Here is a 230,686-nt window from a genome sequence, read left to right as displayed (position 1 = left end):
CCAAAGGCTGCAGCTGCTTCGGTTGCAGTTTTTTGGAATAAACCAATCATGTCTTCAGGACGTTTTACAACCTGAATACCTTTACCGCCACCACCTTGTACCGCTTTAAGCAATACTGGATAGCCAATTTCGCTCGCCACGTTTACGGCTTGTTCAGCATTGGTCAGAATACCGTGCGAACCAGGCACAACAGGTACGTTTTGCGCTTGCGATGTCTTAATTGCGTTCGACTTGTTACCCATAGTCGTCATTGAATGCACGCTAGGACCGACGAAGTTAACACCGTTATTCACACACAATGCAGCAAACTGCGGGCTTTCTGATAGGAAACCAATACCAGGATGCAATGCATCAACCTGTTCATATTCGGCCACTTTCAGCACTGAGTATGCGTTCAAGTAACTTTCGTCCGAGGTGTTACCACCAAGACAAACTAACTTGTCAGTTTCTTTAAGCATATCCGCGGGGACTGACGTCATATCTGGATCAGACGCCACTAATACCACATTGATATTATTGTCATGCGCCTTACGAATAAGTTTTACTGCTGTACAACCACGGGCGTGAACCAATACTTTGTTAATTGGCTTCATTAACTTACGTGGATCGTTCTGCACGATCACTTCTTCTTCAACAGTAGCTTCAACCACTAAGGTCGACAGTGCATTGATGATCACATCGTTAATTTTTGCCGAAGGCATTGGCATCAGAGGATCGATACCTGCTAACTGAGAGTCTAAATTGTCGCTGAATGGGTTATGGACTAAGCCCGCCATTGCGCCAGGTACTTTTGACAAGTAGTTAGAAAGCGTTGCCGTTGATGGTAAGTAAGCTGGCACCACCATTTGACCTGCGAATGGCATGTTAGTACCAGACAGATAGTAAGTTTGCACCAATGGGTGAGTCACAAAACTCGCCTGCGCACCACCGGTACAATCACCAAAACCAAACATCAGTACTGGCAATTCGTTATCACGAATAAACCGCGTGATACGGTCGTTCACCACAGCCATAGAGAATAGCGCCGCGGCGCCTTCTTTAGTCTGCATACCGCCTGAACTGATAAAGCACACAACGGGTAATTTACGCTTAGCACACTCGATTAATAGTGCAGAGAATTTCTCAGCACTGGCCATATCGAATGCACCCGCTTGGAATGCGGTGTTAGACACAGCCACACCCACACGCACTTTTTGACCTTTTTCTTTAAAGTCAGCAATACCTGTGATCAAACCACATGGGCGAATGCCTTTATCTAATGCGTCTTCAATCGATAAACGGAAGCCTGGGAAGTTGAGCAAGTTAGCCGACATTTTGTCGCCGTTGATCTCTTCGAAATGGGTAAAGAACTGCTTCACCACATTTTCCCAAGTCATGTTGCCTTTACGTTTTTCGTCACGCAGCACTTTTTGGATTAATAGATCCTGATAACCCATGGTCAAGCGGTTCCAGAAGTCCTTACGACGACCGATACGCACAGGGTTGATCGCGCCAGTGTACTTGCTGGTATCGCTTTCACTATCGAAATACTCAGGCAGTAAACGCTCGAAGAAGTAAGTCAGTACCACGAATAGACTGTCGTTAAGTTGTGGGAAACCCACACTCTTCCACTGCTCTACTCGCACCAACAAATCGGCGCGGTTCGATTGACCCATAAAATACTTGAGCCACTTATAGAACTTAGCTTTGTCGTTCGAGGTATCTTGCGTCGACAATGCATGGTCAATTGACTTGTGCAACAGGTTGTTCACTGAGTTACGTGACAAACTCTTCGACATCATGGCTTCTTTAGCGATTGACGCTAAGCTGCCCACAACGTTGTCATACAAGGCATTGAAGATCAGAATGTTATGGCATTGCCAAATAAAGTCTTCACGCAGTTCTTCATTTACCACCACATCAAGCACAGTCAGCTGATTCAGCTCAGGCCATTTAGCTTGAGTCACAGACTTTGGTAAACTTTCTAAGTGCTGAATGAGCCCTTTGAAGTTATTAGCCGCATTGCTCTTCCAGCGATGATACAAAGACCAACTGATGTTGAATAACAGCGCCTTACGTGCTTTTTTATAGTTCTCTTTTGGCTCACCCAAAATCAAACGTGTCAGCATGTTACGCTCGGTCGAGACTTCGTCACGTTTAGCGACAAAGTTGGTCCATAATTTATTCAAATCTTCGTCATAAACTAGCTTGTCAGGGTTAGACAACCAAGCTTGGAACACACGGTCTTGTTCCTGTTGAATACGTGCCAACAGATCACCTTCTGGCACGCTAGCACGTGACAGACGACCATATTGCTCTTGAGAAATAGAATGGATACGGCTACGTAGCGTTAAATAACGCAAATAGCGATAGGCGCTACCGAACAAGTTATGGTGACTGGTCGGGCTCGTTGCCACAGCCAATTCTGCATTCAGTTCCAAAGCCATCAAGTTTTTAGATGGATTAAGGAAACGAGTTAAACTGCGATCATAATGCTCACGTAAATCTTTAGATTCACGCACAAAATTCATCGCTGCACGCTCAACCGCTTCTACGCTGCTAATAATAGCGCGGCGCAGATTGTGCTGACGCTCGTCGCGATCGCCTGGTGAAAAGTCGATGATACCGTCGATACAACCTGAGGTATAAAGCTCTTCTGGTGATACACCCACAGATTTCGCACATTCTTGCCAAGATAAGTTGTACTTACGGGCAATACTTTGCAGACCTTGTGGCTGGATCGTGTTGAAAATACCGTCACGCAACGACAACAGAATGTTCGCCGCCGCTAATGGAATTGCGCCACCAGAATAACCAGCACCAATTACGATACCGACTGTCGGTACGTCAACGTTGGCACTTTCTGCGATGGCTTTAGAAATTGAATGCGCTTGGTTTTGGCTGTTAGCGATTTCGCCAGCATCCGCCCCTGGGGTATCAATTAAATAGATAATAGGCATAGACAATTCGGCGAAATGACGAATTGCTTTACAAGCGGCGTAATGATGCTCAGGCATCCAAGCACCGTTAGCGGTAGTGCGTTCTTGGGCAATAAAGCCAATACGACGAGTGCGTGAACCAAAGTTCAGCTCGACCTCAGCACTGTAAAAAGAGCCCAAGTGAGTTTCCGTAATCAAACGACCTTTAAGATCGGCAATAATACGTTTTGCACCAGGACGACCTTTATCTTGGGTCGGCTGGATCACTTTAGCAACGTAACCGTCGACATCTAAAGATGCCAAGTCTTTTAAGTTTGCTTGAATAGCATCCTCATTTAAAAGACCTTTAATTTCTTCCGATAAACTCTGTTTACTGTGCTTAGGAAACAGAGAAAAATCTTTTGCCAAATGCTCGGCCTGTAAAAAAAGCGGATCGGGCGTTTGGGCTTGAGTCATGTGTTTGGGCTGATTATTGCTGGTCATCAAAAGATCCTCTGCTTAGCCTCTGAAAATTTTTAGCCAATAAATATAACTTTGTTATCCCGTCAAATGCCATTAAACTGCATAGGACGCTTTGTTCCAAATATGAGACAGTGGGAATAACATGCCAGATTTAAACGGTATGATGCTATTTGCAGCCGTAGTTAGAGCGAAGGGATTCTCCCAAGCTGCACGTGAAACCGGCCACCCAAAATCCACCATAAGTCGCAAAATCGCGCAGCTAGAAGAACAACTTGGCGTGCGATTACTACAGCGCGACACCCGTAATTTGAGTTTGACCCAAATCGGGGCACTCTTTTATCAACACTGTGATTCGATTCGCAATGAGGTAGAAGCGGCCAAGGCAGTTATCGAGAATACTCACGATGATGTGTCAGGATCATTACGCATTGCAATCCCAGTGTCATTTAGCCAAGAACTTATCGCTAACCTCTGTAGCGGATTTATGCGTTTATATCCCAATGTTGAATTGGATGTCCAGTTTACCGACAACGATATTGGTTTAGTCGGTGAAGGATATGACATAGCCATCAAATATGGTCCACTTCAATCGTCGGACTTAGTCGCAAGATTACTGTTTGAACGCCAGCCAATTTTAGTGGCAAGCCCTGCATACTTAAAACTCAAAGGCACACCCGCGACCCCAAAGGAACTCAGCCTGCACAGTGGGATTTTATTGGGGACTTCTCGCTCAGCACCAATTTGGCCATTGGGTAAAGGTTCGCGTAAAACCATGGCGAACTTTCAGCGTAAAGTGAGGGTCAACAGCCCGATAATGGTGAAGCAATTAGCCATAGATGATTTTGGCATCGCCATGTTATCCAATTCAGCCTGTAAAACCGAACTTGCTAATGGACAGCTAGTACCGATTTTACAGGAATGGCCGATTGAACCTTTTAAGGTTTATGGGGTTTATTCGAGCAGACGCCAACTGGCCACCAACATCAGTGTCTTCTTAGATTTCTTTGTAAAACGCTTCAGCAGCCAAGAAAGCCTGCAATCCCTAATGGGTTAACGTTTCCCGTCGCATCAAGGAAGCCTGTTTCAAGAAAACCCAATAAAAAAGCCTAGATCTGAGTCTAGGCTTTCAGTATCACGATTGATGTCAGCTAAGTAGGCAGCTTCATACACAATTCTCGCAAGGTTTAGATACGCTATGCTTACGCGACCTAGCATAGGCTAAGGAATAACGCGTTCCCGTTTTAAGATTTCCTTAGTAATGGCTTGACGCAATGGTAAACCTGCGGCGTCGGGAATATCCATATTCATCGCAAAAAACCATACATTATCATCGAGTTCAACCCAACCTACCCACCAGCCAATGCTTGGTTCTGCTCTGACTGCATAACCGGTTTTCGCACGGATAATATAGTCAGAATTCGCTTCAGTCAGCATGGCTTGCTTAACAATACGTAAACTGCGCTCAGAAGCGTGTATCTTGTTGTGATAAAGCTTACGCAGGAAATCGATTTGCTCCGTAGCCGAAATTCGTATGCCACCATCTAACCAAAAGCTATCCAAATTTCCCGAAATATCCTCATTACCATAATCAAACGAGGCGATCATCTTCGACATACGCGCCTCACCAATTTGGCGAGCAAACTCTTGGTAGACAGGCACAACCGAATACTTCATTGCAGTAATAAGATTATGATCACGATTCCAAGTTGCGATATCTCGACTTTTACCATCCCACTTAAAGACTTGATGCTCATCCTTTACCACGCCAAGCTCTAGCGCGATCAAACTGTTAGGAATTTTAAACGTCGATGCAGGTAAAAAACCTTGATTGGCACGTTTAAGATTATTAGTGAATCCCTGTTGCTTGTTTTCATTCCATAACACCACTACGCCTTTAGTTTGGTGCTGAGTAAAACTAGCATCCCAACTGCGGGTTTCTTGCCACTCCTCAGCTGTAGTAGATGCAAAAGTCGGCGCCACTAAGCTTGACGACACTAAAATAGACGACATCACCAGCACAGCCGATATGGTGAACAAACGCATAAAGTCTCCTTGTAGAAAAACAAACAATCCAATGAACTAAAAAAGTGATTAAGGCTATCACTTAGGGTTTTGGCAAGCCCTAGCAAACTGCTGACCAATTGTGGCAAAAAAGAGGCAAACTAGACCCTATTGCACTGTTGCAGATGGATTAATGCTAGCGCCATATGATTTGTGATAGAAGATATTGGCATAAGATGACGAAGATCACTGAGCTTAACTTTATTACCCTCAGCTTGTAGTGCATACTTTTTGGCATAAAAGCCTATCCGTACGAAAAAATAATCATTATTTCCAATGAATAACGTCTAATCACTACAGGGAAGCCAAACATGTTAAAGCCAGTGTTAACACTCATCCTCACCACCAGCTTAATGACTACAGCCAGTGCCGTGCAGTTATTTGGTGATGTTGAAGTTTCCCGCCTACCAACAGCCGAAAAAACCATAGGCGACGTAGCCACTCGCTATCAAGCTCTTGACGATGGTCTGGCTCAGCTGAGCTCAAAGAAAAACGAAGTTGACGCCACCCAATTAGCGGCGCGCCAAGGACACAGATTGTGGCAACAAGCTGTCCGCGATGTGCAGTCAGGGCATTTTGACGACCGACCTTTATACTGGGCTCGCCTTGCCATGCTTAATAGTCTAAAAACCACCAGTGCCAACTTTAAAATGGCCGATTGGCAACAAGACATATTAATGAGTGCGGTTGAAAAAGCCTCACGGGGTTTTAGCGATATTCAATATAGTGATGATGTCCAAATCAAAATATTCCTCACGGGTTTCGATCCTTTCTTCCTCGACAAAGATATCACCCAGAGTAATCCTTCCGGTCTAGTCGCCCTCGCCTTGGATGGTTTTCGCTTTGAAATTAATGGTAAAACGGCGCAAATAGAAACCGCTATGGTGCCAGTACGTTTTGCAGATTTTGATCAAGGACTTATCGAGTCGCTATTGAGCCCGATTTATCGCGATCTTAAAACACAATTTGTGTTCACCGTTAGCATGGGCCGAACTGATTTTGATATCGAACGTTTCCCTGGGCGAAATCGCAGCGCAGCGGCGCCCGATAACCAAAACGTACTCACTGGCGGCACTAAAACCGCGCCCGTTGCCCCAAAGCTTAATGGTAAAGATTTTATCGGCCCCGAATTTGTGGAATTTTCACTGCCTGTTTCGGCTATGCAAGTCAAAGATGGTCAATGGAAAGTCAATGATAACCATACTGTCACTACCCTTGCCCGCGGCGAATTTAGTGCAACATCATTAAACGAACTGCAAAACGAAACCTCAGTCGAAGGTTCAGGCGGCGGTTATCTCTCTAATGAAATCTCCTATCGCGCCATAGTCTTGCAGCAAAAGTTTAATAGCCATACCAAGATCGGCCACATTCACACACCAAGAGTCAAAGGCTATGACGCAGATACTGAGCAAGCCATAGTCGAACAAGTACGCACTATGGTGATGCAGGCGGCAGCGAGTTTATAGCCAAGTCACATTTCCTGAAACAGGCTGAAACTAGTATTGTCAGATAGCGTTCGCTATGATGCGAACGCTTATGATGTAAACGCTTAGGCAAGCTTAATCACCGATAAGTTTTAAGCACTCAATTTTATCTTTAACCGACGAGATCCAACGCTAACCCTATGCTGAAACCCGCTGACTTACTCAATGCCTTACGCCGTCGCAGCAGTGAAGCACTTGCACCACTGTCAAGGTCGACGTACGCAGCCTTAGGCCAAAGCCAAGATAAGTCGCAGGTGATAACGAGTTCACCAGCACCCAATCCGGCTCAGGCGCATATTTTCACTGGTTCGTCACGCCCACTCTCATCACTACAAATTCAAGTACTAGAGCGAATTGAAGCCTGTTATCAAGAGGCCGAGATATCGCTTAAGCGCACTTTCCCACGCCCAGTCACTCAATTTAGTCTAAGGGGTAAGAGTGCGGGTACGGCTCATCTGCAACAGAATCGCTTGCGATTCAATCCTGTATTGCTACGCGAAAACAGCGAGGCATTTCTGACTGAGGTCGTCCCCCACGAAATTTGTCATTTACTGTGTTTTCAGCTTTTTGGCAAAACCAAGCCCCACGGTAAAGAATGGCAATCTTTGATGTTAACGGTATTTAAGGTCAATCCGAGTACCACACATAGCTTTAATACCACTTCAGTTACGAGTCGCGATGTTGAGTATCGCTGCGCCTGTGGACCGATTCGACTGAGTATTCGCCGCCATAACAAGGTGCTGCGTGGTGAAAGTCGTTATATCTGTAAACGCTGTAAGACCCATTTAACTGCGATCTAGCGACTTTCAGCAAACAAAACTCCCACCTAAGTACGACTCAATTTGCATAAACAGCGATATTTCCCTTACCATCACGCCATAAAAGATGAGCCAAAGGCTCGCGTAGTGTTTGTTATTTTGGGATAAATTTTGAACAAAGCTTCTTTAACCGTTAATTCACGGCGACTTTTGTTGTGCCTAATCACTTGGGCGGCGACCTTATCTGTGCCCGCAAGTGCCTCAGTGTCACATCCCAGCAGTTTCAGCCAAGCGAAAACCAAGTCACAGGCGCTCTACGCAGGCAGTCGCCAAGGTACTCTGCCCGCAGTCAGCTTTTACTGTGGCTGTGAAATTCAGATCAAAGGTAAATCGTGGAAACCCGATCTCGCCAGCTGTGGTTATCAAGTCCGTAAACAGGAAACCCGCGCCAACCGTATCGAGTGGGAACACATAGTCCCCGCCTGGGAATTTGGCCATCAACTCCAATGCTGGCAAAAGGGTGGCCGTAAAAACTGTGCCGATAACAGTAATGAATTTAATAAGATGGAATCGGACATGCATAATTTGGTGCCCGCAATTGGTGAGGTCAATGGCGATCGCAGCAACTTCCGATTTAGCCAATGGAACGGTAAGGCCGACCAATATGGCCAATGTGCTATGGTAGTCGACTTTAAGAATCGTCAAGCACAACCTCCCGCGAATACCCGCGGTAAGATAGCCAGAACCTACCTCTATATGCAGCAGACCTATGGTCTTAAAATCGCCTCAAGCCAATTAAAATTGTTTAAGGCATGGGATAAAACCTATCCAGTTGATACTATTGAGTGCAAACGTGATAACGCCATAGCGCAAACCCAAGGTAACCATAACCCCTTTGTGCAGAATGCCTGTAATGCGCCACCACAGCGTCAACAATTAGCCGAATAAGGTCGACAATGAGAGTCCCAAGAATTTATCAACCTCAGCCATTAGCCATCAATCAACAGTTGAACTTAGACGAAGATGGCGCGGCCCATATCGGCAAGGTGCTACGCATGGGCAACGGCGAACATATCAGTCTATTTAATGGCGATGGCAATGATTATCTTGCTGAAATTGTTGACGCAGGTAAGAAGCATGTCACAGTAAAACTGCTCTCCTGTGAGGCCAATTTATCTGAGTCACCACTCAACTTGCACTTAGGCCAAGTGATTTCCCGTGGCGATAGAATGGAGTTCACCATTCAAAAATCGGTCGAGCTTGGCGTAAATACGATTACGCCGCTGTTTTCAGATCGCTGCGGTGTGAAACTCAACGGTGAACGCCTAGAGAAAAAAATTCAGCAATGGCAGAAGATCGTCGTGAGCGCCTGTGAGCAATCGGGACGCAGCCAAGTGCCCATGGTTCGCCCAGCGATGGACTTGCACGATTGGTGCAGTGAGCCGACCTCGGCGCTTAAACTCAATTTGCATCCACGTGCCGCACACGGTATCAATGGCTTAGATTTAGCCCATACCCGCGTGCGACTATTAATTGGCCCAGAAGGCGGTTTGTCGGCGGAAGAAATCGCCATGACAGAAACCTATCAGTTTACCGATGTGTTGCTTGGCCCCAGAGTGCTACGCACCGAAACCGCCTCGCTCACCGCCATTACGGCACTGCAACTCAGATTTGGTGATTTAGGCTAGACCGTCCACAACCGCACACAGCGGTGGTATGGCACCCCATTATCCAATAAATGCTTTTTTGCCTGCAAACGGCGACAAATAAGGAACAGATTAATGATAAAACTCGGCATAGTGATGGACCCCATCAGTGAGATCAACATTAAGAAAGACTCCAGTTTTGCCATGTTAATGGCCGCGCAGGAAAGAGGTTATCAGCTGTTTTATATGGAAATGGCCGATCTTGCTATGGTCAACGGTGTGGCTATGGCCAATATGCGTCCGTTAACTGTTTTCAATGATGCGAGCAAATGGTTTGAACTCGGCGAAGCTACAGACACGCCGATGAGCGAACTCGACGTGATCTTAATGCGTAAGGACCCGCCATTCGATACTGAGTTTATCTACGCAACTTACATGCTTGAACGCGCCGAAGAACAAGGCGTGTTGATCGTTAACAAGCCGCAAAGCTTACGTGATGCTAACGAGAAACTGTTTACCGCATGGTTTAGCGAATTCACGCCAGAAACGATCGTAACCCGTGATGCCAAACGTATCCGCGCTTTCCACCAAGCGAAGGGCGATATTATTCTTAAGCCACTTGATGGTATGGGCGGCACCTCGATTTTCCGCGTGAAGCAGGACGACCCAAACCTTGGGGTCATCATAGAAACCTTGACCAGCTATGGCCAACAATATGCCATGGCGCAAGCCTTTATCCCTGAGATAACCAAAGGCGATAAACGCATTTTAGTGGTCGATGGTGAGCCTGTGCCCTACGCCTTGGCGCGTATCCCAATGAAAGGCGAAACCCGTGGTAACTTAGCGGCAGGCGGAAGCGGTGTGGCTCAACCTTTATCCGACAGCGATTGGGCAATTGCCCGCGCCATTGGTCCAGAACTTAAAAAGCGTGGACTGATTTTTGTCGGCCTCGATGTCATTGGTGACAAGCTGACTGAGATCAACGTAACTAGTCCAACTTGTATCCGTGAGATCCAAGCAGCATTTAATGTCGACATCACCGGCATGTTAATGGATGCTATTGAAGCACGCATTAACACCAAAGCATAAAAATTTACCAACGAGTTTGTTGATTTAAGGCGCTTTGACATCACAAGCGCCTAGCCACTTTCTAGGGATGTGATATGAGTTTCACCAAAGCGCCATTCTTGTTACTCGGCATAGGTTTATTACTATCGACTCCGACTTGGGCCAACATAGAAACAGGTCCAACGAAAGCACCGTCGCGTCCCAAAAACATTGTCATCATGATAGGTGATGGTATGGGACCGTCTTACACTAGCGCTTACCGTTACTACAAAGATAATCCTGACACAGAGGAAGTCGAACAAACCGTATTCGACCGTTTACTTGTAGGGATGGCGAGCACTTATCCCGCCAGTGTCAGTGGTTATGTTACCGACTCTGCCGCGGCAGCAACAGCGCTCGCCACTGGCGTTAAATCTTACAATGGGGCGATCTCGGTCGATATCCAAAAGCAACCGCTGCCGACGATACTCGAAAAAGCCAAATCCCTTGGCCTCAGCACAGGTGTGGCTGTTACATCCCAGATAAACCACGCCACTCCTGCAGCCTTTTTAGCCCACAATGAGAGCCGTAAAAACTACGACGCCTTAGCACTCAGCTATCTAGAAACCAACGCCGATGTATTCTTAGGCGGTGGTCAAAAATACTTTACCCCTGAACTATTAGCGCAATTTAAAGCCAAGGGTTATCAACATATTACTCGTTTTGAAGACCTCGCCAGCATCACCCAACCTAAAGTGCTAGGCTTGTTTGCCGAAGTCCAATTACCTTGGGCGATTGATGAAAAAGATGCGAAAAAACTCAGCACTTTAACCCAAAAAGCGCTCAGTTTACTGTCGCAGAATGACCAAGGTTTTGTACTGTTAGTCGAAGGAAGCCTCATCGACTGGGCGGGTCACAATAACGACATTGCCACAGCCATGGGTGAAATGGATGAATTCTCCAATGCCATTGAAGTGGTTGAGCAATTCGTGCGTGAACATCCTGATACCCTGATGGTGATCACCGCCGACCATAACACCGGTGGCCTATCGATTGGCGTCGATGGAAACTACAACTGGAACCCTGAAATCCTACGTAACATTTCAGCCAGTACCGACACATTAGCCTTAGCCGCCATCAGCGGTGAACAATGGCAGGCCGATCTTGCCCGCGGTTTAGGTTTTGAGCTCAACGAAGAAGAAATCGCAACATTAACGGTCGCCAGAATGCAGGGGTTAGAAACCATCGCGGTTGCAATTCGCCATGTTATTGATAAGCGAACTGATACGGGTTGGACAACCGACGGCCATACAGGCACAGACGTACAAGTGTTTGCCGCAGGTCCCGCATCTGAGCTGTTTAACGGCCATCAAGACAATACTGATATCGCCAATAAGATTTTCAGCTTATTGCCAAAACCGAAGAAACCTAAGAGCTAAGCGTTAATCGATTCCTTTCATTAAAGGCAATCACATAAGGCAACCGCATAATGCAGTTGCCTTTTTTATTGGGTCTTTTTATTAGGGATTTTATTAGGTCTTAGCGCAGTGATTCGATGCAAACTGGCTCGGGCGTGAATAACGGGTATAATGCCCACACTTAAGTTTATAGGTGCCTGTAACTGTGTTAACTAATCCATCGCAAGTCATTATTCGTAATCAAGACAGCCTAAGCCAACATAAGGTGTTAGTGCTCAATCATGAAGCCGATCTACTGCCAAAAGCCCTGCTCGATGTCGCGGCCTCGGTCGATGCCCTCGCCTTGGATTATCACCATTATTTACACTTAGCGCCGCACGCGAATTCAAAACTGCGTTGCTACTTCGGCCACGAACTGCCACATCAAGACCCAATTAAACCAGAAAAGTACGATACGGTTATCGTTTATTTCCCCAAGGCTAAACCCCTCGCACCTTATCTGTTTAACCTCGCCGCCAGCCATCTTGTGCCTAACGGCCAACTATTAGTGGTTGGGGAAAACAAAGGCGGCATTAAGTCTTTAGTTAAACTCTTGCCTGAGTATTTTGCGACGGGGATGAAGCTCGATAACGCCCGCCACTGCCTGCTGTTTGGTAGCCATTTAGAGGGCAGCGCCCCGGCAATGAAACTTAGCGACTGGGTCAGTCAGTATCAACTCACAACGCCGCAAGGCGAGATCAGTATCTGTAATTTAGTCGGGGTATTTAGCGAAAAACGGTTAGATCTCGGCACTGAATTATTATTGTCACACCTACCAACACTCTCGGGTCGAGTGCTCGATTTTGGTTGCGGCGCTGGCGTGATCACCGCAGCCCTACTAAAAGCACAACCGAGTCTATCCCTAGAATGCGTTGATATTAATGCCATGGCGTTAGCTTCTTGCGAACTCACCCTCGCGGCCAATGGCATGACAGCCAAAGTGTATCCATCCGATGGGCTCACGCAAACCACAGGAAAATTTAACGGCATTATCTCTAATCCGCCGTTTCATGATGGCCTCGCCAGCACCACCAGCATAGCGCAGAACTTTGTCACCGATAGTGCTAAGCAATTACAACATAATGGTATTTGGCAAATAGTCGCCAATCGCCACCTGCCCTATTCCGATATTATCGCCGCCGAATTTGGCCAATTGAAAGTGGTTGCCGATAACAACAAGTACAAGTTGTATTACTTCCAGCACAAATAGATGTTTGATTAATAACGCGCAGATGCTTTCGCTGAAGCGCGTTATTGGCAACCCAGCCACTCACTCTTATCCCAATCCCTGTTTGTTTTCAGATAAAACCTCCCTTTCATTTTGTTACAAAATTCAATATTGTGATCTGCCGCATGCCCGCAATTCTGACAATCCCCCACTTATAGTCACTCAACAGCCGTTCCTAACATAGGGATTCGATTTAAAACATCAAAATAATGGTTAAACCTAAAATCAATATAAGTTGTGGTTTATTCAGTAATTTTTGTTATAAAACCAGAGATAACACTGATTATAAGACTCAATTTTTTATAAAAAACTATTTTAAAATTCACTCATAGACCATTAACAACAAAATGACAACATTTGCTGATTTTGCAGCCAAAAAGGCTTCTTTACCCTAAGTTTCTACTGTTATACTCAAAACAGCTTCTTAACAAGAATAAAACGCAATTACTAGGAATGCCCCTATGCTGGACCCTGAACTCATAGAGCTAAACAGCGATAAGACAAAAGCTGAATTGCGCCTGATCCCTAATGTCCATGGTCCAGTCACCCATGAAGACATAATGCGCCTGTTGTCTTTACCTGAATTCGCCGCCCTGTTTCCGCTAGAACCAGCCATTACTAAAACCGTCGCTAAAATCAACTCTCTTTGTAATCAAGACGATGGAAAATTTGAGCTCTATACTACTTTGGCCGAACGTCGCGATGGCAGCATAGCTATCGAGATTAGTCCCGATAAAATGCAAGCCAGTCTTAAACTTACCGCAGCATGGGGTGGTAAACAGATAGATTTGCCAGAGATCCTCACTCATCTCAAAAAAAACAACGTCTGCATGGGGCTAAGCAAACTCAAAATTCAAGCTCTACTAAAGCAACTCAGCACACTCAAGCCAGGGGAAATCTGCCAAAGTGAAATAGCCCAAGGCAAAGCCCCTGTAAATGGACTCAATGCGGTATTAGAACGCAAAGTATTCCTTGCGCGGGAGCGCTTGCTTCAGCCACAAGAGCGCGAAGATGGCAGTGTCGATATGCGCAATTTAGGCGCAATGATCGTTGTTAAAGCCAATGATCTCTTGATGGTTAAACATTTAGCCACCGAAGGCACTCCGGGCTACAACATCAAGGGCGAAGTCCTTAAACAAAAACCAGGTAAGGATGCCGTGCTTCAAGTGGGAACAGGCACAGCTTTTCATCCCAAAGATCCCAATAAGCTGATCGCCACAGTGCCGGGGCAACCCGTCGAAACCCGTACAGGTATGAATGTCGATGATGTACTGCAACTTAAAGATGTCGACATCAGCACAGGCCATGTTACCTTCAAGGGCAGTATTTTAATCACAGGTGATGTCCACGAGGGCATGATAGTTAAAAGCTCAGGCGATATTACCGTGATGGGGTTTGTGGACTCCGCCACCCTTGAAGCAGAAGGCGATGTCACTGTGAGTAAAGGCATCATTGGCCGCCAGATTAAAGCCAATGAATACTCTACCAATATCTATTCTCAAGGGCAGATCAGCGCCCAATTTGTGCAATATTCTCAATTAGTTGCCAAAGGAAATATCTTAGTCACTAAACAGTTACTGCACAGTAATACCAAAACCGCCGGCAGTTTAACGGTCAGCGATCCTAGCGGTCGTCGTGGCGATCTGGTTGGTGGAGTCGCACACGCTGAAAAAGGCATCACGGCGGTTGTCATAGGTGCAACGGCAGGGACTAAAACTGACGTTTACTGCGCAATGGGACAGGCTGAACTCAAGCAAGATCTCAAGCTACTCGATGAGAGCGTTAAAGCTATGGTCGTCGCCAGTTTAGATATCGAGGCTCGCCTCAATAAACTGCCCCCCAAGTCAGAATGGCAAGCTGACGCGGTTATGATTGAGCAAATAAAGATGATGCTTGATGAAAAAAATCGCATCATGGACGAACGTACCCGTGAAGAGCTTGAATTCGATACCTTTAAACAAGAAGTCGAAGGCTACTACGAAAAATACCGCATCGAAGTGCTTAAACACGTATTCCTTAACGTTGAGCTGCATATAGGTCCAGCAAATCACCGTACGGCACGTGAACACGGCACTTGTTGTATTGCCAATGTTAATCAAGAGATTAACTTTGACTATAACGCCAAAGCCAAAGCTGCACCGAGCATATAAGGTTCACTAGGGTCCTTAACGCCAGTGCTGAGGCGGCTTTCGCTCGGCAGCCAAACCTCTGAACTCGTTCTGGCCTCTATCTATCTTCTCCAAGCGTGGCATACTGCTCTCAGATAAACGCACGCAGCAGTATGCCAAGTCACCTTCTTGCTAAATCCTAATCCTTGTCTACTGCCGCCGATTGATCTCAGAGAATACCTCAGAGCCCATTTTAAACTTCCTAAGGATCTGAAATGACTAGCGTTAAGATGTCGAGTATTGAATGGCCAGCGATTGTAAAACTGACTCAAAATGACGAATTACTTTACCTAGAACATCAAAGAGATTGGCTCGAACTGGCCTGTCTCTATCAGCATCACTTCATCGAAACCGATCAATTATTAGACTCCAAAGGGCAGCGATACCTTATCAGTGCCTGTCCACAAAAAATCCATGAAGATCCTGTTGGCGAATTACCTCGATTACTGCGCCAAAAACAGGATTTGCCACTCAATGAATTTATCAAATGGGTTCAAAATCATGCCCAAGCACTAGGACAATGTTGTGTTGCTAAACTGGCTTTCACGACAATTGCCCAAGGAATCGAAATTGTTCGTACCCTCGATGAATAAACAGCAAACACATGATAAGCCATAATAAATGGCTATCAATGACTCAGTTAATCAATAAAAACAACATGACCTTAAAAGCTAATATCCTCATAATCAATTCACAGGCATAATTTGCCACGGTGTAACAGCGCTAAGCCAGACGGTAAAGCGCTTAAGATGCACTCCAAAATAACCGTTTTCTGCGTCGACTCAAGGGATGACGTTTAAGTTGGCACTAAATATACAAACAGATGGAACCGAAATTGGAACTACTTAAGATTGACTGCTTAGGCAAACAACTGCGCTTAGAAGGCTCGCTCGCGGGCTGGCAACAACTCTACTGGGACAACACCTTAGTCTCACAAAAAGAAGCTTCCGTCGATAATGGCGGCCTTAAAGTCCATGTCTTTGAGCTCACCCACCACAGCAGCCCATTGGTGACAGAAAGTGGTGAGCAAGCCATCGCCATAACAGAAGCTAAAATCCAAGTTCGCCTCGAAACCGATCTCGTTTGGCAGCCTTTCCGCCTCGATTACTGCTTGCTGATGGATGACAAGATTATCGACCAAGGGCGACGGACAGAGAAAGATATCGAACGCCAAACACCAGAAACGCCCATCGTTAAACAGCAAAAAATCAGCATGATAGGACTCGCCTCCCTCGGCTTTAAGCTGTTAAAAAGCGCTAAAGTCATAAAGGTAGTGTTAGCGGGCGCCAGTGTTGCCGCTTACTCTTGGCTATTCTCCTTCCAATTCGCCCTCGCACTTATCGCCTGTTTGGTATTTCACGAATATGGCCATATTCGCGCAATGAAATATTTTGGGATGAAGACCAAAGGGATTTACCTTATTCCCTTTATGGGCGGACTCGCGCTCTCCGATGAGAAAATTAATACGCGTTGGCAAGATGTGGTGATTTCTATCATGGGACCGACCTTTGGGCTCTTGATGTCCATCGCTTCCTTGATTGCTTACCACGCAACGGGCAATGTGTTTTTTGCTGGCCTTGCCGCCTTTAATGCGCTGCTTAACCTATTTAATTTATTGCCTATTCTGCCACTCGATGGCGGCCATATTTTAAAGAGCATCAGCTTTTCGATGAACAGCATTATGGGCTTGGTCGCCTGCGCCGCTGGTGCCGCTTTTGGTGTGTATATCAGCTACACCTTAGGCTTAGCGCTATTGGGCTTCTTGCTCTTGATCGGTAGCTTAGAAATCATCTTCGAGTGGCGCACTCGCCATCAAAGCCACCTGCTGCCATTAGACAGATACGGGCAAATCTTCTCGGTTATTTGGTACTTGCTCACGGTTGGTGCCTTAGTCGGCATCATCTGGCACTTAGCCGGAACCGGCGATGATATGCTCAGTCTGCCGCTGCAAATATTACGCAGCTAATTCTGCTTAACGGCTAAACGCAGCGCAAAGGCACTAGCACGAGTGCTTACACTTGCACTTGTCCAGAGTGATGCAATACAAAAAACCGCTATTAATAGCGGTTTTTTATTTTTCTGTCGCGCTGTGATGCTTTTACAAAAATGCGCTATTCCTTTGCCAAAGGCGGAGCGATATCGCTGCCGCCAAGGGCTTGATAAAGCGTCGCTTGGGCGGTGAGTTGGTTATAGCGATTCTCGAGTAAAGCCGCCTCGGCGCTGCGACGATTCTCTTGGGCATCAATCCAATTCTGAATACCGATAGCGCCATTGCGGTACTGGCTCTCATAAATGGCTTCAACGGCCGCCGCTGCACTGAATTGCTGCGCCAACTTCTCCCCTTGATAGCGATATTGCTGCTTAGCCGAAATCGCGTTATCGACATCTTCAAAGGCGGAATAAAGCGTCTTGCGATAATTCACCACTGCGGTTTGATAATCGATATCGGCAATGTCATTATTGATTTGCATTTGATTCCACTGCAAAAAGGGCAAGACTAGCCCTGCGCCTAAACTGCCAACGGGATTGCGTAACAACTCTTTTAACTCAGAGGTCGACTCCCCAACACCGCCGGTTAAACTCAGGCTTGGGAAATAACTCGCATAGGTCGCATCTTTACTCGCCAAGGCGGAGCGCAGTTGATACAAGGAGGCCTTCACATCTGGGCGTCTCACTAACAAATCTGCGGGTACACCCACGCTAACATCAGGTACTGCTACGTCGGGGAGTTGCTTAATCTCAACCCAAGTCTCCCCAGAGGCTAAACTCTGCACTGGATCAGCGGCTGGCGCTTGATTGAGTAATATCGCGAGGGCGTTTTTAGCCACAGTTAATTGCTGAATAAGCTGGCTATGGGCGGCCTCTTGTCCCGCCATACTGCGCTGAGCTTCAAGCACATTCACTTGCGTCACGGCCCCAGAATCATACTGCCTTTGGGTTAATGCCAACGTTTGCTGACTGTACTCGATACTCTTTTGGCTTAAATCAATCCGTTGATTTAAATAACCTATCTGCCAATACAAGGATGCGGTGGTCGCCACTAGGCTTTGGGTGGTACTTTCTCTATCTTCGGCGCTCGCCAGCGCAGCCCATTGAGCTTGGTCGATATTGGCCGACACTTTGCCCCACAAGTCCACCTCATAACTCACGGACAATTTCGCTTGATAACTCTTAGTCGCATCGCCACCCTCAAGTGGCTGATTACGGGAAGCGTCAAGGTTTGCCGATAACTGTGGGTATAGATCATCCCGCGTTAGTCCTGCCTGCAAGCGTGCCTTACGCAGCGTTAAGGTCGCTAGGGTTAAGTCATTGTTAGTGCTCAATACTTGGCTGACCAGCTTATCGAGCTCGGGCTGATGAAACTGCTGCCACCAAGGATCAACTCTCACTTGCTCGTTCACTGTGGTGTTTTGCCACTGTTCGGGAATAGCTAATGCAGGCGGTTCAAAGTCTGAACGCATAACACTGCCACAACCACTCAGTAGTGCTATGCACAGAGCTGATCCCAAAGCCGTGCAAACAGCAATAGCACAGCTACGAGGCGAAAAAATTCGATTAAATAGTTTATTATTCATGGTGTTATTACTCTCTGGCTAGTGCATCAACGGGATCTAACTGCGCCGCATTGCGGGCGGGTAAGAAACCAAATAGCACACCAATTAAGGTCGAGCAGGCAAAGGCAGCAACGATGGAGGTGGTGGAATAAATCATTTGGAAACTGCCCCCCGTTTGAGCAAACACCACGCCAATTAAGTAGGACAAGGCGATGCCTAAGGTGCCACCACACAAACACACTAAAATGGCTTCGATAAGGAACTGGCGCAAAATATCGTTCTGGCGCGCACCCACGGCCATACGAACACCGATTTCACGGGTTCGCTCAGTCACAGACACTAACATAATGTTCATCACCCCAATTCCGCCAACGACAAGGGAAATCACCGCGATAGCCGAGATTAGTAAGGTCATGGTCGCAGTGGTTTTTTCGATGTTCTGCCTAATGGTATCGGTATTGATAGTGAAGAAATCTTGCGTGCCGTGGCGCATTTTAAGCAGCGCGATAATGCCCTGCTCCGCCGCGTTACTCGGCACAGTTTCATCGAGTCGAACTGTAATACCATCCAAATAATTTTTACCCACCATACGGCCAGAAACTGTGGTGTAAGGCACCCATACATTAAGCGCATCGCTGTTACCAAAAGCACTTTCTTTGGGTTGAGTCACACCTATGATACGTACGGGTAAATCTCCAAGGAAAATCACTTGCCCTATCGCCGAGTTATTGTCGGCAGCGCTGTTAGGGAAAAGCTCCTTACGGGTGTTGTCATCAATCACCGCATCTTGGGCGAGCGATGCGACACTGGCATCATCCCAAAATTGGCCCTGCGCTAACTCGTACCCTCTTACACGGAAAAACTCAGGTCCCACACCATTCACCGATGCCGATACCGCTTTATTACCAAAACGAACCGTTGCAGTAGAGCCAATGCTTGGCGTCACGCTATCAACATAGGGCAGATTTTTAAGGGCATTGGCGTCCGTTGCGGTTAAGGTGCGCACCCGCGCCGAGCGTCGATCGCCAAAACCTGAACCGGGGCGAATATCAATCGTGTTGGTTCCCATCGAACTGATACTTTTGAGAATGGCCTGCTGCGAGCCTTCACCTAAGGCCACCACAGAAACCACTGAGGCGATACCTATGATAATGCCGAGCATAGTCAAGAAGGTACGTAACCTGTGGGTCGACATCGCCACCAGCGCCATTTTAAGTGCTTCGACATATCTGTCCAACGAAGCCACCCGCGCACGCGAGCTGTCTTTTGCTGCCACTGCACCGCTAGGATTTTGTGGCGCCATATTTTGTAACGTTGAGCTTTGCGACGTCGAAGTTTGTGACGTCGAGCTTTGTGGCTTAGCCGTTTGTTTATCCTGACTGCGCTCATCGCTGATGATCACGCCGTCTTTGATTTCGATAATGCGGTCGGCATATTGGGCCACGTGCATATCGTGGGTCACGATAATGATGGTATGACCGTCGCTGTGCAGCTCCTGCAACAACTGCATCATTTCTTCGCCGCTGTGACTGTCAAGTGCACCTGTTGGTTCATCCGCAAGGATCACATCGCCGCCATTCATTAAAGCGCGCGCCACACTGACCCGCTGCTGCTGTCCGCCACTGAGCTGATTGGGTTTATGGTCAAGCCTGTCGCCAAGGCCTAAACGCGTTAACAAATGCTCGGCCCTGTCTTTACGAACCGTGCGTTCTTTACCCGCATACACAGCAGGCACTTCGACGTTGCCTATGGCGGTCAAATCGCCCAGTAAATGATAACGCTGAAAGATAAAACCAAAGTGCTCGCGGCGCAGCTGTGCTAACTCATCAACGTCCATAGTCGAGGTATCTTGGCCGTTGATAAAATACGCGCCCTTTGACGGCTTATCTAAACAACCAAGAATGTTCATTAGGGTCGATTTACCCGAGCCAGAAGCACCAACTATCGCCACCATCTCGCCACGGCCAATCGACAAGTTCACATCTTTCAGCACAGTGAGTTGCTGCTCACCCGCCTGAAAAGTGCGATAACAACCTGAAATTTCAAGTAATGCCGTTGTCACTGTTAAAACCTCACGCTAGGTGGGCGACGTAATTTACTGCTGCCATCATCGGAAGACGGCATGCCAAGCACAACCTGATCGCCTTCCTTCAAACCCGCGGTGATTTCAGCATTGATTTTGTTGTTAATCCCCACAGTGACATCCACATATTGCACTTGGTTATCAACTAATACAGGCACTTGATATTGCGGGCCGCTGCGGGCTTTACGCTCGACAGACCTAGCCTCTGGCGCCGCGGATTTCTCCCTCGGCTTTATACGCAATATCTGCGCAGGCACTAATAGCGCATCATCGGCCTTAGCTAACACTATAGACACCTGCGCCGTCATGCCGATACGCAAGGTGCGGTCAGGGTTTTCTACATCAAACAGACCATGGTAATAAATGGCGTCTGAGTCGCTAGAGCTCATATTGCTATCGTCGCCATCCATCGAAATCGGCCCAGGCTCAATCGCCCTCAAAACGCCACGGTAGGGATGATTCGGTTTTCCAAGAACCGTGAAATACACGGCTTGACCCGGATGGACATTGACAACATCGGCTTCGGAAATCTGCGCTTTAACTGTCATGGTATCCAGCTGCGCCATTTCAACTATGGTCGGTGTCGTTTGATTGGCGTTAACGGTTTGCCCCACTTCTACCGCGGAATACACCACAGTGCCATCCATCGGCGCGGTAATTTTGGTATAACCTAAATCGATTCTGGCACTGTCGACGTTAATCTCAGCCTGTTGTTTTTGCGCTTCTAATTGCTCAAGCTCGGCTTGATAAACCGTTAGATTAGCATCGGCCACTTCATAATCGGCGCGAGAACTGGCCTTATCGGCAAGCATTTGCTGCTGGCGGCTAAATTCCAATTTAGCTTGGCGGATCTGCGCCTGTTTAGCACGGAACTGAGCATTGATACTCTTGAGTGATGCGAGGGCATCCTTCAAATTATTCTGCTGCGCTAGGCTATCAATCTGAGCAATCAAATCGCCTTTCTTTACTTCATCACCCAGTGCCAGCGGCAAACTTAAGATTTGCCCCGATACCTGTGCGCCCACACTCACCAGTTTGGATGCCTGCAACATGCCATTGGCCAGCACTGAGTTTTCGATATCGCCACGGCGCACCGCTTCAGTCACATAGGTAGGTGCCGTTTCAGGCTTATGCCACATAAAATAAGCACCGCCACTAAGGAGTATTAAGCCGCTTAACGCGAGCAGCAATTTACGCTTTGAGGATTTTTTCATCGGTATTGTCGTGTCCATCAATGCTAAAGACAGCAAGCATTCATCTTGCTAAGGAACTGAAATTGTTCCAACAGTATATAGAGTTAGCCAAAGACAGTAGACGAAGGAAGTGTCGTTAACAGGTAAAGATTTGCAAATATCTGTGTAGAAATTGACAAAGAAAGCACGATTGAGTGGTGCTTAGACTGCCATGCCAATTTAGTGCGACCAAATCGTCAGGTGATAAATTGTTGGGGTCTACATTCTATGACTGTGCCACTTGTGGTAGTTCAGCCATTCAAACGAATCTAGATACAGACTTCATTTGATTCTTTTTCAAGAAAAATCAACGTCGTGGGGTGAAGCCCCACGACGTTGATCTTCTCTAAAAGAATGAAAAATCCAAATCATGTGCGCAAACAAAAGAAACCATTAGATTCCCCACCAACCCACTGTGAAAAAAACGCCAAGTCACGGGCCATCCCCAATGATTAATCGAATTAATCACTCAATTCGACTAATTCATGCTGGCGAGGATCACCTGTGTGGCATCAAAACAGGCGAAACATGATTCGCCGACAGCCAAACTCTGCATTTGGATGAGTGGCATCACCGAATAGATGATGTCTTTGCCATCAATATCTATGGCTAATTCGGCCTTATCGCCAAGTTCAGTCACGCTCAGCAAACGACCGCTTAAGCAATTTTGCCCATCCACTTCACAGGCATAAGTCGTCGCCAGTACAGCGGGGGCTTTAAACAGTAACAACACAGATTTATCCAGGGCTAACTGCAAGCGTTCGCGGCTCGAATGGGTCACTGAAATCTGAATCTGTTGTCCGCCCGCTAAGGTCACGCTGATTTTGTCATTTAATCCAAATGAATCAATGCTATTGATACGCCCCGTTAACTGATTGCGGGCGCTGGTGTTGAGGGAGAAATGCGCCATCACATCCAATAAACTGTGCATATCGACGGACTCATCGAGCAAGGCAGCCAAAGCCATTTCTTGTACTTGGGAGGTGATGGAATACACCTTAAGCAACCGTTCGCCAAATTTGGTGAGTTTAGCGCCGCCACCGCCTTTGCCGCCCTTTTCGCTACACACTACGGGTTCCGGCATGACGGTGTTCATCTCATTGATCGCGTCCCACGCCGCTTTATAACTGATCCCCGCAAGCTTGGCGCCTTGGCTAATCGAGCCTGTGTTGGCAACCTGCTCAAGCAGGCTTATCCGCCTAGGATTGGCGAAGGGCTTATCCCCGAGGGAAAGCGTAAGTAATGCATGTAAATCCATCGTCTATCCAACACCCAAGTCTGACTTAAGTCCTATTGTCCTTCATCGTCTTGAGGATACCAATAAGATTGCCGAGATATTTCAGCGGATGAATGCCATTAATCCGCAAGAAACCGCACACAGATCACTAATTGATTGCTTAGGGCTTGAATGATCGATATATAGATTGATATATAACGATAACTTTTTATCACGGAGGAACACAATGAAATCCATTCACCTTAAGCAATTACTGCGTTTTACCACGGCTTCGTTATTCACAATGGTACTGACATCTAGCCCAATTTTTGCGGCAGACAATGAGCAAGTGACTGTTTTTGCAGCGGCATCGCTCACCAATGCACTTAACGAAATCGGCCAGCAATATGAAAAGGAACACAATACTAAGGTGATATTCTCCTTCGCCTCTTCCTCAACACTGGCAAAACAAGTCGCCAATGGTGCGCCCGCCGATCTGTTTGTCTCGGCGAATCAAAAGTGGATGGATTATCTGGTCGATGCTAAAGCGGTCGATGTTAACAGCCGAAAAACCTTGTTAAAAAATACCTTAGTCTTGATTGCCGAGAAAAATAGTCCCATCACAGAAGTCGTGCTCAATGGCGATTGGGATATTAAAACCGCATTAAAAGGCAGTCGTATGGCTGTTGGCGATCCAGATCATGTACCCGCTGGACAATATGCCAAGCAAGCCCTCGAAAACCTCAAGCTGTGGCAAGCTGCTGAGCCCTTACTCGCCCGTGCTAACAATGTCCGTGCCGCCCTAGCTTTGGTTGAACAGGGTGAAGCACCGCTTGGCATAGTGTATTCAACCGATGCGAAAGTCGCCCAAAAGATCAAAATCGTTGGCACCTTCCCAGAAACGAGTTACAGCCCAATTGAATACCCTATCGCCTTAGTCAAACAAGAATCGACCGCAAGCGCCAAAGCGTTCAATGAGTATCTGCAGGGCCCAAGCGCAAAAAATGTGTTTGAGAAATATGGCTTTGGAGTGAATTAGGGTGCTGAGTGGTTCTTTGTTAAGCGGCTCATTTTTAAGCGGCTCTATGCTAAGTGGCTCTCTTTTAAGCGACTATGAAATTGCCGCACTACTACTCAGTTTAAAGGTGTCATCCGTTGCCGTTATCGCCAGTTTACCCTTGGGTATTTTATGCGCTTGGGTGCTGGCCAGAGTCGAGTTTCCTGGCAAGGCTATATTCGACAGTGTGCTCCATCTACCACTGGTGTTACCGCCCGTGGTAGTGGGTTACCTCTTGCTGATCAGCATGGGCCGCCAAGGCTTTATCGGCCAATGGTTATTTAATTGGTTTGGCATCAGTTTTAGCTTTAGTTGGCGCGGTGCGGCACTCGCGGCGGCGATAGTGTCATTCCCTCTGATGGTCAGAGCCATACGCCAATCCTTTGAAACCGTTGATATTCGACTCGAGCAGGCCGCACGCACTTTAGGTAGCAGTCGATGGCGGGTATTTCTCACCATCACACTGCCGCTTACCTCTCCAGGGATAGTGTCGGGCATGATTATCGCCTTTGCCCGCAGCCTAGGGGAATTTGGATCGACCATTACCTTCGTTTCTAATATTCCCGGTGAAACTCGTACAATTCCGCTCGCCATGTACTCTTTTATTGAAACCCCAGGGGCAGAATATCAGGCCATGCGCCTGTGCATTATCTCGATCGTTATCGCGCTCGCGTCTTTACTCGCCTCCCAATGGCTGAGTAAAAAAGCCCTGCAGAGGACGGCAAGCGTATGTTAACAATCAATATTGAAAAACGACTCGGACAACTGCAACTGAAAGTCGATACCCAATTGCCATTGCAAGGCGTGACAGCCGTTTTTGGCCGCTCGGGTGCGGGTAAGACCTCGCTCGTGAACCTACTTGGCGGGCTTTCGACCCCAGATAGCGGTGAAATCCGCCTCGGCGACAAACTGCTTTATCAACAAGGCAAAGTGAACCTTCCCCCAGAGAAGCGCCAAATTGGCTATGTATTTCAAGAAGCACGACTGTTCCCGCACTATAGCGTAAAGGGCAATCTCAACTATGGTGTGCGTAAAGCTAACCCAGTCTTGTTCGATAGAATTGTGCAGTTACTGGGAATTGAAAAACTCCTCAGTCGCTATCCCAGCACGCTATCGGGCGGTGAAAAACAACGGGTTGCCATTGGCCGTGCCCTGCTGACATCGCCCGATATGCTGTTGATGGATGAGCCGTTGGCATCGCTCGATTTACCCCGTAAACGCGAGTTACTACCTTACTTGCAAACCTTATCGCAGGAACTAAAACTGCCGATAGTGTATGTGAGCCACAGCCTAGATGAGATCTTACAACTGGCGGATTATATGCTAGTGCTGCATCAGGGAAAATTGATTGCCCAAGGCGCCTTAAGTGAAGTGTGGAATAGCGAGCAAATGCGCCCTTGGGTGCCATTGCAGGAACTCAGCTCACTCCTCAGTGCAAAGGTCGCCGACAGACATCCCGACTACCCCATGACGCGACTCGTGATGGATGATGGAAACTATTTGTGGGTAAGTGGCTATCTGGCTGAAACGGCAAAGAAACTCAAAGTGCGTATTCAGGCAAATCATGTCTCGGTTTGCACTGAGCTCCCCAAAGGCTCAAGTATACGTAACCTGCTAAAGGGAGAAATTAAAGAGTTATACCCCAGTGATAACGGCGAGCAAATCCAATTAAAAATCGCCCTAGGCCGTGATGAACTTTGGGCCAACATCACCCCTTGGGCCTGCGACGAACTGCAACTCACTCATGGCAAAGCGATTTATGCACAAATCAAAGGCGTGACTATGACGCAAATGGATATCGCTGAATCCCACTAGCTCAACCTAGAGCACCGTTCGAAAACCAAATTTCAGGCACAAAAAAACCGACTCTAAGTCGGTTTTAGTTCCTTCATCAGAAGGATTTGGTACCAGTGGCCAGACTCGAACTGGCACGCTTTTAAGGGCGGGGGATTTTGAATCCCCTGTGTCTACCGATTTCACCACACTGGCATATCAAATATGCACTTAGAAGCAATCAAAACAACTGGCTGTCTCTAAGTGCTGGGAATTATACCTTTGCTTATGACAATGGCAAGTCTTTTGCCGCGACTTTAATACAAATTGCATTTAACCGCTCAAAAATCATGCTCTTGAGGTTATTCTGCGCCATGTGATAATAAAAAAGCGGTATATTCTTTATCACTTTTTTGAATATGGTTTACCAACCAAGCTTTCAAGAAAGCCATTAATTCGTCGGCAACATCTTCACCTCTAACAACCCGCTTTTGAAAATCAAGTACTTGCCCAACTAACTTGCCGTGTTTTTCCTTGTGGCTGTCAGTTTGAGGGTAACCAAAACGCGCAAAGAGTTCCTCTTCATAGGCAAAGTGATTGGCGGTGTAATCCACTAATCCTTGCACGATACGTTTGATGGCTTCGAGTCCATACTCTTCATTTAATGTGCGGTGTAATTCATTGATCAATGAGACTAAGCGCTGATGTTGACGATTGATCTCAGGCATTCCTATGTCTAACTCAGGCCCCCATTTCACAAAGAGTTTATTTTGCGCCTGACTCGAATTAAAGAATGCCGCATTCACATGGAATCGATGCAGCAAGGAGCCGATTTCCTGCGACATGTTATACACTTTCAAACTCGATAAGTTAGTGTTGTTGGTGTGGGAGGCATTACTCAGGGCTAGCTCAGCCATCACACTGATATTTTTATTAATTTCCTCTGCTACTGTATGTTGTTGTCCCGATGCCGTGGCGATTTGGTGGGACATATCGGTAATGGTCTCCACCTGAGCGACAATCTGCCCGAGTGCACTGTGAGCTTGATCAACCATATCAGCCGTTTCGTCGGCAATCGCCACGTTTTTCAACATGACTTCAACACCATGTTGTGCGCCTTTTTGTAATGCGGCGATTTGCTGCTGGATCTCAACCGTGGCTTCGGATGTTCGTTTAGCGAGATTACGCACTTCATCGGCAACTACAGCAAAACCGCGGCCATGTTCACCCGCTCTCGCACTTTCAATGGCAGCATTTAAGGCGAGTAAATTGGTCTGTTCGGCCACCTGCGAAATGGTTTCAATAATGCTACTGATATTGTTGCTGTCGGCGGCCAAGTGCTCGATCACGGTTCGAGTATCATGGATCTGTTGCGACATAGCGCCAATTTTAGTGACTATGCCATTCATGATTTGATCGCCGCGCTTAGCAGAACTTTGGGCAATATCAGCTGCCTGCGCAGCACTCACCGCATTTTGCGATACGGCTTGTACACTTGAAACCATCTGTGTCATTGCACTGGCTGCCAGTTCAGTTTGATGCTCTTGCTCTAACACGCCTTGCTTTGCCTGTTCACTAATAACCTTGATATCCGAGGCGACTTTTTTCATCCCTTCACAGGTATCAGATAAAGACAAAATCGTACGGCTGACATCTTCGCCCATGCGATTAATGTTATGTACTACCTTAATGAACACACCCGCATCTTTCTCTTCCAATTGATAACTCAAATCTCCCTCGCCTAAGTGGTGTGCTGCACGCTCAAGTTGTCTCAAATTACGAATTAATTTATTGATGTTGAACATTAAAATGGCGGCGAGCACGCTTAAACACAAAATGGCAACAAAGTGCCCTGTGATCACCAAACAATAGAGGGGATAAATCAGCAACAATAGTGGCGCAAAGATAGAATTATATCCCATTGAATCCTTGTGACTTTTTTTAGAATCCATTTTTTACTCCTTTAAAAAACTGATATCGCGCCTTCATATAAAAACAAGAACGAATAAATGGAATAGCGCGTTAACTGAATATCGATCGAGTTGAATAGGTTAATCCTAGACGCTAACGGAAGAAGAAACAAAGCTAAATTATTTGAACTCGTCGCTGTTAAGCACATCCTTAAATTTGACCAAGATCACAGAGTTAACTAAGGGTTATGACTTTGTATTCCTATGTCGATTTTTTATTGATCGAGATCAGTATTTTAGCTATCGAATACCGCTAATTTAGCGAGGACTTCACAGGAAAGAGGATTTCAGTCATGGCATTTTGGTTAGATCTAATGTTTGGTAACCCCATAGGCTTACTTTCAATGATCGTTATCTTTAGCACAATAGGGATAGTGTCTTATATCACTTGGATGTTCATTGTGAAGTCGGCACCGAAACCATAGTTTTTGCTCCAGTTGTTCTTCATGTTTCTTGTATAAATGCAAAATCTAGGGGGTTTTATCACCCCCATTTTTTGTTGTCTCGCATGTTAAAAATGCTAACTAAACCATAGCTAGCACTCATCCGAGTGAGGTAGAACACGCCTATGCTGCGTGTTTTCTGTTTTGTACTAATCCATTCAAAAATTGCGGGCGCGCCTTAATCAACGACTGCATTTCTTCTTGGCTCGGCTCACCGGCAGGTAAACGCAGCACATCACGGTTGAGGTACATACGCGCTTTCATGGCAATCTTATAGTCAGCGGTCGGTCCCTGAATCGCATAATGGCGCTCGTTACCGAGCTTTTCTAAGATACAGGCATTCACTAGACTTTTTACAGCGGGTTCATTTTGCGGCAGAGTCAAAATCGTGGCGCCTTGAAGAAAGAATTCCCTCACTAAAGCTCGCTCAGCGGGATCAAGTAGATTCACTTTAGCTTCAATCGTCTCAATAACGCGCTTATCACTTAAATGACGGATAGACTCATCTAAGCCTAAGTTAATTAATTGACTCAAAAAATAAGCGATAGAAACGATTAGACCTAATCCAACAAACTGTGCATGTTCTGGCACAAATTTATCGAGCGCCAGCACTGCCAGCACATTAGGAGGAATAAGAAGTAAGACAGAACAACTCACCATAAGCCACAGCATGACTCTAAACATCATTTTCTTCGGGCTAAAAAACTTAACTGAATCCAGCTTGAGTTTAAACATAGTGCTATCCCAGTGACAAAAAATTGAACTTATCGGCTAATAAGCAAATTTAATGCCACAAATGAAGACATATTTCGTTGATTTTATCTGCGAGAAAATGCACTTTCTGGATCTGTAGGTCTATGCTTATAAGCATCTCAAGCCGCTATTGCATAAAGAAAATTTAAGATGCTGACATTCTTTAGCCAACTTATCAAAAGCCCCATAGGCAGGCACCTTACCCTGTCTATTGTACTTTTTAGTTCTGTTATCACCTTAATCACCACTGCGTATCAGTTGATCAGTGATTATCGCAATGATGTCGTGCGTATCGATAGAGTATTTTCCAACATGGAAAAGGTGAACTTAGATGTGCTCGCCGCCAGTATTTGGGTTATTGACGAGCGGCTCATTAACACTCAGCTCAATGGGCTAATTCAGCTGCCCGATATTAACTATATTTCGATTAAAGATGACAGCGGCCAAGCATGGAATGCAGGCGAGCAGAAACAAGAACACTCCTTAGATAAAACCTTTCCTTTAGTCTATAAATCACCGACTGAAAACATCAATGTCGGCACACTCGAAATACAAGTCGATGTCGATGCTATCTATCAACGCTTGTATGATAAGGCCATTATCATTCTGCTTTCTAATGCCATTAAAACCTTCTTAGTGGCTGGGTTTATTCTATTTTTAGTGTGGTTCAACATTACTAAACACTTAGATAAACTCAGCCAATACTGCAAAAATATCGACATAGACCATGAATATGAGCCACTACAATTTGACCGTCATGAAAAAATTGATGAATTCAAACAAGTCGCCGATTCCATCAATAGCATGCAAGTACAACTTAGAAGCTCATTTAGCGCCTTAAAGAATTCTAAGACGGAACTGCAAATAGCCTTAGAAGATAGAGAGCGGCTACTCAAGCTCGAACGTAGCTATAAAGAAGAGCTCGCAAGACAAGTCAAAGAAAGAACACTAGAGTTAGAACAATCCCTTAGCGCACTAAAACGAGCACAACAGGTTTTAGTTGAGCAAGAAAAAATGGCGGCCTTGGGTGGACTCGTGTCAGGGGTTGCACATGAGATAAACACCCCAATTGGCATTTGTTTGACGGCGGCGAGTGCGCAGCTCAGCCATATTGAAGAACTGATCGATCTGATCCACAGCGATCAAGCTACATTAGATGAGATAAATGAAATACTTAATGAGTACCAAGAAAGCTGTGAACTCATTGTCCGTAATATCACTAAAGCCAGTAGTTTAATTCAAAAATTTAAAACGATCGCCATCGATCGCAGTCATGAAGAACACCAATGCTGTAATCTAAACCAGCAGCTACATGAAATCCTAGAGTCGACATTAATTATGCATCCCAATGTTAACGCCTCAACGGAGATCAACGTGGAGCCTACACTCAATATCAAAACCAATATCAGTTTGTTAAATCAAATTGTTAGTAATATTCTCTCGAACGCCTTTACCCATGCATTCCAAGGACATGAAGACAATCTTATCCACATTAGTGCGACTTTGGATGAAGAATCAATTCAAATCAGCATTCAAAATAATGGCTTAGCCATTCCAGCCGATGTTGCTGAGCACATGTTCGAACCCTTCTTTACTACAAATCGTAATAAAGGTGGTACTGGCTTAGGATTATCAGCGGCCTTTAATGCCGCAACACTGTTGAAAGGCACTATGAGTTATAGCGCAGACTCAAAACTAGGCGGCCCGCAATTTGATATTAAATTTCCATACACTCAATGTGAACCAGTCAATAATCAACAAGATTTTTATATCTAGGTATAACCAATGAAAATACATAATATTGAAGGGGTATCACCGCCCTTGAAAGCGGTGATATCTTGACTGAATCTAGGTTAAGAGTTTAAACCGCCTCTTGAGCCTGCAGTGCCAATCGCGCTAACACGCGACTTGCCGCTACAAAACCAAATGTCCCAGTTACCATAGTCACAGCCCCAAAACCAGAAGCACAATCCATCCTCATGCTGCCATCAGCCGCCGCTTTAGTACCGCACACTGAGCCATCGGCTTGGGGATACACTAACTGCTCACTGGAAAAAACAGCATCGATAGCAAACCGGCGTTGCACGTTTTTAGAGAAGTTATACTCGCGGCGCAAAATATTACGCACTTTAGCTAGCAAAGGATCTTGGTAGGTTTTAGCGAGATCAGTTAACTGAATTTGCGTCGGATCTGTCTGTCCACCCGCACCGCCCACTGTCACTATCTTAATTTTTTGACGTTTACACCAAGCAATTAACGCAGCCTTCTGCTTAACGGCATCAATACAATCAATAACATAATCAATATTGCCACCCTCTTTAGCTCCAAGCAAATACTCGCCTAGATTATCCAATGTAATAAAATCTTCAATTTCATTCACTTGGCAATCAGGATTAATTTCACGGATCCGTTGTGCCATCACAGCAACTTTAGAACCGCCGATGGTGGAGCTAAGAGCATGTATTTGTCGGTTAGTATTAGTGACACAGATATCATCTAAATCCATCAAGCTTATCTGCCCTATGCCGCTCCGCGCTAAGGCTTCAGCCGCCCAAGTACCGACGCCACCAATGCCAATCACCATCACATGGGATGTGGCAAATTTAGCCAGAGCCTTTTGTCCATACAAACGGCCAATTCCGCCAAATCGATTTAGATAGGCCTCAGTCATAAATACTTACCTTATATTACCCAATAACAGCAGGAGCGCTTGCCCTAGCATCGAATGGATGCCAACAGGGGCAACTTAATAGCAACACCAGAAATGTGCCGTGGATTCTAAACGATATCGACATAAACCGAAATCAGATCCTCAGCCACCAAACACTAGATGCAAAGGGATACGAATACTAAATGAGTGTAATAAAAGCAAAGGCCCATCATTTACCACCGAGTCATTTGGTAATCGACTTAATAAAAACATGTATTTCACTTGTAAAACAATATGTTGAATAAGCCATCCTTTATATGAAACTTGATCAAGATCACACTTTATCATTTCAAGTCTGTGCAGACTTTGCCGCATAAAAGCTCAACAGCATGCATAGATACTGAAGTTATCAATGCATATAACAGCGATAAGCACAGGAAAATGAAGATGAAAAAGAATCTACTGACGACGGCTATTATTTCTAGCCTCACACTCTATTCATTCACAGCACTCGCCGATGGCCCTGAATTCTATGGTCATGCTGATCTTGCCATTACCAATTCAGACACAGGTTATGCAACTCAAAACCAAAAGGAGGGCACTGTTCTTGAAAACAACTTCTCTTGGTTAGGCGTAAAAGGTTCTGAAGCTGTAAGCCCTTACTTTGACATCATTTATCAAATGGAATTTGGTGTCGAAAACTTTGATAACTCAAATAAAACCTTCAATGCCCGTAATACATTCCTAGGTATCAGAAGTGCCGCAGGTACGGCTTTAGTGGGTCGTAACGATACCGTATTTAAAGCAGCTGAAGGAAGCTTCGATCTTTTCGGTAATACCAATGCTGATATCGACTTACTGGTTGCAGGCCAAACACGCTCCGCCGATGGCATTTCTTACTATTCACCTAAAATTGCCGATCTCGTGACGCTTAATGCCACTTATCTGATGAGTGATAACTATGACCAAGTGGATAGCAATGGCAACGACGTGTATAGCAAAGATCAAATGTATGCTCTGAGCGCCACCTTAGGGGATAAAGCCTTTAAAGCACAAAACTACTATGTCGCTGCCGCCTATAGTGATGGTATTGATAACGTTGAAGCCTATCGTGGTGTGGCCCAAGCTAAATTCGGTGACGTAATCTTAGGTGCCTTATATCAACACAGTGAGCATGTAGATGATAAGTTTGCCAATCTCTCAGGCGATACCTATTTTGTCAACGCAGCCTACTTAATTGGCGACTTAAAACTAAAGATGATGTACGGCAAAGATGACTCAGGTCTAGGCAAGTACGTGAGCCGTTATGTTGGTGACCAAGGCAACAGCGGTTTAGAACAAGTCAGCGATGTTGACCTACAACAGTTCAGTGTGGGAGCTGATTACCGCCTGAGCACTAAGACTATGGTCTATGGTCACTACACACGCTTCGATGGTGATCTTATGTTGGCCGATGTAAAGCAAGACCTGAATGACAACATCTTTACTGTCGGTTTACGCGTTGATTTTTAAATAGATTAATCAACTAACCCCAAGGTTATTTATTGATAAAAAAGCGGCTTCGGCCGCTTTTTCTGCTTAGATATCGCCCCCAAACACAAATCTATAACCAATATGACAGACTTGCTACAGCATTAGTATATGCTACAGTTACCCTCGCCGACGCACTATCTAAGGCAATCCGCCTTACCTACCACTTAAGTAGTAAGTGAAAAATAGAGTTTTACCCCTTTCAGGTAAATTTGCAGTCAAGATATAAGGAAAGATCCCAGAAATGGCCCGAATATAGGCAAGGAGAGCCAAAAACATGATCTGCGCCACAGCCTGCGAGTCGTAAAACTGTAAAAATCGGCGGCAACTTTGTTACCGACTCAGGTAGCAAATGCGTTAAACCACACAAAAACCATGAAAAATGGATAAGAACTTAGGTTCGAGGGAGCACAAAACATGAAAAAGACATTCATCTCTGCATCAGTTGCATCAGTATTGGCATTGGCTTCATTCGGTGCGCTAGCCGAAGGCCCAAGCTTCTATGGTCGTTTAGAGCTTGCTCTAACCCATACTGACACAGGTGCCACTCTACAATCAGGTACTAACGGCTTAGAAGCAAACTATGCCGATGAGAATAACGCAGGTACTTATTTAGAAAACAACTTCTCTCTATTAGGTGTTAAAGGTTCAGAAAAAATCGCTGATGGCTTTGACGTTATCTACCAAATGGAATTCCAAGTTGAAAACACTTCTGGTGCAGGTGATGTTTTCAAAGCACGTAACACTTTCTTAGGTTTAAAAACTAACGCTGGTACTGTGTTAGTGGGTCGTAATGACTCAGTATTCAAACAAGCCGAAGGTGCTGTGGATATTTTCGGTAACACTAACGCCGATATCGACCGTTTAGTCAGTGCCCAAACTCGTACTGCCGATGGTGCTTGGTACTATTCACCAAAAATTGCAGGCTTAGTGACATTAAACGCTAACTATCAATTTGATGATAACGACACTACAGCTAAGACTTCTGAAAGCCTATATGCATTAAGCGCAACTCTAGGTGACAGCAAGTTTAAAGAGCAGAATTACTATGCTGCAGTAGCCTATAACAAAGGCATCGCGGGTGTTGATGCATACCGTTTAGTTGGCCAAGCAAAATTCGGTCAATTCAAAGTTGGTGGTTTATTCCAAAACTCTGAAGATGTTGTGAACAATGACATCGAAGGTAACACTTACTTTGTTAACGTTTCTTATGATCTGAACGGTGTAAACCTGAAGGCTGAATACGGCATTGATGAAGCTGGTTTAGGTGGCGCTTACACTAAACTGGGCGGCGTAAAAGGTGCTGATGACATCAATTTCCAAAACTTCAACATTGGTGCTGATTATCGCTTAGCGAAATCAACTATGATCTATGGTCAATACGCTATGTACCGTGGTGATTTTACTGTTGCTAATGCTAAAACAGATCTACAAGATGACAACGTATTCTCTGTAGGCGTACGTTACGACTTCTAATCTCTTACCTAAGAGATAATAAAAACCTATTGTAGTAATACAGTAGGTTTTTTTATGGCTCAAATCTAATCCAAAAGCGCCAAAAATAAAAAACCACCTAAGCCAAACTAAGGTGGTTTTAGTTAACCCATTTAATTCTTTACAGCATTGAAACCATTACAAAGCATTAGATGCTCGCTAAAGCATCACCGCCGTCACCTAATTCAACGCTATCGACACGTTGTAATCCTCTAGGCAATTTTGCACCACGACGACCACGTTCACCTCGATAATGCTCAAGATCGCTTGGCTTCAGTGTGAGTTTGCGCTTACCTGCCCACAAGGTAACCGGCGTATCACTCGGCACTAATTGTAAATGCGTCATAAGTTCATCGCGATTCTTGGCCCTTTCGGTTGGTATGCCAATAATTTTATTACCTTTACCCTTGGATAATTGCGGTAACGCTTCTAGCGAAAACAGTAACATCCGCCCTTCGTTTGTAATCGCTAGCAGTGACATTTCTTTAGTGCGGTCGATCAACTTAGGCGTTAATGATTTAGCGTTTGTTGGTAGACTCAGCAAGGCTTTACCCGCCTTATTGCGCGACACCATATCGTTGTATGAACAAATAAAACCGTAACCCGCATCCGTTGCTAACAAGTAACATTGGTCTTCTTCACCCATCAACACATGCTGCATGGTTTCGCCAGGAGCCATATTGAAGCGAGTCGTAATAGGCTCACCTTGGCTACGGGCCGATGGCAGAGTATGGCTATCCGTCGCAAAAGCCCGCCCAGACGAATCAATAAACACTGCGGCCTGATTGCTACGTCCCATCGCGCTACATAGATATTGGTCGCCAGACTTATAGGAGAGCGACAAAGGATCGATATCGTGGCCCTTAGCACAACGCACCCAACCTTTTTCAGATAAGACAACAGTCACGGCTTCTGTCGGCGTTAACTCTTGTTCAGTTAATGCTTTGGACTCATTACGCAATACGATTGGCGAGCGACGATTATCGCCATAGGTTTCGGCATCTTGAATTAATTCTTTCTTGATCAACGTCTTCAAGCGACGCTCTGAGCCCAATAACTGCTCCAGTTTTTCGCGTTCGGCTTCAAGCTCATTTTGTTCGGCCGTGATCTTAAATTCTTCTAACTTAGCTAAATGCCGTAACTTTAACTCGAGGATCGATTCGGCTTGTTTATCACTGAGTGAAAAACGGGCCATCAACTCAGCTTTAGGATCATCGTGAAAACGAATAATCTCGATCACTTCATCAATGTTGAGGAAAGCGATCATTAGGGCTTCGAGTATATGTAACCGCGATACCACCTTGTCTAAACGATATTCTAAACGACGTTTAACCGTATCAACGCGGAACTCTAACCACTCAGTTAATAAGGTTTTCAACCCTTTAACTCGCGGACGCCCATCGAGACCCAGCACATTTAAGTTAACTCTAAAGCTCTTTTCTAAATCTGTGGTGGCAAACAAATGCGCCATCAGTTGATCGCAATCGACGCGATTGGAGCGAGGCACCACCACAAGACGCACTGGGTTTTCATGATCCGACTCATCGCGTAAGTCGGCCACCATAGGCAATTTCTTCGCCTGCATTTGACCGGCGATTTGCTCTAAGATTTTACCGCTACTGGCTTGATGCGGCAGCGCCGTGATGATGATTTCACCGCCATCGACAGTGTAAACCGCACGTGCTCTTAATGACCCACGGCCCGACTCATAAATTTTTGCAATATCGGCAGACGGGGTAATAATCTCGGCTTCAGTTGGATAATCAGGACCTGGTACAAAGGCCATCAATTGCTCGAGTTCAAGCTTAGGATCATCGAGCAATGCTACGCAGGCGGAGACTAATTCTCTCACGTTATGCGGCGGAATATCCGTCGCCATACCTACGGCAATACCAGTAATACCATTGAGTAAGATATGCGGTAAACGTGCAGGCAGTACTTTAGGTTCCTTCAAAGTACCGTCGAAGTTAGCACCCCACTCGACCGTACCTTGTCCCAGTTCACTGAGTAACACTTCAGAGAATTTAGAGAGACGTGCTTCGGTATAACGCATAGCCGCAAATGACTTAGGATCATCGGGGGCACCCCAGTTACCTTGGCCATCGACTAACGGGTAGCGATATGAAAATGGCTGCGCCATCAATACCATAGCCTCATAACAGGCACTATCGCCGTGAGGATGGTATTTACCTAATACGTCACCAACCGTACGAGCCGACTTTTTATGCTTAGATTGAGCCGATAAACCTAACTCACTCATCGCATAGATAATTCGACGCTGTACCGGTTTAAGTCCATCACCAATGTGTGGCAGGGCTCGGTCCATAATGACGTACATGGAATAGTTCAGATAAGCCTCTTCGGTAAAGCGCCGCAATGGCATTTGCTCTACCCCATCGAGACTTAACTTGATAGCGTCACTCATTTTCTTCTAGTTCCTGTGTTTCTTCAGTACTATCGCCCTTATAAAACAAGCGATACACGTTACCTTTTAAATCATCGGAGATGTACATAGCACCATCGGATGCCGATAACAGCGCAAAGGGTCGAGCAACGGGAAATTCACCGTCAAGGAAACTAACAACCGTTTCACGACTCACCACTTTTTGATCTTCAATCTTCAACATCACCACTTGATAGCCAACTTTACTCGAACGATTCCACGAGCCATTTTCGGCGACAAACAACTGATTATGGTAAATATCGGGAAATTGACTGCCGCGATAAAATGCAAGTCCCGTGGGTGCAACATGGGCTGGCAACTCATACATTGGCAGAGTGATTTTTAAATTTTTCGGTTTTTCATAGGCAGGTTCGACAACACTACTGGCATGTAAATAAGGGAAGCCATAATGACTCCCTATCACATCGATGCGGTTAATCTCATCGGGTGGCAAGTTGTCCCCCATCCAATCACGGCCTTGATCGGCAAACCATAATTTTTTGTCTATTGGCGACCAATCAAATCCACTTGCATCACGCACACCAGCCGCAATCTGCTCACTCGCGCCTGTATCAACATTGATCGCTATGATACTACTGTAAGGCACTGGCGCTTCACAGACGTTACAGGGCGCACCAATAGACACATATAAACGGCCATCTGGGCCAAAATTAATTGCCCGAGAACTTTTCTTCTCTGAGTAAGGCAAGTCACTGTAAATCTCTTTGGGTCGACTCGGGCGGCGCAATCTTTGCTCAATATCAACAAAGCGTACTATTTGATTTTCAGTGGCGACAAACAAGTCACCATTGTGGAATGCAATCGCATCGGGTGATTCAAGCCCTTTGGCTATCACATAGCGCTTATCGACACGACCATCTTGATTACTATCAACGAGAGCATGGATAGTGCCGCTCTTATTGGAACCGACAAATAAAGTGCCATTAGCCCCCATCGCCATCTGCTTAGCATCGCCAATATCCGAGGCATAAAGCGATAAACCAAACCCCTTAGCGACGGTAATCATGATCGATTGGGAACCCGCAAAGGCGCTATTGCAGAGCAATAACGTCACACTCGCTAAGAGCGTAAAACCGGCAGAAAACACCTTTAAGCAATTATAATTATTAGTTTTAATATACAACATTGTAATTTTCTTTATGCCTATGTTTTATTGTTATCGGCAATAGTGCACAACATTAAAGTAAAGCCATGTCACCCTTATCTTCAAGCCAGTTTTTACGGTCCGGCGAACGCTTCTTAGCGAGCAACATATCCATCAAAGCATCCGTTTCTTCGATGTCATCTATCGTCAACTGTACTAAACGACGGGTGTTTGGATCCATCGTTGTTTCACGAAGTTGTAAAGGATTCATCTCACCCAAACCTTTAAAGCGGGTGACTTGTACCTTACCCTTTTTATTCTCAGCGGCAATACGGTCTAAAATACCCGCTCTTTCTGCCTCATCTAAGGCGTAATACACCTCTTTGCCAATATCAATACGGAACAACGGCGGCATAGCAATATACACATGACCCTGCTCAACTAAGATACGGTAATGCTTCAAAAATAGCGCGCATAACAAGGTAGCAATGTGCAGTCCGTCTGAGTCGGCATCCGCAAGGATACAAATCTTGCCATAACGTAATTCAGAGATATCACTGCTATCGGGATCGCAACCAATCGCGACCGAAATATCATGAACTTCCTGTGAAGCTAATACCTGCGAAGCATCGACTTCCCAGGTATTCAAGATTTTGCCACGCAGCGGCATGATGGCTTGAAACTCACGATCGCGAGCTTGTTTAGCACTACCACCCGCAGAATCCCCTTCCACGAGGAATAACTCTCCGCGCATCGGATCTTGGCCACTACAGTCTGTTAGCTTACCCGGCAGTGCAGGTCCCGAAGTCACCTTTTTGCGGGCCACTTTTTTAGCGGCCTTTAAGCGGCTCTGGGCATTATTAATGCACATTTCGGCTAAGGATTCAGCTAACTCGGTATTTGAGTTCAACCAGAGTGAGAATGCGTCACGCACAACGCCAGACACAAAAGCAGCGCATTGGCGACTAGAAAGCTTTTCTTTTGTTTGACCAGCGAATTGCGGTTCTTGCATCTTCACCGACAATATAAACGCGGCGCGATCCCAAATGTCTTCGGGTGAAAGTTTAATACCACGGGGAATTAAATTTCTGAACTCACAGAACTCCCGCATAGATTCCAATAAACCTTGGCGGAAACCATTCACATGGGTACCACCGAGCGGAGTCGGAATTAAGTTAACATAACTCTCGCCAATAGATTCGCCGCCTTCAGGCAACCAAGTAATGGCCCAATCTGCGGCTTCTAGTTGGCCTTTAAAGCAACCCACAAACGGCTCTTCTGGCAATCTTAAATTGTCACCGATAGCCGCCTTTAAATAATCAGTTAGGCCGCTTTCATAGAACCATTCATGGACTTCATTTGTCTGTTTATTGGTGAATTTGATCCGTAAACCTGGGCACAGTACCGCTTTAGCACGAAGCAAATAAATCAGTTTTGAATTTGAGAAGTTAGCTGAATCAAAATAGCTCGCATCGGGCCAAAAATGCACTCGAGTCCCCGTATTACGACGACCACAGGTCCCTGTTGGGCGTAAATCTTCAACCTTAAAGCCATTTTCAAAAGCGATGTCATACACTTGGCCATCACGGCGAACCGTGACTTCGACACGGCGCGACAAAGCGTTAACCACCGAAATACCGACACCGTGTAAACCACCGGAGAACTGGTAGTTTTTATTCGAAAATTTACCGCCAGCATGCAATTTGGTCAGAATTAACTCAACCCCAGGAATGCCTTCTTCTGGGTGGATATCCACCGGCATACCACGGCCATCATCAGTGACTTCGAGGGAGTTATCTGTATGTAGAACAACTTCAATTTTTGTCGCGTGACCTGCCAATGCCTCATCGACACTGTTATCTATGACCTCTTGGCCCAAATGGTTAGGTCTGGAGGTGTCGGTATACATACCTGGACGGCGTTTAACAGGATCGAGTCCGTTGAGAACTTCAATGGCGTCAGAGGTGTATTGATTTGTCATAGGGCACGCTATAGGTTGTTATATCCGGCCATGTTGCGGCTCGGCATGTCAGTTTGTCAAGGTAAGTGTAAAAATTGGCTTACAGTTTGCAGATGCGACTCATAACCAACAAAGCTGTGATCACCACCCGCTTCAACTCGCAATTGACAGTGATGATACTTATTGACCGCTTCGCGATAATCCAGCACATCATCACCTGTCTGCAATAATACCAAAAAACGATCCGGATTGCGGATCACAGCCGTATTAAATTCAGCGACTTCAGACTTATGCTCAGGTAAGACAAGATAATGCTGTTCAGTGTAAGGATTGAATTGCGGCCCCATAAACTCATCGAATAACTCAAAGGGTTTTACCGCTGGATTAACTAACACCGCTTTGCCACCGTAGGTTTCGGCTAAATAGCTGGCGAAATACCCGCCTAAAGATGAGCCTATATAAGTTAATGGCTCGTTGGCATCAATCGCCGCCTCAACATAAGCGGTTAAGAGCACCATCGCAGCCTTAGGTGTATTGGGTAATTGGGGCTGATGGAAGACCACACTAGGATGATGCAGCGTCATGTACTTAGCCGTCATCACAGCTTTATCTGAAAATGGAGAACTATTAAAACCGTGAATATAAAGCAGCATATTTCCTCAGGCTGCGGCTATTCGCGTTAATAACCGCTAGAGTTGTTGTCGGGGGAAAAATGGTTACCCGGTACGCGATACACTTTAGTGTTGATGCTACCATCGGCTTTCAACTCCAGCAAACGATAACCCGGTTGAACGCCATCCAAGGCAAAATAAGGCGATAACGGCTTAAATTGAATACAAGTGGAAGGTGTCGCCATCAACTGCAACGTGCCATGGGGCCCATTATGATGGGTATCAATACATTGGTGCACATGTCCCCAGAGCAATCCTTTGACCTGCGGATACTTTGCCACTCGCGCGATAAACTCGGCGCCATTGTCCATGCAGTGCTGATCCAACCAAGTACAATTCACAACGATGGGATTGTGATGCATCACCAGTAAAGTATGGCATTCAGGATGTGCGGCAATGGCTTCATCAATTAATTCGAACTGAGTCTCGGCCATATTGCCGCCAGGCTTTCCCCGCACGGTTGAATCCAACATGAGGATTTGCCAGTTTCCCGCCAGAATACGCTGCTGCCCAAAAATCTGTTCACCCTGCATGTGCAGATACATGATCCGTGGATCGTCATGATTTCCAGGAAGATAATGGCAAGGTAAGCCAACGGGGGTGACTGCTTTCACAAATTGCTGATAGGACTCAGCCGAATAGTCTTGACTCAAATCGCCCGTGGCGAGCATCAAGTGAGCAGGATAGTCCACAGCTCTAATCGTATTTAATACGGCAGCAAAACTTTTGCTAGTATTAACTCCTAATAGCTGAGCTTCAGGATCGGCAAAAAGATGCGGATCTGTGACTTGCACGATACGCACGCTTTCCCCTTCAGCTATGGAGTAAGAGACAGCCTCTTTCAGCACATTGAATACCCAATTCTAAGACTGGCACACGACACTGTGTTGGTAACCAATCTTTAATAACTCTTCCAGGAATGCATTCACCTGGTACTTTTCATCACTTTGATACATGCGTACATTGGGATAATCATACACTGGGCGTAATTGGTAAATCTGTTGGCCAGTTAACACTTCTGCTAATTTAGCATCGTGATAAATTCTCACTAACACCTTGGGAGTATTGATAAACTCCTTGATTTCGATGGGACGAGATATCTCAACTAGCTGAGTATATTTGGTATTTTCTAAAATTCGCACTACTAATATACCAAACTCACCTTCGAGTCGCCATGACTCACCGATAGCTATCTCTAACGGTAACCATTTCAACATATAGCCATAATTACGCCCGCACAGTGCTAAAAAATCACTGACGTTGGGTTTATAGCGCCGTTTTAGACTCGAAGTAGCCAAATTCATCCCAATTTAAACCAGTTGCTGATAGTTTAATTGTAACCATTGTAATCCAATAACGGTCGACGCATTATCAATCTCGCCCGCAACCACTCGCTCATAAGCTTGCTCGCGGCTCATGACATGCAATCGAATATCTTCGTGCTCTTCAGCTAATCCATGCAATCCACGGGCGTCGTTTGAATCGACATCAGCCCAATAGAAATAGAAACGTTCTGTACTACCACCTGGGCTCGCTAAATAGCTATTTACACTGTGTATTTGCTTAGCCATTAAGCCAGTTTCTTCCATTAATTCTCGGTGTGCAACATCCAGAGGCGTTTCTGCGGGCGCAATCATACCCGCGACGAACTCAAGAAGCCAAGGAGATTTAGCGGTTGCTAATGCAGGAAAGCGTACCTGTTCGATGAGTACGACTTTATCTTGCTTGGCATCATAGGGCAGAACGACCACAGCATGACCCCGTTCAAACACTTCGCGAGTGACAGGCTTACTCCAACCACCAGCGAATAATTTATGCTTGAAAGTGTATTCGTCCATTGAGAAAAAACCTTGATAAAGGGATTTTTTTCCTAAGATCTCAATATCCGTTTGCGAAAAAACAGGGGGTTTCATACTCTATCCTTAAAAGTTAAATTTGCGCCTACAATCAAGGCAATTTGAGCACATTTTTAAAATAAAATCTGTTACACTTCGAATTTGACTTGAAAGTGTCAGAGTTCTTAGACTCTAGGTCATTAAGTTTTAGCTGTATCGGGAAGCGTCGGGAAGCGCAAACCGCCTTGGTAAAGGCATTACTTAGTCTAAACGAAGTTAAAATATTCCTCCGTGGGGGGATTTTGTCTAATAAGGACAGCAAATGAAATTTAAGATCCATAATTTATGCGCAGCATTAACACTTGCGGCTTCCGCTTCAGCGGTGCAAGCAGATGATTTGTTGCAAATTTATCAGCAAGCACTGACCAGCGACCCGCTCGTATTGCAAGCCCAAGCCCAGCGTAATGGTTTGTTTGAGAAAATCGAGCAAAACCGCGCTCCGCTGTTGCCAACCATTAGTGCAAACGTCGGTTATGACAAAGCTTGGAATGATCCGAAGGATGATGCAAGTGGTCTAGTAGGTAGCCTGAAATTAAATCAAGTCATCTATGATCACAGTGCTTGGGTTGGTTTAAGTCTTGCTGAGAAAGCCGCTTCTCAAGCTGATTCCGCTTATGCTTCCGCATTACAAAACTTGATTACTCGTATCACTAAAGCCTATTTCGATGTATTAACGGCGAAAGACAACTACGAGTTCCAAGGTGCAGAAAAACGCGCCATCGAGCGTCAACTTGAACAAACTAAACAACGTTTCGCAGTGGGTTTAACCGCGATTACCGATGTGCATGAAGCTCAAGCGCAATATGACTTAGCCTCAGCCACTGAAATTTTAGCCGAAAACACGCTCGCCAATAGTTATGAAGCCTTACGTGAAATCACCGGCATCGATCACAAGACGATTAATGTGCTAGATACCAACCGTTTCTCAGCCGTTACGCCAGCGCCAACGTCATCTAGCGAATGGTTAAAAATTGCTGAAACCAATAGTGTTGATTTAATGACTCAACGTATTGGTAAAGATATTGCCCAAGAGACCATTAAGCTTTATCAAGCAGGCCACATGCCGTCTTTAAGCTTAAATGCCGGTTACAACAAAGGTCTTGAGCAAAAAATGGGTAATCTCAACGAACCTGATTTTGATAATGTCAGCGTTGGTGTCAACTTAAGCATTCCGATTTTTGAAGGTTTCAAAGTCAGCTCACAAGTTAATGAAGCACAATTCCAGTATGTTGAAGCAAGTGAAAAGCTTGAGCAAATTTACCGTGGTGTAGTGAAAAACGTTCGTAATAACTACAACAACGTAGGCGCTTCTATCAGCTCAATCAAAGCTTATGAGCAATCGGTAATTTCATCAGAAAGTGCCCTAAAAGCCACTCAAGCGGGTTTTGAAGTGGGTACTCGTACTATCGTTGATGTTTTGAACCGTACCCGTGACTTATACGACTCAAAACGTAAATTATCCGATGCGCGCTATAGCTACATCAACTCAGTTGTTGCACTAAAGCAAGCTGCGGGTACATTGAATGAAGATGATGTTATCGCCATCAATAATGGCTTGATTGCACAGTAACAACGCTCTCAGTCATTAAATATAAAAAACCGCCATTTGGCGGTTTTTTTATGCTTAGAAGTTAAAATCAACAAAATTAGAAGTTGATTTCAACACCCGCAAAATAACCTTTAAATTTAGTATCAGCACTCACACCCGAGAAATTACTCACATCGAATAAAAATTCACGGTAGCCTACACGTACACGCGTATCGACGGCCAAACCATCAAATTGCCAACCTAAACCAATTGCATAGTCGTGCACGCTTGACTCATTGACGCCCTGCATCAAATCAGCAAAACCGTACAAGCCTAAGCCAGGCATACCTACATGCGTACTGGCGTAACCCATCACAATACCGCTATCGACATCTTTCTCTTCTGGATGGCCAGGATCTTGAACACGCAGTGAACCATTCATTAACTTGTATGCTGCACCGAGATCCAACGACACTATGTCGTTGTCCAATATTTCGTAGTACAGCACGAAGTCTGTGTTACTCAAATCAGTATAAGCAGTAACATTACCTTTAAAATCATGCCCATTGAAGTTGAAATCAGCATCCGACATGCCGCCTTTCTGATCTAGGCTATTTTCACGGATTTTAATGTTAGGGACAAATGGCAATGGGTGCTCAACTGCAATCCAATAACTGCCTTGAGCAGATGAACTGTAATCAAATGTTTGTTGTGGTTGACCTTTATCAGCAAAAGTACCGCTAGTATCGGCGCGCCAGTAATCACCACCAATCGTAAAACCAACCACAGTGGCCGCTTGGGCAGATGTGGCCATACAGAATCCTAATACCGCACTGGCGAGGAGAGTTTTTTTCATAATTAACCTTGAGATAGCAAGTTCGTTAAATCAATCACCGCGGCATTCGCACGGGATACATAGTTAGCCATAACCAATGAATGATTAGCGACTAAGCCAAAACCGCTGCCATTCAGCACAACAGGGCTCCAGACAGTTTGCTGAGTCGCCTCCAGCTCACGAATGATCTGTCTTAGGCTCACTTCAGCATTTTTCTTCTTCAATACGTCAGCAAAGTCAACTTCAACTGCGCGCATAAAGTTCAACAACGCCCATGAAGCACCACGGCTCTCATAGAAGACATCATCAATTTTCCACCAACTGGTTTTTACCTGATGGCTGGTCAAATTTGGAGTTGATTGACGCGCCGAATTGTCACCAGCTAGGTCTGTATTTAAGCGCTCTTGGCCAACGCTGGCAGATAAACGCTGCGACATACTGCCCAGACGTTTCTGCACTTCTTTCAACCATTCATTAAGGTTGTCAGCACGGGCATAAAACTGTGCATCTTGATTATTTGGGTCCATCATGCGGGCACGATAAAGCTTCAGCAATTTGATTGCATCGCGATATTCGCTTTCGGCACTCGGTACTAACCAGCTTGTGTGGTCAATATTGAGCTTAGATTGGGCTTCGCCTAAATCTTTGTCCGCCGCAGATTGTGACTGTGAGCGGCTAAACTCTTTACGCATAATCAAGGCTAAATCACGGGCTTGCTCCAAAGCACCATATTCAAATGCGGGCATGTTATCCATGAAGATGGAAGGTGGCATCACATCGTTTGATAGCCAACCACCTTGCTTATCGAGTAAATTTTCGACTGTGAGGATTAGCGATGTAGTAGTAGCGTACCCAACAATATTCTTATTGGATGCTGTTAATTGTTGAGGGCTAATTGGATCCGGTTCGATACTCCACCATACACTCACGCCATAACCGATTAATACTAAAAATAAACCGACCCCGGTAACTTTTTTCCATGTAATTTGCATCAAGCGACTCCTTAATGATGGTGATGATGCTCTTGCTCTGCGGCGTTTTCTGCTGCTTTACTAACAGGCAGGGTAATTGCCATTTTCTCGCCACCGTCAAACTCTAATTGCAGTTCAACTTGTTGCTCTAACACCAATGGCGCTTTTAAGCCAAGCAACATGACGTGATCCCCTGACGGCGTTAACGTTAATGTGCCATGGGAGGGGATGTCAAAACCTTCAACATGGCGCATCTTCACCATGCCTTGGTCTTCGATAATCGTGTGTAATTGGGCATCCTTTGCCACAGTCGAACTGACACCGATAAGACGAATCGCTTTATCTGTGTGGTTTTCAAGCGTAAAGTAAGCGGCAGTATTTGGTACTGTCTCAGGCATGGCGCGTATATGACCTTCAGTCATGACTACGTTCGCCAACGCTGAAAATGATGCACAAGATAAAACTAGACAATTAAACAGCTGTTTGAATATTGGTTTCAATGTCTTAAACTCCATGTCTACCCAATGTCGTCGTAAAGGAAACAACCCATGAGTCATATACAGGTTCAGGATGATCAGGGAGTGCGTATTATTAGCTTTAATCGCCCTGATAAACGCAATGCACTTGATCTTAATATGTATAAACAACTGACAGAATACCTGATCGAAGGTGAAGCAGACAACGACATTCGTGCCTTTATGCTCCATGGCCAAGATAATTGTTTCACCTCAGGCAATGATGTTGCTGACTTTTTGAAAAATAGTGACTTAGGGCCAAATCATCCCGCAGTACGTTTCTTATTTTGTCTGCTCGAACTCAAAAAACCTCTGGTGGCTGCTGTTTCTGGTGCCGCCGTCGGTATAGGTACAACCGTACTGCTACATTGCGATCTGGTATACGCTGACAACACGGCGAAATTTCAACTTCCCTTCGTCAACTTGGCTCTCGTGCCGGAAGCGGGGGCTAGCCTACTCTTACCAGAACTCATTGGTTATCAAAAAGCGGCTGAGTTACTGCTACTTGGTGAAAGTTTTAATGCCGAGACGGCCCATAGACTCAATATGATCAACGAAATTGTGGCCCATGAAGATTTACTCAGTTATGCATTATCTCAGGCAAAAAAATTGGCCAATCAACCGCCACAAGCACTACAAATCACACGTCAATTAATGCGTCCGCATAAAAATCGTGTACAACACCAAATGCACCAAGAACTTGAACAATTTAGCGCTAGGCTAAAAAGTGATGAAGCCAAAAGCAGATTTCAGGCTTTTTTGAAAAAGTAGTCTGCAAGGCAGTATGCATATACATTTTCGCATGAGGGTCAAAGTCCCCTCTTGTTGATAGGTTTAACTGCATCATTTTAAATCACAACAAGCCACTTATGAGCTCATCGAACGCCAGCCATCACGGCATGCTTAGGCTGGTTTTTTCCATTGGTCAACTAACAATGCTAAAACAAAGTAAATTAGCAAACTTACACCCGGCATAAATACAACTGCACCAGCCCACACCGCACGAGTCCAAAAACAAGACCAATCAAATTTCCACGCCATGCCTGCAGCAACACCACACACTAACCGCTCTGGACTCTCCATACGCACTTTTAATCGTTTCATCTAAAACCTCGGCTCAGTTCATCGCTAACTTATTTATCACTAACACTATGCCACTGAAACCAGCAAATAATGCCTGAAAACAACGCAAGACTAATTACAGGTAACAGTAGCAATGTCATCAAAGGTGCTACAAACCACATAAGCAGATCCTTTACTTAGCGCTATATTCATCGGCACCTGCCGATTCACCTTTATTTTCAGCGTTTAAGCTAAGTTGACTGTTGAAGTCATAAATACTTTCAGCCAGTTGTGTTTGCAATGACATCACAAATTCACGCTTTACACTGACGAACAACTCTTGTGTCTGCGCAGTTAATGTTTGCTCAATAGTTCCCACAACATCTGATATTGGTGCGGCTTCTGCGTGTGCTGCAACGCTACCGACTAACGCGCCTAATAACACACTCATTTGTACTGATTTTTTAATGGTTAACGTAAACATGATGGCATCCCTTTCGATTAATTAACTTGACGAAGGGACTATTACAAACTGCGTGCCAACTTATAAAGATATTTTTAAGATTATGATTTTAATCATTTTAAAAAATTTATGTGGACAAAATGAGATATAGGGATGGATTGAAAAATAACAAGTGGTGAAAAATACTACTCAAATTAGTAAATTTCACCATCTTTTAAGTCGAGTGGAATTACTCTACAACTTCAGCCTGAATATTCTGAAAAGCCTGCTTTACCACTTCTATCCCAGCGCCGTTTTTATGGGCATTTTCGCTCAAATAACGGCGCCACGCACGGGCACCCGGTAAGCCTTGGAATAACCCGATCATATGGCGAGTAATATGATTAAGTCGCCCACCCGACTGCAAATGTGCTTCGATATAAGGCAACATAGCCTCAATCACAGCCTCGCGGCTGATCACTGCTTTTTGACTGCCACACAATATTTGATCCACCTGCGCCAGAATATAAGGATTCTGATAAGCCTCGCGCCCCATCATTACTCCATCGAGCTGCACTAAATGAACTTGTGCTTGCTCGAGAGTTGTTACGCCGCCATTAATACCAATATTAAGTGCAGGATAATCACGCTTAAGTTGATACACACGCTCATAATCGAGCGGCGGGATCTCGCGATTCTCTTTTGGGCTTAACCCTTGAAGCCACGCCTTACGCGCATGGATAGTAAAATCCGTACACCCTTTTGCACTGACCACATCAATAAACTGGGTTAAAAACGCATAACTATCTTGTTCATCAATTCCGATACGCGTTTTCACAGTCACAGGAATATCAACGACTTGTTTCATGGCGTCAACACACTCAGCCACTAACTCAGGTTCCGCCATCAAACACGCGCCAAAGCGACCATTCTGCACTCGATCGGAAGGACAACCCACATTGAGGTTAACTTCATCGTAGCCTCGCTCAGCAGCGAGTTTAGCGCAACGAGCCAAATCTAAGGGATTAGAGCCACCTAACTGCAACGCCAAAGGATGTTCTTCTTGGTTATACGCCAAGTAATCACCGCGACCATGCAATATCGCTCCTGTTGTCACCATCTCCGTATACAACAAAGCATTAGCCGACATCAAACGTGCAAAATAACGATAATGACGGTCCGTCCAATCCAACATGGGCGCAATGGAAAATGTTCTATCGAGGGTTTTAGGCGCTAAACCTTGGTGCTGATGGGTTTTATCTAAATTCATTACAATCCGAAAAGTTAATATTTTTGCTAATTTTTGTACGTTTTTGCATGTTTTGCATTGCTCGGGGAACCTATAGTGATCCACAATGGATTGGACTGAAGGGTTCGGGGAACCAAAAACATGGCATCATATAGCATTCAAAAACGCGAAAAAGCCGACGGCACTGTGCGGCATCGCTGCCTAGTTCGTGTAAAGAAAAACGGCAAAATATTATACACGGAGCAACGTACCTTTACCAAATATGCCGCTGCCGAGGCATGGGGTAAAGATCGGGTGATTGATATTGAGTCAAACGGGTTTGCTACTGAGGATACGGCTCCTGTTACATTGGGCAGCATCATCAACAAAGCCCTGACAGATGAAAATATCGACAGCAGCATTGGTCGTTCGAAGCGTTTTTGTTTAAGGCTGTTATCTGATTGCGATATTGCTAAATTGAATCTGACTGATATTAAGCCGCACCACATCATCGATCACTGTAAATTGCGACGCAGCGCAGGCACTGGGCCATCTACTATTGCAGTTGATGTAAGCGTGATCCGATGGCTGCTACGAATCGCTAAATCAAATTTTGGGCATGAGGTTTCACAAATTTCGGTTATTGAGGCTTACGATGCACTGTATAGCCAAGACTTGATCGCTAAATCGGGGAAGCGTTCGCGCAGACCGACTACGGATGAGATTGAGAGGTTAAAAGTTGGATTAGCTGCAAGAGCAGATCAACGGGCTGCACACATCCCTTATATTGATTTGCTGGATTTCTCGATACTGAGTTGCATGCGTATTGGTGAAGTGTGCCGGATAACATGGGACGATGTAGATGAGGCACAAAAGGCCGTGATTGTTCGTGACCGTAAGGACCCGCGTAAAAAAGCAGGCAACCACATGTTGGTACCGCTGTTAGGTGGTGCCTGGGAGATACTGCAAAAGCAGCCGAGGAATGATGCGCGGGTTTTCCCCTACAACGAGCGCAGTGTTACTGCAGGGTTTCAGCGGGTGCGTAACGAATTGGGAATTGAAGATTTACGCTATCACGACCTAAGGCGTGAAGGTGCAAGCCGGTTGTTTGAGAAGGGCTATAGCATTGATGAAGTGGCGCAGGTGACAGGGCATAGGAATGTTAATACTCTGTGGCAGGTGTATACCGAGCTATTCCCTAAGCGGTTGCATGATAAGGACTTGAACTAGTTTTAATTAGGAAGAATTTTAATAAACTAAATTAAAACTAAAAAGTTAAAATGAAATTTCAACCTTTAGTTCTAAATACTGATTAACCTGATGATGTACACGAAACATGGTTACATGTGAATATCCATATCTCTAACGGATACAGAGAGCTAACGGTATTATATAGTTCCTGATTTTTTGATAAATCTTATCTTGTTCTTACATTTATAAAGACATCTTTTTATACGTGTTAAATTACAACTTTTGAATGACAACCATGAAAGTCAAAGACGTGGGATAACCATCAAAATTTTTACATCCGTAATTTATTGAATTTAATTAGATACATCCACCAATTAGAACTAACAACGGTAAAATAAGTCTAGAGTTCAACTAAGGTGAATTAATAAATTCACATAAAAGCATCATTGTACAAACAATGCTTGTGTAGTACGCTCATTTCGCTTACGTCAATAATATGGATATTAGAAGGTGTAATTATGAAAAAAAGTTTATCGGTTTTAATAGCTTCACTATGTCTAAGTACTTTTTCTGTTAATTCTGAAGAATACAAATGGGATGCTGAAATAATTTCAAAAAATTATGATCTGAGTATTGCAGGAAATGCAAACTATACATCTCCCATCGTTATCAATGGCAGTGTCGTGAGTAACAAATTAAACATCACGCACTTCGACATAAACAATATCTATCTCAAACTTCAGCAAGAAACCACAACTAGATTAATACCTGAAATAAGCAAAATAGTTGAAAAAGCTAGCATTCATTTAAGAAGTGTTCAGGCAACTTATTCAGCCCCAATTAAATTCAAGCTGACTGGTAAAAGTAATGGTGGTATAGAAGTAAAAGTCACCATCCCAAATCTCAATATTGTCGCCAAGGCAGAAAAGAGTTGGTATCTGGATGTAAAAGCAAAACTTAACATGAGTAATATCGTTGTGTCTGGTGATTATAATTTGATTACTGGTGTAATTGACAACCCGCAGTTTTCTGCCACTAAATCTGTTGATGTTGATAGCAACTTTGGCCCATTCCTTGGACCATTAGAAATGTTGACTATTGATAATATAGCAGAATATATAATCTCAATTGGTGTAACTAAAGTCATTACACAGACATTATTATCTGTTCAGAATAGTGATACTAAAATTTTAGGACTGGATCAGATTGTCCAGCCTAATAAATACATCGTAAACAACATTGATGTAGGACAATTTATCAAAGAGTCACTCTCAGGGTTGCTGGATAAACAGTATATTGAAGTGACGTTGTATCAACAATCCTTAACGCCTGAACCTATGCCATATCGCTGCTTTGAACCCAGTAATGTTACTTGGTCTAACAACATTGCAGAAGTCCATCTTTCAGGAAAACATTTCTTGAGAATCAAACGTGATACTACCCAAAAATGCACATGGAATTGGGGAAGTGGTCAACAGCCTGACTACTAAAAAACTTTAGTGACGTAAGCAACACAACGACAATACAGAGGTATTTATACTTCTGTATTGTCGTTTTTGAGGTCAGATAGGTGGAGTGCCTTAAACCTCTATCTCTACAAATGGCAAATCTGGTGCAGTCCCTAGCACCCTGCCGTCTTGTACATAGATATGATCGCCTACCGTTCCTGAGCCAATAGCGCGGATAGTGTGGCCGCTGGCACTGCTGGCGGTGACAGTGCCATCCGCATTAACCGCAGACACAAGCATGATCTGCCGTGGCAGCACCAAAGCAGATTGAAGTTGTTTGAGCATGATTTTCTCGACAGAAGTTAAGAGGGATAAAGCCTAGGCCATAGGGAGTAGAACCTAGATCTAACTTTCTAACGGGCTGATCAGTGTGATGCTTTGCTCGATATCAATATCACCACGGTCGCTGATGCTGGCTCGGATAATCCAACTATCGCACACGCCTTTAAACACTTCGCTGTTGATGGTGACGCCAATCAACATACCAGGTGTGGCAGGTGGTAAGTCGGCCATCACTGGCATCGAGATATTCACGCTCAACTTATCGCCAGTTTCGGCCAGTGCATTAGTGCCGGCTACGCGGGCGGCTTGGTTATCGACAATCAGTTGGGCAATGATATCAGCGGCGGGAATATTACCAGCACTGCCAGCGCGTTTTACTTTTGCATCAATGCCCTGCTGTTCGCCACGCAGCCACACCACGTTACACAATGGATTGCGGCTAACTGAATCGCTATAGCTAGTGATCACCGCATCGTGCAATGCCAGATCTGGCACTGCAGTTGCCATTTCCCACGGTGCAGTAGGCCAGCGCGGGACGATAGTCAGCTTTTTGGCCGCATCATCGGTTAAGATCATGCTGCCCAATTGCCCTACCGCCTCGGCTACTGCTTCGATAGGCGTTTTATTGCCCACGCTAAACGCCCCCGCTGGAATTGTAAAATCAGGGATGCCGCTTAACTCTACTGTCCAACCTGTGGTTTGCAGCAAATCACCGATAATACCGCCAAGGCTGAGCAAGACGGTGTTGGTGTAGCTGATTGGCAAAAGGTAAGGTGATGACAGCTCTGCTGCGCGTGATCGGCCTGTGCTGCTGTGGGTTTCAATCCCAAAGGCTTTGCTGGCGCTTGGCTGCTCGGCAATGGCATAAAACTCATAACCGTTGATGGTGATCAGCAATAGCTCATTGTGGGCACGCTGCGCATCGATACGGCTTGAGAACTCAAGGCTAACCGACCTCGCCCACTGCCCACGGCTTTGGCTAATGCTCACACTGGTGATCACAATCGGTAAACTGTCTGATACTCGCACGCATGTGATCGTTGGCTGCATTAAGTAGTACCTGCGGATTTGTGGTTCAATCGGGATTTTAAAATCGATATTGGGTAATGGTGGGTTAGCATCAATGAGGCCGCCGCCATCGTCCCAGTAGCAAACGTTCGGTGAGGCCGTGAACCGTAAAACAATAGGGTTTGGTTGTGTAGATAATGGCTCATTAAATCGAAGCGTGACCTTACCAACGGGAGGGCGGTACTTGGTAGAGCAAACCCAGCGCGGTTCGTGGAAGCCCCATTTAATCGACTTTTCATCATCGACCACAGTGCCACGGTACTGAATAATCAACGCGCTTTCTTGTTCTTGACCATCTATCCATGCGACTGCCGTGTGTAACTGGTGCGCGGCAATATCCAGCCAGTTGATTGAGAATTGTATTTGATACTCATCTGGCACAACCCAGTTAACGCTTAATGTAATTTGGTGATCAATTGGCAGCGACCAATTAATGCTAGTGTTTGTTTGGGTATCTAGATTGAATAACCAATTGATTGATAATACTGAATCGTTTGCAATATTGGATAACCATACTGCATCAAATTTAATCTCATCGGCGTTGTAATTATCCCACGGTGATTCAATTTTAGATTCAATATCACTTGAAAACTCAGCCAACAATAATGATTGTTCAACAGCATCGAGCGTAAACCAACTGAATCCACACTCGATACCAAATGAATTATCAACAACAACTGGTGTGTCAATAAACCTGATTGTTATTGGGCTGACCGCATTTAACCAAGGTGTGTCAAACCGAAGCGTTATTGCTGTCATATCGCGTTCGCATTAATATTTTCAGCACGTACACCATCGACAAATTTGCAATTGTACACATGGTTGTCGTCCAAAATACCAACTAGCAATGTATCGTTCACCGCATGGCTATACGGTACAGTAAATGATGTAACAGGGCTGACCACTTTAAACATGTAGTATAAATCACCTGTATTTCGATGCATCAATACCACCCTTTCAGCATCTATGTCAGTGTCTATAGTAACCCTTGCTTGCATAGCAACAGGTGCTTTAACAACAATATTTACAAGTTGTTTAATCATACCATGTACCTGTTTTAACCCACTGTTGGGGTGAGTTATACGATCTCAATAGAACCCATACCACACCAGATTGTGTAATCTCTTTAGGCCAGTTCACAGTCCGATAACCTGCAAATGATGATGTGTATAAACCGGGAACATGCCCTCGGCCAACCGGTGATTCAACACTTGCATTTTGTGCAAGTGCACCAATGATAGGTATCGGTGACATTACATGATTGATACCCAAAAGTTCTGCATCACCATTTGGCGCAGGTGAGTTTTTATAAAAAGTTGATTTTGTAAAACTATACATGATATTAGAATTGCTACCGTCGGTGTTATATAACTGTGCACCCAATGCACCACTATTAGTAGTTACCCCGTTACTATTAGTAGCATCGGCACTTACAGATTCACCCGATACAATCGTAAAAACACCAGCATCATTTGCAACCGATGATTCGATATCACCTATAAAATAAGCTTGAGTGTCATAACCATACCCTTGTAAACCGTTTAAAAGATTAGCTGTATAATGCTGTATTAGATAAAATCCCCGGCTGGTCCCTATGACTTCCCAACCCTTTGTGCTTGATGCAGATAGTAACCCCCTAGTCCACAATGGTTTTACAAAAGTGTCAATGGATGTCATCGACAGGGCACACTTCATCATTATTGTTTTATATGCAACATTGCTACCGTCTAGTGAATAGAATTTTACATAGCCACCACTACCACCATCAGTGATTGAATTACGAAATACAGCACTGTACACACCTGCATTTTCGAATTCTAATGTCCAACCGAGTGGTGATTTAGAACCATAACCCTCAACCAACACTTTTTTTAAAATATTAATCCATTCCGATGGTGTGCCATTAGTTAATTGCGGTGCACCCGCATCGGTATAACGATAAACAGTTACTGGTAATCCCATTGCATACCCCTATTAAGATTCGTTGCCACGGAACGCGAGCACGGCGCGGTCGGTGGTGATTTGACTGTGACCGCTTTGCACTGTGCGCAATAACATGACGGGTTTACTCGCGGCATAACTCATAAAACGAATGGCCTCGCCCGCTTGCCAGCCACCACCAAATGCGCCAGAACGAATAATGAAGTAAGGCTGCAGGGTTAGCGGGTTTACAGGTGCAAAGTCATTAAGCGTGTCGCCCGTGGCAATTTGACCGAGGCGGCGACCAACGCAACGGAATGCGGTTGCACTGGTGAAGATCAATACCCAGTCCTCATTTACTGCAGCGTCGTTACGGACCTCGATGGGAAAATCGACAGTATTCATGTTGCCTGTTGCGGGTGAACCATCGAGATCCCAATTATTAGCCCATGCCGTCATATCCCGCACCGTGCCGATACGGGCCTGTAAGTCTCCCAAATTTTGCACACTCGATACATTGGCACCGATTGGATATGTTTGGCTTAATGGCGATGCCAGTATTAATGCCTGTGCTTGTACATCTGTCACTAGCGCAATTTCGCCAATGGTATCGGTGAGAATGAATGGCGCAGTAAAGCCCGTAAAATCGCTATTGATAGTGACAACACCTGTTGCTTTAACCCATGTGTAATGGGTATTAGTCAGCGTCCAAAGTGATTTACCCTCAGCATCGGTAATATCGACAAAGCGCGCATTAGCGCGAGCGTTGTAGGTTTGGGCTGGCGCTGGACTGCTCAACACTTGTATTTCAGTCTGTTGCACCGAAATCGTGTTCCATGCTGTGAATGCATTCACCACCCCGCCGTTCTTAATCCGCAATGGATTAAGGCCGTATAGTTCGGGTGGCGGTGAAAGTGTGACAGTCTCACTAATGTCATAGCGCAGCGTGGTTAAGTCCACGGCTTGTGCAAAGGTTAACTGCACATTTGCATCCGTGATATTGCCGCTAATACCTAAGCCGGTGATCACGCCAGCGTTATCACTTGAGCCCGATAGCAGGGTGTCACCTGCAGCGTTGCTAATGGTGACATAAAAGGTGTCATAAATTGGGCTGTCGGTGGCGAGCGCAAAGCTGACGGTATTGGCTGATGAAGTCGATTCCTCAATCAGACAGTCATAATGCACAGTGAAGTCACCACGGGCATCAAGGAACTTAGTGACTGCGCCAGTATGGTAATCAAGCTGTGCCAAACGCACACCACCGCTGACAAAGTTGCCGCTAGATGTTTCTGTCATGCTGACACTGCCATGGGCAGTATTTAAAAATGTCAGCACCATTTTAGTGGTACCGAGTGATATCTTTTTAAAATCAGGGAATGTGGTGGCACTGCTATATAAGCCATATTTTGCAGCGGAGACGTATTCAATTGTCAGCGTGTCTAAACCAGGTATAAGGCTAGAGGTATTCGCTGTGATAGTTGTGCCTGTGACGCTGATATTCCAATAGGAAAAGTTTGAGGCCGTCAGGCGCGGCTTAAAACCCAGTACCTCATTAACAAAGTCATTATTTAAAATATCAGATACTTCAAAAATATAGGTAAATTGACCATAGATATAAGGCTGTGAAACGTTATTTTTGATAACGGTACTTGGCACATCACCACTGCCGCCCTCAACAATACTTTTACCTGTCAGTGGATTAACCGTTTTTACTTTTGGCAGCAATTCCGTTTGAGTCGATTCAACAGCTAAAGTATTGGTTGCTGAGGCGGCAGTGAGTTTGGTTACGCCATGATATTTAATCCCGTCATTATCACTGGTGTAGCGTAACTTGGTGCAGCCTGACTCACCGTTGATTGTTATATCGTAGTTAGGTGTGATAAACGGAATGGCGGGTTTAAACTTCACTATGCCTGTGGGGCCACCAGTAACCGTTTCTTGAATTTGGCAGAAATGCTCAAACCGTGGGTAAAGTGCACTTTCGGCGCCAGGATACTCAACAGAAATAACAACGGTTTGTCCCTGCAGTAATGTGACGTTCGACCAATACTCAGTACCATTAAATAGATAACTAGATTGCAGATACGACTTAGGAAAGGAATCTTGCCCTTCCAGAAAACCAATTAAGCGATTGCGGATCAACTGGCCAGCACGAACGGATGATTCCAGAATCTCAACCATATCGGTCATGCGGTCGGCATCATCAAGCGTAGCGGCTTCGGCGATCAATAAACTGACCAGATCATCGGTGGGCTTTTGGCTGATAAACACATGACCATCGAGCAAAATCGATGTATCAGGGGTATTGAGTGCGGGATAACACTTCACAATATCAACCGCTGATTGCGCGTGATCTATGTCAGAAATAGCGCGAAACAATTCGTTAAGCTTACCAGACTCAACCGCCAGCTTGGTACGTTGCCCACCTGCATCGTCGCTTGAGCCTAATTGCTCAGGTTTAAATACTTTTAAATCTAAACGGGAAATAGTCATAAACGGCCTATAAAGTCAGAAACTTAAGAACCACGTTAGTGAGCTTTTCAAACCCGCCAACTTCGTCAAATAAATCCTCGCCCGTTATGGGCGAGCCTGCAGTGTTATCCCAAACCACGTTATAACTGGTGCCTTCATAGGCCAACGTGAAGGCGGTTAACGTAATGGCGGCATGGGCTTTTAATTGTTCAAACTCAGGGCGCAGCATCCATCCCGATTTGGTGCCTAACTCCATGGCAATACCGGCTGGGATAATGGTTTGCTGCACCAATGGCGCACCGTTTAAGGCGCGCTTCATGTTGGCCGCCACGCGTGGCGTGTTGTCGCGATTTAGCCACAGCAAATCCACCGCGATATCGATGCTATCGATGGTTGTCATAGGGACCTTTAATTAAATGGGACGAATAACAGGATTGGCTAACCGCCAACAGATTGCAGACGTTTGATCTCGTTTATCAATTCAGTGACGAGGCTGCGCTTCATTTGAGCGTTAAAAGTGCTATTGCCAACCTGCAGTTGCAGCACTTGCATATCTGAACTGTTAGCCACAGATTGCGTGCTGGTTTGAGTGTTGACTTGCGTGTTAACGGTAGCGGTTGCTTGGGTTTGAGCCGCGGCCTTAGCAGTTGCAGCACTGGCTTCGGCTTGCTTCTTCGACTCGGCAGCGCTTTGCTTATCGGTTGTTTGCTGGGCCTGCAGGGCCTTACGTTCTAAGTCTTGTGCCTGCTTAAGATCACTAAGACTTTTTTGCAGTTTATTGATGAGCTGACTATCACCGTATGCTTGAGCTGTGGTGATTAAATCGTTCACTTCCTTTAGCTCACTAGCAAACTTACGCTCAGCAATATCCTTCTGGTTACCCAAAGCGGTATCGAGCCGATCTTGAATATCCATTGTGGTTTTATTGATTTCATCGGCCAATTCTCTAAAGCGTGAACGGGCTTCATCGATCGCTTTGTTGAGCGGAACAAGCTGATTGTCAGAAAGCCTTACAACAGAGTTATTAGCGAGATCAGCAAGTTCACCTAGCTCTTGCAAGCTGAGTGATCCACTCTCGATTTGAGTTACCCAATCACGCATCCGAATAGCATTATTGATTTCTCGCCTTTCGCGTTTTTGGTCAGCACCCGCGATTTGATTATCCAGTTGCGCTAACCTTTCGGTCATTGCTTGGATAGTGGCATTTGAGTAATCGTATTCGGTATTCAGCGAAACAATCACATCACGAGTGGCGGCAGCACTTCCCCTAAAGTCATCGATCGTACTTAATTGTTCCGCGATAACTTTAGCATTTTCAATACCAGCGGCAGTATTATCCTTTGTGGCCTTAGTGTTTTCCTTAGTGGCCTCGGTATTTTCATCTGTCTTTTTACTACTTTCACCCACCACTTTATTGACTTCACTCAACGTCCCTTTGAGTATTTGTGACTGAGCATCGTACTCTTGCTTAGTTAATAAACCCGCCCTGAAATTTCGATCCAATGCTTCAAGCTGCGCTTCATAGTCACGCTGCAATATCAACAGTTCAACATAGGTCGCGTTCTCTATCTTGGATAGCTCAACAGACTCGCGCTTCAGATCAGCAAGGTTGGCTTCTTCCTTTGCCAACTTAGCTTTTATAAGGGTGAGTTCAGCCGTGGCTTTGTTCTCATCTTTTAAAGCCGCTTCAAGATCACGAACCTCTTTCTCGGTCCTTAATATTTTTTCTTGCAAGTCTAACTGTGCATCAGACAACAACCCTGTCGCGGCAATGGATTTATTCGACTGTTCAACGACTTTAGTATGTGATGCCGCTAACTCTTGCAGTGAAATATTCAGTTCTTTTTCAGTCAGCAAACCCTTTTCGTACTGCGCTTGTAGCGCTTTGCGCTGAATAAGAAATGCATTAGTTAAATCAGTTTGAGTGAGGGTTTTAGTATTACTTTTATCAACCTCTACGTTGTAATCCTTGACCGATGCATTGAGCAGTTTGGTCATGTTATTCAATGTTTCTGTTGAAATAAGCCCTTTATCATGTAGCTGATTTAGTTCAGCTTGCCGAGCCATTGCCTCTTTTACTGTGACAGAATACTGTTCTGTAGAGGTATTCACCTTTGACTGACTAACGGCAAGCGCACTAGCAGCCTCAGCCGCCTTCTTGTCAGCTTCTGCTTTATTATTACTGGCATTCGCTGAGGTAACTTTAAGGCTAGCTTCGACCTCAAGTTCGTTATTAGCACGAACTATCGCATTGGTTAATTTACGATATAAGTCTTCTTGTTCAGCGTTGTATTTATTGGCCTCAATGATGCTGCGGATTTGCTTTTGCTGTTCAGCACTAAGCCTGCTCATCGCAAACCCATACTTATCCATAGTGTCATTAAAGCTTTTATAGGCAATGGATGACTCGCCCGCTAAGCGCTTATTGGTTTCCTCAATGTCCTTAACATCTTTGCTAATTGATTCCTTAGTTTTCGACATTTGCACGCCAATATCGGCGATTTTTTTCTGCAAATTTGTAGTGTCAACCCCAGCCAAAGATTCGATATTTTCAGCCAGAGATAAGGCTGCATAAGTAGTCCCTTGCAAACCCAAAGTGAGAGTATTAAAAACAGAGGTAAGATAATTAGCATTTAATGACATTTCATCAATTTTACGCAGGACAACATCAAACGCACCGTCCGTGAATAAACTGGTAAAATTATTAGCCGCCTCTAATACATCCCTAAAACCACCTATCAGTTCAGGTAAATATTCTGCCAACTTAACAACATACTCACGAACACTATCAATAGCACGACCCGTTCCTCGGATAGAGCTATCAACTTCGGCAGAAAAAGTCTCACCTATTTCAGTGGTTAAACCGTGGAATTTGTTTTGTAAGCGACCGATTGCTGACTCTTGATCAGCATAAGCTTTAATCGCTTCCTTCATATGGTAATCGCCAGCAGCATAGGCTTTATTACTTAGCTCTAATGCAACTTTTAGACGATCTGTACCATCCGCTAATACACTGAGAACGCCTGTCGCCTCAGTGCCATCAATGCCCATCGATTTAAGGGCATCAGAGACTAATCCGCCTTCGGCCTTAACCTTTTGTAAGCCCTCAAGGAATTTAACCAATACCTTTTCAGGCGCATCACCGAGATCTTGCTCAATCTGCTTAGCAGTTAGCCCAGTAATCTTAGTTAATCGCTCAAGTGAATCGCCGCCTTTTTTGCTCGCTTCGTTAATCTCAGCGCCAAGGCGTTGCATAGCCGTTCGCGAACGTTCAGCTGGTTGGCCTAACTCTGCCAGCGTAGTACCAAACGCCGCAGCCGCAGCAGAACCCAAGTTAATTTCACGGGTACCAGAAACAATCTCCTTGGTCATCTGCACAATATCAGCTTCGGTAATCGCAAAGTCGTTACCAAGCGCTACAACAGCCGAGGATAAATTATGAATCTCAGGGATACCTTCTTGAGTCATCCCTAAAATTCTGGCCAGCATGGTTGCCGCTTCATCGCCGGCTAAGTTGGTTGATAACCCCAACGCATCAGCCGCAGCCACCAAGCTGAGAATATCTTCAGTCGATTTAGTGCCTAACTGGCCCGCCACTTCCGCCATGCGCAGCAGCTCATTCGTGCTGGTAGGGGTGACGTTTTCGCTGAGGTTTTTAAGCTCATCGGCCATTTTCACCACAGTATCACGGGCAAGGTTGGTGGTTTTTTCAACCTTAGTAATAGCGGCTTCTAACTCACCGTAGTTTTCAACACCACTTTTTACCGTTTGCACCGCCTGCTGTGCCGACAGCAATACCGCATAAGCCTTAGCCAGCGTGCTCACCGCCTTGGTGGTGAGGTCAGTTTGCGCGTTGGCGACCTTGGCCGAGTTTTTAGACTCAACCAATAACCTATCGTGCTGCGCTAATTTATCGTTAACCCCTTTAAGCGCGGCTTCTGCGCCAGCTTGTTTGGTTTTTAATTCTTGGCTGGCATCGGCCAGCTTACCCATATCAATGCCGGCTTTATTCAGCACAGCTTGCTGTTTATCTAATTGCGCTTTATTGCTGCCAAGGCTTCTGCCAAGGTTAGTTAGCTCATTGCTGGCCGTTTTAACTTTAAGTGCATATTCGGCTTTATTACGGCCAGCCTTTTCAACTTCGGTACCTAAGCGCGTTAATTCGCTACGTTCTTGCTCAAGCTCGTTTGCCAACTTGGTCGCACTGGTGGCGGTATTTTTTTGGGCCGCTTCAAGCTGCTGCAAATCGGTTTTAGCCGCGGATAATGCCTTTGCTTGTGCTTGGCTGGCCTGTGCACCTTTATTTTGAGTCGTGGTTAAACGCTCAACTTCGGCGCGAGCGGAGGCAAGTTGGCTATCATAGCTAGCCAACTGCGCCGCAGTTTGGCTGTATTCAGTTTCAAGCTTAGCCGTTGAGGCAGCCGCATCTTGCTGCGATTTCTCAAGGTTTTTTGCCTCTGTATTAGCCTGCTTCTGCTCTTGCTTTAACTTATCGAGCGCTTGGGCGTTATCAACATAGGCGCGTTCACCTTTATTGATAGACTCAGTAAGCGAATCAATCGCCTTAATAGCCTCTTGCTGGCGTTTTAAATCATCAAGTTGCTCATTGAGCTTTTCGCTTTCGCGCCCCAACTCCTGCAACGCTTGCTCAGACTTTTTGGCCTCAGCAGAAAACAGATCTTTGCCTTGAATAATTAAATTCACTTCTTGATCTTTAAAACTCATGGCATCACCGATTGATAGGAATTAACAAACCAAAATAAAAGCCCACAGCACATGGATCACATGCTGTGGGCTATTGGGAACAATCTTTAGACTTATGCTGCGCTACGGACGAAGAACTTAGACTTACCCGTGGCAACGATTGAGCTGTCAGCGAGTACAGCACCTTCAATATCGAAGCTACCGTAATCGGTACCGATCAAGTCTAAGCCTGATGTGGGTGTGGGCTTCCACTTATAAAACTTCAGCATCCACGGTTTACCGGTTGAGTCGTTAATACCGTCAACAACCACACTGACCGTTTTGCCTGATTCCGTTAATGCCTGCAACGCATTACCCGCTTGGCTGGTGTAGCCAATGGTTAATGTTTGGCCTGCTGTAATGGCGCCAGTCGATAACGCGCGGATACCTGCGGCACTGACAACATAATCTTCATCAAGTACATAAGTCACATCACCCGCTTCATTTTTAACAACAGGGGCGATACTGGTATCAATCATTTTTGCGGTTTGCGCTAAGCCATCGAGCACAGCGATAATTTCTTCATCTGCAACGGGTGTTGCAGTTAATACATCAATCTTACCGCGCATAGCTAGCGCTAAGTTCTCGTTGTTAAAATCGTAAAAGGTCGCACTTAATTTTACGGATTTAATCAACGTGACTTCATCGGCATAACCACCGCCACCACGGTAGTTGGGCAAGGATTTGGTTTCTTGTTCGATAGCGAGCTTTACGCCGCTCACGTTGCCACAGTCACGGCCATCGATATAGACGATCGCTGAGCCGATGTAACTTTCGGTTACTATTTCACTCATAGTGAGTCTCCAAATTTAACGGTATTAACAAGGGATAGGGTGATAACCGCTAAGCCATGTTTTTCATGGGCTTCGGGCATGATGTACTTGCAGGGCTCAGACTCCTTAAAGCTGATCACCGAGGGCAACCAACTGGGTTTCTCGGTATTACGTTCATCTTTATAAAACGTACTGCGAATGGCGCGAACCAAGTTAATGAGATCGGCTGTCGGGTTGGTTGACTTGGTTAGATTGATACCCGCTACCACTTGCAGCACCAAATCATCACGGTAATTATCGCGACCATTTACCGAACGAGCTTCATCAGTAAATGGCTGCAAAAAGATAAACTTCTTTTCAGATGCGACTGATTGCACATAAAAACCTTCGCGCACAGTGGCGCCGTCAACCAGCGCGAGGCGGTCTAAAATTGCTTGGATCATGGGGCTGTCCTTTCGGTATTTATCCTTTAGGCATTAACGATTAGCGTACTGGCCGTATTTATTTCGCAGATGAGCAATAATCGGCGGCTCAATATCGTCGCGGATCTTGCTAAAACTGCCTGCCACTGAAGGGCCGTACATCGCTTTTTGTCCTTTAAGCTTGCGCCAACTGTTATCGCCTTTCTGGCGTTGGAACATGATTTGATTGCCATTGCGGCCAATCAGGGTAAAGGTGCCTTTAAACCATGTAGGTTGATTGCGCAGCGCACTGATCATGTGACCGTCAGGCCGAGAGCCGCCGTTCTTTCCGGTTCGGGTTAACGCTCTGGCATAACGGGTTAAAGTGCTGGCACGATAACGAGCGGTGATAAAACCTTTTAAACTGCGTGGGTCAAAACTGACAGACAAATGCTGTTCAATGTAACTGCGGGAACGGAAACCATAACGAGCAAATATGGCATCGACTGCCGCCTTTTCACCAAACTTTACCGTATCCTCAATCGCCCGTTTAATCGCTGGCGCTTGTGCATCACGAATGCGGTTAAGTTCCTTTGTTACCGCCTCCATGCCTTCAATCTTTATGCGTGCCATTGACTAGGCCTCAAGCGGAATATAGATAAAGGTTACGCTGACTGAATCCATGCTTACCCTTTGGGTGAGCCGTCCTTGCTGGACGCTAATGCCCTCACCTATCGCAAACTCATCACCAGAATTTACCGCCCCTTCAGACTGTAAAAACTCGGCACGACTGATTAGCTCGGGAACATATTCATTAGACGAGGCCGCAATTTCAACGCCGTTATCATCCAAACTCACCAGGCGAGTAAATGGCGCGGAGCCATCGCTTGGGGTAAAAAGGCACGGATCAGCCAAACGCTGAAACAGCCGTACCATTTTACCCCGCACGCGTTCGGCAAAGTGGTTGCCAACGTTAGGCATTGATCTTCACCCAAACGCTGGTAGATGGATTTGCCGCAGCAGCCCATACTTTGCCAGCTAAGGTATTGCCCGTGGCGAGTGATGTGATTTCGTTAGCGGTATCGTCCCAATACACGGCTGCGCCAACTGCGAGCACATCTGTGGACTTTTTAGGGAGTTCAAACACGCCTTCAGTTACACCTGTACCTTCGGTATCTGCAGCAATGGCGCCAATCGCCACAACTAACAATGTGGCCAGTAATACCGCTTCACCACTGGCAACCGCGGCTGTGGGCGTAAAGCTGATGGTCTTGCCATCTTGCACATAATTTTTCATGAGAGTGTTCCTGCTTAAAAACAAAACTGAATAAAAAAGGGCTATCGTTTGATAGCCCATTTATGTCGATTTAGCGCTGTTTACACGCCTGTTGATTTCACCAAGCCACGATAATCAAGCGGTGCAACACCCGCGTCGATACGCACTTTGGTGGCTACGCCGTCAACGGTAAATCCTTGTTGCTGTTCGATGTATGGGGTATCGATACCATCGAGATAAGCTACTTCGATGGTGTCATTACCTTGGCCAGCGGCTAAGTAGTAAGCCTTATCGCTAACTAATTTCAGACGAGACTCTGAAATCACTTCCGCAAAATCTTGCATAGGATTAGCAATACCTGCGTTGATATCAGCACCTTTTACTGAGCTCGATTTAATGATCTGAGTCAGCGTACGTTTAAGATTAGGTGGACATAAAACAAACTCAGGCATGATGTTTAGTGCCCTTGGCGTTTTACCACCCGTGGTTTGGCTTTCCATCAGCTCAGCCAATACCGCTAAGCTTTCCGCACTGGGTACGCCTGAACCTAAGTTTTTATGGTCTGCATGGAACAGGTTTTTCCCGTCAGCCATCAGCGGGTTGCCAGTTAAGATAGCAAACACTAAATCGCCAATCGTTGCTTTCGCTGCAGCACCCATTTTTTCAGGGATGGTAGTCAACACTGTCATATCATCATTAATGATACATTGGCGGGTGATAGAGAAAATTTCACCGTAGGTCGCTAGTGCAATATCTGCACCTGTATCACCAAGGGTAATATATTTATATTCAGCACCTTCACGGACTTTTCGTAAGCTGCCAAATTCTTCCAAACCAACACGTTTAGAGACTTTAAAGTCACTAAGCTGGCCTTTACGGGTAAAGCGCTCAAAACTTTCTTGCGCAGCAGTCCAACCTTTTAACACTGACTTATTAGCCACATCTAACAAGATATTGCCAAAATCACTTGAGCTATGAGTAAACGCTAATGCGACCATTTGCATTTGATTAAGCCCAGCCATGCCGATACCGCGATCACCCAGTGAAGCTCGAGCTAACTCTTTCAAGTTATAGCTGGTATAGCCGTTTGACGCTTCTGCTTTCTCATAACCAGCGCGAGCCATTAAGTGAGCACGAATTGAATCACCCACGATGTTACCGTTGCTGGCATGAATAATGACACTTTTAGGCTGCACGGCGCACGGCGTAGTGTTCTCACCCAGCTTTGCCAAGATCATGTCTTTGGCTTTATCAGCATTGATGTTGGCATCGGCAATACACTGATTACGTAACTCGGCTAACTCAGGAAAGAAAGTAAATGCCGCATTGATACCGTTCATACGCTCAGTATTAAACGCAATCGCAGCCGCTTGAATAGCAGAGGTATCAGGTTGTGTTGCTGCAGGCGCAGGCAACTGAGCATTAGGTGCTGCTGGTGCTGGCACGAGTGGGTTGGGAGCACTGTTACCCTGCGGTGCAAACAGGTTTTTGAGAGCTTCAGGCATATTAGTAAAATCCTTAAGACGTTTTGAATTAAGTGATGCCGCCATTTGCAGCGGATCGGTGAGGGTGTTGGCAAAACCTTTTTCCACTGCTTCGCGCCCAGTTAGCCAAGTTTCAGCCGCTAACAGGGCGTGGAGTTCATCTTCTGACAAGCCTGTTTTGTGTTGGTAGGCGCCCACTAAATTGCCTTCAACCTTATCGAGCAAGTCGGCGTATTTGCGCATATCTTCGGCATCACCGAGAGTTCCGCCCCAAGGCTTGTGCACCATCATCATGGCGTTTTCAGGCATGATGACTTCATCAAAAGCCATGGCAATCACACTGGCCATCGAAGCAGCAAGGCCATCGATGTAGCAAACTTTGTGTGCTGGATGGCCTTTGATCATGTTGTAAATCGCCATACCTTCGAATACATCGCCACCTGGCGAATGAATACGGGCGGTAATGGTGCCAACTTTGCCTAGGGCCTGTAGATCACGGGCGAACTGTTGCGCACTAATGCCCCAGCCGCCAATCTCGTCATAGATCATTAACTCGGCATTACCGTTTTGGGCTTTGAGGCTATACCAGCTATTGGCGGGTTTATTACTCTGGTTCAGCGTTGCGACGGGCACGCTCAGCGCTCCGCTTGGCAGCATTGCGCTTAGCATTGCTGATGCTATTGGGGTCTTTTTCACTGTTAGGATCTCCTAGCGAGGGGTCGGGGTCATTGGCCGTGACCATGTTGTTTTCGCGGTTGTAATCCACCTCACGCTTACGCTGGCGTTTTACTTCTGCAGGATTACGGCCACGGGCGCGAGTCCAATCGGCCTCGGTTGCGACGTTGGCAGCGATCATCATTTCCCAGCCTTCGGCCTCTTTGCGTGGGTCAATCCATGGCATGGTGGGCCCGTAGTACACGGCATCAAATAAGGTGCGCATGTCGAGATCAGGCGGTAGCACTAATGGGTCCTGCTTGTTGTGCATTTCCATTTTGAGAAAATTGCGGAATACAGGCCGCGACCAGTTAGCACAAAACCACTGCTGCATAATGCGGTTGGATTCGTCTTGCTCAACCAGCTCTTGGCGCTGGCTTGAATAACTGCCTTTGTAGTCACGGGCAATGCTGGAATAGCTGCCACGGGTACCAGCTGCGGCGGCTTTTAATTGGCCATTACGAAAATCAACTAAGTGCACATTAGGCCGATTGGATTCAATCATGCCCACATCTTCACCGGGCTTGAGATCATCGAAGGTCATGCCAGGTGCAATGGGGATTTCGCGGCTTGACGATTCACCACTTGAGTCAGGAACAAACATGGCGGCATCGCCGCGCTTGATGTAGAACGCCAGCGCGGCCGCAATCCGAGCCGCTACGCGCTCAGATTCCTCATAGTCTTTAATATCGCCAAGGCGGGTTAAAATGCCGTGGAATAACGAAGCGCCGCGCAGTTGGTGCAAGCGTTTAAATAAGCCTAAGTGCATCATGCTCGATGCGGGTATCACTTTGGTTTTGTAGCGAAAGCCGACTTGATCCGCAGGGTGATCGAGCAATACGTGATAGTTAACCACTTGGCCCCAGCCGTTAACCTCAAGCCCTTGGCGTACCCGCTTTGCTGGTTCGTTTAACTCGTAGGGGATAAAGTCGGCTTCTAAGGCTTCAATACTGTATTGAGTGCCTTGCTCATTTGGGTGGCCGAACTTCGACACTTTACCCATCACATGCTGGCCGAACACATCACCATCACGCAGGGCGCTACGTAACACCAAGCGTTCTAATTCAGGGCGACTAAAGCGGCCCGTCACATCACACTTAAGCGACCATGCACCGAAACGGCGTTGAATATCGTTGGCTAAGTCATCTAGGATTTCACCGCTAATACTGCGCGGCTGCGGTTCAACCACAATGCCTTGGGCACCGATCACCCTTTCTTCCATGCGGTCGAGAATGCCAATGCTGAGATCATGATTTTCGTCTAACCAGCGCGCTTGCTCACGCAGGCTTTTACCTGCTGCAAATACCGCTTGGTTAGCTCCGCGACTTTCCTTTTTAGCGCGATGCGTGCGGCTTGGGCTGGCGGCTTCATACCCTTTCAGGTTGCGGTAGCTCATTGCGGCTGCTTCACGCTGTAATGCTAAACGCGGGGCAAATATCGCCAGCGCATCATTGATAATGCTCATGTGTTGCTCCGACTTATATTTTTAGAAGTGCCCTATTCATGCGGCTTGATTAGTTAAAACTGGCTAACTTGACGCCACCCTGTGGGCGGCTAAAGGCATTTAAACGGCGCTCCCATTCGAGGCGACCTTTGCGAATTTCGCCTAGGTCCTCAGTGGTCATTGTTTTGCCGTTGATCGTGGTTTGCTTGCCTGCCAACACATCAAGCTCAGCCTGAAAGTACGCATCGATCATCTGTTGGCATTGGGTTTTGGTCATGCTGTTATCCTTGGCTTTATTGGCATTAACTACAGCCAACCGCCAGAACTGCCACCACCGCCACCGTTTAGGTAAGCAGCATTCGCATTGGTCTGTTTTGCGGCTTTGGGTTTAGGTTCTTTGGGTTGGTCGCTTGATATGGCGATCGGGGTAACTTTTGAAAGCTTGTCGAGGTTGATGCCGAATTTCTCTATCGCGATATACAGCGCGGCCAAGGCGTAAACGAAACAGTCTAGCGCCTCGTTGCGGCGTTTTTGGTTGTCCCATTTATAGATGATCCGCCCGTTTTGGCGCACCGGCACCTTGCGTTCACTGGTGAGCTGTTGCAGCTCAACGTCATCACATACCGCTTCATTTAGCGGGAAGTGAATCGCACCAGGCTTGCGCACATCAACATCAGGGGCAATTCGCAACATCGACATTAATAGCTCTTTGGCGTTGTCGGTGCCGACCTCCGTTAAGTACACGCCTTTGGCGGTTCGCTTACGGGGGAAGTTGGCGATCGGCTTGCCGTAAACGTTGGCACCTCTAATGGGTATCACCCGCATTAGCCCAAGCTTTTTACTCATGGCGTAAACGTCATCGGTATAGTGGCCGCCTGAGTCCCAACCCACTACGCCAATATTGAGCACAACACCATCGGCACGGGCATAGCTTTGCGCAATACGCTCAGCCACTTTGTCTTTAAGAACTTGATCAGCGGGATCACCATGGAGAATAAAGCGGTCAATTAGCGCCGCCTCTTTACCCGCACCCCAGCCCCAAACACGGCCTTCGTAACGGTTATCTTGGGTGTCGATACCTGCCGTTAAATACACCACCCAGTTAGGTACTTTGCCACTCGGGTACATTTCGCGGCGCTTCGCTAATTCTTCCCACTCTAAGCGTTCGCCGTTGTCGTTATCCCATGGCTGGCCTAACTTAGTGTTGACGAAAGTCTGCAGCTTTTCTTTATCACCTTTGGCTTTAAAGAACTCAGTAACCAGTTTCGCCCAGCTGTTGAGCGAGTTATAGGCCGACCAGATATGAATCGAGATATTGGGCGGCGTGGTGATGTCGTTTCCGTCGGCATCATAAAAATCTAAAAAGTCTTTAGTGCGGATGCCGGTGTTTTCGCATATCCAAATCGCGCTTGGGTGCAGCTCCATATCGTCGAGCTGATTGTTTTCGATGCAGCAACCACAGTGCTCGCATAGGTAATATGCTGTGCTTGGGTCATGCTCGCCCTTGGCATTTTTATGCCACTTAATACCAAAGGGTTCTTCGGGGCCGCCCCACTTTAAATCCTGCAGTTCGTCGCAGTGTGGGCACGGTAAGTTGAACCTAAAATAGTGCGGTGATTCGCTGCAGGCCTTTTCAATCTGGCAGGTACCGAGCACTTTAGGCGTTGAACCGCGGATCGACTTAGGAAACATCGACAGTTCGATACGAGTATCACCGAGCGATGTGGCGTTACCTTCGTGCTCGATGGATTCATCAAAACCCGCTAGCTCATCGTAGATCACATCATCGGTGGAGATTTCGCGATAGTTAGCTGCAGCGGTACCACCGCGCACCATCAACGTTTTACCGTTGGTGAAAATCTTATCTTCTAGCGTGCTGTCTTTATGCTTACGGCCCATCCAAGGTGCAAGCGCGCGCCAAACAGGGATGTCACGAATCGCCGTTTCAACGTGCTTTTTCATGAAGGTTTTGGCTTGACCATCACGAGGTTGATAGATCAACACGTTGCGCTTTTTGTGTTCAATCTTGTAAGCAGCGTTAGCCATCAGCATTTTGGTGTAACCGACACGCGCTGACTTCATTAAGTTAAGCGTGCTGATTTGGTCGTTACCCATGGCATTAAGAATGCCAATTTGAAACGGTAAACTTTCCCACTTGCCCTCGGTGTAAGAGGACTCCGACGACATGTAAAAGTGCTCGTCGGCATATTCAGAACAGGTAAGCATGGGTGGCCGATAGAACGAACGCAGCCCAGCAGCAACGGCGGCTTTCAGATTTTTAATCTGCGCTGCCGATATACTCATCTAATAAACCCTCTATGCCCTCCGCAAGATCGGCGGCGGTGTTTTGGCTTTTAATCACCTCCGCTTTGATAGCGTCGATTGTGCGTTCTGGAATGTCGGGGAATTTGCGTTTTACCCGTATGTGTATTTGATCAAGCACTGGGGCAATTTGCGCAGCAATGCGATTTAGCACAAAGGTGGCAAAACTAACTTCGACCACTTCTTTGAGGTCTTTTTCGTTTTTAATCTCTTGCCCAATTGCTTGTGCCCGAGTTAAGCGCCAGCGTTCGAAGTCGATATCTGGCTTATCGGGATCATCTTCATCAGGTTTAGTGATGTTTTTTTTGCGCTCGTTGGCAAGTCTGTTACCCACCACATCGGCCATTTTGTATAAACTCACGCGGCCGCGCTTGCTGTGCACTGGCACGTCCCACTTATCAAATGCTTGGGTGCTGATCTCAAGGCTTTTGCATAGGTCGGTTTTACTCAGTAGAACAGGCTCGGGTGGTGATGGTTGAATGCGTGCCATGGTGTTCATCTACCTGTTTTAACAGTGCTGCTTTCAGCTGCATCTCAGCTCGGTGTAACTCTTGGGCGCGTAGTTCGTCCTTATCTGTTTGACGTTGCTCACGGCGGCGGCGCAACTCCTGATAAAAAACGTTGGCTAATAGGGTGACGAGCGCGAAGAATATCCCGAGCAAAATGGCGATTTCATTCAACGTAAACGCACCTCCAATTGTGCTCATGAGCGACGATACATAAGCGCTAAACGTCAGCGATTTTTGAGTGGTCACATCATTAATGTATGGATTGTTCATGCTGTTTTTCCGTTCGCCATGTTTCGATGTTATGCAAATCGGTATCGCATTTGGTGATCACGGCTAAGAGTTGAATGATGCAATCGGGCAGATCGGCATTGGCATCTGAACTACATTCGGCTGGCAGGCACTGGCTCATTAATGATTGCGGCGGTAGTACATATTGGGTCTGCTTGGTGACTACGGTGCGCGCAATAGGCGGCGTGCTTGAGCAGCCGCTTAACATCATCAGGCACAGCAGTATTAGCCCAACTTCGGGTTTGTTCATTGGCTGAGGTCCTTAGTTTTTTAATGGCTTCTCGCTGATCAGCAAGCTGGCGATCAATCTCGGCCTTGGCTTTGGCGGCTTTTTCATTGAGTGCTAAAGCAAAGGCGTAATCCTTAGCGAGCCTGTCACGTTCTTTGGCCTGCGCTTGCAGTTCATCGGTGACAACCGTGAGATCATCTTGCAGCATGCGTTGGTTAACGGCGGCGGTTTCAATCTGCGAGTTTTTTAACGCGAGGTCAGCTTTAACGGCGGTGAGGCTAAGGCCAAGTAGCGTTATCACTATGATGAGCGCTGCGATTAAATACAGGTGCAGCGAGCCAGTGGCATTAATGATTTTGTTCCACATATAAATCCTTTAAGCAGATTTTACGTTCTTTTTTGCGGCGTTCGACTAAGCCTGGCAACTTGATATCAGCGGCATAGACAAAACCATTACAGCCGTGTTTACCGCATGCATCGGTGAGCTGGTGACAAGCGGCTACCCTTTCTCCGCGCAGTAACAGCTTGCGCAAGGTGGAGGTTTGAAAGTTACCCGCACCAAAGTTGTAAATCAGACTGAGGTAAGCAGCGTGTTCACCTTCAGTAAGTTGCACCGGATACGTTAGCCGCCGTAGCTGCCGATCGGCTTTACCTAAATCCTTGGCGAACATTTCAATGCATTGCTGCTCGCTAAAAAACTGGTTGAGCTCAAGCTCAGGACCAGTGTGCCCAAAGCAAGCGGTGATAATATCCACCGGATCCAGATAGGTGTGCAAAATGGGCTCGCCGTTCGGCGCTTCGGCGGGGGCAATCAAATTAGCCCCCGCCAGCGCGACAGCAGAAGAAAGTCCCAGTGCCATGAGCTTTTGCTTTAATGACATGAGTCAGTCTCCTTTAAAATGAGGTTAGCCTTAGCGCGGCCAACGGTTAGGTCAACGGTGAGGTAAGCCGCCTCTAACAGCTGATGTTTTTAGTGTCTTTCAACGTCCGTAGCGATCATGTCAAACACCACTGCAACACATACCCACCACGACCACCATTGCAGCGGCCGCTTTTTTTCAGCGGGGGGTTAGCTAACGAACAGCTATTTGGATGTTTGCGAACAAGAAATAGCGCCAAATAAAAAGGGCCCCTAAAAGGAGCCCTTGGCAGACAAATAACGTGCGACTGAATAAATGTAACCTTAGCAAGCGTATACAAATGTACTCGATTTTAAGGGCCTTGAAAGCGCCAAAAGTGTCGCTAAAAGCGAAAAAAGTGTCGTTTCGGAATTTGTAAATATGTGATACGTGAAAACTTAATCACAGAGGATTTATTGTTTTACTTATCACTTAAGTGATAAACAACTACCAATCAAAGATTATTTCAACTGGTAATGATCTACTTTAGATGCTGACAAACTTTTTATTATGTGGCCAAATTGTTTAAGCCGCCGACCAAAACAACATGGAAAAGGTATGTCATTAAAGGACTCTGTAGACGAAGTATTAAGGAAAATAGGAAGAAATATAATGCTCTTCCAAGAACTTGAACATTTATTAAAGTTTATTGTTGCAAATGGAGAGTTATCAGGATTTTCAAGAGATTTAGAGAAGATAAAAGCAGCACGGGTTAAGAATATCAGCAAGCAAACGATGGGGACGTTGGTTGGACAGTATATTGAAAATACCAACCTTGATAGCGAAGCTATCTCATCAGAACCCGAAGTTATCGATGACGCATATTTATCTTTTCGTTTTCACTTAGAATGCGACGCTACAAACTATGAAGCAAAAAAAGTACGCTTAGCCAATTTAGTTTCAAATAGAAATAAGCTGGTCCATCATTTACTACCGAGATTTGATAGTAATTCTGTAGACAGTTGTCGGATTATTGGAGATGAACTTGACGAGCAGAGTAAAGAAATACGGGAAGAAATTGAAGACTTAAAAGCCAATGTGAGTGCCTTAGATAGGGCTAAAAATCTTCTTGTAAGCTTTCTCAATTCAGAGGAAGGCAAAAAAATCATGGAATATTCTTATTTAATAAATACTCCCTTAGTCATAATGTTAGGGAAGATTGCCGTTCAAAGGCAGAGAGCAGATGGTTGGACATTGATAAATACTGCAGGACAACTACTAAAGCAACATCTACCTGAAGAGGTTGCGGTATTGAAAGAAAACTATGGACATAAATCGTTAAAGAGTCTCATCCTTGCAACTGAGATATTCGATATGCATGAAGAGACGACAGATAAAGGCGGTACTAGAGTCTTATACAGATTGAAATCTGGATGTGAATTGTCATTTGCCAAGCCTGCGGATGAACAGATCATATTGACCTCAAAGCTAATCTCTAACTCTGGTGATTAGTGATAGTTCAGTAACTACATCTCTCACCAATCAAATCTTACTGAACTACGATCTAGTCCACCTCAAAAGATCTAAAAGTTGTGGTATTCGATCATAGATCGAAGCGCTAAATCCTTACCAACTACATTGCAGGTTAATCCTTTAAAATCAGTAAATAACAATCTAAATTAAGAGAGCTTTTTTTTAGCATTAATCAATGCTCATAAAACAACAACCAACCTCCCCAAAATTCTCATATGTAGTGAAGCATTGCGCGTCACCGCCCCCGCAGTGAATCGAGCCGGAAGGACCCGTGATGATAATAGGTCGCATCTAGCTCTGATGATAGCCATTCTCATTTGAACAGACCGCGCCTAACCTATTGACAAAGATGATATTTCACAACCAAACAACTCGTCGCGATAGTACTTGAGTTTCGCTATCGACTCCCGAATATCGGCTAAGGCTTCATGCTGATACTGCTTAGCCTTAATCGCATTACGCTCAACCTCAGGCGCCCAAGCTCTAGCTGCGAGCCCTAGTGCTGATATGTCTAGCTGCCTGTAATGCATGTACTCATGAAGCTCAGGCATTTGGCACATGATAAACGAACGATCAAACATGATTGAGTTACCCGCAAACACCACACCAGTCTTAGCTTTACGGTCATGCTTAGGTATTCCCAGTGCTTTCAGGTGTTCGAGTACCATCTGCTCAGCCTGTGCTAACGATACTGATGAGGCACGAACAGCAGCTAACAACCCACTCTTGGTATGCACATCTATCGCCCACTCATGTGACCTTGCAATGTGTTCATCGTCTTGATGCACAACAATGTGCAGCGCTTCACCCACTTGGTTTAGCTCACTATCAGTCACGATAAAGGCCAGCTCAAAGATAGGGTAATACTCCATACCCAGCATCCCATTGTCTAAGCGGCCGTTCAGCCCACCCGTTTCTAAATCACCAAACAAAAAGAATTGCTCCATCACCCACCTCACTTTGCTAATTGAATCTCTGCCCTTCTCAACCAATACACATACGACTTCTTACTGTCGAACCCCATCAATGCCCACTGGCCTTTGCACACGTAACAGGTGCGAATCGCCCGAATACAGTTTGGCGATAAGCACTCAATCATCCTATCGAACTGGACCACCTGCTTAGGAACGCTCAACTCCCTAACCAACGCACATCCATAAACTTGCACCTCACCTAACTTATCGCAAGCACTGCGATTAGTGAAACCTTTACCGAGTTCTTGGAACGCCCAATAACGCCCCCAGGCATTGAGCCCAGCACGAAGGGCTTTCATGTTAATAACCTGCTCTTGCGCATCACATACTCGCATTAGCCACCTCCGTGATCTGGTCTATCGATAAATGGAATACATCATCCACTATTGAGCGCAGGTGGTTATAAGGCACGTTACTCTTGCCATTCTCCCATCGCTGATACGTTCGGCGGCTTATCCCGTAAAACGCCGCCACTTCGTCCTGAGAAAGCCCCTTGATCGCCCTGCCTGTTTTTAGAATTTTTGCAGCTGGATGACTCATAAAACCACCTTATTTAGTGCCATTGCATACTCTTGTAAGGCTGATGCAACGATCATCACAGCCACCCACTCACACCAAGGGTTTGAGCACTCCCAACATTCGCAGACGATCTAGGGATTATCTCGGGCGCAACCTCACTAAAACCGAGCGAAATTAAATGCGCGTGATACGCATCAAGCGCACTCAACATGCCCTTATCCAACGTCGAATGAACATAGGTACGCAAAAGCACAGGCAAGGCATGATTAAGCAACCGCTCACCGACCATAGTATCAACACCCATATCTTGGATAATCGTGCGGCAAAGCTTGCGCAAATCATGCGAGGTAAACTCCTTAAACCGAATCGTCTCACTCCAATAATGCGCAGTGCGCTGGCTAATAGCGCCAACATCACCCGCAAACAAAAACGCCCGCTTACCCACATTTTTAAGCTGCCACTGCAAATAATGCTGGATCAACGCCTTAGCCGTAGGCGTTAACGGTAGCCGGTGCTCTTGGCGGTTCTTCGCGTTCGCCGCAGGAATAAACCAAAACTCACCCGCAAAATGCTCCCATCGTGCCAAACGGGTTTCACCAATGCGCGTGCCGAACATCAGCATCAGCATAAACAGCATCGCAACAGGCATCAGCGCATCACGCAACGCCACAAACAACGGCCCGAGGTCCGACTCCATCAAGCGCGTATCAGGCTTAGGTGATAAGGTTAAACTCATCGTCACTCGATAACCCATCAGAGGATTAAGTAATAACAACCTAAAATCCGCCGCCAAACTCAACGCCCGCTTAAGCACATTCACACTCAAACGAATGTAATGCGGCGCATAACCCTCATTCAGCATCAGCTTCACCAACGCACTATCCACCACCAAAAACGACAACTCAGCCAAGGCCACATCACCCAACTTAGGCAACAACTGCTTACGCATAATCGACCTACAGTTATCGCGCCAACTCAGGCTTAAGGTCGTATTACCATCCAAATAATCCCCATACCACAACAGCAAATCAGTCACAGTCGCAAACTCACCGCGCAACACGTCCGCGCCCGCACTGCGCTTAGCCAGCATCACAGGTAAATCCGCTAAAAACGTCTTAATGCACATGCTCGGCCACACGCCTTGCTTCTTCCAAACCGTCTTATCGGCCTCATTAATCACCAAATGCACACTCGCCTTCGTCCTATCCGCCGTCGCCCGTAAACGCAGCTCAGGAAACTGCGGGTCCCTAAAATCCCGCGTCAAACCGCCACGTAACCAACGGCGCAGCGCAGCATCGTTCAACTTACCTACCTCAACCCCGCTAGCAGCCATCGTTTGCCCCCTTAAGCCCTAGGTTTGCCCGTAAATTGGCAATAATCGATTTCGCCTTGGCCGCCTCAGTGGGCCGCGTCACCGTTTCAGGTAATGCCTTTGGCAACTCAACATCGGTCAACTCGCCACGGCTAAAGCGCCTGCATAACACTTTGTAATTGCGCTCAAAGGTCATTAACACGTCCTTTTCAAGCCCAGTTGCAAACATCCAACTGCCCGTCTCGCGCACCGCTAAGCGCACCACATCATGGCTCCACGTATGCTTGTCGGGGTGATGGTAATGGCGCGCAGCCTCCTTAAACGCCGCCTCCAACTTGGGCAGCCCCAAATCACAAGCCGTGGGTTGGCACCACAGCGCAAACTGGCGTGGTGTCGGCCAAAACTGCCTGTCGCCCTGCTCGCGTCTAGCGCGATTCAGCCCCGCTTGCACTTGCTCGCGGCTCGCAATGCCCTGCGCGGCCAAGGTTTTAAGCCACTCACCTTTGTGGGTCGCTTCGTCCTCAGGCCGTGGCGCACTCACCGGAAACAACACCCGCAACTTGCTAAACACGCTGTCCACAATCGCCATATCCATTGCCGTCGGCTCGGGTTGCGCCACCCGCGCGCCCTGCCCAACCAGCGGCTGGCGTATCAAGGTCTGCAGTGATTTCATGCTCGTATTTTGCTTGGCAGTCATATCAAAGGGTCCTCTGGGTCGTACACCGCATGGCGCCAATCCACTTGCCCAACGGCAGTTGCTATCGGTCTTGGCAACGGCGTTAGCCAATGGCGTTCGCGGATAAACTTGGTAATACCCAACACAAACTGGCCGTTCGCACTAAAGCCCCAACTGGCATCCAGCGCCGCAGCCTCCTTCAACCACGTCACCGCCAACACACAATCGGCGTCGGTCAGCTTTTCACCCTTCCACGCTTTCCACGCAGCCGAATCCGACCCGCCTTTGCGATGGGCGGGATACGCTTTGAAAAACGCATTGAAAACCGACTTAGCACTCGTAGCTGGACAACTATCTTTTAAAGATTCCTTGATAGGTTCAAAAGAGTGATAGATTCCGGTGCTATCTGGTGGCACAGGGGGTGTGCTATCTGGTGGCATACCTATGCTATCTGGTGGCACCCCTTCGGTGCTATCTGGTAGCACAGGGGGTGCTACCTCGTAGCAGATTGAAATCGTGTAAATATTGGTTAAATTTCCCTTAGGTCCCTTACGATTTTTAATCGTCACAAAACCCATATCAACCAAGGCCGCAATATGCTTTCTCACTGTGCTATGACCAATCTCGCACTGATCTGCAATATGCTGATGGCTCGGCCAACATTCACCATTATCGTTCGCGTTGTCGGCCAGCTTAATTAACACCAGCTTACGCAGTGGATTACCCACCTTGGCCTTCATCGCTTTTACCATCAATTCCATACTCATAAACCCCCCCCAAACGGAGTAACCCACAAAGCCGAATTGACGCAACCCCCATGCTTTCGTAACATGTAATCGCCTCACATAGGTATTAAGCCCGCGCTCAGTCGCCAAACTTCAGCGGGCTTTCTTATTCTCGATAAGTAATCGATGCGTGTTCGTGTACCGTCATCAACAACCCGCCTTACCGCCATGACTCGCTAAATACGGGTACGCCAGCTCTAATGCCGCCATGCTCGCTTGCGTGGTCGCCGCCGACTCTTTTAACTCGCGGTGCGCCGCCACTAACTGCTCGCGCTTGGGCTCCTCACCCAAATGGATCACCGCCACTTGCGCCTCGGCGTTCTCTTTGGTGAGCGACGCTGCCATATCGGCCACATGCAACACATGGCCGTCATTCATGCGGTCCGCAATGACCGTCACCCCAGTGCAACCAAACACATCGTTGAGATACTGCACTCGCAATTGCTCGGGCAATGCCGCCACCAGTGCTTGCTCAACATGAAACAAGCGATCAACCTGCGGGTGTTGGCCCTCGTACTGGCCAAGCCAACGGAACAGCTTTTGGGCATTGATCCGCGCATCGTTGTGCACGTCTTGAGTACTCGCAAAGCTAATGCCCTCCGCCGCCAACACCTCGCTTAGCCCGAGACGTTCAACTGCCGCAACAAAATCTATCGCCAGTGCAAAGCGTGTCATCTTGGGTAACTCCAACACCCGATGAATCGTTTTCATCAACAAATTCAGACGGCTTTCTCTTTTACGTGAATTGATTTTCATGTGTACTGTCCTCCTTCAACCTAAAGTGAATCTAAGCCACACTCGCGGGCTCAGGGTTATCTAAAACAACGACGGGGTTAACTTTGAGTGCACCATCAGTTAGGCGCTCAATTTGATAAGCGCGGAGTTCGGGAACGTCATCGCCCCACTGAGAAACGGAAGCTGGATTAATACCTAGTGCATTCGCTAGTTTCGATTTCCCTTTGAAGTATTCGACGGCAAGCTGAGTTTTCATTTTTAACCACCCTAAACTTAAGTTTTCCTAAGTATCAGTATAAATAAAACCTAAGTCAAATTGATTTAAGATAACTTATATGAAAACACTCGGTGAACGCTCTAAAGAGCGAAGAAAGATAATCAACCTGACTCAACTCCAACTTAGTAAAAAAGTCGGAGTTTCAAGTGTTACCATTTCACAATGGGAATCAGGTGATACATCTCCAAAAGGTGAAAACCTCTACAAGTTGGCTCAAGCACTTCAGTGCTCACCCGACTGGTTGATGTTTGGTGATAGTAAAAACACGAAAAAACCAGAATCGAATGCTGAATGGGCAGGCGGTTTTGATCTATGGGACAACGATAGTCCACTAAGTGAGGATGAAGTCGAAATCCCCTTTTACGTGGATATCGAACTGTCAGCGGGTGAAGGCATTGCAGAAGGTGTTGAGTATAAAGGCCCCAAGCTCCGCTTTGCTAAAAGTAGCCTTAAGCGCCAAGGCGTAAACACAGATCATGCGGCCTGTGTCAAAGTGAATGGCAACAGTATGGAGCCAGTATTACCCCACGGCTCAACGGTGGGTGTCGATACCTCGGCCACCGAGATCATCGACGGTAAAATGTACGCCATTAACCACGATGGCATGATGCGCGTCAAAATGCTCTACAAACTCCCCGGTGGTGGTCTGCGTCTACGCAGCTACAACACCGATGAGTGGCCAGACGAGCACATCAATAACGAACAACTTAAAAACATTAAAGTGATTGGCAAAGTGTTTTGGTATTCCGTTCTGTTGTAAAGCATTTGCAACTCGAAAATAGCTTTTCCAACGTATTTTAGTATAATCCTGTTAAACAATTACGCTTATTAGCCAGATTCAGCTTAACTATTCTATTTGCAACTAAAGTATGTAACGCCTCGTTAAGAGACAAAAAATGTTGGCTAAAATTAGCGACGAAGGAGCAAAAGCCGACTGTTTTTTGTCCTTTTAAACGACTTGTTAGCTATTACTGAGCGCGTGTAATTGAAACTTTAACACCAATAATAATTGATAAAGCAAAGAGCAATAACGTGACCCAAAATGATAGGCCACTAAAAATACGCTCATCATTTTTTTTGACTCTATTATCTATATCAATAATGTTATTTTTAATAACTTCAACTTCCATATTGAGCTGTTTTAAAGCCAATACCTTTTCAGGATCTTTTATAACAAGTTTACTTAAATCTGATACTAACTCTGTATTTTTATCAGTGATGTTTGAAACCTTTTCAAGCTCAGCAATAAAGTGAACTTTATCTTTACCTGAAAGAGTTTCAACCGCTGTTGTATATAGATTTAGTTGATTTTTTATATCTTCTAATTGAGTAGATAGTTTTACTACAGTCTCCTTGTTAACTTTATAACTTTGAATAAAATTAGCAAAAGGTTTTGCACCTAAAGCAATAATTAGCAACATTGTTAAAATTACAGGTATTAAATAGTCCATTAATTTATCTAACATTGTAATCATGAGTTTCCTTGTAATAGCTAACGTTTGTTAAGGGGCGGGCTTTAGCCCGTCCCAGTGAGCGCAGCGAATGATCTTGAACCAGTTGTTAGAAGCAAATGATCCGCATAAGAATATTAAGGCTTATGTGGTAAGCGTGTAAATGCCTTGAAAATAAATAGCTGATGCAACTTTGCGTAGCATTACTTATCACCACCACTATCAGCTGATTTTTTTTCCGAATTGATAAGCAGATCGTTTTCATCTGGAAGCGCTTCTTTAATTCTTTTTAGGTCGTGATAGCCAATTTTCTCATATGCATTATTAAGCGCTTGAATAATTGTCTCGACATCATCTCTTTTGATGGCGATACTCTCTTTCAATTCCTCAATTCGATACTCAGACTTTAGTTCTATAATTTTTGCCATCGAATTGAATGACAATATTAGCGCCTTAATGGATGGGTATATAACTGAGAATGCCAAAGAAAATATCAAGGGGTAAATTAGCCCTTGCTGGAGTTCAGGCTGCACGGATAAGACCTCATTAATAAGTGCAGTCCCTGAGTTCTTAGATGTAAATAGAACGACTAACGGCTTCCAGTTGCATATTATTGCCGCTATTGAGTACGAACCTAGAATAGGACTTGATGCTCGCTCCTTTATGTTTCCTGATACAGATGCTAATAAATCTTTCAACATGGACATGATCTCTCGCTATAAAATTTCTAACGCCAAATTAAGGTGTGAAGCACGCAACCACAACACTCAATTTGAACACCGTAACCACTGAACTAAACTCAAATCAAAACTACCAAACGTGCTGAATCACTCTTAAATTTTTTGTTATACAAAATGGTCGCAGCACCACTTATGGTTGCATATCTCTAAACGCTTTATCATCGTCATCGCCTTTATATTTAAACAAACATAAAGCAGCAGATATCAGTGCCATTCGAGCTAACTCTTCAGCCAATTTCCTTTCTGACTCTAGTGACTCTAATCTGTCGTAATAAGTACCATGTAAGACCTTTGAGCGTCCGTCGTCATAGATTTGCTTAATTAACTGCTCAAGAGTTTTAGGTTTATCTCCTTTAACAACGATATCACTCCCGTTAGCTCCAAGGAGACTTGAAACCATACCTGAAATTCCAACATACTTCCCACCATTAGAAAGGACGTCTAAACTCGTACCTAGCTTTGCAATAGCTACTGAATCACTTGACTCTCGACATGCTTCAGCATACCAATCTAAACCTGTAGCCCAACGCATAACTAGCTTAGGATAAGAGTGCCGTTCCGGATTTAGTAATCCATCTAAAACGAAAGCGATAGAAGGAATCCATGATTCAATAGTCGTCATGGCTTCCTCAAGCCTATGTTTGGAAATCATATTCACCCTGTCACTTAGCCCTGATCCCGGAAACCAAAGATTGCCGTTTGTTTCAATTAGACGATGTGTGTGAGTAGGACCTAACCTCTCTTCATGAATAGCTTGTCGTAAAAAAGAAGATCGACCACCCAAAAGTAATGACAGCGAATCAAGAGCACTTTTTGCAACTATTCGAGCAAGTTTGCGAGAATAGTCTCGTTCAAAACCATTAACAGTAACTTTTATCAATGCTGGGCAATCTTTTACTGCATGGTAAACATCAGAAGCCAAGCCTAGAATTTCTTTTTGATGGTTAGTGCTACTTAACGCATCTTTGAGCAATTTTTTCCAGTTATTATTAGCTTCGATTTCACCTAAATAATTATCTTTACCTGATTGAGGAAAATCGACTGTATCGATCCAGTTTTCTCGACTGATAAACAGTACTGGCCCCAATCGAAATGGAGTTTCAGACTCGACACCTAAAGTCCAAGCGGGGAAGTAATGTGTAAAAGATTTAACACTTTCAGAAATAACTCGCTCAATCTGTTGCTTAAGAGTTTTAATTGCTACCTTATCACCAGCCATATCATTTTCGTCAAAATCACCCACTGCAAACATATTTGCGACAACCTGCTGTGTGACTTTAATGTAACCTCCAAATTCGATCTTTGGTAAACGCTTATCACGATTCTCGAATATAACTGTTGCAAGCTTTCTAAGATAATCATTAGCTTTAGGTGTGAAGTTTATTTGATATCCATGAGTTTCATCTGTAACAAAACAAGGAAAGCCTTGTTCTTTCCCCCAAGAAAATGCTTCGGAATGAATATATTTCAATTCAATAACTAATGCTGTTAGATGCTCTCTAATACTCATCAATAAATCTAACCTCTAATGCATACTTTAAATTTTGTATAAAATTTTATTAGTGCGCATGCGTGTTTATCTCATTAGACCAGTGAAAACGCGCACAGTTAACTATCTGTATGCAAAGAACTTATCATCTTTTTATCCAATAAACCATCCGGAAAAACGCGCATGCGCGTTTTCCAAACCTATTAACCAATTTTGGGTAAGTATATCCACATGATTTTAAATGGTTTATTAATTTTAGGCTGGAAAAACGCGTAAAACATGAGTTAAAAAACACTCAAAAGTATCTAAATTTAAATACGACTGTATTCCCATACATTGCTAGTCGCTTTACGGTAGGGCCAAACATTAGCCAAATAGATGAGAATTTGTAGAGTTACAGGTGAGGGAATTTTCGATTGTTCTAACGAGCCAAAACACTTTTGGGGCATAAAAGAGCAATCTGTCTTACACATAAAAAATAGCCTTATCTAATATCACCATAAACCCTCTTAGTTCAATCGCTTACTCCATATCTGTACTCGTTCAAAAAACAGCCAAATCAAAAATAACCAAAAAAATTTTAAGTTTTCCTAAGTTTTAACTTGACCTTTAACTTAGGTTTTCCTAAGTTGTATTTAAGAAAACTTAAACAAACTACAAAGGACAGGGAAATGATTCTAGCGAAAGTTCACACCACACCTAAGCAACGCGATGAGTTTCGGCTACTGGTTGCAATACGTTTTGCCTGCTTGATGGCGCTGGCCAAGGGCCATACCGACCCGATGGATTGCCTACGGGTGCAAGCCCGATGCGCCGAGCTGATCAAGCATTTTGCCTATCACCACCCAAGCCCTGCGTTTTACCGCCAGTTTATTCGCCACACGGGCGAACTCGGGCTCAACTTCAGCCTGCGCTTTACCGAACCCCAACAAGGTTTGTACGGCAAGGTGATGGTGTGGCGTAACGAACAGGCGGCCACTAACGTGCATCCGCTGCAACTCACCCAAGCGGAGCAACCAACATGAGCGGCATCAACACCGCGTTTTTGCTTATGGCCCAGTTCAACAAAGTAATAGTGCCACTGGATCAAATCAGCAAAGAGTATTTTGGCCTCGAACCGCGTACCGCGGCCAACTATGCCAAAGCCGGCCGCTTGCCCTTAGCCGCCTTTCGCACCAGTAACAGCAACAAAGCGCCTTGGATGGTCAATGTCACCGACCTTGCCGAATACCTCGACAAGCAACGCGACGCCGCCAAGCAAGATCAAATCAACTTAGCGTAATCAGCGGCTCAGTGGGGAGGTATCTATGTTTTTTGTTTACGGCGTGTCCATGACCTTAGCGAAAAATCAAGCGGCCAAAAAGTGCTGCACCTCAGTAGGTGCGCACCCTAACCGCCGTCAACTGAGCCCCGACGAGTACCAAGCTAAGTTGGATGATATGGCGCAGCACTTGTTTGAAACCATGAAGCCACAACGCCTGTCGCATTCGTTATCGACGCCCGCGCTGTGCCAGCAATATATCGTGTTAGCCATGACCCAAGAAGCCCACCGCGATGTGCATATTCGCTATCACAAGCTCTCGGACAAGGTGAACCCCAAAACCAAGAAACCCATCATCAATCTGGTGGTGTTTAACGGCGAAGCCGCAGCTTAGAACTGCGGTGTGTGATGACGAGAGAAGGAGAGCAGCATGTTAACTGATGACAAACCACTACACAGCGATATCAAAATCGGCGTTGGCCATATCGTCGCGTTTAAGGAAGGTTGGATGTTGCCCGGTGGCAAGTTTACCACCGACCGCACTGTCGCCATTCGTGCCGCCAAAGGTCTGCACCGTTTCTTGGTTAGAAGATAAGGAAATCAATATGCTGACGTTATCCCCCGCTGATTTTGATGAAATCGAACTGGTGTCCGGCTACCAACTTACCTGTAGCAGCTGCACCAATACGTTATTTATCCAGCGTAAGCACCGCAATGTAATAACAGATATCACCGAAAGCCTAAGCCAATCTGATTGGCAAAAGGCTATCAACGACAATGAGTTCTTTCCATGTGTCTGCCCAAGATGTGTTGCAGAACTCAAAGAAAACGAACTAGAACAGGGAGAAGCATGATGGAAATGTGCTATTCAATGCCCGCTGTGATGGGCGTACAAGGCGGTAAAGTGTTTTACACCGTGATCATGTCGATGCGTGTGCTGGTTCGTATGTTACGCATTGACGATGCCGGCAGTGTGCTCGACCGCAGCCAGCGCAAAGTTAACCCTGCCCGTGCTAAATCCATTGGCAATTACATGGTAACGAATCCAACGGGGTATTTTCTGCCAGGCATTATCGGCGTGGTTGAAGTGCCAACAGGCGGCGATGCGCCAAAGTTCGAAGCGTCCGAAATTAGTGGCGTGGTTGGTGTATTAAAAGTTGGCCTTGATTCGATTATCAAGTTGTTCGATGGCCAGCACCGCGCCACAGGTATCGCAAAGGCATTGGAAAAATCACCGGAGATTGCCCAAGACTCAATCTCTATCACCCTGTACATGAATTTATCGCTGCAAGAACGCCAGCAAGCGTTTACCGATATCAACCAAAATGCCAGCAAGCCGCCTCAAGGTTTGTCAGATACCTACAACCATAGGGATGAGCTATCAAAGCTCACCATGGATTTAGTGAAACAAATCGACTGGATGCAAGGCCGTGTTGATTTTGCGACAAACAAACCGACTGCACAGAGCGAATTTTATTGGTCCTTTAAACAAATTAAAGACGCCACGGCCATCATGCTGGGTACCAAGAAAAACGTTGAGCCCTACCACGCCACCCTTGCCTATGACTTTTGGAACACCATGGGCGCAGCCATGGAGCTCCAATCCCTTGGCAGTAAAGAGCGCGAAACCAGCTTATTTACCACGACAGTAATGCTTAAAGCACTGGCGAGCGCCGCAAGCGAGGCTGAGTCCATCGGCCAACGCCACTGGCGCCACGCTTACCAAAACCTCGTTTGGAGTCGCAACAGCCAAGACTTTACAGGCCGCTGCATTTGCCCCAAAACAGGCAAGTTACTCGCAAACGCCGATGCCGTGACACTGACATCAAACCTCATTCTTAAAACGATGCAGCAAAAACTCGACCCAGTTCGCTCCAGCGTTGAAAGAACGTTTTTCCCTGAGGTGGCAGCATGAACCCATTATTCTACCTACGCGATTCGCGCGGCAATGTTGGCAGCACTTGCATGTTTTGGGCAGACCGTGGCGGCTATACCAGCAACTTAGAACTAGCTGAGGTGTTTACCCTTGAAGAAGCACAGCGCCAATTTAATAGCCGTCACACTGACATTCCACTTAGCAAGGAGCTTGTCGATGAGCAATCAACCGTGCGCGTTGATCACCAGTATCTTGGCGATGAGGGTGAAAAGTCAGGCTGTGAGGAATACGTTATTCGCATTGGGGATCGCACTGATGGCAATGATGTTTATTGGCTAACAGTCGATTTTAGCTCTGTAAGTTACAAGGCATCTGCCGTATTTGCATACCAAGTTGCGCTAGTCAGAGTAAACGAACTCAAGACACAAGGTATCGTTGCCACTATCTATGCAAAAACCGACATAGACGCCATCGCGCGCCGCACTTTCCAAGCCGCAAATATCAACGAGCGCAGCATGATCACTGCTGCTGGCATTCGTAAACCCAAGCGACCACGCACCCGCCGCACCACAGGTAAAACGCGTGGCAATTGCCCACATTGTGGCTGCATTACTTGGGGATTAAATCCTTACGAAGCCTATAGCTGTGCTGATCAATATAGCGAACGCATGGAGCTTGATTTCACGTTATCTAAGCCCTACTTCACCTTGATGTGCGATCAACAACAAATCGAAGTGAAGTACACCCCAAACAACTATCACGGTTGGGGCATTTGTAAGTCTTTTAACGCCATCGAGTGCAGCGACTTCGGCCAAGCCGACGCCGAAGTATTCGCACTCAACGCAGAATCAAAACTCAGGATAAAAGGAGAAGCAGCATGAGCACACCCAAGATTAAAGCGTTTCAAGTACAAGAACATTGCGAGGGCGCAGCGTGCATTGTGTTTCATCAACATGCTGCCGCCGCTCGCCGCATAGGTGCGGGCGAACTCAATCTGACGTTTGAAGATGATATGTCAGTTACTCGCTGCCCTGAATATGACCAATACGCTGAGCAAGGCAACGTGCCTTATCAAGTGTTACTGGCTGATGGTTGGTGTTTTACCTGTTACCACTGCGGCAACCCAATTAAAGCCGAAGACGATGAAGGCAATGCGACGGACATTGAAGCGGTGATCTGCATCGGCGAGGCGTTTTATTGCAACGCGGCGTGCCATTCACATAAGCAAGCTGACATCAGGGAACACAATGCTAAGGCCGAAGCCTTTAAGCAACAGCTGTTATCACTGCGCCCTGATCTGACCTTCACGGCGTTTAACGGTGCATATCCACAACTGTATTGCACTGCGACATTTACTTTTGAAGGTGCTCAATATGGCGGCTCAGTGGCCTATGACAAGGCTGGCGAGCTTGATTGGCGAGTATCAAACACTGATTTGCCCGCATGGCAAACATATCAAGCACAGCGCCAAGGAGAAGCAACATGAACCCGATACAAGCAGCAACAGTTGAACGTGAAGAAGGTTATTGGACCCATCCAGATATGCCCGAGTGGGATGAAGGTGTGACCCGTGTGGAGTGTGAAGCATGGGCGGCGCGCCAAGGCGGCGAGTTTGTAGCGATTTGGTTTGAACTCGATGCGCCTGAAAATCTGATCGAGCGCTACTTTGACGAGGGCGACACCGATATCAGTGACTGGCACCCCGTTTGCGACAAGGCCGGATCATTCCTGCTGAGTATTCACGACACAGAAGATGGCCCCGTCGCGCTATTTTTTGCACCGAAGGACAGAGAGGTGGCGTGACGTCCAAAGCATCTCCCCTGCGAGGTCCTGCCCCACAGGGGCGATGCTGCCTTTGCTTGTTAAATGCTTATACTTTGATGGTGCCATTGGACCACCCCTCTACTAGCTGGCCAATATTGGTTGCAACCTTTTGAAACCTACCCTCAATTGGATAGAAAGCCCAAACCCCAGGCTTATGGATACGGTAACAAAACTCAATACCATCAGCACCGGCATGACCAATAACCAAGTGCTGATGTTCATTGCTTATAGTGACATCAGTTAACGGAAGCACTAACTGCAAGAAAGACTGCTCATCATAATGGCCACCCTCGTACCTTGATAAGTACTCAGCGCAATCATAATTTTCATCTAAGAATCTCTTGGCAAACACTCTGATTCCTTGGGGCATTTAACGCCCCAATAAGGGGCTGATAATGCTTGGCTAAACTGTGAAGCGGAGCGAAACTGAGCCAAGCTTTAGCAGTCCCGCACTTAATTGGCTTGTATGGATAATAAACTCACCTGATTACAAATAATTTCCAGTTTCGGGTAATGTGAGACCCAGGCTTTAGCTGCAACTAAAGCTTTCCTTGTCGTAGTTCGATTGAACGCTGGCTCCTCTATTGAGAGACCGATAACAAGAAAGAACGCGACAAAGGACTCCAAGCAAAATACTCGAATAGTCTACTGGGTCTCGAACCCGCATTTGCAAGCAAGAGTTAGCTTATTATGAAAACAACTTCTAATCAAAACATTAACGTAGGTGTTGATACTGGCAAGTTTCAACTCGACATTTATATCCGCCCTCTCAATATCTATTTCACTGTATCGAACGATGAAAAAGGGATTAAAGAGGCCGTCAAAACTATTAAAAAATACACTCCTGAGCGCATCGTTATCGAAGCGACAGGTCGTCTTGAAATGCCCTTCATTATGGCCTGCGCTGAGGCAAACTTACCTTTTGTCATCGCAAACCCTGTTCACATAAAACGCTTTGCTGGTGCCATTGGTCAACGGGCAAAAACTGACAAGCTTGATGCGCAACTTATAGCGCATTACAGCGAAGCGATTAAGCCGACCTTATCAACTTTAAAACCTGATTTAATGCGTGCTATGAGTGATTTAGTCGCAAGACGAAATCAACTATTGGTGATGCAGACGATGGAAAAAAACCGCCTTCAAATATTGCCAAAAGAACTTGAAATGACCATTAAACCTATTTTAACGGCGTTCAAAAATCAGATTGAAAAGATTGAAATAAAAATCGTTAAACTCATTGAGTCAAACCCTGATTATCAAGCGAAAAATATACTGCTTCAGAGTATGAAAGGTATCGGTAAAATCGCCGCAGCTTCCATCATCAGTAACTTACCAGAATTGGGTTATATCAGTAACAAGGAAGCAAGCGCATTGGTCGGTGTGGCACCGATGAATAAAGAAAGCGGGCGCTTTAAAGGCATGCGAAAAATACAAGGAGGAAGGCATCAAGTGAGAACGGTTTTATATATGGCAATGATGTCAGCCATACAATCTAACCCGGTTTTTAAGAGCACCTATCAGCGATTAGTTGCCACAGGGAAACCTAAAAAAGTGGCTATCATTGCCTGTATTAGGAAGATGGTGGTGACGTTAAATTCGATGTTGAGAGACGGTGCCCTATGGGAAGCGCCAAAAGCGATAAATTAGTTATTGACGCCATAGTCTCTTGTTAGGTGTATTATTGCATGCACATTATAGAATCCGAACTATAACTACCATGTTGTGTTTTATAATGTATTTCAAAGTTTTGACCACAAACATTACTATCTACAAAATTTTCACAGAAGAAATAATCCCCGTCGTGATTTACATACCAATGCGTAATGTTTTTTTTATTTTTTGATTGCAATGACACTGGAATGTCTATCACCTTATTCCAACCGTTAAGATCAAACTCACACCCTTTTGGTGGAGTTGATGAACAGCCAATTAAAACAAAAGAAAGTAATGATATTCGCCACACTCTAGATACACCTAACATGGAAGTGAGCGGCCTGCGCGGCTTTTCGCGCAGGTCCGCTCGACTGCAAGATTATGTTTCACGTTCACCGGAGCGCCTTTGCCTTGGCTTCAAAGCGAGCAGCAAGATCACTATCGGTGGCACCAGCAGCTAAGTGCCTACCATATTGGGACAATACCTCGCTGGCGTAAGCCTGTTCACGCGGGGAAAACTTTTCGGTCAATGGGAGCACACGCTCAAGATAACGGGCGCCATCGGACCACTTGTCTTGGGCGGCGAGGCTAACAGATAACTCAAGAAGACGACGACCGATCTTTTGTTCGGAAGGAACAGGCAACTTATCTTCTATTGCCAACGATTCCTTGAACAGTTGTTCGGCCTCTCCGAACTTGGATAGACCCCGCTTGATACGGCCGAGGTTGTAAAGCGCCTGAGATTTTAGCTCTGGGCCGAGGTTGCCCCAATCGGTATTTACCAGTGCTCGGTAGCAAGCCTCCTCAGCAACATCGAGGCGGCCGTTACTTTCGGCAACTGCGCATGTTTCTGAGTAATTGTCGAAAGTAGCGCGGTTGATCGGATTGGCACAGGCCCCAAGAAATACTGCAACCAAGGCTGCTACTGGAAATGAATAATTCATGCGTGCTCCAGTGAAACATAACGTCTTAAAAGTGCTCACACGCGTTTACCTATTAGACCAGTAAAAACGCGCATAGTTAATTACTTGTAATAAAAGAAAGTTATCAGTTCTTTAACAAAGAAACCATGCAGAAAAACACTGTTGCGCGAGTTCTAAACCTATTATCTCAAGCCGCGTTTCAATAAGTCATTGATTAAAAATAGTATAAACTGGAATCAGCCCTATAAGTGCGCACAACTATATTTGGTTATAATCCGTGAAATGTGATCAAATCGAATAATACTGTATACATAACAGCATCTAAGACTGAGTTGTTATGAATACAAAAAACAGTTTCTATGCACGAATGTGAGGAATAGGCAGCACGACAGGTAAGGCGGGGAGCTAGTAGCTAAGTGAACAACTGACCGACTGTTTTCATTGGAATAAACATTCTGACACGACCGTTGATTTCACAAAGCACCTCGAAACCATACTTGGCGTAGAATGATTCAGCTTGGCCAGTTAAACAATCGACAACAATGGCATAAGCTCGCATGTGAGCGTTAATTTCCCAAAGATATTCTAGTGCTTTGATTAAGCTAGCTTTACCTAACCCACTACCATGAAACTCTTTATGGACCGCAAGTTGAGCAAGCAGAAAGACCGGAACGGGATAGCGTGGTAACTTTTTACCCATGGCTTGCGGCAAGGTATCACGGCAAATTGAACTTGGTGCGATAGTATAAAATGAACAAATTGGGTATTTTTGATTGGGTAATGGCGTAGCAGCAGGTAAAACCATTGTTCGGCTAATACCTGCTTGCATGTGTTTCGCTGCTTGAGTTTGGATAAAATCGTTTAACTCTGCTTCGCCACAGTCAAATGATGCTCTATCGTGTTGTGATTTATCCAATTCTTTAAAAGTCTTGGAGTAACTCACTTAAACTCACCACGTTTAGTAAATGCAGCCGCTTCACGTAATGCCTTGTTCGGGGCCTTAGCCTTATCACAAGCCATTATGAATTGGTCGAATACATCAGCTTTAACAGTAATGCTTTCATGCTCAGCAATCACCTGAGTTGAATCTTCGTCCATTAAGCGAACAACGTATTCAGTTAAGCTTTTTAACCCGAGCAAAGCCGATGCTTTCTCAGCCTTAGCTTTGATCTCTTCATCCAAACGGATATCAAGTCTTGCCGTTGCCATAAAACCTCCTATCGTACGGAGTTAATCCGTAATGGGTTGGAGTATAAAGTTTAAACAACCGCAGCGCAACGTGTACGGACACAGTACGGATCCGATTTTTAGATTTGTGGAGGCTAATGCTTCGAATATGCAGCGTGTTGTTTACGTTTAGACCACAATTTGTTTATTAAAACTCCCTTACCCATAAAGGTGAACACGCTTTGTACGAGTGGTCTACTTGCATTAATTCATCTTTTTCGTTGAAAAAGAAGCTAATGCCCTCGATTATTACAGACGATGCAAATTTTTTATCGTCCCATGATTGGTGATTATATTGTTCTTTTACTTTCTCAATACCTAATTTGGATTTTGCAATCATTAAAAGCTCGTCTTTAGTAAGTGAGCTGTTCACAAATTGGGATAAAACAAAATTATCACGCTTTAATTTAGGGTGAGCTTCGATGGTGTAACTATTCTTAATGAACCAAAAAATGAGGTAAAAATTCAATAGCAAACTGAGAGAGAACAACACTTTTAGTAACATATACACCCATCCCTGATTAGTAGTTCTAACGCTGCAAGCGAGTCCAGCACCGAAGGTGCGAGCTGGCTTGCCTTGTTAGTTTTTCTTAGTTTCACGCAACTCTTGCGTTGCCGTTTCTGGATTAACCAATCCAAGAGAGTAATTACCAGAAATACTGGCTACCCCCCCAAGATAAGCAGCGTTACCAAGCTCAGCAGTTAAACGAACAAAATAAGTGTTATTGGCTTGAACATCGAGGGAGATTTGCAATGGTCCAGCGCGCCAGTTGGACATAATGCCACCCTCTTTGACTGCGATTATGGTATTACCTGGATTAAGATCCAATACATAGAAGCCGCCATTACTGATTTCAAAACTATCTACTCCATTTATCTGTACCGTAGGAGCTGCGGCGCCATCCAGCATGGCCCAAGGACGATAAAAATACACTTTAGCTTTATTTACCTCAGGCGCTTCAGTTTGAGTAAATTTGGGACCTGTTGCACTACAACTAGTAAGAGACACAATCATAACTAACGAAAAAATAAACGTCTTAAACATATACAAAGCTCCATCTCTACGAAAACTAACGCCGAGTTCAGCGGCAGTTTTTAAGTTGTGGTTTTATGGAACACTTTTGCGCAGCAAAACCATAAAACTGCGAGTTAAAACTGTCCAGCTCGGGCACGAAGTGCCGGAGCGATGCTGGAATAATATGTTATGTTAACAATTTAGAGGGTCTATGCCTATGCTTCGCACATGTAAAAATCCTATAGGTTCAATAATATATTTTTTACCATTTATAATAATGGATGGTAACTGGATAGAGTAGTTTTCCAATTTATACTCAATATCTCTTGAAAAAATACTTATTGACGCACCAGAATTAAAATACTTTTTACCGAATAGTGTGTTATAGCCAAAAAAGGTATTACCGCTTATCTTTGATGTTGGATTAACACGGAGATATTCATCCTTATTAGCTGATTCACCAGAATTAGCATTTGAAATATTCTCTGTCCGTGTGATTAATTCAGTAATTTTTACATTCCATATTTTGTTTGTTGTATTGTCAGTAATGACAATTTCGTCGCTCTCAAATTTAAAATATGTTCCAGATGGTGCAAGAATTGAAGCTGTAAAATGAAAATTATTAAACCTATCATTTTTTGCAGAACTAGAACTAGATACTTCGAGCTCAACTCCCCCACTAAGCTGTATTGATATTTCATCCGCAGGGCCAGAGCTTCCGCAGCCACTACTGTGTGTAACTCCTTCGCTATATATTGGCTTGTAGTAATCTCTAACTACAGGCGCACACGAGACAGATATTATTGAAAGAGAAATTATAAATACACATTTTTTGAAAAGCATATATGGCACACAATTTCCTTGGAAACATAACGTCTTAGTGCGCATGCGCGTTAACCTCATTAGCCAGTAAAAAACGCGATACAGCTAATCAACTGTAATACATGAAATTTATCAGTACTTTACCAAATACACAATCAGGAAAAACGTACATGCACTATTTTAACTCGTCTTTAAGCTGCTCAATCTGCCGATCGATAGATGACACCAGCGTGTCGGCCTCTTGCGCTGCAGCGACTTGTTCCTGAGCTAAGCTTTGCTGCCACGTTGCACCGGCTAAGTTGTTATTCGCATACTGTCGACTTTCACGCAGATTACGTAAGCGCTGATCACGCGCCGCAATCACCCGCTTGCGATCACCCTCAAGCCGAGTGATCTCTCGGGCAATGCGTTGTTTTTCGATATAGGTACTGATTTCTTTTTTCTTATCAGAAGTCGCGTTTGAACTCACGCTTGATTGAGAAATGCTGTCACTGCTTTTAATAAAGCTACCGATTCCACTTAAATCAACTGGCCGGCTATTTTCATCGCAGGGATCTGCTTGATACTTTCCATCAGCACATTTATAGACTTCAGCATTAGCCGAAAAAGTAGGACCGACCGTTAATATCAGCGCGAGTATTATTAAAGATTTTCTATCCATAGATCACCTCAATGTTTATTGAGCAATCATATCACCAGCGGGGAACCATGAAACAACTTTTTAAAATCGGTGATCCTATAGTGAACCACACTTTTAACCACCTCATATAAATCAAATGGTTAAATTAAAATCTTACCTATCCAACATGGGCGCAATGGAAAATGTCCTATCGATTGGAATAGCTGATATAACAGGGGGTTTACTCATTTTAGATTGAATCATTACACTCACATTTTAAGCTGTTTTTACACATTTGTGCATTTGTCTAATTGCCGGGCATCCTGTGAGGTATCCCAAATTATAAGATTGAGCGCTCAAGATGGTGTTCCCAGTAATTGACCTGAAAACACGTACTGAACAACACACTACAAATGCGTCGTTAGGGTGAAGCAAAAAAGTGAGACAGTTTACAGCGAACATCGTACTTTTACAAAGTCAGCTAAGACACTCAAGGCCAAGACACCTTTTTGATAGCACTCCACAATGCCGAAAATAGCCATATAAAATGGGATTACGTAAGACGCGATGGGATAGAGAGTTGAGTAGCAACGCCTTCTCACAAGTTCAAGTGCAAATAAAAGTCGAGTGACTCCATAAAAAGGCTAAAAAACTTTGCAGCATCGGCACTCATGAGCCACTATGAATGGGGCTAATGCAGCCGATATATTGCCATTTTTTGTATGTATGAGACGTAAAACAACGCTATTTGACGATAAGCGTCTTCCAAGCAAACTTATGAACCATCATACAAAACGGTCTAAACAATAAAGGACACGGTTATATGGAGCTTTAACTGCCTATAACTCAGATAAATGATAAGAATATCTTTAAATTAGCCTCACATTTATAGCTGTCTCATCTAAGCTGATAGAGTGTGATCAAGATTGCTGTCGATAAGCAACTTTTCTAATAGCCTTAAGCAATGCCATTACTCCATGGTTTAGGCTCAAAAGAGGACAAACTTAGGCATGAACGTTAATTTTATTAATCCTTTCCTCCAATCTTTGCTCAATGTCATATCTACGATGGCGAGCATGGATTTGACGCCGGGCAAACCCCAAATCAAAGTAGATAACTTAGCAAAGGGTGATGTATCCGGCCTAATCGGTCTTGTAGGACCCCAAACAAAAGGATCACTGTCGATTACCTTCGAACAAAAGCTTGTTTTGCAGATAATGCAGAATATGCTGGGCGAAAATCCGGGTAAAATTAACGAGGAAGTGACTGATTTAGTAGGCGAAATTACGAATATGGTGACTGGTGGCGCAAAAAATCTTTTGGGTCAAAAAGGCTATGAATTTGAAATGGCCACTCCTATGGTCGTATCAGGAAAAGGCCATACTATTTCCCATAAAGCTAATGGCACTAAGATTATCATGCCATTTACAAGCCCGCATGGTACTGCTTATATTGAAATATGTTTTGAAAACTAATAGCTTAAATGCATCAAGCCAGTCAGCTCAAAATACATTAAATATCCTGTCGCTCTGGATCTTATGTTTCATTCGCTTATTTAAAGCCAGATAACAAAGATCAGAACGGCTGGTTTACCGTAGCCTGAATTGAGGTATTTTTATCGTCCATTTTGCCGCCTAACACCAGTTCAGCACAGCTTCATCCTCAGTTCCAAAACATATTGCGTCGCCAACGGTGAACTGCAAACCACTATTTCTCTTATCTCAGCCCTACAGGTTCGACACTTCTCCCGCTAACAAATAACTATAATTCATAGTGTTATTTGCAGTAACCATTCGTGTAGAGGCAATTATTCATCCTGACACTTTACATAAAAGAAAACGGTGTTTAATCACCGTTTTCTTGCTAAAAAGTGTCCCAGAATACTTCCATTTGTCAGGGTTAAGCTAAGCAAACAGCAACCCTTGGCGTAAGCTTAGTAACTAATTCATAAGCGATAGTGCCGATATGTTCAGCGACTTCCTCCACGGGTAATGCCTTACCCCACAGCAATGCACTATCCCCAACTTTATCTTGCGCACCTTGACCTAAGTCAACAGTCAACATGTCCATAGAAACACGGCCGACTATGGGTACGCGGCGACCATTGACCCACACGGGTGTGCCTTCCGGTGCATTGCGAGGATAACCATCACCATAACCAATCGCCACGACACCTAAACGGGTATCTTGCTTCGCGGTCCAGAAACAACCATAGCCGACGGGCTGATTGGCTTTATGATTCCGTACCGCAATCAACTGTGATACTAATTCCATCGCAGGAACTAGCCCGTGATTCGCACCGCAATCACCAGTAACAGGAGATACGCCATAGAGTGCAATACCAGGACGGATCCAGTCGCCTTGGCTCTGAGGCCAATACAAAGCACCAGCAGAGTTTGCTAAGGTTCTAAATCCGGGCAAGCCTGCCGTTAACGTATTAAAAGCCGCCATCTGTACTGAGGTATAGGTGTTTTCAGGCTCGTCCGCACAGGCAAAATGTGTCATCAAATGGATCGGTTTTGCCACATTGGGACAGGCCATTAACCTTGCGTAAACCGTTGAAAATTGTTCGGGCGTAAAACCTAAACGATGCATGCCTGAATCCACTTTAAGCCAGACAGTGACAGGTTTTGACAACACAGTTTGCTCTAACATTTCAAGCTGAGAGCTGTGGTGCACTACAGTGTCGATATCATGCCCGACGAGTAACGGAAGATCGGTGGCACGGAAAAAACCTTCTAGTAATAACAAACGCGCTGTCACGCCGCCCGCTCGTAATTCTAAGGCCTCATCCAATCGTGCTAGGCCAAAGCCATCGGCATTGACTAAACAATTAGCGACATTCAATAATCCATGACCATAACCGTTCGCTTTAACGACGGCCATCACACGACTCGCTGGTGCCTGTTGACGCAACGCAGCGAGATTGGTTTGCAGTGCACTACTGCTAATTTCTGCACGGGGAAAAGGGTTCAAAATTTACCTTGTTTACTCAGGAAATAAAAAGTCACGGATATAAAAAATACATCAATACAGCTCATCTTCTGCAAACGCAAACTGACTGTTTTTAAACGTCAATTAATCTTCTTCAAACTGCGGCCCAGCATAATTATCGAAACGCGAAAATTGCCCTTGGAAAGTGAGCCGCACCCGACCAATGGGGCCGTTACGTTGCTTACCAATGATGATTTCTGCCGTGCCTTTATCTTGAGAATCGTTGTTATACACTTCATCGCGATAAATAAACATGATGAGATCCGCATCTTGCTCGATAGCGCCTGATTCACGTAAATCCGAGTTAACAGGACGTTTATCGGCCCTTTGTTCGAGCGAGCGGTTAAGCTGCGACAGGGCAATAATCGGGATTTCCAACTCTTTGGCTAATGCTTTCAGCGAGCGTGAAATTTCAGAAATTTCTAAGGTACGGTTATCTTTTAAGGCGGGCACCTGCATTAACTGCAGGTAATCTATCATGATCATAGATAAACCACCGTACTCACGGGCGATACGACGCGCGCGGCTGCGAACTTCTGTCGGGGTTAATCCCGAACCATCATCAATATACATTTTACCTTGTTCGAGCATGATCCCCATGGTCGATGAAACCCGCGCCCAATCTTCATCATCGAGCTGACCAGTACGGATTTTGGTTTGATCAACGCGGCCCAAGGAGGCCAGCATACGCATCATAATCTGTTCTGACGGCATCTCGAGACTGAAGATAAGTACGGGTTTATCTTCATTCATTGCGGCCTGTTCGCACAAGTTCATCGCAAAGGTGGTTTTACCCATAGAAGGACGCGCCGCAACAATAATTAAGTCGCCAGACTGAAACCCTGCGGTCATTTTATCCAGATCGTTAAAACCGCTCGATACTCCAGTCACACCGTTATGGGGGTTGTTATAAAGCTGCTCAATCTTATCGACGGTTTTTTCCAGAATGGTTTTAATGCCTTCGGGACCTTCATTAGCATTGGTTCGCATCTCGGCGATCTTAAATACTTTACTCTCAGCCAGGTCGAGTAATTCACCCGAGTCCCGACCTTCTGGGTTATAGCCCGCATCGGCAATCTCATGCGCGACGCGGATCATGTCACGAACGACAGCACGTTCACGGACGATTTCAGCGTAAGATAAAATATTACCCGCACTTGGGGTATTTTTCGCAATCTCACCTAAATAGGCAAAACCACCGGCATCTTCTAATTGGTTCTCAACTTCTAACTGTTCAGAAACAGTGATCAAATCGATCGGTTGCCCTAAATCAACCAATCTGTGCATGGCAGAAAAGATCATCTTATGTGAGCGAGAGTAAAAATCCTCTTTTACGACAGCCTCAGCGACCCTGTCCCACGCTTCGGCATCTAACATCAAGCCGCCTAATACCGATTGTTCAGCCTCAATTGAATGCGGTGGCAGCTTGAGTCCATCAAGTTGCAAATCTCTTGGCTTACTTTTAGGCTTAAAAGCACCTTGTTGTGACATTAACGCTCCCGATTTCCAACAACTTAACAAAATATGATATAAAACCCGCGTCAAGCAAACAGGATGTTTACACTCGCCTGTTATTTCATTCCAACGGACACTCTAACAATCAATAAGGAAAGAACATGCGTATTGCATTGGTTGCGGCCTTAGTACTGACATCCGGCATAGCAACTGCCGACGAAGGACAATGGCAACCTTATCAAATGCCTTCAATTGCAGACAAACTCAGTGAACGCGGAATCGATATTCCGGCAGAAAAACTGGCCGATCTGACAAGTTATCCAATGAACGCCGTGGTTGGGCTAGGCTATTGTACCGCCAGTTTTGTCTCCCCCCAAGGGCTAGTTGTGACAAACCACCATTGTGCCTACAAGGCGATACAATATAACACTAAGCAAGAGCATAACTACCTAGAACAAGGCTTTTTAGCAACATCGATGGACAAGGAACCCTCTGCCGGTCCTAACGAACGTTTATACATCACAGAAGCAGTGACCAATGTCACCGAGCAAATCAATAAAGACCTCAGCCAAGACCCGCTAAGTCGTTACGAAGACATTCAAAATCACAGTAAAGCGCTCATCAAAAGCTGTGAAGCCGATGCTAACTATCGTTGTAATGTGCGCAGTTTCCATAACGGCTTAGAATACTACTTAATCAAGCAATTGATGATCCGCGATGTGCGCTTAGTCTACGCACCACCTGAAAGTGTAGGGGGCTATGGTGGCGATATTGATAACTATGAATATCCACGCCATTCGGGTGATTTTGCCTTCCTACGGGCTTATGTGGGTAAAGATGGCAAACCTGCCGCTTATAGCGACGATAATATTCCTTACCAGCCAAAGAGCTACCTTAAGGTCAATGCCGATGGCGTAAAAGCCGGTGACGGCGTGTTTGTGGCGGGTTACCCTGGCACGACTAGCCGTTACAACCTGACCAGTGAACTTAAATTTGCCAGTGATTGGTTGTACCCAACCCAAGCTAAGCGCTATCAATTACAGATTGATACTATCGAGGCTATGGGACAAAAAGATGCCGATATCGCCATTAAGTACGCAGGTAATATGGCCTCAATGGCCAACCGGATGAAGAAACTCAACGGCCTATTAGCGGGTTTTAAAGCAACGGATATCATTGGCATTAAGCAAAGCCGTGAAGATAATTTTTTAGCTTGGCTTAAACAAAACCCTAAGCTAAATCAAAATCTCATTGCTGAGTTAGAAGTGTTACTCGCAGAGCAACAACAAGCGTTCCAAAGTAATTACTACTTTACCAATGCCCAATCTAGCACATTGTTAACCGCAGCAAACAGCCTCTACCGTCTTGCTAAAGAAAAACAAAAGCCCGATGCCGAGCGTGAGCAAGGCTACCAAGAACGTGATATTGCAATGCTAAGCTCACGTCTTAAACGTATCGATTCAAGTTTTGATGTCACTGTTGATAAGACTTTGTGGCTACAAGATTTAAATGCTTACCTTAGCCAATCAAATCGCGTAGCAACACTCGATGAAATGCTAAGTGTGAACACGAAAGATGCCGATCTAGCAGCTAAACTCGATGGTTTGTACTCACTCACTACGCTCACAGACCAAGCTAAGCGCCTCGCGTGGATGAATGCCGATGCTAGCGCTTTCGAAACCAGTGCCGATCCCTTTATTCGTTTAGCCGTAGCACTTTACGACACGAATATGGCACAGGAAAAGTCAGAAAAAATCTTAGACGGCAAGCTGTCTAGTGCTCGCCCTGATTATATGGCGGCCGTAATCGAATACTACAAAGCAAACAACTGGCCAGTCTATCCTGACGCCAACGGTACGCTACGGATCAGCTATGGCATGGTTGATGGTTATCAATCACGTGATGCGCTCTATAAACAGCCGTTTACTCGTCTTGATGGCATAGTCGCAAAACACACAGGCGTTGAGCCCTATAATGCGCCGAAAAAACTCCTCGATGCGATTAGCGAACAACGTTTTGGTGATCATCTGGTGAAGTCGGTTTATCAAGATCCCCGCGGCTGGATTTGCAGACTCTTCTCTTGTTTAGATAAACCAGAAGAATTTAACTCAGTACCTGTTAACTTCTTATCGAGTGTGGATACCACAGGTGGTAACTCCGGCTCACCAGTCTTCAACGGAAAAGGTGAGTTAGTGGGCCTTAACTTCGACTCAACCTATGAAGCTATCACTAAAGATTGGTTCTTCAACCCAACCATCACCCGTGCAGTGCACGTGGATATTCGCTATATCCTGTGGATGATGGATGAAGTGGATCATGCCGATAACTTAATCCAAGAATTGGATTTAGTGAGAAATTAATACCTTGAGCTAAATCCGTTGCTCTAAACAAAAAGCCGCTCACTGTTATGCAGTAAGCGGCTTTTATTTGGGCTCGTATTTTTAGCAGCGAATACACTTTGGGATGATGAGATTGAATGAGTAGGCGCGTATCACCTATCGCTTAAATCCATCGCAGAGCCGATATCAAAACCTAAATACACTCAAATCCTAAATTTCAGCCATAAAAAAACACCGCCGAAGCGGTGTTTCTCTTAAGATTAAAGCAAGGAGTAATTAAGCTTCTGCAACGATAGAAACTTTAACAACAGCTTTAACTTCAGTGTGTAACTGAACTTCAACTTCGAAGTCGCCAGTAGTACGCAGAGCGCCTAATGGTAAACGAACTTCTGATTTAGCCAGCTCAACACCAGCAGCAGTCACTGCATCAGCGATGTCACGGTTGCCAACTGAACCAAACAGTTTGCCTTCATCACCCGCTTTAGAAGCAATAACAACAGCTTCCAGTGCAGTGATTTTCTCAGCACGTAGGTTAGCAGCAGCTAATTCAGCAGCTAATTTAGCTTCTAATTCAGCGCGACGAGCTTCAAATACTTTAACGTTGCTTTCGTTAGCAACAACAGCTTTACCTTGTGGCAAAAGGTAGTTACGAGCGTAACCAGCTTTAACAGTAACTTGGTCACCCAAGTTGCCTAGGTTAGCGATTTTATCAAGCAGAATAACGTTCATTATCAAATCCTCTATATTCGATTAGGAATACTGCAATTACTGATGTAAATCAGTGTATGGCAGTAGAGAAAGATAACGAGCACGCTTGATAGCGCGAGCTAGTTGGCGCTGATATTTAGCACTAGTACCAGTGATACGGCTAGGAACAATCTTGCCGCTTTCAGTGATGTAGTTCTTTAAAGTAACGATATCTTTGTAATCAATTTCTGCAACACCTTCAGCGGTGAAACGGCAGAACTTGCGACGACGGAAATAACGTGCCATGTTGACAGTCTCCTAAGTTTTCAATTCGACATTTTCGGCATGGATGACTAAGCGGTTCTGACCATTACGCCCCTGTTGAAGCGTCATAAAGCCTTGCACTTGTACTTCCACACCTGCTTTCAGATCTTCTGCGACGCTTTCAAAGCGTGGGCCACTCAATATCACTTGAATTTGTACGTAGACGTTGCGGAGCATTTCGGCTTCATAACGCTGCGATTTGTGTTCCAACATAATTACACTGTGTGCAATACCTGCTGGGCTTTTAAAGCGTCTTGAACGAGTTATCGTTCCTGACAACACCAAGTTATTGGTGGTCACAGATTACCTTACTCAGCGATTTCTTCAGCGTGAGCTTCATCATATGAGCGTTCGCCAGCTGGGCCACGACGTGAATCGCGCTCATCTCTAGCTCTAGCCATTGGAGATGCTTCAGTAACGGCAACTTTAGTACGCATTACCATGTTACGCAGAACTGCGTCGTTGAAACGGAAAGCTGTTTCTAGCTCTTCGATCGTCTCTGCTTTAGCTTCAACGTTCATCAGAACGTAGTGAGCTTTATGCAGGTCAAGGATTGGGTAAGCCAGTTGACGACGGCCCCAATCTTCTAAACGGTGGATTGTGCCGTTAGCTTCGGTGATAACACCTGTGTAACGCTCAATCATACCTGGTACTTGTTCACTTTGATCTGGGTGAACCATAAATACGATTTCGTAATGACGCATTTATTGCTCCTTACGGTTATGTAGCCTCGGTATTGGCTCAGTCAAACCAAATGGAGGCAAGGAACGAAAAATAGTGACTGATTTGAGCGCGAGATAGTACAGAAAGCAAGCCAGAAACTCAAGCAATAACTTTGCCTCGCCAATCAATACAGGTATGATGGCGGTTCGCCTACATTCGGACGTCTGAAATCAGCTAACCAAGAATAAAACATAATGCTAAAAGTTATTGCGCCAATCAGTTTGTTTTTCCTTTCATTTCCAGCGCTTGCGCTTGTTCCACCTGATTATCAGGAACCGCCCAGCGATTTTACCGCGGAAATCGAAGCTGGCTTGCAACTGAACACAGGCAATACCGAATCCAGCAGTTTTAATGGTCGAACCCAACTGATTTACGATACAAAGCAAACCAAGCAAGAAGCCACACTAAAAGCCTATTTTGCCTCAGAAAAAAGTCAAACAACCTCCGAAAAATATGAGCTACAGTTACAATCGAACTATAAACTGACTAAGGGTTATGTCTTCGGACGTGGTGATTTTACTTGGGATCAATTCGGTAGTTACACACAAATATCGACTCTTTCGAGTGGTTACGGTTTCAATGCTATCAGTAGTTATAAAACAAAACTCAGTCTCGAGTTCGGCCCAGGTTATCGATATAACTTACCTGCAGAGTCGGTAACCATTCCCAACCCTGATGCCGAAAAAGATGTCATTCTTCGTACCGCTGCCAAATTCTCTCAAAAACTACAGGAATACAGCAGTCTCAATGCCGATCTCACCGCGGAAGTGGGCGAGAACAACAACACCCTCACCTTAGATATGAACTATAAAAATCTGGTGTTCCAAGATTGGGCATTTAAGATCGGTATGAACATCAAATACACTGAAGTGGTACCAGAAGGAAGCCAACCCATGGATACCATCACCACCTTCAACTTGCTTTACACTTTTAGATAACTCCTTTTAAAAAATACGACGAAATACATAGACTAACATGACGCTAACAGCCTACTCTGCTGGCGTCTATGTGAATGCTTTACAAGCATCCCCTTGAGTTGTCCCGACATAATTCAGTGATTTTTTGAGCAGAAATGCGCAATTAATCAAGATTTACCAACAATTTGCAACACAACATAAACACTAACCCCTGATATACTCACTCCTCATTATCAATCTAGTTTGTGTTTTCGGAGTTGTATATGACTAATCCGCTGCGCACTTTCGCCTCTTTATATAGCACCACGTTATTAATGGTATTAGCCGGCGGCTTGCTTACCACCTATCTTGGGCTCAGGCTCTCAGTGATGAATGTGCCACAAATATGGATTGGCGGCATGATGTCGGCCTACTATGTTGGCCTAGTGGCAGGCTCTAAGATTGGTCATCGACTTATCGCTCAAGTGGGCCATATCCGTGCCTTTGTCGCCAGTGCAGGCATAGTCGCGGCATCGGCATTAGGCCATGCTCTCGTGGATGAGCTAGCGGTTTGGCTGCTCCTCAGACTCGTGGTCGGCATGGGGATGATGTGCCAATACATGGTGTTAGAAAGTTGGCTTAACGAACAAGCTGAAAGTAATCAAAGGGGCACAGTGTTTGCGAGTTATATGATCGTATCTTACTTCGGCTTAATCTTGGGCCAAGGTGCGATCAGTATTTTCCCCGACTTAGGACTAGAGCCACTACTGCTTATCGCAATTTGTTTTTCACTCTGTATCGTACCGATCTCACTCACGCGTCGTCTTCACCCTGCGCCCTTAGTGCCAGCACCACTCAAAATTGCCTATTACTGGAAAAAAGCGCCACAAGCACTCACGACAATCGCGATTGGTAGCATGATAGTGGGTTCGTTTTATGGTCTCGCTCCCGCCTACGCCAGTAACTTAGGTTTACCGCCTGAAAAAGTCGCCACGTATATGACGGCAACGATTTTAGCGGGATTACTGGCACAATGGCCAATGGGAAAATTGTCCGACATTATGTCCCGCAGTCGCCTTATCCGTATCAACTGTATATTGCTCGGTATCTTAGCCTTAGCTATCGCCTTAACACCCTATCATCCGGTGATTTCACTGGTGATGACTTTCCTATTTGGTATTTTAGGTTTCACTTTCTATCCGCTCGCCACAGCGCTTGCCAACTCTCGAGTAGAGCAAAATGAGCGGGTAGGCTTATCAGCAACAATATTATTAACCTTCGGCTTAGGCGCAAGTATCGGTCCGCTTATCGCATCGACATTAATGCAATGGTTTGGCAATAACATGTTATATGGCTTTATGTCAGCCTGTACCTTAATACTCTTTGTGCGTTTACGTTATGTACATTCACAGCAAAAAGTCGAAACTAATGTCACCCAAGACTACATAATGGCGACGGGCGACTTAGTCTCTTCACCACTGGCGGCAGCGCTGGATCCACGAGTTGATGTCGAATCGATTCAAGAACATATGACACCCAGTGCTAACCTAGATGAAGCGGAATATGATTTAGGGGCTGATGGTGTCGATGACGATATTATCGATGATAATGACAGTGATGAGGAGCAACTCGCCTTCAGTTTCGATATTGAGCAAGCAGAGCCTGAAGCCGCTCAAATAGATGAAACTGATAGCAATCAGGTTAACCTAGACAAAGCGATGACGTAAAAAAGGCCAATAAAAAACGGATTAACTTTATATCGTTAATCCGCCTTTTTATTACGACCAGTTGTTACTGCAGGTTGTTACTTCAAGCCTGATACTGCATATGTGAGATCAGGCAAACGTAAGCATATTAGCTACGACGCTGACGCACTGCTTCAAACAAGCAAATACCCGTTGCAACCGATACGTTCAAGCTAGAAACACTACCGGCCATAGGGATAGAGATCAGTGAATCGCAAGACTCACGGCTTAATCGGCGTAAACCTTTATCTTCCGCACCCATGGCAATCGCCAATGATCCCTTGAGATCGGCTTGATAAAGCTCGCAATCTGCCTCGCCCGCAGTGCCCACAATCCACACACCTTTATCCTGCAGGTGACGCATAGTGCGCGCAAGATTAGTCACTTGGAATAAAGGCACTGTTTCCGCAGCGCCACATGCTACTTTACTCACAGTCGCCGTTAAGCCAACTGAATTGTCTTTAGGCACGATAATACCTTGTACGCCAGCCGCATCGGCATTACGTAGGCAAGCGCCTAAGTTATGGGGATCCGTCACACCATCCAAGATCAACAGGAATGCTTGCTCAGTGTTAGCAAGCAGCACATCTAAATCTTGCTCATTCAATACTTTCGCCGCTTTAACGCGCGCGACTATGCCTTGATGTTGGCTGCTTTCCGCTTTGTCATCTAAGGCTTTACGAGAAGCGACTTGAATCGTCGTGCCAAAGGCTTTGGCCTGATCGGCCAGCACAGTTAAGCGCTCATCGTCACGACCTTGTAACAGCCACAACTCAATAATGCGCTCAGGGCTGTGTTTTAACAGGGCTTCAACTGCGTGGATCCCAAAAATAATATCTTGTTTTTTCATTTATTTCTTTCTCGTGCTCCGCTTAGCGGCTTTTGGCTTTTTAGCCGGATCTTTTACTGCTGCTTTTTTAGCTTTAGTGCCAGCTTTGGCCTTAGGTTTGGTTTTGCCTGTTTCAGCCTTGGCGCTAGATACCGCGGTTTTGCCTGCTTTACCTTGCTTAGCGCCTTCACGATTAACGCGCTCACGGGCTGTCATCGGCTTATCACGGCTGGCAGATGCTTTACGTTTACCACCTTTGCCGTCATCACCCAGCATAACCAAATCAATCTGTCTGTCATCTAAGTTGACTGCAGCGACCTTAACTGTCACAGGATCACCCACTTGATAAACTTGGCCTGTGTGCTCGCCGATAAGACGTTGACGCATTGGATCGAACTGGTAGTAATCGCTACCTAGGCTTGAGATATGCACTAAGCCATCGATAAATAGCTCATTTAAACGCACAAACAAACCAAAACTGGTTACTGAAGCAATCACAGCTTCGAAGGTATCGCCGACGTGATCTTGCATAAACTCGCACTTGAGCCAATCGCTGACATCGCGAGTTGCTTCATCGGCACGACGTTCTGTGGTCGAACACTCTTCGCCTAATTGATCGAGTTCATCGAGTTGATAATGGTAGCCACCATCCTGCGTCCACTTCTCAGTGGTTTCGCCTCTTTCCTTCGCGAGTAAATAACGGATCACACGATGTAACACTAAATCCGGATAGCGGCGAATGGGCGAAGTAAAATGCGCATATTCTTCTAAGGCTAAACCGAAGTGACCTTCGTTATCCGGAGTGTAAATTGCCTGACGCATAGAGCGCAGTAACATCACTTGGATAAGTTCAGCATCAGGGCGGTCGGCAATTTGCAACATCACATTCTGATAATCTGACGGCGTTGGCTCAAGTCCGCCAGGCATAGTCAAACCACGCTCAGCAAGGAACTCTTTAAAGTTCGCCAATTTTTGCTCGGATGGCGCTTCATGCACACGATACAAGACTTCGCCTTTGTGTTTCTTCACAAACTTAGCTGCAGAAACGTTGGCTAAAATCATACATTCTTCAATGATTTTATGGGCTTGATTACGGCCACGCGGCACGATTTTATCAATCTTGCGCTGCTCATTGAAAATGAACTGCGTTTCCATGGTTTCAAACGCAATCGCACCACGCTCGGCTCTTTGCTCATCGAGCGCTAAATACAATGACTGTAAACACTGCAAATGCGGGAACAAAGCCTCATGCTCAGGCGCAATGGGGCCGCCTTCTAACATTGCTGCCACTTGGGTATAAGTGAAACGGGCATGGGAATACATCACAGCCGGATAAAACTTATAACCTGATAACTTACCTTTAGCAGATACGGTCATCTCGGCGACCATACATAAACGGTCGACGTGGGGATTAAGCGAACATAGGCCGTTAGAGATTTTCTCCGGCAGCATAGGGATCACTTGCGACGGGAAATACACTGAGTTACCACGGGCACGCGCTTCGGTATCTAAGGCGGAATCGGTGCGCACATAGTAACTAACGTCCGCAATCGCAACCCATAAACGCCAGCCGCCACCGGCTTTTTTCTCCGCGTACACAGCATCGTCAAAATCGCGGGCGTCTTCACCGTCGATAGTCACTAATGGCAGATGACGTAAATCCACACGACCGACTTTATCGGCGTCGGTTACTTCATCGGGAATACGGCGCAGTTTCTTCTCGATCACTGGTGACCAAGTATGGGGTAAATCATAATTACGCAGGGCAATTTCGATTTCCATACCCGGCGCCATTTGCTTACCGAGCACTTCAGTCACTTTACCCGCAGCCTTAACAAAACGGCCTGGGCGACGCGTTAATTCAACCACAACCACATCACCTTGACGGGCGCCATTGCGATCTTCATTCGCGACTAAAATTTCTTGGGTAATACGCTTATCATCGGCAATGACAAATGCCATACCGCTATCGACATGATAACGGCCAACAATCGCGGCACTTCGCGGCTGGATCAGACGAACCAAACGCGCTTCGCGACGGCCACGACGATCTGTGCCCGCTTTTTGCGCCAGCACTTTATCACCGTGGAAATACATCAGCATGTCGCGGTTCGAAATAAATAAGTCATCACCGCCTTCATCGGGTTTGAAAAAGCCGAAGCCTTCTCTGTGTCCGAGCACAGTGCCGGGGATCAGATCCATTTTCTCGGGTAAGCCATAGCTTTGCCCACGGGTGAACACCAGTTCGCCATCGCGTTCCATCGCACGTAGGCGACGGCGCAAGGCCTCAAGTTGTTCTTCCTCTTGGATGTTTAACGCCGCAGCAATGCTGTCACGGGTGATAGGTGATTTTTGAGAACGTAAGTAATCGAGAATATACTCACGGCTTGGGATAGGGTTTTCGTACTTATCCTGTTCACGCTCAAAATGAGGGTCTTTGATCATTCAATATCCAAATAATGTGTCTCTAGATTAAGAGACCACTTAACGGGTTCGCAACTGTTCTTGCTGGGCCCGCGCCACTGCACTGGGGGGCATTTTAGCTGCTAACACCTGCAGTAAAGACAAGGCTTTATTCTTAGTCGCCTCGTCCGCAAATACATCGTTATATAACCAATGATAGGCCATCTCGTAATCCCTAGGACTACCATAACCTTCACCGAATAAACGAACTAACATCATACGAGCGGATAAACTGCCACTTGCAGCCGCAGGCAGTAAATAATGCACTGCTCTGTCTTTATTGCGGATGACAAATTTCCCACTCTGATAATACTCGGCAAGCTTTAACATCGCTTCTGAGCTACCTTGTTCGGCCGAGTCACGTAACAAAGCAATACCCTTCACAGGGTTAGCCTTTACACACGTTCCATGATTGAGCATTTCGCCCCAAAGAAATTGATATAAAGGCTGTTTTAAGACTTGGGCTCGCGCCTCAATGTCTTGGACTAACTGGCAATCATCACGTTTCACTTTCGCTAAGTATTGATTGCTACGGATCAAATCAAGCAATTGATCTTGACTATAAATATCCACCGCCTGCGTTTCAGCAAAGCACATTGAAGATACTAAAGGCAGTAGCGCAACGAGTGCTGTACGTAGCATAACGACTCTCAATGACAGTAGGATGAATACTTGCATCGGCAGTATAACCTATTTCTTGAGCTTGAGCTGAATTTCTAACCGCAGAATAAAACAGAGAAAGGCATAAAGAAGCAGAGAAAAAGGCCGTGAAACACGGCCTTAACAGATCTTAATTGAACGGATTAACCAAAATCATGGTTTCGTTACGATCAGGACCCGTAGAGATAATGTCGATTGGTGTTTCTAATAACTCTTCAAGACGCTTGATATAATTGATCGCTGCTTGAGGCAGTTGCTCAATTGATGTCGCGCCAAAAGTCGACTCGCTCCAACCCGGCATAGTTTCATAAACCGGCGTAACCAGTTCATAACCTTCAGCGGCCAGCGGAGTGACTTTAGAGATAGTGCCATCAGGATTCTGATAACCGACACAAATCTTCACTTCTTTCAGACCATCAAGTACATCTAACTTAGTCAAGCAGAAGCCGCTAACACTGTTGATTTGAACTGCGCGGCGCATTGCCACAGCATCCAACCAACCTGGACGACGCTTACGACCCGTTGTTGCACCAAACTCATGACCTTTAGTACCTAAATGATCACCGACTTCACATAATAGTTCAGTTGGGAATGGACCTGCACCTACGCGAGTGGTGTAAGCCTTCATGATACCTAAGACATAGTCTAAGTGACGCGGACCAAAACCTGAACCCGTCGCAACACCACCGGCAGTGGTATTTGAAGAGGTTACAAATGGGTATGTTCCGTGGTCGATATCGAGTAATGTACCTTGAGCGCCTTCGAACAGAATTGGCTCACCGGCTTTACGCGCAGTATCCAATAGTTCAGTCACATCAACACACATGCTCTTCAGATAATCGGCCATAGCCAAAGCATCTGCTAGCGTTTGCTCGTAATCAACCGCTTCGACTTGATAGTACTCTGTCAGCATAAAGTTATGATATTTCATAACTTCTTTCAGCTTTTCAGCAAACAGTTCAGCATTGAACAGGTCGCCTACTCGCAGACCGCGACGAGAGATCTTGTCTTCATACGCAGGTCCAATACCACGGCCAGTCGTACCAATAGCTTTATTACCGCGCGCTTTTTCACGGGCAATATCAAGGGCACAATGGAAGGGAAGGATCAGCGGACACGCTTCAGAGATCAACAGACGTTCCTCAACAGGAACTCCACGATCTTTCAGCATGTTGATCTCTTTCATCAGGGCGTCAGGTGCAAGCACCACACCGTTGCCAATAATGCATTTCACATTATCGCGCAGGATACCCGATGGGATCAGATGAAGAACGGTTTTTTCACCGTCGATAACCAAGGTATGACCAGCATTGTGGCCGCCTTGATAGCGAACTACATATTTTGCCTGTTCTGTTAGAAGGTCGACAATCTTACCTTTTCCTTCGTCACCCCATTGGGTGCCGAGAACAACTACGTTTTTGCCCATTATTTGCTGCAAGGTTGCGGTTAAAAAAGAATTTTAACAGATCTTAGTTAATAAGGGCAAGCAGGCTGTTTTTTACGCAAAAATAACCCAAATAACGACTCCAGCCGTGACTAATGCCCCACCAAGTCGCTGGATAACTTGCTGATTTTGATGGGAGAGTTCATTTAAATAACGACGCCATTTATTTGGGAATAATAATGGCCCAAGGCCTTCCAAAACCAACACAAGTGCCACTGCTAGCATAAAAATCTGAAAAGTCATGCTTACCTCAAACTCACTCGCTTAATATAAATTTATTGTATATCAGCATACTCCAACCAAAGAGTTTTCTTATACCGTCAATTTTTAGCCAATAAAAAACCCAGCATAGGCTGGGTTTTTTGATATTCCAAAAACGAATTAACGCTTAGAGAATTGTGGCTTACGACGTGCTTTACGTAGACCCACTTTCTTACGCTCAACTTTACGAGCGTCACGGGTAACGAAACCAGCAGAACGTAGTGATGGACGCAGTGCTTCATCTAATTGCATCAGAGCACGGGTAATACCGTGACGGATTGCGCCTGCTTGGCCAGTGATACCACCGCCTTTAACAGTTACATAGATGTCCAGCTTGTCAGTCATTTCAACTAACTCTAAAGGTTGACGAACAACCATACGAGCAGTTTCACGACCAAAATACTGATCCAAAGGACGTTGATTTACAACGATGTTGCCACTACCTGCTTTAGCGAAAACGCGAGCTGTAGAGGTTTTGCGACGGCCAGTGCCGTAGTACTGAGTTGCAGCCATTTGCTTAATCCCGTTTAGATATCAAGAACTTGAGGTTGTTGTGCAGTGTGGTTATGTTCTGCGCCAGCGTAAACTTTCAGTTTACGGAACATGGCACGGCCCAGAGGACCTTTTGGTAACATACCCTTAACTGCTTTCTCGATGATCATTTCTGGCTTTTGCGCTTGCAGCTTTTCAAAGCTGATTTGCTTAATGCCACCAGGGAAGCCTGAATGCGAGTAGTACGTTTTGCCTTTCGCTTTGTTACCAGTAACAGTCACTTTTTCAGCATTAACAACGATGATGTAATCACCGGTATCAACGTGTGGAGTGTATTCTGGCTTATGCTTACCGCGTAAACGGACAGCGATTTCAGTAGCGATACGACCTAAAGTTTTGCCGTCTGCGTCGACGACGAACCAGTCACGAGTTACAGTTTCTGGTGTAGCAGTAAAAGTCTTCATTATTACAAAAACCCAAAGTTAATTTTCTGTCTCACATGCTGTCTGCATTTGCAAACAACACAAAATTGCCTTTTAGTACCCCTTCGAGCACCGACTTCGGCTTACAACTTCCGCCCAATTGGCGGAGTAACGTGGGCAGGTGGCGGAGTATAGACAAAGCTGAGTTAAAAATCACCTGATATTTTGATAAAAATTATAAAATATCGACCAATCGGACTTGTCATCCTAAGGATTAACAAGCCTCTGGTGATTTAAGGCCGCAGCTAATGCAAAACTCTTACACTACTGGGTTACGGCAGGTGTTCGGTTTTTAAATAATCGTGGGATTGCATCTCAATTAAGCGCGAACGGCAACGCCTAAATTCGAAGTTAAGCAAACCATCGGCATAAATATCTTCGAGTGGCACTTGAGCCGATACAATCAGCTTTACATTGCGCTCGTAAAATTCGTCGACCATAGCTAAAAAACGTCTGGCGATGTCATCGCCAGTCAAAAAGGCGCCCATTTGTTCTATGCCACTCACGAGGACAGTGTGATAAATCCGCGCAAGTTCCATGTAATCACGCTGGCTTCGTGGACCATCACAGAGCGCTCTAAAATCGGCCAACAATACGCCCTGCGCCTGCTGCCGAATACTAATACTGCGGCCTTCTATTTCGATGTCAGCAGTAAGCACCTCAGACTCAGGCGCTAACTGACTAAAATAACGTATAAGATTGGCATCAGCTTGTGCATCTAATGGATGATGATAAATCTCTGCTTGCTCAAGGGTACGCAATCGATAGTCAATGCCAGAATCCACATTGAGCACTTCACAATGTTGATTAATTAGGGCTATCGCAGGTAAGAAACGTGCGCGCTGTAAGCCATTTTTATATAAGTCGTCGGGGATAATATTCGAGGTTGCAACCAGCACAACGCCTTCTTTAAATAACGCTTGAAACAGCGTACCTAATAACATGGCATCGGTAATATCAGAGACAAAGAATTCATCGAAACAGATAACGCGATATTTCGCAGCCATCTTTTTCGCAATCACCAACAAAGGATCGCGAACGCCTTTTAACTCATCCAAATCTAAATGCAATTGATGCATAAAGCGATGGAAGTGAGCCCGCAATTTTTGTTCACCAGGCAAGGCATCAAAAAAAGTATCCATCAGGTAGGTTTTACCGCGCCCAACTCCGCCCCAAAGATACAGACCTTTAGGTGATGCTGGTGCCGATTTTAAGCCTAATGCGCTAAACAATTTCCCTACAATAGAACTCGGCTCTTCTGCCGTAGTTAAGTCTTCATAGACGCGTTGTAACGCCTTAACGGCAATTTCTTGAGCCGGATCATGGGAAAAACCGTCGCGGGTAAGATCTTTTTGATAATACTGCCAAGGGCTTAACTGAGGCACGTTTAAATTCTCTTATGTCCTTTATTAAAACTGTGACGATATTAGCACGGCCAATATGACGCAGGATATATTAATGCAGAATACGACTTTTACCTTAACGCTAAACTGCATACAAACGTCTAATAACCATCTATGCTGTAGGTCATTTTAATCAGCAAAATCTGCTGATATTAGGGCTTGAAAAATCCTAATATCGCCCACAGATTTCTGTTCGGAAACAAGTATGAAACAGCCGATAAAATAGGCTAAAAAAATTAACATTTATTAATATAATGAACTTTTTCAATAAGGTGCGAGTCTGAGTGATTACCTAGGCAAATAGCCGGTACCGATACAGATTTGATCTGGCACTCGCACGATTGCTGATGCATTACATCCAGATCTTTCAACCCTTATTTGGAGTTATGAATAGATGAAAACAAAATTATCTGTACTTTCAGCCGCAATGTTAGCCGCTACCCTGACTATAATGCCTGTCGTCTCACAGGCCGCCATTCCACAGACGGTTGAGGGACAATCCATTCCAAGTCTTGCGCCTATGCTTGAGCGTACGACGCCCGCAGTCGTATCAGTAGCGGTAACGGGGACTCATGTTTCTAAGCAAAGAGTACCTGATGTTTTCCGTTACTTTTTCGGCCCTAATGCGCCACAAGAGCAAGTGCAAGAACGTCCTTTTAGAGGCTTAGGCTCAGGCGTGATTATTGACGCAGAAAAAGGCTATATCGTCACGAACAACCATGTGATTGACGGTGCTGATGATATTCAAGTTGGTCTTCACGATGGCCGTGAAGTAAAAGCAAAACTGATTGGTACTGACTCAGAGTCAGATATCGCATTATTGCAAATTGAAGCGAAAAATCTCATCGCAATCAAATCCTCTGATTCCGATGATTTACGCGTAGGTGACTTTGCCGTTGCCATTGGTAATCCCTTCGGTTTAGGTCAAACCGTCACCTCGGGCATTGTTAGTGCTTTAGGCCGTAGCGGCTTAGGCATTGAAATGCTGGAAAACTTTATTCAAACCGATGCCGCGATTAACAGTGGTAACTCGGGTGGCGCACTCGTCAATCTTAACGGCGAGTTAATTGGGATTAACACCGCAATCGTAGCACCGGGCGGCGGTAACGTCGGTATTGGCTTTGCCATCCCTGCTAATATGGTGAAAAACCTCGTGGCACAAATTGCCGAACACGGAGAAGTACGCCGCGGTGTATTAGGTATTTCGGGACGTGATCTCGATAGCCAACTAGCCCAAGGTTTCGGTTTAGACACTCAACACGGTGGCTTCGTGAATGAAGTAGCCAAGGGCAGTGCCGCAGAGAAGGCCGGTATAAAAGCAGGTGATATTATCATCAGCGTTGATGGCCGTGGTATTAAGTCATTCCAAGAACTGCGGGCTAAAGTCGCCACTATGGGTGCAGGTGCTAACGTTGAGTTAGGACTCATCCGTGACGGTGATAAGAAAACAGTTAAAGTGACCTTAGGTGAAGCGAGCCAAACCAGTGAAACAGCGGCTGGTGCCGTGCATCCTATGCTGCAAGGTGCGTCCTTAGAAAACTCATCTAAGGGCATTGAAATTACCGATGTAGCACAAGGCTCACCCGCGGCCATGAGTGGCTTACAAAAAGGAGATGTGATTGTCGGTATTAACCGTACTGCGATTAAAGATCTTAAGACACTTAAAGCACAACTTAAAGATCAAGAAGGTGCCGTTGCACTGAAGATAATGCGTGATAAGAGCATGTTGTATTTAGTCCTACGTTAATCGACAAAATAGGCCATTTTTTCTGCCATAGATAAGCATAGGGAGCTTAGGTTCCCTATGCTTACATCGATTAAACATGTTAATCTAACTCACCTTTTTCTAGATCCATCCTGCCATGACTATAAAAGACACTCTGTTATATCTCGGTAAAGCCACCCTTTTCGGCCTTATCATGGCGGCCATGTTTTTATTGGTGACACGTTATTTCGATAACCAATCCCTCGGTAGTAGTCTGCTACAAACCCGTGCCAACAACACAGTCGAGCTATCCTTTGCCAAGGCGGTACGCCGTGCAGCTCCTGCTGTTGTCAATATTTATAGCCTCAGCATAGATCAGAATCGGCCGCTTAATTCAGGCTCACTTCAAGGTCTAGGTTCTGGGGTGATAATGAGTAAAGAAGGTTATATTCTCACTAATTATCATGTCATTAAGAAAGCCGATGAGATTGTTGTCGCCCTGCAAGATGGACGCAAATTTACCTCTGAAGTGGTTGGTTTCGATCCTGAAACCGATTTATCGGTACTCAAAATTGAAGGCGATAACTTACCAATTGTCCCCGTTAATCTCGACAGTCCGCCTCAAGTCGGTGATGTCGTACTCGCTATTGGTAATCCCTACAATTTAGGCCAGACCATTACCCAAGGCATCATCAGTGCCACGGGGCGTAACGGCTTAAGTTCAGGTTACTTAGACTTCCTACAAACCGATGCAGCGATTAATGCGGGTAACTCGGGTGGCGCACTCATTGACACTAACGGCAGCCTTATCGGTATTAATACCGCAGCATTCCAAGTGGGTGAAGAAGGCGGCGGCCACGGGATTAACTTCGCTATCCCGATTAAATTAGCCCACAGCATTATGGGTAAGTTGATTAAAAATGGTCGAGTGATCCGTGGCGCTTTAGGAATTTCAGGCGAGCCGATTAATCCTGTAGTGGCACAAATCCTTAATCTACCCGATCTAAAAGGTGTGCTCGTTACGGGTGTCGATCCTAATGGCCCTGCGGCCCGTGCCCTGCTAATGCCAAGGGATGTGATTATTAAATACGATGGTGAAGATGTGCCAGGCGTTGAAATGCTAATGGACCGTATCGCTGAAACTACACCGGGTAAGAAAGTGATGATGACTGTGATACGCCAAGGTAAACAACAAGAGTTACCTGTGATTATCGATGAGAAGGTTGTGATCGATAACTAGAGCGTCACTCAGCATTACGCGCTCAAAGGCAGAAAACAAAAAACCAGCATTTAGCTGGTTTTTTAATGATTCAAAATTAGCTTAAATCAGTAACAGATCACTGAATACGCACAACCTGTGCGCCTAAACCTTGAAACTTATTCTCAATATGCTCATAGCCACGATCTAAGTGATAGATACGATCGACAATCGTCTTACCATCGGCCACTAAGCCAGCAATCACTAGACTCGCTGACGCACGTAAATCCGTCGCCATTACCTGAGCACCACTTAAAGATTCAATCCCTTGAATGATGCAGGTGTTGCCTTCAAGCTCCATGGTAGCGCCCATACGGATAAGTTCAGGCACATGCATAAAACGATTTTCGAAGATAGTCTCAGTTATGGTTGCCGTACCTTGTGCTAAGGCATTGAGCACACAAAACTGCGCCTGCATATCGGTTGGGAAACCAGGATAAGGTGCCGTCTTGATATTCACCGCCTTCGGACGTTTACCCTGCATATCGAGATCAATCCAATCTTCGCCCGTAGTAATCGTCGCGCCTGCATCTTCAAGTTTTGCGATAACCGACTCCAGTGAAGCAGGATCGGCTTTTAAACAACGAATACGACCACGGGTCACCGCGGCAGCAACGAGGAAGGAACCGGTTTCGATACGATCTGGCATAACTCGGTAATTGCAGCCCTGTAAACGCTCAACCCCTTGGATACGCAGTGTCGCACTGCCTACACCAGTGATTTTTGCACCCATGGCAATTAAGCAATTAGCGAGATCGATCACTTCAGGTTCACGGGCCGCGTTTTCAATCACGGTTTCGCCATCGGCTAATGCTGCGGCCATCAGTAAGTTTTCAGTGGCTCCAACACTCACCATGTCCATAAAGATATGTGCGCCTTTAAGACGACCATCAACACGGGCCTTGATATAACCTTCTTTCACTTCAATCTTGGCGCCCATCATTTCGAGGCCATGTAAGTGCAAGTTCACTGGTCTTGCGCCAATGGCACAGCCGCCAGGCAATGACACATCAGCCGTACCATAACGAGCCAATAACGGCCCTAAGATCAAGATAGAAGCACGCATGGTTTTCACGAGATCATAGGGAGCGCAAAACTCATTCAGATTAGTGGTAGAAATGCGGATCTGTCCGTCACCGAGTTCAGTCACTTCAGCGCCGAGACAGCGTAATAACTTACAGCTCGTACTCACATCACGTAGATTGGGCACGTTAGAAACCACAAAATCGGTTTCAGCCAATACACCCGCCATCAGAATAGGCAAAGCTGCATTTTTAGCACCCGAAATAATCACATCACCGGCAAGCGGGGGGCTTGCCTGAATTGTTAGTTTATCCACTTTTCCTCACTAGCTAGGCATGTTGAAAACTTTTTCGCGTTTCCATTGAGTCGGCGTGAAAGTTTTGATCGTTAATGCATGTAATTCACCGCTGGCAATGTGTGCCGTCAACGGTGCATAAATGGCTTGTTGCTGTTTGACTCGGCTCATACCATCGAAGCATTCACCTACGGCGATCACTTTATAATGGCTACCATCCGAGCTAGCGTGAACTTCTTCAAGCCCTAACGCATCACGTAAAATCTGTTCGATTAAGCTGCATTCCATGAAATCTATTACCCTATTCTCAATGCGCTTCTTCGGTAAAGAAGGCATCTAAATCATATAAATCAATTAGTTTTTTAAGTTGTGGTGAAGCAGAACTCAATACAAGTTGGCTGCGATGTTCACGCACTAACGCCAGCAAAAATGCCATGCCAGCGCTATCACTGTATTCGAGCCCAGACAGAGACAATATCTGGGTTGACTCATTTAGCAGTTGTTGTCGCTGTGGCCAAAGTGTAATGACATCGGCTTGGGTTATGCGCCCTTTGAGATGACAAACTGTCCCCTGTTGCACAAATTCAATCACGACTGTGACTTCCCTGACTTAGCCTTCATGACCACTTTCTCTTTTGTGCGATCTTCGAGCATCTTAATCACGGGATCGATACCCTGTTGGCGAATTAGATTAGAGATTTCCGACTGCTTAGAAGACAGTAAGCTCACACCTTCGGCAACTAAATCAAATGCCTTCCACGAGTCATCCTTTAAACGGCGCGCCTTAAACAGCAGTTTAATCGGCGGGCGACCAGCTTCGATGATCTGCACGTTTACATCGACCATTTTCTCTTTGCTGAAATCAATCCCAGGTGAGAATTCCACTTTTTGATTAGTATATTCAGTAAAGGCTTGGGCATAAGTAGAGATTAAATAACCTTCAAAAGCATTGACGAAACGATTGCGTTGCTCTTCGGTTGAATCCTTAAGATATTGGCCTAATACCTTATAAGAAGCGTATTTATAATCGACATAAGGCATGAGTTCTTCACGAACAATCACCTTTAAATGGTCTGAATTTGCATCGATTAATGCTTTATCTTTGTGAAAACGATCGAAGGTTTTATTGGCAACGGCTTTCACCATGGCATACGGATCTGTCGTATCGACAACCACATCGGCGGCGACAGCGCTCGTTGTCCCTAAAACCATCACTAACGGCAATAAAAAACGAGATAAGTTTTTAAACATAGCGGTAACCCCTATTTATCCTTCGAACCCATACTATATAAGAACTGACCAATCAGCTCCTCCAACACTAATGCCGAGCGGGTGTCGTCAATCTTATCGCCGTCTTTCAGCATACTGACATCATCGTCGACAAAACCCGGTGTTAACCCTAAGAATTGCTCGCCCAACAAACCCGAAGTCAAAATAGCTAAACTACTGGTTTCAGGGAATTTATCGTAACGCTTGTCCATTACTAATGTAACCACAGCCACTAACTTAACTGGGTCTAAATCTATGCTGCTCACTCGGCCAACGACAACACCGCCAACCTTGACTGGCGAACGCACCTTCAAACCACCAATGTTGGTAAAATTGGCTTGTATGGTATAAGTGCTATCGCTGCTTTTCACTTCAATATTGGCGACGTTAAAGACTAAGACCAAAAAAGCGGCCAATCCTGTTAAAAGAAACACACCCACTAATAATTCAATTTTTCGTGTCAACATGTTCAGCTACCACTCTGTTAATCCATCTAACCTGTGTCGAAATCCGCAGTGTTCCGTTAGCGGCCAAACATCAGGGCTGTCAGTAAAAAATCCAATGCCAATACAGCGAGGCTCGACTGAACGACAGTCTGGGTCGTTGCACGGCTGATGCCTTCCGGATTTGGGATCACTTGATAACCGCGATATAACGCAATCCAAGTGACCACTACGGCAAACACACCACTTTTGATCAAGCAGTTAACTATGTCCTGACGCCATTCGACAGACGCCTGCAGAATCGACCAAAACGCACCACTGTCGATCCCTTTCCATTCCACGCCAACAAGGTGCCCGCCATAAATACCTACAGCGGTAAACATCAACGCCAGCAATGGCATACTGATCACTCCAGCCCAAAAGCGCGGTGCAATAATCTGCCTTAATGGGTCAATCGCCATCATTTCTAAACTGGAAAGCTGCTCAGTGCTTTTCATTAAACCAATTTCAGCGGTTAATGCTGAACCCGCCCGTCCCGCAAACAATAACGCGGTAACAACTGGCCCTAACTCACGCAGTAAACTGAGCGCCACCATAGGACCTAAGCTTTCTTCAGTGCCAAAACCAACTAAGATGTTGTAGCCTTGTAGTGCGAGCACCATGCCGATAAAGAGTCCTGAGACTAAAATAATCACCATGGATTGCACACCGACCACATAAATCTGGCGCACTAATAATGGAAAACCTTTACGCACGCGTGGCCAGCGAAAAATCGCGCCCCACAGCATAAGGCCTGCACGGCCAAAGCCGAGCACTAGCTCAATCGCGCTGCGGCCTAAGTCGGCAATACTGTCGATTAACTTCACTTGCCAACTCCTTTTGCCATTAATTCTTGCTGGTAATCATTTGCCGGATAATGGAACGGCACGGGGCCGTCCGGAGCACCTTGAATAAACTGTTTCAGCTGCGGATTATCAGCGTACTTTAATTCTTCAGGGGTACCGTGGGCGATGACTTTTTTGTCAGCCACCACATACACATAATCGGCAATGCCAAGCACTTCATCCACATCGTGGGACACTACAATTGAAGTCAGATTCAGCGCATCGGATAACTCACGAATAAGCTTTACTAACACACCCATCGATATTGGGTCTTGCCCTGCAAAAGGCTCATCGTACATCACCATTTCAGGTTCAAGCGCTATGGCTCTAGCCAATGCAGCGCGGCGTTGCATACCACCGGACAACTCACTTGGCATCATCTGGGCGGCGCCACGCAAGCCTACGGCTTCAAGCTTCATCAGCACGATAGTGCGAATAATGTCTTCTGGCAGACCAGAATGTTCGCGCAGCGCAAACGCCACGTTATCGAACACATTAATGTCGGTAAATAGCGCGCCACTCTGAAACAGCATGCTCATCCGCTTACGCAGACTAAATAATTCATTGCGACTCACGCCATGGATATCGTGGCCATCAAATAGCACTTGTCCGTGGTCAGGCGTTAATTGGCCGCCGATCAACTTTAACAGGGTCGTTTTGCCTATGCCGCTCGGCCCCATGATCGCCGTCACCTTGCCCCTTGGAATGGACAGGCTAATATCTTCATATATCACACGCTGACCGCGGCTAAACCCCAAATTACGGATCTCAACCAACGGCGTTTGTTCTTGAGTCATGCTTGATTCCGACATTTGCAAAAGAGGTGATCCTAGTCTTCCTAGACTGACCAATCGAAGAGCCGCAAATTGTACGTAATTGCGCTTTAACCTACAACCGAATCGACACTATCGCCCTGCGATACTTTCAATTTGCCTCATTTACAGCGAAAATGCGCCCTAAGTTTTCACTCTGCACAGGTAAAATGTTACTTAATGTTTTCAACCTAGTTGCAGAATTGGCGATATTGGCTAATTCGTTCGCACTTAGCTCGCTCTTCGTCCACTTTTAGGTGCGATGCGTCGATATACGAGTGTGAAATAGAGGCATCCCGTGCGGTAATACCCGCCGCGATACGGGATAAATCCATTGAAATAAACGACAAAGACGATGATATTGCTCAAGACCTTCGACCGCTAAACAGGTTATTGTGCATGAATAGCTGCCGCAGCTGAACTTGACGAGTCGGATCAATCGCTCTAGCCTGCCGCAATTGTTTTGTTGTTTTAGGGAATTCACCACAACAAGACATAAGCTAAATCGTCTGAAAACAAACTAAAACTTGGCAGAAAGCCTATTACATATCATCTTTATCGCGTACCAAATTGTGCTATTCCAATCCCATCAATGGGGCGACAAAGACAATGCAAAAAGAGAGATAGACATGGTAGACAAATCACAACTGCGCCAATGGGGCTGTAAAGTTATCGACATTGAAAAGTCAGCCCTAGACAATCTTTATCAATATGTTGATTCGGCTGAATTTGCAGAAGCTTGCGAGTTGATCCTTAACTGCACAGGCAAAGTGATTGTCATGGGCATGGGCAAATCGGGCCATATCGGTAATAAGATTTCTGCCACCCTCGCCAGCACAGGAACGCCCGCCTTTTTTGTGCATCCGGGTGAAGCCAGCCACGGCGATCTCGGTGTACTAGCCGATAACGATGTGATTTTAGCGATTTCTAATTCTGGTGAGTCGAGCGAAATCCTCACCTTAATGCCGGTCATCCAACGTATGGGCGTGCCTGTTATTGCGGTAACGGGTAAACCCGAATCGAATATGGCGCGATTATCTAAAGTGCATTTATGTATCGAAGTCCCAGAAGAGGCTTGCCCACTTGGACTTGCCCCAACGTCGAGCACTACCGCGACCTTAGTGATGGGCGATGCCATCGCCATTGCGCTACTACAAGCGAAAGGCTTTACCCGTGATGATTTTGCTATGTCCCATCCTGGCGGAGCTTTAGGACGCAAGTTATTGTTAAAAGTCTGCGATGTCATGCACAGCGGTGATGACTTACCGCTCGTTAACCACGATATTTGCATCACAGAAGCTCTGTACGAAATCTCCAAGAAAGGCTTAGGCATGACGGCGATTATTGATGATCAGCGCAAGCTGGTTGGTATCTTCACCGACGGTGATTTACGCCGCGTTATTGATGCCGAAGTGAATTTACGCACGACGCCCATTGCCGATGTGATGACCCGTAACTGCGTGACGATCACGGATAATGTATTGGCCGCCCAAGCGCTGCAAGTGATGGACTCAAAAAACATCAACGGATTAATTGTTATTGATAAAGACCGCCATCCTATCGGCGCTCTTAACATGCTAGACATGGTTAAAGCAGGAGTCATTTAATGCCACAGCAAGGATTTTACGGCCCAATCAGTGATGATGTGTGGCAACGCGCGCAAAAGATTAAACTGTTGATTTGTGACGTCGATGGGGTGTTTTCCGACGGCCGTATTTACTTGAGCAATAGTGGCGAAGAGCTCAAAGCCTTCCATACCCGTGACGGTTATGGCGTGCGCTCACTACTCACCAGCGGTTTCAACCTCGCCGTGATCACAGGACGTCAATCCAAAATCGTTGAAAACCGTATGACAGCCCTTGGTGTTACCCATATTTACCAAGGCGTAGACAATAAGTTCGAGCCCTATGAAGCATTGCTCGCACTTTATGGTGTCACCCCAGAAGAAGTGGCTTATATCGGTGATGATATTGTCGATCTCCCCGTGATGAATGTCGTCGGTTTAGCGGTCAGTGTTGCTGACGGCCACCCCTATGTACGCCAACACGCCCATTTTGTGACTACGCTCAATGGTGGCCACGGTGCACTGCGTGAACTCACAGATCTGTTACTCCTAAGTCAAAATAAATTCACTTCGGCCCATGGAATGAGTATATGAGTCGTGTGACACTCGCGATTATCGCTTTTTTTGGAACTGCACTAGCGCTTTACTGGCAGGTCCAGAACAAACACAGCGGTGATTCCGATAACAGAGTAAAAGATCAAAATACCCCAGATTTCATCGTTGAAGATCTGCGCAGTGTTGAGTTCAATGAGCAAGGACTAGTGAATAGCCGTGTGACGGCGAAACACATGGAACATTATGATTCAACGAATCAAACTTTCTTTACTCAACCTGTTTATCTTGTTTATCCAGACCAAGGTAAAGCACAATGGCAACTCAGGGCAGATCAGGGCAAGCTAAACAAGGAAACTGGCAAGGTTGTATTAGAAAATAATGTTATTATCGATGCCATTAGCCCAGAAGAACCGATTCAGACCTTGTCCACCAGTTATCTGGAACTCGATCTCAACACTATGATAATGACCTCTGACCGTACCATTTACGTCACAGGGAAAGATTTTAATATTCAAGGCCAAGGCCTTTATGCCGACCTCAACGCGCAAGAAGTGCAATTGACCAGTCAGGTAGTAGGAACATATGAAGCAAAATAACGTATTACTTGCCAGCCTAATGCTAATTATGAGCATGAGTGCTTTCGCGAAAGTCGGCGACTTAAAGCAAGAAGTCAAAATTAAAGCTGTGAGCCAAACTGCGGATATCAAAAACAACCAGATCATTTTCTTTGGTCCGGTTGAAGTTACCCAAGGCTCAATAAAAATCCAAGCAAATGAACTGCGTGCATTTTCCGCTGAAGGTGAAAATAGCAAAACTTTGGTCGCCACAGGTAACCCTGCTACGTATAGCCAAATATTAGACGATGGCCGTCCTGCATCGGCTAGCGCGAAAGAAATTCGTTACGATATGGCAAGCCGCACCTTAACACTGAAAGGTATGGCGTCATTAGATCAAGCGGGTAGCCAAGTTACAGGCAATTTAATCCGCTATAACATGATTCAACAGAAATTGATGGCCGAGAGTACTGGCAGTGGTGACGATCGCGTGATCACTATTATTCAGCCTGAAAACTATCAAGATGATGCTAAATCAGACGCTCCGGCGGATAAACCTGTAAAAAAGCAGGACTCTAAATGACCCAAATCACCTTAAGAGCACAAAATCTGGCGAAAAGTTACAAGAGTCGCCAAGTGGTTAAAGACGTCAGTCTGACGGTAAAAACCGGTCAAGTCGTTGGCCTACTCGGTCCAAACGGTGCAGGTAAAACCACGACCTTTTACATGGTTGTCGGGCTAGTGAAGAGCGATAAGGGACATATCTTTATCGACGATGATGATTTAACCGCAGATCCTATGCATCTGCGTGCCCGCAAAGGCATAGGTTACTTACCGCAAGAAGCCAGTATCTTTCGTAAGCTAACTGTTCATGACAACATCATGGCCGTACTGCAAACTCGTAAAGAACTTAAAAATGAAGAACGAGAAGAAGAACTAGAACATCTGCTCGAAGAGTTTCATATCACCCACATCCGTGACAGCCAAGGCATGTCATTGTCGGGTGGCGAACGTCGTCGCGTCGAAATTGCGCGGGCTTTAGCCGCTAATCCTAAGTTCATTTTGCTCGATGAACCGTTTGCTGGCGTCGATCCTATTTCGGTTATCGACATCAAGAAGATTATCGAACAACTCAAAAGTCGCGGCCTTGGCGTACTGATCACAGACCATAATGTCCGCGAGACATTAGATGTATGTGAACATGCTTATATTGTGAGTCACGGAAACCTGATTGCCGAAGGAACTCCAGCAGAGATCTTAGACAATCAGCAAGTTAGGGCTGTGTACTTAGGTGAACAATTCAGGCTATAGTTAATCGAGCGAAGCCAATGGAGGCAATTTATACCGCCATTGGGCTTCACTCAAAATGATAATAAGCGACCTCATCCAACAATAATAACGTAGGGATCAGCGGTAACATGAAAGCGTCACTCCAGCTCAAACTGGGTCAACAGTTAACCATGACGCCACAATTACAACAGGCTATACGTCTGTTGCAACTGTCGTCATTAGAACTGCAGCAAGAGATCCAGCAAGCATTAGATTCTAATCCCCTTCTCGAGCTGGAAGAGGATCAATTCGACGCCACTAAAACCCCTGTAAACCAAACGCTATCCGATACGGATTTCAGTGAATCTAGCACTCTGCCACCAGAAAAAGACAGCTCCACCATAGACACGGCAGAGTCGCTAACCAAAGAATCCATGCCCGATGAGCTCCCCATGGACACCACATGGGATGAAGTGTTTACCGCCTCCCCAAACTCAGGCCCCGGCGGCAGTCGTGAAGACGATATGCCCTTCCAAGGTGAGACCAGTGAAGGTTTGTACGAACACTTAGAATGGCAAAAAAACCTCACGCCGTTTTCTGAAACCGATTTAGCCATTGCCACCGCCATTATTGATGCCATCGACGATCAGGGCTATCTCACCCAAAGCACTGAAGAAATTCTCGAAGCCATGGGCAATCCTGAAGTTGAGCTTGACGAAGTCGAAGCCGTACTCAAGCGCATTCAGCATTTTGATCCCATAGGCGTTGCTGCACGCGATTTAAGTGAATGCCTGCTGATCCAACTGTCGCATTTCGCCGCTGATACTCCCAACCTAGAAAACGCCCGCATGCTGATCAAAGATCATTTAGATCTGATCGCCGCCCGTGATTTTAGGTTATTGATGCGTAAGACTAAATTAAAAGAAGATGAATTAAGGGATGGTATAGCACTCATCCAAACCCTCAATCCTCGCCCAGGTTTGTTGATCACGCCCAATAATGACGAATACGTTATCCCAGATGTGTCTGTGTCGAAGAAAAATGGCCGCTGGGTCGTTGAGCTTAATCCTGACTGCATGCCCAAAATCAATGTAAATCAACATTATGCTTCTATGGCACGCAGCACAAAAAACCAAGCCGATAGCCAATTTATTCGCGGCCATCTGCAAGAGGCTAAATGGTTTATTAAGAGTCTAGAAAGCCGTAACGACACTTTGCTTAAAGTTGCTAATTGCATAGTGCAATATCAGCAAGGTTTCTTTGAGTACGGTGAAGAAGCCATGAAGCCTATGGTGCTTAACGATATTGCCGAAGCGGTAGAAATGCATGAGTCCACCATCTCACGGGTCACAACTCAAAAATACATGCATACCCCTAAGGGACTTTTTGAACTAAAATACTTCTTCTCTAGCCACGTCGGTACTGACGATGGTGGTGAGTGCTCATCCACAGCAATCAGAGCCTTTATAAAGAAACTGGTGGCAGCGGAAAACCAGAAAAAACCATTAAGCGATAGCAAGATGGCACAACTTCTGGCAGAACAAGGGATCAACGTAGCCCGCAGAACCATTGCGAAGTACCGAGAGGCTATGCTTATTCCACCTTCTAATCAGCGTAAAAGTTTATAACCTACAGTGGATATCGGAGGACGTTTCTATGCAAATAAACCTAAGTGGACACCATGTCGAAATTACCGAATCGTTACGTGCATATGTAGAAGAAAAGTTTTCAAAACTTGAACGCCATTTCGAACAGATCAATAATGTGCACGTTGTGCTCAATGTTGAGAAAATGCAACAAATTGCTGAAGCGAGAATAAACCTCATAGGTGGTGAAGTTTTTGCTACTTCAGAGCATGCTGACATGTATGCCGCTATAGACGCCCTGATTGACAAGCTTGACCGTCAGGTTATTAAACACAAAGAGAAGTTAACAAAACACTAATAATGGAACTTTGTACCATACTGCGGCCGGAGTGCACTACCTGCGCCACTCCGGGCAGCAAGAAAAAGGTACTGGAACTCATCAGCGACTTAGTCGCTGCCCAGTACCCGACCCTCTCATCTCAAGAGATATTCGAAAGCCTAGTGGCGCGCGAAAAGATGGGGAGCACAGGTATAGGTAACGGCATCGCCATTCCACATGGTCGACTAGCCGATATAGATCAGCCCATTGCCATACTAATTAAGTGTGAAGAGCCGATAGCATTTGATGCTATCGATAAGCAACCTGTTGATATTTTATTTGCACTACTGGTGCCTGCAGACCAATGTCAGCAGCACTTAAGTACTTTGTCTTGCATGGCCGAAAAGCTGAGCGACAAGCAAATATTAAAGCAATTACGCAAGACGCATGATGAAACGGAACTCTATCAGGTAATCACTGGATGAAACTGGTCATAGTGTCGGGCCGCTCAGGCTCAGGCAAATCTGTCGCCCTTAGGGTACTCGAAGATCTCGGCTATTATTGTGTCGATAACCTTCCCTTGCCATTGATTGGCAGTTTGCTTGAGCAACTCAAAGGCAGTAACGATCTCGTCGCCATCAGTGTCGACGTGCGTAACATGCCTGAGCAGGATAAGGTCTTAGTGAAACAACTCGCTAGCCTACCTCCAGATACTGAGTTAACGAGCTTCTTCCTTAACTCCAGCGATAAAATTCTGCTCAAGCGTTACAGCGAAACCCGCCGTTTGCATCCTTTGTCGAAGAGCCGAGTCTCTTTGCAAGAAGCGATAAAGCTGGAGGGGAAACTGCTTGAGCCTATGTCAAAACTGGTCGATCACTACATAGATACGTCGAATTTGAATATCTATGATTTAAGCGACCAAGTCCGACAAATTCTCCTTGGTAGTGTCGATAAAGAACTCGTGATCAACTTCGAGTCCTTTGGCTTTAAGCACGGAATGCCCACCGAAGCCGACTTTATGTTCGATGTGCGCTTCCTGCCCAATCCCCACTGGGAGCTGGCGCTGCGGCCATTGACTGGCTTAGATGAACCCGTAGCTGAGTTCTTAAATCGTCAACCACTGGTTAATAAGTTCATCTGGCAAATCGAAAATTTACTGGAGACTTGGCTGCCGCACCTCGAGCGTAACAATCGCAGTTATTTAACTGTGGCCATTGGCTGCACAGGTGGACAGCACAGATCGGTTTACGTCGCAGAGCAATTGGCCAAACGCTTTAGTAACGGTAAACATAAAGTGTATGCCCGTCATCGAGAGCTCAATAATGCCAAAGCTTGAACGTCAGATAACCATCTGTAATAAGCTCGGTTTACATGCCCGTGCCGCCACTAAGTTGGTGGTACTGGCTTCCGAGTTTGATGCGACCATCACCTTAATCCAAGGCGATAAACAAGCATCGGCCGCCAGTGTACTTGGCTTACTGATGCTTGAAACTGGTATGGGTAAAACCATTAAGCTTATCGCCGAAGGCCCAGATGCAGAGCCGGCTCTCGATGCTATTTGTGCCTTAATCGACGCTAAGTTTGACGAAGCCTGTTAGTTTCACTTCACACTAAGCACTTCATCGTTAGTTTCACTTCATGTCTAGTTTAAAAAACTTGCCATTCAGACATGGCAAAACATTTGTCGCTCGACGATACAAGCTACAGGCGATTACACTAGCGGTCATTGCGCTGGCCTTAACCTTACCTTAGCCGCCTTAATCTGTGTCATCGACTGACGCTTAGTCACCGCTAAATCATAGCCCAACACCAAGATCTCAAACCAATTTGCCGCACCATGGAGGACAAATGCCCGTAGATAATGCAGAAAACGATCACACCGGACATAGTCTTGACCAGTTAAACCAAGCGCTTAGCAGCGGCATGTTCGTACACGTGCGTAATATGCTGCAAAAAATGGCCGCCTCAGATATCGCGCTGATCTTAGAATCATCACCGCCAAGTGCCAGACAAGTATTGTGGCAGCTCATCGATCAGGAACAAATAGGCGACATACTCGATGAGTTGAGTGAAGAACTCAAAGACCCACTTATCCGCAGCATGAGCCCTGAGCGAGTCGCGAAAGCGACAGCAAGCATGGACACCGACGATCTCGCCTATATTCTGCGAAGTCTACCCGACGCAGTTTACAAACAAGTGCTGCAGTCGATGACGGAACAAAATCGCCTGAGGGTAGAACAAGCCCTATCTTATCCAGATGAGACCGCCGGCAGCTTGATGAACACAGATACAGTCACCTTAAGACCCGATGTGAATATCGATGTGGTGCTGCGCTATCTTCGGCAAAGGGGCAACCTACCCGACACCACAGATACCTTATATGTGGTCGACAAACAGGACAAAGTCCTTGGCGGGGTTAGGCTGGCAGATCTGCTGACTTGCGCGCCAAGCACCACAATTCGCAATATCATGGATCCCAATATTCAAAGTATTCCGGTGAGCATGTCCGACAGCGAAGTCGCGCAGAAATTCGAACGCAATGACTGGGTATCGGCACCTGTCGTCGACAGTGATGGTAAACTGCTCGGGCGTATCACAATCGATGACGTAGTCGATGTTATCCGCGAAGATGCTGAACATTCCATGATGGGGATGGCGGGGATGGATGGAGATGAAGATACCTTTGGTCCTGTGCTAAAAAGTACCCTACGTCGCTCGCTCTGGCTCACTATAAACTTATTCGCCGCCCTGCTCGCCTCGTCGGTCAGCAATATGTTTGAAGGCACTATTGAGCAATTTGCCACTATCGCCATCCTAATGACGATTGTCCCTAGCATGGGCGGTGTTGCCGGTAATCAGACCTTAGCGCTTGTGATCCGTGGTATTGCTTTAGGCCATATCGGCCAAAGCAACGCCCGCTGGCTTATCGGTAAAGAGCTATCTATTGGTTTTCTCAATGGCTTGATGTGGTCAATTTTAGTCTTTATCGCCGTGTGGCTATGGAAGGATGATATGGCACTGGCGGGCTTAATTGGTAGCGCTATGCTGATCAATATGACAGTAGCAGGGCTTGCAGGTGCGAGTATTCCATTGATTTTAAAACGACTTAAAATCGATCCTGCCCTCGCTGGCGGTATGGTGCTCACCACAGTCACTGACGTGGTTGGCCTGTTCGCATTCCTCGGGTTAGCGACGCTATACCTGATGAACTAACGCTTTAACAGTTTGAGCTAATAACAAAAACGGCACCTCAAAGGTGCCGTTTTTTATCCCGCAGGAAAACTAAAGAAGGCTATTTTGCCGGAGGTTGGAAACCATAACTGCTCAAAATCGCTTGGCCTTTGGTCGATAGAATAAACTCAGCTAACGGCTTAGCGGCAGTATTAGCGCCTTGTAAAACCAGTAAACCATAGTCGGCACCCACGGCGAGTTCCTGCGGTAAGTCGATGATTTGTAAACTCGGCACTTCTTTTTTAGCCAGCACAGCATTAGTGCAATAGGTTAAAAAGATATCCGCTTGCTTGTTTTCCATCACCCAGCCATAGGGGTTGCGATCTTTAGGCGGTTTAACGCTCTCAGGGCCGCCCGTCAGTTGTAATGCCTTGGTCTCTAACGCGGCTTTCGCATTAGGTTTTACCACTTCGGCCTTAGCAAAAATGGCCCAGGCATAATCACCCGCGGGGTCAGCTTTCGGGGTTGAGGTGCCGACTTTAATCTTAGGATCTAACAAGGTATCGAGTAAGGTCGCACTCGTCACCTGAACTGTGTCTTGAGCAATGGCGCAGAGTTGATTACGGGCAAACATTTGCACTGCTTCGCCCTGACCTGAATCCACTAATGCCTGTGGATGTTTCATATTCGCCGAGGCAAAGATATCGACTTTCTCGCCCTCTTGAATACGTTTTAACAATAAACCTGAGGGCGCATATTGCGCTACAACACTCATTTGCGACTGTGCTTGATAAGCAGCAATAATATCATTCATCGCAGCCTTTAAACTGCCTGCGGCGCGCAGTTCTATCGGCGCGACTCCTGTGGTCAGTTCGGCTTTCATCGGCACTCCTTGTACAGCTGTCACCATGATGACAGGACTTAAACTCAAGGCTACTAACACATTTTTGCTTATCATAGTCATATTCTCCTTTAGGCACTAAAAGTCATTCTTGTGACTTATCCCCATACAGAACGTGAAATCGATAAAGGGATCAAACTGAAGTCATCCCAAGGTAATGAGCAGTGATATGTTTGTGGTGCAGGTCACTCAAGGTGCGCTTCATAAAGGACAAATTGTCTAATTGAAACACGGCAAGCTAATCACTCAATTAGCCCACCACTGAAAACAAAAAAGTCGCCCCAGGCGACTTTTTCAGCGAGAACTTTGTGCTTAGACCAGACTATTTACCCGTTGGTATTAGTACGATCTGAACGCGGCGGTTTTGTGCTCGGCCATTTGCATTGGCATTTGATGCAATAGGACTCGCTTCACCCATACCTTTTGATTTTACACGGGCAGAGGCAACGCCTTTACTCATCAAGTAATTACCCACTTCGCTAGCACGGACCTGTGACAGACGTAAATTGTAAGAGTCTGAACCACTGCTGTCCGTATAACCTAATACGTTAAGCTGCGTTTTGCTGTATTCCTTGGCCACAACCGCCACTGAATTCAGCACGCGTTTAGCACCGTCACTTAACTCGGTTTGATCTACGCCGAAGGTCACTTCATTAGGCATATTCAAAATGATGTTATCGCCGTTACGGGTCACACTCACGCCCGTTGAGGCTAATTGTTGGCGTAATTTGGTCTCTTGCACATCCATGTAATAACCAATACCACCACCGACTGCAGCGCCCGATGCAGCACCAATTAAGGCACCTTTACCGCGGTCGCTCTTGCTCGAAGATACCACTCCAATTGCGGCACCCGCGACGGCACCAATCAATGCGCCACTGGTCGCTTTAGCGGTTTGTTCTTCGTTTGAATAGGGATTGATTGTTGTACAACCCGATGCAACTAGCGCGGTCGTCAATACCACTATGGCTAACAGGGATGGTTTAGATTGCACTGCCTGAAAACACTTCATCATTTATAACCTCTTTATATGATTGATGACTGTGAATACCGCTCAAAAGGGCAAGAAATATCACGTCCATTAGGTAATACGAATGACCTAGGGATTGCCACAAAGCAGGCAGTATATAAGCAATTGCGTTGGAGACAATCCTTTATCCATCTTCAATTATGCTAATCCAGATTTTAGTCAGCAAAGATACAGATTTCGGGCTTCAATCATGGCTTGTACCGCCCAATTTCATATCAAGTCTATGGCACCGAAATAGTGCACCTTGCACCTTTATTGGCAGCACTAAAAAATAACGCCGTTTTAATCGAAGGCGCAATGCAATGATTTAAAAGGTTAAAATGAAAATTAGAATATTGGCACGAATTTTACATACTACTAAGTGAGTAGACAGTCAGACGCGGTAAACATCGCCGAAAAACTAGAGTCGACTTCAACTGGATTAATCCAAATTAAATGGACCTATCGAGACAGAAAATGGGCTCGAGTATTTAGGGTCATAAAGGAGGAAGTATGAAAACGGTCATGAACTTTATCGCACTATGTCGCCACGAATGGATTTGTCTGCGCCATCTAGGTCTGAGCCAGTGGGATTTAGAACAGCGTCACTATCATCAATAAAAGGCAACGCAAACGGTCATATTTTGGTTAGAAGGCAGTAAAAGAGGGAACGCTCATGGGAATCGCAGAAAATAGTCTCAAGCTACATGTTATCACCGAGGTTAAAGTACAAGGTCGCTTACTGTCGGATGTTGCACGTCAATACGGTTTATCTGCCAAGGCAGTCTACCAATGGGTGCGAGAAAGCGATCTGCAACCCCAGCAAAGAGAATGCGCATTAATGAGTGAGATTGCCCAGCTACAGAAAAAAATTAAACAGCTCAATCAAGAGCTACGCACGATAGGTTAGCCTGTACAACAAGCTAAACGTGCCCGAATAGACAAGGCCGGACGAGATTGCATATCGCCCTGCTGATAACGCTAACGATGTAAAAGATGTGCTAACAACAATAATAACAGCGCCCTTTTTAGTCCGGCCTTGTCGTCCAAATTGATGAACCCAGCGAAGATTGGGAAATAGTATTAACAGCAACAAACGGATAGGGACAATGCAAAAGTTTCGGCAAGACTAGGGAGGGAGTTATCTCCCCTAAGATCAAATATGTGAATTGTGCTCCCCCAAGTCATGAACATATTTCTCTCTCTGGCCTTGTCATTTTATTCACAGGATCAATGATGATCCAGCACTGCAATGAGTGTAGTGCGCCAAGGAAGGCCGTGATTGGTATTACATAGATTGACTGAAGAGTGACCAAGGTTTCGGCAAGAATTGAGGGAGTTATCTTCCCCAAAGATTAAATATGTGAATTGTGCTCCCCCAAGTCATGAACATATTTCTCTCAACTCTTGTCCTTTTATCACACTGTTCGATGATTGCTAGCTTGTTTGTAGCAACAAGGATGGCCCCAGCTTCCATCGGGGATTAAGCCAAGGATTGGCTAACGCCAAAAATTAAATAACAATAATAAAATCAATAACAAAAATAATAATTTCACTTAATTTTTAGCATAAAAAAGACGCTACTTTGAGCGTCTTTTTTATGGGTGAAAAACAACGACTGACGATTAATAGTCTTCTTCGTTTGCCTCTTGGATCCGCTGCTTACGCTCTTGTGCCTCTTCAAAGGCTGCTTGGATTTCTTCCAAGACCGCACTAACATCGGCTTCAACCAGCACTTCGGTAAACTCACCCGTTAATGGCGTTTCAGGCTTCAATTCACCGGCTTCAAACAAGGCCCAAATTTCTTTGGCGTATTGTGTTTTTAGCAGCTCAGGAGCATACAAACCATAGTATTGAGTCATGTTATTCACATCACGCGCTAACATCCATTTAGCATGGTTATTCGCCGCGGCATCGACGGCCTGAGGTAAGTCGATAATCACTGGCCCTTCACTATCAACTAACACATTAAACTCAGACAAGTCACCGTGCACTAACCCCGCACAGAGCATACGTTTAACATAGGTCATCACCAACGCATGATCCTTCAAGGCTTTTTCTGCCGACATACTGACATCGTTTAATCTCGGCGCGACATTGCCCTCGGCATCCGTCACTAACTCCATCAGCAACACGCCATCAAAACAGCCGTAAGGTGTTGGCACCCGCACACCTGCATTCGCTAAACGGTAAAGTGCTTCAACTTCAGCATTTTGCCAAGCTTCTTCCTGCTGATCGCGGCCAAATTTAGACCCTTTTTCCATCGCGCGCGCACGACGACTGTTACGGACTTTTCGGCCTTCTTGATATAACACAGCTTGCTTAAAACTGCGCTTGTCCGCTTCTTTATAGACTTTGGCACAGCGGATATCATCACCACTGCGTACAACGTACACAGTCGCTTCTTTACCGCTCATTAACTGGCTAATGACCTCATCGACCAGTCCTTCATCAACCAGGGGTTGGATTCGTTTCGGAGTTTTCATAGCGCCCTTATACCTTACTTAGGCATGATATGGAATACTGCGGGCAAATCTTCATACAAAAGCGGTCTCCAGCGGAAGTTTGATGAATATAGTTTAGGATTATTAAACGAATTTTAAGTAAAAACTAATGCACTTGCGTGTTAAACACAATACCAGATTTACTCAGCGCGTTGGCAAAGAAAGAGACTGAAAATACCGCTTTAACTAAAAGAATATTCTTTTATGCTCACCCCAGTAAAACCAGACTCAAAACGACAAGCCATATTCCGCGCCGAATATGCCAATCCAAGCCAGTTGAAATAATACCCATAGCTAAATTGGTGCAGGAACTTAACTCAAACAAACAAGGCAATCACACTGCCCACGGTCGCCGCCGCTTTCAATATTTGGCCTGCACTGTAATAAGTGTCGTTTGAACTCTTAACGTCATCTACATCATCCGCACTAGGCTCAGGTATTTTACTCCTTGCATTGCCATCAAAACTGACCTCAGCTTTGGGAGCCGCCAGCCCTAATGCACCATAGGTAAAGGATTTAAGTCCGCTTGGCTCGGCGGTATCAAGGGATTGATGAGCCGACTTAACTGCTGGTAATGAAGCTGAATACGCAGATGAAATAAGTGAAATCATAGCGAGCACCAAAGCAGACATTTAAAGTGTTAACCGCAAACTAACACAATATCAGCTGGTTATCATGCATTCATCCGCTAAACTGTGATGGATTTTGCCCAACAAAACGCATCTATTACAGTATAAATAGCGGTATATATAGCTAGATCTCCCCCATAAGAGCCTTTATCCTAAACGCCACAACATATAGAGAACTTATCCATGCACTATCCCAGCATTTTCCTCGCACTTTCAGTCCTATCCCTGACTCAATGCAGCAGCTTATCGATTGAAGAATGCGCCAATAGTGATTGGTTTGCCCTTGGGCTTGCCGATGGCAACCGTGGGACAAGTTCTGGGCAATTAAATCAATATCAAAAAGATTGTCGTGAATTTAATCTCAGTGTCGATACAGCGCAATGGAAACAAGGATACCAGCAAGGGTTAGCCAGTTACTGCGTGCCAGAAAATGGCTACCGCGTAGGCTTAGCGGGAGAAAGTTATTATGGGGTTTGCAGTAATAACCAGTTTGTTGAGCGCTATAACCAAGGCCATCAACAATACCTGACCAACAAACGTTTAACTGAGATTGCCGATCGCTTAAATACCATAGAGAGAGAAATAAGCAGTCTTGATGGCAAGATCAATAATCTCACCGACAAGGCTGACTTATTGAAACAGAAAAACAGCCTACTCAACGAAAAAAACCAACTGTTAGATGAAAGATCTCGCCTACGCAGACCTGATATGCGCTTCGAATTTAGATTTTAAGCCATAAAAAAATACTGAACCCAATAAGGACTCAGGGCGTTAGCTTCGCAGCTCGTTATTTTTGCGGTATTCCACTACTTGTAACCTTGAACATTTGACCCAAAGCGACCAATTTAGACTTTCTAAACGCAGGCGAGCGCAGAAAAAACACATAGTAAAGTAGGCTAGCGGACGTCCATGCTATGGCTAAACTCCATAAATCATGACTCAAGAAGTGGGCGCCGCGTAACTCTTGGCCAATGCCAAATACTAGGCCTAAACTCAAACCAAAGATTAATCCAAACTTAGCTAAATGCGGGCGATACTCATGCAGCACGTAATACAAGGCAACCCAAGCAAACCCGCCGCTGGCATGGCCACCAGGGAAACATTGACCAAACTCAGCACTTTTAGGTAAACGAGAAAACAAGGATGAATGTATCATCTGGCCGCCAAACTCAATCACATCCCACGGGCAGGTCATGTGAGTAACGCTCTTGCCTATTCGGACCAGCAACACACTCGCCAATACGCTACTAAATAGGTAAATCAGGCCCTTACGGTACGGTTTTACCCTGTCACTTCGAAAACTAAAGGCAATGCCGACTACGACACTCACCGCCAGCAAGATGACAAAGTTACGCCCAGTGACATGCAGTAAATCTTCGGTCAACCAATATCCTCTCAATGGCCAAGAGTCGATACCCCCTTGCCAATGAAATAACAAAGTCGCGACTTTCATATCAGCGTGAGTCCATTCAAGCCCCACTATGATCACTGCAAACACTAAAAGCGGCGTAATTAAATGCCCCTTAGCAAAATCCATAAATGTCATCATAACTTTATATTTCAGATAGTTATTCACTAATAAATCCAAAAATCAGAACATTTAGTGTTAGAGTACCGTTGAATTCTTACCTAACACTTAAGAGATCTAACAGCGCAGCATTTAAGATAGAACCGAGATTTTGCAGTAACTAAATTTACCGAAAAGACTCACATCATGAGTAAAAAGACTATAGTTTATGAATAGTATCGCGCCTCTAGGACTGAGCATTCATGCCATACAACCTCGCCATTAACCAGTCTCAAAAAGATCGTTTATTTGCCGACATTGCTATCGACACAGACAAAATCGTTGTTCCCCAAGAAATGGTTGATAACTGGCAACAAACCTTAGATTTGCTCTCTGAATTAGTCGACACCCCCGCCGCTTTGATCATGCGTGTCCATCAAACCGATATTGAGGTCTTTACCTCGAGCCGCACCCAAGGTAATCCCTATAAAAAACATGATAAAGACAGTTTAGGCCACGGGCTTTACTGCGAAACAGTGATCAAAGAAGGTAAGGAACTCCACATTCCTAACGCCCTAAAGGATAAAAACTGGGACAAAAATCCTGACATTAAACTCGGCATGATCGCATACTGTGGTTTACCTTTACGTTGGCCAGATAGCAGTGCCTTTGGCACTATCTGCATGCTCGATAGCCAAGAGCATAATTACCCCCAATCTTTTCGCAGCTTACTCGCTCGGTTTCAAAATGGTATCGAAGCTAACCTAGTCACCCTTTATCAACAGGCTAAGCTACAACTGCACAATCAGCAGCTAGAGCAAAAAGTACAACAGCGCACCCATGAACTCGCCGAACTTAGCGGCAAGCTCATCAAAGAAATCGAAAACCGCACCTCCACCGAAACCTCACTGGAATACCATAAAAGCTATGATCCACTGACGGGATTACCCAATCGCATCAATTTGATTAATAGTCTGTCTATCATGCTCGAAAAAGTGAATCGCAAAGAAAAGATTTCAGTACTCTATCTTGGGCTGCGCAATTTCAAATCCATCAACGACAGTTATGGTTACCTGATTGGCGATAAAATTCTCACTATTCTCAGCCAACGTTTACAGCACTATACCGATGAAAACACCTTTATCGCCCGCATCGCTGGCGCCGAATTTGTGATTATTCAAGCCCACAAACCTTCGAATAACGAAACCAATAAACTCATCAATAAAGTGCTTAACTGCTGTAACACGCCCTTTGGTGTGGCTGATTTTGTAATCACGATTCCCTCGAGCATGGGCATAGCACAAGCGCCTATGGATGGTATCGATGCCGCCATCCTGCTGCAAAAAGCCGGAGCGGCCATGACGATCAGCAAGGCTGATGGCTCAACTCACAGCTTCTTTAATCAAGATACGCAAGCCGCTTTAAACCTACGCTATCAACTGGAATCCCACTTGGTCGATGCACTGAACAAGAACGAGTTAAGCCTGCATTACCAACCCTTTATTAACTTAAAGACGAAGCAAGTGATTGGTGCCGAAGCCCTGCTGCGCTGGCATAATCCCATCCTTGGCAATGTCGCCCCAGACAGATTCATCGCCTTAGCTGAACGTAATGGCCAGATTATTGATATTGGCAATTTTGTATTGCATACCGCGCTGTCTCAGGCGGCAAAATGGTGTCGCGAGGTAGGCCAAGAGTTTAAAATCGCCATCAATATTTCCCCTTTGCAAATGCGCAATCCCCGCTTTAGCGAACACATAGCCGACTTACTCACCCTCTATCAATTGCCACCCACCGCCTTAGAACTTGAAATTACCGAAGGCATGCTGATGCAGGATGAACATATTGCCCACAATGCCATCCAAAAACTACAAGAACTCGGTATCCGCATCTCCCTAGATGATTTTGGCACAGGCTACTCATCCTTAAGTTATCTACAAAAATACTCTTTCGACACCTTAAAAATCGATCGCTGCTTTATTAGTAAACTCGAAGAAAACGAACAAAATAGAGAGTTAACAAAGGCAATTATTGCCATTGGTAAGAAACTGGACTTGGAAGTGATCGCCGAAGGCGTAGAAACCCTAGAACAAGATGCCTTTATTCGCCACGAGGAATGCGACTTAGGCCAAGGCTACCTCTACGGTAAACCCATTACCGCAACACAGTTTGAGCAGGCATTTATCCATAAAAAAGAGCATTAAGTTCATCCTTAATGCTCTTTTATTTCGCGAATTAAAACCGACTGAATAATGCTGCGTGAATTGTCATTTCCACAGAATGTTATAAATTACATTGGGATAGATATGTGTTGAAGACTAATGTTTGGGACCAGTAATTTTAGTCGTTAGCAGTTTAGCGTCTGCTGATATCCACTCATATAGGTTTACCATGGTATTTGCTCGTCGACTCGCAGCCAGTCCGTCCTTGGATGCTCGACCACCCCGTCCATGGGGCGGACGGTCGTCTCGCTAATCACCATGGCGCACCTTTTTGGCATTAGCGTAATCTGTAGATTTAAAAGCCTTACGCTGCACGCTTTTAGACTTAAACGTGTTAGTTCCAACACTCTAACCTGTAATTTTCGGATTAAAATCTCTATATGTTAATGCCCCTATCAGAGGCAATAAAATAGCTGTCAAACACTGCAAAGAAGTGTAATAAACAGCTATTTTTTCCTTTGAATTTGCCAGAAAATTAATATGCCACTACAAATAACTATTTAATATTACTTTGTTGAAGGATTAGTTAAATCTATCATCCATGATCTTAAATCCTTCCATAAAACGATATCTCTTGGCAGCACTAATTCGTCCTTGATCTTCACATCTACAGCAGATTCCGTTAATGGAACTAATTTTCCATTTTGCCTTACTTCGGATATATAAAAAGTATTATGAGGTAAATCATTAGGCGGGATCAGCCAATAACTTAAGGTCACTTTAGATTCTGAATCGCCGCTAAAGTAGGATGTAGTGAGCCAGTTACTTTTAAGTTTCGGAACTCGTGACAAGCAATCCTCGAATCTAGTTCTTTCATCTCCTTCACGTTTATAAATAACATCGTTAGCAAAACCACCACGTTCTTCAATAAAAAGAAGGTATCGTCGCCCTGGTATAAGTTCTTCTTTAGAGCCCAGGGTCAACTGGTCTGAATTGGGTTTAGACAAACTTTCATTTACCCTAACTTTATTCTTGTATCCGCAAAGCGATTTGTCGCCTAAACTTACTTTCCATTTGGGTGTATGTGTCCACTCAATCATTTCCGATGAAATAACAGTTACGTCAACGATGTTTTCAGCTGACAACACTGCCTGTGCTAAATCTTGACGAATAAAGCGTGCATCAGTGCTTCCTGCATACAGTAAAAAAAGAGCTAGTCCATAAGTAATAATCTGATTATTCATCAAAGCTAACCTTTGTCGCATTGAAACGTTCCAGTAATTGTGAACACTTTCTAACATTACTGAAACTTGGTCAATATGTCTGTAACTGGCAGAGCTAGTTTGATAAAGCGAAGCAAGCTTTGGGGTATCAGGTTGACAGTCAAATACAGGCCATTCCAGTATGAACTAAAGACAAGCATTTTTAGTTAGCACTTGTTATAAATTTTTTTCAGTTTTTCCTTTAGCTCTTTGGCGAGCTGACTATTGTTGAGAACAACAATACTAATAAGTAAATTTGGAATATACAAAAATAGAACTGCTCCAGCAAAAGCATTTTTTGCTTCAGGTGAAACCGCAACAATAGCCAAAGCTACTGTTAAAGCAATGCTGCACGACACCATCCTTGTAGTAAAACCGGCTACTGATTTTATAACTTTTGAACTTAGAGAATGACAATAGATAGCAAAACAAAAAATACCTAATGATATAAGTGCTTTATCATTACTCCCCTGAATAAGGCTATAAAGAATAAGACCGGGCATCAGTACAGGTATAAATATAATTAGAAAGTAATTTCTTTCAAAAGTTCGATTACTCAATGGAAGCCTCAATGACTAATAGCACCCTACGAAGGGGTGAATAATTGTTGGTTAAAAATCTATAGCCAAGCGAGACCGAGCTAACGATGACGAGTCCTGCTTTAGTGGTTTGTTAAGTGATCTGAACGAGTTCCTGCAGACACTTTGTAACATTACTAAAGTTTGGTCAACGACTATACGTTTCATTTAGCCTGTCTAGGTGCTCAAAACACGGAATTGGTTTAGCTAAGCTAACAGTGAAAAGGTTGGCTGAGATTGGCATTGTTGCAACAGTGACCGTTGGCGGCATGGATATCGCCGTCGAGCCTATAGGGATATATTTACGGCGAGTCACTGAGGAAATAATGACAATTCATGCTGCACAACTGAAGACAAAGTAAGATAACTTTGGGGCAATAGCTTTTTAGCTAAACGAACAGCGACAGGGTTAGTTAAGATTAGCACTATTGCAACAGTGACCTTCTAAAACATGGATGACTAAAGCGGCGACCATCAACGGATAGTCGCGGCTTTAAATCTCACTCATAGGGATATGGAAACGAGACTAGTCTGCTTTAATAACGGCTTGTGTCAGTATTTCTTGGTCATTCTTAAACACCACTAGCTCGCCTAGAGGACTATCGCTGCCGCCTAAGACGGTGACATAACAATAATACTGGTATGGGCCGCTGCGAAATTGGTATGAATGATTCCCTCCACTGCCATCAAAAACGAGTTTGCCTTTATTCAGCACTAAATCTGGCTTTTCACTCAATGCCTTACCCTTTGCCCATGCGGCATAGCGGTATTGGCTGTTCCCCATATCATCGACACGAATGGTAAACTTGGCGGTCTCCCAAGATAACGCTGGGCTGACAAACTCACTCACACTCGGATGTAATGCCGTTTGTTGCTTAGCAATAAGCTCTGCTTTCAGTTTTGCCTCTACCGGTGTTTGATAGTTAATGGCGATGATCTTGCCATCAAAATCCAGCCACACAACACCGCTACCGAGCATAATGCCGCGCCAGCCCATCGTCTGCCAATCGGCTTCAATCTTAGAATGGGCGATCTGCTCAAGCAGCTTAGGATCAAAAACCTGATCGAAACGTGCGATCATTTCCTGCGTATTTTGAATCGCTGGGATCGGATATTCACGTTTAAGCGGGTAAGCCACACGCTTAGCAATCGCTTCAGGATCATTGGCCTTGGCGGCGTCGATAAGCCCCTGCACCAGAGGAATATATTCCTGTGGCATGGCTTCATCAGCGGCGTTTGCATTGATACTTAAACCCATAACGCTGAATATTAACGCCGCTGAAAACGCGATATTCATCAGTTTAACTTGGCTGAAAACAGCTAATTTGCTTCCCTTAAGTCGTGAGGCGAATGGCATCTTTATCCCTTACTCCAAATGTCTCTGCTGAGACTAAAGGCCAAGAATACCATAAGTGCCTCAGACTAAAACCTAAGGTGATTTACACTGCGCCTGACTAAGCGGTTAATAATAGGTTTGAGTAAATCGCCAAGGCTACTGACATAAAGATGACACCAATAACCGCATCGATAACCGGTGTTAGTCGCTGCAATTTAAGTTGCACCTGCGCCTTTGACAACATTACCGCTAAAAAGCCAAACCATGCCAATGACAAAGACAACAACAAAATAGCGGAAGCGATTTTAGTGCTCGTTGTAACACTTGGGGTAATCAAGGCCGAAAACAGGGTTAAGAAAAACACTAATGCTTTTGGATTCAATATATTGGTATAAAACCCAGTCAAAAAACCTTGCCTGCGCGACATAGCGCCACCTAAGCCACCAGCAACAGACGCCACACCTTCAACGTCACCAGCGCTAATAACAGCATCATCATTTGTCCCTGCATGGACTCTGGCACTCATTTTACGTTTAGCGAGTATCGCAAGACCGGCACGCAGGGCACCAAAACCCATCCAAGCGAGGTAAGAAGCGCCCACAATTTGCACTAAGAGATACAGAGTGTGCGAACTCTTAATGAGTAGACTCACACCGGTCAGACTCAAAATCGTATGAGCTAAAATGGCTATTGAAATCCCCACAGCGGCGGCAACCGCAGTGCTTCTGGACTGCTGAGTCGCAATCTTCACCATAATAGCAAAATCGGGTCCGGGACTGATTAAAGCAACGGCATGGATTACAGCCAAGGTGAGTAATAAAGATAAATCCATAGATATGCGGCTCCGCAAAAAAGGTTAATAACGATAACTGAGGCAGCCAGTATGGCAATTTGTCGCAGCGCTGAATTGTAATAAATTGCACTATTCAGTGTTTTTTAAAAACCAGCGGCGTCGAACGACGGGGGGAAATTAGAGCATACGCCGCTGAAATTGCACTGGCGATAATAGGAATGCCTGCTTAAAAGCTTTGTTTAAATGACTTTGATCGAAAAATCCGAACTGCTGCGCCACATCCGCCACTAAAGCGCCATGACTTAAGGACTTTTTCGCCAACTCTAAACGCACCCGTTTAAGGTACGCATGGGGAGTCATCCCTGTTGCCTGTTTAAATTGCCGCAAAAACTGAAACTTACTTAAATTAACTTCATTGGCTAAGGTTTCAAGTTGAGTATTATGCCAAGGCTCATCGTGAATTCGCTGTTTCACTAAGCTCACCTGCAACTTAGATAACCCGAGTTGTTCACTCGGCTTAGATAGGCAAGATGAAATACCGCTTGGGTAACGCTCCAGCAGCAGATGAATAAAATTCAGTAAGTGGGACTCACCCGCTAGTGCACTGCATTGGCCTTGGATTAATAGCTCGTGTAGCTGAATAAAATATTGATAAAGCGTCGGGTCATCCACCATAGGCGCGCTAAAAAAGTGCTCCTTCAAACCCAGTTCTTGGCTGACTTCATTCATGTATTCCACAGGGATCGACATCACTTTCACCCGATAACCGTCGGCATCGCGGCTCTGGCCATCGTGGGTTTCATCGGGATTTAAGGTCGATAAACTATGCTGACCAAGCTGATAACTGCTGCCCTTATTCACAAACTGCTGTGCACCTTGAGTGACGACACCTAAGTGGTAATCCAGATGCACATGTTTATCAAAACTGAAATGCGTAAATTCCGCCTGACTCAGTTCTATGCCTGATAAGCTAGGATGACGCCAATAATTAATGTTTTCAATGGGTGTTGCAGTACTCATAACTCGCGGCGATTACCTATAGCATCAGCTGTAAAACAGGGGAAAACTCAGATCAACTCGTCATCATTCTAGCCTCCATTGTCAGCGCGGGAATAGTAAATTATTGCAGCCACATAGTTTGAAGCGATTTGGACTTAGATTAGTGCTTAAATTAGCGCTTAAATGAGTGCAGCAGAAAAAAGCGCCCAACTATCTGGACGCTTAATTGAGATACATTTTTGCTCGGCGACATACGTAATAACCTTCGATATCGCCTTAACCGATGAATACCACTAGAAATGATAACTCACGCTGACTCTCACCATTCGTGGCTCAACAGGATGATAATGCTGATCTTCAACGCCTTCGGCTGCTTCGCCGGGCAAACGAGAGGCATAAAAATAATCTATGTCGTGATCTTTACTATCAAACACATTGAGCAGCTCAAGCTTAGTATCGAAGCGGCGGAACTCGTATCCTAATGCGAGGTTAACTAATGTGGTCGCATCAGCCTTGTGGTCATTAAAGCTGTCGAGCACCCGCTCGCCAAGGTGCCGCACGCGTACACTCGAATACAGGCCATCGCCGTCGGGTCGATAGGTGATGCCCGCACTGGCAACAAAGGGAACCGCGCCATCGATATACTTGCCCTCTTCAAATTCATTTTCAGTAAATCTGGCGTTAGTCCACGCTAATTCCATATCGATACTGATTGCCTCATTCAGCCAATAATAAGCCGTTAATTCAGCACCATAACGTTCAGATGCACGACTCGGCTCAGTGTTCCCCGCATCGCCCACAAATACTAATTCTGAATCTAGCTGCAGATACCAGATCGCAGCAGAGAAATTAATAAAGTCCCTGTCATAGTATTTCACCCCAAATTCGCCGCCATTTGAGCGCACGAGCAGATCGACTTTTTCGACCTCATCGCCACTCACAGGGTCAACCTTAATCGTCGCACCGCGGGCATCGTTCGAATGTAGCCCTTGGCCTGCATTAACATATAACTCAAGATTATCGCTCCACAAATAAGAAGCACCGGCTTTGAGGCTGAACATACCATCGGACGCATCGCCACTGTTAAGCGGATTATCACTGTCGACCTGCACATCAAAATAATCGTAACGCAGCCCAAGATTAAAACGCCATTGCTCAGCTGGCAGCCACTCAACTTTGCCAAAGATGCCACTCGACAACTCTTGCACTTCATCAAGCCTTACCGTATTCAGCCGTTGTCGCGCCTGAGTGTTATACAAACCCACTGCGCCAATATCGTCATAACGCACATCGCCGCCCACACTGTAATTCAGTTGAGAGCCACCAAGTGAAGTTTGCCAATCACGCTTAAGATCGCCGCCCCAAATCGTGCGTTCATCGACTTGTTCAAACTCATCACCATTGATGGGATCGTTTAAGAAATAGGTAAAATTAGAGAATAAATTCATAGTCGAGCGAATGGCGTAGACATTTCCCTGCCAATCACCCGCATCGTAATTAGCTGAAACGCTATAACGGTTAGATTCACCGCCGACGTCTTTATCTAAAGATCCATAAAAATCAATTAATCCAGAATCCATCGCACGGGCGGGGATCTGATCCGCCGAATTCCAACTGTTGTCGTAGGCCATCATAGTGACGCTCAAGTCACCCTCGCCGAGCCGAGTTAAATAACGCCCGACGACACTGATCTTACTCACATCCTCATCAATATCCGTCCACGGGCCATCATAGGTTTGCGCCTCACCACCCCAAATAAAACGACCTATGTCAGTGTTTAGCTCCTGAGTCGCCACGAGTCGCTGGTAACCATATTCACCCAACGTCACCCCAACTTGGTTATGGGGGAGTTGATCAGCCAGCAGTAATTGGGCAGCACCCGCGCCAGAAAAATCGGCCACCTCAGGATAATAAGCGCCTTTGGCATAACGGATCTCGCCTATAAGTTCAGGGATCAAAAAGTTAAGATCCGTATAACCCTGGCCATGCCCATGGGTTCGCATATTCACAGGCATACCATCGACTCGAGTATTAAAGTCTGTGCCATGATCCAAATTAAAGCCGCGTAAGAAATACTGATTCGCCTTACCCGAACCACTGTGCTGAGTGACTATCATCCCAGGAACAAATTCGAGGATTTCGCCGGTTCGTAATAGGGGTCGACTCTCGATTTCTGCCGCGCCGACTATTCCCTCAGATGCCGAAGTACTATGGCCTAAGGTATTAATTTGCCTACCGCGCACCTCAAGGCGTTCGATATTGTCCGTTGCCGCCTCTGCCACTACGGCACTCGATAAACAACAAAGAGGTAATAACCACGTCATTGATAACCAAAGCTTTGATAACCGCATTCCTGATAATCCCAGTCCCGATTTCATCCTTTCTTTCCTACTACAGGTGATAGACGGCAAGGATTTAACGCCTTATTTACAAGCAAAAAACCGATCAAGCTCAAACTCTGATGAATAAAAAACCAGCAAAATACAGGCAAATATCATTTCTATGTGCCGTATCGCACATTTTTAAACCCAAAAGGACAAAATGTCCGCCAGCAGATCACATTTCAACCGTGTGTTAGTGCGAAATCATGGAAATAAAATAATCTTGCTTGAATAAAAATGAACCATTTATCAGGCTAGCTATACTCTAAATAACTCAACACTTTTAGAGACACGCTATGCAACGATGGAGCAATATGCACATTTGGAGTGTGTGGGTAGGCCTTTTCTTTTGTGTCTCGGTTCATGCCACCAGCAAATCAACTGCAGAAACCACAGCGATGATTGCTGATAAACCTATCATTACGATGGCGTTTTATGAGGACCCCAAACATAACTTCTACTTTAAATGGGCTGAACTGATTTACGCCCAAGCCTTTGAACGCTTAGGATATGACTTCTCCTATCAAGTGGTTCCCGCAGCCCGCGCCAGTATGATGGCGGACTCAGGTAAAGTGGATGGCGAGCCGGGGCGTGTATCTCATTATGGCGAAAAGTTTACCAACCTCATTCGAATTGAAGAACCGGTTATCGATACCCATTTAATTGCCTTCGCGCACAATCCCGAAATCAAAATACCTAACTGGCAAGCACTGCAAAAGAGTCGATACAAGATCGAATACTATCGAGGCGTGTTCCTCGCAGAACAAAAGCTAAAGGGACTCATTCCTAAGGAGCGTCTGACTGAATCTTCGTCCCCCGCGAGCTCCTTTCGTAAAATGCTCCGCGACCGAATCGATATCTATATTGATACGGAGGCAAGCTCATTGGATCTATTACAAACGCCTGAGTTTCAAGGCAGCAAAATAATCGCGATTGCCACCCTAGAAGAACTCACCAGCTATGGTTACTTAAATAAACGTCACGCAACACTCGCCGTTAATCTTGCCCGGGAGCGAAAACAGATGAAGCAAGAAGGCATATTTGACACCTACAAACAACAGGCCCAAAAATCGCTTAATAATGAAATGAATCATGGCGATACCCCAGAATAAATCAGCATCGACTGTAAAAGTCGTGGCTTACTTTTCTCCACAGAAGATGGCACTAATGTAAAAAGCCTGTTCAATCATATTGATCAGGCCATGTATTCGATAAAAAAGCGCATAAAGCTCACCTATAAAACCTAGGTTAAACCTTACTTGCTTGCGAGTTTACGCCAACGCAACCCATCGCGAATCACCTCATAGCCAGGGAACATAGCGGCAATCACTAGACTATAACTTAGCCAATGTTCTAACTGTAATAACGTAAATTCCCCATTTAATTCAGCGCCTTGGTTTTGTACTTGGTTTTGTAATAGTGGCGAACCAAAGGCCAGAAAGACTAAGAACGAGGCATAAGCAAGATTGATCCCCATATTCGTCAGTAACAATTCAGTAGTCCACACTCGGCGGCGTAGTTGCCAGAGACTATTCGCCATAGACAGTAAAATAATAGGGCTAAACCATTGCAACAATTGCTGAGCATTGGCGCTGAAAATCACAGTCCGCGCGGCTAATTGCTCGCTACTCATCCACACAGAACACCAGATCACAAGCAAGAGAAAAAGATATGTCGCCAGATCGGTAAACACATCGCTTAAACTAATATGCTGCCAACCGGGCCCAACCTTAGGCAAATTCTGCGGCTGCCATTTTTGGCAATTGCTGCCAGATAGGGGTTTCCCCTGAGCCGAGAAACTCCAAAAGGCCAACAGGATAGCGGTAAAGGCAAGACAGGCATCGCCGATAAAACCTTTGGCAATATGGTGGATAAATCCTAATAGGTCCCCCTCTGCAGAGCCCAACCATTGAGTCGTGCCGCCCACAACCTGCAGCACAAACAAGACCCCAAGCACAGTGAAAAGTGTATGTTTAAAAAGCGGAATATCCTCAGAGGCAATAATAGGCACTGCCGGAACAAATTGCTGCGCGACCTTACAGGGATGACCCATTTGCTTTAATACCGCGACAATTTGCGCTTCAGTCAATTCACCTTGTTCAGATAGGGCATCCAATTGGTCGCAGATATTGGCTTTTAATTCACGGCCTATTTCCTGACGTTTGTTCTCAGGCAATTCTCGCTGCACCGCGGCGATATAGCGATCGACTAATTCCATATCAAATCTCCTCTGCACTCTCGTCTGAGCTTTTCATATCAGAGCCATTAGTGTCAGCGCTTTGCTCCAGTAAAAAAGCCAAGGCGCCATTAAGTTGCTGCCATTCATCGGTAAGTTGACTGAGCAACTCAGCGCCCAATGACGACAATTGGTAATAACGACGCTCACGCCCTTCGGCCTGTCGCCACTCACTATCCAACAATCCTTGATCGGCTAGGCGGCGCACTAAGGGATACAGAGTCCCTTCGTCAATATCAATACCACCTTCCTGCAACTGTTTGCGGAGCGAATAACCATAGTGGGCTTGTTTTAATAATCCCAGTACCGCCAACACTAATACCCCACGGCGCAACTCGAGTCGCATTTTGACTAGCTGTGAACTTGTCATTGTCGAATTCCTGTCCTTAACACTGTGTCACACACACTGTGTGCCACACAGCAAATACTATGTAGCACACAGTAAAATTGCAAGTTTTCATGCGCATTTTTTGATCACTTTATTTATTATTAATGCAATCTATTGTTTGTATTGAATTTACAAAAATGCCAACCGTTCCTGCTAAGTGCTCACATTTCCCCACCGCCATACACTCAATGCGAATGAGTCACACATAAGCAAATTCAAGATAAAAAATTGCAAAACTTCCTTTGCTTGAGTAACTTAGCTGCCAACATTGAATAGCCGATTCGTCAACCTAAGTACGGTTTGCTCCTTAAAAAAGATAAATCGGAGCGACTCAAGTAAGTATTGATATTCAATAACTAAAAATATTAAGCGGTTAAATTAAGGACATAGAAAATGCTCATGGATAGAGGCGTACTGGTACGCTGGAACGATGAAAAGGGATTTGGCTTTATTCAGCCTGAAAAAAACGCAGCCCAAGATGTGTTTATTCACATTTCAGTGCTGAAAAAGATGGCGAGAAAACCCATAGTGGGCGACAGCATTCTGTTTCAAACGGAAGTGCAAAATGACGGCAAAAGAAAAGCGGTTATCGCCTCGATTGAAGGCGTCGCAGTCGTTGCAGCGAGTGCAACAACACGCTCCCAATCTCATATCCAATCACGCAATGAAAACTTCAATAACAAAAACAAAGCGCATTACCATAGCCCACGAAAATCCTCTTTTAATACGATAATCCCGCTGCTAATAATCGTGGCCATAGTTATCTTTGGCTTTAAACAATACCAAGAATTCAATGAAGCTCCTGCAATCGATGAAGTACCAGTCCTCACGAATGAAGACACTCAGCCAATGCCCATGTATGAAACTAAAGCGCGAACACAAGCAACGGCAACACCAAGTTTCCAATGTGAAGCGGGTAAAACCCATTGCAGCCACATGAGTTCCTGTGCTGAAGCGACTTTCTATATCCAAAATTGCCCCAATACTCAAATGGATGGTGACGATGATGGCATTCCCTGCGAGCGTCAGTGGTGCAGTTAGCAATGCGACATATGTAAAGTCACGCGTATAACCTTAAGCCTGAGCAGGTAGTAGGTAGTAGGTAGTAGGTAGTAGGTAGTAGGTAGTAGGTAGTAGGTAGTAGGTAGTAGGTAGTAAATGATAAATAATCTAAAACAATGGCGAGATAGCCTGACAGGCATACAGCAAATCGGAGTGATTGCTGCCTGTATCGGGCTTCTCATGCTTGGCTTATTCTACCTTGGTCAATTTATCGGTATTAGCGTGGTAAAAATGGGCTGGCTTTAACCCTAGAAATACGCAAACTAGCCCATGAATTGATACCCATAACAACTTCCAAATGGCAACGCATGCACACTGATATCATCACGCACATTGATTCACCTGAGATACTGGAGTCCATGTTAACTGAGCATGCGGCGGTGCTATTGTTATTTGGCGCGCCGGACTGCGGTGTGTGTCAAACGCTCAAACCGAGAATTGCTGAGATGTTGGCGCAAGCGTTCCCGCAGATGCGGATGGCCTATATTGATTGCCAAGCCCAAGGTGAGATAGCGGCGAGCCGCAATGTATTTGTCTTGCCTGTGGTGGAATGTGTGTTTTATGGCAAAACCTTTGGACGGTTTTCCAAGGTGTTTTCATTAGCGGATATTCGAGGGGCGCTTGCCCGCCCCTACGCTTTAACTGTGGCGGAATAATCCAAATTAGACAGTGAGATTATTTGTTTACCAGCGGTCTAAACCCAGCGTAATGCACTGACTTATCGAGCTTAACCTGTACTGCTGGCGTGCTTATAAGACGTGTTGAACAAGGTGCTGCTTTAGCTTTACCACTGCAACCGCAGCCGTCACCTGTTGAATGACAACAGCCGCCCTTGGCTGCATGTTTGAGTGAAGCGCGACCTTGGGATGCATCCGTCAACCTAAGATTAAGATCCGCCGTTTGTGCAAGCAAAGTCGCCACTGTTTGGCTCGCACTCCCTTTGCTCACACTAATCCCCGCATCGAGCAACTTTCCTAACATGCGCTCACCGATATTCTGCACAAGTACAATGTCGGTACCTTGTTGGATAATCAGCTCTAGTAAGGCTTTTTTAGCACTACAGTCACCTTCAATTGCTGGGTTATCGACCAGTTTGATTCGTTGAAACTGTTCATTATAAAAGCCAATTTGTAGGGCTTTCGTAAAGTGACTGGCGAGGCGTTCGCGGCTCATCGGCATGGCAATAATCATGATAAATCCTTGTCTGTTTGGGTTGGCAGCCTCAAGGCTTGACCTTGAGTGATAGCCGTCGCCACCTTTTTACGGGCATTGGCGAGAAGGTATCCAAAGGTTTGCCGAGAGATCCCCATCAAGGCCGCGGCTTCGATCTGGCTTAATCTTTTCACATCACCCAGTTCGAGGGCCTCAAACTCATCGGCCTCTAATTGAATATGGGTTAATTTAACCGCAGGGATCCCATTAGGCTTAAATAGGCTACAGGGCACACAGGTCGATAATTGACGGCATTTTTTAGGTCTTGGCATAAATGTTTTTATCTTTAAGTCGTCTTATATGTCTTGAAATCGTGTTTTAGGTCTTAGTTCACATCTTCGGTACTACGAGTGACACTCGGGCTCATCTCGCTAAGGGAGTCCATAGTTCTGGATTCTCAAGCGTGATAACTGACTTGATGAATAAGTTCAGTGGATGAACCATAAAACTGTCACGAGTTTCCGGCCTAGGCCAGAAACTATTATTCGCGCCAACGACATTCAAAACTGTAAGACGGCTCACAGTTACCTATATCAAGCATGACTAATTAACAGAACTGCTGTCTGACGAATGGGGGATTAAACACTAGGGCGATACCATCATTATCGATATGTGGTGCATCTCAGTTTTCACTGGAATACGAAAATCTTTCGCGCCACAGGTATATTGCCATTGAGCGTGACTAACACACTCAATGGCTAGCGCCCTGTAAGGTCAATCTTAACCTGCATCAGGGTGCCGAGGGATAATGACAAACTCTGCAAACAAATAAGCAGCCGTTAAGCTGCTGTGATAGGTGGCATTTACGGATTTAAACGGATTAAATCCTCAGACTCACAGTAGTTCACCTGTACCGAATAGCCGTCATCTTGCTTAATAAAATCGACAAAGTTTTTAATCGCAGGTAAGGCATCTTCCCTATGGTGCGACACGTACAGCAATTGGCTCAGATGATGCTCGGCTATCATCTCCAGCGCCCGCATCACTAAGGTGCGATTGATGAAATCTAAGCCCTGATACGGCTCATCTAAAATCAGTAACAGTGGCTGTTTAATCAAGGCGCGACCTATCAGCAGTAACCGCTGCTGACCATAATCGAGCTTCTTAAAGCTGGTGCTCGCCAGCCCTGTCATGTGCAAAATCGCCAACCATTCCTTCGCCAAATCTAGCTGAGGCTTAGTGGGTTTATGGTACAGGCCAATAGAGTCAAAAAAGCCCGAAAGCAGCACATCTAATGCCGAGCAACTGACGCGATATTGCAAGTGCAGCGCCGACGATACTATGCCAATCCGTTGTTTAATCTGCCAAATACTCTCGCCGCTTCCGCGAGGTCGGCCAAAGAGCGTGATGTCATTGCTATAACATTGGGGGTGGTCGCCTAAAATCAGCCCCAGCAAAGTGCTTTTACCGCAGCCATTTTGGCCACGAACTTGCCAATGTTGCCCCGCCTCGATGCGCCAATTCACGCCGCTGAAAATCAGCCCACTGACATATTCCACTTTGCCATTTTTAATCTCGACCAAGGGATCAAACGCCTCGGCGTTGTGCCTTTGCCGCTCCATTAAGGCCAAGAGTTCATCGCTACGTTGCGCCGATAACGCATTCAACTGCGCCATCACAGGATGATTGTGCCATTGCTCAATCGACATCGACGGGCTGAGTTTGTGCACACTCTGCCCCGATTTCAGCATCTCGCCATTAAACAGCGCCACATGGCTGATGCACGGCGGCAATTCTTCTTGGCGAGAGGTAATGATCAGCAACTGGCTATGCTCGGCCACTTCACTCAGCAGCTCAGATAAACTCGCCTGATGTTCAGCATCGAGCCCAGCGTAAGGGTCATCTAAAATCAGCAATTGCGGTAACATTGCCAGTGCACGTGCCAGCATGACTCTGCGCGTTTCGCCCGTGGATAATTGCCGAAAACCGCGCAGGCGCAGCGGCTCAAGCCCAACCTTTTGTAATAATGCTGGGAGTTGCTTGGCATCTTGGCAGCATTCCAACACTAAGGATTCGACACTCGAACCGTAATCCAACTCGTCTTTTTCTAATTCGCGCTCCAGCAACGCTTGTTGCAACCCAAGTGACACCCAGCCGATACGTTGCGGCAGGCCAGCAATCGTCCCTTCATCGGGCAGAATATCACCCGTTAATATTCGCCCGAGCAAGGAACCACAATAACTGTCGGTCGCGAAAATCGCCCAATGTTCAGCAGGGTGCAGTTGCCACTCATCGACGACTAACACATCATTATCACGCCCGTATCGCAACTGTTTAACCACAATACTTTTGTCTTGGTTCGCGACAACATCAAGCATAACCACAGTTCCTTTCTATTTTTAAGGGATGATAAAAGCCAGCGATTACCCAATCGCATTGCGCCATGATATCTAAGGCAATAATATCTAAAGCCACAATATCCAATGCAACGGCTCACGATGCACGACAGTCGCTCAGGTTTTATCGGCTGATTTTGGGGAATACGTCACCAGAGTAAAGCTTATTGGGGATAAAATCTAATGCGCTTAATGGCATAGGCAAAGCGTGGCAACATCCAACGGATACGCATGTGTGAGGCAACCACTCTGGCAGAACTGTGATAAAATCGGCACCTGTTTAACTTTCATATCAACAAGGTAATGCAATGAATCCCATTATTGCCATCTTAAAAGAACACAACGTCAGTGACGCTAAAATCCAAGAACTGTTTCAAACATTAACCGAAAATCCATTAATGGCGATGGGCACGCTCGGTCAATTAGGCATCCCAGCCGAAAAATTACAACAACTGCTGGGGCTAGTGATGCAGAAACCAGCCTTGATCAAAGAAGCCGTGCTCGAACTCGGTTTGGATTTCTCAAAAGTAGAAGCCGCAAAAGCCCAGCTACAAAAATAAGCGCAGACTGCCAAGTTTGTAGCCATCATGCGCTAGGGGAATGCGCGTAAATCAGCTCCCCTAGCGAATGTTAAAACCACTAAACCGCAAAGTAACTAAATCTCACAGCAACTAAACCTCACAGCCATTGACGCTCAAAATGATCAATACCAAGTAAGCTAACTGTTTTGCGCCTGCCACTCCTCAATCGCCTCTTTCGCCGCTCGAAAAGCTTCAATCCCCGCAGGCATACCGCAGTAAACGGTGCAATTCAGTAAGACTTCTTGGATCTCTTCAACCGAGCAGCCATTGTTTAGCGCGCCCCGCACATGGCCCTTTAATTCAGTCGGCGCCTTTAATGCCGCCAGCGTCGCTATGGTAATCAAACTGCGCGTTTGCCTTGAAATGGCATCACGCACCCAAACCTCACCCCAGCAATTGGCCGTGACTAAATCTTGCAGAGGCTGGGTAAAATCGGTCGCACTATTGAGCGCCTTATCCACATAGCTATCGCCCATCACAGCACGACGCACCTCAAGCCCCTTCTCGTATTGCTCATCGTTCATCGATGCATCCTTTTTGTTATGTGATTAGCTATGTGATTAGCTATGTGATTAAGCTCTGTGATTAGGCTTATTGAACCGCCGCCAACCAATCTGCCCTATATCCTTACCAACTGTAACTGATTACTAACGTTAGATTGAGCGCACCCAAGCAACGAACTCTTCGGCGAGTCTGGGAGGGTTACAGGCCTCTGTCTGATCTGCGATCTCGTTATAGTACTCGAGCTCGTGAACTATGATGGGTACCGAACGACCAAAAACGCGACTAACGGTTAAGTTGGAATGGAGTGTAGAAGCGACAACGCATACTGCGGCAACAAATTGCTCGGTTATCTCCTGACCAAGCTCAAGGCAGCGCTCAAAATCGACATCTTCCTCCGCATCACTGTACCCGAGACCGAGATCGGCCACCCAGCGAGCTAAGATATCCGCAGTCTGAGAGTCAGGATCCCCAAAGATGAGGAGTTCGTTTTGAAGCCAGAAGGCATAGTTCCATTTTGCTTCGTCAGAGCTAGAAGCCTTTGGAATCGAGGCATGCCACTCGTCGACGGTGTTATAGCCGACTGTCAGCGTAGGTAGACGGGGATCGTCATATTCGTTGTTGATATAGAAAGACAATGCATAGATCTGCTCCGCCTCAGCGGTTGGTATACTCTCGAGCGCTTCGGTAATAGCACTCTGAAGCACGGTAATCATTGGGATATTCATACTGGGTTTCCTGCTCGTTTAATTCCGCATTTAGCGAATGAAAATAGTGCATTGTAATTGAGAATAAGAGCTTAACCCACTATTTTTGTTCAGCTTAAATGTCTGCCAATATATTAGTATTCAACCAATTTTCCAGTTATCTGTATGCCTTTTTACAAGCATACACTCTGCAAATTTAACAATGGATGGCTCGTTAGATTCTTTTACTGCTCGTTTGCTGCTTAACAGCGGAAGCTGATTATTAAGCACTGTCATTCCAGTGACACGCCACCCCTTTTATTTCACAAGAAGTATCCATGAAGGCTCGACGACGGCGGCCATGCCGTCAACGGTCACTTACATGCCAATGCTTAATCCAACCAACTCTCCAGTTATCTGTATGCCTTTTCACAAGCATACACTCTGTAAATTTAACAATGGATGGCTCGTTAAATTCTTTTGCTGCTCGTTTGCGGCTTAACAGCGGAAGCTGATTATTAAGCACTGTCATTCCAGTGACACGCCATAAACTCATCCATGAGGGCTCGACGACGGCATCCATGCCGTCAACGGTCACTTACATGCCAATGCTTAATTCAACCAACTCTCCAGTTATCTGTATGCCTTTTTATAAGCATACACTCTGCAAATTTAACAATAGATGGCTCGTTAAATTCGCTCTTTACAATTTAGATGTATAGCCGTAAGTTATCAGCAAAATAATTTTGTGAGTGTGCAATATTGGACCTTATTTTTAATATATTGTCTGCATTGGCAAATGTAGTCACTATAATGGCATCTAGCATAGCTATATATTTATATTTTACGAAAAAAGAGTCAATTGGCTCTATTTTTACAATGCTAAAAAATTATGCATATCAACAGACATTATCTGAACTAAAAGAAAAGCTTGAAAAACTTAGTGACTATAATGCAAAGGATAGTATCCATCATGAGCAAATTATTAATATTGTTAATGATATAGTTGGGCAAATGAATGGTAACGACCATTTAAAAGTGCATTTTAAAGTCATTATAACCAGATTTGAACGAATGATTTCAGAACGTGATAGACTAACAGAACCTCTAAAAAGATCTTTAGTTGCTGAGTTTAGAGAAAGGTTGCGTCATTTAAATGTAGAAAATTTTGATGAGATAGTAGGTAAATAATATGAGTAAAATAATTTCAGCCGCTAATGTAATGATTACGAATCGTCACTTAATCACAGATGTTATAGAGGCTAATTCTTCATCTGAGATTTTTTTTAGGTATAAAACGAGATACATTTGGTCTATCACTCGCTCTCAAGATAAGATTTTTCTTCATTTTTACCCTAACGCTCATAACACGGAAAGTCTCGCGGAATTAGAGCCTTATGAGTGGCAGGATTACTCTCCAATCATTAGTTATAATTCAGTTGAGCTAGGTACGAAAGAAGCAAAATCTACTTTTGAAGAGTTACAATTGGTTGTTAAAGAAAAACTTTTAAACATGGACAAAGTCCTTGATGATATTATTGGTGATTTTTTCTAGCTGTTATTTAATTTGTTACCCGTTAACGGGTACTCTTTTCTCCTTCCTCAAATCTCCGTATACCTATAAACCGCAAGCCCGCCAACGCTGTGAAGCGTGGGCAACTTAACCCGCCGTGAGGCGCTCAATTCTGCCGTGAGGCAGTGCATCCCAAGGGGAAGAACATGCTTAAAAAATACCTGCCATTTGTGGCGATTGCTGTCGGCGTGGTTTTATGCCGCCAATCAAAGATAGGTAGGCATAACTCTTTTGGATCTAACAACTGACACCGAGACTACAGAAGTTCACCCTCCCCTGCGAAGTTGCTGAAGGGCGTTGAAGACTCTTTATTGAAAGAATGGCATGTGACGCAGACAGGACATCTGCGTAGCTTTCGGGGGGAAGGGATGCACCATCGGAATCGTTAGCGATTTTCGAATAAGCACGAAGCCACTAACCAATGCATGTAACTTCGCTAGGGACGCCGGGGGATTTCCAAAAGGGAAACAGGCGCTTTTCCCCTTTTGGTCGACTCTTAATTAAAAATCAGGGGGTGAAGCCCCACGACTTTGATTTTGCCTTTAAAAGCAATCAAGAATTATGGGATATGCCCAACTCTATAAATTAACAAATAAAACGAAGGTGACAGGAGTGCCCCCTTCCCTACGAAATTACCGCTGGGTGATAAGATGTAGCTAGAGCTACACTTTGACATCCCTGACCTCGGCGGCAAAACTAAGGTAACGATCACATCTCGCCAGCAACTGCGCTTTGTAAAGAGCCACAAATGATGTTTCACTCTCATCGAGGGCTGGAAGCATTGAAACCACCTCAGCTATTGCCTGCGGTATTCTTCGCGCTATTGTCGTTAAGTTACTGATTAATAAATTTCTTGGTAAACCTAAGCCATCAATAAATGCGGCCAATTGATAAGCGTAAATGCTGTTTGGATCAAATTCGTCATCGATTGCCATCGCAAGCTGTTGTTCAAAATCCTCATACATAGCCACGCTGACCAAATCGTACCAAGGAGTTGGATCCATTCCGCTTGGCGTCATAAAAAACGAGTAGTTTTTACCGTGTGCATCAGCATTGCCAGTCAGTAAATTGAATAACGCCCACTGCAGCATATCCTGCTTAGCGGCCACTGGATTACGGCATTTTGCTGCGAGACTAAAGAGCCTGTTAAAACTTACCCCTTCACGAATATCTTTAACATCACGCCCTGAACCAAAATTACGTTCATATTTTTTGCTAACACTAAAACCAAGAGCTTGGCAGCCATCGACAATATGTCTTCTTAATACCTTTTGCGCATTTGGTATATAACGTCGGTCAAAGCGTTCGACACAGAGTACTTTGTAATGGCCAAAATGAACGATATCAACATTAGCCACATTCATTCCAATCGCCTTAGCTAGGCGCATCGTCATAAATTCATTGAGCACTAAATGGCGATATTTTTCGAATTTAACAATATGGGTAGATGACAGTGCGCCTTCGGCAAATGCAAATTCTTCACCGTTATAAAACAGGTTTAATTTAGGTTGAACACCCGCTACCGATAGTCGAGGTTTGCCGTCCCAGATTTCCATCGGCCACATTGTGGGATCTTCAATGCGCTGAATAACTTCGGCAGCCTTAATTGGCCGTAATTGTGTTTCAGGCAGCAAAGCCCCTTTAGGAACAAAAGCGACAGCACCTGCGGTATCGAGACCAATGGCGCGGATCAAGGCAAAGGTATTCCCCTTGGAGACGCCAAGGGATTCAATTAGATAATCTAATCCTTTGTTTTCTGGTAATAAGTTAACCAAAAACATCGATATCTGACTGCTACTTCCTGTGCCATCTAAGGGAATTGTTGGGGATAGTGGGAATCCACTTTGTTGCCAGTCTTTGGTGTAATGTACGGCAAAGGTGTCGGTCGTCGCATCAAAGGATAACTCCCCGATAATTAAATCACCGAGGTGCATCTCTAACGTGAGCTTTTTGGAAGTACTCATAGGTTAATACCAGCCGTTAGTTTCGGTGGTGCTGGTTTGAGCCGAAACGATATCAATCCCCAGACCATCAAGGATTTTGAATACGGTTGAGATATAAACATCCTCACCTTTTTCAACTCGGATCAGCGTTTTTTTGGTTACGCCGCACAGCATGGCTGCCACGTCTTGAGTAAGAGCAGCACTTTTCCTTCGCTCTTTAATTAACAAGCCGAGGGATTGTTGATTTAGCGGTGATACCATCATCATCTCCAAAAGTGTAACTTCATACACCTTAGCCCTAAAACCAGCCCCATTCAATATAAAAGTGTACAGAACTACACTTTTGGATTGTTGAAAATGACAAGCCAACCAAAAGTGTACAATGTTACACCTTTATGGCCATTTCAGTGCTTAAATCTCAAAAAGTGTAGCTAAGTACACCTGAAACTTGCCCAAGCTACCTGACCAAAAACAAAACCCCGAAACTGTTACCAGTATCGGGGTTTTCTTTTACAAGAACTTTGGTTTGAGGCTTTTAGGCATCAGACCAGCAAAGTATCTTACGTAGGATAAATCGAGTTAGAACAAGGCGCTTTACCACGACGTTTAGCTTTCTGCTCCCAATACAATCTAGAGTGGTTAAGCAACACTTCCTTAGCCCCTCAGATACAAAAAAATCCCTGACACTATTAAGTATCAGGGATTTTTTTAGGTGTCGCTCTTAGCGGACTAAGAACTTAGGCCTAGGGGTCTGACGTTTTTGCACAGCATAAAACGTTCAGTACAAGGCGCTGTGAGCGTAGCATACGTTGTGTGTATGTGAGCGAGCAGCAACGCCGTAATCAACGTTTTAGACCAGCAAAAATTACATCATGCCGCCCATTCCGCCCATCCCACCCATACCGCCCATATCTTGGCTAGCATTTTGTGGGATCTCAGCAACCATAGCTTCTGTAGTGATCATCAGACCTGCGATTGACGCAGCGAATTGCAATGCACAACGGGTCACTTTAGTTGGGTCAAGGATACCCATTTCTAACATGTCACCGTAAGTGTCATTACCGGCGTTGTAACCGAAGTTACCGCTGCCGTTCTTCACTGTGTTAGCAACAACTGACGCTTCTTCACCCGCGTTAGTGGCGATTTGACGCAGTGGTGCTTCCATTGCACGCAGTGCGATAACCACACCGTGTTTTTGGTCTTCGTTTAATACTTCAACGTCAGCGATCTTAGAAGCTACGCGAACCAGAGCAACACCGCCGCCAGGAACCACGCCTTCTTCTACCGCAGCGCGAGTTGCATGCAGAGCATCTTCAACGCGGGCTTTTTTCTCTTTCATTTCAACTTCAGTCGCTGCGCCAACTTTAATCACTGCTACGCCGCCAGCTAGTTTAGCCATACGCTCTTGCAGTTTTTCTTTGTCGTAGTCTGACGTTGATTCTTCAACTTGTTGTTTGATTTGGCTTACACGAGCAGCAATTTGTGTTTGCTCGCCGTTACCATCGATGATGGTGGTGTTGTCTTTAGTGATCACAACACGCTTAGCTGTACCTAAATCTTCCAGCGTTGCTTTTTCAAGCTCTAGCCCGATTTCTTCAGCAATAACAGTACCGCCAGTCAGGATTGCTACGTCTTGCAGCATTGCCTTACGACGATCGCCAAAGCCAGGTGCTTTAACGGCAGCCACTTTCACGATACCGCGCATGTTGTTCACAACTAAAGTTGCTAATGCTTCGCCTTCAACGTCTTCAGCAACGATAAGCAATGGCTTACCGGTTTTTGCCAGACCTTCAAGGATAGGTAACAGTTCGCGAATGTTAGAGATTTTCTTGTCTACTAACAGTACGAATGGGTGATCTAATTCAACGCTGCCCGTTTCTGGCTTGTTGATGAAGTATGGAGATAGGTAGCCACGGTCAAACTGCATACCTTCTACTACGTCCAATTCGTTTTCTAACGCTTGGCCTTCTTCAACTGTGATCACGCCTTCTTTACCGACTTTTTCCATCGCTGTTGCGATGATTTCGCCGATAGATTCGTCAGAGTTTGCAGAGATAGTCGCAACTTGTGCAATCGCTTTTGAATCTGCACAAGGTTGTGATAAGGCTTTTAATTCAGCAACTGCAGCGATAACGGCTTTGTCGATACCGCGCTTCAGATCCATTGGGTTCATACCGGCTGCAACGGCTTTTAAGCCTTCAACTACAATGGCTTGAGCCAGTACAGTTGCAGTAGTAGTACCATCACCGGCGGCGTCGTTGGCTTTAGAAGCAACTTCTTTCACCATTTGCGCGCCCATGTTTTCGAATTTGTCTTCTAACTCGATTTCTTTGGCAACAGAAACACCGTCTTTAGTGATCAGTGGTGAGCCGAAGCTCTTGTCTAATACCACGTTACGGCCTTTAGGGCCTAAGGTCACTTTAACTGCGTTTGCGAGAATGTTTACGCCAGCCAGCATTCTTACGCGAGCGTCATTACCAAATACAACTTCTTTAGCTGCCATCTTGATTATCCTTTAAATTTTTAATGATTAATTGGAATGTCGAATTGATGCTGAGGATTAACCCACTACTGCCATCAGGTCAGCTTCCGACAGGATCAAGACTTCTTGACCGTCGATTTTTTCTTTCTTAACGCCGTAACCTTCGTTGAAGATCACCACGTCACCCACTTTGACATCCAGTGGCTTAACTGTGCCATTTTCTAAAATACGGCCATTGCCCACAGCAAGGATTTCACCGCGAGTTGATTTTTCAGCGGCGCTACCGGTCAGTACTATGCCACCCGCTGATGTTGATTCAACTTCTAGACGCTTAACGATTACGCGGTCATGTAATGGACGAATATTCATCTATGAACTCTCCTAATGATTTGATGCCCTACAATCGAGCCTATTTGTGATTAAAAAAACAGACACCTTAGTCTGCTCTTTTGCTGTCTGAGATATGGGGCTGACAGTGTCGAGATCCAAGGGCATTTAGAAAAAAAACTTCAATTTTTTGATGTCGGTTTTTTCAAGTCCGCACAATCCTGCTAGAATCTCGCCTCCGCTCGCTAACAAGGCACTATTTTTCCATGAAAGACAGACACGGGCTGCTCACCGCGCCAATTGGTCGTGTACTGCTCAACATGAGCCTCCCCAACTTAATTGGCATTATGACCATTCTAGGTTTCAGCCTCGCTGACACTTTTTTTATCAGCCAATTGGGCACCGAAGCCTTAGCCGCCATCAGTTTTACCTTTCCGGTGACCTTAGTGATCTCTAGCATCGCCATTGGTATTGGCGCTGGAGTCTCGACCAATTTAGGTCGACTTATCGGTTCGGGTAATGCCCACAAGGCCAAAGTGTTCTTGCATGATGCCTTATTGCTCACCTTTGTCTTGATCGCCAGTTTAGCCGCACTGGGTAGCATTTTTATTACGCCACTGTTTCGCTTACTCGGGGCAAACGATGACAGCTTGCCGCTGATCCACGACTATATGATTTACTGGTATGTCAGCGCACCGCTGCTGGTATTGTTGATGGTAGGCAATCAAGGCTTACGTTCCACTGGCGACACCCGCTCGCCGGCGATGATCATGGCGCTGGCGGCGCTCATCAATCTTATCCTCGATCCGTTATTGATTTTTGGTATTGGGCCATTTCCACGTTTAGAAATCCAAGGCGCCGCGATTGCAACCCTGTTCGCTTGGTTGATTGCCTTATCTTTGTCGGGATATTTGTTGATTGTCAGGCGCAAAATGCTCGAATGGGCCGCCTTTGACATAGACAGAATGCGCGCGAACTGGAGCAAACTAGCCCATATAGCACAACCCGCCGCCTTGATGAATTTAATCAATCCACTAGCCAATGCCATTATTATGGCCATGTTGGCGCATATCGATCACAGCGCCGTAGCAGCCTTTGGTGCCGGTACTCGATTAGAGTCAGTACTATTAATAGTAGTGATGGCACTGTCGTCGAGTTTAATGCCCTTTATTGCGCAAAACTTAGGGGCAGGACAGCCACACAGAGCAAAAGAAGCCCTGCTATTATCGATAAAATTTATTTTTATTTTCCAAACCTTACTCTATATCCCCCTGATCTTTTTAGCCGAGCCTATCGCGCATTTATTCAGTACCGATCCGCAGGTTATCGAGTGGCTGAGTTTTTATATCTTAGTGCTGCCCTGCGCCTACGGACCTTTGGGTATAGTGATTATTGTCGCGACCTCGCTCAATGCCTACCACAGGCCTATGAGTTCATTAGTCATCAATCTGTGCCGCTTAGTGCTGCTCATGCTGCCGCTAGCAGCCTTGGGATCGTATATAGGTGACGTTAAAGGCCTGCTGCTCGCGCTACCTGTGACCAATATTTTGATGGGAATTGCCTGTTACTGGCTGGCGCAGCGGATCTGTGAGCCCACAAAGATCACGACCGCAAACGCCATTAGCGAGGGGTAAACTAGCTTGATTTTTTAACGGGAAAGCGCAACACGTCGTCTGAAAACGCTCCCGTAGAGGCTTTGCACGATCGACGTGGGCCTTGCTCGCTCATGTTGATCGGCACGCCATTTGGCACTAGCTCTTGCATGATATAGTCGATAAAGCGTCGACAGGCTAAACTCACGTAACGTCTTGATGGATAAGCTAAGAAACACTCGCCTTGGTGGGGTTGGATTTCAGGTAACAAAGTCACTAACTCACCGCTTTGTACATATTCATCCACGACTTCAGCAGGCGCATACACTATGCCGCGTCCTTGCAATCCAAACTCAACCGCCACTTCAATACTATTGGAGCAGAAATTACCTCTGACTCTCACCTCTTGTTCTGAACCGATAAATAACTCATTAAAGATTTTGCCGTTGGATAAACGGAACATAGACACATTATGTGCTTCAATCTCTTTCGGTGTTTTAGGTGTACCGTGTGCCGCTAAATATTGAGGGCTCGCGTAAAAACGTAAGTCAGTAGTAAAAATCGGCCGCACTACTAAATCTAAGGTATCCAACGCAGGCTCGACCACAAAGGCCACATCGAGATTATGTTTCACCATATCAACGGATTCTGAACTGCTGATGACTTCTAAGGTGAGTTTAGGGTGCATATCCATAAAGCGGAAAATGGCCTGCATCAAGATTTTCATGCTGTGGATGGGGAACATTTGAATGCGCAAATGCCCGCTGATCTCAGCATCGTCATTGGTCATTTCGAATAGGGTTTCGTCGAGCTGAGCCAAAATATTCTGCGAGCGCTGGTAAAAATGACTGCCCGCAGAAGTGAGCGTCATAGAGCGGCTCTGACGGTGGAACAATTTAATGTTCAGCTCATCTTCCAAGGCTTGCAAACGCCGACTCACAGTCGATTTAGGTAAGTTAAGTAAATCCGCCGCTTCAATCAAACTACCGGTTTCAGCAATTCGGTGGAATAACGCTAAGTCCTCTGTCTTCATTTTGACCTTAAGTTCAATCTCATTATGTGGGACTGATAATCCCAAAGTATCCCGTTTATTGCAACTAATTTAGCTGGTATCTTCGCGCCCAGAAATGCTGACAATTTGTTAACTAGGAAATCTCCACCATGAAATCATATCGACTCTTGCCGCTGACAATGCTGCTTCCAGCCCTGATCAGTGGTTGTTCGCCTGCGGAAAGTTCAGTGCAAGTGGCAACAATTCGTCCGGTTAAACTGTTTGAAGTACTCAATGTAGAAGACGGAGATTTCAGAACATTTCCAGCCCGCGTTGCCGCCAATAGTCGCGCAGAATTATCGTTCCGCATTTCAGGACAATTAACAGAATTGGCATTAGTTGAAGGGCAAAGAGTCACTCAAGGTAGCTTACTCGCAAAACTTGATGACAGGGACGCCCACAATAATTTAATGACCCGCGAGGCGGAGCATGAACTATTAGCCGCTGACTTTAAACGTAAAGTCGAGCTACTCAATCGCAAGCTGATTTCACAATCTGAGTTTGATAGCACTCAAGCGCAACTCAAATCGGCTACCGCCGCCTTAGCCGCTGCACGCGATCAACTGAGTTACACCCGTTTAACGGCGCCTTTTAGCGGTACGGTCGCCAAACGTTTAGTGGATAACCACCAAATAGTGCAAGCAAATCAAGGTGTATTAACATTACAAAACAATAACTTGCTCGATATTATCATTCAAGTTCCCGAGTCGATGGCGGCGGGTTTGAAGCAATATACCGATCAAGCTCACTTTACAGCTAAGGTGCGTTTTAGTGCCTTCCCTGAGCAAAGTTTCGATGCCAAATTTAAAGAATATTCGACTCAAGTCACGCCGGGCACCCAAGCCTATGAAGTGGTATTTTCGTTACCTCAACCTCAAGATATTCAGCTACTTCCAGGAATGAGTGCCGAGTTGACCTTAGCCTTAGTCAAAGATCCTAGTGCCCTTGCGTCAACGGTAGTGCCAGTGACCGCTATCGATAAGCGCGACCAAGATGGCCAAGTGCAAGTGTGGATTTATCAAGCGCAATCGGGTGAAGTAAAACCGACGATGGTGACGCTAGGACGCGTGAGTAATCAAGGTGTTGAGATTTTAACGGGCGTCAACAAGGGCGATCTCATCGTCAGCGCTGGAGTGTCTCAATTATCCGATGGCATGAAAGTCAAACCACTACGCTGGCAGCGTGGGGTGTAATTGATGAACATTGCAGAGTATTCGATACGCCACAAAGTCATCAGTTGGATGTTTGTGTTGCTACTACTCGTGGGTGGTAGCGTCAGTTTTACCGGTTTGGGGCAACTAGAATTCCCCGAATTTACCATTAAAGAAGCTTTAGTGATCACGGCTTATCCCGGTGCATCGCCTGAGCAAGTTGAAGAAGAAGTGACATTACCGCTCGAAGATGCCCTGCAGCAACTCGACGCCATTAAGCATGTGACTTCAATTAATAGTGCGGGTTTATCACAAATCCAAATCGAGATTAAAGAAAGCTACGATAAAACCAGCCTACCGCAGGTATGGGATGAAGTGCGTCGTAAAGTCAATGATGCTGCGGGAAACTTGCCGCCGGGCACAGCAACGCCACAGGTGATGGACGACTTTGGCGATGTGTATGGCATTTTATTTAACCTTTCGGGACCTGATTACAGCAACCGCGAGTTGAGCAATTACGCCGACTATCTGCGCCGCGAGCTAGTGCTAGTACCTGGAGTAAAAAAGGTTTCTGTTGCTGGCAACGTCACCGAGCAAGTCGTGATTGAAATCTCCCAGCAAAAGCTGTCGGCACTGGGGTTAGATCAGAGCTATATCTATGGTTTAGTGAACAATCAAAACGTCGTCTCTAACGCGGGCAGCCTAGTGATTGGCGATAACCGTATCCGCATTCATCCCACCGGCGAATTTAGCAATGTGCAGGATCTCGCGCGTTTGATCGTCAGCCCTCCGGGTAGTTCTGAGCTGATTTACCTTGGCGACATTGCCAATATTGAAAGGGATTATGACGAAACCCCTAACGTGCTTTATCACAATAAAGGTGAAGCTGCGTTATCGCTGGGGATTTCTTTCTCTAGCGGTGTGAATGTAGTCGAAATCGGGCAAAAGGTCAGTGATCGTTTAGCCGAGCTTGAATCGCAACGCCCAATCGGCATGAATTTAGCGACGGTTTATAATCAGAGTCAGGCGGTAGATGAGACAGTTAACGGCTTCTTAATCAACCTAATGGAATCCATTGCCATAGTGATCGCCGTGCTTCTGCTGTTTATGGGATTGCGCTCAGGTCTATTGATGGGCCTGATCTTACTGCTGACGATTCTAGGCACTTTTATCGTGATGAAAGTGCTCGGGATTGAGCTACAGCTCATCTCCCTCGGCGCACTCATTATTGCCCTTGGTATGTTGGTCGATAACGCCATTGTCGTTACTGAAGGCATTTTAATTGGTATCCGTCGCGGTAAGACCCGTTTGGAAGCGGCCAAACAGATAGTGTCCCAAACCCAGTGGCCGCTATTGGGCGCGACTGTGATTGCCATTATTGCCTTTGCCCCCATTGGCTTATCGCAAAATGCCGCCGGTGAGTTCTGCCGTTCTTTATTCCAAGTGTTGATGATTTCACTGTTTATCAGCTGGATCACGGCCATCACACTCACGCCGTTTTTCTGTCATCTGTTATTTAAAGATGCGCCGAGCGATGAAGAAGCCCAAGACCCCTACAAGGGCTGGTTCTTCAGCTTATATCGCACAAGCTTAATTGTGGCACTGCGCTTTAGGCTGGTGAGCATACTGCTGGTTATCGCTATGCTTTTCAGCGCTGTAGTGGGCTTTGGTCATATCAAGAATGTGTTCTTTCCTGCTTCTAACACGCCGATTTTCTTTGTGGATATCTGGATGCCAGAAGGGACAGATATTAAAGCGACCGAACGCTTTACCGCTGATATCGAGAAGTTAATGCTCTCGCTGAACGAGCAAAAAGATGTAGGGCTAAAACACTTAACAACCGTTATTGGCCAAGGTTCGCAGCGTTTCGTACTGCCCTATCAGCCAGAAAAAGGCTATCCCGCCTTTGCCCAGTTGATTGTAGAAATGCAGGATCTCGCCGCCGTTAAAGCCTATATGCCAGAATTAGAAACCTTGTTAAATCAACGTTTCCCGCAGGCACAATATCGTTTAAAAAACATGGAGAACGGCCCTTCGCCCGCCGCCAAAATTGAGGCACGCTTTTACGGTGATAACCCAGAAGTGCTGCGCGCTTTAGGTGCCCAAGCCGAGGCCATTTTCCACGCCGAACCGAGCATGGATGGCATACGTCACAACTGGCGTAATCAGGTGCCGCTGATCCGTCCGCAACTGGAAAATGCCCAAGCGCGCGAAACAGGGATCAGCAAGCAAGACCTCGACAATGCCCTATTGGTTAACTTTAGCGGTAAGCAAATTGGTTTATACCGAGAAACCAGCCACTTGCTGCCCATCGTCACCAGAGCGCCCGCCGAAGAACGTTTGCAAGCGGACAGCCTGTGGAAGCTGCAAATTTGGAGCAGCGAACACAATACCTTTGTGCCCGCCACCCAAGTAGTCAGTAGCTTCAACACTGAGTGGGAAAATCCACTGGTGATGCGCCGCGATCGCATGCGCATGCTCGCTGTGATGGCCGATCCTAAGCTTGGTAGCAATGAAACCGCCGATTCTGTACTGCGCAAAATCAAAGACAAGGTCGAAGCGATCAGCCTGCCCGCGGGTTACCGCTTGGAATGGGGCGGTGAATTTGAAACCGCAGGTGAAGCACAAGCGTCGGTATTTAGCTCAATTCCCTTAGGTTATCTGGCGATGTTTTTGATTACCGTATTCTTGTTCAACTCAGTGCGTCAGCCCTTAGTGATCTGGTTTACTGTGCCACTGGCCTTGATTGGGGTTTCAGCGGGACTCTTGTTGTTCGATGCGCCCTTCAGCTTTATGGCACTACTCGGATTACTGAGTTTGTCGGGCATGGTGATTAAAAACGGTATTGTCTTGGTCGATCAGATCAACCTCGAGCTCAGTGAAGGTAAACCAGCCTATTTTGCCTTAATCGACTCCTGTGTCAGCCGTGTTCGTCCAGTGATGATGGCCGCGATAACCACTATGCTCGGGATGATACCGCTGATCCCTGACGCATTTTTCGGTTCTATGGCGATTACGATTATTTTCGGTCTAGGCTTCGCTTCTCTGCTGACGCTCATCGTACTGCCAGTGATGTACAGCCTAGTATTCAATATCAAAGCGACGGCAACAGGAGGTCAATCACCCAGCTAACCTGCTCCGCATTTTATCCAAAAACGCTTCCCGGCGCGGCCAGTCAGTCCCTATGCAAGTGGGCTGGCTGGCCATTTCATTTTTGATCTATTGCGGTTTGAGGGACAATTTAAACAAGCACATCCATTAGATAAACAAGTTTGGCAAACTGAGATTGGTCTTTAATTACGATAACTAATATGACTGATAAATAAATATATTAATTAAAAAATATGAACTATCAGTTCCATATTTTCACCGCTAATACGGGACAATTACCAGTTACACACATTTACACGAGTAAATAGCAGCGGTATATTTAGTGCTGATTATTCATTTACAATGCCATCTGAAATACCACTACCTATAACTAACAACATAAAAAATGTTATTACTTTGTTGGCATAATAATTTATGTTTGAGAAACATCATGAAATTACGCTTTGATAGCGTCCAGACAATGAGTAAACCGGCAATATTACTGGCAGTTATTAGCACTTTACTAATACTCACTTCAATCCCGTTTATCTGTAGGTCATTCTGGCTCGCACTTGTACTATTATGGTATGTTTTTTGTAGTTTTTAATTCTAGAATTAATTAGAAATCTGTCTAATCAAAAACTTTATTGCTTCAAACAGACAAAATTTAAGTCATTTATACATAACATCAGCCTCACTACAAAACATTGCTTTTAATAGAGATTAGCTAAAAAAGAGTTTTCGATGAAATATGCAAAGAAAATTTTATTTGTGACTATTAGAGCACCTCTAATTTATACGGTAATATTTTTACCGAGTACTTTCGCAGAAAATATCAATTATAGTCATTATGGGCCACTTCGTGTACATGCCCAATCACCTACACAGGCGGGTAGCTTAACGCCTCTACTTCGTTCAGGATTTGCACTGCCTGAAGGGAAAAAAGAGATATACGGATCTGCAACAGTAGCAAGTGTATGGGCTGAAACTGACGATTACTATGCTGACTATTATCATAATTCTCTTAATGGCGGAATAAAGTGGCAACTCACTGAAAAATGGATGTTTGATACTAATTATAAGTGGAGTTTTAGTGGGGATAACCATCTTGACTCGGTCACTATCTGGTTTCATGATGCATTTGGTGTGGGTCAAAATGGCCGCGACAATACAATCAAAGACAAAAACCAAATATTTTCAAAGAATGGTATCAATCAACCTGATATTTCTGGCGATACGCTAACGAATGCCCTAAATTTCTATTTAGAATATCAATTGCTTAGTGAGGATAATTATGGTCTATCACTAGGTGGCAGCTTATATTACAACCATGTTAATTCTGGCCCATTTGTAGATAACCGTTTTGAACAAGCATTACAGCTGAATTATAGCTATACATCTGGAATGCATCATTTTTACTCCACAACAGGTATAAGCTTTAGACGAAATGATGAAAGTCTATCTGAAATAGACTATAAAGATCATGCAGTAATTTTATCTTTAGGTTATGAGTATTTAATAGGACGCCATGGTTGGCTTATTGAATTACATCATTATGAAGGTTTACTCAAAACAGATAATGACTTTTCAAAACCTTCTCACGAAGTATTTCTAGGCTATAGGTATTATCTGAATAACAGTGCAATTGAATTCACTATCGTCGAAAACCTACTCAACATGGACAACAGCACTGATATTGCTTTTTCTCTTGGGTACAGAGTCATGATTTAAAAATACCTTACTTTATCGCATGAATGCGATCAAAAAGCTTTTCTCTAATATCATGTTAACTCTTATACCTGAGTGGGCGGGTTATTAGTATTGGAGTTTTTTAAGAGTGAAATGGCTATTACGGGTGGAGGTGAACCAGCGGCACAGGTCAGATTGATTCAGTCGGCCACTGGTATCTAAGGCATATTAGGGAGAAAACTCAAGCGAATAAACGCGATAATCAACTGAGTTAATCCAATAACAAACTAACGCAACAAGCGACTAAGACAATACGAGACTCATACTAAGACTAAGGCTTAGGGTCTTTGTCCTGTTCTTTGTCCTGCGCTTTATCAGAGAGTTGATGGCTAGCGGGTTTGATATCACTTGGATCGACTTTATGTTCAAAGTCTCCCTCAAACACATTACCGTCCTTTTTCACACTATCATCAAATGGCGCTTGGCCAAATGGGTCCTGTGGCTTAGGCCCAAAGGGGCCTTGGCCCGCTTGAAAGCCACCGTGCATTGTGCCCTGTAAACCGGCAACAACCCGTAACTGCATGCGTTTGAACAACAAGGCAGCAATGGGACGACGGGTTAATGGCGTCAAGAATAATAGGCCAATGGCATCGGTTACAAAACCGGGGATCACGAGCAAGATGCCCGCCATAGCTAACATCATGCCCTCGACAATTTCTTGCCCCGGTGCTTCACCACGGGCGAGTTTTTGTTGTACTTGCATTAAGGTGTTTAAGCCTTGGCTGCGAACCAGAGAGACCCCGAGCACGGCGGTAAACAGCACTAAACCTATGGTAGTCCAAGTGCCAAGCACTTCACCCACACGGATCAGCACCGACAGCTCTATTACTGGGATCAGCACAAAGAGTAAAAATATAATGAAAAACATACCGACCTCAGGTTTATCTGACTATCTCTGTAAACTAAATGGGGGTTATCCGGTCTTAATTCAAGTCAGGATAACCATTAGGACCTAGTAAGGGATCAAAACACTGATATTTAGCTCACCCTTTTGTTAACCCGCTAATGTATGAGACCATTAAAACACGTAAAGTAGCCTAACGGAGTTGGCTTAAGCGAACTTTAAGATTCTTAAGAGACGATACCTAACACCATGCAGCATCAGTATTTAGTGGTTAGCACAACCTGCCCCGATGAAGTACAAGCCAATACTTTGGCTCGAGCTTTAATTGAGTCGCGTATTGCCGCTTGTGTTCAGATTTCCGCCCCGATACGTTCAATTTATGCTTGGGAAGGAAAAATCTGTGAAGAGCAAGAATTTAGCTTACAGATTAAATGTTTACAAAGTCGATATACAGAGTTAGAACAACTTGTGCTTAGGCTTCACCCTTATCAAGTACCCGAAATTATTGCCGTGCCTGTGACCCACGGGCTACCAGCCTACTTAGATTGGATAAAAGACAACACTCAGCCATGAAAAAACTACTCAGCCTTATTTTCACTTCCTTATTGCTTCTTGCGCCCTTAGCTCATAGTGAAGGGGTTTTCGGTAACAAATTCGACTTCATGAAGGGTGAGCCTGAATTGATGCCTGTCGATCAAGCATTTGTCTTCGATTCCAAGCAAGAAGGTAATCAGGTCAAACTCAATTGGGTGATTGCCGACGGTTACTATATGTACCGCGACAAGCTTAAATTTAGCGTCAATGGTGCCGAGTTAGGCACGGTCGCTCTACCAAAGGGAAAGCCCCATGAAGATGAGTATTTTGGTAAGCAAGAAGTCTATTATACCTATGTCGATATTCCCGTTGGTTTAAAACAGGCCGATGAAAATGCCACGCTCACAGTGACCTTTATGGGTTGTGCCGAAGGTAAATTGTGTTATCCACCGACCAAGCATGAAGTCGTTTTAAAGGCGATTGCAGCCAACGATGGTTTAATTGCAGGCGCCGAATCAACCACGACGACTGAGCAAACCAGCACTGAGCCAAGCACTACCGATAAAGCCAATACGCAACCCATTACTCAGCAAGATACCCTGAGCCAAATGCTGTCGAACGACAGCTTAATTTGGACTTTAGTGATTTTCTTTGGTCTAGGTGTCGGTCTGGCATTAACGCCCTGCGTATTTCCTATGTATCCGATTTTGTCGGGTATTATTGTCGGCCAAGGGCAAAAGCTCTCAACCGCAAAAGCCTTTACCTTGTCCATGGCTTACGTCCAAGGCATGGCAATCACTTACTCTATCTTAGGGTTAGTAGTTGCATCGGCGGGACTAAAATACCAAGCGGCATTACAACATCCTGCCGTATTAGTCGTACTCGCGATTTTGTTCTTTGTGCTCAGCTTATCTATGTTTGGCCTATACGATTTGAAACTGCCATCGAGCTGGCAGGAGAAGATGAACTCAGTCTCGAACAATCAAAAAGGCGGCAACTTAGTTGGCGTGTTCTTGATGGGCGTGATTTCTGGCCTTGTCGCATCACCTTGTACTACCGCGCCGCTGTCGGGTGCACTCGTTTATGTGGCCCAAACCGGCGACCTACTCCAAGGTTTCTTAGCCCTGTATGTACTCAGTATGGGTATGGGATTACCTCTACTGATTATCGGCACCTCAGGCGGTAAATTATTACCGAGAGCCGGCGCTTGGATGGACATCATCAAGACTATCTTCGGATTCCTGCTGATCGCTGTATCTATCGTGATGCTTGGCCGTATTTGGACAGGCGTAGTATCCGATGTGCTTTGGTCACTGTGGGGCGTAAGCTTCACCGGCTACTTGATGCATCAGAACAAACTCAGTGAATTTAACTGGAAACAAACTGTACGTTCAGTGCTATTAACGCTGGCGCTACTGGCGAGCTTCTCCTACGGATTCCAAGCTGTGATGGGACACTTTGGTTTTAATAACAATTCCGTAGGCACTGCGGCGACGACCGAAGAAGTCCATGGCTTTAAACGCATTAAATCCATTGAAGATCTTGAGCAAGAAATTGCAGCCGCTACCGCCCAAGGTAAGCCTGTGATGCTCGATCTGTACGCCGATTGGTGTGTTGCCTGTAAAGAGTTTGAAGCCATCACCTTTAAAGATGCCGACGTGTTAGCCCGTATGAATAAAATCGTACTGCTACAAGCAGATGTGACTAAGAGTGACAAGGTCGATGTGGCCTTACTCGAAAAATACAATGTGCTCGGTTTGCCTACGCTGTTGATGTTTAACGAACAAGGTGAGCAAAGGGAAGATTTACGCGTGACTGGTTTTATGGGCCCCAAAGATTTTGCCACCCATTTAGATCATCTCGTGAAATAGTGATGATTTAGGCTTAGACCAGCGGAGTGATTTAGTTCGCGCGTGTTTTAACGGCCAAGTGTATTTACCGCAACACCAATAAAAAGCGGACTTTTTTCATTAAAAGTCCGCTTTTTTATCCAAGTGTCATAGATTTCTTATACAATCACTTACAATTTTAGACTTTTTAGATTGGAGCATCATGGAACCAGGCATCCTCATTATTACACTCATCTGCGGCATGCTCGTCAGCCGTATAGGACTCCCTCCGCTCATCGGCTACTTAGTGGCAGGCTTTGTACTGTTCATCTTCGGAATAGATAAAGAAAGCCTGCCATTACTGCAAGAACTCGCCAGCCTAGGCGTCACTTTACTGTTGTTTGCCATAGGGTTAAAACTCGATATTCGTAGCCTGTTCAAGGCCGAAGTGTGGGCGGGTTCGAGTGTGCACTTAGTGCTCTCGATCGTGATTTTTGTGCCGATTCTAAAACTCTTCGGCTTACTGGGCTTAAGCCAACTCACGAGTCTGAACCTAGAACAACTGACGTTAATTGCCTTCGCGTTAAGCTTCTCCAGCACCGTATTTGCGGTCAAAGTGTTAGAAGATAAAGGAGACGTGCAATCCCTCTACGGCCGGGTCGCTATTGGTATCTTGATTATGCAGGATATCTTCGCCGTACTGTTTTTAACTATTTCTAAAGGCGATGTACCTTCGGTATGGGCCTTTGCATTACTCTTACTGCCACTGGCTAAACCGCTCATCTATAAAGCGTTCGACCGTGTCGGCCACGGTGAACTCTTAGTGCTCTTCGGCCTAGTCATGGCACTTGTGGTTGGCGCTTGGTTATTTGAATCTGTTGGCTTAAAACCCGATCTCGGCGCACTGATTATCGGTATCTTGTTGGCGGGCCACAAAAAGTCCTCCGAGCTGGCAAAATCCCTGTTCTATTTTAAAGAACTCTTCCTCGTTGCCTTCTTCTTAACCATAGGGCTCAACGGCTTACCTACGGTATCGGATATCGTCCTCGCGGCGCTATTAGTGCTGTTAGTGCCACTTAAAATCCTGCTGTTTGTTTACATTCTTACCCGCTTTAAGCTGCGTTCGCGTACTTCTATGTTGGGCTCATTTAACCTAGGTAACTTCAGTGAATTCGGTTTGATCGTCGCCGCAGTAGCCACCTATAAAGGTTGGTTACCTCCTGAGTGGCTAGTGATCATCGCCGTGGCATTAAGCTTTAGTTTTTTACTCGCCGCGCCACTTAACGCCACCGTCGGTAATATCTACCAGCGATTCCAGCAGCGTTTAATCAAGCTAGAAAAACGCCCGTTACACCCAGAAGATAGACCCATCGCCATTGGCAATCCACGCTTTTTAATCTTAGGCATGGGCCGTATTGGTAGCGGTGCCTATGATGAACTCAGGGAACAATTTGATGGGGAAATTCTCGGTATAGAACACAAGCAAGACTTAGTCGACTTACATAAAACAAAGGGTCGCAATGTAGTGCAAGGTGACGCCTCAGATACCGACTTTTGGGAAAAACTCGACAGAGCACCTAATCTTGAACTGGTACTGCTAGCCATGCCGCACCACGCGGGAAATATGTTTGCAGTTGAGCAACTCAAAAAACTGAATTATCAAGGCAAAATCAGTGCAATTGTGCAGTACAGTGATGATGCCGCGGCGCTTCGAGAATCGGGGGTACACAGTGTGTACAACCTGTACGAAGCCGCAGGTGCCGGTTTTGTGGATCATGTGATTTACGAGCTATTGCAAAACTCGGAGAAAAACACAGTTCAAGCGGAAGATACTGTACAAGTGCCTGATCCTAAACTTAATGTGGAGCCACGTAGTTAAGTGCCTGCTAATGCTGCATTAAATTAAAATCACGCCATAACAGGTCGCACAAACGAGCAGTAACATCCTCTGCCAGTTTGTGCGGCATCCAACTAAATGCTGACTAATCTTTACAAATCAATTAACTAGATAAAACACTCAATACGCTATTTTGCCTCCTCATCCCAGTATCGATTTACTCATTGCAGCCTATCGCCATTTCAGCAAAAAATCTCAGTTACATCACTGACTCAGTCGTGATATAAATCGATGACGGTAACGAAATTAGCTCAGCTTTTTTGGAATTTTTTACAGCATGTCAAACCCTGCGCAGCGCGCCACTAAGTTATTTGTCCAAACCTTTGGCACTAAAGCCGACGATTTATATCAAGCCCCAGGGCGCGTCAATCTGATCGGTGAATACACGGATTACAACGACGGTTTTGTACTCCCGGCAGCCATTAATTTTCATACAGTCATTGCGGTAAAACGCCGTGACGACACTAAGTTTCGAGCCGTCGCCGATGCGTTTCCCGGACAAATTAAAGAGTGGGTTTTCGGCCAAGAAAACGACATGGACCCGCAAGATGGCTGGGTGAATTACCTCAAAGGTTTTACCGCGGCTATGGCGCAAACGGGCTTATTAGCCAAGGGCTTAGACTTAGCCATTGTGGGCGATGTGCCACTTGCCGCAGGTCTTTCATCTTCGGGCGCACTCGTTGTCGCCTTCGGTACAGCCATTAGTGATACCAGCCAACTGCATTTATCCCCAATGGCAGTGGCGCAACTCGCACAGCGCGGCGAACACAGGTATGTTGAGTCGGCCTGTGGCATCATGGATCAAATGTGCAGCGCCATGGGTGAGCAAGACCATGCACTCCTGATTGACTGCTTAGATCTCGATAGCGAAGCTATTCCCATTCCAGAAAACCTAAGCCTTATCATCATAGATGCCCATATCGAGAAACAACGCTTAGCCGCGACCAATGAGCAACGTCGCACTGAGTGTGCACAAGCGGCAGAGTACTTTGGCTTAGATGCTCTGCGTCACCTCGATTTACGCCAACTAGAAAGCGCAAAGGCCGATTTAGATGAAGTGTTATACCGCCGGGCGAAACACGTCGTCACTGAGAACCAAAGAACTCAAAATGCTGCCCGCGCCCTAGAGCAAAATAACATCCAAAAATTCAGTCGTTTAATGGCAGAATCCCATGCTTCTCTGCGTGATGATTTTGAAGTCACACTGCCCGAATTTGATACTTTAGTTGAAATTGTTAGCCAAGTGATCGGCGAACGTGGTGGCATCCGCATGACCGACGGCTGCGTGGTCGCCTTAGTCGACCATGAACTGACGGACGCTGTTGTTGCCGCCGTTGAACATGAATTCTTCGAAAAAACCGCCATCGATGCCACAGTGTATTTATGTTCCGCCAGCGCTGGCGCGGGCCGCATCGATAACTAGCCAGAACAGGCAATGAGCCGCACTTAAATCAAAAAAACCGAATAGAGTGACTACACCGTCGATAACATACGAATTCATCACTGATCTTTATGCTGTTGATGGCAAATAATAGGGTTAACATACTCATTTAACACAATAAGTAGTGAGCATATTCAACACAGAGGGAAGCTAAATGGTACGTTTCAGTGTTTTGGATCCTTGGATAGATCCCCGCGGCGGTGAAATCGAACGGGTTCGGATCGACAATGGCATACTCGCATTAGAAGTCATCAGCTTAGGCGGTATTATCCGCGCTCTGTGGACTCCTGATAAACACGGCGAACGTGCCAATATCGTCTTAGGTTGTGATAGCGCCGAAGATTACTTGACCCAATCGGCTCATTTAGGTGCCATTGCAGGCCGCTTTGCAAATCGCATCGCTAACGGCAAAATGCACTATCAAGGTCATGATTATCAATTAGATGTAAACCAAGCGACTAACTGTTTGCACGGCGGCCGTGAGGGTTTTAATCGTAAAAACTGGCAACTAGGTCAACTCCCCGACGGTGTGCGTTTGACCTTAATGAGCCCAGATGGCGACATGGGTTTCCCCGGTAATTGCACGGTTCAGCTGGATTACCGCCTCGCAGGCAATAATTTGTACGTAGAAATCTTAGCCTCCGTCGATAAAGCCTGTCCCGTAAGCCTCACCCAACACAGTTATTTCAACCTCGATGGCACAGAGACCAATCACGAGCATCTGATGCAAATCGATGCCAAGCGCTATCTGACCATGAACGATGTCAGTGTTCCCACAAGTATTGCCCAAACGACAGGGTCGATTTTCGATTTAAGTCAACCAATACGCTTAGGTGACAAGCTGCATGCCGCTGAACTCGCAAGCACTCGCGGTTATGATCACTGTTATATGATGAATAATCCCGATGGCTCACTCGCCCGTTTTGGCTGTTTAAGCAGCCCCATTAGCGGTCGTGCTATGACGGTTTATACTAATCAACCGAGTGTGCAGCTGTACTGTGCTAATTTTTTAAATGGCACAGTAGGTCGCAATCAACAGGTATTAAATCAACATCATGCTGTGTGTTTAGAGCCGCAGATGCTGCCAGACTCACCGAATCAAGGCGAACGCTTTGGTGATGATGTTTGGTTAATGCCAGGCAAGGTTTATCACCACATTAGCCGTTATCAGTTCGATGCCGATGCGTAGCCATTCGCAATAAAAATTGAGAAAACGAGGAAAGCGCGGTTTAGCAGAAGGGAATAAATAAAGCGATAAGGAATAAAATAAACACTACTTTATTCCTTACACTCACAGTGTTAGCCCTTAGGCCGACACTGTGTTAATCATCAAAATCATCGCCCCAATCATCGTCAAAATCCACGCCAACGGCATCAGATTCGACTTCTGGTTCAACTTCAGGCTTCGCCTTACGTACAGGCGCAGTTTCCTTCACGTTGTTCAAGTCAATGCGAGCTTGATGTTTACTCATAAATTGAGATCTTGCCGCCTTCCATGCACCACCAAACTTAGCCTCAGCAGCTTTTAACGCAGCCTCATCTAAGTCGTATAGGTTCACTTTGACTATATCTTCCACATACTCAATGATCGCATCGCGATCGGTATTGTATAGGTAGATACGTCCTGGGGAGGCATCGGGCAGCTGGTTGTCATGGACGACAATCGCGTTGCCTTTCGATGTTCTCAGCTCACCATACCAAACCTGTTTCTTTGCTGTGTTATACATATATGCTAATACCCTTAAATCAACACATACACCATGAGTTTTTTAGCCTGAATAAGCGAAGCATCGCTTGCTTTGATCCACGAATAGCGCCTGAAAGTCTCTGACGTTTTCAACTGGGTATTTTTACAGAATATTTCCGATAATCAATGCCTCATACCATGAAATTTTCACTAATTACGTATTAATTTCTGCCAAAGTACCCAAAAAGTTTAATCATTAACGACTTTAGTCTAAAAAATCGACGCGGCAAGTTTTATTCCCAAGAAAAAGCAATCATATCTATGGTGTTTGATGAGTCATCAACGTTAACAATTCGAGGTTGCTGTAAAGTTAACCATCAAGGTTATCCATGAGGATTTAATTACAGCGCTACAAACTCATATTTACCGAACAATGACTAAGCCACTATGATGTCAGAATGTCTTCTAGATTGACTCGAATGGCAGCGACTTAAAGCAAATATGTCGCTGCAAAATCCAGTATGCCTAGCTCAAATGACAGTCAGTATTACTTTGCCCCTGTGCTCACCCGACTCCATCAAAGCATGGGCTTTAGCGGCCTGTGCTAATGGAAAGGTTGCAAAAATATTGGGGACAATTTTATGGGCGTTTAACAACGGCCAAACTTTCTCAAATAATTCAGCGGCAATTGCTGCTTTGGCCTCCACGCTCTGCGGTCTTAGGGTCGACCCTGTCCACATGATACGTTTTGCCATCAGGCGGAAAATCTCGACCTCGGCTTTAGGCCCCCGTTGCATAGCTACCGACACCATACGCCCGTCCATCGCTAAGGCTTGTAAGTCGAGATTGATAAAATCACCACCCGCGATATCAAATACCACGTTTACGCCCTTATCTTGAGTGAGTGCCATCACAGGTTCAACAAAGTTTTGAGTACGATAGTTGATGACTTCAGCGGCGCCAAGGCTCAAGCAATAATCGCGCTTCTCATCCTGTCCCGTCGTCGCTATCACTTTTGAACCCAGCGCACTGGCCAACTGAATAGCCGTACTACCAATGCCACCTGAGCCACCGTGGATCAGTACCGTCTCGCCCGCTTTGAGTCCCGCACGCATGAACAGGTTGCCCCATACGGTGAAGAAGGTTTCTGGCAGCGCAGCTGCCTGCACATAACTAAAGCCCGTTGGAATAGGCAAACAATGGGCAGCATAGGTGAGCACATACTCGCCATAACCGCCGCCCGGCACTAAGGCGCATACCTTATCGCCAACTTGCCATTGGCTCACGCCGTCACCGAGGGCACAAATATCCCCAGCAACCTCAAGACCAATAATCGGTGATGCTCCCGGTGGCGGTGGATACGCACCCACTCTTTGTTTAACATCGGGGCCATTCACTCCTGCTGCATGTACGCGGATCAACACTTGCCCCGCAGCAGGGACAGGCAAAGGCGAGCGCGATAGCCGCATCACCTCGGGCGCCCCAGGTTGCTCAACATGAATATGGGTGTACTCGCTTGGTAAAGCTGACATAAAAGCTCCTGTGAGAATGGCACCAACCTAATAGCAGATTGCTATGCTTAAACGGTTCGTTTGCTAAACCTTAATGCGGCTAAGCTAGCGCAATTTCAAGCCAAATAGCCACAGTTATTCCATTCTATATTCCATCGCACTAAATCAAGCGGCTGACGTTAACCATTTGAACTGAAAGCTGAACCTAAGCTGAACAGAAAAGATGTATCAAAAAAATATTATGACAAATACTAGATATATTAAAAACTTACAGCCATTATTCTGAGGCATTATTTGCTGGCTGCGATGTTTGTCGCGCTATTGTTATCACGCAAATAATCCAATGAGGTTTGATGCAAGTCTGTGTTAAATGCATCAAATAACGCCCAAGGAAGATCTGCTTTGCAGACTAGATAACTACGGATACACAATGAAAAACACACTACTCTTCGCAGCAATTAGCTTAGCGATTGCAACTCCCGTTCTTGCCCATAACACCCATGCAAGCCCCCCATTAGGCAACAACAGTTCACCAGCTCAACCCGTCCCGCCACCGCCCTCTGCACCGATTAGCTTAATTGAATCACATAGACCACTGCTACGGGAGACGCCATTGATGGCATCCCCTAATGATCCTACGATGACAGAGCAGCCTAAGATTCATTCACGCCAGAAACGTCAGATAGAGGTCTCGGAGCAACCCCCACTTAAGTTGCAGAATCGTAGCACCGCGATGCAAGTCAGCGACTGCAGTGACTTTGTTGGGAAATCAGGTCAGGCACTAGTCAATGAACTGAGCCAATCGACACCCGAATGCGTCGGTAAGCTCTATAGCCTCAAAGGCAGTGCTGCGACCGCGCTATTTAGCGAGGCCAATGTGATCAGTGTGGCTAATGCCATTGCCGCTAAAGCCAAGGACTACACTGGGGTCGATGTTCAGCATCTTGAGTCCCATATTTACTTTGTCCGCGCCGCCCTCTATGTGCAGTTTTACAGCCCAAATGATGTGCCCGCTTACAGCAGCGCCGCTAAGGCCAGCTTAAAATCAGCCCTCAACGCTTTATTTGCGAACGCTGCGATTTGGACAGTCTCCGATGCTAATGCTGGCGTGTTGAAAGAAGCCTTAATCCTGATTGACTCAGCCGAGCTCGGAGCCGATTTCAATCATGTCACTATCAAAGTGCTTACGGACTATGATGCTAATTGGCAAGCCAGCTTCGCCATGAACGCCGCAGCCAACTCAGTGTTTACCACCTTATTCCGCGCTCAATGGAATGATGACATGCAGGCGCTGTTCGCGCGTGATCAAGGGATTTTAGATGCGCTGAATAACTTCCAACTCGAACATCGCAACTTGTTAGGCACCAATGCAGAGTACCTTTTGGTCAACTCAGTTAAAGAGTTATCTAGGCTGTATTACATTGATGCCATGCGCCCGCGAGTGACCCAGCTGGTCAAAAACATCCTCAGCAGCACCAGCAAAACCGAACCGAGCAAAGTGCTTTGGTACGCGGCGGCAGAAATGGCAGACTATTACGATCGCAGCCATTGTAACGATTACAATATCTGTGGTTTTAAGGCGCAGTTAGAAGCCGATGCTTTACCTTTTAATTGGAAATGCTCCGACAGTCTCAAGATCCGCGCCCAAGATCTCTATCAAGATCAAGCCAAGTGGGCCTGTGATGTGCTAACCAGCCAAGAAAGTTATTTCCACAGTAAACTCGAAACGGGCATGCAACCCGTGGGGCAGGATAACAACGATGACTTAGAGCTAGTGATCTTCGGCAGTTCGTCTGAGTATAAATCCTTAGCCAACAGTATATTTGGTATCAGTACCGACAATGGCGGCATGTATTTAGAAGGCTCACCCGCCGGACTCAAAAATCAGGCACGTTTCATCGCCTATGAAGCCGAATGGCGCACGCCGGATTTCCACGTCTGGAACCTGCAACACGAATACGTACACTACCTCGATGGACGCTATAACCTGTTTGGTGACTTTAGTCGTGGCACTTCGGCCAATACCATTTGGTGGATTGAAGGCCTCGCGGAATACATCTCTTACCGTGACGCAAACCCTGCGGCAATTGCCATGGGCGAAACCGGTGAGTTTATGTTATCGACCATCTTCAAAAACAACTATGAATCTGGCCAAGACCGCATCTATCGCTGGGGCTATCTGGCGGTGCGTTTCATGTTTGAACACCACAGGGACGATGTGAGACAGATTCTGGCCTACCTACGCAACGATCAATATGCAGAATATCAAGCCTTTATGGATAATATCGGCACACGTTACGATAACGAATGGCAGGGTTGGCTCGCCAGTGGTTTAAGCACGGCTGACGATGGCATAGTCGATAAGGGCCCGAGTGATGTCGACGCTGAGCCTAGTGGCCGCGAAGGCAACTGGACAGGACCAGCAGGCACTATCAGTAAGGATTACTCGCCTTGCCAAGTGACTAACGAAGCCTACCGTTACACAGAATCGGCCAGCCTGAAAATTGATGTGCCGATGGAATGTATCGATTCAAAACTCGGCCGCGCCAGTTTCAGCTTCACCAATACCGATCGCACAGCCCAAGAGCTTTGGATCAAGATTGGCGGTGGTTGGGGGGATGCCGACATTTATTTCGATTCTAGAGGCTGGGCAAGCCCTGAGCAAAACCAAGGCGCTGGTATCGGTAATGGTAATTATCAAGTGATTAAGGTGCAGTTAAACCCTAACGAGTATTGGCACTACATTACCTTATCGGGGGACTTTGGCGGCGTCGATATGCAAGTCAGCACCACTGAGCTATTTGCTGATATCGACCCCGATCTGGGGGATGGCGGCGTGGATCCTGAGCCACCAGCCAATTGCGGCGCAGCGACCTTAGATTACGGTAAGCTCACCCTAGGCAAAAATGAGTGCATCAGTGGCGGGCGTAACAGCTTCTACTTCTGGGTTGAGGAAGATGATACCCAGTTCACTATCACCACTAAGGGCGGCTCTGGGGATGCCAATATTTACTTCAATGCCAGTCAGTGGGCCGACGCAGATAATGCCGATGCAAAGAGCTCTCAAGCAGGAAATCAAGAATCGCTTAGCTTCAGCGCCAATCGTGGCTGGCGTTATATCACGATTGATACTGCCACTGAGTTTAGCGGCGTAACACTGACCTTAAGCACAGGCACGAGTAACACACCCGATCCGGTGCTCATTGCCAACGCCTGCGCGACGCAATCACCCTTAAGTTATGGTGAGCTCAGTGCTGGCAAAGCCATTTGCACCGCCGATGGGCGCAACGATTATTACCTTTGGGTACCAGAGGGAACTAATCAGCTAAGCATCAACTCCGCCCACGGCAGTGGTGATGTTAGCCTGTTTTCGGGGACGACTTGGGCGAATGCTCAACACTTCGATGCAGCCTCTGTGACACCCGCCAACACGCGGGAAAGTATCACAGTCAATGCACCAAACGTGGGTTGGTATTACATCACAGTGCAGAGTGAGCCCCAGAGTGCGGGAGTCGCACTGCAGGTTGATTTACGCTAGTTTGATGACTTGCATCGCTTAAGTAAGCAGTTTTAGCCATTACGCATAAATCAAGCATTTGAATAAATAGCAAAATCCCTGCTTCTGCAGGGATTTTTATTGAAGATAAGCTGAATAAGCGACACTGACGTCATAGAGTCTTTAGCGGCAATACGTTATTAGCGCATCCCTTCGAGCAATTGCACTCTCTCCTTGGCCCTTGCTGCATAGTCGTTTGAAAACCGCTCTGCCATTTCAATGCTCTGCTGATAAAGCGTTAACGCTGCTTTTGCATCGGCCGGTCCACCCTCGCCTTTATCTAACAGGGTTGCGAACTGGAAGTAAGCATTGCCTAGAATATCCGCTTGCAAGCCTTGTTTGGCACCCAAGGTTGTCACTTTTTCTAACCAGTATCTAGCGTTAACCGTATCTCGATAGGGTTCCAATAACAGGATATTGGCAAGTTCAGCGGCGGCGTAAAGATCTCGCTCGGCGGCAATTATCCAAAACTCCTCGCTCTGCTCAAAGTCCTCTTTAAAGTAGTAATAGGTTTCGGCGGCATCTCGCGCTAAATCAGGTTGAGCTTTAACGCTTTGGCGATAATTTTCCAATGCCGTTGTAGCATTAAAATAGGGCGAACAAGATAACACTTGATAAAACGCCATCAGACTTCTTGCCTCAGGCAACCCTTGGTCAACTAGCTGATTTAACTGCTGCCATGCCTGCGTTTCACGAACCTTATCCGCACCTGTATTAACCAAGCCACGCTCAATAACCGATAAAGGTAAACGGATTAACTCAAGCTTTGCCGCATTATCGCCAAAGCTTGCGGCGCGCTCCAGCCAATAGATCTTTTCATCGGCACGCCCCGCGTAACCCGCTTGATCTCGCAGCCAATGCAGCGCCTCAATATCGCCAGCTTCAGCGGCTTCACGGTAATATTTCTGTGCCTTAATTTTATCCTTGGGTAAGGCGTGCCCAAGCTCATAGATACGTGCTAACAATCGTTTATCAGCAGCCTTTGAACTCTGAGCTAAGGTATTGATTTGTGATTCAGGTTTACCATAGGCATACAATTTCACATCACCGTTAGCATAAGTATATTGAGTACCATCGGGATAATTCACCTCAACCGTATCAGGCTGATACCAAACATTGACCTCATACTGTTCGGCAATCTGTGGATTAAAATTCACCCGCATCACAGTCTCATCACCGCGACGAACCGCTTGAGTATAAGGACTAGCCCATAGGCTAGAAATTTGCTGCAAACTACTTTTCAGCCTAGCCTCGAAGGGTTTGTCTTCCTTAGGAGAATGAATAAATACTGGATAGTAAACTGGCGCTAAAGATAAAGGCGTAGTCGCAAGCAACGAATTATCCGCCTCGCTACCCGCATAAATAGGATCGATATTAAGTTCATGACTTAAATAAAAATCATCGTGGGGTGACACTTGAGTCGGCAACGTAGTTTGGCTAGCAACTTGTGCCGCATCCACAACAGAAGTGCGCTGCAACTTAGCAAGATATTGTTGTTTAAGTGCTTTAGCCCTTTGCCACAACGGATGGTTCGGCAGTATTGTCACATCGAGCATTAAATCCTCAAGCCGCCACAGACAATCGCCGCCACCATTCAAAGCTAAGGGCAGCGAAAACTCACTCGCTTTGCTACCACTGCTAATCACTTGCCGCAGCACTGAGGTTTCTTCGAATGTCGCGCGGTAGGGATTAGCAATATCACCACTGGGAAAACGGATTTCCTTTCGAGTACAAACAGATGAGACGTAATAACCGACAAGTTCTAATTGCGTATTAGCAGGTAATACACCAACGAACTCGAAACGCGAACTGTCTACAGGTGCAGTCACTTGATCGACGGGCAACTCACTACGAAATAAAGAATCCCAAAAAGAGGCCATGACGGGAGAGGCAAACATCAATCCAGCCGAGCAAGCCAAATATAAAAAAGCCCTATGAAAGCAATGTAACAAACTCATAATGCCAGCTCTCCGTTGCTGATGAGGCAAATCCACTCGCACTTAAACACTCGCTTAAATACAACAAAGATCATTAAGCCAACGCGTTTAGCCGTTGGCTTAAATCATAACGTATTTACAGGCAAGTTGAACCCATGCCTGTCAGCCTAGGGGCGATAAACCCAGCACATAAAACTCAACTTAAGCACTTCGCAGTCTAGCAAGCACATCCTTGGCCTTCAATTCCGCCATAGCGACATAGGCCACAGGCACTACAAATAACGAGAAGAAAGTGCCCGCTAACAGACCTCCGACTAAGACTAAACCTATGTTAGCTAATCCTAACGAGCCCGGTCCCGATGCCAAGGCTAAAGGAATCGCACTTAAAATCATGGTTAAAGACGTCATTAGAATCGGTCTTAAACGAGATTTGGCACTGCTTCGCGCCGCCTCAATCGCACTCAAACCTTGGTCTTGTTGCTTATTGGCAAACTCCACCAGCAAGATACCGTGCTTAGTCACTAGCCCCACTAAGGTTAATAAACCAATCTGCGAATAGATATTCACACTCTGACCAAACAAGGCTAAGGTCAATAACGCACCAACAATACACAAGGGCACTGTCAGTAAGATTATTAAGGGATCGACAAAACTTTCGAACTGCGCAGCCAAAATCAAATAGATAAACACCAATGCCAGCAAGAATAGCGACTGAGTGCCCGCCTGCGAATCCATAAGATCCTTCACCACACCATTGTATTTAAAGCCTTGGGCATCATTAAGCAATGTCGGTAATTGTTCATCTAAGTAGGTTTTGATTTCATCAGTTGAATAGCCGGGCATAATATCTGCCGTCAATTCAGCGCTATCAAGACCCATAAACGTCTTAATGTTAGATTCTGCCGTAGTCTGTTTAATCGACACAAATTGCGATAATGGCAGTGCTTGCCCAGATTCAGAAGTGACATACAGCTTATTCAACACTTTAAAATCACTCAGTTTGTCTAAGTTTACTTGCACTTGAATAGGATAAGTAAAACCATCGGTAGCATGTAAGTCCGCCGCCTTCACTGAGCCAAGAAAAGTAGAAAGTGCATTAGTGACATCACCATAACTCACACCTGAGAGGATAATGGCGTTGCGATCGATAGACAGATCGTAGCGTAGTTGATCCCTCAGCACTGAGTTGCCTACGTTATTCAGGCCAGGATAATCCTCGAGTAACTTTTGCACTTTGGCGGCGGTTTCGCTGAGTTCGTCCTTATTCCGATCTAAGGTCGTCAGCTCTAAACGCAAATTATTGGCAATATTGAGATTATTCGCTGAGCGAATGCTAAACGACATGTTATAGGCAGAAACGTTTTCCTTTGATGTTGTAATCAAGTCGCTGATCACATCATCTATACCCTCACTGCGCTCACCCCAAGGTTTGAGTAGCACATGGTTCACTGGCTCTCCCTCGATATAGGACAAGTTAGCCCCAACCGCGGGATGCTCGTCCATCACGCCATTAAGCTCAGCATTGTGATTGAGATGATACTGCCGACCGACACCGGTAGGGCCATTAGATGCCACATCGATAAAGCCGGAGTCCTCCGCAGGCAAGAGTATTTTAGGTAATTGCCAGTAAGCAATACCCGCAAGACCCACCAAAACCACAGCCACACCAAACATCAAGCGCTTGCGCACAAACCACTTATTCAGCTCATTGATATACAGATGATTTAACTGCTGCAGCGCATTCTCGACTCGGCTAAACCATTTAGGATGTTGCTCAGTGGTATTGATAAGATAGGCGCTCATCATAGGCGACAAAGTCAACGCCACCACGCCAGAGATCATCACGGCCGCAGCTAAGGTAAAGGAGAATTGCCGGAACAGATCGGCGGTTAAGCCCGACATTAATCCGATCGGCAGATAAACGGCGGCGAGCGTTAACGTCATGGCAATGATAGGGAAAATGATCTCCTGACAGCCTTTAATCGCCGCATTGAAAGGCGTTTCACCGTTTTCAATATGGCGATAACAGTTCTCGACCACCACAATGGCATCGTCCACCACCAGGCCAATGGCCAAAATAATCGCCAGAATAGTCAACACATTGATACTAAATCCGAGCGCCGACATCACAGCAAACACCCCAATCACGCACACGGGAATGGTAATAATGGGGATAGATGCCGCCCGCAGGCTACCCAAAAATAACACCACAATCAGCGAAACTAAGATCACCGCTTCAATCAACGCAGAAAATCCTTCGTCGATGGAGGCTTCAATAAAATCAGCTTGGTTATAAGCCAAGTTCATTTCTAAGCCTTGGGGTAAATGTTTTTGCATGCGTGCAATTTCGGCTTTAATGTTCGAAGCCACTGTCACTGGGTTAGCGTTGCTCAGCGGTAAAATCTGCAATGACATTGCACTATGTCCACCGATAGACAACATACTCGGCGACAGACTTTCCTCGCCCATCACCACATCGGCGACATCGGACACGCGGATGATCTTACCCTCGCTAACCTTAATCACCAGATCCTTCACGTCTTCAAGCGTTTCAACTTGATTCAAAGGGTTAATCGAGAAATCCCGCGACTTACCTTTGATCGCACCCGAGGTAAAACTGGCATTGTAAGAGCCTAACGTGCCCACCACATCGGCAGCTTTAATATTCAGCGCCTTCATTTGTTCAGGATTGAGCCAGACTCTGACCGCCTTTTGTGAGCCACCATATGGCCCCCAAACGGCACCAACGCCTTGAACTTGTTTGAGTTGCGGTACTAACTGCTGGCTAATGTAGTCGTACATAGCCTGCTTTTCCATGCCTCCCGCGTTCACAAAGGTGATGATATTACTGGCAGAATCTGTGGCCGAAGTATCGTCAGTGACTGTGGGCTTATCTATCATGCTCTGGGGGAAATCGTTAATCCCTTCGACGCTGCTACGCAACTTGTTCATTAAGTTGGTGTATTCAATATCGCTGGTGTCATCATTGAATTTAATCGTTAATGAGCAACGCCCCTCGCTACAGTCGGTCGACATAGTATCAACTTTATCTATGCCCGAAGCCGCAGCAATCAACTTATCGGCCACGTTGCTCGACATAAAATCGGCGCTCGCCCCTGCAATCGACGCATTCACAGATGCCGAGTGGGTGGTATGCTCAGGGAAGTATTGGATATCGAGTTTTTGAAAGGCAATCAAGCCCAGTAACACAGCCATAATACTGAGTACGGAGGCGAAGATAGGATGACGAATACAGACTTCGGGTAAACGCATTATTCAGCCACCTCAATATTTGGAGTTGAGCCTGAATCAGCACCTTTGTCAGCGCTTGATGTTGCCGCTTTATCTGCAGTGTTTCTATCTTGCACGACTTTGATCTTGCTATCGGACTTGAGGTTTTGCATACCCGTTTTAACGACTAAATCGCCTTCGGCTAAACCTTCAGTCACGACGGCATAACCGTCATTCGTATTTTGAGCGAGTTTAACTACTTGTTTTACTACGCTATCGCCCTGCACTAGCCAGACAAAACGTTCATCGTTATTGGCAATAATCGAATTTTGCGGCACTAACAGACGTTTAATCCCTAGACTATAGAACTGCTTAATGTTGGCGAACATGCCAGGAGCAAGCTTAAACTCAGGGTTTTCAAGGGCGGCATGCACTTCAACCCGTCCTGAGCTTTCATCTACCGCAGGAGCAACATAGTTAACTAACCCTTTGAATACCTTATTACCATAGGCCTCAACAGTCACATTCACCTTTTGGCCCTTTTGCGCCTTGCCTAAATCCTTCTGACTGATGGCATAACGCACTTCGACCGGATTTAAACTATAGAGGGTGACTAAGGCCGTACCAGCACCAATTTGACTGCCGATAGACTGACTAAAGCTGGTCAACTGACCATCGAAGGGAGCCTTGATCAGGTAATCGTTCATGGTGGCTTGTTTCTGGCGAAAATCCGCATCGGCCAGATTCACATTTTCCCGTAGCTCATCCACATCTTGCTTAGCAAGCGCAAAGGGTTCTTTAATCAGTAAGTCTTCGATACGCTCCAGCTTAGTTTTAGCCAGTGCTAAGGTGCTCTTGGCTTTGTCTAAATCAGCCTTGGCTTTAATGTTGTCCTGCTCGGCAATCACTTGACCTTTAGTCACTTTGTCGCCGTTACTAAAATGAATCGCGCTAATTTTTTCGCTAGCATTAAAGTTCAGCGTGGCTGAATCGATAGCGTTGATTTTACCGACTTCATTCACTACGTCGGCAAAGGACGTTTCTTTAACGGCCTCGACCGTCACAGGGATGATGTCGACCTTGTCCGCCGACATCACGGCCATAGGGGCTAAAGCGAAAATACTCGCCAGTAGAAACGGCAAAGGCGCGAATAAGGGCGCCTTTGGGAGATAATGGGGATGGCTTTTTAATGAAATATCGCATGCACTGCGTGTTCGTTCAGTTACTCTTTGTATAAACAGCGTTCGTGTAAACATAGTATGCAAACCTATCGTTCTTACTATTCAACGGACATCCTATCCGACAACAGCAAACCGGATTGAACCCAAAACTAATACCAAGTCCCCCCAAAGTGCCTGTTTCAGCAATTTGAGGTTATTTGGGTATACAGCCTATAGGCTTAATCCCAGTCAGTGCCAGTAAAAACTCGGTTACACAACCAAACAAAACAATAACTTAACGATAAACTTAATAGTGAGCACTTAAATCACACAAACAACCATAAAATACAGCAAACTTGAAACAAGTGTAGAGCCAGCCTATTAGCAAGCCACTATTTACCTTTTAACAGTGCTCCGATGGCCTTTTTCACGTCTGCAAAACAGGGGCGCTGAGCCACATCTAACTGCATGCACTCGTCTTTAATCGCACTCAACTGTGTGTAGTACAGAGGGTCAATCGAGGTATTCACATAGGCAGATGCATCCACATAGGCCAACAGATCTTCAATCAAGCAACCAAGCGCTCGCACTTCAATAGCTTCTATCGCTAAGCGTTCTGCTGTCGATAGATTGCGTAAGTTTGATGCCGCACCAAAATCCCCAAACAATAAGCTCATCTGTTGATTAACCATAATATTATGGGCGTAGACATCACCATGGCTTACTTGTTTGGTATGCATGTGCGCCATCGCATCGGCCAACTGGTGTGTGATTTTGGCGACTTCATCAAGGCGAAATTCACTACCGTCTTTAAAGGTATCGCGAGTACAGGTGACAAGACTTGGTGGTAGCCCTAAGTTACTAAACCCTGGCGGAATAAGTTCCATCACTAAACCCAATTGATCTTTCTGGCTAATGTGCGCCACGACCTTAATAAGGCTGGGATGATCACCCGTTGTGAGACAGCAATCTAACTCGTCAGCGGGATAACCATCGCTCGTCACTTCACCCTTAAAGAGTTTTACCGCAATCTGCGCCGACCCCGTCGCGGCTATCATGGCTTGATTCAACCAATCGCCTCGATAAATGACCCCAGAAGCCCCTTCGCCAAGCTTTTCAGCCAACTTGATATCACCCAGAGTCACATTCGCCACTGTGGCCACATCGGCGTGGGGATCGACTAAGGTATGGCTGAATGGATTTCCCGCAAAGGCGAGCCAAGTCAGTTTGGGCAAACTGAGTAACCAAGCTGGCAGTGCGTGGAGTTGATTGGCCGATAAACGCACTAACTCTAAGTTGCGGCAATTGGCCATCGACTCGGGCAAGGTTGTTAAACGGTTACCCGCTAAAGCTAATTTTTGCAGACGATGTAAATCGCCCATGGCCGCAGGCAATGTCTCAATGAGGTTATCGGTTAGGATGAGCCAGCGGGTTTGCAGCGGTAATGCCGCAGCAGTCACTGTTTTGATTTGATTGGCCTTAAAGCCAATCATCTCTAAATTTGTGCAGCGCCCTAATGCCTCAGGCAAATGTTCAAAGCGATTATTCGAGGCGAAAATTATCTTTAAATGCGATAAGCGGTGTAAATCCTCGGGCAAAGTGCTCAGTTGATTATTCGATAAATCGAGGATTTCGAGGGTATCGGCTAAATCAAAAATCTCCCGCGGGAACTCGGTTAAATCCTCAACCAATTGTAAACGTGTGATCCCTTGTAACTGCCCTGCCCTTAACTGCGCTAACGTCTGCACTTTGCTACCCAAGTTAATGAAAAATCGCGGCTATGGTAGCGTATAAATCGACAAAGCTAAACGCAGGATCTGCAATCAAAGGGCGGCACAATCGGCCTTAAGACAACTTTGATACGATAGGTAAAACTTGGGGGAGCTATCCAGAAACTCGAAAACAGATTAGCATGTGCACCAATATGGAATGCCCAGTCAACTCATCACAGGACAATCATGCGGACACCTTTTCGCCAAACGCACTCTTTTACAGTGCTTATGCTTGCCATGCTAATGGCCCTACTGAGCGGTTGCGCTACAACATCAGCAAGCCCATCAACCACTGAATTCAATGCCACAGCAAGTGATGTCAGTAATGATAACGACCACTCGCCACAACAGCATCAAACACCACCCGAAGTGGTTGAGCAGTACAGCGATGTATGGGAAAAGATCCAACACGCCAATACCATTGACGTCCATGATGATGCCGAAGTACGTAAACAGCGTAACTTTTTCGATGATAAACAAAAATTTATGAATCAGGTTGGCGATCGCGCCGAGCCATTTTTATATTACATAGTCAGCCAGCTCGAAGCGCGTAACATGCCATTAGAATTGGCGTTATTGCCCATAGTCGAAAGTGGCTATAACCCTTTAGCACAAGCTAACGGCCCCGCAGGACTGTGGCAAATGATCCCTGCTACTGGACGTAATTTTGGCTTAACGGTGAATTCTGCCTACGATGGCCGTAAAGATGCGCTGGCCTCAACCGATGCAGTGCTCGACTATCTACAGCACCTATACGACACCTTAGACAAAGACTGGATTAACGCCGTCGCCGCCTACAATACCGGTGAGCTAGTGATCAAAGCCGCCATTGATAAAAACAAAGCCAAGGGTAAACCTACGGACTTTTGGTCACTGGGTATCCCCGCTAAACGAGTACAAACAGTCCCTAAGTGGCTGGCATTTATTCAGATTATTCGAAATCCCAACCACTACGGTTTAAAAGTCCCCCCTATTGCTAACCGCCCTTTCTTGGAAAGAGTGCCAGCACCTAATGGCGTAGATATCGGCCAGATTGCTAATACAGCAGGGCTCAGCAAAGCCGAATTTAAAACCTATAACCCAGGCTTTCGCCAAGGTGTAATCCCCAGCAAAGGCAAATATCAAATCGCCTTACCACTGGAAAACATAGGTCATTATCAGGAAAATCAAGACAAGCTCTACGCTCAAAAACGCTATGACAGCCAAAGCTATATCGTCAAATCTGGTGACAGCCTAGGCACAATCGCAGCCAAGTTTGATATGTCAGTGAAAGCATTAAAACAGGCCAACAATCTGACATCTGACCGCCTAAAAATCGGCCAAGAGCTCACACTGTTAACGCCAATGGCGGGCAATGATAATGAGCCTGAACCCACTAAAACCAAGGCGAAGACAGATAAAAAAGTGAGCAATAAGTCGTCGACCAAGGCTAAAGCGACCACCTCAACATCGGCCGATAAACCTGCAGTAAAAGCGACCACTTACAAGGTGAAATCAGGTGATTCGCTAGATAAAATCGCCCGTAAGAATAAGGTTAAACTGGCTGACTTAATGAAGTGGAACCAGCTCAATGGCAAAAGCATTATTAAGCCAGGCCAAGAACTGAAAATTTCCGAATAACGATTGTAGTTTGAACGGCAAAAAGCCCAACAAAGCGCGGTTCCCAAGCGCTGTGTTGGGCTTGTTTCTATCCCAGTATCAGAGTTAACCGCCACAGCTCAGCGTTACTACTCAGTTGACCTAACCAATACTCCAGGACAATCATTCCAAAACAAACCACTCCAATTGCAGCGCCATTATTTTGTGTCTTTCTTCGCTAAACCAAGGGGATACAATTGCTGCTTAAACATGCCAACAGGCATGTAATCGCCCACGACACCATATTGCTCTGGCCACTCTTTCTGACCTCGAACTGCAGTCCCAAATAGGTAATCTAAAAAAGAAAAATGCGCAGCATAGTTACGGTCGATTGCCGCCTTATCGGAAGCATGATGCCAATGGTGGAATTGCGGACTGACAATTAAGTAACGTAGCCAGCCAAAGTTAACCTGCACATTGGCATGGTTAAAGACCGCCTGCACGCCAACGATAATCACATAAATACTGATGATGTCTTTGGAGAATCCCAAGATAAAAATCGGCGTAAGCACTAAACAACGGGTAGCAATCAACTCAAACATATGTTGCCTTGAACCAGCCAACCAATCTAAATGTTTCGCGCTATGGTGCACCGAATGGAAGCGCCACAGGAAAGGAATTTCATGGTAGGCACGGTGCGCCGCATATTGCATTAAATCGGCGACCAATAAAATCAACAACAGTTGCAACACAAAGGGAAGACCCGCGATAAAGCTTTGCACTGTGCTGGAAATAGCCCAAGAAAAGGTCGACTGCACAAATTGGTTTGCCACCAATAATACAAATCCAATCGCTAAGTGATTCACCAAAAAATGGTTTAAATCCCCTTGCCACTCGGGTCTCAATATTGCTTGTTCTGGTTTATGGGGTAGCCATTTTTCGATAAAAATGAAAATTAAGGTTGAGCCTAATAAGTCTAAAATAAACCAATCTAAACCCAGTGAGACCTTATGATTAGCAAAAGGCTCGACCTCAACTTGATGACCACCAAAGGCAATCGCTAAACTCACAAATACCCAAGCCACAAAGCCGAAACGCTTATTTTTATTTCGAATAAAATTCAATAAACCTAAACTGCCCGATACCACTAAGGCGACAAATATTAAGCTGCGAATAACATCGACATTATAGCTTTGGCGTAATTCGGGAGTGGTGAGATATTCGGGAAAATGAAACGCCAATACACCCAGAAACGATAATATCGCTAACATACACGCTATAGTACCGCTAATACTGCCTTCACCAATTTGGAAATGACCGTCTTTAAATCCTTTATTCATCACAGTGAACTCCTTTTCCTATATTGCTCGCGTTATTCATACCACAGCTTATTCACACCACAGCAATGCTCGGCTTAATTTTTGCCGATCAGCCTACATTAACCCCGCAGCCACAATCAATAAAAAGTGAATGCTAAGACAATAATGCTCAATCTACTAAGCCCACTAAAACGAGCACACAAAAACAGCCCAAAAAAAGCGCTACCTAAGTAGCGCTGTTTTATTAGAGCCGTTCACTCACCTTAGCGGTTAGATCTTAATCAAGTTATAACCAAAGCTAGTAGAAGGATCTTTATTCAGCACCATAGTCACATTGTCTTCATTGCTGAAATCCATTAAATCGGATGCATAGACAACGGTTTTAGTACCGTTTTCCACAGCGATAACCTTAATAGAATATTCGCCAGCTGGCACAGTCAATGACTGAGGGCTTGCTGGATTGACTGCGGTGATCTTATTTACAGCCGTTTCAATCGTGTCATTTGCCTTTAAGAAATACACGGTTAGATTGCTTTTATCGGCAAAACTCACAATGTCGAACTTAAAGCTATAGGGACTTGGCGTCTGAGTTTGCTTCATCTCCATCGCCTTCACTTGGCTGCCCTGCTCGGTCGTTTGCTCATAGATGAAGATGGTTTTAATGTCATCTTGGTTAAGGGTGATCAACACGTTATCGAGCAATTTATTTTGCGTACCGTGGTCGAACACACTCACACCAAAATCATTAAACTCAGCACCTTGATAGCTAGTCACCCCAAAAGATGGCACTTCGCTAAACAGAGTATCTTGCTTACTGCTAGCCACTTTCACATCGATAATGTGCGAACCTAAACCGTTAAAGACGCGATAATCGACACTCGCTTCTAATGCTACATGATTGCGAACATTGGTAGTTGAATCGACACTGTCCAAGGTGATTTTTGAATCCGAAGCACCAAAACCTTCGCGGATGATCAGCTTATAAGGCACCTTAGAACTGAATTTAATGTTCGCAGTTGTATAAGAAACATTGGTTGTTCCCGCTGGTGCGAGGTAAACCTTATATTCACCCGTATCCATCACTTGCGGCTGCGACACTTCACCGTAGGCCACACTGCCTAACATCACGGCATCGGCAAAGGTTTGGGTCGACTTAGAAACATAAGCGTCAAAGGCTTGGGCATGTACAGCAGTATTGGCAATCAAGAGCTGCATTTTACTGTTTTCAGCCACTTCGTTGAGCTTATCGAGTTCAGTGCGAGAATAGTTGATATTAAGTAATTTAGGTTCGGTAAAATCACCATGTAATACAAAGAAATGGTCCGTTGCAACTTTCAAATCGATATTTTCTTTATAAATAGAGATATCTTTATCAGAGGCATCCTTAGCCATCACTTCAATCGCAGTTACGCCAGCCGTCGACGTAAATCGCGGCATAGTGTCCCCATAGATCACACTTTCATAGGTTTTATCGGCAACTTTGAGTGCAGTAGCAGTGCTTCCAGCTGAAGCATTATAAAATTGCACATAGGTGGCATTTTGATCTGTGCCCTCTTCATTATTATCATCTGAGCCACATGCCGTTACCGCTAAACAGGCAACAGCCACCGCAGCGAATCCCTTTAGCTTACTTTTTATCATTGTTTCCCTCATTAGCAGACAAAAATTCAGTTCAATCTACGCAGTTATACAATGACAACAATGGCAATTTCCACTAAAAACAAAAACAAATATTTTACAAACTCAAACACTTAACAAACATTTCAATAACACACAAAAAAGTGATACAAACCACACTTTTCTGGCCCTTAATTGATACAAATGCGGCTGCTGATACTTTTGCTCGCCTCTCAAAAATTCTGCTCCAGTGGAAAATGACTGTTCTATCGAACACCTCTCTTTTAGGCTTAAAGCGACTATGGATAAACTATCCTCAAACGGTACAAACCTTGTTCGACTAATGCGATTAGGTTACTCTCGCATCGCCAATTAAGCCTTTGGGATGGATAGGATTTGCAAGGGATTCTCAACTACTACAAACAATGTTTTCAACACGATAGTGCTGAAATCAATCTCTGGTCTAGCCACAAGCTTGCCGAGCAAGATCAGCTATTACTCCAACATGAAGACGAGTTAAGCAGTGGCTTCCTACCCCGCTTGCCAGTGCCATTTGCTCCCGCCAGTGCATTACTAGCACGTAGCGCTTTGTATTTACGTGAAAAGGTATTATTGCACTGCTGTCTGTTTTTCTGCGGCACAGTCGACCTTAATGGCGAAAAACGAAAAGTCGTGACACCACTCCTTTATCGCGAATGCCAATTACAGGCTGACGGCGATAATCTCTACCTAGAGAGCAATAACACTCTAGCTGGCAGCGGACCATTCACTATCAATGAAGCTCTATTAGAAAAATTAGTCGTTGAAGGACATAGCCTAAGCCAAGATTTACGCGATAATCCAACGGATGTCAGTGGCTGGATATCTTGGCTGCGGGCGGGCCAAGCCGATGTCGATACCAGTCATTTATTGCATTTTCCCAAGCTGATCGATGAGGCTGAATTCACTAGCTTATGCCGTAAACGTGGGCAGTTTCTTGTCAGTCGAAGCCAAATCATTTTGGCAGAACGTTCGATCGCGAGTCGGGGCATTTTGCACGAACTCGACAAACTAATGACAGCGGCTGAACCATCAGCACCGCTTAAAGCGCTATTCGCAGAAACACAACAAACAACATCAATCAGCGCCAGTGAAGACACGCAAGAGGCTTATCTTCCTGGGCTGTTAAGCCGCGCGCAAATTCAGGCCTTAAAGATTGCGGCCAATCATACTTTAGGGCAGATCTCAGGCCCACCAGGAACAGGTAAGAGTTACACCATAGCCACAGTGGCAGCAGAGCAGGTATTAAGAGGTAAATCTGTCCTCATCGTCGCCCACACCGATGTAGCTGTTGATGTGATTGCCGATAAATTGCAACAACAATTCCAGCTAGGGAGCAGCCTTATCCGAGCAGGCTCGCCGCAGTTTATAAAAATCCTTAAAAACCAGATTGATGAAATGCTCCATGGTCAGCACCCTGCATCTGATGAAGCCATCTCGGATAGGTTGCTACTCAATGCAAAACAGCAACTTAATACTGTGACTCGTCAGCAAGTCAAGATGGAAGCGGGCTTTATACGTCATTGCCGCCATGCCATACGTCGCGGCCAAAAACTGGCGACCTTACAACAAGGACAATCCCGTTGGCGCTTAGGATTTTATAATTGTGCTTACCGTGCAGGTATCAAAAGGTTTGCCCAGCAATGGAATGAACTCGATAAATTAACGGCCCTCATCGCGCAAAAAGAAGACTTAAGCCTCAAATACTTACAATTGGCAACTCACTATCGATTAAACCAATTACTCAAACATAAGCGCAGTACGCTGGTGAGTTTTGCCAGTGCGTTACGCGCTCGCCAGTCTGCTAAGCAACTCGACGGCTTCTACAAGACGGATTTTGATGCCTTAAAACAAACCTTTCCCATTTGGTTATCTAGCCTTGCCAGCTTGCATAAAGTGCTGCCCATGGAGCAGCAAATGTTTGATTTAGTCATTATTGATGAAGCTACTCAAGCTAATATTGCCGCATGTTTACCGGCCTTGCAGCGAGCAAAGGCGGCACTGGTGGTGGGCGATAGCAAACAACTGCGCCATTTCTCTTTTTTATCCCGCGCAAAACAAACCCAAATCCAGACTCAACTCGGACTCGCCCCAGATTGTCGCGGCCTAATGAGCTACCGTGATGCCAGTATGCTCGACTTAGCGTCACAATCCCTTGCGAGCCAATCCCAAGTGGTATTTTTAAATGAGCATTTTCGGAGTAAACCTGAGCTGATCCAATTTAGTAATCAGCAGTTTTATCAAGGCATGCTGAAGATTATGCAGCACAGACCTTGCACAAGTTCGGGACACTTACACAGAGTCCAGGTTACTGGCAGCCGTGACAGTAAGGGAATTAACGCCATAGAAGCGGAAGCATTAATTCAAAAGTTAGCTCAACTGATTGATGAACAAGAAAATGTATTAGTGCCTTCCAGCATTGGTGTACTCTCCTGTTTTCGCAATCAGACGGAGTATTTATCCCAGCAAATCCTCACGCGCTTTAGCGCACAACAACTCGAGCGTCACCAATTACGGATTGCCACGCCCTTTGGTTTTCAAGGGGAAGAGCGCGATATTATGCTGCTATCGTTTAGCATTACGGCCAACGACAGCCGCGCCGCTGTGTATTTAAATCGAGCCGATATGTTCAATGTCGCGATCACCCGCGCTAAACAAATGCAGTGGCTATTTTTATCGGTACAAGCGCATGAACTCCCCAACAATAATTTACTGGCAACTTACTTAGCATCGGCGGGCCAATTTCAAGCGGCGCACAATTATGTCGATGCCCTCGATAGCTTCGGCCAGTCGGTGGCGCAGGCGATTGAAGCAAAAGGCATAACAGTCTGGCGCGCCTACCATCTGGCGGGGCTAGAACTGGATATTTTATGTCGCTATGGTAACCAATATTTAGCAATAGATTTAATCGGTTACCCAGGGCCTTGGGCGGACTTTTTCGATATTGAACTGTATAAACTCTTACAGCGCGCGGGCATTAAACTTATCCCCGTCAGCTACGGGTTATGGTGCCAACAGCGAGAACTTTGTATCCAACATATTTGCCAGCAATTGGGTATTACCCAAACAAGTTAATGCAGTAAATAACAGCCTTAATCATGCTGTTGATAAATCGCTTTTATCTTGCTTCGCAACCAAGTGATTTTGGGGTTGTGGCTGTTTCTCTTATGCCAAATCAAGGTAAAAGGGATGGCGAGTTTATCAAGATATTCGCCACTTATCGGAATAGGACGACTCACTAAGTCAGGGTGTAATTGGCGGGCATATTGTTCGCAATATTGTGGCGCAATTGCCATCATGCTGTGGTGAGGCTCTGCCGCGACAAACAGTGACTGCTCAAAACTGGCCAAGGTCAGCACAATATTACGACTCAGACCAAGCTCAATAAGCACATCATCTAAGGCCCAGGTTTCGCTCTTTTCCCACAAGATATTGATATGCGAGTATTTTAAGAAAGTGTCTATATTCCACTCTTCCTGCAAGGCGGGATGATCGCGGCGTAAATACACCTGAGGAAGATCGGTAAATAAAACCTCAAAATCGATAAAATAGGGTAATAAATCAAGGGATTCCTTGGAACGTGGATGACTTTCTCGGCCGGTAAACCCCATATCAGCTTCACCACGCACAATCGCTTCGAGTGAATCGTAATCCCAATTTCGTACCTTCACCTTTGCATCAGGGTATTGAGTATAAATGGCCTGAGTCAGCTCATTAAGCATGATAAGCAACAAAGGCGACTCAAGCATCAACTCGAAGGTGAGCCCTTTGGTCATCTCGTCACCGCGCTTAGCCATCAGTTGCTTACCCATTTGCAACCATTCGGATAACTCCTGCTCCATACCGTGAGCCAATGGCGTTAACTGAAATCCCTGCGGCGTTTTGACAAATAAGGGATCGTCAAACCAATCCCGTAATTTGGCCAGCGACTTACTCACAGTGGATGGCGTGACATTGAGCTTTTTGGCAGTCTTAGAGACACTCCGCTCCTGTAATAAAAGCTGCAAAATAAACAATAAGTTAAGATCTAGCCGACTCAGGGATTTGGTCATTAATTACAATTTCCGGCAATTTAGGAACCGCTAAGATCAGTGTAATGCTCACCAGCGCACCGACAGCGAGGATCACTAATAATATATTAATCGCACTCACTTCGAGCAGACCCATCACCCAAATATATAAAGCTGAAGTACACACTTGGGCAATTCCCAGTAAAGAGCTGGCAACTCCAGCCCGAGCCACAAATGGGCTGAGCGCCTGACTCATGGTGACCCCAAATCCAATCGCAAACCCCGAACACACAAAACTAAAACCTAGCAGGTTGAATGACTGACTAACCCCGCCCAATTGAGTCAAAATCAACACCAGTGCTGCGGCGGCAAATAATGTCTGAGAGAACAAAATTAACGATTTTTCTTTAAACAAGTTAAGCAAAAAGGGCGTCGAAAATGAGGCAACCATACTCACAAATGCTGTCATAGCCATAGTGTTGGAATATTGTCCACGGTCAAACCCCATCTGCCCCATGATCAACATGGGAGAGACATTTACATAGCTTAAAATCGTGGTCACACCTAAAGTCGTTATCACCACACGACTGAGAAAAAACCGCTGTTTAAAGGATTCTTTATACCCACCTGGCTCAACTGTGGTGTGAAGTTGCGGTTTAGGATAGGTTTCGCGTAATACAAAAATACACAGGGTTAAGACCATTAATCCCATCCCCGCCATAGTGTTAAATAGGCTAGGCCATGGGAATTTAAGCATAATTAAATGGCCTATCACAGGCGCTATCACAGGGATAATGCAAGTCACGCCATTGACCATAGAGAGCACTTTTGCTCGGCGCTTATCGTCTAATACATCACGCAAAATCGCAAAAGCCACTACATAGCAAGAACCAGCACCTATCCCTTGTGCAAAGCGTGCCATTAAAAAGAGATCACTGGTTTGCGCACTACCGGCAAAGTAAGAGGCAATAGCAAACAACAATGCGCCAAACAAGGTAATGGGTTTACGCCCAATCCTATCGGCTAAGCTCCCCGCAAACAGCATAGTGGTCGCCATGCCCGCAAGATACACAGAAAAAGCAATATGCAGCTGCGCCTCACTCGCCCCTAAATCCTGCGCAATTTGCGGCAAACCGATCAAGTACATATCTATCCCTGTCGGGTACAAAAGCACTAGACAAAAACTGCACAATAGATATCGAAACATATACCTCACCCCATTAGCCATCTCACACATTAGTTGCGCCTAGCCTAGTTTCACTCGCGCAGATCTGTGAGTGGCATTTTCGACAACAGGTATTTCCATTGACGACCTATGGGAGGACATAACACCACGAACGAGGAAGAAAAGTTGGTAACAGAACTGAAGAAGGAAAGGGGTAGAAAAATATCCCCTGCGGTTTGCGACCACAGGGGATATGTCGGTGAATGATCAGTCTACTATTCTATGAGCCCAACACTCATTGCTGAGGTTCTGGCGGTGCAGGAAGGACTTGGATCATTAAACTGCTATCGTCTTGCAGATATTGCTGCGCCAATTTATTAAGTTCTGCAACTGTCATCTGCTGCGCTAACGCTTGCCTTTGTTTAAAGGCAGCAAAACGACTAGGATGACTCTGGGCAGTTGAGGTGAGATCTAACCAAAAACCATTGGTTTGCGGCGCAGCTTGCATCCACTCAAGCACAGGTTGGCGGGCTCGATTAAGTAAGTCCTCACTGATCCCCGAAGGCGCTTTAACTTGCTTAACTGCGGCGGTGAAATACTCGGCAACCGTTGGCAACATAGCTTGAGTCGTCACGCTAAACAAACCTAAGTAACCATAACCGCTGGCATTGAAATCGTTATAAGAAAAGGCCGATGGCGAATAACTCGCGCCCGCCTTCTCCCTCACGTTTTCCGTTAATAGAATGCTTAGCACTTGCTCCAGCAGACCCAATCCCGCGTGTTGACTCAAGTGAGTCATGTCCGTTGTAGGCCATACCATGGCAAGTGCCGCCATATCCAGTTGACCATAATGGGTTAATGTTTTCTGAACGGGCACTTTCGGAAACACAGGTACTATCGACTGAGCATTAGCAATAGGGCTACGCTTAATGGCGCCAAGCGTTTCAGCCACAGCAGCAATGGCACTCGCTTCATCAAAATCGCCCACAATAGCGAGTTCAATCGCCCCTTGCTCGACGGCCGAATGGAAACTCGGCGCTAATTCTCCAAAGTGACGTTTGAGAATTTCTTCAGGCTCACCATAACCATAGCGTTTATCACCATTATGGGAGATACGGGCAAACTGATTAGAAAACTCAGATTGTGGGTTGCTATGAATACTTTGTTGCTCGGCAATCACTTGTTCACGAAACAATTGCTCAGCCTGCTTATCCATACCTGGCTCAATTAAATAAGCCGTCATTAAGCCAAGCTGCGTGCGAAGCTCTGCGGCATTAGTGCTAATCTCGCCGCCAAAACTTTGCTCACGCAGGCCTAAGTTGATGGAAATATCTTGTCCCGCAAAAATATCCTGCAGACTGTCATAATCATGGGCCTTGAGCCCACCCTGCACAAACGCACTGTTAAACAGATAAGACAAACCATCCAACTCAGGGAATGGCACTTCACCAAAGCCAATGTTTAGGCTGACCAATGTGGTGCCTTTGTTAAAGTTGGTAGGCTTAAGATTAAGGCGCACGCCATTGGCAAATTGCAGTTGGCGAATCCCCGTTTCCTTATCGCGACTATCGGCCACTAACTTGCCTTGCTCGCCAAACTGAGTATAAGCAAACTCATCAATCGCCTTGATTGATGGTGCGCTCACCGCTTGTTTACGGCTTTTCTCGTAGCTGGCGATAAGCTGTTTTTCAGCATTTTCAATGGGCTTATTGCTCGTCAGATACAAATACGGCGTAGCGTTCCATGTTTGATTAAACACTTGGCTTAGCTTTTGCGGTGTCACTGTTGGCATTATTTTTTCAAAAAATGCGAGCTGCCAATCGGGTTCGACAGGGACGCGATTGCCCGCCACCGAATACACTAGACTCTCGGCAATATTCACACTGTTAATGGTACTGCTACCCGCGACACTTAGCTGATATCCCTTATGCATACGTTTGATTTGCTGGTCAATTTCCTGCTGGCTAAAACCAAACTCTTTTGCTTGACGCAGGGTTTTCTCCAAGAGTGCTATTCCCTCTTGCCAGTTATTTTCCTGCGTACCTAGGCTCATCTGTGTGCCATAGGCAATATCAAACTGCGGTCCAACCTGCAGGTTTACACCATATAAACCTTGGCTATGCAGTAATTGCGACTCCATACGGCGATACAAGATGCCGTGGGCAAGCTCGAGCAACATTTCCTGCTCCCGCACAGCAGGGCTATCGGTAATCGCTGAGATGGGTTTTAGCATGCCAAGGGAAACTGACGTTGACAGACTTGGATCAAAAAATGCCGCCGCATCGACACTTTGGCGCTCTGCGACAGTACCAATAGCTTGTTCCTTGGTTTTAGCGGCCAAAGGCGCGGCCTTCCAACTGGCAAACTGTTGTTTTATCTTTTGTTCTACCGCGGCGACCTCGATATCACCCACCACAATTAAAGTAGTACGTGAGGGCGTATAAAAACGCTGATATAAAGACAGCAACGCCTCGCGATTGGCATTACTGATACTGTTCGCCTCCCCCACAGGGAAGCGCTTTGACAGCAATGTGTTTGGCATTAAAAACTGTAATTGGTTACGGTAATTCTCAAGATCCGCACCGCTACGTTCACGCAGCTCAGACAACACCACCGCTTTTTCACGTTCAATTAGCGCTGGATCGAGTAATAAATTACTGCCAATTTCTCGCATTAAAAACAAAGCAGTATCGATTTTATCTTGGCTATTACTTGGCAAGTTGAATTGATAGACCGTCTGCTGAAACTCAGTCACAGCATTGGTATCGGCGCCAAAACTCAGGCCAAGGCGCTGCAATGTAGGCATCATCTCCCCCGCCGCCAATCCGGTCGACCCATTAAAGGCCATATGCTCAAGAAAGTGCACTAATCCTTGCTCGGCATCAGACTCGACCAAAGAGCCTACATCCACCCGCATCCGCACTATGACCGCCTGCTCCGGCGTCTTATTGCTCACCAATAAATAACGCATACCATTGGCAAGTTCACCGGTATGGACCCGCTCACTCATAGGCAAGCCTGTCGTTCCCATCCACAGCAGATCTTCGCTCGCCTGCAGTGGCAACGTCATACTCAAAAGCGCCAGCAGTAACCACTGACGTACAAAACTAATTACCTTGAAATTGTTCATTAAAATTCGCACTTTGCCCCCAAAATCAAACAAGAAACCTAGGAAGCGCTCACCTATGTTTCAGATAAAATAAGCTTTCACTATAGTACCTAAAGCACTTTAAGTCACAAAATCAATACCTTATGCCGTACTAAAAATAGTTTATCGCCTTGATATATAGTCAGAATATGCCGAAAAATAATGAGCGTGGAAGGAAGCTGAAACAGCTGTAGATTTAATGGTTACTGTGGAATGGTATACATATATTAGCGAGATATTGAGTGTTTAATTGGCGAAGCCTTTCTTACAATCTAATTGCAGAGCAATATCTTGATTGAAAATCTGAGTTGAACCCTCACAATTTTGGCTTTAAAAATCACAACACTGTTTAGATATTTCGGCTCATGGCCTCGTGAAAAAACAACTTCACAGGTAAGCCATTAATGCAAAATGCAAAAGCCCTACGAATATTCGCAGGGCTTTTGTTTTATCACGCAGCTGAATCTTAAAACTGTTGAAACCAACGTTGGATCTGCTGTGGATCTTTGCTTTGCGTTAACGACAGCATCAGTAAAATGCGGGCTTTTTGCGGGTTAAGGTTACCTGCTGCGATAAAGCCATATTTAGCATCATCTATCTCGGCATCAAGCGTGGTTGCGCCTGTGGGCACTCGGCTAGAGCGAACGACTAAGGTGCCTTTTTGACTCGCCTTAGCTAAGGTATCAAATATTGAGTGGTAAATATTACCATTACCTACACCAGCGCTGACTATGCCATCAAAACCCGCTTCAACCATAGCTTTGACAGGTAAATCGCTGGCATTGGCGTAGTTATACACTATGCCTACCTGCGGTAACTTGTCGAGTTTGCTGACATCAAAAGGCGTTTGCGTAGTATGTTGACGCTCAGTATTACCCATGTACTCAATCTTGCTGTTATGGATAACGCCCAGTGGACCAAAGTTAGGCGCGGCAAAGGTATGCACACCTGTAGTGTTAGTCTTAGTCACATCGCGGGCATTCAATACGGTATCGTTCATCACCACCAACACGCCTCGACCTTTAGATTCGAGGTTAGCGGCGGTCGCGACTGCGTTATACAAATTCATCGGGCCATCGGCACTCATGGCAGTTGATGGACGCATTGCCCCAACCAGTACTACAGGCTTATCGCTCTTGATGGTGAGATTTAAAAAATACGCCGTTTCCTCTAAGGTATCAGTACCATGGGTGATGACGATACCGTCGACATCTTTATCAGCCAATAGCAGATTGATGCGCTTGGCTAAGGCTAGCCAAACTTTATCGTTCATATCCTGCGAACCGATTTTAACCAGTTGCTCACCTTGAATATCGGCAAGTTGTTTCATTTCAGGCACGGCCGCAATTAAGCTACTAATGCCCACTTCACCAGCCTGATAGTTAGACTCAGTAGCCGATTGTCCGACTCCCGCAATAGTGCCGCCCGTGGCAATAATACGTACCTGTGGAAGCGCCTGCGCCGCGGAGGAGAGAAATAACCCTAAAGTGACCGAGAGCAAAAGCTTACGCATTGGAAAATTCATGCTTACATCCTTTGATTAATAATAAACGCCCACAGTGTGCACTATTGTCTAAGCCTCACTGTGATAGCTCTCACTAAAATGAAATAACAGATTTAGCGTTATCTAATTGATTATTTAAACTTTAAGGAAAGCACCATGCATTTATTATTGAGTAGATTTAACTAATCAATGATTATTCGCTATTGACGCGGTGACAATTAAATATCGTATGGTTTATTTAAACTTAAAAACACTTGAATAAATATGTCGCCGATTGGTTAACGAATAACAAATCTATAGCTAATTTGCATCAAAAAGTAATGGCTCACACTAGTGATCCGAGTTGAGAGACTTATCTAAGAAACAAAAGAAATACACTATTTCAAACAGTTAAGTGATCACCATCCTAATCCTGTTATTGCCAAAGCGTTAAGATCTACTTCGATAGTCAAGGAGACGATTCTCCTTCATGTTTTCGATGAGTTATTCTTGATGTGTTACGTATACTTATTGTACACATCCACAACTCAATACTCGGAGATATATCTTACTATTAATTGGATTTAATAGGATCGAAATGAAAGATACTAATAGCGTACGGATCGAAGAAGATTTATTGGGCACGAAAGAAGTTTCCAATGAGTTTTATTATGGCATACATACATTACGTGCCATCGAAAACTTTAAGCTGAGTAATCAAAAAATTTCCGATGTACCTGAATTAGTCCGTGGCATGATGCTAACAAAAAAAGCCGCTGCCATGGCTAACAGTGAATTAGGCGCTGTAAGTCCTGAAATCGCTGACAAAATTATTGAAGCGTGCGATCTAATACTCACAACGGGTCGATTTGTTGATCAATTTCCGGTCGATGTTTATCAAGGAGGCGCAGGCACTTCAGTCAACATGAATACCAATGAGGTATTAGCCAACGTTGCACTGGAGATCATGGGGCTAGAAAAAGGCCGTTACGATGTCATCAATCCTAATGACCATGTCAATAAATGCCAATCGACTAACGATGCCTATCCAACAGGTTTCCGTATTGCGGTCATCAACAGTACCGATATTCTGTTAGATGCATTAACCGACCTTATCAGCGCTTTCGACACTAAAGCCACAGAGTTTAAAACCATCTTAAAAATGGGCCGCACTCAATTGCAAGATGCCGTGCCTATGACCTTAGGCCAAGAGTTTCATGCCTTTGCTGTTACATTGCGAGAAGAAATTAAGTCCATCAAGCGTTGCCAAGAGTTGTTGTTAGAAGTGAACTTAGGCGCAACCGCCATTGGTACAGGGCTCAATACGCCTGTCGGTTATTCTGCATTAGCCATTAAGTATCTGGCAGACATTACTGGCCGCGCCTATGTGCCAGCGGAAGATTTAATCGAAGCGACATCCGATTGTGGTGCCTACGTTATGCTGCACAGTGCAATTAAGCGTATGGCGATTAAAATGTCCAAGATTTGTAACGACCTACGCTTACTTTCATCGGGTCCACGTACAGGTCTGAAGGAGATTAATCTTCCTGAGCTGCAAGCGGGTTCCTCCATCATGCCAGCCAAGGTTAACCCTGTGATCCCTGAGGTCGTCAATCAGGTTGCCTTTAAGATTGTCGGCAACGATATCACTATCACTATGGCCGCCGAAGCAGGTCAATTACAGCTTAACGTAATGGAACCTGTGATTGGACAGGCAATGTTTGAGTCGCTCAGTTTGATGGGCAATGCCTGTATCTCCCTGCGTGAAAAATGCGTTGAAGGTATCACAGCAAATCCAGAGATCTGCATGGCTCATGTGATGAACTCTATCGGGATCGTGACCTACCTTAACCCAATCATCGGCCACCATGAGGGTGACATCATAGGCAAGATTTGCGCCCAAACGGGTAAAAATGTCCGTGAAGTGGTACTCGAACGCGGTTTGTTAACGGTTGAAGAACTCGATGACATTCTCTCAGTTGAAAACCTGATGAATCCTAAATATCAGGCTAAACGCAATACCAGCAAAGCCAAAGTGTAACTCAGTGGGGCTGGGGAGCCTTCCCCAGCCCACAACTCGATGATTCAAGAATAAGCCTGCGCAGAGTGAACATGCGTAGGCTATTGAAATTAAAAATAAAATAGAGTTAACACTATGATTATATTAGAGATAATTATCGTCCTCGGGGCTATTTACCTTGGTGCAAGGATGGGTAGCATGGGAGTCGGCTTCGCTGGCGGTGTCGGGGTACTGATACTGACCGCGGGGATGGGACTCAAACCGGGCAATATCCCGATTGACGTGATCCTCATCATTATGTCAGTTATCACCGCGATTGCGGCCATGCAAGTGTCTGGAGGGATGGATTATTTAGTCTCACTGGCAGAAAAATTATTACGTAAGCATCCCAAACAAATCACCTTTCTGGCCCCTGTCGTCACCTATTTCATGACACTTTTTGCGGGTACAGGCCACACAGCATTCTCCACCTTACCTGTTATTGCCGAAGTCGCAAAAGAGCAAGGCATTCGCCCCTCTCGTCCCTTATCTATTGCCGTTGTCGCATCTCAAGTCGCCATTACCGCCTCACCGATTTCAGCGGCTGTCGTGTTCTTCTCAGGCATCTTAGAGCCGTTTGGCGTAGATTATTTAGTACTGTTAGCCGTTTGTATTCCCTCAACTTTCCTCGCCTGCATGGTCGGAGCCGTTGTTGCCAACTTAATGGGCAAAGAACTGGCCGATGATCCTGTCTATCAAGAACGCTTAGCCAAAGGTTTAGTCAAAACACGCGGTACAACTCAAATCGAAATTAAAGCCGGCGCGAAACGATCTGTGATGATTTTCTTGCTGGCGATTGCGGCTGTCATGGCCTATGCCACTGCGATATCTGACAAAGTCGGTTTGATTATTGACCCTGTATTGCCACGCGACGCCGCCATTATGGTGCTGATGCTCACGGCAGCTGCCGCTATTACGATTTTCTGTAAGTTAGACGCAAGTGAAATCTCCAATGCGGCCACCTTTAAATCAGGCATGTCCGCCTGTGTTTGTGTGTTAGGTGTGGCTTGGTTAGGCGATACCTTAGTGTCGAATCATATCGAGGAAATCAAAGATCTTGCCGGCACCTTACTGCAAAGTCAGCCTTGGTTATTATCGGTAACCTTATTCTTTGCCTCCATGCTGCTCTACTCCCAAGGCGCGACAACAAAAGCGCTAATGCCCGCAGCCTTAGCGATTGGCGTAAGTCCATTGACTGCCGTGGCCTCTTTCGCCGCCGTCAGCGCGCTGTTTGTATTACCGACTTACCCCACGCTACTGGCTGCGGTCGAGATGGATGATACCGGCTCGACTCGGATTGGTAAGGCGGTATTTAACCATCCGTTCCTGGTCCCTGGCGTTGTGACGATTGCCACCAGTGTGGCATTGGCCTTCCTGTTTGGCGGCATGATGCTGTAGCTCAATTTTACCCTAAGTGCTCTCAGGGCTAATGCCTACAAATGGATTAACCCTCTTCTTTTAATCTGTATCTATAGACTTTGTGTTGGCGTGATGCAGGTACATTCACGCCATAGCAAATCGAGTAAGAGGTGAATTAATGTCAGCAAAAACGCGTGTTCCTACCGCCATTAACGGCGGACCATTTGGCCAAGCTTGGTCGGCTAAAGCAGACTGCTTACAAAGTGTGACAGGGCTTATATTAGGTATTTTCCTCTTATTTCATATGCATTTCGAGGCGAGCATTTTATTTGGTAAAGAAACCTTCTTTCACATGGTGCAATTCTTAGAAGGCAGTATGTTTAGCTCGACGGGTCATGGCTTCCCCATAGTGACCCAGATCATTTCAGTCATTATGCTGGTGATTGTTGCAGTACATGCAGCCACTGCACTACGTCGTTTTCCGGTGCAATTAGGTCAATGGCGAGCGATGCGTGGCTTCATGTCGACTATCAAGCATAGAGATACCCAAGCATGGTTCTGGCAGATGATCACCGGTTTCTTACTGTTTTTCTTAGTGTCAGCCCATCTTGCCACTATGATTTTAAACCCTGATATTGGCCCTCACCTTTCGGCCGAACGGGTTTACCACGATAACGCTTGGCTCTTATACGTGGTGTTTTTACCTATCGTGTTATTCCACGGCATCGTTGGTTTATACCGTGTGATATTAAAATGGGGTGTGAGTAGTAACCGTCCACTTATCCGCACTATAGCGCAAGTATTGATCGTCTATTTATTGTGTTTAGGCACATTAAGCCTAGTGACCTATATCAATATTGGTATCGAATTAGTTTTGCCTGTACAACCGTTTATTCCTCAGTAATGGGCATGACGCTATCGGCGCACCTAGCCTATATAGCAAGACAAACAACATACGGATCCTCCTCTGATACATAGTTGCAGCGCATCTATGCCCGAGGAGCGCAATGATAAATCCATGAAATGTTATCTAAATTATTAGATAAGGATCTGATTTGAAAATCATTTATACAGACTCATTAGTCATTGGCGCAGGATTGGCAGGCCTTAGAGTCGCGATTGCCACCAAAGAGCGAGGCCTAGATACCTTAGTGCTATCGTTAATTCCCGCAAAACGTTCACATTCGGCCGCCGCACAGGGCGGAATGCAAGCCAGCCTAGGCAATACCGTTAAAGGCATGGGCGATAACGAAGACATTCACTTTCAAGACACAGTCAAAGGTTCTGACTGGGGCTGCGATCAAGACGTCGCACGCATGTTTGCCCACGTTGCACCGAAAGCGATCCGCGAACTCACCAACTGGGGCGTACCTTGGTCGAGAATATCTGCCGGCCCGCGTGAAGTCATCATGAACGCGCAAAGGGTAACGCTCAATGAGGCTGAAGAAGCTCACGGCCTGATCAATGCCCGCGATTTTGGTGGCACTAAAAAATGGCGTACTTGTTACACCGCCGACGGCACTGGCCACTCTTTGCTGTATGCCGTCGATAACCAAGCCATTTCTATGGGCATTCCAGTACACGAACGGATTGAAGCCCTGTCGCTTATCCATGACGGTAAGCGTTGCCATGGGGTCATTGCCCGCTGTTTAGTCACAGGTGAATTGCGCGCTTATGTCGCCAAATCCACCACCATCGCCACCGGCGGTTATGGCAAGATTTATGAAATATCGACCAATGCCACCATCTGCGAAGGCATAGGCCAAGCGTTAGCACTCGATACTGGTGTCGCCACCTTAGGCAATATGGAAGCGGTGCAGTTTCACCCTACCGCCATAGTGCCCGCGGGGATCCTTACCACTGAAGGGTGCCGTGGTGATGGCGGTATTCTGCGCGATAAAGACGGCCACCGCTTTATGCCAGATTACGAGCCAGAGAAAAAAGAACTCGCCTCCCGCGATGTGGTTTCCCGCCGCATGACAGAGCACATGCGTAAAGGCAATGGAGTCGAAAGCCCTTATGGCCCGCATCTGTGGCTGGATATTACGCAGCTGGGCCGTGAACATATCGAAACCAACCTGCGCGAAGTGAAAGAGATTTGTGATTACTTCCTCGGTATCGATCCTTGTAAAGACTGGATCCCCGTCAGGCCTACCCAGCATTATTCCATGGGCGGCGTGCGCACCAATGCCACAGGTGAGAGTCCACAACTCAAAGGGCTGTTCAGTGTCGGAGAAGCGGCCTGTTGGGACATGCATGGTTTTAACCGTTTAGGCGGTAATTCGGTGGCAGAAACTGTGGTCGGCGGCATGATCATCGGCAAATATGTGGCTGATTTTTGTGATAATAACGACTTGGAAATTGATACCGCACTGACCCAAAAATTCATTAATAAATTGCAGCAAGAAATCGATGGACTGATCGAAGGCAACGGCACAGAAAACCCCTTCCAAATAAAGAAAGAAATGCAACGCATCATGATGAACTACGTCGGGATCTTCCGTAATGGACCCGAATTAGATAAAGCCATCAAAGGCTTGAAAGACTTACTGCTGCGGGCAAAAAATCTTGGCCTTAAATGTAAAAAACGTCACGCCAATCCTGAGTTAGTCGAAGCGCTGCGCGTCACCCGTATGTTAAAAGTAGCCCTAACCGTCGCCTGTGGCGCAGAAGCTCGCACTGAAAGCCGCGGCGCACATTCACGGGAAGATTACCCACAACGCAACGATAAAGATTGGCTCAACCGCACGCTGGCGACTTGGCCAGATGCCGAATCACTTGAACCAGTACTGCGTTATGAAGCGTTAGATGTGATGAAAATGGAGCTACCACCGGGATATCGAGGCTACGGTAACGACAATACTATCGCCCATCCTGATACCGAAAAACGCGTACAAGAAATCAATCAAGTGCTCGCGAGCTTAGGTGATGACCCCGATAGAGACACACTGCAGCGAGCCCTGATGCCATACGAGCTGCCAAGCCACCTGCAGGCTCCTAATGAACGCCTCAGCGATACCTTAGCGATCACTCCAGCCCAACCGGTAGGAAACAAACCACTATGAGCCGTCAAATCAGCTTTAATATCTTTCGCTACGATCCGCAAGATGGCCAAGACAAGCCAAAGATGGAACGTTATCAGTTGACTGAAACACCGGGCATGACAGTATTTATCGCCTTAAATCAACTACGTGAGCTACAAGACCCTTCACTGCAGTTCGACTTTGTCTGCCGCGCGGGCATCTGTGGCAGTTGCGCCATGGTGATCAATGGTTTCCCCACGCTTGCCTGTCGCACGTTAACGGCAAATTATCCTAATGGCGAAATCACCCTCATGCCGCTACCTGGCTTCGAGCTGATTGGCGACTTATCGGTGAACACGGGTAAATTTATGCGTGAATTAGCCGAACGCTTAAAACTGTGGCTGCACCCTAGACCCGATGATCAGGACATTCATCGCCTCGAAAATCCAATGGCACCTGAAGAAGCCGCGCGGATCTATGAGCTAGAACGCTGCGTCGAATGTGGCGTTTGCGTGTCGGCCTGCGCCACCAAACAAATGCGTGACACCTTTGTCGGCGCGGTTGGCATGATGAAAATTGCCCGCTTTGAAATGGATAGCAGAGACAGCCGCAGCGCGGATGATTTCTACCATGTGATTGGCAATCAAGACGGCGTCTTCGGCTGTATGACGCTACTCGGCTGCCAAGATAACTGCCCCAAAGATTTGCCACACATGCAGCAAATCGCTTACCTGCGCCGCAAAATGGCCGCGACCATACTCTAATCCTCCCTCTAACGTCCCGCTGTTTGGCGGGATGGATAGGATTGCACCTTTCCAAAACCAGCTGACAGCTTTTATCTATCAGCTGCTGAGTTACGAAGCCTAATTTTCTTAGTTAGGCGCCTCCCCAGCACTATCACAAGTGCAGCTCCTTACTACTAGCGATACAGCTCAATCGGCAACAAAATCCATTAGCGTAACGCGTGTAGTTGTTATGTAAGGAAACATAAATGAAACCGTCTAAACTCACATCAGCCATACTTGTGCTGAGCTTTGCCACACCTATTTTTGCCGTTCAAGCCAATAATACAGCAGAAACCAATGACGAATTACGCACTGAGTTACAACAAATTCAGCAGAGACTCGCCATGCTCGAAGCTCAAGAAAATGAGCCATCAGTGCCATCGGATACCCAGTTTAATTTTTATGGTTCTTTACGCCCAACCTTCGGTCTGACCCACACTAACTCGGACGATGTGTGGGATGTAGGCGATGCAAACTCGCGGATTGGTTTTGCTGCAGAGCACCAACTCGGTAATGGCTTAGTCGGTTTTGCGAAAGGGGAGTTTAAGGTCGATATCAAAGATGATGGTGACTTTGGCGATGCGCGCAAAGCCTATGTCGGATTAAAGGGATTTTTTGGTAGCGTTGCCATTGGTAAACAAGCCGTCACGCAGGAAATGATTTCCGATCCCGTTGATATATTTAACCGCTCAGGAACGCCTCTAGCTTATGACAGTGCGAGCCCATTCAGGCTCAATAATCTCGTGACCTATCGTAAAGAGTTTGGCGACCTGTTATTTTCGGCCGATGCGCAATTCGACGGCAATAAAGGCAGTGGCGGCAGTGACTTCGTTAACACGGGTATCCGTTATAAAACCGACTTCATCTACATTGCCGCGGCTTTTTATAATAAAGAGTTAGAGGACAACAAGGATGAAAATACATTCGGTGTAACCTTAGCAAAAAATTTCAATTCTCTGTTCCTCGCCGCAGCCTATCAAAACATTGAAAAAGACAACATCGATGGCACAACATTGGATGGTTCAACACTGGATGTAGTTGCAAGCTATCCCATCACTGACAGCTATAAAATCAAGCTAGGCGTGTCCAGATATGACGATGGCGACAATGACATCACCTCTGCGAAATACAATGCCTATAACACTACGCTGGAATGGCATAAAACACCGAAATTCAGCACCTTCATCGAATATCAAAAAACAGATTTTGAATACCGCGAAACCAATGACCAGATCATGCTAGGCATGCGTTATAACTTCGATTATACGTTCTAAGTTTCTATCTCAAACGTATCGTTATGTGAGCAAGCGAGGTGAAGGGTTTAACAACCTCGCCTACGGCCTCACAGCACAAAACATAAAGACAAGAAACAACAAAGCCACGACTCGCGTGGCTTTGCTTATTTAAGACGATACCGTCTTTACGCTTCGATACGTTCCAAATTAAAACGGAATATCGTCATCCCAGCCATCATCCAAATCTGGAGTGAAGTTTTGCTGTGGTTGTGGCGCAGGACGCTGTGCCGGTGCTGCTGGCGCTTGATAAGCTGGTGCTGGAGCGGCTTGTGGCTTAGGCGCATAACCACCTTGTTGTGGTTGTTGAGCCTGTGGCTGACCATAACCTTGCTGCTGGGCAGGTGCTGGCGGAGCATATTGTTGCTGAGCTGGCGCTTGGTAAGCAGGTGCTGCTTGAGGCGCTGGCGCATATTGATTTTGCGCAGGCGCGGCTTGTTGTGGTGCAGATTGATAACCTGCGTTTTGTGGCATGCCGCCCATTGGCGCGCCTTGTGCTTGTCCACCTTGACCACGGCTACCTAGCATTTGCATGCTACCGCTTTGGTCGATAACCACTTCAGTGCTGTAACGGTCTTGACCACTTTGGTCTTTCCACTTACGAGTTTGCAGTTTACCTTCAAGGTAAACCTGTGAACCTTTACGCAGGTATTCACCGGTAATTTCAGCTAATTTGCCGAACAGAACCACACGATGCCATTCAGTACGCTCTTGCTGTTGACCCTGTTGGTCTTTCCACGATTCGCTAGTCGCTACTGTGATGTTTGCGACTGCATTACCGTTTGGCATATAACGCACTTCTGGATCTTGTCCCAAATTGCCAACCAAAATTACCTTGTTAACACCACGACTGGCCATTGAAATCTCCTGCGATTCTTTAAATAATCTATTAATTCAGTATGTTGTTTATCTTTATCGCCATAGAGGAAAATCAGCTTCCCCAAATACCACACGGCAGACCAGATATTATTGAGCAGAGCCTAACACAGCTCGTGCTTCTCTTAAATCGAAATGCTCATCAACCTTTAAGTAAGCCACTTTCTCGTCCAGTACGACTATGGCTTCAACAACGCCCATTAATTGGGATAACTGGGTTGCCATATCGCGCGCTTGCGCCTTGTCTTTCACTTCAGCTTCTAAGGTGTAACTCTTTAACAACACAGGATTTTGCATGCCTAATGTCAGGAATAACCAAATAGACATTAAGATCACGGCAACAACAAATACCCCGACTGCGCCCACGAGCTGGAAAGCACCACCACCGAGCATACCACCACAAAAAGCCCCTAAAAACTGGCTAGTAGAATACACGCCCATGGCCGAACCTTTTTCGCCGACGGGGCAAAATTTAGCAATCAAACTTGGCAGTGAGGCTTCTAAATAGTTAAACCCTGTAAAGAAGAGCACCACGGCAAAACTCAATACCCAAAGATTGCTCGCAAATGCGGCCATCGCCAGCAATGCCACTATCATGATCACGAGGGCAATTTGGAACATCGCCTTAGTATTTTTGCGCTTAACCCCTATGATGATTAACGGCACCATCAAAATAAATGCGCCCACAAAAGCGGGGAAATACAGCATCCAATGTTTTTCTTTCACTAGACCCGCATCCACCAGATCCAGCGGTAGTGCCACAAATACTGCGGTGAGCACTAAATGCAGGATAAAAATTCCAGCGTTAAGCCTAAATAATTGCGGCTCGAGGAACATACGTTTGAGCTTAGCGGGCGTTGCGAGAGTGTCCCCCTTCGGAGCCTGAGTGATGGGATTAGGCACTAAAAACTGGATCAACAGCATACCGACAATAGCCAATACCGCCGTTAGCCAAAACAATCCAGTCAACCCAAGATGTTGCGCAACGATAGGTCCCATTAGCAAAGACAGGGCAAAAGATAACCCGATACACATACCAATAATCGCCATCACCTTAGTGCGCTGCTCGTCGCGGGTTAAATCCGCGGCAAGCGCCAGCACGGCAGCGGCAATCGCGCCCATACCCTGTACTGCTCGACCAAAGACAACGCCATAAATCGTATCTGCGTTAGCAGCGATAACACTGCCAATAGCAAACAACACTAAGCCACCAAGAATAATCGGCTTGCGACCATATTTGTCAGATAAAATCCCCATAGGGATTTGCAGCACGGCTTGAGTCAGGCCATAGGCGCCGATAGCAATACCCACCCACAGAGGCGAAAAGCCTTCGAGATGCTGACCATAAAGTGCAAAGACGGGCATGATCATAAACAAGCCCATCATGCGCAAACCAAATACACTGGCTAAAGAAAACGCGACTTTTTTCTCAGTACCCGAAAGTCCGTTGTTACCCATGATTTTGCCCTGGATTGAAGTCTTTTAAGGGGCGCATGTTACCACACCCAAAAGGATTTGCTCAAAAGGAAATAGTGGCCTAAACCACTGACTATACACTTAGCTTTTATCCCGTTTATCACGGACCTATATTGACTGTGTCTGAGTTAACATCTTTATTTTTAACGCTCAGGCACAGGGGAATGAGTCTAACATAATGTTCACAATTGTCCTGTGAGTCAGTGCGCAACAACAGTATTAATCTTAGTTAATCCATTCCATCCACAACATCCCGCAAAGCAGGTCGACTTAAAGCCAGTGCCAGCCCTAGGATTGGTGCAGATCACAGAATCAACTAAACTCAGCGGCGGAACTGTGCGATACTTGTGCTCATTTTTTTAAGCATATGGCATTAGAGCGATAGATGGATAAGATTGAAATACGCGGCGCACGCACCCACAATCTCAAGAATATCAACCTGACTATCCCAAGGGATAAACTGATTGTCATCACGGGCTTATCGGGATCTGGCAAATCCTCCCTCGCTTTCGATACTTTATATGCCGAGGGCCAGCGACGTTATGTCGAGTCCCTATCTGCCTATGCTCGCCAATTTTTGAGTTTAATGGAAAAGCCCGATGTGGACCATATCGAAGGCTTAAGCCCGGCGATATCCATAGAGCAAAAATCCACCTCCCATAACCCACGTTCGACCGTGGGCACGATTACCGAAATTTACGATTACCTGCGCTTGATGTTTGCCCGCGTGGGTGAGCCGCGTTGTCCGACACATAATCAACCCTTGGCGGCACAAACCGTCAGCCAGATGGTCGATAAAGTGTTGGAAATGCCCCAAGACAGCCGCTTGATGCTGCTCGCACCTGTAGTCAACGCCCGTAAGGGTGAACACGTTAAATTACTCGAAGGTCTATCAGCACAGGGTTATATCCGCGCTCGTATCGACGGTGAAGTGTGTGACTTAACCGATCCGCCAACCTTAGACTTACACGTTAAACACACGATTGAAGTGGTCGTCGACCGTTTTAAAGTGCGTGACGATATCAAGCAACGCTTAGCGGAATCCTTCGAAACTGCGCTGGAACTCTCCGGCGGCATAGCGACCGTTGCCAGCATGGAAGACGACACGGGTACTGGTAAATCCAAAGGCGAAGAACTGATCTTCTCGGCCAACTTCGCCTGCCCGCACTGCGGTTATTCGATGGCGGAATTAGAGCCAAGGATCTTCTCCTTTAACAATCCAGCCGGCGCGTGCCAAACCTGTGATGGTTTAGGGGTACAACAATTTTTCGATCCTGAGCGCGTGATCACCAATACCGAGCTTTCACTGGCGGGCGGTGCGATTCGCGGCTGGGATAGACGCAACTTCTACTATTTCCAAATGCTTAGCTCACTCGCCGAACACTATAAGTTCGATGTCGAAGTGCCCTACGAGCAGCTTAGCGAAAAAATCCGCAAAATCGTACTTTACGGCTCAGGTAAAGAAAGTATTGCCTTTAAATACATTAATGACCGCGGTGATGTGGTGGTGCGTAATCACCCCTTCGAAGGCATTCTAAACAACATGGACAGGCGCTATCGCGAAACCGAAAGTAACTCGGTACGTGACGAATTAGCCAAGTTTATCAATACCCAAGCTTGTCAAAGCTGTGGTGGCTCGCGTCTGCGCGAAGAAGCACGTAACGTGTTTTTAGGTGATATCAACCTGCCACAACTCACCACTTGGTCGATTGGCGAAGCCTTGGACTACTTCGAGAAAGTCGAATTTAGCGGCCAAAAGGCGCAGATTGCCGAGAAGATTTTAAAAGAAATCCGCGATCGCTTAGGCTTCCTCGTCAACGTGGGTCTCAATTATTTGAGCCTATCGCGCTCGGCAGAAACCCTCTCCGGCGGTGAAGCCCAACGTATTCGACTCGCCAGCCAAATTGGCGCCGGACTCGTCGGCGTGATGTATGTGCTCGACGAACCTTCAATCGGCCTGCATCAAAGGGATAACGAGCGTCTGCTGCAAACCCTGATCCACCTGCGGGATTTGGGCAACACTGTGATTGTGGTTGAGCATGACGAAGATGCGATCCGTATGGCGGATCACGTGATCGATATCGGCCCTGGCGCTGGCGTACACGGCGGCGAAGTGATTTGTGACGGTCCAATTGAGAAGATCATCGCCTGTGAAGAATCGGTCACCGGCCAATATATTTCCGGTAAGCGCAGCATTCATATCGATACACCGCGCATTCCGTTCGACAAAACTCAAGTGATTGAGCTATTTGGCGCTCGCGGTAACAACTTGCGTAATGTGGATTTAACCATTCCCATTGGCCTCTTCACTTGTGTGACGGGCGTATCGGGTTCGGGTAAATCGACCTTAATCAACGATACTTTCTTCAAAATCGCCCATAGAATGCTCAACGGGGCGACGGTGGATGAGCCATCACCCTATGATCGTATCGAAGGGATGGAACTGTGCGACAAAGTGGTCGATATCGACCAAAGCCCAATTGGCCGCACACCGCGCTCTAACCCTGCCACTTATACGGGCATCTTCACCCCAATTCGCGAGATTTTTGCCGGAACCCAAGAGTCACGTACTCGCGGTTATCAAGTCGGTCGTTTCTCCTTTAACGTAAAAGGTGGACGCTGTGAGGCCTGCCAAGGCGATGGCTTGATCAAGGTCGAAATGCACTTCCTACCCGATGTGTATGTGCCCTGCGATTCCTGTAAAGGTAAGCGCTACAACCGCGAAACCTTAGAAGTACGCTATAAAGGCAAGAATATTCACGAAGTACTACAGATGACAGTGGAAGATGCGCGTCAGTTCTTCGATGCCGTACCTGCCATTGCCCGTAAGCTACAAACCTTGATGGATGTAGGTTTGTCCTATGTGCGTCTCGGCCAAAGTGCGACAACACTGTCGGGTGGCGAAGCCCAAAGGGTGAAACTTGCCAAAGAGTTGTCTAAGCGTGACACAGGCCAAACCTTGTATATCTTGGATGAACCGACCACGGGCTTACATTTTGCCGATATTCAATTGCTGCTCGACGTATTGCATCGTCTCAAATCCCACGGCAACACGATTGTGGTGATTGAGCATAATCTGGATGTAATCAAAACCGCAGACTGGATTATCGACTTAGGCCCAGAAGGTGGCGGTGGTGGTGGTATGATTTTAGCCACAGGCACGCCGGAAGAAGTCGCCGAGCATCCAACCTCCCACACGGCACGCTTCTTAAAGCCACTGCTAAAACGGGATATCGAGCTGGCAAAGGCCAATAAAGCTAAGGCTTAACATTCAGCTCACGCCACCGTTGGTCTGAATAATAAAAGCGCAGTCGCCCTAAGCACTGCGCTTTTTTTCGCTCAGCAATCCAATATGCTTAAGCTATCGCATACATATAGATCTCATTGAATTAGAATCGGATTTAGGCAAAGATGATATTCATCTTCTGGCGAAGGCTTCAGCGATAAGGAATGTCCATGCGTGATAGCACTCAGTCCCCAGTGACTCACCCTATATTACCGAGGCAGTATCAATCACTTTTAAGTAAAAATCTAAGCGACATAAACCTAAGCGCATCGACTCTATTCAACCACAGTCGTATCGGTCAGCTGCTCGCCAAGTTCAAGATCACGCACCTTATAAGACATCAATCCCAAAGACTTGGCTTATTTGCACTGGCCTGCGTTGTTGCGACTACCCTCACTGGCTGCGCTAACTCAACCGAAACCTGTGCACGCACTGAGCTAAAACTCACTTGGGCCGAGCCCACAGAGTTACAAGCGACAGTCACAGTATTAAGTTCGGATGAATTTGAAGGCCGCAAAACCCAAACCCAAGGTGCGGCAAAAAGTCGTGACTATATAAAGCAGCAATTTCAGGGGCTAGGTTTACAGCCTTGGGGAGCGGACTTTATCGTGCCCTTTGAATATAAAACCTTCTTCACCCAAGAAACCGGCGCCAACGTGGTCGCCACCGCGATGGCGGCAGAACCGACGAATCGATGGCGCATTATCGTCGCCCACTATGATCACTTAGGGTTGAGCGGCAGTAAGATTTACCACGGCGCCGATGATAACGCCTCGGGCGTCGCCGCTATGCTCGCCATTGCCAAACATTGGCAACAGCAATTTGCCCTACAACCCAATACCTTGCCTAAGGTAAACCTGATGTTTGTGGCAACCGATGCCGAAGAACCTGGGCTCTATGGCAGTATCGCCTTGGTAGAGCAACTCAAAACCCGCCTGCCAGAAGCGACTTTTGAGCTGATGTTGAATTTAGATATGGTGAGTCACCCCGGCAGGCCCTATGCGATTTACCTCGAAGGCAGTCGAAACTTCACTCAGTTCAATCAATTTAAACCCCTACTGAATCAACAGAACCGACTTTGCATTAAACTCACGCACCCTAAACCCGTTGGTCGAAGCATACAAAGTACCGATTGGCTGCGGGCGTCGGATCATTACCCCTTCCACAAAGCGAATATCCCTTGGCTGTATTTTGGTGTGCCGACCCATCCCCAATATCACACACCAGAGGATACCGTCGCGACAATCGACATCACTTTTCTTGCGGCAGTGACAGAGTCAGCATTCGAGTTACTTCAATTAAATGTTGAATATTTAAAGAATTAATGGGAAGTGGCGCGTTTCTTGCTCAGTTTTAGCGAAAAAAATGCAGAAAACAGGTTAAATAGCGTGACTCTGATTGGTAAAGTGGCCGCCATGCTGCTATAATCCGTCGTTCGCGGGAAATCGACACGGGGTTGATTTTCTGTCTGTGAAACTTTAGCGCCATTTCGCGCGCGCATCCACAAGGCTACAACCCAATGTCATCCGATGAAAGAACTTTCCGTGAACTCGGCCTATCCGAGAATTTGTTGCGTGCTCTTGACGAGCTAGGTTATGAAAAACCAACGCCAATCCAATCAGCCAGTATCGATCCACTTATGGCTGGCAAAGATATTTTAGGTCAAGCGCAAACAGGTACAGGTAAAACTGGCGCCTTCGCGTTACCACTATTAAACAAAGTTACCAGCCAAACGACACCGCAAATTTTAGTCTTAGCACCAACACGTGAATTAGCCGTGCAGGTTGCCGAAGCGTTCAGTAGCTATGCCAAATTTATGAAGAATTTCCACGTTCTTCCAATTTACGGCGGCCAAAGCATGCAACAACAGTTGAATGCCCTGAAACGCGGCCCACAAGTTATCGTTGGTACGCCAGGTCGTGTTATGGACCATATGCGTCGCGGCACCTTGAAACTCGACTCATTACAAGCCTTAGTGCTAGATGAAGCCGATGAAATGTTAAAAATGGGCTTCATCGATGATATCGAATGGATCCTTGAGCACACGCCAAGCGAGCGCCAACTGGCGTTATTCTCTGCCACTATGCCAGAGCAAATTAAGCGTGTAGCTAACCAGCACTTACGTAATCCTGTACATGTTCGTATCGAATCAAGCCAAACTACGGTTGAGTCAATCGAACAGCGTTTCGTACAAGTATCACAACACAACAAACTTGAAGCCTTAGTACGTGTATTAGAAGTTGAAAACACTGAAGGTGTAATCATATTCGTCCGTACTCGTAACTCATGTGTTGAGTTAGCTGAGAAGTTAGAAGCCCGCGGTTATGCTTCATCACCACTACACGGTGACATGAACCAGCAAGCCCGTGAGCGTGCAGTTGACCAACTGAAACGTGGCAAGTTAGACATTCTGATCGCGACTGACGTTGCGGCCCGTGGTCTTGACGTTGAGCGTATCGGTCACGTTGTGAACTACGATATTCCGTATGATGCCGAAGCTTATGTACACCGTATTGGTCGTACAGGCCGTGCTGGCCGTACTGGTATGGCGATCCTGTTTGTAACGAGCCGTGAAATGCGCATGCTGCGCACTATCGAACGCTCAACTAACAGCCGCATTTCACCAATGAAAATCCCAAGCCCAGAGACTGTTGCAGAACGTCGTCTGTCTCGCTTAGGTGAGCAATTGGCTGAAACAATCAACGGCGATTTAGATTTCATGAAAGAAGCTGTTGCTCAATTATGCCAACAGTTAGAAGTCGATACCGATCTGCTAGCCGCTGCATTATTACAGCAAGTTCAGCAAGAACGTCCTTTGCAATTGCCAGCAATTCAAGAACGTGTTCGTGATGAACGCAGTGAGCGCACTGAACGTAGCGACCGCGGAAGTGATCGTAATGACCGTGGTGGTGAGCGTGGTGAACGCAGAAGCCGTGAACCGCGTCCAATGCCAGCAAGCTTAGGCTCAGCTGAAGCGTTGAAAGACAACCCAGATTTGAAAATGTGCCGTTACGTGATCGACGTAGGTCGTGAGAATGGTGTAGGTGTGGGTAACATCGTTGGCGCTATCGCAAACGAAGCTAACATCGACAGCCGTTACATTGGCGCAATCCAACTTTACGATGCAGTGACCACTGTTGACCTGCCAGACGGCATGCCAAAAGACGTGTTACAGCACCTACGTAAAGTACGTGTTTGTGGCAAGCCATTGAACATCCGCGAAGCTGGCGATCAAGTATTTGTTGATTCAGGCCGTAGTGCTCGTTCAGACCGTCCTGCTGGTGACCGTAAACCACGTGGCGATCGTCCAACAGGTGACCGCCCAGCGGGTGATCGTAAACCTCGCGCTGCGTCTACTGGTGATAAGCCATTTGCTGACCGCAAACCTCGTGCAGACAAACCTGCCGGTGAGCGTAAGCCACGTAAACCACGTGAAGACTAATCTAGCTTAAGCTAGAGACTAAAAAAGGAGCCTAGGCTCCTTTTTTGTTGTCTTGACATCGCACTAGCTCAAAGCACACTGACCAGTTGATATTTCAAGCTGATATAGTCAGTGCAAGAACGCCTAGTTTAAGGATATAAAATGGATTTTTTAGCACTGATCACTTCCCCATTTACCTCGGCACTGCCCGAACTCGCTAAGTCATGCCACAAAGATAAAACGTTATTAATCATGGTACTTGTCGGTTGCACTCTGTTTGCGGGCTTTATTGGAATGTTAGTCGCAATGGCAAATTAACTTGCACTTAAGCCAACATCTCTATTAGTGTCGGCGTAGACTTTAACAACGCATCTAGTGTATTTCGATGAAAAAAGCCTTTAACGCCGGCCTGTTATCCGCCTTTGTCGCCCCCGGCAGCGGCCATTTTTACCTAAAACATAAACGCACTGCGCTGGTCTTTTTTAGCTTAGCGGTCGTGAGCCTTGTGCTGCTACTCATGCAAATTTATCAAGTGGCGCAAGTCATCGCCTTAGATATTCAAAACGGCACCTTACCGCTTGATATCGGCGTGATTTCTGCCGAAATCACGCAACAAACCCAGACCACAATTGCCAATGCCAATGAGCTGCTCTATGGCTTTTTACTCTGCTGGTTAGTGGCATTAGTCGACAGTATTCGGCTTGGGCTTAAGCAAGATAAGCTGGATACATAAAGTAACCGCTAAATATCTTCTGACTCTTAGCGAGGCCGTAGCGATAAAAGCGACGTTGATATTGACCGAACATTTTTAATCAATTGAAATATTGGATATTAGCTTTTAACGGCTGCGGTAATAACACCATAAACAGTCAAGATGGATGACGATATGTTAGACAATGAAGAACGTGAATTTATTCTAAACAAAGTATCACAACCCGTGATTACCATTGCACGCGAGGTTAATTTTGCCGATCGCTATGCCTCCATGTTAGCGCGCTTTCCTAAGCTCCCTGGCGATTTTAATCCTAAGGTGCCGTCCGAGCGTCAACAGGCGCTGGTTGCCCAGTTCCCATATCCGATTCGTTTTTATACAAGCGAGGGGGGATATTACAAGCTAAATGAGAAAAAGTTCGCCTACCCGCATATGACGCTTATGATGGAGATGCGGCAGTGGGTAGTTTTTAACTTTGACTTGTGGCGTGAAGATAAGCGCATCGGTGGCGGCTCCTATCAACAGATTGCCGTTGCAGAGCGGTTAGCGCGAGGTGAAGAGATTGACTGGGATAACGACTGGCGTACACAACGCCAGCCATGGTGCTATAACGAAGATCAATTACAGACGGTGCTAACGGAAAGTTTTGCACTATTTGATGACCTTTGTAAGCAATTACCTAAGTAGTCACAGGAGTTAATTGAGATATATGCGGCTAAACAGGTTAACCGCATAAGCATAAATTATTTAGGCCATGCTTTAATCAGGCTATGGTAGCAAGTAACGAGCATATCGGCGTCGTGGGCATAATCGGGAATGGTTTCAGGGCAATATAATGCGCAGCGGCTACCCGCATTGCGCGCGGTTTGCAGATCAAACAGATAATCGCCCACATACAGGATCTCTGCGGGCGCGAGTTGCCACTGCTGGCAAATAAGATGAATACCTTCGGGATGCGGCTTAGGCTCAGCATCATAGCGCGTTAATACTAGTGCGATATCTATGCCGAGCTTATCGATAGTGATTTGCGCCGCTTCCGGCATATTGCGGGTCAAAATAGCCAAGGGCAGCGATTTAGCCCGTAGGCATTCGATAAGCTCACGCGCGCCATCAATCCAACTGGCATTGAGTGAACTTTGTCTTTCGTACTCATGGACGATTTCCAGCGCCTGAGCCCGTTCTTCATCAGTACTAAGACTCTCGACATGGGCCAAGATATCTGTACCAGAATGAATCCCCAACTCACGCCGCAGCCCAGCAAAATCGGGATTAGAATGCGCTAAGGTGCCGTCGAGATCGAAGATGACGCCACGGATATCCTGAAGTTTTAATTCGCTGAGTCTAGTGATCACTGGCCTTTCCCATAGATAAAATGTCTGCGTTAGACAGCCTGCAAACGCTTCGCCTGACGATTACGGTACATAGGCAGCAATTGCACCACCATCACAGACACAATAATCACGCCAATCCCCAGCAGAGATAAACCATCTAATTCATCAGCGCGGAATACTTCTGGCCACCAGCCAAGGCTCACCACTAACGCCGTGGCACTAAAGCTAAATACTGGCGTTAGGGCCAACATGGCACTGACCTGCGCCGTCGGCCAGTACTTCATCGACTGGCCAAAACAGCCATAGGCGATCAAGGTATTGGCGGCGCAAAACAGTGCTATCTGCCAATCGAAGCTGTCCATACTAACAAACTGACTAAAGTCGCTAAAGGGAGCCATTACGAAAATACCTAAGCCATAGATCACTAAGAGCACGTTCGCGGGCGACAAACGATTCAGTAAGGATTTTTGCAATAAGGCATAGCTAGTCCACGACAGTGCTGAGAACTGGATGATCATCACCCCAATCCAAACCTGATGATTATTAGCCCCAGAAAAATTTAAATTAGGATGGAAAAACATCAACATACCTAAAGCTAAGGTTGCAAAACAGCTGAGTTGTACTGCATTAAGCCGTTCCTTAAAAAACAACACACCACCAAACGCGAGGAAAAAGGGCGAAGTCTGGAAATTCAGTTGGGCGGCGCCCGGTGCGAGGTAATCGAGTGAGTAAACAAAAGACACATAATTGAGCATCAAGAAGATGCCAGCAAGCACTAACCTTAACCAAACTTTGGCATCGAGTGCTGCAAATTGCTTAAGACTACCTGCACTCCATTGGATCACTATGCTGACTAAAAGCGCGACCAGAAAACGAAACCAAGTAAGAGTCACGGGATCGATAAAGGCCGCAGAGAGCTTTAATGCTATAGGTAACATGCCCCAAAATAAAACCGCAACTGAGATGAACAGGAGCCCAAGCTGAGCATGATTATTTGCCTGAGGGGCGTTATGGCTAAGGTTCACGGAGGAGTCCAGTAGAAACCGCAAAATTGACAGCCATTCTGGCACTGAGCCAACACAATATCTAGCGGATCAGCATGGAAACATTCGCGTTAGATTGGATACTTTAGCTGACACTTATGTGAGGCAAGTTTCAACATCTTACGATAATTGGAATATTGGCCGCACTCATGATTCAACTGCAGCAGATTTACCCCGAAAGCCAACATTGGCATTTCCCGCGTTGCCAATAACCGAGTATATTTGGCCCATAAAAATGGCTTCTGCCACACTCTCTCTAGGCCACTTCTTTTTAAGCTAACGCTTTAAATAGGAAAGTTAATGTTATCTACCGCCACGATCGAACAAGTTAAAACGCATATTAATACCGCAGCCAAAGAATTAGCCGAGCGCCGCGCAGCAGGCACGAGCGGCGATTTACTGATCCCAGAACTAAGGCCAACCAGCTTCGAACAGGCCTTCGCTATTCAACAAGCCGTAGCAGAAATATTTAAGGCAAGCGATAACAATCCTATCGCGGCGTGGAAATGCCTATTACCCACGGCGGAAAAAACCGTCGTAGCGCCGATTTATCAAGCTGATGTGTATCATCAATCGACCACTTGCCCACTCTATCCATCGACTAAAGGCCTCGCCCGAGTCGAACCCGAACTCGCCTTCGAGATTGCTCGCGATTTACCGCCAAGAAGCACGCCTTACACAGAGGCTGAAATCGACGAGGCCTTAGGTGACATTCGTTTGGCGCTAGAATTGATCAAAAGCCGCTACCACACACCCAGTGAAGCGACGCATTTTGATGCCCTCGCCGATGGCTTAGTCAATCAAGGACTGTGGTTAGGGCCAGTGCTAAACCCACTAGCAGATTTAGAGACCAGCTGTTTTGAACTCAGCGTTGATATTGCCAATGACGAGCACCAGCAAAGCGACACACTGCAAAAATCCGCCATTCATCCTAACGGTTTCCCTAAGGCGGGACTCTACTGGTTAGTTAACTTTTTATCCGCCCAAGGCATTGGCTTAACTCAAGGGCAATATGTGATCACAGGCTCTTACGCGGGAGTGTTAGATCTACCGCTCAATCAGCACTGCCAATTCCACTACGGCGAGCTTGGGCAGTTTGGTTTGCAATTTGTCGCTAAATGAGTTATGAAATACACAGTGCCAAGCCCATCTGCAAGGTGAGAAGGTTGGCAAAAGCTTGCCTTCTAAAATCTCCAAAGTGACCAACAGCCTGAAAACAAGCTTGTATCAAGGGTGAAACATTTGTATTATTCAAGAGAATAAAATATAAGGATATACAAGATGTTATATGGAAAAATATTACCCTTAGCAAGTCTACTGGCCTTAACCTTAAGCACCTCACTTGCCTTAAACGCCTCGGAAAACACCTTTTCCCAAGCCTACAGTGACTACCAAGCCGCACTCAAACAAGGGAATGACACCCAAGTAGAAGCCAGTGCCAAAAGGGCCTTTGAATTGGGCGAAGCTCAATATGCGAAGGACAGTGTCGATCTGGCCAATCTAGCAATGAACTGGGCTGGTGCGCTCAAAACTATGGCCATGCCTAATCTCTTTGACGGTGATAATGCGGCGAAAACGGCTAAGGCCTATGAGTTATATCAACTCGCATTAAGCAATTATAAAAAGCATTACGGCGAGCATGCTGCCGAGCTTATCGACCCGCTACTCGGCGCAGCAGAAACGGCTCCTAAGCTGGTTTTGGCTAAGGAACTTTTAGATAGCACGCTGAAAATTGCAGAAAAAACAACAAATAAAAAGCTGTTGGCTGATGTAAAGATGGCAACCTTTGATCGCTTCACCAACACAGGATTGTATACGACTCAGGTAAGGGAGTATGCCTTCGAGGCCTATGAAACTTACAAAGAGATCCTGCCCGAAAATGCCCTAGACAGAGTCAAAGCTACCTATGTAGTGGGTGCCGTTGAGTATGCAGAAAAGCATGATGACAAGGCGATTCCATTGCTTTTAGAAGTCGTTAAGCAGTTTGAAGCCCTTAACTTTAGCCATCCCTATGCATTAAGTGCCCACGCTTATTTAGTCGAACTCTATGAGCGTCAAGGAAAACGTGACGAATCCACCGCTCACTGTATTGCTATCGGCAAGATGAGCCCCTGGGCCGACACTCAGGAGCAACAACCGCTGTTTCGTACGGTACCAAAATACCCCAAGTCCTACCTCCTACAACGTAAAAGCGGCTATGTAACCCTTAACTTCACTGTTGATGAGATGGGATTTGTGAAAAACCCTGAAGTGCTCGAATCCAAAGGCGGTGTGCTATTTGAGAAATCCACACTAAAAATGATCGAAGAATGGCGTTATGCCCCTAAGTTTGACAATGGCAAACCAGTGTCAGCTCAAACCACAGTGCGTATAGATTACTATGTTGATAAATCTTAATATTTTTCAGTAACCTATAACAGATTATTTCACCTCATAACCTAGCCCGTCGCTCACACTCGATGGGCTTTTTTCATCCTCCTCTGCGATCTGCCCCAGACTTAACCCCTGCTTAAGTTGGATAAAACAAGCTTGGCAAATACACGAATCAGCAGACGGTAAAATATGGTTGATTGCCCCTAGCGGCAAATCTGATGCTTGCGCTTGCAAGGCGGCCAAAGGTGGAAATGTTTGCAGAGCGCACCAACAATCCTCAATACCCTTACCTAAAATCACAGCACATTGATTCGCGCCTTGGCACAAAGGGCAAATTTGTGCAGTTTCTAACTTAGGTTCTTCCAATGGCTGAGACACGGTAATCCTTATAGCAAGATAAGTTGTTATAGCGCGGAGATCATAATGTTTTTTTGCAACTCAGGCTGAGTTGTTTCCCTCCAAAGCAAAGCTGCTGAATTATGCAGCATTAATTGCCATTGTTTTCCCAGTGACACGCCTGCTTATGATTTAAAAAGAAGTGTTAATAATGTCCTAGGCATTATAGTGATATTCTCTATGCCACTATCGGTCAGATACAATAAAGTATCCTTTCTGATTTGCTAAAAGATTAAGTACTTGTATTCCAGTGACACGCCATAAACTCATCCCTGAGGGCTCGACGGCGGCATCCTTGCCGCCAACGGTCACTTCCATGCAAGTACTTAATCTCGTTAATTCCCGAGTATACCTGTCGCTAAATTTAACTATGGATATTTCAATAAAGTTCAATTGGTTGTATTCATCAAGTTATCTAACTTAAATGATATTTGGGTGTATTCATTTGGCTCAGTGAACCGCATTCCTGTGTTATAGCAAGTGTGTTCACAGATGCATACACGGTGAACTCATTTTGTTGTTAATTCGAAGGTTGAATAGATAAAGTATTTATTTCGAGGAATCCTTTAGGACCCGCACAAGGGGCTGATAATAGCTTGCTAAAATGTATAGCGAAGCAAAATCGAGCAAGCTTTTAGCAGTCCCTTCACTTAATGTGCTTGTTAACTATACTTTTCCGATTCAAATTCTGTATTTGACCATACTAAACCAAGCTCTGGACTTTCCAGCGAAAACTCTGAAAATACGCAAGTGTATGA

The 230,686-nt window shown here is 45.7% G+C and carries 213 protein-coding genes and 1 tRNA gene (2 of these 214 cut by a window edge); 87 read left to right on the top strand and 127 right to left on the bottom strand.

Translation table 11 applies throughout. From position 1 onward, the window contains the following. Positions 1–3,401: the 5' portion of an ATP-binding protein gene (locus RA178_RS04005; protein WP_105251502.1), read on the bottom strand. 1,153 nt of this gene lie to the left of the window's left edge; 3,401 of the gene's 4,554 nt are visible here — the first part of the coding sequence; the start codon lies at positions 3,399–3,401; the stop codon falls past the left edge of the window. 121 nt (positions 3,402–3,522) lie between these two features. Between RA178_RS04005 and RA178_RS04000 the strand changes: the two genes are divergently transcribed. Next, positions 3,523–4,434, top strand: coding sequence for a LysR family transcriptional regulator (locus tag RA178_RS04000; protein ID WP_105251501.1), 912 nt, complete (start codon positions 3,523–3,525; stop codon positions 4,432–4,434). Between the two features lie 164 nt (positions 4,435–4,598). Here RA178_RS04000 and blaOXA read toward each other — a convergent pair whose 3' ends face one another. Continuing rightward, a complete protein-coding gene (blaOXA, locus tag RA178_RS03995; RefSeq protein WP_306684633.1) occupies positions 4,599–5,423 on the bottom strand; it encodes a class D beta-lactamase in 825 nt (274 codons plus the stop codon). A gap of 329 nt (positions 5,424–5,752) precedes the next feature. Here blaOXA and RA178_RS03990 point away from each other — a divergent pair, with 329 nt between their 5' ends. The 10 genes from RA178_RS03990 (at position 5,753) to RA178_RS03945 (ending at position 17,195) form a co-directional block, all read left to right on the top strand. Further along, complete coding sequence (locus tag RA178_RS03990; RefSeq protein WP_306684632.1) at positions 5,753–6,907, top strand: PA0049 C-terminal domain-containing protein; 1,155 nt, start codon at positions 5,753–5,755, stop codon at positions 6,905–6,907. Between the two features lie 158 nt (positions 6,908–7,065). Beyond that, positions 7,066–7,725 carry a SprT family zinc-dependent metalloprotease gene (locus RA178_RS03985; RefSeq protein ID WP_306684631.1) on the top strand — a complete coding sequence of 220 codons (660 nt, stop codon included), beginning with the start codon at positions 7,066–7,068 and terminating at the stop codon, positions 7,723–7,725. 129 nt (positions 7,726–7,854) lie between these two features. Further along, on the top strand, positions 7,855–8,631 hold the full coding sequence (gene endA, locus RA178_RS03980) for an endonuclease EndA (RefSeq protein WP_168826806.1): 777 nt from the start codon (positions 7,855–7,857) through the stop codon (positions 8,629–8,631). 8 nt (positions 8,632–8,639) lie between these two features. Next, on the top strand, positions 8,640–9,371 hold the full coding sequence (rsmE, locus tag RA178_RS03975) for a 16S rRNA (uracil(1498)-N(3))-methyltransferase (RefSeq protein ID WP_113941550.1): 732 nt from the start codon (positions 8,640–8,642) through the stop codon (positions 9,369–9,371). Positions 9,372–9,464: 93 nt separating this feature from the next. Then, positions 9,465–10,418: a glutathione synthase gene (gshB, locus tag RA178_RS03970; protein ID WP_219252129.1), complete on the top strand. Its 954-nt coding sequence runs from the start codon at positions 9,465–9,467 to the stop codon at positions 10,416–10,418. A gap of 74 nt (positions 10,419–10,492) precedes the next feature. After that, on the top strand, positions 10,493–11,815 hold the full coding sequence (locus RA178_RS03965; RefSeq protein ID WP_306684629.1) for an alkaline phosphatase: 1,323 nt from the start codon (positions 10,493–10,495) through the stop codon (positions 11,813–11,815). A 184-nt stretch (positions 11,816–11,999) separates the two neighbouring features. Next, positions 12,000–13,043: a methyltransferase gene (locus RA178_RS03960; RefSeq protein WP_105251493.1), complete on the top strand. Its 1,044-nt coding sequence runs from the start codon at positions 12,000–12,002 to the stop codon at positions 13,041–13,043. Positions 13,044–13,522: 479 nt separating this feature from the next. Next, a complete protein-coding gene (locus tag RA178_RS03955) occupies positions 13,523–15,211 on the top strand; it encodes a flagellar assembly protein A (RefSeq protein ID WP_306684627.1) in 1,689 nt (562 codons plus the stop codon). Between the two features lie 233 nt (positions 15,212–15,444). After that, positions 15,445–15,822 (top strand): DUF4144 family protein, encoded by a 378-nt coding sequence (locus RA178_RS03950; protein ID WP_028759298.1) that lies wholly within the window; start codon positions 15,445–15,447, stop codon positions 15,820–15,822. A gap of 230 nt (positions 15,823–16,052) precedes the next feature. Further along, positions 16,053–17,195 carry a site-2 protease family protein gene (locus RA178_RS03945; RefSeq protein ID WP_168826794.1) on the top strand — a complete coding sequence of 381 codons (1,143 nt, stop codon included), beginning with the start codon at positions 16,053–16,055 and terminating at the stop codon, positions 17,193–17,195. Positions 17,196–17,340: 145 nt separating this feature from the next. Here RA178_RS03945 and RA178_RS03940 read toward each other — a convergent pair whose 3' ends face one another. The 4 genes from RA178_RS03940 to RA178_RS03925 all read right to left on the bottom strand — a co-directional run bounded on the left by RA178_RS03940 (position 17,341) and on the right by RA178_RS03925 (position 23,356). Then, positions 17,341–18,804 carry an efflux transporter outer membrane subunit gene (locus RA178_RS03940; RefSeq protein ID WP_306684625.1) on the bottom strand — a complete coding sequence of 488 codons (1,464 nt, stop codon included), beginning with the start codon at positions 18,802–18,804 and terminating at the stop codon, positions 17,341–17,343. 7 nt (positions 18,805–18,811) lie between these two features. Further along, positions 18,812–20,845 carry a MacB family efflux pump subunit gene (locus tag RA178_RS03935; protein WP_173497247.1) on the bottom strand — a complete coding sequence of 678 codons (2,034 nt, stop codon included), beginning with the start codon at positions 20,843–20,845 and terminating at the stop codon, positions 18,812–18,814. Positions 20,846–20,847: 2 nt separating this feature from the next. Then, positions 20,848–22,080, bottom strand: a complete 1,233-nt coding sequence (locus RA178_RS03930) for an efflux RND transporter periplasmic adaptor subunit (protein ID WP_173497246.1) — start codon at positions 22,078–22,080, stop codon at positions 20,848–20,850. Positions 22,081–22,576: 496 nt separating this feature from the next. Beyond that, a complete protein-coding gene (locus RA178_RS03925; RefSeq protein ID WP_306684623.1) occupies positions 22,577–23,356 on the bottom strand; it encodes a TOBE domain-containing protein in 780 nt (259 codons plus the stop codon). Between the two features lie 205 nt (positions 23,357–23,561). On the opposite strand from RA178_RS03925, the gene modA reads away from it, so the two are divergent. The 3 genes from modA to modC are packed head-to-tail and all read left to right on the top strand — an operon-like array spanning position 23,562 to position 26,186. After that, positions 23,562–24,353 carry a molybdate ABC transporter substrate-binding protein gene (gene modA, locus RA178_RS03920; protein ID WP_131525882.1) on the top strand — a complete coding sequence of 264 codons (792 nt, stop codon included), beginning with the start codon at positions 23,562–23,564 and terminating at the stop codon, positions 24,351–24,353. A 46-nt stretch (positions 24,354–24,399) separates the two neighbouring features. Next, the gene (gene modB, locus RA178_RS03915; RefSeq protein ID WP_234371359.1) at positions 24,400–25,107 is read left to right on the top strand and encodes a molybdate ABC transporter permease subunit; all 708 of its coding nucleotides are present in this window, start codon (positions 24,400–24,402) and stop codon (positions 25,105–25,107) included. Continuing rightward, on the top strand, positions 25,101–26,186 hold the full coding sequence (modC, locus tag RA178_RS03910; protein ID WP_131525883.1) for a molybdenum ABC transporter ATP-binding protein ModC: 1,086 nt from the start codon (positions 25,101–25,103) through the stop codon (positions 26,184–26,186). The genes modB and modC overlap by 7 nt, the downstream gene beginning before the upstream one ends. Positions 26,187–26,273: 87 nt before the next feature. Here the strand turns inward: modC and RA178_RS03905 are convergent. Beyond that, positions 26,274–26,360: transfer RNA gene (locus RA178_RS03905), tRNA-Leu, on the bottom strand. 146 nt (positions 26,361–26,506) lie between these two features. Next, positions 26,507–28,096, bottom strand: a complete 1,590-nt coding sequence (locus tag RA178_RS03900; protein WP_131524106.1) for a bacteriohemerythrin — start codon at positions 28,094–28,096, stop codon at positions 26,507–26,509. Positions 28,097–28,407: 311 nt separating this feature from the next. Here RA178_RS03900 and RA178_RS03895 point away from each other — a divergent pair, with 311 nt between their 5' ends. Further along, complete coding sequence (locus RA178_RS03895) at positions 28,408–28,539, top strand: DUF3149 domain-containing protein (RefSeq protein ID WP_105251481.1); 132 nt, start codon at positions 28,408–28,410, stop codon at positions 28,537–28,539. Positions 28,540–28,680: 141 nt separating this feature from the next. On the opposite strand, the gene RA178_RS03890 is transcribed toward RA178_RS03895, so the two are convergent. Further along, a complete protein-coding gene (locus RA178_RS03890) occupies positions 28,681–29,292 on the bottom strand; it encodes a superinfection exclusion B family protein (RefSeq protein WP_105251480.1) in 612 nt (203 codons plus the stop codon). Between the two features lie 168 nt (positions 29,293–29,460). Between RA178_RS03890 and RA178_RS03885 the strand changes: the two genes are divergently transcribed. Continuing rightward, positions 29,461–31,086 carry a sensor histidine kinase gene (locus tag RA178_RS03885; RefSeq protein ID WP_173246850.1) on the top strand — a complete coding sequence of 542 codons (1,626 nt, stop codon included), beginning with the start codon at positions 29,461–29,463 and terminating at the stop codon, positions 31,084–31,086. 85 nt (positions 31,087–31,171) lie between these two features. Here the strand turns inward: RA178_RS03885 and tcdA are convergent, their stop codons facing one another. Further along, positions 31,172–31,981 carry a tRNA cyclic N6-threonylcarbamoyladenosine(37) synthase TcdA gene (gene tcdA, locus RA178_RS03880; protein WP_173246853.1) on the bottom strand — a complete coding sequence of 270 codons (810 nt, stop codon included), beginning with the start codon at positions 31,979–31,981 and terminating at the stop codon, positions 31,172–31,174. A 426-nt stretch (positions 31,982–32,407) separates the two neighbouring features. On the opposite strand from tcdA, the gene RA178_RS03875 reads away from it, so the two are divergent. Together RA178_RS03875 and RA178_RS03870 are read left to right on the top strand one after the other, a co-directional pair. Continuing rightward, entirely contained in the window at positions 32,408–33,472 is a 1,065-nt protein-coding gene (locus RA178_RS03875; protein ID WP_173246856.1) for a porin, read from the top strand. 435 nt (positions 33,473–33,907) lie between these two features. Next, positions 33,908–34,966, top strand: a complete 1,059-nt coding sequence (locus RA178_RS03870) for a porin (RefSeq protein WP_105251476.1) — start codon at positions 33,908–33,910, stop codon at positions 34,964–34,966. 166 nt (positions 34,967–35,132) lie between these two features. On the opposite strand, the gene parC is transcribed toward RA178_RS03870, so the two are convergent. Genes parC through nudF form a run of 7 tightly spaced genes read right to left on the bottom strand, consistent with a single transcriptional unit; the run spans position 35,133 to position 43,076 of the window. Beyond that, entirely contained in the window at positions 35,133–37,409 is a 2,277-nt protein-coding gene (gene parC / locus RA178_RS03865; protein WP_198573784.1) for a DNA topoisomerase IV subunit A, read from the bottom strand. Beyond that, on the bottom strand, positions 37,402–38,574 hold the full coding sequence (locus tag RA178_RS03860) for a PQQ-dependent sugar dehydrogenase (protein WP_105251474.1): 1,173 nt from the start codon (positions 38,572–38,574) through the stop codon (positions 37,402–37,404). Before RA178_RS03860 ends, parC begins: the two co-directional genes overlap by 8 nt. Before the next feature lie 52 nt (positions 38,575–38,626). Continuing rightward, positions 38,627–40,513, bottom strand: coding sequence for a DNA topoisomerase IV subunit B (parE, locus tag RA178_RS03855; protein WP_105251473.1), 1,887 nt, complete (start codon positions 40,511–40,513; stop codon positions 38,627–38,629). 56 nt (positions 40,514–40,569) lie between these two features. Continuing rightward, positions 40,570–41,145 (bottom strand): YqiA/YcfP family alpha/beta fold hydrolase, encoded by a 576-nt coding sequence (locus RA178_RS03850; RefSeq protein ID WP_306684617.1) that lies wholly within the window; start codon positions 41,143–41,145, stop codon positions 40,570–40,572. A gap of 26 nt (positions 41,146–41,171) precedes the next feature. After that, a complete protein-coding gene (gene cpdA / locus RA178_RS03845; protein WP_105251471.1) occupies positions 41,172–42,011 on the bottom strand; it encodes a 3',5'-cyclic-AMP phosphodiesterase in 840 nt (279 codons plus the stop codon). A 15-nt stretch (positions 42,012–42,026) separates the two neighbouring features. Then, on the bottom strand, positions 42,027–42,467 hold the full coding sequence (locus RA178_RS03840) for a DUF1249 domain-containing protein (protein WP_105251470.1): 441 nt from the start codon (positions 42,465–42,467) through the stop codon (positions 42,027–42,029). Positions 42,468–42,473: 6 nt separating this feature from the next. Continuing rightward, entirely contained in the window at positions 42,474–43,076 is a 603-nt protein-coding gene (gene nudF / locus RA178_RS03835; protein WP_306684615.1) for an ADP-ribose diphosphatase, read from the bottom strand. Between the two features lie 244 nt (positions 43,077–43,320). Between nudF and tolC the strand changes: the two genes are divergently transcribed. After that, the gene (gene tolC / locus RA178_RS03830) at positions 43,321–44,628 is read left to right on the top strand and encodes an outer membrane channel protein TolC (protein WP_105251469.1); all 1,308 of its coding nucleotides are present in this window, start codon (positions 43,321–43,323) and stop codon (positions 44,626–44,628) included. Positions 44,629–44,704: 76 nt separating this feature from the next. Here the strand turns inward: tolC and RA178_RS03825 are convergent, their stop codons facing one another. Genes RA178_RS03825 through RA178_RS03815 form a run of 3 tightly spaced genes read right to left on the bottom strand, consistent with a single transcriptional unit; the run spans position 44,705 to position 46,907 of the window. Next, complete coding sequence (locus RA178_RS03825; protein WP_168826660.1) at positions 44,705–45,442, bottom strand: TIGR04219 family outer membrane beta-barrel protein; 738 nt, start codon at positions 45,440–45,442, stop codon at positions 44,705–44,707. Positions 45,443–45,444: 2 nt separating this feature from the next. Further along, positions 45,445–46,413, bottom strand: a complete 969-nt coding sequence (locus RA178_RS03820) for a DUF2333 family protein (RefSeq protein ID WP_105251468.1) — start codon at positions 46,411–46,413, stop codon at positions 45,445–45,447. Between the two features lie 11 nt (positions 46,414–46,424). Continuing rightward, positions 46,425–46,907: a copper chaperone PCu(A)C gene (locus tag RA178_RS03815; RefSeq protein WP_263164696.1), complete on the bottom strand. Its 483-nt coding sequence runs from the start codon at positions 46,905–46,907 to the stop codon at positions 46,425–46,427. Positions 46,908–46,940: 33 nt separating this feature from the next. Here RA178_RS03815 and RA178_RS03810 point away from each other — a divergent pair, with 33 nt between their 5' ends. After that, positions 46,941–47,678: an enoyl-CoA hydratase gene (locus RA178_RS03810; RefSeq protein ID WP_028761866.1), complete on the top strand. Its 738-nt coding sequence runs from the start codon at positions 46,941–46,943 to the stop codon at positions 47,676–47,678. Between the two features lie 132 nt (positions 47,679–47,810). Here RA178_RS03810 and RA178_RS03805 read toward each other — a convergent pair whose 3' ends face one another. The 3 genes from RA178_RS03805 to dusA all read right to left on the bottom strand — a co-directional run bounded on the left by RA178_RS03805 (position 47,811) and on the right by dusA (position 49,681). Beyond that, positions 47,811–48,011 (bottom strand): PspC domain-containing protein, encoded by a 201-nt coding sequence (locus tag RA178_RS03805; protein ID WP_113941528.1) that lies wholly within the window; start codon positions 48,009–48,011, stop codon positions 47,811–47,813. Between the two features lie 151 nt (positions 48,012–48,162). Further along, complete coding sequence (locus RA178_RS03800; protein ID WP_173246873.1) at positions 48,163–48,453, bottom strand: hypothetical protein; 291 nt, start codon at positions 48,451–48,453, stop codon at positions 48,163–48,165. A 208-nt stretch (positions 48,454–48,661) separates the two neighbouring features. Next, positions 48,662–49,681 (bottom strand): tRNA dihydrouridine(20/20a) synthase DusA, encoded by a 1,020-nt coding sequence (dusA, locus tag RA178_RS03795; RefSeq protein WP_306684610.1) that lies wholly within the window; start codon positions 49,679–49,681, stop codon positions 48,662–48,664. Positions 49,682–49,801: 120 nt separating this feature from the next. Here dusA and RA178_RS03790 point away from each other — a divergent pair, with 120 nt between their 5' ends. Beyond that, the gene (locus RA178_RS03790; protein ID WP_168826656.1) at positions 49,802–50,869 is read left to right on the top strand and encodes a tyrosine-type recombinase/integrase; all 1,068 of its coding nucleotides are present in this window, start codon (positions 49,802–49,804) and stop codon (positions 50,867–50,869) included. A 479-nt stretch (positions 50,870–51,348) separates the two neighbouring features. After that, positions 51,349–52,320 carry a hypothetical protein gene (locus RA178_RS03785; RefSeq protein ID WP_306684609.1) on the top strand — a complete coding sequence of 324 codons (972 nt, stop codon included), beginning with the start codon at positions 51,349–51,351 and terminating at the stop codon, positions 52,318–52,320. A gap of 90 nt (positions 52,321–52,410) precedes the next feature. Here RA178_RS03785 and RA178_RS03780 read toward each other — a convergent pair whose 3' ends face one another. From RA178_RS03780 to RA178_RS03685, 21 genes are all read right to left on the bottom strand, one after another. Further along, positions 52,411–52,623, bottom strand: coding sequence for a hypothetical protein (locus RA178_RS03780; protein WP_105251461.1), 213 nt, complete (start codon positions 52,621–52,623; stop codon positions 52,411–52,413). A 60-nt stretch (positions 52,624–52,683) separates the two neighbouring features. Continuing rightward, positions 52,684–54,447, bottom strand: a complete 1,764-nt coding sequence (locus RA178_RS03775; protein WP_306684608.1) for a hypothetical protein — start codon at positions 54,445–54,447, stop codon at positions 52,684–52,686. Continuing rightward, positions 54,444–54,731, bottom strand: coding sequence for a hypothetical protein (locus tag RA178_RS03770; RefSeq protein WP_012196696.1), 288 nt, complete (start codon positions 54,729–54,731; stop codon positions 54,444–54,446). Before RA178_RS03770 ends, RA178_RS03775 begins: the two co-directional genes overlap by 4 nt. Beyond that, positions 54,724–55,650: a hypothetical protein gene (locus RA178_RS03765; protein WP_306684606.1), complete on the bottom strand. Its 927-nt coding sequence runs from the start codon at positions 55,648–55,650 to the stop codon at positions 54,724–54,726. Before RA178_RS03765 ends, RA178_RS03770 begins: the two co-directional genes overlap by 8 nt. 12 nt (positions 55,651–55,662) lie before the next feature. Further along, positions 55,663–58,101, bottom strand: a complete 2,439-nt coding sequence (locus RA178_RS03760; protein ID WP_306684605.1) for a hypothetical protein — start codon at positions 58,099–58,101, stop codon at positions 55,663–55,665. A 7-nt stretch (positions 58,102–58,108) separates the two neighbouring features. Beyond that, positions 58,109–58,480, bottom strand: coding sequence for a hypothetical protein (locus tag RA178_RS03755; protein WP_306684603.1), 372 nt, complete (start codon positions 58,478–58,480; stop codon positions 58,109–58,111). 38 nt (positions 58,481–58,518) lie between these two features. Next, the gene (locus RA178_RS03750) at positions 58,519–62,805 is read right to left on the bottom strand and encodes a phage tail tape measure protein (protein WP_306684601.1); all 4,287 of its coding nucleotides are present in this window, start codon (positions 62,803–62,805) and stop codon (positions 58,519–58,521) included. 92 nt (positions 62,806–62,897) lie between these two features. Further along, complete coding sequence (locus RA178_RS03745; protein WP_106649474.1) at positions 62,898–63,617, bottom strand: phage tail tube protein; 720 nt, start codon at positions 63,615–63,617, stop codon at positions 62,898–62,900. Further along, positions 63,614–64,039 (bottom strand): hypothetical protein, encoded by a 426-nt coding sequence (locus RA178_RS03740; protein WP_012088287.1) that lies wholly within the window; start codon positions 64,037–64,039, stop codon positions 63,614–63,616. Before RA178_RS03740 ends, RA178_RS03745 begins: the two co-directional genes overlap by 4 nt. 33 nt (positions 64,040–64,072) lie before the next feature. Further along, complete coding sequence (locus tag RA178_RS03735; RefSeq protein ID WP_306684598.1) at positions 64,073–64,630, bottom strand: hypothetical protein; 558 nt, start codon at positions 64,628–64,630, stop codon at positions 64,073–64,075. A gap of 3 nt (positions 64,631–64,633) precedes the next feature. After that, the gene (locus RA178_RS03730; RefSeq protein ID WP_306684597.1) at positions 64,634–64,978 is read right to left on the bottom strand and encodes a hypothetical protein; all 345 of its coding nucleotides are present in this window, start codon (positions 64,976–64,978) and stop codon (positions 64,634–64,636) included. Beyond that, positions 64,971–65,294 carry a DUF2190 family protein gene (locus RA178_RS03725; RefSeq protein WP_012196684.1) on the bottom strand — a complete coding sequence of 108 codons (324 nt, stop codon included), beginning with the start codon at positions 65,292–65,294 and terminating at the stop codon, positions 64,971–64,973. The genes RA178_RS03730 and RA178_RS03725 overlap by 8 nt, the downstream gene beginning before the upstream one ends. 80 nt (positions 65,295–65,374) lie before the next feature. Then, on the bottom strand, positions 65,375–67,453 hold the full coding sequence (locus tag RA178_RS03720) for a ClpP-like prohead protease/major capsid protein fusion protein (protein WP_371134979.1): 2,079 nt from the start codon (positions 67,451–67,453) through the stop codon (positions 65,375–65,377). Beyond that, entirely contained in the window at positions 67,362–68,936 is a 1,575-nt protein-coding gene (locus tag RA178_RS03715) for a phage portal protein (protein WP_306684595.1), read from the bottom strand. Before RA178_RS03715 ends, RA178_RS03720 begins: the two co-directional genes overlap by 92 nt. A 49-nt stretch (positions 68,937–68,985) precedes the next feature. Continuing rightward, positions 68,986–69,192, bottom strand: coding sequence for a DUF6148 family protein (locus RA178_RS03710; RefSeq protein ID WP_263191690.1), 207 nt, complete (start codon positions 69,190–69,192; stop codon positions 68,986–68,988). 29 nt (positions 69,193–69,221) lie between these two features. After that, complete coding sequence (locus tag RA178_RS03705) at positions 69,222–71,219, bottom strand: phage terminase large subunit family protein (RefSeq protein ID WP_306684594.1); 1,998 nt, start codon at positions 71,217–71,219, stop codon at positions 69,222–69,224. Beyond that, the gene (locus tag RA178_RS03700) at positions 71,194–71,727 is read right to left on the bottom strand and encodes a terminase small subunit (RefSeq protein WP_306684593.1); all 534 of its coding nucleotides are present in this window, start codon (positions 71,725–71,727) and stop codon (positions 71,194–71,196) included. Before RA178_RS03700 ends, RA178_RS03705 begins: the two co-directional genes overlap by 26 nt. Next, positions 71,681–72,016, bottom strand: coding sequence for an HP1 family phage holin (locus RA178_RS03695; protein WP_012586805.1), 336 nt, complete (start codon positions 72,014–72,016; stop codon positions 71,681–71,683). The genes RA178_RS03700 and RA178_RS03695 overlap by 47 nt, the downstream gene beginning before the upstream one ends. Then, complete coding sequence (lysC, locus tag RA178_RS22135; protein ID WP_371135012.1) at positions 71,997–72,242, bottom strand: Rz1-like lysis system protein LysC; 246 nt, start codon at positions 72,240–72,242, stop codon at positions 71,997–71,999. The genes RA178_RS03695 and lysC overlap by 20 nt, the downstream gene beginning before the upstream one ends. Continuing rightward, positions 72,127–72,630: a hypothetical protein gene (locus RA178_RS03690; protein ID WP_306684591.1), complete on the bottom strand. Its 504-nt coding sequence runs from the start codon at positions 72,628–72,630 to the stop codon at positions 72,127–72,129. The genes lysC and RA178_RS03690 overlap by 116 nt, the downstream gene beginning before the upstream one ends. Next, positions 72,611–73,144: a lysozyme gene (locus tag RA178_RS03685; protein WP_306684590.1), complete on the bottom strand. Its 534-nt coding sequence runs from the start codon at positions 73,142–73,144 to the stop codon at positions 72,611–72,613. The genes RA178_RS03690 and RA178_RS03685 overlap by 20 nt, the downstream gene beginning before the upstream one ends. A gap of 576 nt (positions 73,145–73,720) precedes the next feature. Here RA178_RS03685 and RA178_RS03680 point away from each other — a divergent pair. After that, complete coding sequence (locus RA178_RS03680) at positions 73,721–74,614, top strand: LOTUS domain-containing protein (RefSeq protein WP_306684588.1); 894 nt, start codon at positions 73,721–73,723, stop codon at positions 74,612–74,614. 353 nt (positions 74,615–74,967) lie between these two features. Here the strand turns inward: RA178_RS03680 and orn are convergent, their stop codons facing one another. From orn to RA178_RS03640, 8 genes are all read right to left on the bottom strand, one after another. Continuing rightward, on the bottom strand, positions 74,968–75,582 hold the full coding sequence (gene orn, locus RA178_RS03675; protein ID WP_306684586.1) for an oligoribonuclease: 615 nt from the start codon (positions 75,580–75,582) through the stop codon (positions 74,968–74,970). A gap of 8 nt (positions 75,583–75,590) precedes the next feature. Continuing rightward, positions 75,591–75,944, bottom strand: a complete 354-nt coding sequence (locus RA178_RS03670) for a hypothetical protein (RefSeq protein ID WP_220592009.1) — start codon at positions 75,942–75,944, stop codon at positions 75,591–75,593. Further along, positions 75,931–76,149, bottom strand: coding sequence for a helix-turn-helix domain-containing protein (locus tag RA178_RS03665; RefSeq protein ID WP_011847783.1), 219 nt, complete (start codon positions 76,147–76,149; stop codon positions 75,931–75,933). The genes RA178_RS03670 and RA178_RS03665 overlap by 14 nt, the downstream gene beginning before the upstream one ends. Before the next feature lie 55 nt (positions 76,150–76,204). Continuing rightward, the gene (locus tag RA178_RS03660) at positions 76,205–77,461 is read right to left on the bottom strand and encodes a tyrosine-type recombinase/integrase (RefSeq protein WP_306684585.1); all 1,257 of its coding nucleotides are present in this window, start codon (positions 77,459–77,461) and stop codon (positions 76,205–76,207) included. After that, positions 77,451–78,137, bottom strand: coding sequence for a replication protein P (locus RA178_RS03655; RefSeq protein WP_306684583.1), 687 nt, complete (start codon positions 78,135–78,137; stop codon positions 77,451–77,453). The genes RA178_RS03660 and RA178_RS03655 overlap by 11 nt, the downstream gene beginning before the upstream one ends. Continuing rightward, positions 78,134–78,883, bottom strand: a complete 750-nt coding sequence (locus tag RA178_RS03650; protein ID WP_306684581.1) for a helix-turn-helix domain-containing protein — start codon at positions 78,881–78,883, stop codon at positions 78,134–78,136. The genes RA178_RS03655 and RA178_RS03650 overlap by 4 nt, the downstream gene beginning before the upstream one ends. 165 nt (positions 78,884–79,048) lie before the next feature. Continuing rightward, on the bottom strand, positions 79,049–79,657 hold the full coding sequence (locus RA178_RS03645; protein ID WP_306684579.1) for a toxin YdaT family protein: 609 nt from the start codon (positions 79,655–79,657) through the stop codon (positions 79,049–79,051). A gap of 31 nt (positions 79,658–79,688) precedes the next feature. Beyond that, positions 79,689–79,892 (bottom strand): Cro/CI family transcriptional regulator, encoded by a 204-nt coding sequence (locus RA178_RS03640; RefSeq protein ID WP_306684577.1) that lies wholly within the window; start codon positions 79,890–79,892, stop codon positions 79,689–79,691. A 79-nt stretch (positions 79,893–79,971) separates the two neighbouring features. On the opposite strand from RA178_RS03640, the gene RA178_RS03635 reads away from it, so the two are divergent. Next, positions 79,972–80,673, top strand: a complete 702-nt coding sequence (locus RA178_RS03635) for a S24 family peptidase (protein WP_306684576.1) — start codon at positions 79,972–79,974, stop codon at positions 80,671–80,673. 208 nt (positions 80,674–80,881) lie between these two features. Here RA178_RS03635 and RA178_RS03630 read toward each other — a convergent pair whose 3' ends face one another. The 3 genes from RA178_RS03630 to RA178_RS03620 form a co-directional block, all read right to left on the bottom strand. Continuing rightward, positions 80,882–81,388: a hypothetical protein gene (locus RA178_RS03630; protein ID WP_306684574.1), complete on the bottom strand. Its 507-nt coding sequence runs from the start codon at positions 81,386–81,388 to the stop codon at positions 80,882–80,884. A 179-nt stretch (positions 81,389–81,567) separates the two neighbouring features. Further along, complete coding sequence (locus RA178_RS03625) at positions 81,568–82,065, bottom strand: hypothetical protein (RefSeq protein ID WP_306684572.1); 498 nt, start codon at positions 82,063–82,065, stop codon at positions 81,568–81,570. Positions 82,066–82,234: 169 nt separating this feature from the next. Beyond that, positions 82,235–83,614 carry a HEPN domain-containing protein gene (locus RA178_RS03620; RefSeq protein ID WP_306684571.1) on the bottom strand — a complete coding sequence of 460 codons (1,380 nt, stop codon included), beginning with the start codon at positions 83,612–83,614 and terminating at the stop codon, positions 82,235–82,237. 650 nt (positions 83,615–84,264) lie between these two features. Here RA178_RS03620 and RA178_RS03615 point away from each other — a divergent pair. The 9 genes from RA178_RS03615 (at position 84,265) to RA178_RS03575 (ending at position 88,533) form a co-directional block, all read left to right on the top strand. Then, on the top strand, positions 84,265–84,618 hold the full coding sequence (locus RA178_RS03615) for a forkhead box protein (protein ID WP_306684569.1): 354 nt from the start codon (positions 84,265–84,267) through the stop codon (positions 84,616–84,618). Continuing rightward, on the top strand, positions 84,615–84,875 hold the full coding sequence (locus RA178_RS03610) for a pyocin activator PrtN family protein (RefSeq protein WP_220591999.1): 261 nt from the start codon (positions 84,615–84,617) through the stop codon (positions 84,873–84,875). The genes RA178_RS03615 and RA178_RS03610 overlap by 4 nt, the downstream gene beginning before the upstream one ends. A gap of 25 nt (positions 84,876–84,900) precedes the next feature. Further along, positions 84,901–85,248: a hypothetical protein gene (locus tag RA178_RS03605; protein WP_306684567.1), complete on the top strand. Its 348-nt coding sequence runs from the start codon at positions 84,901–84,903 to the stop codon at positions 85,246–85,248. Between the two features lie 36 nt (positions 85,249–85,284). Beyond that, the gene (locus RA178_RS03600) at positions 85,285–85,449 is read left to right on the top strand and encodes a hypothetical protein (RefSeq protein WP_006083880.1); all 165 of its coding nucleotides are present in this window, start codon (positions 85,285–85,287) and stop codon (positions 85,447–85,449) included. 10 nt (positions 85,450–85,459) lie between these two features. Next, positions 85,460–85,708 (top strand): hypothetical protein, encoded by a 249-nt coding sequence (locus RA178_RS03595; RefSeq protein WP_306684563.1) that lies wholly within the window; start codon positions 85,460–85,462, stop codon positions 85,706–85,708. Further along, on the top strand, positions 85,705–86,769 hold the full coding sequence (locus tag RA178_RS03590; protein ID WP_306684561.1) for a DGQHR domain-containing protein: 1,065 nt from the start codon (positions 85,705–85,707) through the stop codon (positions 86,767–86,769). The genes RA178_RS03595 and RA178_RS03590 overlap by 4 nt, the downstream gene beginning before the upstream one ends. A 629-nt stretch (positions 86,770–87,398) precedes the next feature. Next, positions 87,399–87,611, top strand: coding sequence for a hypothetical protein (locus tag RA178_RS03585; RefSeq protein WP_306685391.1), 213 nt, complete (start codon positions 87,399–87,401; stop codon positions 87,609–87,611). Continuing rightward, a complete protein-coding gene (locus tag RA178_RS03580; protein ID WP_306684559.1) occupies positions 87,608–88,216 on the top strand; it encodes a hypothetical protein in 609 nt (202 codons plus the stop codon). The genes RA178_RS03585 and RA178_RS03580 overlap by 4 nt, the downstream gene beginning before the upstream one ends. Continuing rightward, positions 88,213–88,533 carry a hypothetical protein gene (locus tag RA178_RS03575; RefSeq protein WP_306684557.1) on the top strand — a complete coding sequence of 107 codons (321 nt, stop codon included), beginning with the start codon at positions 88,213–88,215 and terminating at the stop codon, positions 88,531–88,533. The genes RA178_RS03580 and RA178_RS03575 overlap by 4 nt, the downstream gene beginning before the upstream one ends. Positions 88,534–88,600: 67 nt before the next feature. On the opposite strand, the gene RA178_RS03570 is transcribed toward RA178_RS03575, so the two are convergent. Next, positions 88,601–88,906 carry a hypothetical protein gene (locus RA178_RS03570; RefSeq protein WP_105251424.1) on the bottom strand — a complete coding sequence of 102 codons (306 nt, stop codon included), beginning with the start codon at positions 88,904–88,906 and terminating at the stop codon, positions 88,601–88,603. 338 nt (positions 88,907–89,244) lie between these two features. Between RA178_RS03570 and RA178_RS03565 the strand changes: the two genes are divergently transcribed. Then, positions 89,245–90,201 (top strand): IS110 family RNA-guided transposase, encoded by a 957-nt coding sequence (locus tag RA178_RS03565; protein ID WP_306684556.1) that lies wholly within the window; start codon positions 89,245–89,247, stop codon positions 90,199–90,201. 398 nt (positions 90,202–90,599) lie between these two features. Here the strand turns inward: RA178_RS03565 and RA178_RS03560 are convergent, their stop codons facing one another. The 7 genes from RA178_RS03560 to RA178_RS03530 all read right to left on the bottom strand — a co-directional run bounded on the left by RA178_RS03560 (position 90,600) and on the right by RA178_RS03530 (position 94,855). Beyond that, positions 90,600–91,151: a tetratricopeptide repeat protein gene (locus RA178_RS03560; protein WP_220778102.1), complete on the bottom strand. Its 552-nt coding sequence runs from the start codon at positions 91,149–91,151 to the stop codon at positions 90,600–90,602. Between the two features lie 391 nt (positions 91,152–91,542). After that, entirely contained in the window at positions 91,543–92,073 is a 531-nt protein-coding gene (locus tag RA178_RS03555; RefSeq protein ID WP_168826600.1) for a GNAT family N-acetyltransferase, read from the bottom strand. After that, the gene (locus RA178_RS03550) at positions 92,070–92,339 is read right to left on the bottom strand and encodes a type II toxin-antitoxin system TacA family antitoxin (RefSeq protein ID WP_306684555.1); all 270 of its coding nucleotides are present in this window, start codon (positions 92,337–92,339) and stop codon (positions 92,070–92,072) included. The genes RA178_RS03555 and RA178_RS03550 overlap by 4 nt, the downstream gene beginning before the upstream one ends. 166 nt (positions 92,340–92,505) lie before the next feature. Continuing rightward, complete coding sequence (locus tag RA178_RS03545) at positions 92,506–92,862, bottom strand: hypothetical protein (protein ID WP_220591990.1); 357 nt, start codon at positions 92,860–92,862, stop codon at positions 92,506–92,508. A 75-nt stretch (positions 92,863–92,937) separates the two neighbouring features. Continuing rightward, a complete protein-coding gene (locus RA178_RS03540) occupies positions 92,938–93,402 on the bottom strand; it encodes a DUF2846 domain-containing protein (RefSeq protein WP_306684553.1) in 465 nt (154 codons plus the stop codon). Positions 93,403–93,564: 162 nt separating this feature from the next. After that, positions 93,565–94,215, bottom strand: a complete 651-nt coding sequence (locus tag RA178_RS03535) for a hypothetical protein (RefSeq protein ID WP_306685390.1) — start codon at positions 94,213–94,215, stop codon at positions 93,565–93,567. Positions 94,216–94,369: 154 nt separating this feature from the next. Further along, positions 94,370–94,855 (bottom strand): hypothetical protein, encoded by a 486-nt coding sequence (locus tag RA178_RS03530; protein WP_306684552.1) that lies wholly within the window; start codon positions 94,853–94,855, stop codon positions 94,370–94,372. A gap of 968 nt (positions 94,856–95,823) precedes the next feature. Here RA178_RS03530 and RA178_RS03525 point away from each other — a divergent pair. Next, positions 95,824–96,288 carry a chemotaxis protein CheX gene (locus RA178_RS03525; protein WP_105251417.1) on the top strand — a complete coding sequence of 155 codons (465 nt, stop codon included), beginning with the start codon at positions 95,824–95,826 and terminating at the stop codon, positions 96,286–96,288. A gap of 424 nt (positions 96,289–96,712) precedes the next feature. On the opposite strand, the gene alr is transcribed toward RA178_RS03525, so the two are convergent. Together alr and dnaB are read right to left on the bottom strand one after the other, a co-directional pair. Next, positions 96,713–97,789, bottom strand: a complete 1,077-nt coding sequence (alr, locus tag RA178_RS03520; protein ID WP_306684550.1) for an alanine racemase — start codon at positions 97,787–97,789, stop codon at positions 96,713–96,715. Between the two features lie 102 nt (positions 97,790–97,891). Further along, positions 97,892–99,298: a replicative DNA helicase gene (gene dnaB, locus RA178_RS03515; RefSeq protein WP_105251415.1), complete on the bottom strand. Its 1,407-nt coding sequence runs from the start codon at positions 99,296–99,298 to the stop codon at positions 97,892–97,894. Positions 99,299–99,423: 125 nt separating this feature from the next. Between dnaB and RA178_RS03510 the strand changes: the two genes are divergently transcribed. Then, entirely contained in the window at positions 99,424–101,622 is a 2,199-nt protein-coding gene (locus tag RA178_RS03510) for a S46 family peptidase (protein WP_306684548.1), read from the top strand. A gap of 255 nt (positions 101,623–101,877) precedes the next feature. On the opposite strand, the gene rplI is transcribed toward RA178_RS03510, so the two are convergent. The 4 genes from rplI to rpsF are packed head-to-tail and all read right to left on the bottom strand — an operon-like array spanning position 101,878 to position 103,316. Beyond that, positions 101,878–102,330 (bottom strand): 50S ribosomal protein L9, encoded by a 453-nt coding sequence (gene rplI / locus RA178_RS03505; RefSeq protein WP_113939970.1) that lies wholly within the window; start codon positions 102,328–102,330, stop codon positions 101,878–101,880. Between the two features lie 36 nt (positions 102,331–102,366). Continuing rightward, positions 102,367–102,594 carry a 30S ribosomal protein S18 gene (gene rpsR, locus RA178_RS03500; protein WP_006083042.1) on the bottom strand — a complete coding sequence of 76 codons (228 nt, stop codon included), beginning with the start codon at positions 102,592–102,594 and terminating at the stop codon, positions 102,367–102,369. 12 nt (positions 102,595–102,606) lie between these two features. Beyond that, entirely contained in the window at positions 102,607–102,912 is a 306-nt protein-coding gene (priB, locus tag RA178_RS03495; protein WP_105251411.1) for a primosomal replication protein N, read from the bottom strand. Positions 102,913–102,920: 8 nt separating this feature from the next. After that, positions 102,921–103,316 (bottom strand): 30S ribosomal protein S6, encoded by a 396-nt coding sequence (rpsF, locus tag RA178_RS03490; RefSeq protein ID WP_105251410.1) that lies wholly within the window; start codon positions 103,314–103,316, stop codon positions 102,921–102,923. 213 nt (positions 103,317–103,529) lie between these two features. On the opposite strand from rpsF, the gene RA178_RS03485 reads away from it, so the two are divergent. Together RA178_RS03485 and RA178_RS03480 are read left to right on the top strand one after the other, a co-directional pair. Then, the gene (locus RA178_RS03485; protein WP_219255974.1) at positions 103,530–104,273 is read left to right on the top strand and encodes a DUF481 domain-containing protein; all 744 of its coding nucleotides are present in this window, start codon (positions 103,530–103,532) and stop codon (positions 104,271–104,273) included. A 242-nt stretch (positions 104,274–104,515) separates the two neighbouring features. Continuing rightward, positions 104,516–105,958, top strand: coding sequence for an MFS transporter (locus RA178_RS03480; protein WP_306684545.1), 1,443 nt, complete (start codon positions 104,516–104,518; stop codon positions 105,956–105,958). Between the two features lie 127 nt (positions 105,959–106,085). Here RA178_RS03480 and rlmB read toward each other — a convergent pair whose 3' ends face one another. The 8 genes from rlmB to zapE all read right to left on the bottom strand — a co-directional run bounded on the left by rlmB (position 106,086) and on the right by zapE (position 113,992). Beyond that, positions 106,086–106,826: a 23S rRNA (guanosine(2251)-2'-O)-methyltransferase RlmB gene (gene rlmB / locus RA178_RS03475; protein WP_028759536.1), complete on the bottom strand. Its 741-nt coding sequence runs from the start codon at positions 106,824–106,826 to the stop codon at positions 106,086–106,088. After that, complete coding sequence (gene rnr / locus RA178_RS03470) at positions 106,827–109,250, bottom strand: ribonuclease R (RefSeq protein WP_306684544.1); 2,424 nt, start codon at positions 109,248–109,250, stop codon at positions 106,827–106,829. Between the two features lie 39 nt (positions 109,251–109,289). After that, positions 109,290–109,946 (bottom strand): flagellar protein MotX, encoded by a 657-nt coding sequence (gene motX / locus RA178_RS03465; protein ID WP_113939975.1) that lies wholly within the window; start codon positions 109,944–109,946, stop codon positions 109,290–109,292. A gap of 112 nt (positions 109,947–110,058) precedes the next feature. After that, the gene (locus RA178_RS03460) at positions 110,059–111,354 is read right to left on the bottom strand and encodes an adenylosuccinate synthase (protein ID WP_028759421.1); all 1,296 of its coding nucleotides are present in this window, start codon (positions 111,352–111,354) and stop codon (positions 110,059–110,061) included. Positions 111,355–111,426: 72 nt separating this feature from the next. After that, positions 111,427–111,615, bottom strand: coding sequence for a DUF2065 domain-containing protein (locus RA178_RS03455; RefSeq protein WP_105251404.1), 189 nt, complete (start codon positions 111,613–111,615; stop codon positions 111,427–111,429). 138 nt (positions 111,616–111,753) lie between these two features. Next, positions 111,754–112,146, bottom strand: a complete 393-nt coding sequence (gene rpsI, locus RA178_RS03450; RefSeq protein ID WP_006083052.1) for a 30S ribosomal protein S9 — start codon at positions 112,144–112,146, stop codon at positions 111,754–111,756. A gap of 14 nt (positions 112,147–112,160) precedes the next feature. Beyond that, entirely contained in the window at positions 112,161–112,589 is a 429-nt protein-coding gene (rplM, locus tag RA178_RS03445) for a 50S ribosomal protein L13 (RefSeq protein WP_105251403.1), read from the bottom strand. A 290-nt stretch (positions 112,590–112,879) separates the two neighbouring features. Then, entirely contained in the window at positions 112,880–113,992 is a 1,113-nt protein-coding gene (gene zapE, locus RA178_RS03440; RefSeq protein WP_306684541.1) for a cell division protein ZapE, read from the bottom strand. A 412-nt stretch (positions 113,993–114,404) separates the two neighbouring features. Here zapE and degQ point away from each other — a divergent pair, with 412 nt between their 5' ends. Together degQ and degS are read left to right on the top strand one after the other, a co-directional pair. Then, on the top strand, positions 114,405–115,757 hold the full coding sequence (gene degQ / locus RA178_RS03435) for a Do family serine endopeptidase DegQ (RefSeq protein ID WP_131524126.1): 1,353 nt from the start codon (positions 114,405–114,407) through the stop codon (positions 115,755–115,757). 115 nt (positions 115,758–115,872) lie between these two features. Next, positions 115,873–116,955 carry an outer membrane-stress sensor serine endopeptidase DegS gene (gene degS, locus RA178_RS03430; protein ID WP_105251400.1) on the top strand — a complete coding sequence of 361 codons (1,083 nt, stop codon included), beginning with the start codon at positions 115,873–115,875 and terminating at the stop codon, positions 116,953–116,955. 97 nt (positions 116,956–117,052) lie between these two features. Here degS and murA read toward each other — a convergent pair whose 3' ends face one another. The 8 genes from murA to RA178_RS03390 all read right to left on the bottom strand — a co-directional run bounded on the left by murA (position 117,053) and on the right by RA178_RS03390 (position 122,049). Further along, positions 117,053–118,312: a UDP-N-acetylglucosamine 1-carboxyvinyltransferase gene (gene murA, locus RA178_RS03425; protein WP_306684540.1), complete on the bottom strand. Its 1,260-nt coding sequence runs from the start codon at positions 118,310–118,312 to the stop codon at positions 117,053–117,055. A gap of 9 nt (positions 118,313–118,321) precedes the next feature. Beyond that, positions 118,322–118,579: a BolA family protein gene (locus RA178_RS03420; RefSeq protein WP_006086065.1), complete on the bottom strand. Its 258-nt coding sequence runs from the start codon at positions 118,577–118,579 to the stop codon at positions 118,322–118,324. 19 nt (positions 118,580–118,598) lie between these two features. Beyond that, positions 118,599–118,883 carry an STAS domain-containing protein gene (locus RA178_RS03415; protein ID WP_105251398.1) on the bottom strand — a complete coding sequence of 95 codons (285 nt, stop codon included), beginning with the start codon at positions 118,881–118,883 and terminating at the stop codon, positions 118,599–118,601. After that, on the bottom strand, positions 118,880–119,542 hold the full coding sequence (locus RA178_RS03410) for an MlaC/ttg2D family ABC transporter substrate-binding protein (RefSeq protein WP_306684538.1): 663 nt from the start codon (positions 119,540–119,542) through the stop codon (positions 118,880–118,882). The genes RA178_RS03415 and RA178_RS03410 overlap by 4 nt, the downstream gene beginning before the upstream one ends. Before the next feature lie 11 nt (positions 119,543–119,553). Then, positions 119,554–120,027, bottom strand: coding sequence for an outer membrane lipid asymmetry maintenance protein MlaD (gene mlaD, locus RA178_RS03405; RefSeq protein WP_028759401.1), 474 nt, complete (start codon positions 120,025–120,027; stop codon positions 119,554–119,556). 56 nt (positions 120,028–120,083) lie between these two features. After that, a complete protein-coding gene (mlaE, locus tag RA178_RS03400; protein ID WP_105251396.1) occupies positions 120,084–120,869 on the bottom strand; it encodes a lipid asymmetry maintenance ABC transporter permease subunit MlaE in 786 nt (261 codons plus the stop codon). Further along, a complete protein-coding gene (gene mlaF / locus RA178_RS03395) occupies positions 120,866–121,684 on the bottom strand; it encodes a phospholipid ABC transporter ATP-binding protein MlaF (RefSeq protein ID WP_063882287.1) in 819 nt (272 codons plus the stop codon). Before mlaF ends, mlaE begins: the two co-directional genes overlap by 4 nt. 206 nt (positions 121,685–121,890) lie before the next feature. Continuing rightward, on the bottom strand, positions 121,891–122,049 hold the full coding sequence (locus RA178_RS03390; RefSeq protein ID WP_155730104.1) for a hypothetical protein: 159 nt from the start codon (positions 122,047–122,049) through the stop codon (positions 121,891–121,893). A gap of 279 nt (positions 122,050–122,328) precedes the next feature. Between RA178_RS03390 and RA178_RS03385 the strand changes: the two genes are divergently transcribed. The 11 genes from RA178_RS03385 (at position 122,329) to mgtE (ending at position 130,759) form a co-directional block, all read left to right on the top strand. Continuing rightward, the gene (locus RA178_RS03385; protein ID WP_168825500.1) at positions 122,329–123,306 is read left to right on the top strand and encodes a KpsF/GutQ family sugar-phosphate isomerase; all 978 of its coding nucleotides are present in this window, start codon (positions 122,329–122,331) and stop codon (positions 123,304–123,306) included. Beyond that, complete coding sequence (gene kdsC / locus RA178_RS03380; protein WP_028759542.1) at positions 123,306–123,857, top strand: 3-deoxy-manno-octulosonate-8-phosphatase KdsC; 552 nt, start codon at positions 123,306–123,308, stop codon at positions 123,855–123,857. Before RA178_RS03385 ends, kdsC begins: the two co-directional genes overlap by 1 nt. Continuing rightward, positions 123,854–124,414 (top strand): LPS export ABC transporter periplasmic protein LptC, encoded by a 561-nt coding sequence (gene lptC, locus RA178_RS03375; RefSeq protein WP_105251394.1) that lies wholly within the window; start codon positions 123,854–123,856, stop codon positions 124,412–124,414. The genes kdsC and lptC overlap by 4 nt, the downstream gene beginning before the upstream one ends. After that, complete coding sequence (gene lptA / locus RA178_RS03370; protein WP_105251393.1) at positions 124,401–124,955, top strand: lipopolysaccharide transport periplasmic protein LptA; 555 nt, start codon at positions 124,401–124,403, stop codon at positions 124,953–124,955. The genes lptC and lptA overlap by 14 nt, the downstream gene beginning before the upstream one ends. Next, positions 124,952–125,683: an LPS export ABC transporter ATP-binding protein gene (gene lptB, locus RA178_RS03365; RefSeq protein ID WP_105251392.1), complete on the top strand. Its 732-nt coding sequence runs from the start codon at positions 124,952–124,954 to the stop codon at positions 125,681–125,683. The genes lptA and lptB overlap by 4 nt, the downstream gene beginning before the upstream one ends. A gap of 107 nt (positions 125,684–125,790) precedes the next feature. Then, on the top strand, positions 125,791–127,269 hold the full coding sequence (locus RA178_RS03360; protein WP_105251391.1) for an RNA polymerase factor sigma-54: 1,479 nt from the start codon (positions 125,791–125,793) through the stop codon (positions 127,267–127,269). Between the two features lie 28 nt (positions 127,270–127,297). Next, positions 127,298–127,585, top strand: a complete 288-nt coding sequence (gene hpf, locus RA178_RS03355) for a ribosome hibernation promoting factor (protein ID WP_006083070.1) — start codon at positions 127,298–127,300, stop codon at positions 127,583–127,585. A 2-nt stretch (positions 127,586–127,587) separates the two neighbouring features. Continuing rightward, positions 127,588–128,031 (top strand): PTS IIA-like nitrogen regulatory protein PtsN, encoded by a 444-nt coding sequence (ptsN, locus tag RA178_RS03350; protein ID WP_006083071.1) that lies wholly within the window; start codon positions 127,588–127,590, stop codon positions 128,029–128,031. Then, complete coding sequence (gene rapZ, locus RA178_RS03345) at positions 128,028–128,882, top strand: RNase adapter RapZ (protein WP_105251390.1); 855 nt, start codon at positions 128,028–128,030, stop codon at positions 128,880–128,882. The genes ptsN and rapZ overlap by 4 nt, the downstream gene beginning before the upstream one ends. Further along, a complete protein-coding gene (locus tag RA178_RS03340; protein WP_006083073.1) occupies positions 128,869–129,144 on the top strand; it encodes an HPr family phosphocarrier protein in 276 nt (91 codons plus the stop codon). The genes rapZ and RA178_RS03340 overlap by 14 nt, the downstream gene beginning before the upstream one ends. A gap of 250 nt (positions 129,145–129,394) precedes the next feature. After that, positions 129,395–130,759 carry a magnesium transporter gene (mgtE, locus tag RA178_RS03335; RefSeq protein WP_306684534.1) on the top strand — a complete coding sequence of 455 codons (1,365 nt, stop codon included), beginning with the start codon at positions 129,395–129,397 and terminating at the stop codon, positions 130,757–130,759. A gap of 79 nt (positions 130,760–130,838) precedes the next feature. Here the strand turns inward: mgtE and RA178_RS03330 are convergent, their stop codons facing one another. Together RA178_RS03330 and RA178_RS03325 are read right to left on the bottom strand one after the other, a co-directional pair. Continuing rightward, a complete protein-coding gene (locus RA178_RS03330; RefSeq protein ID WP_306684532.1) occupies positions 130,839–131,675 on the bottom strand; it encodes a molybdate ABC transporter substrate-binding protein in 837 nt (278 codons plus the stop codon). Positions 131,676–131,940: 265 nt separating this feature from the next. Beyond that, on the bottom strand, positions 131,941–132,630 hold the full coding sequence (locus tag RA178_RS03325; RefSeq protein WP_306685389.1) for a YiaD family glycine zipper/OmpA-like lipoprotein: 690 nt from the start codon (positions 132,628–132,630) through the stop codon (positions 131,941–131,943). Positions 132,631–133,303: 673 nt separating this feature from the next. On the opposite strand from RA178_RS03325, the gene RA178_RS03320 reads away from it, so the two are divergent. Next, positions 133,304–133,537 (top strand): transposase, encoded by a 234-nt coding sequence (locus RA178_RS03320; protein WP_106649408.1) that lies wholly within the window; start codon positions 133,304–133,306, stop codon positions 133,535–133,537. A 715-nt stretch (positions 133,538–134,252) separates the two neighbouring features. Here the strand turns inward: RA178_RS03320 and RA178_RS03315 are convergent. Further along, complete coding sequence (locus RA178_RS03315; protein WP_028759534.1) at positions 134,253–135,113, bottom strand: PA4780 family RIO1-like protein kinase; 861 nt, start codon at positions 135,111–135,113, stop codon at positions 134,253–134,255. Between the two features lie 335 nt (positions 135,114–135,448). Next, positions 135,449–135,763 (bottom strand): hypothetical protein, encoded by a 315-nt coding sequence (locus RA178_RS03310; RefSeq protein ID WP_173246900.1) that lies wholly within the window; start codon positions 135,761–135,763, stop codon positions 135,449–135,451. Positions 135,764–135,943: 180 nt separating this feature from the next. On the opposite strand from RA178_RS03310, the gene RA178_RS03305 reads away from it, so the two are divergent. Next, a complete protein-coding gene (locus RA178_RS03305) occupies positions 135,944–136,492 on the top strand; it encodes a DUF2799 domain-containing protein (RefSeq protein WP_113939984.1) in 549 nt (182 codons plus the stop codon). A 55-nt stretch (positions 136,493–136,547) separates the two neighbouring features. Here RA178_RS03305 and RA178_RS03300 read toward each other — a convergent pair whose 3' ends face one another. After that, entirely contained in the window at positions 136,548–137,306 is a 759-nt protein-coding gene (locus RA178_RS03300; RefSeq protein WP_173248693.1) for a phosphatase PAP2 family protein, read from the bottom strand. 224 nt (positions 137,307–137,530) lie between these two features. Here RA178_RS03300 and RA178_RS03295 point away from each other — a divergent pair, with 224 nt between their 5' ends. After that, positions 137,531–139,471, top strand: coding sequence for a bifunctional diguanylate cyclase/phosphodiesterase (locus tag RA178_RS03295; RefSeq protein WP_306684530.1), 1,941 nt, complete (start codon positions 137,531–137,533; stop codon positions 139,469–139,471). Positions 139,472–139,995: 524 nt separating this feature from the next. On the opposite strand, the gene RA178_RS03290 is transcribed toward RA178_RS03295, so the two are convergent. From RA178_RS03290 to RA178_RS03265, 6 genes are all read right to left on the bottom strand, one after another. Continuing rightward, positions 139,996–140,673 carry a hypothetical protein gene (locus tag RA178_RS03290; protein WP_041411383.1) on the bottom strand — a complete coding sequence of 226 codons (678 nt, stop codon included), beginning with the start codon at positions 140,671–140,673 and terminating at the stop codon, positions 139,996–139,998. A gap of 185 nt (positions 140,674–140,858) precedes the next feature. Further along, entirely contained in the window at positions 140,859–141,251 is a 393-nt protein-coding gene (locus RA178_RS03285; protein WP_263185659.1) for a hypothetical protein, read from the bottom strand. A gap of 544 nt (positions 141,252–141,795) precedes the next feature. Then, entirely contained in the window at positions 141,796–142,626 is an 831-nt protein-coding gene (locus RA178_RS03280; RefSeq protein WP_263172790.1) for a hypothetical protein, read from the bottom strand. A 97-nt stretch (positions 142,627–142,723) separates the two neighbouring features. Continuing rightward, entirely contained in the window at positions 142,724–143,437 is a 714-nt protein-coding gene (locus RA178_RS03275) for a LysE family translocator (protein ID WP_105251380.1), read from the bottom strand. Positions 143,438–143,575: 138 nt separating this feature from the next. Then, positions 143,576–144,418 carry an AraC family transcriptional regulator gene (locus tag RA178_RS03270; protein WP_168825528.1) on the bottom strand — a complete coding sequence of 281 codons (843 nt, stop codon included), beginning with the start codon at positions 144,416–144,418 and terminating at the stop codon, positions 143,576–143,578. Positions 144,419–144,690: 272 nt separating this feature from the next. Beyond that, positions 144,691–146,748 carry a TonB-dependent receptor gene (locus tag RA178_RS03265; RefSeq protein ID WP_371135011.1) on the bottom strand — a complete coding sequence of 686 codons (2,058 nt, stop codon included), beginning with the start codon at positions 146,746–146,748 and terminating at the stop codon, positions 144,691–144,693. Between the two features lie 326 nt (positions 146,749–147,074). Between RA178_RS03265 and RA178_RS03260 the strand changes: the two genes are divergently transcribed. Continuing rightward, a complete protein-coding gene (locus RA178_RS03260) occupies positions 147,075–147,890 on the top strand; it encodes a transporter substrate-binding domain-containing protein (protein WP_306684526.1) in 816 nt (271 codons plus the stop codon). A gap of 143 nt (positions 147,891–148,033) precedes the next feature. Here RA178_RS03260 and RA178_RS03255 read toward each other — a convergent pair whose 3' ends face one another. Continuing rightward, a complete protein-coding gene (locus RA178_RS03255; RefSeq protein WP_306684525.1) occupies positions 148,034–148,996 on the bottom strand; it encodes a hypothetical protein in 963 nt (320 codons plus the stop codon). Position 148,997: 1 nt separating this feature from the next. Beyond that, entirely contained in the window at positions 148,998–149,384 is a 387-nt protein-coding gene (locus RA178_RS03250) for a PadR family transcriptional regulator (RefSeq protein WP_105251375.1), read from the bottom strand. 411 nt (positions 149,385–149,795) lie between these two features. Here RA178_RS03250 and RA178_RS03245 point away from each other — a divergent pair, with 411 nt between their 5' ends. The 3 genes from RA178_RS03245 to RA178_RS03235 all read left to right on the top strand — a co-directional run bounded on the left by RA178_RS03245 (position 149,796) and on the right by RA178_RS03235 (position 151,120). After that, entirely contained in the window at positions 149,796–150,443 is a 648-nt protein-coding gene (locus tag RA178_RS03245) for an excalibur calcium-binding domain-containing protein (RefSeq protein WP_306684523.1), read from the top strand. 117 nt (positions 150,444–150,560) lie between these two features. Beyond that, positions 150,561–150,710, top strand: a complete 150-nt coding sequence (locus tag RA178_RS03240) for a hypothetical protein (RefSeq protein ID WP_263176390.1) — start codon at positions 150,561–150,563, stop codon at positions 150,708–150,710. A gap of 62 nt (positions 150,711–150,772) precedes the next feature. Then, on the top strand, positions 150,773–151,120 hold the full coding sequence (locus RA178_RS03235; protein ID WP_263176391.1) for a thioredoxin family protein: 348 nt from the start codon (positions 150,773–150,775) through the stop codon (positions 151,118–151,120). A 19-nt stretch (positions 151,121–151,139) separates the two neighbouring features. On the opposite strand, the gene RA178_RS03230 is transcribed toward RA178_RS03235, so the two are convergent. The 3 genes from RA178_RS03230 to RA178_RS03220 form a co-directional block, all read right to left on the bottom strand. Next, complete coding sequence (locus RA178_RS03230) at positions 151,140–151,655, bottom strand: NifB/NifX family molybdenum-iron cluster-binding protein (protein WP_028759510.1); 516 nt, start codon at positions 151,653–151,655, stop codon at positions 151,140–151,142. Further along, positions 151,652–151,948 carry a DUF134 domain-containing protein gene (locus tag RA178_RS03225; RefSeq protein ID WP_263209413.1) on the bottom strand — a complete coding sequence of 99 codons (297 nt, stop codon included), beginning with the start codon at positions 151,946–151,948 and terminating at the stop codon, positions 151,652–151,654. Before RA178_RS03225 ends, RA178_RS03230 begins: the two co-directional genes overlap by 4 nt. A gap of 531 nt (positions 151,949–152,479) precedes the next feature. After that, entirely contained in the window at positions 152,480–153,994 is a 1,515-nt protein-coding gene (locus tag RA178_RS03220) for an ATP-binding cassette domain-containing protein (protein ID WP_306684518.1), read from the bottom strand. Between the two features lie 326 nt (positions 153,995–154,320). Here RA178_RS03220 and RA178_RS03215 point away from each other — a divergent pair, with 326 nt between their 5' ends. Continuing rightward, positions 154,321–154,572 (top strand): DUF2999 family protein, encoded by a 252-nt coding sequence (locus RA178_RS03215; protein WP_006083102.1) that lies wholly within the window; start codon positions 154,321–154,323, stop codon positions 154,570–154,572. Between the two features lie 158 nt (positions 154,573–154,730). On the opposite strand, the gene RA178_RS03210 is transcribed toward RA178_RS03215, so the two are convergent. Both RA178_RS03210 and RA178_RS03205 read right to left on the bottom strand, forming a co-directional pair. Continuing rightward, complete coding sequence (locus RA178_RS03210) at positions 154,731–155,117, bottom strand: carboxymuconolactone decarboxylase family protein (RefSeq protein ID WP_306684516.1); 387 nt, start codon at positions 155,115–155,117, stop codon at positions 154,731–154,733. A gap of 129 nt (positions 155,118–155,246) precedes the next feature. Beyond that, the gene (locus RA178_RS03205) at positions 155,247–155,822 is read right to left on the bottom strand and encodes a hypothetical protein (RefSeq protein WP_306684514.1); all 576 of its coding nucleotides are present in this window, start codon (positions 155,820–155,822) and stop codon (positions 155,247–155,249) included. A gap of 771 nt (positions 155,823–156,593) precedes the next feature. Between RA178_RS03205 and RA178_RS03200 the strand changes: the two genes are divergently transcribed. Both RA178_RS03200 and RA178_RS03195 read left to right on the top strand, forming a co-directional pair. After that, positions 156,594–156,971, top strand: coding sequence for a hypothetical protein (locus tag RA178_RS03200; protein ID WP_306684512.1), 378 nt, complete (start codon positions 156,594–156,596; stop codon positions 156,969–156,971). Position 156,972: 1 nt separating this feature from the next. Beyond that, positions 156,973–157,335 (top strand): hypothetical protein, encoded by a 363-nt coding sequence (locus tag RA178_RS03195; RefSeq protein ID WP_306684511.1) that lies wholly within the window; start codon positions 156,973–156,975, stop codon positions 157,333–157,335. A gap of 680 nt (positions 157,336–158,015) precedes the next feature. Here RA178_RS03195 and RA178_RS03190 read toward each other — a convergent pair. From RA178_RS03190 to RA178_RS03175, 4 genes are all read right to left on the bottom strand, one after another. Then, positions 158,016–159,317 carry a HipA domain-containing protein gene (locus RA178_RS03190; protein ID WP_306684509.1) on the bottom strand — a complete coding sequence of 434 codons (1,302 nt, stop codon included), beginning with the start codon at positions 159,315–159,317 and terminating at the stop codon, positions 158,016–158,018. 3 nt (positions 159,318–159,320) lie between these two features. Next, entirely contained in the window at positions 159,321–159,557 is a 237-nt protein-coding gene (gene hipB, locus RA178_RS03185) for a type II toxin-antitoxin system antitoxin HipB (protein ID WP_306685388.1), read from the bottom strand. Positions 159,558–160,161: 604 nt separating this feature from the next. Continuing rightward, positions 160,162–161,799 carry a chaperonin GroEL gene (gene groL / locus RA178_RS03180; RefSeq protein WP_263146635.1) on the bottom strand — a complete coding sequence of 546 codons (1,638 nt, stop codon included), beginning with the start codon at positions 161,797–161,799 and terminating at the stop codon, positions 160,162–160,164. A gap of 57 nt (positions 161,800–161,856) precedes the next feature. After that, a complete protein-coding gene (locus RA178_RS03175; RefSeq protein WP_006086113.1) occupies positions 161,857–162,147 on the bottom strand; it encodes a co-chaperone GroES in 291 nt (96 codons plus the stop codon). 224 nt (positions 162,148–162,371) lie between these two features. Between RA178_RS03175 and RA178_RS03170 the strand changes: the two genes are divergently transcribed. Further along, positions 162,372–163,739, top strand: a complete 1,368-nt coding sequence (locus tag RA178_RS03170) for an MATE family efflux transporter (RefSeq protein ID WP_173246972.1) — start codon at positions 162,372–162,374, stop codon at positions 163,737–163,739. A gap of 1 nt (position 163,740) precedes the next feature. Here RA178_RS03170 and RA178_RS03165 read toward each other — a convergent pair whose 3' ends face one another. Next, positions 163,741–164,730 (bottom strand): LysR family transcriptional regulator, encoded by a 990-nt coding sequence (locus RA178_RS03165; RefSeq protein ID WP_113940006.1) that lies wholly within the window; start codon positions 164,728–164,730, stop codon positions 163,741–163,743. 128 nt (positions 164,731–164,858) lie between these two features. Here RA178_RS03165 and RA178_RS03160 point away from each other — a divergent pair, with 128 nt between their 5' ends. The 3 genes from RA178_RS03160 (at position 164,859) to RA178_RS03150 (ending at position 170,720) form a co-directional block, all read left to right on the top strand. After that, complete coding sequence (locus RA178_RS03160) at positions 164,859–165,941, top strand: efflux RND transporter periplasmic adaptor subunit (protein WP_263164469.1); 1,083 nt, start codon at positions 164,859–164,861, stop codon at positions 165,939–165,941. 3 nt (positions 165,942–165,944) lie between these two features. Then, complete coding sequence (locus RA178_RS03155; RefSeq protein WP_306684505.1) at positions 165,945–169,031, top strand: efflux RND transporter permease subunit; 3,087 nt, start codon at positions 165,945–165,947, stop codon at positions 169,029–169,031. Positions 169,032–169,733: 702 nt separating this feature from the next. Beyond that, positions 169,734–170,720: a DUF3187 family protein gene (locus tag RA178_RS03150; RefSeq protein WP_306684504.1), complete on the top strand. Its 987-nt coding sequence runs from the start codon at positions 169,734–169,736 to the stop codon at positions 170,718–170,720. Between the two features lie 289 nt (positions 170,721–171,009). Here the strand turns inward: RA178_RS03150 and RA178_RS03145 are convergent, their stop codons facing one another. Continuing rightward, positions 171,010–171,606 carry an FxsA family protein gene (locus tag RA178_RS03145; RefSeq protein WP_105251362.1) on the bottom strand — a complete coding sequence of 199 codons (597 nt, stop codon included), beginning with the start codon at positions 171,604–171,606 and terminating at the stop codon, positions 171,010–171,012. Between the two features lie 225 nt (positions 171,607–171,831). On the opposite strand from RA178_RS03145, the gene cutA reads away from it, so the two are divergent. From cutA to RA178_RS03120, 5 genes are all read left to right on the top strand, one after another. Next, positions 171,832–172,155, top strand: coding sequence for a divalent-cation tolerance protein CutA (gene cutA / locus RA178_RS03140; protein WP_113940010.1), 324 nt, complete (start codon positions 171,832–171,834; stop codon positions 172,153–172,155). Continuing rightward, complete coding sequence (locus RA178_RS03135; protein WP_306684503.1) at positions 172,152–173,987, top strand: protein-disulfide reductase DsbD; 1,836 nt, start codon at positions 172,152–172,154, stop codon at positions 173,985–173,987. Before cutA ends, RA178_RS03135 begins: the two co-directional genes overlap by 4 nt. Before the next feature lie 181 nt (positions 173,988–174,168). Then, complete coding sequence (locus tag RA178_RS03130; RefSeq protein ID WP_306684502.1) at positions 174,169–175,824, top strand: cation:proton antiporter domain-containing protein; 1,656 nt, start codon at positions 174,169–174,171, stop codon at positions 175,822–175,824. A 295-nt stretch (positions 175,825–176,119) separates the two neighbouring features. Then, positions 176,120–177,265 (top strand): galactokinase, encoded by a 1,146-nt coding sequence (gene galK / locus RA178_RS03125; protein WP_028761840.1) that lies wholly within the window; start codon positions 176,120–176,122, stop codon positions 177,263–177,265. A 172-nt stretch (positions 177,266–177,437) separates the two neighbouring features. Then, positions 177,438–178,472: an aldose epimerase family protein gene (locus tag RA178_RS03120; RefSeq protein ID WP_306684500.1), complete on the top strand. Its 1,035-nt coding sequence runs from the start codon at positions 177,438–177,440 to the stop codon at positions 178,470–178,472. 133 nt (positions 178,473–178,605) lie between these two features. On the opposite strand, the gene RA178_RS03115 is transcribed toward RA178_RS03120, so the two are convergent. After that, positions 178,606–179,010, bottom strand: coding sequence for a hypothetical protein (locus RA178_RS03115; RefSeq protein ID WP_105251357.1), 405 nt, complete (start codon positions 179,008–179,010; stop codon positions 178,606–178,608). Positions 179,011–179,500: 490 nt separating this feature from the next. Then, complete coding sequence (locus tag RA178_RS03110; RefSeq protein WP_198573427.1) at positions 179,501–180,502, bottom strand: NAD(P)H-quinone oxidoreductase; 1,002 nt, start codon at positions 180,500–180,502, stop codon at positions 179,501–179,503. A gap of 409 nt (positions 180,503–180,911) precedes the next feature. Here RA178_RS03110 and RA178_RS03105 point away from each other — a divergent pair, with 409 nt between their 5' ends. Next, positions 180,912–184,019 (top strand): M9 family metallopeptidase, encoded by a 3,108-nt coding sequence (locus RA178_RS03105; protein ID WP_306684498.1) that lies wholly within the window; start codon positions 180,912–180,914, stop codon positions 184,017–184,019. 158 nt (positions 184,020–184,177) lie between these two features. Here the strand turns inward: RA178_RS03105 and RA178_RS03100 are convergent, their stop codons facing one another. The 4 genes from RA178_RS03100 to RA178_RS03085 form a co-directional block, all read right to left on the bottom strand. After that, positions 184,178–185,995 carry an SEL1-like repeat protein gene (locus tag RA178_RS03100; protein ID WP_173247002.1) on the bottom strand — a complete coding sequence of 606 codons (1,818 nt, stop codon included), beginning with the start codon at positions 185,993–185,995 and terminating at the stop codon, positions 184,178–184,180. Positions 185,996–186,175: 180 nt separating this feature from the next. Beyond that, the gene (locus tag RA178_RS03095) at positions 186,176–189,247 is read right to left on the bottom strand and encodes an efflux RND transporter permease subunit (RefSeq protein ID WP_306684496.1); all 3,072 of its coding nucleotides are present in this window, start codon (positions 189,245–189,247) and stop codon (positions 186,176–186,178) included. Then, positions 189,247–190,461 (bottom strand): efflux RND transporter periplasmic adaptor subunit, encoded by a 1,215-nt coding sequence (locus tag RA178_RS03090; RefSeq protein ID WP_306684494.1) that lies wholly within the window; start codon positions 190,459–190,461, stop codon positions 189,247–189,249. Before RA178_RS03090 ends, RA178_RS03095 begins: the two co-directional genes overlap by 1 nt. 296 nt (positions 190,462–190,757) lie before the next feature. Continuing rightward, on the bottom strand, positions 190,758–192,113 hold the full coding sequence (locus tag RA178_RS03085) for a leucine-rich repeat-containing protein kinase family protein (RefSeq protein ID WP_306684492.1): 1,356 nt from the start codon (positions 192,111–192,113) through the stop codon (positions 190,758–190,760). A 210-nt stretch (positions 192,114–192,323) separates the two neighbouring features. Between RA178_RS03085 and RA178_RS03080 the strand changes: the two genes are divergently transcribed. Next, positions 192,324–193,757, top strand: a complete 1,434-nt coding sequence (locus RA178_RS03080; RefSeq protein ID WP_306684490.1) for a LysM peptidoglycan-binding domain-containing protein — start codon at positions 192,324–192,326, stop codon at positions 193,755–193,757. Positions 193,758–193,933: 176 nt separating this feature from the next. On the opposite strand, the gene RA178_RS03075 is transcribed toward RA178_RS03080, so the two are convergent. Beyond that, on the bottom strand, positions 193,934–195,055 hold the full coding sequence (locus RA178_RS03075; protein WP_263181805.1) for a sterol desaturase family protein: 1,122 nt from the start codon (positions 195,053–195,055) through the stop codon (positions 193,934–193,936). A 249-nt stretch (positions 195,056–195,304) separates the two neighbouring features. Then, a complete protein-coding gene (locus RA178_RS03070; protein ID WP_263265936.1) occupies positions 195,305–196,675 on the bottom strand; it encodes a DUF4397 domain-containing protein in 1,371 nt (456 codons plus the stop codon). Between the two features lie 372 nt (positions 196,676–197,047). On the opposite strand from RA178_RS03070, the gene RA178_RS03065 reads away from it, so the two are divergent. After that, positions 197,048–199,765, top strand: a complete 2,718-nt coding sequence (locus RA178_RS03065; RefSeq protein ID WP_306684488.1) for a DEAD/DEAH box helicase — start codon at positions 197,048–197,050, stop codon at positions 199,763–199,765. Positions 199,766–199,782: 17 nt separating this feature from the next. On the opposite strand, the gene yidZ is transcribed toward RA178_RS03065, so the two are convergent. From yidZ to ansB, 4 genes are all read right to left on the bottom strand, one after another. Further along, positions 199,783–200,742: an HTH-type transcriptional regulator YidZ gene (gene yidZ, locus RA178_RS03060; protein WP_306684487.1), complete on the bottom strand. Its 960-nt coding sequence runs from the start codon at positions 200,740–200,742 to the stop codon at positions 199,783–199,785. Beyond that, positions 200,711–201,907, bottom strand: a complete 1,197-nt coding sequence (locus tag RA178_RS03055; protein ID WP_306684486.1) for an MFS transporter — start codon at positions 201,905–201,907, stop codon at positions 200,711–200,713. The genes yidZ and RA178_RS03055 overlap by 32 nt, the downstream gene beginning before the upstream one ends. A gap of 253 nt (positions 201,908–202,160) precedes the next feature. Continuing rightward, positions 202,161–204,995 carry a M16 family metallopeptidase gene (locus RA178_RS03050; protein ID WP_306684483.1) on the bottom strand — a complete coding sequence of 945 codons (2,835 nt, stop codon included), beginning with the start codon at positions 204,993–204,995 and terminating at the stop codon, positions 202,161–202,163. Between the two features lie 484 nt (positions 204,996–205,479). Continuing rightward, positions 205,480–206,538, bottom strand: coding sequence for an L-asparaginase 2 (gene ansB, locus RA178_RS03045; protein WP_105251343.1), 1,059 nt, complete (start codon positions 206,536–206,538; stop codon positions 205,480–205,482). 556 nt (positions 206,539–207,094) lie between these two features. On the opposite strand from ansB, the gene aspA reads away from it, so the two are divergent. From aspA to RA178_RS03015, 6 genes are all read left to right on the top strand, one after another. Then, complete coding sequence (aspA, locus tag RA178_RS03040; protein WP_131524382.1) at positions 207,095–208,537, top strand: aspartate ammonia-lyase; 1,443 nt, start codon at positions 207,095–207,097, stop codon at positions 208,535–208,537. Between the two features lie 114 nt (positions 208,538–208,651). Further along, positions 208,652–209,953 (top strand): anaerobic C4-dicarboxylate transporter, encoded by a 1,302-nt coding sequence (locus RA178_RS03035; protein ID WP_263181810.1) that lies wholly within the window; start codon positions 208,652–208,654, stop codon positions 209,951–209,953. Positions 209,954–210,092: 139 nt separating this feature from the next. Next, positions 210,093–210,818, top strand: coding sequence for a fumarate reductase cytochrome b subunit (locus RA178_RS03030; protein ID WP_168825590.1), 726 nt, complete (start codon positions 210,093–210,095; stop codon positions 210,816–210,818). Positions 210,819–210,969: 151 nt separating this feature from the next. Continuing rightward, a complete protein-coding gene (locus RA178_RS03025; RefSeq protein ID WP_306684480.1) occupies positions 210,970–212,979 on the top strand; it encodes a fumarate reductase flavoprotein subunit in 2,010 nt (669 codons plus the stop codon). After that, a complete protein-coding gene (locus RA178_RS03020; protein ID WP_105251338.1) occupies positions 212,976–213,701 on the top strand; it encodes a fumarate reductase iron-sulfur subunit in 726 nt (241 codons plus the stop codon). Before RA178_RS03025 ends, RA178_RS03020 begins: the two co-directional genes overlap by 4 nt. A 227-nt stretch (positions 213,702–213,928) precedes the next feature. Continuing rightward, the gene (locus RA178_RS03015) at positions 213,929–214,996 is read left to right on the top strand and encodes a porin (RefSeq protein WP_306684479.1); all 1,068 of its coding nucleotides are present in this window, start codon (positions 213,929–213,931) and stop codon (positions 214,994–214,996) included. A gap of 168 nt (positions 214,997–215,164) precedes the next feature. On the opposite strand, the gene ssb is transcribed toward RA178_RS03015, so the two are convergent. Next, entirely contained in the window at positions 215,165–215,872 is a 708-nt protein-coding gene (gene ssb, locus RA178_RS03010) for a single-stranded DNA-binding protein (protein WP_131524379.1), read from the bottom strand. Positions 215,873–215,980: 108 nt separating this feature from the next. Continuing rightward, positions 215,981–217,348 carry an MFS transporter gene (locus RA178_RS03005; protein ID WP_168825599.1) on the bottom strand — a complete coding sequence of 456 codons (1,368 nt, stop codon included), beginning with the start codon at positions 217,346–217,348 and terminating at the stop codon, positions 215,981–215,983. A gap of 403 nt (positions 217,349–217,751) precedes the next feature. On the opposite strand from RA178_RS03005, the gene uvrA reads away from it, so the two are divergent. The 6 genes from uvrA (at position 217,752) to RA178_RS02975 (ending at position 225,472) form a co-directional block, all read left to right on the top strand. After that, on the top strand, positions 217,752–220,634 hold the full coding sequence (gene uvrA / locus RA178_RS03000) for an excinuclease ABC subunit UvrA (RefSeq protein ID WP_286992801.1): 2,883 nt from the start codon (positions 217,752–217,754) through the stop codon (positions 220,632–220,634). A 188-nt stretch (positions 220,635–220,822) separates the two neighbouring features. Beyond that, complete coding sequence (locus tag RA178_RS02995) at positions 220,823–221,977, top strand: M28 family peptidase (protein ID WP_306684476.1); 1,155 nt, start codon at positions 220,823–220,825, stop codon at positions 221,975–221,977. 194 nt (positions 221,978–222,171) lie between these two features. Beyond that, positions 222,172–224,094, top strand: a complete 1,923-nt coding sequence (locus RA178_RS02990) for a DEAD/DEAH box helicase (protein WP_011847889.1) — start codon at positions 222,172–222,174, stop codon at positions 224,092–224,094. Positions 224,095–224,235: 141 nt separating this feature from the next. Further along, positions 224,236–224,391: a hypothetical protein gene (locus tag RA178_RS02985; RefSeq protein WP_168825603.1), complete on the top strand. Its 156-nt coding sequence runs from the start codon at positions 224,236–224,238 to the stop codon at positions 224,389–224,391. 67 nt (positions 224,392–224,458) lie between these two features. Further along, positions 224,459–224,806: a hypothetical protein gene (locus tag RA178_RS02980; RefSeq protein WP_263193211.1), complete on the top strand. Its 348-nt coding sequence runs from the start codon at positions 224,459–224,461 to the stop codon at positions 224,804–224,806. 153 nt (positions 224,807–224,959) lie between these two features. Beyond that, the gene (locus RA178_RS02975; RefSeq protein WP_263198538.1) at positions 224,960–225,472 is read left to right on the top strand and encodes a hypothetical protein; all 513 of its coding nucleotides are present in this window, start codon (positions 224,960–224,962) and stop codon (positions 225,470–225,472) included. A 56-nt stretch (positions 225,473–225,528) separates the two neighbouring features. On the opposite strand, the gene RA178_RS02970 is transcribed toward RA178_RS02975, so the two are convergent. Beyond that, positions 225,529–226,137 carry an HAD family hydrolase gene (locus RA178_RS02970; protein WP_306684471.1) on the bottom strand — a complete coding sequence of 203 codons (609 nt, stop codon included), beginning with the start codon at positions 226,135–226,137 and terminating at the stop codon, positions 225,529–225,531. Between the two features lie 29 nt (positions 226,138–226,166). After that, complete coding sequence (locus RA178_RS02965) at positions 226,167–227,141, bottom strand: DMT family transporter (RefSeq protein WP_168825611.1); 975 nt, start codon at positions 227,139–227,141, stop codon at positions 226,167–226,169. A 318-nt stretch (positions 227,142–227,459) separates the two neighbouring features. Here RA178_RS02965 and RA178_RS02960 point away from each other — a divergent pair, with 318 nt between their 5' ends. Next, complete coding sequence (locus RA178_RS02960) at positions 227,460–228,281, top strand: hydratase (protein WP_306684468.1); 822 nt, start codon at positions 227,460–227,462, stop codon at positions 228,279–228,281. A 159-nt stretch (positions 228,282–228,440) separates the two neighbouring features. After that, entirely contained in the window at positions 228,441–229,556 is a 1,116-nt protein-coding gene (locus RA178_RS02955; protein WP_263193217.1) for an energy transducer TonB, read from the top strand. Between the two features lie 24 nt (positions 229,557–229,580). Here the strand turns inward: RA178_RS02955 and RA178_RS02950 are convergent, their stop codons facing one another. Then, complete coding sequence (locus RA178_RS02950) at positions 229,581–229,910, bottom strand: cysteine-rich CWC family protein (protein WP_306684466.1); 330 nt, start codon at positions 229,908–229,910, stop codon at positions 229,581–229,583. A 680-nt stretch (positions 229,911–230,590) separates the two neighbouring features. After that, positions 230,591–230,686, bottom strand: partial view of a hypothetical protein gene (locus tag RA178_RS02945; protein ID WP_263186130.1) — the final stretch only. 327 nt of this gene lie beyond the right edge of the window; only the last 96 of its 423 coding nucleotides appear in the window; its start codon lies off the right edge, out of view; the stop codon is at positions 230,591–230,593.

It is taken from the genome of Shewanella oncorhynchi (genome assembly GCF_030848765.1).
In the GTDB taxonomy this organism is placed as follows: domain Bacteria; phylum Pseudomonadota; class Gammaproteobacteria; order Enterobacterales; family Shewanellaceae; genus Shewanella; species Shewanella oncorhynchi.
This window is presented reverse-complemented; position numbering and strand designations above follow the sequence as displayed.

Bases quoted from the DNA above. Each gene is read 5' to 3' on its own strand.
- RA178_RS04000 (WP_105251501.1), top strand. From the start codon at position 3,523: ATGCCAGATTTAAACGGTATGATGCTATTTGCAGCCGTAGTTAGAGCG.
- blaOXA (WP_306684633.1), bottom strand. From the start codon at position 5,423: ATGCGTTTGTTCACCATATCGGCTGTGCTGGTGATGTCGTCTATTTTA.
- RA178_RS03990 (WP_306684632.1), top strand. From the start codon at position 5,753: ATGTTAAAGCCAGTGTTAACACTCATCCTCACCACCAGCTTAATGACT.
- RA178_RS03985 (WP_306684631.1), top strand. From the start codon at position 7,066: ATGCTGAAACCCGCTGACTTACTCAATGCCTTACGCCGTCGCAGCAGT.
- rsmE (WP_113941550.1), top strand. From the start codon at position 8,640: ATGAGAGTCCCAAGAATTTATCAACCTCAGCCATTAGCCATCAATCAA.
- gshB (WP_219252129.1), top strand. From the start codon at position 9,465: ATGATAAAACTCGGCATAGTGATGGACCCCATCAGTGAGATCAACATT.
- RA178_RS03965 (WP_306684629.1), top strand. From the start codon at position 10,493: ATGAGTTTCACCAAAGCGCCATTCTTGTTACTCGGCATAGGTTTATTA.
- RA178_RS03955 (WP_306684627.1), top strand. From the start codon at position 13,523: ATGCTGGACCCTGAACTCATAGAGCTAAACAGCGATAAGACAAAAGCT.
- RA178_RS03950 (WP_028759298.1), top strand. From the start codon at position 15,445: ATGACTAGCGTTAAGATGTCGAGTATTGAATGGCCAGCGATTGTAAAA.
- RA178_RS03945 (WP_168826794.1), top strand. From the start codon at position 16,053: ATGGAACCGAAATTGGAACTACTTAAGATTGACTGCTTAGGCAAACAA.
- RA178_RS03940 (WP_306684625.1), bottom strand. From the start codon at position 18,804: ATGAATAATAAACTATTTAATCGAATTTTTTCGCCTCGTAGCTGTGCT.
- RA178_RS03930 (WP_173497246.1), bottom strand. From the start codon at position 22,080: ATGAAAAAATCCTCAAAGCGTAAATTGCTGCTCGCGTTAAGCGGCTTA.
- RA178_RS03925 (WP_306684623.1), bottom strand. From the start codon at position 23,356: ATGGATTTACATGCATTACTTACGCTTTCCCTCGGGGATAAGCCCTTC.
- modA (WP_131525882.1), top strand. From the start codon at position 23,562: ATGAAATCCATTCACCTTAAGCAATTACTGCGTTTTACCACGGCTTCG.
- modB (WP_234371359.1), top strand. From the start codon at position 24,400: ATGCTAAGTGGCTCTCTTTTAAGCGACTATGAAATTGCCGCACTACTA.
- modC (WP_131525883.1), top strand. From the start codon at position 25,101: ATGTTAACAATCAATATTGAAAAACGACTCGGACAACTGCAACTGAAA.
- RA178_RS03900 (WP_131524106.1), bottom strand. From the start codon at position 28,096: ATGGATTCTAAAAAAAGTCACAAGGATTCAATGGGATATAATTCTATC.
- RA178_RS03895 (WP_105251481.1), top strand. From the start codon at position 28,408: ATGGCATTTTGGTTAGATCTAATGTTTGGTAACCCCATAGGCTTACTT.
- RA178_RS03890 (WP_105251480.1), bottom strand. From the start codon at position 29,292: ATGTTTAAACTCAAGCTGGATTCAGTTAAGTTTTTTAGCCCGAAGAAA.
- RA178_RS03885 (WP_173246850.1), top strand. From the start codon at position 29,461: ATGCTGACATTCTTTAGCCAACTTATCAAAAGCCCCATAGGCAGGCAC.
- tcdA (WP_173246853.1), bottom strand. From the start codon at position 31,981: ATGACTGAGGCCTATCTAAATCGATTTGGCGGAATTGGCCGTTTGTAT.
- RA178_RS03875 (WP_173246856.1), top strand. From the start codon at position 32,408: ATGAAAAAGAATCTACTGACGACGGCTATTATTTCTAGCCTCACACTC.
- RA178_RS03870 (WP_105251476.1), top strand. From the start codon at position 33,908: ATGAAAAAGACATTCATCTCTGCATCAGTTGCATCAGTATTGGCATTG.
- parC (WP_198573784.1), bottom strand. From the start codon at position 37,409: ATGAGTGACGCTATCAAGTTAAGTCTCGATGGGGTAGAGCAAATGCCA.
- RA178_RS03860 (WP_105251474.1), bottom strand. From the start codon at position 38,574: ATGTTGTATATTAAAACTAATAATTATAATTGCTTAAAGGTGTTTTCT.
- parE (WP_105251473.1), bottom strand. From the start codon at position 40,513: ATGACAAATCAATACACCTCTGACGCCATTGAAGTTCTCAACGGACTC.
- RA178_RS03850 (WP_306684617.1), bottom strand. From the start codon at position 41,145: ATGCTGCTTTATATTCACGGTTTTAATAGTTCTCCATTTTCAGATAAA.
- RA178_RS03840 (WP_105251470.1), bottom strand. From the start codon at position 42,467: ATGAATTTGGCTACTTCGAGTCTAAAACGGCGCTATAAACCCAACGTC.
- nudF (WP_306684615.1), bottom strand. From the start codon at position 43,076: ATGAAACCCCCTGTTTTTTCGCAAACGGATATTGAGATCTTAGGAAAA.
- tolC (WP_105251469.1), top strand. From the start codon at position 43,321: ATGAAATTTAAGATCCATAATTTATGCGCAGCATTAACACTTGCGGCT.
- RA178_RS03825 (WP_168826660.1), bottom strand. From the start codon at position 45,442: ATGAAAAAAACTCTCCTCGCCAGTGCGGTATTAGGATTCTGTATGGCC.
- RA178_RS03820 (WP_105251468.1), bottom strand. From the start codon at position 46,413: ATGCAAATTACATGGAAAAAAGTTACCGGGGTCGGTTTATTTTTAGTA.
- RA178_RS03815 (WP_263164696.1), bottom strand. From the start codon at position 46,907: ATGGAGTTTAAGACATTGAAACCAATATTCAAACAGCTGTTTAATTGT.
- RA178_RS03810 (WP_028761866.1), top strand. From the start codon at position 46,941: ATGAGTCATATACAGGTTCAGGATGATCAGGGAGTGCGTATTATTAGC.
- RA178_RS03805 (WP_113941528.1), bottom strand. From the start codon at position 48,011: ATGAAACGATTAAAAGTGCGTATGGAGAGTCCAGAGCGGTTAGTGTGT.
- RA178_RS03800 (WP_173246873.1), bottom strand. From the start codon at position 48,453: ATGTTTACGTTAACCATTAAAAAATCAGTACAAATGAGTGTGTTATTA.
- dusA (WP_306684610.1), bottom strand. From the start codon at position 49,681: ATGAATTTAGATAAAACCCATCAGCACCAAGGTTTAGCGCCTAAAACC.
- RA178_RS03790 (WP_168826656.1), top strand. From the start codon at position 49,802: ATGGCATCATATAGCATTCAAAAACGCGAAAAAGCCGACGGCACTGTG.
- RA178_RS03785 (WP_306684609.1), top strand. From the start codon at position 51,349: ATGAAAAAAAGTTTATCGGTTTTAATAGCTTCACTATGTCTAAGTACT.
- RA178_RS03780 (WP_105251461.1), bottom strand. From the start codon at position 52,623: ATGCTCAAACAACTTCAATCTGCTTTGGTGCTGCCACGGCAGATCATG.
- RA178_RS03775 (WP_306684608.1), bottom strand. From the start codon at position 54,447: ATGACAGCAATAACGCTTCGGTTTGACACACCTTGGTTAAATGCGGTC.
- RA178_RS03770 (WP_012196696.1), bottom strand. From the start codon at position 54,731: ATGATTAAACAACTTGTAAATATTGTTGTTAAAGCACCTGTTGCTATG.
- RA178_RS03765 (WP_306684606.1), bottom strand. From the start codon at position 55,650: ATGGGATTACCAGTAACTGTTTATCGTTATACCGATGCGGGTGCACCG.
- RA178_RS03760 (WP_306684605.1), bottom strand. From the start codon at position 58,101: ATGACTATTTCCCGTTTAGATTTAAAAGTATTTAAACCTGAGCAATTA.
- RA178_RS03755 (WP_306684603.1), bottom strand. From the start codon at position 58,480: ATGACAACCATCGATAGCATCGATATCGCGGTGGATTTGCTGTGGCTA.
- RA178_RS03750 (WP_306684601.1), bottom strand. From the start codon at position 62,805: ATGAGTTTTAAAGATCAAGAAGTGAATTTAATTATTCAAGGCAAAGAT.
- RA178_RS03745 (WP_106649474.1), bottom strand. From the start codon at position 63,617: ATGAGTGAAATAGTAACCGAAAGTTACATCGGCTCAGCGATCGTCTAT.
- RA178_RS03740 (WP_012088287.1), bottom strand. From the start codon at position 64,039: ATGATCCAAGCAATTTTAGACCGCCTCGCGCTGGTTGACGGCGCCACT.
- RA178_RS03735 (WP_306684598.1), bottom strand. From the start codon at position 64,630: ATGGCACGCATAAAGATTGAAGGCATGGAGGCGGTAACAAAGGAACTT.
- RA178_RS03730 (WP_306684597.1), bottom strand. From the start codon at position 64,978: ATGCCTAACGTTGGCAACCACTTTGCCGAACGCGTGCGGGGTAAAATG.
- RA178_RS03725 (WP_012196684.1), bottom strand. From the start codon at position 65,294: ATGAAAAATTATGTGCAAGATGGCAAGACCATCAGCTTTACGCCCACA.
- RA178_RS03715 (WP_306684595.1), bottom strand. From the start codon at position 68,936: ATGAGCATTATCAATGATGCGCTGGCGATATTTGCCCCGCGTTTAGCA.
- RA178_RS03710 (WP_263191690.1), bottom strand. From the start codon at position 69,192: ATGACCAAAACCCAATGCCAACAGATGATCGATGCGTACTTTCAGGCT.
- RA178_RS03705 (WP_306684594.1), bottom strand. From the start codon at position 71,219: ATGAGTATATCGGCAGCGCAGATTAAAAATCTGAAAGCCGCCGTTGCT.
- RA178_RS03700 (WP_306684593.1), bottom strand. From the start codon at position 71,727: ATGGCACGCATTCAACCATCACCACCCGAGCCTGTTCTACTGAGTAAA.
- RA178_RS03695 (WP_012586805.1), bottom strand. From the start codon at position 72,016: ATGAACAATCCATACATTAATGATGTGACCACTCAAAAATCGCTGACG.
- lysC (WP_371135012.1), bottom strand. From the start codon at position 72,242: ATGTTAAGCGGCTGCTCAAGCACGCCGCCTATTGCGCGCACCGTAGTC.
- RA178_RS03690 (WP_306684591.1), bottom strand. From the start codon at position 72,630: ATGTGGAACAAAATCATTAATGCCACTGGCTCGCTGCACCTGTATTTA.
- RA178_RS03685 (WP_306684590.1), bottom strand. From the start codon at position 73,144: ATGTCATTAAAGCAAAAGCTCATGGCACTGGGACTTTCTTCTGCTGTC.
- RA178_RS03680 (WP_306684588.1), top strand. From the start codon at position 73,721: ATGTCATTAAAGGACTCTGTAGACGAAGTATTAAGGAAAATAGGAAGA.
- orn (WP_306684586.1), bottom strand. From the start codon at position 75,582: ATGGAGCAATTCTTTTTGTTTGGTGATTTAGAAACGGGTGGGCTGAAC.
- RA178_RS03670 (WP_220592009.1), bottom strand. From the start codon at position 75,944: ATGCGAGTATGTGATGCGCAAGAGCAGGTTATTAACATGAAAGCCCTT.
- RA178_RS03665 (WP_011847783.1), bottom strand. From the start codon at position 76,149: ATGAGTCATCCAGCTGCAAAAATTCTAAAAACAGGCAGGGCGATCAAG.
- RA178_RS03660 (WP_306684585.1), bottom strand. From the start codon at position 77,461: ATGGCTGCTAGCGGGGTTGAGGTAGGTAAGTTGAACGATGCTGCGCTG.
- RA178_RS03655 (WP_306684583.1), bottom strand. From the start codon at position 78,137: ATGACTGCCAAGCAAAATACGAGCATGAAATCACTGCAGACCTTGATA.
- RA178_RS03650 (WP_306684581.1), bottom strand. From the start codon at position 78,883: ATGAGTATGGAATTGATGGTAAAAGCGATGAAGGCCAAGGTGGGTAAT.
- RA178_RS03645 (WP_306684579.1), bottom strand. From the start codon at position 79,657: ATGAAAATCAATTCACGTAAAAGAGAAAGCCGTCTGAATTTGTTGATG.
- RA178_RS03640 (WP_306684577.1), bottom strand. From the start codon at position 79,892: ATGAAAACTCAGCTTGCCGTCGAATACTTCAAAGGGAAATCGAAACTA.
- RA178_RS03635 (WP_306684576.1), top strand. From the start codon at position 79,972: ATGAAAACACTCGGTGAACGCTCTAAAGAGCGAAGAAAGATAATCAAC.
- RA178_RS03630 (WP_306684574.1), bottom strand. From the start codon at position 81,388: ATGATTACAATGTTAGATAAATTAATGGACTATTTAATACCTGTAATT.
- RA178_RS03625 (WP_306684572.1), bottom strand. From the start codon at position 82,065: ATGTTGAAAGATTTATTAGCATCTGTATCAGGAAACATAAAGGAGCGA.
- RA178_RS03620 (WP_306684571.1), bottom strand. From the start codon at position 83,614: ATGAGTATTAGAGAGCATCTAACAGCATTAGTTATTGAATTGAAATAT.
- RA178_RS03615 (WP_306684569.1), top strand. From the start codon at position 84,265: ATGATTCTAGCGAAAGTTCACACCACACCTAAGCAACGCGATGAGTTT.
- RA178_RS03610 (WP_220591999.1), top strand. From the start codon at position 84,615: ATGAGCGGCATCAACACCGCGTTTTTGCTTATGGCCCAGTTCAACAAA.
- RA178_RS03605 (WP_306684567.1), top strand. From the start codon at position 84,901: ATGTTTTTTGTTTACGGCGTGTCCATGACCTTAGCGAAAAATCAAGCG.
- RA178_RS03600 (WP_006083880.1), top strand. From the start codon at position 85,285: ATGTTAACTGATGACAAACCACTACACAGCGATATCAAAATCGGCGTT.
- RA178_RS03595 (WP_306684563.1), top strand. From the start codon at position 85,460: ATGCTGACGTTATCCCCCGCTGATTTTGATGAAATCGAACTGGTGTCC.
- RA178_RS03590 (WP_306684561.1), top strand. From the start codon at position 85,705: ATGATGGAAATGTGCTATTCAATGCCCGCTGTGATGGGCGTACAAGGC.
- RA178_RS03585 (WP_306685391.1), top strand. From the start codon at position 87,399: ATGGAGCTTGATTTCACGTTATCTAAGCCCTACTTCACCTTGATGTGC.
- RA178_RS03580 (WP_306684559.1), top strand. From the start codon at position 87,608: ATGAGCACACCCAAGATTAAAGCGTTTCAAGTACAAGAACATTGCGAG.
- RA178_RS03575 (WP_306684557.1), top strand. From the start codon at position 88,213: ATGAACCCGATACAAGCAGCAACAGTTGAACGTGAAGAAGGTTATTGG.
- RA178_RS03565 (WP_306684556.1), top strand. From the start codon at position 89,245: ATGAAAACAACTTCTAATCAAAACATTAACGTAGGTGTTGATACTGGC.
- RA178_RS03560 (WP_220778102.1), bottom strand. From the start codon at position 91,151: ATGAATTATTCATTTCCAGTAGCAGCCTTGGTTGCAGTATTTCTTGGG.
- RA178_RS03550 (WP_306684555.1), bottom strand. From the start codon at position 92,339: ATGGCAACGGCAAGACTTGATATCCGTTTGGATGAAGAGATCAAAGCT.
- RA178_RS03545 (WP_220591990.1), bottom strand. From the start codon at position 92,862: ATGTTACTAAAAGTGTTGTTCTCTCTCAGTTTGCTATTGAATTTTTAC.
- RA178_RS03540 (WP_306684553.1), bottom strand. From the start codon at position 93,402: ATGTTTAAGACGTTTATTTTTTCGTTAGTTATGATTGTGTCTCTTACT.
- RA178_RS03535 (WP_306685390.1), bottom strand. From the start codon at position 94,215: ATGCTTTTCAAAAAATGTGTATTTATAATTTCTCTTTCAATAATATCT.
- RA178_RS03530 (WP_306684552.1), bottom strand. From the start codon at position 94,855: ATGGATAGAAAATCTTTAATAATACTCGCGCTGATATTAACGGTCGGT.
- RA178_RS03525 (WP_105251417.1), top strand. From the start codon at position 95,824: ATGAACGTTAATTTTATTAATCCTTTCCTCCAATCTTTGCTCAATGTC.
- dnaB (WP_105251415.1), bottom strand. From the start codon at position 99,298: ATGTCACAACAAGGTGCTTTTAAGCCTAAAAGTAAGCCAAGAGATTTG.
- RA178_RS03510 (WP_306684548.1), top strand. From the start codon at position 99,424: ATGCGTATTGCATTGGTTGCGGCCTTAGTACTGACATCCGGCATAGCA.
- rplI (WP_113939970.1), bottom strand. From the start codon at position 102,330: ATGAACGTTATTCTGCTTGATAAAATCGCTAACCTAGGCAACTTGGGT.
- rpsR (WP_006083042.1), bottom strand. From the start codon at position 102,594: ATGGCACGTTATTTCCGTCGTCGCAAGTTCTGCCGTTTCACCGCTGAA.
- rpsF (WP_105251410.1), bottom strand. From the start codon at position 103,316: ATGCGTCATTACGAAATCGTATTTATGGTTCACCCAGATCAAAGTGAA.
- RA178_RS03485 (WP_219255974.1), top strand. From the start codon at position 103,530: ATGCTAAAAGTTATTGCGCCAATCAGTTTGTTTTTCCTTTCATTTCCA.
- RA178_RS03480 (WP_306684545.1), top strand. From the start codon at position 104,516: ATGACTAATCCGCTGCGCACTTTCGCCTCTTTATATAGCACCACGTTA.
- rlmB (WP_028759536.1), bottom strand. From the start codon at position 106,826: ATGAAAAAACAAGATATTATTTTTGGGATCCACGCAGTTGAAGCCCTG.
- rnr (WP_306684544.1), bottom strand. From the start codon at position 109,250: ATGATCAAAGACCCTCATTTTGAGCGTGAACAGGATAAGTACGAAAAC.
- motX (WP_113939975.1), bottom strand. From the start codon at position 109,946: ATGCAAGTATTCATCCTACTGTCATTGAGAGTCGTTATGCTACGTACA.
- RA178_RS03460 (WP_028759421.1), bottom strand. From the start codon at position 111,354: ATGGGCAAAAACGTAGTTGTTCTCGGCACCCAATGGGGTGACGAAGGA.
- RA178_RS03455 (WP_105251404.1), bottom strand. From the start codon at position 111,615: ATGACTTTTCAGATTTTTATGCTAGCAGTGGCACTTGTGTTGGTTTTG.
- rpsI (WP_006083052.1), bottom strand. From the start codon at position 112,146: ATGGCTGCAACTCAGTACTACGGCACTGGCCGTCGCAAAACCTCTACA.
- rplM (WP_105251403.1), bottom strand. From the start codon at position 112,589: ATGAAGACTTTTACTGCTACACCAGAAACTGTAACTCGTGACTGGTTC.
- degQ (WP_131524126.1), top strand. From the start codon at position 114,405: ATGAAAACAAAATTATCTGTACTTTCAGCCGCAATGTTAGCCGCTACC.
- degS (WP_105251400.1), top strand. From the start codon at position 115,873: ATGACTATAAAAGACACTCTGTTATATCTCGGTAAAGCCACCCTTTTC.
- RA178_RS03420 (WP_006086065.1), bottom strand. From the start codon at position 118,579: ATGGAATGCAGCTTAATCGAACAGATTTTACGTGATGCGTTAGGGCTT.
- RA178_RS03410 (WP_306684538.1), bottom strand. From the start codon at position 119,542: ATGTTTAAAAACTTATCTCGTTTTTTATTGCCGTTAGTGATGGTTTTA.
- mlaD (WP_028759401.1), bottom strand. From the start codon at position 120,027: ATGTTGACACGAAAAATTGAATTATTAGTGGGTGTGTTTCTTTTAACA.
- mlaF (WP_063882287.1), bottom strand. From the start codon at position 121,684: ATGACTCAAGAACAAACGCCGTTGGTTGAGATCCGTAATTTGGGGTTT.
- RA178_RS03385 (WP_168825500.1), top strand. From the start codon at position 122,329: ATGGTAGACAAATCACAACTGCGCCAATGGGGCTGTAAAGTTATCGAC.
- kdsC (WP_028759542.1), top strand. From the start codon at position 123,306: ATGCCACAGCAAGGATTTTACGGCCCAATCAGTGATGATGTGTGGCAA.
- lptC (WP_105251394.1), top strand. From the start codon at position 123,854: ATGAGTCGTGTGACACTCGCGATTATCGCTTTTTTTGGAACTGCACTA.
- lptA (WP_105251393.1), top strand. From the start codon at position 124,401: ATGAAGCAAAATAACGTATTACTTGCCAGCCTAATGCTAATTATGAGC.
- lptB (WP_105251392.1), top strand. From the start codon at position 124,952: ATGACCCAAATCACCTTAAGAGCACAAAATCTGGCGAAAAGTTACAAG.
- RA178_RS03360 (WP_105251391.1), top strand. From the start codon at position 125,791: ATGAAAGCGTCACTCCAGCTCAAACTGGGTCAACAGTTAACCATGACG.
- hpf (WP_006083070.1), top strand. From the start codon at position 127,298: ATGCAAATAAACCTAAGTGGACACCATGTCGAAATTACCGAATCGTTA.
- ptsN (WP_006083071.1), top strand. From the start codon at position 127,588: ATGGAACTTTGTACCATACTGCGGCCGGAGTGCACTACCTGCGCCACT.
- rapZ (WP_105251390.1), top strand. From the start codon at position 128,028: ATGAAACTGGTCATAGTGTCGGGCCGCTCAGGCTCAGGCAAATCTGTC.
- RA178_RS03340 (WP_006083073.1), top strand. From the start codon at position 128,869: ATGCCAAAGCTTGAACGTCAGATAACCATCTGTAATAAGCTCGGTTTA.
- mgtE (WP_306684534.1), top strand. From the start codon at position 129,395: ATGCCCGTAGATAATGCAGAAAACGATCACACCGGACATAGTCTTGAC.
- RA178_RS03330 (WP_306684532.1), bottom strand. From the start codon at position 131,675: ATGATAAGCAAAAATGTGTTAGTAGCCTTGAGTTTAAGTCCTGTCATC.
- RA178_RS03325 (WP_306685389.1), bottom strand. From the start codon at position 132,630: ATGAAGTGTTTTCAGGCAGTGCAATCTAAACCATCCCTGTTAGCCATA.
- RA178_RS03320 (WP_106649408.1), top strand. From the start codon at position 133,304: ATGGGAATCGCAGAAAATAGTCTCAAGCTACATGTTATCACCGAGGTT.
- RA178_RS03315 (WP_028759534.1), bottom strand. From the start codon at position 135,113: ATGAAAACTCCGAAACGAATCCAACCCCTGGTTGATGAAGGACTGGTC.
- RA178_RS03310 (WP_173246900.1), bottom strand. From the start codon at position 135,763: ATGTCTGCTTTGGTGCTCGCTATGATTTCACTTATTTCATCTGCGTAT.
- RA178_RS03305 (WP_113939984.1), top strand. From the start codon at position 135,944: ATGCACTATCCCAGCATTTTCCTCGCACTTTCAGTCCTATCCCTGACT.
- RA178_RS03300 (WP_173248693.1), bottom strand. From the start codon at position 137,306: ATGACATTTATGGATTTTGCTAAGGGGCATTTAATTACGCCGCTTTTA.
- RA178_RS03295 (WP_306684530.1), top strand. From the start codon at position 137,531: ATGCCATACAACCTCGCCATTAACCAGTCTCAAAAAGATCGTTTATTT.
- RA178_RS03290 (WP_041411383.1), bottom strand. From the start codon at position 140,673: ATGAATAATCAGATTATTACTTATGGACTAGCTCTTTTTTTACTGTAT.
- RA178_RS03280 (WP_263172790.1), bottom strand. From the start codon at position 142,626: ATGCCATTCGCCTCACGACTTAAGGGAAGCAAATTAGCTGTTTTCAGC.
- RA178_RS03275 (WP_105251380.1), bottom strand. From the start codon at position 143,437: ATGGATTTATCTTTATTACTCACCTTGGCTGTAATCCATGCCGTTGCT.
- RA178_RS03270 (WP_168825528.1), bottom strand. From the start codon at position 144,418: ATGAGTACTGCAACACCCATTGAAAACATTAATTATTGGCGTCATCCT.
- RA178_RS03265 (WP_371135011.1), bottom strand. From the start codon at position 146,748: ATGCGGTTATCAAAGCTTTGGTTATCAATGACGTGGTTATTACCTCTT.
- RA178_RS03260 (WP_306684526.1), top strand. From the start codon at position 147,075: ATGCAACGATGGAGCAATATGCACATTTGGAGTGTGTGGGTAGGCCTT.
- RA178_RS03255 (WP_306684525.1), bottom strand. From the start codon at position 148,996: ATGGAATTAGTCGATCGCTATATCGCCGCGGTGCAGCGAGAATTGCCT.
- RA178_RS03250 (WP_105251375.1), bottom strand. From the start codon at position 149,384: ATGACAAGTTCACAGCTAGTCAAAATGCGACTCGAGTTGCGCCGTGGG.
- RA178_RS03245 (WP_306684523.1), top strand. From the start codon at position 149,796: ATGCTCATGGATAGAGGCGTACTGGTACGCTGGAACGATGAAAAGGGA.
- RA178_RS03240 (WP_263176390.1), top strand. From the start codon at position 150,561: ATGATAAATAATCTAAAACAATGGCGAGATAGCCTGACAGGCATACAG.
- RA178_RS03235 (WP_263176391.1), top strand. From the start codon at position 150,773: ATGCACACTGATATCATCACGCACATTGATTCACCTGAGATACTGGAG.
- RA178_RS03230 (WP_028759510.1), bottom strand. From the start codon at position 151,655: ATGATTATTGCCATGCCGATGAGCCGCGAACGCCTCGCCAGTCACTTT.
- RA178_RS03225 (WP_263209413.1), bottom strand. From the start codon at position 151,948: ATGCCAAGACCTAAAAAATGCCGTCAATTATCGACCTGTGTGCCCTGT.
- RA178_RS03220 (WP_306684518.1), bottom strand. From the start codon at position 153,994: ATGCTTGATGTTGTCGCGAACCAAGACAAAAGTATTGTGGTTAAACAG.
- RA178_RS03215 (WP_006083102.1), top strand. From the start codon at position 154,321: ATGAATCCCATTATTGCCATCTTAAAAGAACACAACGTCAGTGACGCT.
- RA178_RS03210 (WP_306684516.1), bottom strand. From the start codon at position 155,117: ATGAACGATGAGCAATACGAGAAGGGGCTTGAGGTGCGTCGTGCTGTG.
- RA178_RS03205 (WP_306684514.1), bottom strand. From the start codon at position 155,822: ATGAATATCCCAATGATTACCGTGCTTCAGAGTGCTATTACCGAAGCG.
- RA178_RS03200 (WP_306684512.1), top strand. From the start codon at position 156,594: ATGGCATCTAGCATAGCTATATATTTATATTTTACGAAAAAAGAGTCA.
- RA178_RS03195 (WP_306684511.1), top strand. From the start codon at position 156,973: ATGAGTAAAATAATTTCAGCCGCTAATGTAATGATTACGAATCGTCAC.
- RA178_RS03190 (WP_306684509.1), bottom strand. From the start codon at position 159,317: ATGAGTACTTCCAAAAAGCTCACGTTAGAGATGCACCTCGGTGATTTA.
- hipB (WP_306685388.1), bottom strand. From the start codon at position 159,557: ATGGTATCACCGCTAAATCAACAATCCCTCGGCTTGTTAATTAAAGAG.
- groL (WP_263146635.1), bottom strand. From the start codon at position 161,799: ATGGCAGCTAAAGAAGTTGTATTTGGTAATGACGCTCGCGTAAGAATG.
- RA178_RS03175 (WP_006086113.1), bottom strand. From the start codon at position 162,147: ATGAATATTCGTCCATTACATGACCGCGTAATCGTTAAGCGTCTAGAA.
- RA178_RS03170 (WP_173246972.1), top strand. From the start codon at position 162,372: ATGAAAGACAGACACGGGCTGCTCACCGCGCCAATTGGTCGTGTACTG.
- RA178_RS03165 (WP_113940006.1), bottom strand. From the start codon at position 164,730: ATGAAGACAGAGGACTTAGCGTTATTCCACCGAATTGCTGAAACCGGT.
- RA178_RS03160 (WP_263164469.1), top strand. From the start codon at position 164,859: ATGAAATCATATCGACTCTTGCCGCTGACAATGCTGCTTCCAGCCCTG.
- RA178_RS03155 (WP_306684505.1), top strand. From the start codon at position 165,945: ATGAACATTGCAGAGTATTCGATACGCCACAAAGTCATCAGTTGGATG.
- RA178_RS03150 (WP_306684504.1), top strand. From the start codon at position 169,734: ATGAAATATGCAAAGAAAATTTTATTTGTGACTATTAGAGCACCTCTA.
- RA178_RS03145 (WP_105251362.1), bottom strand. From the start codon at position 171,606: ATGTTTTTCATTATATTTTTACTCTTTGTGCTGATCCCAGTAATAGAG.
- cutA (WP_113940010.1), top strand. From the start codon at position 171,832: ATGCAGCATCAGTATTTAGTGGTTAGCACAACCTGCCCCGATGAAGTA.
- RA178_RS03135 (WP_306684503.1), top strand. From the start codon at position 172,152: ATGAAAAAACTACTCAGCCTTATTTTCACTTCCTTATTGCTTCTTGCG.
- RA178_RS03130 (WP_306684502.1), top strand. From the start codon at position 174,169: ATGGAACCAGGCATCCTCATTATTACACTCATCTGCGGCATGCTCGTC.
- galK (WP_028761840.1), top strand. From the start codon at position 176,120: ATGTCAAACCCTGCGCAGCGCGCCACTAAGTTATTTGTCCAAACCTTT.
- RA178_RS03120 (WP_306684500.1), top strand. From the start codon at position 177,438: ATGGTACGTTTCAGTGTTTTGGATCCTTGGATAGATCCCCGCGGCGGT.
- RA178_RS03115 (WP_105251357.1), bottom strand. From the start codon at position 179,010: ATGTATAACACAGCAAAGAAACAGGTTTGGTATGGTGAGCTGAGAACA.
- RA178_RS03110 (WP_198573427.1), bottom strand. From the start codon at position 180,502: ATGTCAGCTTTACCAAGCGAGTACACCCATATTCATGTTGAGCAACCT.
- RA178_RS03105 (WP_306684498.1), top strand. From the start codon at position 180,912: ATGAAAAACACACTACTCTTCGCAGCAATTAGCTTAGCGATTGCAACT.
- RA178_RS03100 (WP_173247002.1), bottom strand. From the start codon at position 185,995: ATGAGTTTGTTACATTGCTTTCATAGGGCTTTTTTATATTTGGCTTGC.
- RA178_RS03095 (WP_306684496.1), bottom strand. From the start codon at position 189,247: ATGCGTTTACCCGAAGTCTGTATTCGTCATCCTATCTTCGCCTCCGTA.
- RA178_RS03090 (WP_306684494.1), bottom strand. From the start codon at position 190,461: ATGTTTACACGAACGCTGTTTATACAAAGAGTAACTGAACGAACACGC.
- RA178_RS03080 (WP_306684490.1), top strand. From the start codon at position 192,324: ATGCGGACACCTTTTCGCCAAACGCACTCTTTTACAGTGCTTATGCTT.
- RA178_RS03075 (WP_263181805.1), bottom strand. From the start codon at position 195,055: ATGAATAAAGGATTTAAAGACGGTCATTTCCAAATTGGTGAAGGCAGT.
- RA178_RS03070 (WP_263265936.1), bottom strand. From the start codon at position 196,675: ATGATAAAAAGTAAGCTAAAGGGATTCGCTGCGGTGGCTGTTGCCTGT.
- yidZ (WP_306684487.1), bottom strand. From the start codon at position 200,742: ATGACCAAATCCCTGAGTCGGCTAGATCTTAACTTATTGTTTATTTTG.
- RA178_RS03055 (WP_306684486.1), bottom strand. From the start codon at position 201,907: ATGTTTCGATATCTATTGTGCAGTTTTTGTCTAGTGCTTTTGTACCCG.
- RA178_RS03050 (WP_306684483.1), bottom strand. From the start codon at position 204,995: ATGAACAATTTCAAGGTAATTAGTTTTGTACGTCAGTGGTTACTGCTG.
- ansB (WP_105251343.1), bottom strand. From the start codon at position 206,538: ATGAATTTTCCAATGCGTAAGCTTTTGCTCTCGGTCACTTTAGGGTTA.
- aspA (WP_131524382.1), top strand. From the start codon at position 207,095: ATGAAAGATACTAATAGCGTACGGATCGAAGAAGATTTATTGGGCACG.
- RA178_RS03035 (WP_263181810.1), top strand. From the start codon at position 208,652: ATGATTATATTAGAGATAATTATCGTCCTCGGGGCTATTTACCTTGGT.
- RA178_RS03030 (WP_168825590.1), top strand. From the start codon at position 210,093: ATGTCAGCAAAAACGCGTGTTCCTACCGCCATTAACGGCGGACCATTT.
- RA178_RS03020 (WP_105251338.1), top strand. From the start codon at position 212,976: ATGAGCCGTCAAATCAGCTTTAATATCTTTCGCTACGATCCGCAAGAT.
- RA178_RS03015 (WP_306684479.1), top strand. From the start codon at position 213,929: ATGAAACCGTCTAAACTCACATCAGCCATACTTGTGCTGAGCTTTGCC.
- ssb (WP_131524379.1), bottom strand. From the start codon at position 215,872: ATGGCCAGTCGTGGTGTTAACAAGGTAATTTTGGTTGGCAATTTGGGA.
- RA178_RS03005 (WP_168825599.1), bottom strand. From the start codon at position 217,348: ATGGGTAACAACGGACTTTCGGGTACTGAGAAAAAAGTCGCGTTTTCT.
- uvrA (WP_286992801.1), top strand. From the start codon at position 217,752: ATGGATAAGATTGAAATACGCGGCGCACGCACCCACAATCTCAAGAAT.
- RA178_RS02995 (WP_306684476.1), top strand. From the start codon at position 220,823: ATGCGTGATAGCACTCAGTCCCCAGTGACTCACCCTATATTACCGAGG.
- RA178_RS02990 (WP_011847889.1), top strand. From the start codon at position 222,172: ATGTCATCCGATGAAAGAACTTTCCGTGAACTCGGCCTATCCGAGAAT.
- RA178_RS02985 (WP_168825603.1), top strand. From the start codon at position 224,236: ATGGATTTTTTAGCACTGATCACTTCCCCATTTACCTCGGCACTGCCC.
- RA178_RS02980 (WP_263193211.1), top strand. From the start codon at position 224,459: ATGAAAAAAGCCTTTAACGCCGGCCTGTTATCCGCCTTTGTCGCCCCC.
- RA178_RS02975 (WP_263198538.1), top strand. From the start codon at position 224,960: ATGTTAGACAATGAAGAACGTGAATTTATTCTAAACAAAGTATCACAA.
- RA178_RS02960 (WP_306684468.1), top strand. From the start codon at position 227,460: ATGTTATCTACCGCCACGATCGAACAAGTTAAAACGCATATTAATACC.
- RA178_RS02955 (WP_263193217.1), top strand. From the start codon at position 228,441: ATGTTATATGGAAAAATATTACCCTTAGCAAGTCTACTGGCCTTAACC.